Origin of the sequence: Bacillus cereus group sp. MG16 (genome assembly GCF_040459875.1) — a bacterium.
GTDB lineage: Bacteria > Bacillota > Bacilli > Bacillales > Bacillaceae_G > Bacillus_A > Bacillus_A paranthracis.
Genome location: NZ_JARVHE010000001.1, coordinates 3433881 through 3664566 on the forward strand (window position 1 = coordinate 3433881; position 230686 = coordinate 3664566).

The window sequence follows — 230686 nt, forward strand, 5'->3', positions numbered from 1 at the left end:
AACTAGAGGTGAAACAAATGAAAAACATTTTATTCCGTATTAACGAATTATCAAAAAAAGAAAAAGCAACTGGATTAACAGTTGATGAAAAACAAGAACAACAAATGTTGCGTCAAAACTATACACAAACATTTCGTGGAAGCTTAGATTCCATTTTATTAAACACAAAAATTGTTGATCAAAATGGTCTTAACGTGACACCAGCCGCATTACAAGATGCTCAAATACGTTTAAAATTAAGCAAATGAGTTCTGCGCAAAAGAATTTCAATAAAACATAAAAAGAGCTGGATTTCCTATTTAGAAATTCCAGCTCTTTTTATTGTTTTTTCTAATTTAGCATACGAACGATACATAGCAATTCTCCACGATACAATCATTGCAAAAGCGAGTAAGAAAAACATTCCACTTAACTCTGCTAAGTCAATCGATTGACTTAAATACGATTTCATTACTACTCGCACTGCTAATAATCCAACTAAAATAAATATAAATGCTTTTGACGGTTTCATATATATTTGTTCATTTCTTATTTCAAACTTCGTTGTTTTAATAAGGAATATAGAGAAAATAAGTCCTACAGTAATTGCTTCTACTATTTCTAATGACGTTAACCGAAACGCTGGTAAGAAGTACATCATAGCACCAGTACTCATAAAAAATGGGGGCAATATAATTTTCTTTTTCGTTACCGGTTTTTTCGCTGCTTTAAAGCGAAGAAACATGACACCAACAGCCATACAGACTGCTACAATACTTGATAAAAGTGCTATCATACTTTCCACTCCTATCTATTTAAATGACTTTTTGAGCAAAATCATAAATTAATAAGTAACTACAAGCACCAGTATAGAATTTCTTCATTATATCCCTCCTGCTGTAAACTTTCCATATTCGCTGCAATCATTTTACGCAAAGTTTATGAACGGAATATGAACAAAATATTACATTCAACTTTTGAAAATAAAAAGCCATTCTACAAATAATTGTAGAATGGCTTTTCAATTTATTTTAAATCTTCTATTGAGAAAGCACCTGGCAGTAACTGCTCAACAGTCACTTCTTTTTCATCGCCTTTTACATTCGTTAATAATACAGGCATTTTCGGATCACAGAATTCAGCAATTACTTGTCTACAAGCACCACACGGTGAAATCGGTCCGTCCGTTTCTCCTGTGATGACTAAGTAACTAAAGTCACGCTCTCCCTCTGATACTGCTTTAAAAATCGCTGTTCTTTCTGCACAGTTACATAAACCGTAAGAAGCATTTTCTATATTACAACCAGTATAGATTTTACCTTCTTTCGTAACTAACGCTGCACCAACAGGAAATTTTGAATACGGAATATATGCTTTTGCTAACATCTTATTTGCTTCTTCAATATATTTTTTCTTATCCATATTATTTCCTCCTCAAAGTAAGTGTACTTATGATTAGTCAGTAATAACTGTATGAACTAATTTAGGAGCCTCTGCTGTTTCAGCGATAGAAATGTTCTCATAAATTTTAGCTTTTACATCTTCTACATTTTCGCGATTTGCATAAATCGTTACGAATGGCTCGCCTTCTTTTACTGCATCGCCCACTTTTTTACGTAACATTAATCCTACTGCTAAATCGATTTCATCTTCTTTTGTTGCACGACCAGCACCAAGTAGCATAGCTGCGATACCGATTTCATCAGCAACAATGTTAGAAATAACACCTGAAGTTTTAGCAGGTACATCAATTACATATTTCGCTTGTGGCATTTTTTCTGGATTGTCTACAATTGAGCTATCTCCACCTTGATTGCTTAAGAACTCTTTAAACTTCTCAGTTGCTTTTCCGTTCTTCATCACTTCAATTAACATTTCACGCGCTTCTTCTAATGTATTTGCCTTTTTCGCAAGTACGACCATCTGACTTCCTAATACGAGTACTAATTCTGTTAAATCTTCTGGACCTTCACCTTTTAACGTATCAATCGCTTCTTTCACTTCTAGAGCGTTACCGATTGCAAAACCAAGTGGTTGTGACATATCAGAAATAACAGCCATTGTTTGACGTCCTACATTATTTCCGATACGTACCATTGCATGTGCTAATTCTTTTGCATCTTCTTCTGTTTTCATAAACGCGCCAGCACCTGTTTTTACATCAAGTACGATTGCGTCAGCTCCAGCTGCAATTTTTTTACTCATAATTGAACTTGCAATTAGAGGAATTGAGTTAACAGTTCCTGTTACATCGCGTAATGCATAAATCTTTTTATCTGCAGGTGTTAAGTTTCCTGTTTGTCCAATAACAGCTACTTTGTCACGGTTTACAATATCAATGAACTGCTCTTTCGTAATTTCAACGTGGAATCCTTCTACTGCTTCTAATTTATCAATTGTTCCGCCCGTATGTCCTAAACCACGACCAGACATTTTTGCTACTGGTACATCTAAAGCAGCTACTAATGGCCCTAATACTAATGTTGTTGTATCACCAACACCACCAGTTGAATGTTTGTCTACTTTAATTCCTTCAATTGCAGATAAGTCGATTGTTTCTCCAGACTCCACCATTGCCATCGTTAAATCTGCACGTTCGCGATCTGTCATATCTTTAAAGAAGATTGCCATTGCAAGTGCACTTACTTGATAATCAGGTATACTTCCGTCTGTATAACCATTAATAAAGAATTTGATTTCTTCAGTTGTTAATTCTTTGCCGTCACGTTTTTTCGCAATAATATCTACCATTCTCATTACAATCACCATTCCTTTTTATATGATATGAATCTATTAAAATAATAAGCCTACGATTGTTGCTGATAAGAAGCTTACTAATGTTGCACCGAAAAGTAATTTCAAACCAAATCTTGCGACTACATTCCCTTGCTTTTCATTTAAGCTCTTAACTGCCCCTGCAATAATTCCAATTGAAGAGAAGTTTGCAAATGAAACTAAGAATACAGATATAATCGCTGTCGTTCTATCTGAGAAATTAAAGTTTCCTTGTGCTAAATCTGTCATAGCGACAAATTCATTTGATACTAATTTTGTTGCCATAATATTTCCGGCATTAACTGCTTCATGCCAAGGTACACCCATAATAAATGCAAATGGTGCAAATGCATAACCGAGAATTTCTTGGAATGAAATACCGATTACACCTTTAAATACTGCATTAATGAATGCGATAAGAGCAACGAAACCAATTAACATAGCTGCTACTGTAATCGCAACTTTAAATCCATCAATAATGTATTCCCCTAATACTTCAAAGAAAGTCTTTTTTTCTTCTTCTTGTACTTCTAACATATCTTCTTCATCAGTAACTTCATAAGGATTAATAATAGAAGCAATAATAAAGCCCCCGAATAAGTTAAGCACTAAAGCGGTTACAACATATTGCGGTTTTAATAACACCATATACGATCCAACGATAGACATGGAAACGGTAGACATTGCAGATGCACATAATGTGTACATTCTTTTCTCTGGCAATAATCCTAATTGTTTCTTAACTGAAATAAACACTTCAGATTGTCCTAAAATCGCAGAAGCAACAGCGTTATATGATTCTAGTTTCCCCATTCCATTTACTTTACTTAATGCTAGACCGATAGATTTCACAATAATAGGTAACACTTTAATATGTTGCAAAATACCGATTAAAGCTGATATAAATACGATTGGCATTAATACACTTAAAAAGAATGAAAACTCTTTTTGATTTACTAATCCACCAAATACGAAATTTACACCGTCAGCGGCATATTTTAATAGCTCTCCAAAACCATCTGCTATTCCGCTAATTAATATATTCCCTACACTTGTATTTAATAATAGAAACCCCAAAATGAATTGTAATATAACCATCGTTATGATTGGACGATATTTGACTTTCTTTCTATCATTACTAGCAAGCCAAGCGATACCTAAAATCAATACGAGGCTAAAAACACCGATTAAGTATTTCATAAGCCGTCTCCTCCCGTGTTCGTATCCGCTTAGATTTCTTTCAATTGTTAAAGCAATAGATACACTTTACTTTGTGTATCTATTGCCCTTGACTTCACTAATGATTAGTAGTTATCTGTAGCACCTTTTGCATCATTTAATACGATTGCAACACTAGCACTTGCTCCAATACGAGAAGCTCCAGCAGCTACCATTTTGTCTGCATCTTCACGTGTACGAACACCACCAGATGCTTTTACACCAACGTTTGGTCCTACTGTTTTACGCATTAATGCGATATCTTCAGCAGTTGCTCCGCCAGTTGAGAATCCAGTTGAAGTTTTTACGAAGTCAGCACCAGCTTTTACTGATAATTCACAAGCGCGTACTTTCTCTTCATCTGTTAATAGACAAGTTTCAATGATTACTTTTACAAGAGCTTTTCCTTTTGCTGCTTGTACTACTTCATAAATGTCTTTTTCAACAAGTTCGTCGTCGCCATCTTTTAAAGCGCCTACGTTGATTACCATGTCAACTTCAGTTGCACCTTTTGCGATAGCATCTTTTGTTTCAAATGCTTTTGTTTCAGTCGTGCTTGCTCCTAATGGGAAACCGATTACAGTACAAACATCTACATCATGTCCAGCTAGTTCTTCAGCAGCTAGCTTTACCCATGTTGGGTTAATACAAACAGAAGCGAATTTATATTCCTTTGCTTCTTCGATTACTTTCATAACATCTTCTTTTGTAGCATTAGCTTTTAAAATTGTATGGTCAATTAACTTTGCAATATTCATTATCTTCACTCCTCATATCTTTTAACAACTTCATTCTAACTCTTAGTTGAACAAATGTAAATATACTTTTGAAATTTTGTTCATTCTTTTTAAAAAGGAATTTCCTTCTAGTAAATAAAGCGCATTCTAACTAAGAAGTACTTCATATATAAATTCAAATTTTTTATATTAACAATGGTAGTATGTATCTCAATATCCATAATTATTTTAAAAAAGTCGATTTGTATTCAAAAATAATCCCATAATTCATACATAACAAAATAAAAGGCTTTCTCAAAATTAATATCTTGAGAAAGCCTTTTATTTCTAATCTTCTTTTTGATAATGTAACAATTCTTTCGCCGTATGCTGATCGATAATTAATACATTTGCATATCCGCCACGTAACGCACCATCAATTGCTTTTATTTTTCTATTACCACCAGCAACTAAAATAGATCGTTTCTTTAATTTCAGTTCCTCTAACTCAATTCCAATGGTCCGCTTATTAATTTCTTCACTACTAATATTTCCGTCCCTATCAAAGAATCGTGAACAAATGTCACCGACCGATTGTTTTTTGAGTAAACTCGTTTCATCCTTATCGAAATAACCTAATCGGAATAATAGCGCTTCGTCTCGCACTGTTCCTACAGTGAAAATTGCAATATTCGCTTGTTTCCCCATTTCGATAATGTGATGAATATGTCGATCCTGCTCTACTAATTCTTTTGTCACTGCATTATCAAATATAACTGGAAGAGGTAGATTTCTTGGCGTCGTTTGAAAAGCATCTGCAAATAATGCAATGGTTTCATTTGCATATGTATTTACACTCGAATGGCTAATACCACCTTTTAGCTGGACAACTTCTACACCTTTTACATGTTGTGGTACGATTTTTCTAGCGATTTCATACATCGTCATTCCCCAGCTTACACCAACGATATCACCGTTTTTAACCGTCTTTTCCATATACTCAGCTGCATATTTACTTATATACTCTGTAATCGTTGCATATTCTGGCACTGGGGAAAATACAACATGTGCTTCTAACAAGTTATATTTTTCTTTCAGTAAATTACCGACATTATCTAAATCAGCGAATGGATCGGCTATACTAATTTGAACAAATCCTTTTTCTTTCGCGTACTTTAATAACCTGGAAATCGTCGGTCTTGAAATATTTAATTTGTTAGCAATTTCTTGCTGACTATAATCTGATTGATAATATAATCTTGCAACTTCAACACTTAATTGTTGTTTATCTTTATCCATAGTAACTCAATACAAACCCTTTCCTGTATTTCCTTTTCGTTACAAGCATTATACAGCTTTATGCAAGAAATTTCGACTACTGAATTTTATATACCTGAACTTCTACTCCGCTTAGTATATACAATGAAATTTAATCAATGGGGAGTTTGTCCCTCCCCTACTGATTATCATCCCTCACAAATTGGGCGTTTACGGGCGACTTGTCTCCCATAATGTAGAATCTTTTTATTAAGCAAACAGGTCGGATTATTGAGAAACTCATTTTTAAAACTCAAATTAGTATGTAAGTGTGAAATAGTATTAGAATAAATAAGAGAAATAACCACTATTGATTATTTCTCTTTTCATATACATATTTATTTTTGGAAAAATAATCTAACCCCAAATACTAATAATACTGCGCCCGTAATACCCTCCATTATACGGTTCACTCGTTCTTTTTTTAAAAAAGTTCTTAATTGACGTATTAGCGAGATATAAAGCAAATACCATATTGCGGTCAAAGTCGTAAATGTGACTCCTAATAAAAGAAATTGGAAGAAATGATTTTGATTACTTACAATAAATTGAGGTAAAAAACTAAGGAAGAACACAGCAGTTTTTGGATTTAAAATTGCCGTAGTAAATCCTTGTCTAAAGCTGTTAATTGCCCCAATATTCTTAGAGTCCATTTCTATTGGACCTGACATATCTTCTTTTTTATGTAAGGCACTTTTAATTGACTTTACAGCTAAGTAAATTAAATAAAAAGCCCCAGCACATTTTATAAATGTAAATAACATAGCAAATTTCATTAGAATAGCAGAGAGTCCTAACGTAGCCATTATTGTATGAATCATCATTCCAGATATCGTTCCTAAAACTGTCTTTATCCCACCACTTTTACCATGCGAGATAGTATTTTTTGTAACTAGTGCAAAACCAGGACCAGGCATCATTATGATTAACATTGCTGTAAGGATAAATAATAGATAATTTTCCATGTTCTAGTATTTCCTTTCCAATTTTTAATTTTGCTTACAGTATAGCTTTTTTCATTAAAACATTAAATATAAAAGACTTGATCAGAAATTTATATATCAAATTACAAGTCCACCTCTCACAAAAACAGGATAAAAAAATAAACAGCAGAACTAGTCCACTGTTTACTTCGCTACGCCTTCATGTAATTTTTCTGTATAATCTTTTACGTCTTTCCAGCTATCTTTTGCTGTATGTAAATCTTCTTTTATAAACGTAAACTCTTCAGGAGTAATTCCTTTTACGTTTTGTAATAAGTTATTATATTTTGCCCCTACTGTATACCATTGATTTGATATGTTTTGCAGTGCTGTAATTGCTGCATCAATCGTTTCAGTCATATTTGTTGTTTTATTTTTTACATCTGTTAAAATTGCGACTTCTGCTTGCGCTCCAGAAATTCTATCTTTTAAATTAGCGATTTCTCGTTCTGCATTTGCGATATCTTTTTTCGCAACCGCAATCATCGGTCCGCCAGCAAGACATGTTATTAGAGCTACGCAAAGTACGCCACCAGCAATAACCATATCATTACTCTTTTTAATCGAATCGTTATATGTATTTATTTGTTGCTCTAGAGCTGGAATACCTGCATTCGTACTTGCCAATATCGCTGTTAACTGATTTGTATCCTCTTTGAAACTATTTGTATCTTTCGCCATTCTATCGCGAAAAGCTTTCAAATTTCCTAATAATCCATGTACCTCATTTTGATTCTTTACAATATCCGCATACAACTTTTCTAAATCCGCTTTTAACTTTCCGCTATCCTTTTGATCAATCGCTATTAACATGTCATTATAATACGATTGAAAAGTATTATTGTAATTAATAATATTTTGATCCGTTTTCATAATTTGAGGCTTCATATTATTTAACCAATATGCCGCATTAATTTTTGCATCTCTTTGATGCTGAATCATATTCCCTTTAAATTCACTATTAATCGAACTTATTTTACTTAAATCCGTCTCTTGTTGATTTTGAATTAATTTTGCATATGAATCCATTGCAAATATGCTTGATGTCGTTTGTGCCATTACATCTTGGAATCCAGCTGGTCCAAGAGAATAGTTTTTCACATTTTCTTGTAGCACCTTTACATTTTGTTCTGCTGCAAAAGGATGTAAAGGAAATGCGTTACTCGTTGCCACTCCAGCAATCATTACCGCTAAAAGACATTTTTTATAAAATCTTTTCTGCATATTTTCCACCTATTCTCTTTATAAGGATATCAAAAGCTCCTGCTCACAACTGAACAGGAGCTTCAAATCATTCATCAACACTTAACGCTCTAACGATTCGTATTCGATTATGCTTTTTTTGTGTCTACTACTTTAATGTCTTCAGCATAAATCTTTTCTGCATAGTCTTTAATGTTTTTCCAGCTATCTTTCGCAATGTTTAAATCTTCTTTAATAAAAACAAGGTCGTTCGGACTAATTGAATCTACATTTTGAAGTAAAGAATTGTATTTTGATCCCATTGTGTACCATTGATTTGAAATGTTTTGCAACGCCGTAATAGCAGTGTCAATTGTATTTGTTAAATATTCCGTTTGTGTTTTAATGTTTGTTAATCCTGCTACCTCTAATTGAGCAGTTGTAACTTGTCCTGTGATTTTTTGAATTTCAGCTTGTGCATTATCAAGCTCTTTTTTTGCTAATACGATTCCAGCTGTACCACCGCCTACAGCTGCTGTACCACCTGCAATTAACGCCACTCCTAACGGCGTTCCTGCACCTGTAGCAATAACTACTGCACCACCGATAATTGCAATTGGCCCTAGAGCTGTCGCAACTGATGAACCGATAATAATTGCATTATATTTACTAATTGCTTCATTGTACGTTGTAATTTGATTTTGCAATAGCGGAATTCCAGCGTCTTGACTAGCTAAAATAGATGTAATTTGATTTGCATCACCCTTAAAGTTTTGCGTATCCGACGTCATTTTATTTCGGAATTTCTTTAAGTCTTCTACTAACTGATCTACTTGCACTTTATTTTCATTAATACTACTTGATAATCTAGTTAATCCTTTCGTAAGCGTCGCTTTATCTTTTGCATCAACCGCAGCAACTAAAGTATCATAATAGTTTTGGAATTTCGTATTGTAATTAATGATATTTTGATTTGTTGAAATAAGCTGTGGCTTCAATACATCTAACCATTGCTTCGCATTTCCTCTAGCTGTATCCTGGTGCTGAATCACTTTTCCTTTTAAAGCAGCATCAACAGACGATACATTTCCAAAGTTAACATTACCTTGTTTAATAATTGTTAAAGCGTACAGATCCATTACTAAAGCGTTTGAACCTGTTCTTTCCATTGCATCTTTTAGGCCTTCTGGTCCTAATGAGTATTCCTCATAGTCATTATAAGCTTTTGCTACCGCATGAACTGGAACTTGTTTCACTGTACTTTCAGCTGCATACGTATGGGCTGGCATAATGTTTCCTGCTGCAAATACTGCCATAAGTGCTGATAGAGCCATTACTTTATAAGGTTTTTTTGTCATTTTTCTTCTCTCCCTATATCGTTACTTATTTTTAATGTACTTCAACGTTTGTAACGTAATCTTCAAATTGATTCGTTTGTTTATTCATTTCATCACTTACTTTTTTAATTTGGTTGAAATGTTTTTGTAGTAAACTACTATCTGTATATGTGCCTTCTTCAACATTTTTTTGAATTTGGATCATATTATTGTTTAAAACTTTCCAATCCGTTAACAACGTTTCTAATGTTGTAATTTGACGATCAATTAGTTCTGTAAAGCTACTTACTTGATCTTCAACGAATGTAATTTGAGTCGCCTCTGCTTCAGTTTGTGATAATTTTTGAATAAGTGGCAATAGCTCTTTTTGCTTTTGCTGAATGCGAAGAGCTGCTTCCCTCGTTTGACTATCGGCAGCATTTACAATTTCATTACTTAAAGTACCGATAGAAACGAAATCAATTGTTTTCGTTTGTGCAGTTTGATTTGTAATTGTAAATACTTGTTTACCGATATTAATAGAACCTTTAATAATTTCTTGAGGTCTATTCAATATAGTAGTTAGTTCAGCTTGAATTTCCCCTTGAATTCTTTTAATATCTTCTCTTAACTTCACAATATCTCCACTTGATCCTTGTAGTGTTTTTATTGCTTCATCAGCCTTTATCGATAAGTTATTACTATCTTTGTCTAATACTGTTTTAAATCGATTTAGCTCTAATAAATCTTGCTCCATACTCTCTTGGATGCTTTGTACTTGCAATTGTAATTTTCCATATGCGCCTGTAAAATCTGCTTTTGCCTGTTCATTTTCATTTACGTTTTCTGCTAGTTCATAGAGCTTACTATAATAGCTATTAAATCTAGTACTATACCTCATCATCTCTTGATTTAAGTCGATTAACTTCGGATTATATTCATCAATCCACTCTCTTACATTTGCCTTTGCAAATTTTTGATGATTCGTCAAACTACTCATCACGTTCACCTTAATGTCTGGCTGTTGTAAAATAACTAATCCATATGCTTGTATAAGTGGTGATTGTGATCCTAACATTCTAATTGAATTCGATAATGTATTTGGAGCAATTACATTTTGTGCATATACTGTTTTCACTTCTGTTTGCCCCTCCTTAGCGTAAGCGCTTACAGGAATAAAACAACTCGTAGATACTGCTGTAACCAATAACCCTGTAATTAAAGTCTTTTTCACTTTAACTCCTCCTATGTATTAGCAACTATTACTATCGCATTTTATTATTCTATTTTCTTACCCATAATTTGAGATGGTTAAAATAGAGAATGTTCTCACCGCAATCCATGTATGAACCACCTCTCTCGTATTGCTACAGTACTTACTTATCTTCACAAAACATTTTATTATTTTTTCATATGTGATTAGTATGAATAACATTGTATAAAATTTCTATTTTATAGCAATTTCCACATTCACACAGTGAATATATTACATAAAAATATTATTCATATTAAACTAAATAACGTACGTAAATATGAAATTCCGTTTTGTTTTCATATAAGTTTTATACTGTAAGGTCATTTAAACACAGCTATTTATATAACGTAAAGAAGTATTTTCATTCCCTTTATTTTCAAGCTTTCATGTCTTTATTTTAAAATATAATCCACTTTACTTTTTCAATTGAAATATCCATATATCACAACAAAAACCTCTACTTACTCACAGATGTAAAAATTATATCAATATATCTTTCAGATTCATATGCAATTATGCATAGCGTATACACAAAAAGGATAGCTTCACTTTCGTAAAGCTATCCTTAAAAAACCTTCTTATTTTTTCAAATGATATGGTACTGTTGTAATAACAACATTTCTTTTATAGAGTAAATACGCACGAATGAGTAAACTAGACTGATTATGAAGAATGTTATGCCAACCTTTTTTCGGAATGAATTGTGGTATAACGACCGTAACTCGGTAATTTGATTCACTCGCTTTATACTGTACTGTATCAATGAACTTTGTTAGCGGTTGAATAATACTTCTATAATGAGAATGTAAAGTAACAAGCCTTACTTCAGGTTGCCACTTCTTCCATTTCTCTTCAAATTTCTTTTCCTCTTCCCTGTCAAAAGCGACATATACAGCGATAACTTGATCTGCTGAAAGAGACTTTGCATAGTTCAATGAGTTTTCTACCACATGTGTCATACCAGCTACTGGAACGACAATTACATTTCCTTCAATCGGAACAATCCGTTCACAAGTTTTTAAACTTAGTTGGTCTCCTACTGCATCATAATGCTTCTTAATTCGGTGGAATAAGAAGATAATTACAGGTAAGAAAATAAGGATTGACCAAACTTGTGCAAATTTAGTTAAAAAGAACATACTCATTACGATAAAACTAATGACTGCACCAATTAAATTGACCGTTAATCGTAAAGCCCATCCTTCCGGTTTTTCACGAAGCCATTTTAATACCATACCACTTTGAGAAAGGGTAAATGGAATAAATACACCTACTGCATATAACGGAATTAAATGCTCTGTTTGCCCTTGGAAAGCTACAATTAAAATAATCGATGCGATTCCAAGTATAATAATTCCATTTGAGTAACCTAGGCGGTCTCCTCTAATCGTAAACATTCTTGGTATAAACTTATCTTTTGCAAGGTTTACTGCTAATAACGGAAACGCAGAATATCCTGTGTTAGCAGCAAGGATTAATATTAAAGCTGTTGTACCTTGTATGAAATAGTACATGAAATTACGTCCAAATGTTTGTTCAGCAATTTGTGAAACAACTGTTACTTCTTTACTTGGAGAAATTCCGTAATAATAAGCTAAGAACACAATTCCTGAAAATAAAACTGCAAGTAATGCACCCATTGCAAGCAATGTTTTCGCTGCATTGTTTGGCGCAGGATCTTTAAAGTTCGGAATTGCATTTGAAATTGCTTCAACACCTGTTAAAGCAGAACTACCTGATGCAAATGCTCTTAGTAATAAAAATAAACTAATCCCTGCAACTGGTGTTCCAATCGGCGTGTGTAAAGTTGGTGACACGTGCCCCGTTAAAATATTGTATATCCCTACACCAATTAATATAAATAGTGCCAAAACGAATAAATAAACAGGATATGCTAAAACGGAAGCTGATTCCGTTACACCTCTTAAATTTAAGATGGTAATAAATATAACAAATATAATCGCAATGATTACATTATGTGCATGTAAACTAGGAAAAGCAGATGTGAGCGCATCTGTACCTGCAGACACACTTACTGCAACAGTTAAAATATAGTCAACTAATAAAGATCCTCCAGCAATTAAGCCTGGATTCATCCCTAAATTTTCTTTTGATACAACATACGCGCCCCCGCCATGCGGATAAGCAAAAATAATTTGACGATAAGATAAAATAAGGGCCGTCAATAATACTAATACCCCGACAGCGATCGGAATGGAATACCAATAAGCGATCGCTCCAACACCTGCTAAAGCAATTATAATTTGCTCTGGACCGTAAGCAACTGATGACAATGCGTCAGAAGATAAAATAGCTAAAGCTTTCGTTTTATTAAGCTTCTGTTCTCCAAGCTCTGTTGATTTTAACGGTCTTCCAATTAAAAATCTTTTAATAGATGAAACCACTGCTGTCCACTCTCCAATAATTTTGTACGAACTTTTCTGCTAGTTATAGCGGATAAACGATTTCTTCAGAAAACAAAAAATGTCTACAAGCCATAACGAAATAGACTTGTAGACATTATTTTTTTTGTCGCACAAGCTCCACCTTCCTTCTCAATATAACGCTTACGAGGTTAGCTGTCGGATTCGGGCCTATGAGTAGCCCTACCTTTTTCAAGGATTCACCCCATTGGATTAAGAACTAATCCATAAGAACGGGTCCCCCGCACCATGCGGTTTCAGCGATTTAGAAAATTGAAACTGTGGATTATAATACTCCTTTATTTTCAAAATGTAAACAAAAATTTTTAAAAAGAAAAAATTAAAATGATTGCGCATAATCCGCTGGTAAATATACATAATGAATACTAAAAAATCAATAAAGGAGATCTATATGTCTAAAGAAAAGAAGCCTATTTTTTCCGATTCCTATTTAGATGCATTAGCAAATGAAATTAATCAATTATACGGTAAACGTGAACAGGAAATAAATTTGACAGATAGAACAAAAAGAAATAAATGATTTGTCATAAAAAAAAGAAAGCAATACACTTATATATTGCTTTCTTTTTTATTTTTTCATACATCCAATTGTATTGCTGATTTGTTAAAGGTCATTTCTTCATACACTTTCAAATTTTGATATACTACTCCTAATAATGGTGCTTCTATAGAAAATTGTTCCGCTACATCTAGTAAGTATCCTTGTAAGTGCTTCGCTTCAATAGACGAACCTTTTTCCATATCACGCTGCATCGATGACTTCATATTATACGAAATTTTATCAATTATTTTCATATGTTCTTGGACAATATTATCTTTAATTGGTGCTCCTACACATCTCATAATTTCCATACATTCTTCAAATAAGTTTTGGATAAAATCGCGTCCACCTTCGCTTTCACGAATCGGTCCTATCGGTGCCCGCATTAATGTTGTCACACCTGACATTACAGTAATAAATAAATATTTATGCCACATATCTTGCGTAATGTTTTCACTTAAAATAAAACTAGATTTCGTACCTGCAAATGCTTTAGAAATATGCTTTATTCTCTCTGAATCTTGAGACTTCATTTCTCCAAACACAAGTCTGTTGGCAGCGCTAGTTTGTACAATTTCTCCTTGATCGTTTAAAGTCGTCTCGATAAAGCATAAACCACCAATTACTTTTTCCTCACCGAATTCCTTTTGTAATAGTGATACATGAGCGATACCATTTAACAATGGAATAATCACAGTGTTTTCATCTACAAAAGGCTTCACATCTTGAATTGCCTCGTTTAAGTGATACGCTTTTGTTGAAAATAGAATCACATCAAATGGAGCAGTTTGATCTTCTTTCGTTATTAAATTTGGTTGAAAGGAAAAATCCCCGTTAATACTGCGGATTACAAGTCCTCTTTCCTCCAATTGTTTTTTCCTTTTACTGCGAACAAGAAACGTAACCTCTTCTCCCTTTTCTACTAAGCGACCTCCAAAAAAGCCTCCAACGCCGCCAGCTCCTAATACTAAAATCCGCATACAACATCCCCCTTTTCAAAATATCAATTTATAACTTTTAGTATACATAACATTATACATGTCCCCTACTAAATAAGCTGAATTTTCATTCTTAATCAAGTATAAAACAGTGGTTATTTTCAAATGAATTTGGGCATGTTGTTTTTATAGCATATTTGGAAAGGAAACAATGTAAATGGAGGCAATACATACAATCGAGGAAAAAGATGTAACAACAGCTATATTTCAATTTATATTCCCGTTTTCTTTTAAAACTGGTTATGAACAAAATATGTTCCCTTTCTTACAGAAAAATGACTTTCGTCCTTTTCGACTCGATCATCTTGAAAATGAAAATACATACTATGGAAAGTTTCAAGTTTCACATCAAAATATGGAAGCATACTATCTTTCATTTACAAATAAAATTTTATTTCCTCATTCAGAACATCAAAAGGGGTTACAGCGCTATTCTAAAGACCTTAACTTAACTGGACATTTAACAACAAATCTTATTTCCGTTCCATTTAAGATTCATTCTATTGACGTAACACTTTGTCCTTATGAGCTTGGCTTCTTAACAATTCGGACAGAAGTAGAGACCGCTCCAAACATGACATTATCAGAAGCAATTGAATTCGCCGCCCGCTTCCGTGTACTTGAAACTAAAAATGATACAAATGAAACGATTTGCATTGAATGTAATGGAAAAAAATATTCCCAAGTAGAAAGATTCATTTTTGGCTATTTATTTCATGGCGTAACAGATTTCTTTGAGAAGAAGAGATTAAGAAGTTCTTACTTTCAAACCTTTCCTTTCTTTGAAGATCAGCGAATGTACGTACAAACTTTATTATCTATAAAAGAAGATATGGAACTGAATGAAGTGGATGTTTATCGTACTTCTAGTCTTTCCGGGTTAACAAGTGATGGCAAGGCATATGTGAGTGCAAATAATCTGCCTTATATTCATGATTATTTAAAACAACACGCTTACCAAAGATGGGCTCCGAATCGCTATTTCATAATGGAAGAACATATATTCACATGTGTAACAAATGAAGGAGAACGCGAATTTACTAAACTTGCGAGTCAAATGTATGGGGAGTTTTATTACGCTTTATTATTAAATCTATTTCATAAAATTGTTTTATTGAAAATGGCAAACGCTTATGCTGAATTAAACATTGAACAAGATACAAATGAAATAGAGAAATTAATTTATTCAATCAATTCGTTTACGGCGAATTACTTTTCTTTAGAGCTAGTATCCCAATCACAGAGTGAAGATATTTTCTTTCGCTTAAGAAAGCTTTTTAACATTGAGATACTATACTCGAATGCAAAACAAAATCTTGATAGTTTGTTTAAATATCAAGAAAATGTTGCTTCAAAAAAAGATAGCCTTTTACTATTAATTTTAACGCTCTACTCTGTAGTAGGCCAAATGTTAGGGTTTACTATGATTGATCTGTTAAGAAACACCGATTCAAACAAAATATCATCGCCACTTGAATTTTTCGCGCTTCTAATAGCAATTAGCGGCATCGTCATTTCACTTATTTTAGGTGCGCAAAGTTTATACCAGTGGGGTATACAACATAAACGAAGAAAAGCGTGGGTAAAACAAACTGTACTTTCTGCTGTGAGAGAGAAAGACGATAAGAAGTAAAGAAGATTATTTTTAAACTACAAATACGTAGTACAATTCAGTAAGTGAAATTTTTATCAGCGATTTTCAAATTATATCGGCGCAACTCGAAATATATCAGCGATTTTCAAATTATATCGGCGCAACTCAAAATATATCAGCGATTATTTAAATATATCGACTTACCGACAAAAAACGACAAAAATCAAATATAAAAAAGGCTAATCCCAAAATTTAGATTAGCCTTTTCCCTCTTACTTCTCTGCTTCGATTTTCTCTAATGCAGCAGCTACTTGTTCTTCCGTTAATTCATGTTGTATTACGTAGCGGTTACGTGGGCTTACACGGCATTCGTGAGAACATGCACGTAAATATTTCGCCTCGTTTTCTTCAGAACATAAAATTTTCTTGTTACATTCTGGATTTGCACAGTTTACATAGCGCTCACAAGGTTCACCTGTAAAGTGGTCTTTACCAACGATAACATGTTCTTTTTGGTTTACTGGTACAGCGATACGCTCATCGAACACATAACATTGTCCATCCCAAAGCTCACCTTGTACTTCTGGGTCTTTTCCGTACGTTACAATACCGCCGTGAAGCTGACTTACATCTTCATAGCCTTCACGAACTAACCAACCAGAAAACTTCTCGCAACGAATTCCACCTGTACAATAAGTTAAAATCTTTTTGCCTTCAAGTATTTCTTTATTTTCACGAATCCAATCTGGTAATTCACGGAATGATTCGATATCAGGTTTGATCGCACCTTTGAAGTGACCTAAATCAAATTCATAATCATTTCGCGCATCAATGATAACTGTATCTTCTTGTTTCATTGCTTCATAAAAATCTTTTGGCTCTAAATACTTCCCTGTTATTTCGTGTGGGTTAATGTCATCTTCTAGACGAAGTGTAACTAACTCTGGACGAGGACGCACGTGCATTTTCTTGAATGCATGACCATCAGCTTCATCTATTTTAAATACGATACCGTCAAAACGTGGATCATTGTTCATTGCTTCCATGTATTTCTCTGTTTGTTCTACAGTACCAGAACAAGTTCCGTTAATACCTTCTTTTGCTACAAGAATTCTTCCTTTTAATTCAAGTGAATTACAAAATGCTAAATGCTCTGCCGCGAATTCTTCTGGGTTTTCAATTGTTGTGTACATGTAATATAGTAATACTCTGTATGGTTTTGTAGTTGCCAATGTATTTCTACCACCTATCTAATTTTTAAAATCATGTATAAGTTAACGTTCATATCAAAACATATATAATAAGAAAATGAATCCCATTTCCTTCTCTTTATACTATTTTCTATCAGTTAACAAAAATAAAAAACAAGATTACACACCAAAACACTGTGGTTATGTTGTAATCCCAATATATTATATATCATACAAATGCAATTCCATCAATTAATATGCTGTATTATCGGCTTTATGTTCACATAAATTTCAAAAACAGCCCTTTAATTCATTATGTTTCCCCGCCTCATCACACCATAAACTCCCAATTTTTAATAACACCACACCATTCATTGTATAAAGACATATAATTTGCACTAAGGAAACATTTGTGTTCAAATAAAAAATATAACCTAGTACATTTAAATGTATTGAAATAAAGAATAAGAATACTTACAATAATTTCATCAAGTTAACATTTCAAAGGGGAAAACGACTATGAATAAAGACATATCAAAAGATGAACATGTCCCTTCTCAAAGTACAACTGTTCAATCAGCGCATTTAGCATTAAGCGGACAAACGAAAGGTTTCAAAAGACTTTTACCATTCTTAGGTCCTGCTTTCATCGCTTCAGTCGCTTATATTGATCCTGGCAATTTCGCGACAAATATTGCCGCTGGATCACAATATGGATATTTATTACTCTGGGTAATTCTCGCTTCTAATTTAATGGCTGTATTAATCCAAACTTTATCAGCTAAATTAGGAATCGCTACAGGTAGAAACCTTCCTGAAATTGCTCGAGAAAACTTCCCAAAACCTGTTTCCATCGGCTTATGGATACAAGGTGAACTCGTTATTATGGCGACTGATTTAGCTGAATTTATCGGGGCAGCACTCGGATTGTATTTATTATTTGGAATTCCAATGTTACCAGCTGCTTTAATTACAGCTGCTGGATCATTTATTATTCTTGAATTTCAACGTAGAGGCTTCCGTCCATTAGAAGCGATTATAACAGGAATGATTTTTATCGTTGTTATCGCTTTTGGTGTACAAGTCTTTTATGCAAAACCAGAATTAAGTCCTCTACTTTCAGGACTTTTCATCCCAAAATTCCAAGGCGTAGACAGTATATTACTTGCAGCAGGGATTTTAGGTGCAACAGTTATGCCACATGCAATCTATTTACATTCCGCCTTAACGCAGCGCCGCGTAGTCGGAACAAATGATGAACAAAAGAAAAAGATTTTCCGCTTCGAGTTTATTGATATCATTATCGCAATGATTATCGCTGGAGCAATTAATGCAAGTATGTTAATTGTTGCTGCTGCACTATTCTTTAAAAACGGCTTGCATGTCGAAGATCTTGATGTCGCTTTTAACCAGTTTAGCAACTTAGTCGGTCCTGTATCAGCTGCTTTATTTGGAATTGGTCTCTTATCAGCAGGACTATCTAGCTCTTCTGTCGGTACAATGTCAGGTGATATTATTATGCAAGGTTTCATTCGAATGCATATTCCGTTATACTTACGCCGATTTATTACAATGATTCCACCATTAGTTATTATCGCTTTAGGTGTAAATCCAACTTACGCTCTAGTCATGAGTCAAGTCGTCTTATCATTCGGTATTGCCTTTGCATTAGTACCACTTATTATGTTTACAAGTAGTAAAAAAATTATGGGTGCACTCGTTAATCACCGCATAACTACCTTTATCGCTTGGATCATTGCTATACTTGTTATCATTTTAAATATTTTCTTACTGTATCAAACATTTGTAGGGTAATGAAAGAAGAAGGCTGTCTCAAATTTGTGTTGAAGACAGCCTTCTTCTTTTTAAATAATAGATTTTCATCATCCATTTACATGACAGACCGTGCTTTCAACAAATTTTATAAACTCTTCTTCCTCCTCAATAAATGGAAAATGATTACTGCATTCAAATGTCGACATTATCGCATTTGGCATAAGCTCCGCTACTTCCACTGCAAATTCATACGGACACTGTGCATCATAAATTCCAGCGTAAATATGGGCTGGTATATTTACATTCTCTAATTGTAAACGTAAATCAAATGTAGGTAACTCCTTATAAGAAAAATAATCAAGACGCTTTGATACTGTTTTACCGCTGTTCGGTCTAGCAATCATTTCATCATACGCTGATTCATTATATAAAGACATCATTGCCCACTCTTTATTTACGGCACGCCTCTCATCAATTGTAGAAGCTACGTCCCTGAGCACTGCAAATATTTCTCTTAAACGAGCATTTTGATCATTATCTCTACAATAAATACTATTTTTGTGATTCATATACTCAGCTGATGCACATAATCCGCCAGCTATAATTTTTACAAGCCTCTCTGGACACATTATCGCATATTGTAAAGCTAGCATTCCACCTGTTGAATGACCTGCATATGTCCAATCTTTAAAATTCAACGCCTCACGTATCGCTTCTAAATCACGTACTGCATCTACCATTCCCAAATTATATTTGGTGGTGTCATGTGTAGAATTTCCGCATCCTCTTAAGTTTATAAGATACACTGTGTAATGATTCGTAAATGCAGAAGCAAATAAATTACCATTACTATTAAACTCACTGTATAAATGTGTTACACAAAGTGGTTTTCCTTCTCCCTTTTGAAAATACTCAAATTTCCCTCTATCAGTTTCGATATAATATTTCTCCCACATCAGCGTTTCCCCCTAATGTCTTTTTATATATTCTCCTTTTTCCGGCATTATCACACCCTTCTCAGTTCGAAAGTAAAGTGGTAATCCTTCCGAAAGAAATATGCTTACCTTGGATGGATCCTGCCTTTGATGATGAATATGTAAATGTGGCTCACTTGAACTTCCTGAGTTACCGACCTGAGCAAGAAATTCTCCTTCATTTACATGTTGTCCTTCCTTCACTTTAATTGACCCTTTCTTTAAATGCGCAAGAACCAAAAATGTCCCTGTTTCATCTAGTCGTAAATAAATATGATTTCCCGCCATTGACTGAAAATCATCCGATCCCGGAACTAAATCTTTTTCATCATTATTAATTGATACAACTGTTCCAGAAGCTGGTGCCATTACTCTCGCTCCATATATTCCATAATCCTCTAACTTACTACTTTTCACTTCAGCAGGTGGAATAAGAATATCATATGCCCATCGTTCATTTGGTTTTATAACGTGATAGTTCGCTTCTAATCGATCGCCACCCCATCCTACTAATGCTCGTTCATTCAAAGGAAAACGAACAACTATTTTAGGGCTCATAGACTGTACATTTGCTGGGTAAGCAAGTCCGCCTATGTTAGCGAACCATCCTAAGGGCCAAGCTCCAATTATAGAAAAAAGCACAATGAAGAGTAGCGTTCTATCTATTCGCTTTCTGAAAATGCCTTTCCACACAAATAGTAATACTGACCCTATCAAAATAAAGCTTGATACGAAGCTAAAGGCTTGTATACTCCACCAAAAAACGACTGATATAATACCATTAACTAAATAAATTACACTCCAACTTGTAAGTAAAAAAGCAACTAAAATTACCAACACATATTTCTTCCACATGTTATATCCCCACTCTCATATCCTTGTTCTACATGATACGAATTGAAAATTACAACATACGTAAGAAATACTTACGACTTTCTTACATTTCTTTATACTGCGGTAAAACGATAGTAAAAACTGTTTCTTTATCGTTACTACGTACAGCGATATCTCCTTTATGAAGTTCTGCTATACTTTTCGCAATTGCAAGTCCCATTCCTTTTCCACCTGTATGAGAGCTGCGTGATTTTTCACCACGATAAAACTTCTCAAAAACATAAGGCAGGTTCTCATCCGGAATACATTGCCCAAAATTTTTAATTTCTATTTCAACATTCATGTCTCTTTTAGAAATTTGAATTACAATCTCCTTTCCGTCTTTCCCGTACATAATACTATTACTAATTACATTTTCGAATAACCTCACCATAAGTGCTACATCCATTTCCACATGTAACTCCTTATCACCTTTCATACAAAAGCTCATATCGGCATCATCTAGTTGTGGTACAAAATCAATCATAATTTGTTCCATTAACGCTTTCATATTTACTACACTTTTATGTAATTCAATCTCTCTATAATTTATTTGACAGTATTCTAATAATTCATCAACTTGATTTTTTAATTCATAACTTTTTCGCTTTAATATGCTTACATACTGTTCACATTCTTCTCCATTTGCATGCAGCTTATTTCCTAATAAGTCCGCATAACCGATTAAAGATGTTACAGGTGTTCGTAAGTCATGCGAAATATTACTAATCATTTCATTTTTCATTTCCTGTGATTTTTTTTCATTCTCGACAGACTCTTTTAAACTTTTGGCCATTCTATTTACATTCGTCGCTAATTCACCAATCTCGTCATTTTTTGAAATAGATATATGTACTTCAAAATTACCCTTACTTATTTCCTTCACGTTCTTATTAATTTCAGACAATCTTTTCATCATTGTTTTTGTCATACATGCAAAGTATGTCGTAGTAAAAATCAAAAAAACTATAAAATATAAAAATGAATATTTTTCCTCTAACGTAGTAACATGACTATATATATTTCCAATTAAAATTTGAAACACTATTATACTTACAGTTGCTAACAAAATGCTACATATGAATGCGGTAAAAAACTTAGCTCTAATGCCTTGTAATGATTTAATCTTCAATTTTATATCCGACTCCCCAAACATTTTGAATAAATTTCGGTTCTTTTGGATTCTCTTCAATTTTATTTCTTAATCTTGCGATATGAACCATTACTGTATTATTGCTTTCATAAGCCCTTTCTTTCCAAACGCTCTCATATATTTCTTCAATAGTAAATACACGATTCTTTGCAGCTGCCATTAAATACAAAATATCATATTCAGTTTTCGTAAGATTGATTGTTTCTCCATATAACATTACTGTTCTCGACACTTCATCTATTTCTAAACCTCTAATGTTTATTTTCTTTTCTATTACTTGGACAGCATTTTGATTGAAATATGTATACCTTCTTAATTGGGCTTTCACTCTTGCGATAAATTCAATTGTACTGAACGGCTTCACAATAAAATCATCTGCTCCCGTACTAAATCCAACAACTTTATCTACATCCGATGATTTGGCACTTAAAAATATAATTGGTAAACTATGTTTCTCTCTAATCCGTCTACACAATTCTATCCCATCCATTTGTGGCATCATAATATCCAAAATAGCAAGTTGAATACTGTTATTATTTATGATTTTTAAAGCCTCTTCTCCGTTATGAGCACTTAAAACTTTAAAACCTTCTTGCATTAAATTCGCATTAACAAATCGAACAATATCTTGATCATCATCTACAATTAAAATTGAGTTTTTCTCCATATACAAACCTCTTTTTGAAATATATTCCACAATCAATTTTATCATAAATTAAAGCCATACTTCCCTCTTGAATAATCTTTATTTTCAGACTAAATTATATAATAACAACACATTCTAGTTTCAAAAGAAATGGAGTGAAAGCATGTTTCCTATATTGAAAACCGACCGACTCATTCTACGAGAACTTACCGAAGAAGATGCACCAAGTATACTAAAATGCTTTTCTAATACTGACGTACTGCGCTATTATGGCCAAAAACCATTACAGGATATTGATCAAGTGAAACAAATCATTCATAACTTTAAGTTGAGTTACAATGCAAGAAGCGGTATAAAATGGGGAATCGAATTAAAAGATCAGAAAGAACTTATTGGAACAATCGGTTTTCACGATTGGTCTTCTGAGCATAAACGGGCCAATTTAAGTTATGCCTTTTTCCCTGAACACTGGGGAAATGGATATGCAACTGAAGCTGTTTCTGAAGTTATATCATACGGTTTCCATACCATTCATTTAAAGCGTATTGGGGCAATTGTATTTCTTGAAAATGAGGCTTCTAATAAAGTGCTATTAAAATTAGGTTTTGAAAAAGAAGGAGTTCTAAAAAATTATATGTATCAAGATGACATTCCCTATGATACGAATTTTTATTCTTTATTAAAATCGGTTTAATAGAATACATGTGTAAAAAACTTGTTTCAGTACAACAGTTATAGGTAGCGAATTTTTAATGAAGGATGCGAAGTACTATACTTTATAAAACATTAAAAAAGGGCTGTGAGTAAGCTTTTACTCATAGCCCTTTTTTATGTTCTTTTTCTGTTTTCGCAATGCTTTTGGAATATATACGCAGAAAGGCTCACTTTCCATATAATCCCCCGTCATCGCATATGCTCTAGAACGAGATCCCCCACAAACATATCGAAACTCACAAACACCACACTTTCCCTTATACTTGTCAGGATTACGAAGATTTTGAAAAACAGGGGAGTTTCGATAGATTTCAGCTAGCGAATTTGTTCTAATATTCCCGGTTTTAATCGGCAATAATCCACTTGGATATACATCTCCAATATGAGAAATAAATACAAAACCGTTTCCATCATTCACCCCTTTTGGAGCACGCCCCGTCATCCCATTCATCAATACATCCTGATATTGAATGACCTGTTTTTCCTTTTTATGTTCTTTCATTTTTTCTTGGATCACAACACGTCTATAGTGCTGACCAGCTGTTGTTTTAATATCAAAAGAAACCTTTTTACTAAGTTGATATAGCCAACGGAATACCCTTTCATGTTGAGCTGGTGAAATCATATCTTTTTCCTTCCCTCGCCCTATTGGAACTAAGAAAAATATACTCCAGAGTACACATTCTAATTCTTCTATTAACACTGCCATCTCTTCAAGTACATCCACATTATAATTAGAAACAACAGTATTAATTTGAATAGGAATTTTTAATTCATGCAAATAACGAATTGCATTCATCGTTAATTGAAATGACCCTTCTGTCCCTCTAAAATGATCGTGTATTTCAGCTGTTGGTCCATCTAAACTAAATGCCCATCTAGCAAGTCCTACTTCTTTTGCTTTTTGAATCGTTTCTTTCGTAACGTTCGGGGTGGCACTTGGTGTCATAGATACTCGAACACCTTTTTTCACTGCATATTCCGCAATATCATATACATCTGGACGCATTAATGGATCTCCACCAGTAAATACAAGCATTGGATTTTCCATTTCATATATATCATCAATTAGTTTCTTTCCTTCTTCAAATGTTAGTTCTAGAGGATGACGATGATACTGTGCTTCTGCACGACAATGCAGACATTTTAATTGACATGCTCTTGTCAACTCCCATATTACAATAAATGGATTATTATTAAAATCAAGATTCATCAATATTAACCCTCCCATCAATTGATATTCTAATTGTAAAGTTATATATGTATTTATGGTGTGAGATGTATCACAAATTATTCTCTTCCTACCCTACTGTTGATCTAATGTTTCTACCTTCCTCTTCATCAATTACAGAATCTCTTTTTTTAATATAAATACCCCTTTAGACTAAATTATCTAAAGGGGCAAAACTACACAACTTTTTATTAACATCTCTGCTTTCTTCACCCCATCAAATTTAAATTAAGTTTTTTAAAATAGTATTTTTAAAGTCTTCCAACATGATTACCTCTTTTCTAAAACCATAAAGAACGTACTATCTGGTAGCGCAACAGCATTCCCAGACTCATCTGTAAACTCGATTTTCTCCCTAAGATGGTTTGTATATCCATCCTGCAAATAGTTCATAGCTTGAACGATATTTACTTTATCTCCAAAGATACCCTTTACGAAGTCCTTATAGTCGTTTGGCGTAAAAATTCCAAACTGCTCCTGCACTTCATGAACAAAGGAATCCTCGCCCCAAGTATACGTATATAAGAACTCCATTGCATCATTAACAGGCATTTTGACTGTATTGTCTGCAAGTACCTCATACTGGATTATACGTCCCTTAAATTCTTGGACATACTGCTCTAAGAACTTCATTCCGCCTGCATCTTTAAAACGAATCACCCGCATTAACCTTTTATCTTCGGTCATGATGCCATCACGAATGATAATACGGCCTCCTGGCTTTAACACCTCATAAGCACTCTGCAGCCCCTTTTTAATTACTTCATGATTAAATTTCCTACCTTCATACTCGATATAAGAGAACAGCTCATGAAGGATAGAAGAATATACAATCGTATCAACCGATTCTTTTTCAAATGAGCTGCTTAAATTGATTGCATCCCCTTTAATGACGTTCCAAGAACGCCCCTCGTTTTGCTTCTTCTTTTTCAACGTATCAATCACGTTTTCGGAAATATCGATACCGTAGATTCGTTTATCCTCGGTCTCTTCTTCAATCATGTCTAGCATGACACCACCACCGGCTCCGACATCTACAATCGTATCTCCCTTTATATAATCAAGAATAATTCGTTTATCATCAGCCGAGCTATTCATATGCTCCAGATATACTTCTTCGTTATGGAATCTATCATATGCATCCTTTCGTAACCCGAAGAAATCAAACAGCAACACATTTGCCCGAGCATGCATCATATCTATCTTTTCTGCCTCTACACAGAAGGTTATTAACGCCTCACCTACAGCAGAAAACCGAAACGACACATACGCAGTCTTCATATCTTCATCGACTTTAACCCGAAAAGAAACATGCGTTGTATTTGGCTTCTCGTTCTCACGGTACTCCCGTAAATACTTCTCAATAACTCGCTTACGATACACATTGTCCTTTTTTTCACCTTTGAAATCATAATGTAGCTGCTGCATCAATTTCTCGAAATGTATATGCTGAACTTTTCTAGTGCCTATCTCATTCTTTAACATAACAAAAACTGTCCAAATATCCTCAAAGCTAAGAGCATGCATAGATGGTTCTACATACCACAAATCCTTATCAGATAAGAATGTTTGAACATCACTCTTCTCGCTCCCCATAATTATATCTTTTTCAAATGCTGACTCCTTATGTTTTGGCGTGAGTCTATGCATGCGAGAAGTAAATGGCTCCATATAACCATCAAAAAGACCATCAATTGTAATCTTCACATCGTTCTTCACTTCATTCCACAAAACTTTTGATACGCCCTCAATAATGCATTGGTTAAGATAGTATAGAATCTCCTTTAACCTAACGTCTCCGTATTCTTCTTTATATGTGTTAATTAAACCAACATGAGAGTCCAAACGAGCCTCCCCGCGGATATACTGCCCGATTAACCCATGTGTTCTAATTAAATCTCGAATAAACAAATACTCAGTAGAGTTTAAGTTTGTCTCTACACGTTCAATAAACTGAATATCACTAAAGATATCAGCAGAACCCTCGTTATGTACCAATAGATTAATCCCTTTTTTCTTCCATTCTTCCCGCTGTTTTAAAGATCCTACCTTTGCAAGCTCACTATACGTTAGTACCTTTTCAATAATACGATATGCTTCTTCATCTAAAGACAGTCCATCCAACACTTGCAGCGTACGGTGTACGTAGTACAATACTGCATCTGTTTTTAATGCACTAAGTACTTGTACATTCTCATAGTTTTGATGTATCTCCTCTGCCTCAATTAGATGCTTTAACCATATAGGGATTGCAACAGAACTCCCTTCAATATATGTATTTAGAACTTCAATGCTTTTCAACTTATTTCCCCCCATATATAATCAAAATCGGTAGTAAGATCTAGGACACCTTCTCCAAAAAGAGCATCACCTTATGTCCCTTCTCCTAAATACTACTACTTGCTTTTTACCATCTACATCTCTTTCGAATAAAAATGTATCAAACCCAGTCTTTTTATCGTGTAAAAGAGAGTTATAAATTCTGTTACTACCATGCCAAGGTTGTAACATATTTTTTGTTGATCTCTTATTTTAACTTCATTAGGAATTTCGGAAGATCATCTCTTAAATTGATAAACATATGTTGTGACAAAATCAACTGAAAATGGAAACAGCAAGCGGGTGCACTCCACTTGCCGTTTTTTCATAGCTTAGTATGTATTTGAATTTCTTTTGCTTTCTCTTTTTCACCCTTCACGCGTACAATTAAATCATATGATCCGGATTTTGAAGCTTCAAAAGAAAGCAAACCTTCTTTTTGAGAAGTGATTTCTTCTTCATAAATAACCTTATCATCTTTTGTAACTTGTAATAAAATCGTACCTTCTTCAACAGCTGCTTCATAAGGGATTTCCACATTTCCTTTTTCAACTTTAAGTGTTTGTACATCGTAATACCCTTGCAGAGAACCAATTTTTAAAGTCGTTTCGCCATTTTTTTGAACCTTTGTAACTTGTGTCGCTGTATTGCACGCGCTTAACAATACAACAAGAGTGAGAATCATAAATAAACGTAATGATTTCATAGAAATTCCCCTTTTTTTATAATACTCAAATAATTCCACACAAACACCTCTTTCAATTCATCTTAATACCCCAAATTACCTTTTAAGTATACCAAGGACAAAATATATAATCTAATATTTTTTTTATATAATTAAAAACAAACATAGTTACAGAAAGAAAATGCTTGTATGTTGATCTGTACTACATTCCCTTATTCCTTGTATGCTATATTTCTATTCTTCTTTTTACTTAAACAAACTATTTGTTGCAACTTCTTATGAATGTGTAACTACAATTTTGCACTTCTCTTCTTTATATGCTAGGAACACCACCAAAGGATTTCCCGGTCCTCTGTAAAAAAACCTTACTTCAAAAAAGTAAGGTTTTTTGTATTTATTCATTTGCAATATAAGCATTCTTATAAGTATAAATACCACCAAATTGATGCTTTTCAATTCCTCTTACATAATCCTTTTGTACGTAAGCTGAGCCCATTTGATAAAGCGGTGCGACCGCAGCATCCCCTAATAGAATACGCTCGGCCTCTTGCAATGCTTCCCATCTTTTCTTCTGATCTAATACTAGATCGCTTTTCGCTTTCTTTATTAATTCATCGTAGTGACGATTAGAATAATTCATTTTATTATTTTGATTACCCGTCGTAAATAGTTCTAAATAACTAATTGGGTCTTTATAGTCGGGTCCCCAATTTGTCATAGTTATATCGTAATCACCTGTTTGTTCTAACTGTAATTTTTGCTTAAATGGCTGTTGTTTAATTTGTATCGTTAATCCTTGTAAATTCTTTTCTAAATCACCTTTTATATATTCTGCCATACGTTTTGCGTTATCTTGTTCAAATGTTAAAAACTCGAGGTTTACTTGTTCTACTCCGAGCTCTTTTTTCGCTTCTTCCCAATTTTTTTTCGCACTTTGTACATCATATAAAGAAAGGTTTCCGTTTTCTTCCCTAAAATCTTTTCCCGTTTCTTCATTGATATGCCCAACTGGTACTAGCCCAGTTGCAGGTTTTGCTCCGTTATTAATAAAATGAGCAACGAAATCCTCTTTATTTAACGCGAATGAAATAGCCTGACGCACTTTCTTATTTGCTAACGCACTATTTTTTTCATTAAAACGTAGCATAGCAATTGCAGGTTCGCTCGACATATGTAACTCCTTATGCCCTTTATACTTGTCTACAAATTGAGAATTAATAGGCACCCGGTCCAAATTACCAGCTTCGTATAAATTAACAGCGGTCATTGTATCCTTTACAATTTGAAAGTTTATCTCGTCTAATTTCACTTTCTTTTCATCCCAATATGTAGCATTTTTCTTTAATTGAAACTCTTGTTCATGCTTCCATTTCTCTAATACAAATGGACCGTTATATAGGAGATTACTAGGTTCCAATGCATAATTTTTTCCTTGTTCTTTCAAAAATGATTCATGCTGTGGTAAATATATAGGTAGTGCTAACAACTGTAAAAAATAAGGAATTGGCTGTTCTAGTTCCACTTCTAACTTATAATCATTTATTGCTTTAACCCCAAGTGCATCAAGAGGCATTGTTCCCTTATTTATCTCTTTCGCGTTTTTCACATAAAAGAGCATGGACGCATATTGAGACGCTGTTTCAGGATTAATTGCACGTTTCCACGCAAACATAAAATCATTTGCTGTTACATTATCACCATTTGACCATTTTGCATCTTTACGCAAATCGAATGTATATTTTTTACCATCTTCACTTCTTTTAAACGATTTTGCTACTGCTGGAATCGGCTGATCTTGATCATCTAATACATACAACCCTTCAAATATGTTTTGCATAACGTGCGCTGACGTACCATCCATCGTTTTCGCTGTATCAAGAGAAGGAATTTCTTCTGATACTGTTACATTTAATACTTGTTTTTTTGCCTCTTTATCACTTTTATTTTCCTTATTATTACAAGCTGTTAATAATAAAGATGTAACAAGTGCCATTACCATTAAATGGCTCTTTTTTCGCTTCATGAGTTGTTCTCCTTAAATATAAAATATTATAAAGCGTTATATATTATAGCAGAAATATGAACAGAAAGATGCGACATTCTTTTGAATATTTATTCGTTCAAGAAAAAAAGCTATCCTTTTTAAAAAGGATAGCTTTTTCAATTACCTATCTTTGCAAACCTCGTTTATAACGACTTGCTTCAAATATAATACGCTCTTCATCTAACGTTTTACATTCGCCATTCCAAACGACACGTTTTCCGTTAATAATTACATCGCTTATATCTTTTCCACTAGCAGCATATACAAGATGCGATAATACTTCATCTGCTGGTTGTAAATGAGGCTTATTAGACGGATCAATTGTAATGAAATCAGCGCACTTTCCAACCTCAAGTGATCCTGTTTGTTTCATACCGATTACTTCCGCAGCTCCTTTTGTCGCAAGTGTAAGAGCTGTTTCAACTGGTAAAGCTGTTGCATCTTGATGAATACCTTTTTGTAATAATGTTGCGATGCGCATTTCTTCAAACATATCTAAATTATTGTTAGATGCCACACTATCTGTTGCAATTCCTACTTTTATTCCTGCTTCTAGCATCGCTTTTACATTCGCTATACCAGAACCTAGTTTTAAATTACTATTCGGATTATGAGCTACTCGAACGTCATGTTCTGCTAAAAATGCACGCTCATTTTCATTTAATACTACACCGTGTGCAAGAACTGTCGGTCGTTTAAATAACCCGCAACTTGCTGCATATTCTACTGGACGTTTTCCGTACTGTGCTTCAATATCACGTACTTCACGCTCTGTTTCCGAAAGATGAATATGAACCATCGTTTGATTTTCTACTGCAATACGTGCGCATTCTTCTAACAATTCTGTGGAACATGTATATGGACTATGCGGTGCAACCATCGTAGTTAACATGCCACTTTCGTTATAGTAGCGCTTCACATATTTCTCAGCTTCTTCAATTGCTTTCTTTTCATCCTCTTTCGTTCCGAAGCTAAATAAAGTTCTTGAAACAGCAGCTCGCATCCCGCTCCTTGATACCGTTTCCATAATTGCATCTTGATCTACTCCAATTGGATTAAACATATCAGAGAAAGATGTTGTACCACTTTTCACCATTTCAAGTAATCCTAATTCCGTACTAGCAACCGCAAGTTCTGGAGTAAATTGACTTTCAAGTGGCCAAATTCTTGTCTCAAGCCACGGCTGTAATAACATATCATCACCAATACCTCTTAAGAGACTCATTACAACGTGTGTATGTGTATTGACAAGCCCTGGTAAAACCCATTTTCCTTTCATGTCAATTACTTCATCTACTTCAAAATCATTAGCGAATTCTCCGCTCTTCACATCTATAATTTGATCATTTTCTACAATGATATATCCATTTTCTATCACTTCATTTTGTTCATTCATCGTTACGATTGTAGCGTTTACATAAGTTGTTTTCAAAAGTATTTCCCCTTTCAACTCTATGAAGTTCCCTTTAATAAGTTACCACCATTATAGTAACTTATTAAAGATTAAGAGTCAAAAGATAATTTCAATTCTTTCGTTATCTTTTTCTTCAACATGCAATATTGTTTTTCATTTGTATCTGCAAATGCTTCTTCTTGATTTGATTCTATATCCATATAATTCAGTTTTTCATTAAATTGAGCCTCTGTAAAATCAAACCTCTGTCCATCTATAAAGTTATAAAAGTGCCACTCCTCTCTTACTTTTGTCTTTTTAATCTCTCCTCCGTATATGTCTTGAACGACCAAAGCCGTTACACCACACTGTCCCTTTGCTGGATTCTCAGTCGTCCACTTTGAACTTGTTTCAATCGACCACGATCTTATTAATGCTTCATATATTCTTTTTTCCTTTACATCATACACTCTAATCTTCCCCTACTATTAATAGTTTTACACATCATATTTCAAAAGAGGCAGTAAACGATCCTTAAAGACCGTTGATGGTGTCTCTCCGATTAACTGTGCGCCCATTTTCAAGTAATATCCTTTTGCATTCGGATCACTATCAATCGTAAAACTTTTTAAGCCTATTTCATTTGCTTTTTCTATTACATACTTCCAAATTATTTTCCCGTAGCCTTTCCCTTTGTAACGAGGATGAATGTACAGGAAATCGAGAGCTTTATCATTACGTAAAAATGAGAAAAATCCAATCTTCGTATTATCGTTTTCAAAAACATATACAAAATTATTATTTATATACTCTTCTGTAATAGTTAAATCTTCCTTACAGGCAATTATGAATTCTTCACTATAATCCCACGTCGCTTTTGATTGTAGTGCGAGTTCACTTAATTCATTTGCTTCACTTAATAACGCTTCTCTTATCTTCATGATTCTTTCTCCTCACCTTCGATATGTAAACTATTAAAATGATTCGAAAAGTAATTAAAAAACCCTCTTATTTTCATAAATCTTTATTATAATCAGTACGGCCTGTAACAATGTATTAAAAAAAAACGCCATCTTTGAAAGTTGGCGTTTCTTCTTCTAAAATTTTTTTCAAACTCAATCTTTCGTTTTACTATTTCTAACGATACACACCTATACAGTTTCTACTACCGCCTCAAGCATTGTTCCATTTTTAGCATAATTCGTATGCCAAGAAAAAGCTTTTTCTAAAACATGAGGAGTTTGTCCACCTCTCGTTTTAGCTTCTTCGTAATAAGCTCTTAGCTGATCACGATACATTGGATGTGCGCAATTCTCGATAATTAATTCCACTCTTTCTCTTGGGGCCAGTCCTCTTAGATCAACATACCCTTGTTCAGTGACGATAACATCTACATCGTGTTCCGTATGGTCCACATGTGAAACAAAAGGAACGATACTTGAAATGTTGCCACCTTTCGCAATCGATTTCGTAACAAAGATAGCTAGGCGAGCATTTCTCGCAAAATCACCAGAACCACCGATACCATTCATCATTTTTGTGCCTAAAACGTGGGTAGAGTTCACATTTCCGTATATATCTAATTCTAAAGCAGTATTAATCGAGATTAATCCGAGGCGACGAATGATTTCAGGATGATTAGAAATCTCTTGCGGGCGCATCATTAATTTGTCACGATATTTTTCAAAGTTGGAAAATACTTTTTGCATTTTCTCCTCAGAGAGTGTGATTGAACAGCATGAAGCAAAATTGACTTTTCCAGCATCCATAAGATCAAAGACCGCATCTTGTAAAACTTCAGAATACACTTCTAAATCTTCAAACTCCGAATCTAACATTCCATGAAGAACAGCATTAGCCACTGAGCCAATTCCTGATTGTAACGGTGCTAAACGATTTGTTAATCGGCCTACTTCGACTTCTTTTCGAAGGAACTCTATTAAATGCTGTGCCATAATAACAGTTTCTTCATCCGGAGGAACAATTGTCGATGGTGAGTCTAATTGGTTCGTAAACACAATCCCTTTCACCTTTTCAACATCGATTGGAATGCCAATCGTTCCAATTCGATCATCCGTTTTCACAATCGGAATTGGAAGTCTTTCTCCTTGTTTACCTGGTTCATATAAATCATGCAGTCCTTCTAACTGCGTGGATTGAGCCATATTCATTTCAATAATAATGGACTTAGCATTTAAAGAAAACGCTAAAGAATTTCCTATTGAAGTTGTTGGAATAATCATGCCATCTTCAGTAATCGCAACCGCTTCCAAAATAGCAAAATCTACATCCATAACGTCAGCGCGAAGTAACTCTGCTGTATGAGATAAGTGCTGGTCCACAAATAAAAAATCTCCGTTATTAATTCCTTTTCGCATAGTCGAATCAGCTTGGAAAGGCAATCTTTTCCCTAAAATTCCTGCTTCCGCAAATAATTTATCTACATCAGAACCTAAAGAGGCACCAGTATAAACATTTACTTTAAAAGATGTATCATTCTTAACTCGGTTTACAAGCGCAAATGGGACTGCTTTTACATCACCTGCACGTGTAAACCCACTTAAGCCTAAAGTCATTCCACTTTCAATCCATGAAGCTGCTTCTTCAGGTGTAACTACGCGATCTTTCAGACGTTCATCCCTAATTCTATCCAAATTATTCTCCATATGTAATCCCTCTCCCTATGAATATTCATAATTATTTTACACTTTAACAGTATCTAAATAGGGATTTCAGTATACAATGGCAAAAATTCAGACAAAACAGCGAATCTAACCTCTAAAGCAGAATAATTTAAAATCCTAGAAGCTTACGAAAATAACTAGCGTATGATTGACTCACTGGGACCCTCTCTCCATTATTCATAGAAAGTAAAAAAGTTGAATGCGTATCAGGATAAATCGCTTTAATATGATTCACATTTACAATAAAGGAACGGTGGCATCTAATAAATGAATCTTTCGGGAGTAAGTATTCGAATTCTTGTAACGAGTATTTATGTGTCCCTGTTAACTCTTCTGCATTTACATACGTCTTTTTATCTTTCGCCTCTAAATACATGACTTTTGAAAAAGGAACCGGAATCCAGCCGTCCGTTGTTTTTAAAGTAACGACTGATTTTCCGTCCGTTAAAGCTGGATAAATGGCTGTCACGCAACCTTCAAGCTTTCCATTGTTTGAGAATGGTACGGCCATACCATGATAAGGAATACCAAAAACATCCCGATTCATAAACTCAGAGGTTTTTTGGTTTGTCACCATTGCTTTATGAGCAATCGTTCCTTCCTTTATAGGATCACCGACACTAATCTTTAAATCAATTCGTTTACTTGGCCGATAGTATATATATTCTTTCGTATTCGATACAGCAATTGAAATTTCATCTGAAAATAATTCCCCAACAACATCTAATAGTAAACCTAATGTTTTATCTTCCATTCTATTAACACCTCATTCACTATTATACTACTATTATGATTGGCCTCTGTTGCTTTATAAAAAGTTTGATTATTAATTTTATACATTTATCTCCTCATTTGCACAAGGCTTTCTATCTATTTAATTATATAGAATATAACCTACCTTCAAATATGTAAAAATGATATGAACACTACATCAGTAAATACTTGCAACACCTACAAACAAAAAGTCCAAACTATAAACAGTCTGGACTTAGCTTTCATTCTCATTTATTATGTTCTTCTAACCACGAAATCAAATCTTTAAATACTTCTTCTCTATTTACTTCATGGAACATTTCATGTCTTCCATTTTCATATAGACGCAGCGTTACATCTTTCACACCACATTTTTTATAGTTTTCATATACTTCTTTTACACCTTTCCCCATATCTCCAACAGGATCACGGTCTCCAGAAAAGATATGTATCGGAAGATTGCTTGGCGTCTTCTTGTATTCTTCTAATTTATTTACTTCTAATACACCAGAAAATAATTCTCGATAAAAACTCGTCGTACAAATGAATCCACATAACGGATCGGCAATATATTTATCAACTTGATCATTATCTGAAGATAACCAATCAAAATTTGTACGATTTGGCTTAAAGTTCGAATTAAAGTTGCCAAAAGATAAAAAGTTTAACATCGGACTTTTCGTTTTTGCCCCGCGCAATTTCATCTCAATTGTCGCTACTTTATGACCAATAATTCCTAAAAACCCTGGATTCCCACCAGTTCCTGAAATAAGAAATCCATCATATAATTCGCCTCTAAGTTGCACAGCTCGTCTTGATAGGAAAGATCCCATACTATGACCCAGTAAAAATAATGGACATGACTGCTCTTCTTTTATCATTTCTGAAACAAAGATTACATCAGACACAGCCTGATTCCACCCTATATCCGGTTCAAAATGACCATAGTCTTCTTCTCTTTTTACTGTTTTCCCATGACCTTTATGATCATGCGCATAAACACCGTACCCTGCTTGTAATAACGCATCAATAAAGTCTGTATAAACACCTGCATGTTCTGTCATACCGTGCGCAATTTGAATAATCCCTTTCGGTTCACATTCTGGTAACCACTTGCGTAAATAAATTTCCGATCCATCCAATGCCGTAACGAAACTTTCCTGTACGTTCATTTCGTCAGCCCCCAAATCTATTATGTATCTCCAAAAATGAATAGTTATTCATTTTTCTTACTATATATTATATGCAATTGCTTTCATTATGACAAATGCCTACCTTTTCCGATTAGCTGTCAAACTATTTATGTTGACGAAAACACCATAAAATTATATAGTCACTTACATAAAGTAATTATTATATTTTTAGGAGGTTTCTATTATGATGCCATCACTATTTTTAGCACATGGTTCACCAATGCTCGCTATTCAAGATACAGATTATACAAGTTTTTTAAAAACACTTGGAGAAACGTATAAACCGAAAGCAATTGTTATTTTCACTGCTCACTGGGAAAGTGAAGTATTAACGATTTCCTCATCAGATAACGAATATGAAACAATTTATGATTTTGGAGGTTTTCCTCCAGAGTTATACGAAATTAAATATCGTGCAAAAGGTTCTTCTAGCATTGCATCCATGTTAGAAACAAAGTTTAAAAACAAAGGTATTCCAGTCCATCATAATATGACGAGAGGTTTAGATCATGGCTCATGGACACTCTTGCATCGCATGTATCCAGAAGCAAATATTCCTGTCGTACAAATATCAGTAAATCCATTCCTTTCTGCAAAAGAACAATTTAAAATTGGAGAAGCATTAAAAGGACTTGGACAGGAAGATATTTTAGTAATCGGTAGTGGTGTTACCGTTCATAACTTACGAGCACTGAAATGGAATCAAACGACACCCGAACAATGGGCAATTGAATTTGATGATTGGATTATAAAACATATGCAGAATAACGATAAAGATGCCTTGTTTAATTGGGAAAACAAGGCGCCTCATGCACAATTAGCAGTACCAAGAGCAGAGCATTTTGTTCCTTTATTTATCGCTATGGGAAGTGGTGAAAATAGCGGTGAAGTCATTCACCGTAGTTATGAGCTTGGTACATTAAGCTACCTATGTCTTACATTTTAAAGAAAAGGATGAAGCATTCATTGCCTCATCCTTTTTTCATTCACTTAGTTAACTAACTTCCAAATGTCGTTTCTCTGATACCTCTTCGTTCTTATTATGAAAATAAACCCAAATACACGCAATAAACAATAGTGATGATGTAGAGAAGAAAACATATTGAAACCCTGCATGTGCTGCAATTTGTCCACCAAGTACTGGTCCAATCATATTTCCTAAAAACTGAAACGATTGATTATACCCAAATATTCGTCCGGTTACATGGGTTGGTGTATGTTGTTTTAGTAGAGTTTGTACGGAAGGTAATAATCCTGCTTGTGCGATTCCTAATAAAAATCGAAGAATTAATAGTTGCCAAGCTGAGGTTACAAATGCTTGCGGGATAAAGATAATTCCTGCAGCAAACAACGCTACAACTAACGTTTTTTGAGGACCGATATGATCTGATAATCGTCCTAATCTTGGTGCTGCTAAAATAACGGCTAATCCTGTAGCTGACATAACGGCGCCCGCAATTGTTTCAATATGCGCAGTTTGAGGACCAACTAAATTTTTTACGTATAATGTAACAATTGGCTGAACAGACATATTAGCAAGTTGAATAATAAATGTTGTTACAAACAAACTAATAATTAAATGCTTAGCTGGGACCATCGTCCATACTTTTTTCGTTTGAACTTTTTTTGCTTGAGCAGAGTGATTTTCTTCATGTAAGAAGAAAAAAACGATGAGAAAGGAAAGGAATAAAAAAGCTCCTGTAACAAGAAAAACATGGCGCATTCCAATTAACTCAGACAAATATCCACCAAGTAATGGACCAAGTAATGAGCCGCTCACGCCCCCGGTTGAAATTGTAGAAATTGCCCAACCTGAATGTTCTTTCGGAGTTTCTGCTGCAATAAATGTCATCGCTGTTGAAAGGAAACCAGATACTGCTCCCATCAGAAATCTTAGTGCGACTAGTTGATATACATCCGTTACAAACCCCATAAGCGTCATAATAATCGCCATACCAAGGCTAGCACGAATTAGCATCAATTTCCGTCCATGTATATCACCAAGTTTTCCCCATATTGGTGATACGATCGCACCCATTAAAAATGTTACACCAAATGCAAGTCCCGACCACTGTGCAATACTAGAAGTGCCAGTCACCCCTAATTCCTCAATATAAAAAGATAAAAAGGGAATTACTAAACTCATACCGGCTGCAGTGGTAAAACAACCTAGCCAACAAATCATTAAATTTCGTTTCCAGCTGGCCATTTTCACACCTTCTTTCTTTAGATACCCATTCTACACCCTTTCTTATAAAAAGTTTAGTAATTTGCTTTATTTGTAAGATTTACTACAAAACCCGCTATTTTCTAATAAGAATCACTACATCTCTACATTATTTTCATAATAAAACCAACTCCCGTATATGGAGTTGGTTACTTATTCCCTATCGGTATTAAACGAGCATCACAAGTTCTTTCATAAAACTCAATCGGACCTGCTTGTCCAATAATTGCATATTCATATCCTTCTTGCTTCATACTCTGTAAACAAAGATGTAACAATTGCCTCCCTACACCTTTCACACGATTTTGTTTCGCCGTGCCCATTGGACCAAACAATCCTTTCTTTCCTCTCACTACATCATAACAAGCGAAACCTACTATCACTTCTTCTTGCTCTGCTATATAAATAGGTAAGTTTTCTTTATATGTACGAAATCCATATTCTATCGAATGTAACCACCGTTCACCAAATTCTGCTTCAACAAAGCTTGCTAATTGTTCAAGATCAGAAGCGTTAGCCTTTCTAACAGTACAAGTTAAATCATTATAAATAGGAACGAAACCTTTTAAATCGACTGCTAAATCTCTTGGCTCAGCTATAATACGTAATATATCTCTTTGCATCTGTGCATTTTCAACAACTGGATTTACACGAAATAATGCATATATAACATGTCCTTCATTAATTATTACTTGCTGAAAACGTTCCATACGTTTTTTCGCTATTTGTAAAATTTCTAGCGTCTTATGGGATAATTTATATTGTCCTATTTTTTTATAATCTTGATCCGTTAAATCATATTGTTTTCGTAATGAAAATTTTTCTAAAAAATCCGTACCCATATTACGGAACAAATACATATACAACTCGCCACAAACGCCAGTACCTTCTTTACACATGCCAATAAATAAATGAACTGGTTGAATGATATTACATTCTGCCTCTTCTGCTGCAATCTTCAATATGTTATGCATACGTTTTGTAAATTGAAATTCCTCCATATGTATCTCCCTCCCCTACTTTACTATTAAACCGTAACTATAAATAAGTGAAACAATGATTCCAACTACTAATATACCTGGAAGGAAATTTGCGACTTTAATTTTAATAAATCCGAGTAAGTTCAATCCAATAGCGGCTATCATAATACCACCTGTAGCTGTCATTTCTACTATAAATTGATTCATTAATTCTTTCGGGACCAAACTATTAATTTGTGTTGCAAAAACCGCAATACCACCTTCATATAAAATGACTGGAATCGCCGAAAATACTACACCAATTCCTAGAGTTGTCGTTAATATAATAGAAATAAATCCATCGATAATTGCCTTTGTAAATAAAATATCGTGATTTCCGCGAATACCGCTGTCGAGTGCACCAAGTATACCCATCGCACCAATTGCAAATATTAAAGTAGCTGTTACAAAACCTTCTGATATACTCCCTTTCCCTTTCGATCCAACTTTATTTTCTAGCCAATCTCCTAACTGTTTTAACTTTCCCTCTAATTGTAGCCATTCCCCGATGACGGTACCAATTACTAAACTTAGTATGACAACAAGAAAATTTTCACTTTTCAATGCCATTTGAAGTCCAAGTACAGTAACCGCTAAACCGATTGCATGCATAATTGTTCCCTTCATACTTTCTGGAATTCTACTAAATAATTTACCTAGTAAAGTACCAAATATAATGCAAATCCCATTTACAACTGCTCCTAATATAACCATTTCTCATTCTTCACCCTTCGAATTCTTTATTTCTATATTTTGGTTTATTCATTGATTTACAGGTTATCTATATGTTAACTTAATATTGAGAATATTAACAAATGTTTTTCAATACATAAACCGCATTTTTTATATCTGTACATAAACCAATTACTTTTTGTAGACTCATTGCTAATTTAATTGCGGGATAAACTCAAAAGGGAAGGTATTTATGAAAACTTTACTAAAACGATTTTTGTTAATAGCCTTTTGCATTACGCCAATTGTTGTATTAATTAACCACTCTTTTACTTCAAAAGCGAAAGACAAACCCGATTTCCAAAACAAATCTAGCAAAACTGCTTCAACGAGCGAGAAGAAAATAGAAGACCCAGAAATTACCCTCACCTTCTCTGGTGATACAATGTTCGATTGGCAATTACGTCCGGTAATCGAAAAAACGGGGCTGATTATCCATTCCAGCACGTAAAAGAAGAAATAACAAAAGCTGATATTTCTTTCGTTAATTTAGAGTCAGCATTTACAACGAAAGAAAAGAAAGCTCCTGGACAACTGTTTTGGATTAAAAGTGATCCATCCACGCTTCAAGCGATAAAAAACACTGGATATGACATCGTAAATATTGGGAATAACCATACACTTGATTATGGACAAAATGGATTATTAGACACAATCTCTCACGTAGAGAAATTAAAGTTCCCTTACATTGGAGCCGGAAAAAATGCAAAAGATGCATATACTGCACGAGAAATGACTGTAAAAGGAAAAAAATTCAAATTCCTTTCATTCGTCCGATTTATGCCTGATTTCACTTGGGTAGCTGATGACAATAAACCTGGCGTTGCGAACGGGTATGATTTAAATCTTGTAACAAAAACAATTAAAGAGCAAAAGAAAGATGCAGACTATTTAATTGTCTATATGCATTGGGGTGTCGAAAAATCAAATCGTCCGGTAGATTATCAAAAACAATATGTAAATAAAATGGTTACAGCAGGAGCCGACGCGATTGTCGGAAGTCATCCACATTGGTTACAAGGGTTTGAATATTATAATAACGTTCCTGTCGCTTACTCATTAGGAAACTTTTTATTCCCAAGTTATGTGAACGGAAAAAGTGCTGAAACTGGTGTATTAACTTTAACTTTTAAAGGAAAGGATGTCCAAATGTCATTCAATCCTTATATCATCCGTAACAACCAAGTTTCCCCTGTAAATGAGGAAGAAAAGAGAAAAGCTCTCCAATACTTACAAACAATTTCAACTGATGTAGAAATTGATGATACAGGGAAAATAATAAATAAACGCAACTAAACAGTACAAGATCCATTTCTTTGTAACATACATTAGAGAATAGGTGATGAATATGCTAAAAGACTTATTAGAAAATATAAATCTCTTAGAAAATATCTATAAAATCTCTATAGCAATTCTGCTTTTATGTTCCTTTTATTCTGTGAGACTATTAAAAAAAATAAAGCGAGAGAGAAACCTTTCTCCCTTTGAATTTACTATGTATGTAATCATTCGTATTGCCATATTCTTTTGGTTAGCTAGCTTTATTCTTCTTGAATTTAATGAATATCTAGTTTAACTATAAAAAAGATAGAACAAGCATTATATTTCCTCGCTTGTATCTATCTTTTTTATTTGGGTGCTAACTCTTTCCTTCTATTAAATAAGTAAATCAAACAAAACAGGATTTTTATTAAGCTCCATAAATTGAATGTTATTTTCTTTAAAACGGGTAATTAACTGCTCGTAATCTTCTTTATGTTTTAATTCTACTCCGACTAATGCTGGACCATTTTCCTTATTATGTTTCTTAATATACTCAAAGCGAGTAATATCATCTTCTGGCCCTAATCCTTTATCAAGAAATTCTCTTAACGCACCTGAACGCTGTGGGAATTCAATGATGAAATAATGCTTTAACCCTTCGTAAATAAGAGATCGTTCTTTCATTTCTTGCATTCTATCAATATCATTATTTCCACCACTTAGCGTACAAACAACTGTTTTACCTTTTATTTCATCTCTATATAAATCAAGCGCTGCAATAGAGAGTGCACCAGCTGGTTCAGCTACAATCGCATTTTTCTTATACAGTTCTAAAATCGTCGTACAAACCTTTCCCTCTGGTACTAAAACGATGTCATCAATTACACCTTTACACGTTTCAAATGTTAACTTTCCTACCTTTTTAACCGCTGCCCCATCAACAAAACTATCTATTTTCTCCAATGCGACATTATCATTTTGAAGAAAAGCCTCTTTCATAGATGCAGCTCCCATTGGCTCTACCCCAATGACCTGTGTAGCAGGACTAACACCTTTCACATATGTACCAACACCTGATGCTAATCCACCACCACCAATTGCTGTAAAGATATAATCAACTGGTTTCTCCATATCATGCATAATTTCAACAGCCACAGTCCCTTGGCCAGCAACTACATACGGATCATCAAATGGATGAACAAACGTCATTCTATTTTCTTCACAATAGCGCTGTGCTTCTTGGAAAGAGCTATCAAATGTATCACCAACTAATACAATTTCTGCATAATCACCACCGAAAAATTGTACTTGTGACACTTTTTGTTTAGGTGTCGTCGTCGGCATGAAAATTTTTGACGGAATCTTCAATAAATTGCACGTATAAGCAACTCCTTGTGCATGATTACCAGCACTTGCGCAAACAACACCATTTTGTAATTGTTCTTTTGATAAACTTTGAATTAAATTGTACGCACCACGAATTTTGAAAGAGCGAATCAATTGTAAATCTTCTCGTTTTACATAAACGTCACAATCATATTTCTCAGATAAAACTGTATCACGTTGTAACGGTGTTTTAATAACGATATCTTTCATGCAATTATGAGCCATTAAGATATCTTCAATTTTCACTCTCTCCTTTACCTTTTGCACCATTTTATATCATCCTTATCTTTTTTTAATTGGCTCAATCAAAATTCGGGACTTTTAAGACTGCACCTGTATTCGCCGATGTTACCATTTGTGCATAACGTCCAAGCCAGCCCGTTTTCACTTTCGGTTCTGGTCGTTTCCATTCTTTTTTACGCTTATCTAATTCTTCGTCACTCACTCTTACTTCTAACACCCTTTCCTCAACATCGATACAAACGATATCCCCTTGTTCAAGAAGTGCAATCGTCCCGCCCGCAGCTGCTTCTGGCGAAATATGCCCTACTGAAATACCACGTGAAGCACCAGAGAAACGACCATCGGTTAACAACGCAACATCTGCACCTAATCCCATGCCAGCAATCGCTGACGTTGGTGCTAACATTTCCGGCATACCAGGACCGCCTCTTGGTCCTTCATAACGAATAACAACTACATCTCCTTTTTTAACCTTCCCAAGCATAATGCCGGCAAGCGCCTCATCTTGTGAATTAAAAATAACACAAGGTCCTTCAAATCGTTTTACTTCAGTTGCCCCGCTTTTAATAACTGCTCCGTCTTTCGCAAGGTTTCCTTTTAATATACGTAATCCACCTTCTTCACTATGAGGATTTTCAAGAGAATGAATCACTTCCTTATCTTTAATCTCTGCATGAGCAATGTTTTCTCTTAATGTTTGCCCCGTAGCAGTAATACGATCTAAATGAAGTACCCCTTCTTTTCGGCTCATCTCTTTCAAAATTGCACTAATCCCGCCTGCACGATCAATATCTTCCATATGCCAATTGGACGCAGGGCTTACTTTACATAAATGTGGTACACGTCTTGAAACGGCATCAATACGGCTCATATCATAATCTAGTCCTGCCTCATGTGCGAGTGCTAATGTATGTAACACTGTATTTGTTGAACCGCCCATCGCCATATCAAGCGCGAACGCATCATCAATTGCTTCTTCCGTTACAATGTCTCGTGGTTTAATATCTCTTTCAATTAAAATCTTTAATTTTTCTGCTGCTTCTTTAATTAACTCCTCACGTCTCGGATCAATAGCCAAAATACTTCCGTTACCAGGAAGAGCTAAACCTAACACTTCACATAAACAGTTCATAGAGTTCGCTGTAAACATACCGGAACAAGAACCACAAGATGGACAGCCATGATCTTCAATATCTTTTAATTCTTCTTCTGAAATTTTCCCAGATTGATAAGCTCCTACTCCTTCAAAAACGGAACTCAGATCAACAACTTCTCCTTTAGATGTTTTTCCTGCTGCCATCGGGCCGCCCGAAACAAACACAGTCGGAATGTTAATACGTAGTGCAGCCATCATCATACCTGGTGTGATTTTGTCACAGTTTGGAATACAAATCATGCCATCAAACCAGTGTGCATTTACAACCGTTTCCACTGAATCTGCAATAATTTCTCGACTCGGAAGCGAATAGCGCATACCGATATGCCCCATCGCAATACCGTCATCTACTCCAATTGTATTAAATTCAAATGGAACCATGCCCGCTGCACGCACTGCTTCTTTAACAAGTTTCCCAAACTCATTTAAATGCTTATGACCTGGAATAATTTCAATAAAAGAATTACAAATAGCTATAAACGGTTTATCAAAATCTTCATCTTTCAAACCAGTTGCTTTTAATAAACTACGATGCGGCGCTTTATCAAAACCTTTTTTAATCATGTCACTTCTCATCTTGTCAAATCCCCTCTTACGTATTTTTACTTATAATCTCTTACTCTATTTCTTTACTAATTCTTTCGGTGCATGAATCCAGCTCATCATTTCACGAAGCTCTGCTCCTACTTTTTCTAACTGATGATTTTGTTCTGCTTTTTTCATCGCATTATACGTTGGACGCCCTGCTTGATTTTCTAAAATCCATTTCTTCGCGAATTCGCCTTGCTGAATCTCTGTAAGTACTCGTTTCATCTCTTTCTTCGTTTCATCTGTAACAATTCTCGATCCTGTTACATAATCCCCAAACTCTGCCGTATCTGAAATAGAATGGCGCATGTTCGTTAAACCACCTTCGTACATTAAATCAACGATTAACTTTAATTCATGTAAACATTCGAAATATGCAATTTCAGGGCGATATCCGCCTTCCGTTAATGTTTCAAAACCAGCTTTCACAAGTGCAGTTACCCCTCCGCAAAGTACAGCTTGCTCTCCGAATAAATCCGTTTCGGTTTCTTCTTGGAATGTCGTTTCAATTACACCTGCACGTGTACACCCTACACCTTTTGCATACGCAAGTGCTACATGTAATGCTGTGCCTGTTGCATCTTGATGTACTGCGACTAATGCCGGAACACCGTTTCCTTCTTGAAATACACGGCGAACGAGATGACCCGGACTTTTTGGCGCGACCATTGCTACATCTACGTAGCTTGGCGGGTTAATTTGTCCGAAGTGAATATTAAATCCATGTGAGAAAAGTAACATTTGTCCTTCGCGGAGATTCTCTTCTACTTCTGCTTTATACACATGTGCTTGCTGTTCATCTGGCAGTAACATTTGTACAACTTGCGCGGTTCGAACCGCTTCTGAAACAGACATTACTTCAAACCCATCTGCTTTCGCTACTTCATACGACTTACCAGGACGAACACCAACTACCACTTCCACACCAGAATCACGCAAATTTTGTGCTTGCGCATGACCTTGTGATCCATAACCAACTACTGCAACAGTTTTTCCTTGTAATAACTCTACATTTGCATCTTGCTCATAATATGTTTTCATATTCGATACACTCCTTATAATTTATTTACTTGCAGTACATCAATTATTTTTTTCAACTGACTAACAAGTAATGTCGCTTCATTTTCAGTACAAACTGCTGTGAGTTTCATTTCAGAAACGCCACTAGTATCTCTTTCGTTTAAATGTAAAGAAGAAATATAATAGCCACGCCTAGCAAAAATCCCACTTATACGTAATAAGACGCTTGGCTCGTTATGAATAACGAGTGAAAAAGTATGACTCATTCTTCCCACCTCTTCATAATCATTTCGTTATTCCCTTTATTTGGTGGAACCATCGGAAATACGTTTTCACCTTCTTCTACACAAAAATCAACTACGACAGGTCCTTCATGAGCAAATGCTTCTAACATCACTTGTTTCGCCTCAGTTGAATTTGTCGCTCTTAACCCTTTCACTCCATAAGCTTCTGCCACTTTCACAAAATCTGGCGATCCAATTTTCGACTCTGATAATCGATTTTCATAAAACATTTCTTGCCATTGCCTTACCATCCCTAAAAATTTATTGTTTATAATAAATACTTTTACAGGGATGTTATTTTCAGCAATTGTTTGTAGTTCTTGAATATTCATTTGAAAAGAAGCATCACCTGCAATACAAATAACGAGTTCTTCTTCTTTTGCAAGCTGAGCACCAACTGCCGCCGGGAAGCCAAATCCCATCGTTCCTAATCCACCTGATGTTAGAAAAGTCCGCGGGTTTTTCGCTTTATAAAAATGCGCAGCCCACATTTGATGCTGTCCTACTTCTGTCGTAACAATCGCTTCACCATTCGTTAATTCACTTACTAAGCTAATAACATGCTGTGGTTTTAACTCACTTTCTTTTTGAATATAGGAAAGAGGGTATTCCGCTTTCCATTCCTCGGTTTTCGTAAGCCATTCATCTGTCTGTGTACAAATTGGCATATGTAACAACATGTGTAACGCTTTTTTTACATCTCCAACAACTGGATACTTTACCGTTACATTTTTTTGAAACTCCGAAGGATCTATATCAATATGTACCTTTTTCGAATGCGGAGAAAAAAGTTCCAGTTTTCCTGTTACACGGTCATCAAAACGAACACCTAAAGCAAGTAATAAGTCACATTCTGTTACTGCCATATTTGCTGCGTATGTTCCATGCATACCGAGCATTCCTAAAAATAATGAATCTCCCGGCGGATACGCACCCAGTCCCATTAAAGTTGACACGACTGGAATACGATTTTCTCTTGCAAATTTGATCAGTTCATCAGATCCACCTGAATGAATGACACCTCCTCCAATATAAAGAAGTGGGCGTTTTGATTTTGAAATTGCTTTAGCCACCTCTCTAAGTTTCATGCTGTCTGGTACGAGTTCTGGTTTGTACCCCGGAATATCAACTTCTTCATTAAAGAAACTGGTGACTTTTGCATTTTGAACATCTTTTGGAATATCAATTAATACTGGTCCTGGCCGCCCGCTTTCGGCGATGTAAAAAGCTTCTTGTACGATGCGTGATAAATGATTCACATCACGAATTTGGTAATTATGCTTCGTAACAGGTACTGTAATTCCAACAACATCCGCTTCTTGAAATCCATCTTTACCAATTAAGGCCTTTGCAACTTGCCCTGTAATGACAACTAAAGGAATCGAATCCATATAAGCATCCGCTAAACCCGTAACTAAATTCGTCGCCCCTGGGCCAGAGGTAGCAAAGACTACCCCGACCTTTCCAGAAGCTCTCGCATATCCTTCTGCCGCATGAATGGCAGCTTGTTCATGACGAGTTAAAACGTGCTTCAATCCACTTCCGTATAACGCATCGTACACTGGCAAAATCGCTCCGCCCGGATAACCGAAAACAGTCGTTACGCCTAAATTCTTCAAACATTGAATAACGTGTCCAGCTCCTGTCACATCTTCACACTGTAATTTCTCATATGTTGTATACTGTTGCTCCATTTTAATTAACTCCTCTCCCTACCTACAGTAAGCTTTCCGCCAATCCTGGAACACGTACTCCTCTTTCTCTCGTTAACTTTTTAAATTCCTCTGTCAATTGTTTTGTTACACTTCCTGGTTTCCCATCTCCAATTTCTCTTGAATCAACTTTTACAACAGGAATTAATTCTGCTGCCGTTCCCGTTAAAAATACTTCATCTGCTACATATACGTCATGGCGAGTAAATGGCCTTTCCTCACATGGGATACTCAATCGCTCACATAACTCGATAACACTATTTCTCGTAATACCTTCTAACGCCCCTAAATACGAAGGCGGTGTTAACACTTTTCCATCTTTCACAACGAAAACATTATCTCCAGATCCTTCACAAACATATCCTTGTTGATTTAACATAAGAGCCTCTAGCACTCCTGCTTGTGCCGCTTCAATTTTTACAAGTACGTTATTTAAGTAGTTCATTGACTTAATACGTGGGTCTAAAGCATCTGGCGTATTACGTCTTGATGCAACAGATACAACGCTTAATCCATTATCGTAAAATTCCTGTGGGAATAACTTTAATTGTTCTGCAATGATAATAACGCTCGGTTTCACACAACTTCTCGGATCGAGCCCTAAGTCCCCTTTTCCTCTTGAAACAATTAACCGAATATAAGCATCTGCATACTCATTTTTTTGAAGTGTCTGTAAAACTGCTTCTTCCATTTCGTCAACCGTCAGCGGGATTGTAAGTAAAATAGATTTTGCCGATTCATATAATCGTTTTACATGTTCTTTCAAACAAAATACATTTCCACCGTAACTACGAATCCCTTCAAATACACCGTCTCCGTATAAAAAACCGTGATCATATACTGAAACAACTGCCTTTTCTTTTTCTACAAATTCCCCATTCATATAAATGTACTGATTTCCCATCTCACATCGCTCCTCTTTTTTTCTCTCTATTTTTGCAATCTATTTCTATATCGATTGCTGAGATGAGTATTTTTAACAGAATATTCAGTATATAAATCTTAAAAATATACTCGTCTCAACAATCGATTACATACATACTTGTAGCAATCCATTGCTGAGACGAGGGAATCGTGGTACCACTCAGCTTCCTTACACTTCTCACGAAATATAAGCTCTGCAAGTCCAATTAGACTTTTGTTTTTCTATCGGAAACAACTCCGCTACTTTTTACTAGTTTCAAAAGTAGTACTCCGAGGTGATCTTCAAAGACTCGATTGTTACCACCCTCACAGCCTAGGGGTAGCTCTCTGAAACAATGCCTATCATTTACTCTCCTCTTCTACGCATTTTCTTATTCTATTTTTTAAAATAAAAACTCTCGCCTCAGCAATCAACTACTACAATTTAGTAGCTTTGATTGCTGAGGCGAGAGTTTCGCGTTACCACTCAGCTTCCTTATACTTCTCACGAAATATAAGCTCTGTAGGTCCAATTAGACCCCCGTCCTTTTACCGGAGACGATGCCGTCGCCCTCTACTCAGTTTCCCTTTCGCAAGCGATGCTCCGAGGTGATCTTCAATGACTCGATTGTTACTACTCTCACAGCCTTGGAGTAGCTCTCTGAAACGATCATAATCATCTACTTTCCTCTTCTTTGCATATACAACATATAAAGTTAGAAAATTCTTAATTAACTTTCATTTGTTAAACGTATTATAGAACGTTGTTCTTTTCATTGTCAACATGTTTTTTCAAAAAAATCAAAATTGGAATACATTACTTACATACACTCATATATTACTTAAGTATGTTTGCATTACTACATAAAGAAAAACTTATAAAGTTTATGAGGAGATGAGGAAACTATGTTAAAAGGGAAAGTAGCGTTAGTTACAGGAGCAAGCCGAGGAATTGGACGAGCGATCGCTAAACGTTTAGCAAATGACGGTGCATTGGTTGCTGTTCATTACGGTAATCGAAAAGATGACGCTGAAGAAACTGTTCATGAAATTCAATCAAATAGCGGACAAGCTTTTTCTATCGGCGCAAATTTAGAATCCTTACACGGTGTAGAAAACCTTTATAACGCTTTAGATACTGAATTACAAAAGCGCACTGGTGAAACACAATTTGATATTTTAATAAACAATGCTGGCATTGGTCCTGGTGCTTTTATTGAAGAAACGACTGAACAATTTTTTGATAGAATGTTTTCAGTAAATGCAAAAGCACCATTCTTTATCATTCAACAAGCACTTCCACGTTTACGTGACAATAGCCGAATTATTAATATTTCATCCGCTGCGACCCGCATTTCTTTACCTGATTTTGTTGCATATAGTATGACGAAAGGCGCTATTAATACAATGACTTTCACACTAGCAAAACAGCTCGGAGCAAGAGGAATAACGGTGAATGCAATACTTCCAGGATTTATTAAAACAGATATGAATGCAGAACTCTTGAGTGACCCAATGATGAAACAATACGCCACTACTATTTCCGCTTTCAATCGCTTAGGTGAAGTAGAAGACATTGCCGATACTGCTGCATTTCTTGCCTCTCCAGACAGCCGCTGGGTTACTGGACAATTAATTGATGTGAGCGGTGGATCTTGTTTGTAAAAAACATATATTTTCGAATCTTTTTTATTGCGCAATAAAACTTTTTATATAATACTATATAAAACATATATATTTAGGAGGATTACAACAATGTCCGAAAAAACATACGAACTCGCAACCTTCGCAGGCGGTTGCTTTTGGTGCATGGTAAAGCCATTTGATGAACTTCCTGGTATTCATAAAGTACTTTCTGGCTATGCAGGTGGTCATGTAGAAAACCCAACATATGAACAAGTTAAAGCGGGTACATCTGGTCATTTAGAAGTCGTACAAATTACATTCGACCCTTCTATTTTTCCATATAAAAAATTACTAGATTTATATTGGCCACAAATCGATCCAACTGATGATGGCGGACAATTTTTTGACCGTGGTCCATCTTATCGCACCGCTATTTTTTATCATACTGAAACACAAAAAGAGCTTGCTGAAAAATCAAAACAAACTCTTGCGGAAAGCGGTATGTTTAAAGAGCCAATCGTAACTGAAATTCGCCCGGCTGCACCTTTTTATGAGGCTGAAGAATACCATCAACACTTCTATAAAAAGAACCCAGAAAAATATGCTACTGAGCAAAAAGAATCTGGCCGTGCGGACTTTATAAAAGAAAATTGGCAAAAAAAATAATAAAAATGCATCGTACCTTTTAAGTACGATGCATTTTTATCTTTGAAAAAAGTACCATACAATGATGAGAACAACCGCTGTTAATGTCCAAAGTGCGATTTCGTTTTTCACTCTACTCTTTTTCTTAGTCATTTCGTTTCTCCTAGTATAGCAATTAAACATAGTCAAGACTTCCTTTGTTTAATTGTCCACTTCATAAAAGCAAATAAATCCTTACAAATTCTTATAACAAGACCACCAACGATTCCGATTGTAATTGAAATTACTAACATCTGTACAAAACTAAGAGTAGTTGTGTATGTTATGTAGATAACAATACATATAAGTAAAACATCCGGTAAAGAAAGTAAAAACTTTTTAAACATTTCTTTAGCTCTCCTATGTTTTATTTATAAATTATATCTTTTAAAAAAGAAATCTATTACCGTTTCTTAAATAAAAAACCTCCAGTTTAAGCACTAGAGGTTTTCCATTTTATTTCTTCAATCTCTCAATAAAATCCTGTAATTTATCAAGTGATTTCATATTCTGATTACAGGCCACGGCATCTTTGCAAATATAGTTTCCCTTTTTCACGAAAGTTCCTGGTATATCACCTTTAATTTCAACTAAAAACATCCCTACTTCTTCATGTCCGTGACATAAAGAACAAATGCTCTTTTTATTTAAACTTTGAAACGTTCCTTGCAGACCAACAAACTTATTTTTATCATTTTTCGCTATAATAAATTTCCTACTTGACCCTTTATCAATCCAGCTTAAATAAGATAATTCTTTCATATCCAGTTCTTCCATATCAGGAAGTTTCAACTTTTTCGCTTTAGGAAATAATTTTTTTAATGTTTGTGCTGTAACTTCCTGAAACGGAATGACGTACGGATTTATTTTCATTAAAAACGATTCTGCATCTTCTCTATTTTGAACTGTTAATACCGTATCGATTAACTCTTTCTGCTCATCCGTTAAATTCTCAAATACATGTATTATCTTTTCAATTGCTAATGATTTTAACGCTTGAATGACACCTCTATCATTTGCCGTTGCGTGCCCATTCGCTAAAATATAAGCTTGTGATTTTATAAAATTATATTGATCACTTCTAATAAAAGCTTCCATCTTTATCACTCCATACAAATTGTTGATCTAATCTTATTGTATACAATGATTTAGCTTTTTGGTATGTAAAAGATAACTTAGAAACGAATATTACATACATCGATTATATTTTACCGCTCCATTTCCTGACAAAAGAAGCCATCATCTGTTTTCCATTCCGCATATAACACGTCTTCAAATTTAGTAATTCCTTTTTGCTTTATTTGCTTATACAGCCATCCTTCATCAAAGCCCGCTTCTCTCAAATTATCTTTCACTACTTTTCCATCACTAATTAATGAAATTGGTAAGTATACAGGCTTATGTTTTAAACTTAAATCATTTATAGTGGGAGATTCGTATTTACTTTTTTTCAGAACACTTATATTTCCGTTAGGTTCTAATATCATATATTCAACTTCTCGGATTGAAAATATATCTTTTTGTTGCCTAAGCATTTGTTGTAATTGGTTAATGTCCAAATGATTTACACTTAATTGTTCACGATCAATCTTTCCATTACGAATAATAATTGAAGGATATCCTTCAAAAAACCTTCTTGTTCCTCTTATTTTTTGCGTTATCACTTCTATTGTATAAATTAAAATTACCCAAACAAATACTGAATATAAAATAGACCACACTTTAATTTTAGGATCATATATTGAATTTCCAACGAGCTCACCAAGGACGATAGCAGAAATAAAATCAAAGGGTGTTAGCTGAGATATTTGTGTTTTCCCTAGTATTTTTGTAGCAATTAATAGAACAAAGAAACCAATTAAAAGCTCTATCGTTATTTGTCCAATATGATTCATATATGTTCACCTTTCTACTTTTCAAGTGCTCTGTATACCATTTTATAAAAAAACGGCACATTTTTTTCTATTATCATGCCCGTTCACATCTCATATATCCAATACATATAAAACAAAAAGAGTCTGATTCAAAGTAATATGAATCAGACTCTTTTCCTCTTATTTAGAATACACAATCTTTTTAATCGTTTCTCCGGAAAGAAAATACTCTTCTGCAAGTTGATGAATAGCAATTCCGCTTTTAAACGCTTCTTTAATGGCTTTGTTTCTTTCATCTAACTGTTTTCTTCCTCCAGATCGTGTCCCCCATTTATAATGTTTCGTTTCTTGTTTTGGAATGTAAATTGTTTCACCTTGTATATACTTTTGAATTTCAGTAATTAAACTCTCTGGTAAAACTGCCTTAGCTTTTACGTATTTCATTTCTGCTCGCCCCTTATTTTTTATGGTTCATTTCAATAAGGTGCAAAGCCAAATACAAAAAAATGATACAAGCTCATTTTGGCGATGGATTGTATATTACTTGTCTACCTCACGCAAAGTATCGCCATTTCCATACTTGGCTTTGCATGAGACGCTGCAGTGTCTGGCAATTGAATTATAATCGCCATGTAAACACCTCCTAATATACCTTTTTCATTACATTATATGATAAATTCCTTCCCCTTGCATCCACATCCTTTTTAAAGCATGAAATTACTTAGTTTGATATAATACTTTTTAGTCCAATCAAAAACTATAGTGAGGTTGCGTTATGAAGAAGAAAAAAATCATTACAATCGTTACAATATTCATTATTACTGTAGCATTATTCGGAACATACAAATTGATGAATGCAAGAAGCTTTCAATTATTTGGAGATTTAACAAATCGAGTAGAAACAAATGAAAAGGTGATTGCTTTAACTTTTGATGATGGCCCTACTAACAATGTAAAACAAATATTACCGCTACTAGATACATACAATGCAAAAGCTACTTTCTTTTTAATTGGAAATGAATTAGAGAAAAACCTATCGTTTGGAGAATCTATCGTACAATCTGGACACCAAATTGGAAACCATACATATTCTCATAACAGAATGGTTTTTAAAACACCTTCTTTTATTAAAGAAGAAATAGAAAAAACAAATTCATTAATCCGCCAAACAGGATTTACAGGCGCAATTGATTTTAGACCACCTAACGGGAAAAAGCTAATTGGTCTGCCCTATTATTTAAATAAAAACAATATCGAAACAATCACCTGGGACCTTGAACCTGATACTTTTTATAAATCTGCTGCTGATAAAATTGAATATGTTAATAAAAATGTAAAACCAGGTTCTATCATTTTACTGCACTCTATGTATGATGAGTCTAATGAAAGTTTACAGACCATTGAAGGTATTTTAGACTCTTTATCTAAGAAGGGCTATCAGTTCGTAACAGTAAACGAACTACAAAAAAGAACAAAGTAAGAAAGGTAGCGTATCATACAATGATACGCTACCTTTTTGTTTAAATAATGCCAAGTACATTTAAGAATACGATAATAATCGCAATTGGTGCGATAAAGCGAAGTAAGAATAGCCATAATACGAATAATTTATAGCCTCTATTTTTACTTACCCCAAGCTCTTTCATTAATACATCTTTCTTCATTTTTAAAGGAACAAAGATAGAAACTAATAAAACACCAAGTGGCATTAATACGTTACTAACTGCATAATCCGCTAAATCAAAGACTGTCTTTCCGAAAATCTTCAGATCGCTTAATATACCAAATGACAATGCTGATGGTACTCCTACAACGAAGATTAATAAACCTACGATTAAAGCCATTTTTTCACGTTTCCCTTTACCTTTTGCAGTTAAAGATGCCACGCTAATTTCTAACATCGAAATCGCTGATGTAATAGTAGCAAAGAAGAATAGTAGTAAGAAAACGATGAAGAAGAATTTTCCGAATGCCATTTTACTAAAAATAGCTGGCAGTACGATAAATAATAGTCCCGGTCCTTGAGATGGTTCCATTCCAAATGCGAACACTACTGGGAAAATTGCAAGTCCTGCAAGTAATGTAATCACAAGCGTTAAAGCTACGATAGAAAATGCTGAACGCGGTAAACTTTCCTCTTTCGGTAAGTATGAGCTATACGTTACCATTACTGCTACTCCGACTGATAGTGAGAAGAACGATTGTCCCATCGCATATAAAATAACTTCTGATGTTACATGTGAGAAATCAGGTTGTAAGAAGAAACGAACGCCTTCTCCAGCACCATCTAATGTAAGTGCACGAACGATTAATACAAAGAATAAAACGAATAGTGCTGGCATGAAATATTTATTTACTTTTTCAACACCATTTTGTACACCTTTACTTACGATAAAAATAGTAATAAGGATGAATAATAGCTGTGATCCAACGGCTAAATACGGATTGGAAATGATTTCACCAAACGTAGCTTCGTATGCGCCATTTCCTTCCCATAGTCTACCTGTAATTGCATTCCATAAATATAATAAAATCCAGCCTCCTACAACACTGTAGAAAGAAAGTAATATGAAACAAGTTACAATCCCTAATTTCCCTAACCATGGCCATAATGTTTTTGGTGCGATTTCTCTATACGCATCAACAGCCTCTTTTTGTGTACTTCTTCCAATTACGAATTCAGCTAATAATAGCGGTAAACCAATTAATAATGTGAAACCGATGAAAATAAGGAAGAACGCGCCGCCCCCTCCAATTCCGGCCATATACGGGAACTTCCAAATTGCCCCTAGACCAATCGCTGAACCTGCCGCAGCTAATACGAAACCTAATTTCGATGTCCATTGCTGTGAATTCATTTGTTAATCTCCTCTCTTTATCTTTTTCTGTTTTACAATTCAGTATTTATATTGTTCTATCCACACTCTTTTCTAATACGTTCACTTCCTCTCTACTAATAAAAAACGCCCCTACGTAAATACGTAGGGACGACAAAAATATCGCGGTACCACCCTAGTTATGAAGATACACCAAAGTTAGGACCTAAATAAAAAACGTCCCTACGCAAATACGTAGGGACGATAAATTATCGCGGTACCACCCTAGTTATGAAGCCACAACAAAGTAAGACCTAAATAAAAAACGTCCCTACGTAAATACGTAGGGACGATAAATATCGCGGTACCACCCTAGTTGTGAAACAATCTTCACCACTTTATTTGATAACGGTATAAACTACCGTCTTTCATTTCCTCATAATGTGAGATTTATGAAAGATGCTCCAGGACGAACTTCATGAATAATCTATATACTGATTCACACCAACCATCAGCTCTCTGTAATAGGGAGATATTCACTACTATACCCTTTCATTGCCCAAATATTATTTTCCGAATTGATTACTATCATTTTTATCACACATTAAAAATAGTGTCAACTTATATTTTGAATTTTTACGTATTACATTCTATTTGAAAATGTAAAATATGACTTTTAAGTGAATAATATTAGAATATTTATGTTCCATACTATATTAACTACTCTAACAGGTTTATAGTAATATACGATAAACGTAAGACAGCACGAGTAGGAGGAAAGAATTTTGTCTACTTCAAAAGTTTTAAAAGGAACTGCTTTATTAAGCGGCGCAACAATGATTTCACGTATATTAGGTTTTATATACTTCTTCCCTTTTCAACTATTAGTCGGAACACAAGGGGTCGCTTTATATGGATATGCATACTCTTGGTACGGAATTTTATTAAGCTTTTCAACTGCCGGTATCCCTATTGCCGTTTCCAAATTCGTTGCAAAGCATAATGCGCTTGGTGATTATAGTACAAGCAAAAAATTATACAACTCTAGCGTAAAATTAATGTTATTTATGGGATTTTTAGGGTTTTTAGTTTTATTTATTGGAGCACCATACATATCACAATTTATTATTCGCTCGAAAACGCCAGATCCACAATTTATCGCTGACGTAACACTTACGATGCGAGCATTAAGTTTTGCACTTATTATCGTACCAGCTATGAGTGTGACACGTGGTTATTTCCAAGGATTTCAACATATGAAACCAAGTGCTGTTTCTCAAGTCGTAGAACAAATTGCACGCGTTGTTTTCATTTTAGTTGGTAGCTTTATCGTCTCAAAACTATTAGGAGGTTCCGTAGCCTCTTCTGTTGCAGTTGCTACGTTTGGAGCTGTTATCGGAGCACTTGCAAGTGTCTCTATTTTAATGATGTACTGGAAAAAATATAATGGGTTAAAACCTCCCGAAGGTGAATTAAAATCAAGAGCATCCAATATTCCATTAAAAAATATTTATATAGAATTACTTCGATATGCCATCCCAATTGTATTTGTCGGCATCGCAATTCCACTCTACACGTTAGTAGATCAATATACTGTAGCTGATGTCCTTAGAGCGATGGGAGAGCCGTTAGAAACAGCAAATGCAGTTTTCGCTTATATAACGAACTATGCCCAAAAGTTAATTATGATTCCAGCTTCACTTGCAACTGGATTCTCCTTAACGATCATTCCGGCTATAACGAAATCTTATACAAGCGGGAAATTAGAAGAATTACAAGAACAAATTTCAAAGATATTTCAAGTCTTGTTATTCTTCACGATCCCGGCTGCATTTGGTCTTGCTAGCATCGCTTACGATGCATTCCGCATGGTTTATGTAAATCATGAAATCGCACTTGGTGGATCACAATATTTAATTTCATTTGCACCTTCTGCTATATTAAGTGCGATTTTCACAGTTTCAGCAGCTATTTTACAAGGAATCGATTATCAAAGAAAAACAATGATTGCATTCTCAGCCGGGATTCTCGTTAAAGTTGTAGTAAATACACCGCTCTTACATTTATTTGGCGGACACGGTGCTGTACTTGGAACCATTCTTGGATACCTCGTTTCAAATATTATTATGTTATACTGCATCGTTAAGTTTGCGAAATTCAAAATTGACGAAACAGCAAAAACAGTATTTCTTATTACAATTTACTCAGCAGCAATGTCTGCTGTTGTGATGGCATTAAAAGCAATTTTGACATGGTTAATTCCTGGACAATCTTATATCGAATCACTTCTCATTGTCGTTATATGTGGCGCTGCAGGAGGGATTGTTTACCTTTTATTCGTATTAACAAGTGGACTTGCTTCACATATTCTCGGTGATAAGATTCAACGATTACCCGTACTAGGTAAATTAATTAAATAAAAAAAGAAGGGATGTAACGCATTGTTACATCCCTTCTTTCTTACTTCGCATATTGCATACGTTTTTGCTGTTCAGCAATATGTAATTCCGGAGCATGGTGTTCTACTAACTGTAATAGCTCCTCGATTAACACTTCTAACTCCTGTACACTATACTCCGGTTTCCCTATTAACGTATTCGTCATACGCTCATATAAGTTTTCAGGCTTAATAATCATTCGTTCCACATTATATGGCATCCATTTAAACGCTGGGTGATGTACATACATTTTATTCAAACCAAATAAGACCCCAAATATATTCCTTTGTGCTTCACAAATAACATCATATAGCATAAGCCAATCTTTTCGTTTTAAAAGCGCCTCTCGATTATGCCAGCGATTGCTTAACCAAAGATTTTCTGAAATCATCCGTTTCGCTAGATTTTCTGGATATGCTACCACTCTATCTTTTAATGCATGTACTTTCTCTTCTCCATACAAACTAACACCGTCATGCACGGATGATACAATACATTGTTTTTCATAACTTATATCATATTGATCCACCACATCCGAAATCATTTTCTCTACTGTTTCTGTTAAAAAGTTACTAATCTCTAATTTAATTCCTTCTTTCGTCAAATACGTTTCCGACCATTCTTCTTCCTCATAAGGATGATATGACAAAATTGTTCCACCAATATAGTTAATAGGCCCTTTACGATCCTCATTCTCTGGTGGCATTGACCATAAAATATGTAGTTCTATATCTGAATGTTCATCTTCTAGCTTTCTAGCTACTGAACCGGCTAAAATAATAGCCTCCACTTTTGGGTTCTTCCTATAAATCTCTGACATTTCTATTACTTTCTCTTTTAATCCCACTTCATTTCCCCCTATAATTGCATTACAGCCTTACTTCATTTATTTATTTCGATATTACACATTGTATTCCCTTTTCAAAGTTCCACTACATCATATTTCTACCCAATAACGTTGTACAATTTCCCCAGTATGAGAAGAAACTACTTCATTTTCTAACACACCGCCAACCTTTTGAATCGTTTTAGCCGAAGCGATATTAGCTTTATCGCAAGTTATTAACACTTTCTGCAATCCTAATTTTTGTGCTTCATCCAATGCAAATTGTAGTTGTTTCGTAGCGTAACCTTGGCGACGTTTATTTGGATGGACACTATATCCAATATGACCACTTTCCCGCAATAATTCTGAGTTTAGTCGATGTCTAATATTTACAAAACCTATAAGTTCCCCTTTTTCAAAACTTAAAAATTGGCTAGACGGTACTCGATTACCTTGTAAGTTTTCTCCCGCTTCTTGTATACTCACTTTTTCAAACCATTCATCGAGAGAATCAAAATTTTGTAAAGAACTACTGCCGTGTGGTTGTTCATCAGCATGTAAAAACGCATCGCGATACTCCATAATATGTTTGCTATATTCATATGTTGGTTTTAATAGTTTCATTGTGCTTCTCCTCTCTAAATAACCTACAACAAACCCCTTAATAGCTCTCTTTCACCATTAAGGGGTTTCTATCATTTTCATTCAAATAATCCCATACTCAAATAACGCTCCCCTGTATCAGGTGCAATACATAAAACTTTTTTACCAGCGCCTAATCGTTTTGCAATCATAATTGCTGCATAAACAGAAGCACCAGAAGACGGCCCAACTAATAACCCCTCTTGTCTAGCTAAGTTTCTCATTGTCGTTAAAGCCTCTTCGTCTGCAATTTGAATAATTTCGTTATACACTTCCGTATTTAAGTTTTTCGGGATAAACCCTGGACTTGTTCCTACTAGTTTATGAGGACCCGGAACACCGCCTGATAAAACAGGAGATCCTTTCGGTTCTACTACTGCAACATATAAATTTGGTAGTTTCTCTTTTAACGTTTCACCAGTCCCAGTAATCGTTCCACCAGTTCCTGCTGTTGCTACGAATGCATCAAGCTCTCCATCCATTTGTTCATAAATTTCAAGTGCAGTTGTATAACGATGAATATTTGGATTCGCTGGATTTTCAAATTGTTGCGGAATAAAACTATTTGGAATTTGCTTTTGCAGTTCTAACGCCTTTGCAATTGCTCCCGGCATCCTTTGTTCTGCCGGTGTTAAAACTACTTCTGCTCCGTATGCTTTCAATAAATTTATACGCTCTTTTGACATATTATCTGGCATAATTAAAATCGCTTTATATCCTTTTGCGGCTGCATTCATTGCTAAGCCTATTCCTGTATTTCCACTTGTCGGTTCAATAATTGTATCTCCTGGTTTGATGAGACCATTTTCTTCTGCAGCGTGCAGTAAATTATAAGCAGCGCGGTCTTTCACACTGCGCGACGGATTAAACATTTCTAGTTTGACATACACCTCCGCTGCGTCTTCTGGAATAAATTTAGATAATCGGACGACAGGTGTATCTCCTATTAATTCTGTTACGTTTTCACATAATTTCATAGCGCATCCCCTATTCTATCGTTTTCTTATCACTTGGTAATAACCAAGAAGTGAGTCCAATTAATGGTAGACAACTACATAGTAACATAATGAATTGTAGACTATATATATCAGCCAATTTCCCAAGGACTACAGATCCTAAAGCGCCGAGTCCAAACGCAAGCCCTACAATTAATCCAGATACCATTCCTACTTTTCCAGGAACAAGCTCTTGCGCATAAACAACAATTACACTAAAACTACTTGAACTAATAAAACCGATACATAAAAATAGCGGTACGACCCACACGAGCGAAACGTGAGGTAATAAAAGTGCAAGTGGCGCTGAACCTAGCATTGAAAATACAATAATTGTTTTCTTTCCAAATCGATCTGCTAGTGGACCACCAAAGAAAGTTCCTAATACACCAGCAATCATAAACGCGAATACGTAATACTGGGCATTTTTTATAGATAAACCGTAATGCTCAATTAAGTAAAATTGATAAAAATTCCCGATACCTGCACCGTACCAAGATCGTACAAAAGTAAGAAACACAAGAAGTAAAATAACAAATTTAATATGTGTGCTGACAATCGCATTTTCCGCCTCAAGCGCAGCCCTCTTTTTTCTTCTCACAGCACCAGTCGCTAATTCATTCCTATACCAATTTGATACGAAAATTAATAGCACTATTCCTACCGCTGCAAAGGCTGTAAAACCTAAAGAACCAATTTGACCGAGTGGAACGAAAATTAATGCTGTAAAAATAGGAGCTAGAGAATTCCCTGTATTTCCTCCCACTTGATAAATCGCTTGCGCTAAACCTCGCTTTGCACCAGCTGCCATATAAGCAACTCGAGCTCCTTCTGGATGAAAGACTGCGGAACCCAATCCGATAAATAAAACAGAAATAATAACAATAATAAAGTTCGGTGCAAACGCGAGTCCAATCATCCCAAGCATACTCGAAAACATACCGAGCGGTAATAAAAATGGTGACGGTTTCTTATCCGAATACATACCAAAAACCGGTTGCATAATCGATGATGTCATATTTAACGCAAACGCAATCCACCCTACTTGCATATAGGATAAATTCATCGTTTTTTCCAAAATAGGAAACAACGCGGGCACAACTGCTTGCATCGAATCATTTAAAAAATGACCGAAACTAATCGCAAATAATATTCGATATATTGTCGGTGTTTCCACTGTGTTTTTTTGCGAAACTGCCTGCATATGTGAATCTCTCCTTTCTGTAAAATATATATATTTATTACAGTAGGTGTAATAAATTCTGACTTTTGAAACATTTCTATTCTATACTGGTTTCATTTCTTTTTCCAGAAATATCACTTCTTACATAATACATTTTTTCTATACGTTTTATCGGATTTATTTATAGAAATTTTCTATATTTTCTTTTATACTAAGGCAGAGATGAAGGAAAGGATGACAACTATGAAGAAAAAAACAAAGGGAATCGTTGCACTCTCAATCACATTATCTATGTTTTTAACAGCATGTGGTCAAAAACAAGAGGCAACAACTACCGGAGAGAAGAAAAAAGAATCTTCGAAACAAGTGTTAAACATTGTAGAAGCTGGGGAAATTTCTACACTTGATTCATCTATCGCAACCGATGGGTTTTCTTACGCTGCATTAAACAACGTAATGGAAGGATTATATATGCCTGGTCCTGACAATAAACCTGTTCCTGCAGCAGCTGAATCATACAAACTGAGCGAAGACGGAAAAACATATACATTTACATTACACGATTCAAAATGGTCAAATGGCGATCCAGTAACTGCCCATGATTTTGAATATGCATGGAAACGTGCCGTTAATCCAGAAACTGCTTCTGAATACGCACATATTATGTTCGATATTAAAAACGCTGAAAAAATAAATAAAAAAGAATTGCCAATTGATTCATTTGGAGTAAAGGCGATTGATAATAAAACTCTTGAAGTACAGTTAGAACACCCTGTTCCATACTTTTTAGGTTTAATGGGATTTGCAACATTTTATCCTCAAAACCAAAAGATAGTAGAAGCGCAAGGGAAAAATTACGGGCTTGAAGCTGCAAATGTAGTTTATAATGGGCCGTTCCAATTAAGTGAATGGAAACATGATACAAGTTACAAAATGACGAAAAACCCGAACTACTGGGATAATAAAAATGTGCAGCTAAATGAAATTAATGTAAATATCATAAAAGATACTTCAACAGCTGTTAATTTATTTGAAAGTAAACAAGTAGACCGTATTACGATCAATTCAGAGTTTGTTGATAAATATCAAAAAGATCCAAGCTTAAAGAAAATGGAACGTCCTTCTGTGACATTTTTCCGATTTAGTCAAAAGAACCCTTTATTAGCAAACAAAAATGCTCGTAAAGCTATTTCGCTTGCTTTTGATAAACAAGGAATCGCAACAACGATTTTAAACAATGGTTCTATACCTGCGAATGCATTCGTTCCAAAAGGATTCGTAAAAGGACCTGACAATAAAGATTTTCGCAGTACAAGTAATGTAAAAGTAGAAACAAATGTGAAAGAAGCTAAAACACTATGGGAAACTGCGAAAAAAGAAACAAATTTACAAAACGCTTCTCTTTCAATCATAACAACAGATGAGTCTAACGATAAAAAAATTAGTGAGTTTTTAAAAGGTGAGCTGGAGAAAAACTTACCTGGATTAAAAATCACATTACAACCACTTCCAGTAAAAGCATTTTTAGATCGTGAAGGAAATGGTGATTATGACATTTCACTTTCTACATGGGGACCAGATTATCCTGATCCTACAACATTTTTAAATATGTTCGTTACAGACGGACCGTTTAATAAGATGAGTTACTCAAACAAACAATACGACGAATTAATTGAAAAAACGAGCTCTACTTTAGTAACTGACTTACCAGCACGTTGGAAAGCGTTCCAAGATGCTGAGAAAATCTTACTTGAAGATGATGCAGCTATCGCTCCAATCTTCCAATCAGGGCTTGTATATTTAGAACGTCCAACCGTAAAAGGTGTTGTTGTTCGTCCATTTGCAGGAATTTATTCTTATAAATGGTCCTCTATTACAGAATAAGAAAAAGGCGATCCTAAAACATATTAGGATCGCCTTTTTTATTAAATTGCAAAACGCTTATATTTTTCGTAATCGCTCGTCTTACATTCTACTTCTAGTTTCGTACCTTCGTTTTCATAACTCGTAGATAGAACGTGCGCATGATTATTGAAATAAGAAACTACCTGTCCTTGATCATATGGAATTAACATTTCACACTTCGTATACTCTTTATAGATGTGTGAGCGAATCATTTTTACAAGTTCTTCAATTCCAACGTGTTTCTTCGCTGATAAATAAACACGGTCTTCTTGTACTTTCGGAATTTCAACATCTACCATATCTGATTTATTATAAGCATAAATTGTTGGGATATTTTCTACTCCAATTTTCTTTAACGTTTCATTTGTAATATCAATTAACTGTTCATAATTTGGATTTGCGTAATCTACAACATGAATAAGTAGGTCTGCTTCTGCTACCTCTTCTAATGTTGAACGGAATGCTTTCACAAGATGATGCGGTAATTTACTTACAAATCCAACTGTATCTGTTAATAAGAATGATTTGTTATCTGGTAAATCAATATTTCGCACCGATGTTTCTAACGTTGCAAATAACATATCTTTTTCAAATACTTGTTTTTCTTCTGTACCATTGTAAATTTCAAGCATCGCATTCATCGTCGTTGATTTTCCCGCGTTCGTATAACCTACTAATGCTACAACAGGAATTTCATTTTTCTTACGTTGTTTTCGCTGCGTTTGACGCTGCGCAACAAGAGCTTCTAAATCTTTATTTAAAACTGAAATTTGTTCTTCAATTTTACGACGATCCAACTCTAATTTCTTCTCACCGACACCTTTATTTTTCGTACCAACACCGCCGCTCTGTCTTCCTAACGATTCACGAAGACCAATTAAACGAGGCATCATATACTGAAGGTGGGCCACTTCTACTTGCAACTGCGCTTCTTTCGTTTTCGCACGTTGCGCAAAAATGTCTAAAATTAATATGGTACGGTCAATTACTTTACAATCTAAATCTGCTTCTAAATTTCGAATTTGAGAAGGCGATAATTCGTCATTAAAGATGACCATATTCGCACCTACTTCATTTACATAGGCTGCTACTTCTTCAATCTTTCCTTTTCCAATATAATGGGATGGATTTACACGTTGTAAATTTTGCGTCACTTGTCCAATTACCTCTACATCACAAGCTTCTGCAAGATTCGTTAGCTCTTCCATCGAATATGCAAAATCATCCTCATTACCTAAATTTACTCCAACTAAAACTGCTCTTTGTAATAATTCTTCCATATATTTATTCCTCCATTTCGATTACGTAAAATAAAAAACACAGGTCGCTGCCTGTGTTTTCGTAAACGGATAAGGGTTCACCAAAGATATAGAAGAAAGTTGTGCTTTCATCCTATCTCATAGTTAAAAAGTCCCAAGATCGTATGCGTATCCACTATAAGTGTTCACCTATACAATCCCATTCTATTTATAAAGGCAAAACAAAAAGAGGGCATATTCGTCCCTCCCTCTTTTTCACATATAAGCTTAATAAAGGGTTCCTTTAAAATAGGCAGACCAATCCCGTTCACTCTGCACACAGACAGAGCCTTTGAGCGCTATTCAATTATTGGCACAAAGTATTGAGACGTAATCTGATTAAGATCAAAGGAAGCCCTCCGTTCATTTTAAGTTACATAAAGTGTAGCATAAGTAATTCGCTTTCACAAGATTAAACCACCTATAGAAACAGAAAGAAAATCTTTATATATTTACTTTAATCGTCATTTTTTGCGAGTTCTTCTCACAACAAAAACAATGATTAATAATAGACAAATGGAAATGATAGCAACTTGCCACCAACTGAAACCGCTCACCATCTCCCCTTTTAAATCCACTTTCTTCGTTGGAACAGACTCTTTTGCAATTTGACGTAAAGCCACTTTGTCCGCCCCTGCCTCATCTAATCTCTTCGTTCCACTACAACTATTTGTGTGTAATTGTTTTTCAGATCCTCTTTGAGAAGAATATATTAAGTACTCTCCTCCTTCCACAAAATGAAACACACAATCACCACCATTTGTATATACAATAATTTGCGAAGAATTTGTCCCTTTCCAAATTTTCTTCGCTTCAAATAATACTTCAATTCCACCTCCTTCTTTCCTTCCAACCTCAATTACTTGTCCCTCAAACACTACATCGTTTTTTTGAAAAGCCTCTTCTGCTGATACGTTAATACAATCACAAGCATAAGATTTCTCTGGAAAAATAATAAAAATAAAGCTACAAATAATGACAAAAGGCAACATACGTAAAATTCTTTTCAAGGAGCCCAACTCCTTTCATTATCAATTTTAGAAACTTCTCGTATATTATTTTTACAACACTCGCTAAATTCCTCCATAGTAAGCTAAGTCGTTCAATACACTAAAAATCTATATTGACATTTTTATAACCTGATATTAGTATCAGGTTATAAAATAAAGTTAGGAGCTGTTCCTATGAATTCTAAATCCCGTATTACTGCAATTGGTACTCATGTTCCAGAACAAATATTATCAAATCATGATTTAGAAAAAATGATCGATACGAATGATGAATGGATTGTACAAAGAACAGGAATGAAGGAAAGAAGAATCGCTAGCGAAGATGAATACGCCTCAAACTTAGCCATTAAAGCAGTTGAAAATTTATGTACAACATATAAGAAAAACTTAGAAGATGTCGACTGTATCATTGTCGCTACTACTACTGCTGATTACGTTTTCCCTAGTGTTGCTTGCCAAATACAACAATACTTCAACATACCTCATACAATGGCATTTGATTTAAATGCCACTTGCGCTGGTTTCACATATGGCTTGCACGTCGGTAATAGCTTGATTACTTCTGGATCACATAAAAAAGTACTTGTCGTAGCGACAGAGACATTATCAAAAGTTACTGATTACTCCGATAGAACGACCTGCATTTTATTTGGCGATGGTGCTGGAGCTATTTTATTAGAAAGAGATGAAAACAAACCAAGCTTTATCGCGTATCATATGGGCACAAATGGGCACGGCGGTATTCATCTATATAGAACAAACTTATCTACTACTATGAATGACACCCCACTGCAAACAAATGAAAAAATCGTTCAAAATGGAAGAGAAGTATATAAATGGGCAACACGTACGGTGCCAGCAGGTATAAAAGAACTATTACATACTGCAAATATGCAAAAAGATGATATAGACTGGCTCATTCCTCATAGCGCTAACTTACGCATGATTGAATCTATTTGTGAAAAATCTCAAATTCCAATACAAAAAACATTAACGAGCGTGGAATATATGGGGAATACATCTTCTGTCTCTATTCCACTCGCTCTAGATTTAGCTAGAAAAGAAGGGAAATTAAATAACGGAGACACACTTTTACTGTACGGATTTGGTGGTGGTCTTACACATTTAGGTCTTATTGTGGAGTGGGATTTAAGTTAAATGCATGAAAAAGAGGTTCTAGTCAATAACTAGAACCTCTTCTTTAATTTCTTTCTCCTTTTCGAGACCATATCACAACAGGAATCAGCATGCAAGCTAACACTCCTCCAGCTAATGACAATGCCGCATAACTTGAATTCGCTACTACCATTCCTGACATCGCTCCACCAGAAGCTCCAGCTAACGCAATAAACACATCTATCTTCCCTTGTGTTTTTGCACGTGTGGAAGGTATAGTTGCATCAACAATTTGAGCAGTACCACTGATTAAACCTAGGTTCCACCCTAATCCGAGTAAAGACAAAGCAACGATTAATAGTATTAAAGAATCACTCGGCGCTATCGCAGCTATGACACCTGCTGCTAATAAGATTACTCCTCCAGCTATACTCATCGTAGTTCTGCCAATTTTATCAATTAATATTCCTGTAACGAGAGATGGAAGATACATTGCACCTACATGAAAACCAATTACAAGACCTACTGCACTTAAAGCATGACCATGGTGCCCCATATGAACTGGCGTCATTGTCATAATTGCAACCATCACGATTTGTGTAAGTATCATTACGATAGCTCCAACCGTAATGCCTCTTTTATTTTCTTTCGCTTCTTCTGTTACTGGTTGCCCTTTATATGTATGCTCTTGTTTATATGTTTCTATCATATTAGCAATAAGTAACGGATCTGGACGTAGCATAACAAAAAGGACAAGACCCGCCAATATAAACGCCGCCGCTGATAATATGAATGGGCCAGCAAGTTCAGGAATTCCAATTGAATGAGCAAACCTTCCCATTACACCTACTAAATTTGGACCTGCGACTGCACCAAAAGTCGTCATTACCATCGTAATACTAATGGCAGTTGCTCTTTGCTTCTTATTCGCTAAATCCGTTCCAGCATAACGCGCTTGTAAATTTGTAGCTGTGCCCGCGCCATATATGAGTAAAGAAACTAGTAAAAGAATAATACTATTTATTAAAGCTGCCAATACAACTCCAATAGCCCCTAGTCCACCTACTATAAAACCCGCTGCAAGCCCTACGCGGCGACCATACTTTTGCGATAACTTCCCAACAAAGAAAGCCGCTATCGCAGATCCCATCGTAAACATAGCAGCCGGTAAACCTGCAAATGCATCTGTCCCAAGCATTTGCTGCGCAAGAAGTGCACCTACTGTAATCCCAGCAGCTAACCCAGCTCCGCCGAACATTTGTGAAATACTTACGATTATTAATGTTCTTTTGTATAATTTTCGTTGTTCTTCTTCTGTATACATTCGATTACTTTTTAAAGCCCCCGCCCTATCTAACAATTCCTCATCCTCCCTTTAAAATTAAACCCTCTTGTTAATGTACTATGTTTAACGTTACATATTCAATGCCATTTTCCATTCTTCTCTTTCATTCTAAAAAACTTTCTAACCAAACTCGACTTCTCTCATGCTATATTAAAAATTCTACCATTCACAATATGTAATCAGAAAACAAAAAACAGGCTGCTATTAGCCTGTTTTCTTTACACTTCCTCTACTACTCTTCCACTTTTCTTTTTACTCAAAACCTTTCTTTCCGAAAATAACAAACTTACTAAAGCACAAATTAAAATAATTGGCACACTCGCTTTATATAAATCTGTAAAACTCATCGCCATCTGACTCTTAGCATAATGGTTTACATCATTCGAAAATGCGAGTACTTCTTTCTTTATACTTTCCTCTTGTTTTTCAACTTCATTTGTCACTTGATTCATAACTTCTTCTCTTTTTATATCTCTATATTCTACTGGAACAGCATTTAACACTTCATCTACTTTTTGGTGAATTAATTCGTCTTTTTTCTCTTTATGTAACCCTACAAATTTTTCATTTTGATGCTTTTCTACATTCGTTTCTATACTTTGATTCTCTATTTTTTCTTTTGTCATTTGTAATATCTCCGCTTGCTGAGTATTACCTACATGAATATTACGCACCTTTTCTTCTGCATAACGATATACATTCTCTTTATTTACAGTTAAGTTGTGAGTTAAGTTAGATACAAATATTGCGACCGCTAAAACAATACCTACTTGCCGCAACATTGACACGACACTTTGAGAAGCAGTTAATAATTCCCCTTCAAACGAAGAAGCACTTAAAACTGTAATTGGACCTACTACTAAACCATACCCAACACCCAATATCATACATGGAATAATAATTTCTATATTTGTTGAATTAACATCAATCATTTGCAACCAATAATAAGATAAGCCCATCACAAGAAAGCCTGATAAAATAATAGTTACTTTTCCGAGTTTTTTAATTAAAGTTGCTGCAACTGGTGAGACAAAAAATATCATTGCTGAAACAGGTGTTACTAAAAAAGCTGCTTCAATTTCCGTTCGACCTTGTATTTTCGTCAAGAACGTCGGAAGCAATACAGTAACTCCAATTAAAAATACATTACTTAATATAACAACGATAGATGCTCCAACAAACATTCGATCTCGAAATAAATTTAAATTCACCATTGGATTATGAACCTTTCGTTCCACTAGAACAAATAGAATAAGAGAAATAGTGCTAATTGCATAACAAGACAAGGCTATGTTACTTTGCCATCCCCATGTATTTCCTTTTACTAATACGAGAGTAAAAGAAAAAATTGCTAAGCTACTTAATAGTAGTCCTACCCAATCTATTTTTGAGATGATACGTTCTTCATTTTTTATTTGTAACATAATGCAGCATAAAATGATTCCAAGAATACAAATTGGAACATTTACGAAAAACACCCATCTCCAACCGAAATTTTGTGTAATAATTCCACCTATTACTGGACCCATCGCAGCTGACAGACCTTGTGTTACGCCTAAAATTGCAAGTGCAACATGCCTCTTAGCTAACGGCATAGCTGATACACCAATTACCATACTAGTTGGAAATAAAACCGCTGCCCCTACACTTTGTATAAAGCGAGAAAAGATAAGAAAATCGCCCGTATTAGCAAAAGCACACAGTACTGACCCGCCACCAAAAATAATCAAACCAACAATATACATCTTTGCTTTCCCAAAAATATCAGCTATCCGCCCTAGTGGGATAGCGAGTACAGCTATTGTCATTGTATAAACATTTAATACCCAAGACATCTTTTCTAATGAAGTATTTACACTCGTTTGTATCGCCGGTAAAGCTATATTCATAATTGTCGTATCAATCATACAAAGAAATATACCTAAACACATTAAAAGGACAATCTTAATACCCTTTGATTGCTCCATATTCATCCACCCCTTTATTTATTGTGAACGTGTTTTTCATTCTTCTGTTTTATTGTTTTTTGCTTCTAATTGTTCTAGTTTTCTTTTCAATGTCTCAACTTGAGCACTATACGATGCGATACCTACATCGAGTGAAATTTCCTCAACAAAAGTAATACCTTCTCTCCACTTTTCATATTTCAGACGTAGATCCGCAATGTATGCTTCTTTCCTTTCAATTTCGTCCTTAATCCATTTTTTTATCGCCTGATCATCGCTATAATTACCGAAATACATCCTCATTAAAAAATCTGAACGTAAAACATCTTTCTCTACGTCCGTTTGCATGTATTGATAAAACTCTTCACGCCCTGCATCTGTAATAAAGTACATTTTCTTATTCGGTTTCCCTTCTTGCATAACAACTTCTTTTTTTATTTTCCCCTCTTTTTCCAACTGACGTAACGTTGGATAGATCATCCCAAAACTTCCATCAAAGAAATGAGTAAATACATCTTCAAACACAATTTTAATATCATAACCAGACAATTCTTTTCCCATTAATAAACCTAAAACAACATCTCTTCCTTTCAAAATAAGACCCCCACATAGTATATAATCAATAATCATATTAACAATATTAATATGATTATTGATTATATAACTTATTCTGTTATTTGTAAAATGTTTCTAAATAAAAAACACCCTGTAATTTTATTGTTCAAAATTACAGGGTATTTCTACTTTATATTTCATATGTAAACCTTGTACTATTTTACAACTACATCTTGATTCGTTTCAAAGTCTTCCGTCTTACCTTCTTTCATTTCATAATAATAAGAAGGCAATTCTATACCATGCTCTACAAAATAATCCTCAATTAACGAAATAATCACTTTCAACGTTTTCAAACGTGCGTATAATTTATCGTTGCTCGCGATTATTTGCCATTTTGCATTAGGCTTATTTGTTTTTTCAAACATGTCTTCCATTGCCTCAACATACTCGTCCCATTTTTCACGGTTACGCCAATCTTCATCTGTAATTTTCCATCTTTTTAAAGGATTGTTCTCTCTATCCTTAAACCTCTTTAACTGTTCATCTTTACTAATATGATAGAAAAACTTCCCGATTATATAATGATCATCTGTTAATAGTTTTTCAAAATCATTAATCTCGTCATACGCTCTCGTCCACTCTTCCTTTGTAGCAAACCCTTCAACACGCTCAACTAACACGCGGCCGTACCACGAGCGATCGAAAATAGTAATTTGCCCGTACTGAGGTAGTTTCCGCCAGAAACGTTGCAAGTAATGGTACCGTTTCTCATGAGGTGCCGGTGCTCCAATTGGATTTACTTGAAACCCACGCGGATCAAGGTGCTCTGTCACTCGTTTAATCGCTCCGCCTTTTCCAGCCGCATCCCAGCCTTCCATAACGAGCATAACTGCGATTTTTTCTTCTTTTACTATTTGTTGCAACGCTAATAAGCGCCTTTGATATTTTTCAAGTTTCTTATTGTACTTAGATTTCGATTCAATTCTTTTCGTTACATTTACTTTAGCAAGATATCCATGTTCCATAAAACAAATCCCCCTTGTTGTATGACAATGTTATCTTACCATACTTTTGGTAATTTCTTCATAATTCTATTCCCTTTGACTTATACTTCAAATCGAGAACCGAACTGATAAATCACATCCGTACATACTTTATAGCACATCATCAACAAATGTATATTCCTATTAATATTTCAAACAAAAACAACCATCAGCTGATATATAAACAAGATAATGGTTGTTTAAAAATAAAAAGCTCTACGTGTTAACTATTCTCGATAAATATCTTCTAAAATTATATATTCATTGACTTTTCCTCACATTGATTCAACGCTACATAACAAGCTCCATATACACCAGCATCATTATGTAATGATGCTAAAGCGATTTCCACCTTATTTTGATAGATATCCATTATTTTGTCATGGAACCTTTCTTGAATTTGTTTCAAAAATGGTTCACCTTGCTCTGTAATACCTCCCCCAATAATAATTAATTCGGGGTTAAATATATAAGTAATATTTACTAAACCAGCAACAACATACTGTAGAAACTGTTCATATACATCCTTTGCCAATCGTTCTCCTCTGTACATACGTTCTATAATTTCTTCACCTGTGATTGTACCTATCTCTAGCCCTTGAATTTTTGATGCTTCTTTATACTGACGAATCAATGCCGAAGTCGATGCATATCTCTCATAACATCCCTCTCCGCCACAACTACATTTTTCTCCATTATGAACAATTATCATATGACCAAGCTCTCCTGCTAATCCTTTCACTCCCTGAAGCATTTTGCCATTTATAATGATTCCACTACCAATTCCGGTTCCAAGTGTGATTAAAACAATATGTTCTTTCCCCTGCCCTACTCCTTTCCACATTTCACCTAGACAAGCTGAACGAACATCATTTTCAATACTCGCCACATACCCTGTCTCACTATAAATGTAATCTGCTATTTTTGTACCGCTATATCCCGAAATATTGGCAGAATACAGAACTTCCCCCTTGATATTATCAATAATCCCACACGATGATACACCTACAGAATGAATTTTATAGCTCTTTTCAAACTCATATATTACTTCACAAATGCGATACAAAATTTCTTTCTTTTGATTTTGTACTGGTGTTGTTATTTTCCCTTGTTCATGTACCATTCCTTGTTCATCAATCATTGCATATTTTATAAAAGTTCCTCCAATATCAAAACAAGCAACGTACTTCCCCATATTTCTCCCCTTCCTACTTTTAGACAATTGTAATTTCATTATAGAAATTCTCTACATTTTTAAGCTGTATGTAACCTGTTATTTCCTCAGCTGCGTTAGCCATTCCACACGCCACCGAAAAACGAAGTGCATCCTTTATCCCATACCCCTTTGCGAGTGCTAACGTTATTCCTGCAACCATTGCGTCACCTGAGCCAACGGCATTGATTGTTTTTATTTCTGAAATAATTGCCCTTATGCTTTCATCTTTCGTAATAAGTATCGCTCCTTCTCTTCCAAGTGATAACAAAACATACTGCACGCCCCCCTCGCAGATTTTAGTTGCTTCCGCAATCATTTCTTCCTGTGACACACGTTTTTTTTGAAGCAACTGACAAATTTCTTGCCTGTTTGGTTTAATTAAAAATGGTTTTCCTTGTATGCCATGCAATAATGGTTCTCCACTTGTATCTAATATGAATTTTTTACCGTTTTCAGCCGCCTTTTGTGCCAACTGTTGATAAAATGAATTTGGAATACCCTTAGGTAAACTTCCCGATGCAACAATAAACTCAAAATCTTTTACTATCCTTTCATATTTTTTTATAAAAAGAGCTATTTCATCCTCTGAAATAGCAGGTCCTGCTTCTAATACTTCAGTAGCTGACGCAGATTTTTTTGTGATTAACGCTATACAATTGCGAGTTTCTTCATTAACGGAAACAAACTCATCAATAATTGATAAATCTTTCAATCTTTTTCTTATGAACTCACCATTACTACCACCAAGTAACCCAGCTCCTGTTACTTCTTCTCCAAGCAAACGAAGTACTCTCGATACATTAATGCCTTTTCCACCCGCAGTTTTTTCATAGTCTTTCGTACGATGTATTTTGTTTAGTTTTAATTCTCCTAATTCATATCGCATATCAACAGATGGATTCAATGTAATTGTCGCAATCATAAGAATATCTCCTTACACACGATTTAAACTTTTGCACATCTTTATTTTATCTGCAACAACCCGTTTCATCGCCATAATTGCATCTGAAAAATATTTACGCGGATCATTTTCTTCTGGATGAGAATGTAGATAATGGCGTAATGCTGTTCCGAATGCAATTTTTAGCTCTGTTGCAATATTTACTTTACAAATTCCTAAACGAATCGTTTCTTGCACTAAACTGTCTGATAATCCAGATGCCCCATGTAGTACAAGAGGAATATTGACTTGCTTTCTGATATTTATTAATCTTTGTAAATCTAATTTTGGTTCCCCTTTATATAGTCCATGTGCCGTTCCAATTGCAACTGCCAATGAGTCAATATTCGTGCGTTCTACAAATTCTTTCGCTTGGTAAGGATCTGTATAAATTGAGTTTTCTACTTTTATATCTTCTTCTATTCCTGATAATTGCCCTAATTCAGCCTCTACTGTTACTCCATATTGTTTTGCATACAACGAAACTTCCTGAACAATCTGAATATTCTCTTCAAACGGATGATGCGATGCATCAATCATAACAGAGCGAACTCCTGAATCAATACAATTTTTAATATCACTTATATCCTCATGATGATCTAAATGTAGGCTAATTGGTATTTCATATTGCTTTCTCGCTGCTTCAATCATATGCAAAAGATATTCTTTTCCCATATATTTTATTGTGCCTGGTGTAGCAGCTATAATAACAGGTGACCTAAGCTCTACCGCGGATTCAATTACTGCTTTTAAAGTTTCTAAATTATGAATATTAAAAGCCGGAACCGCATACCCCTGTTCTTGTGCATTTCTCAGTATAAATTGAGTTGAAACAAGCATACTCTCAAATCCTCTCTTTATTCTTTTTATATTTCATTTCTCCCCCTACAACTGTTCCTATAAGATCTAAATCCTCTGTTAATATAAGAAAATCAGCTCTTTTCCCTGGTGCTATACTTCCAATTTCATTATCAACTCCAATACTTTTAGCAGGAATTAACGATCCCATATGAACACATTCCCATAACGATGCATTTGTCCATTTCTCTATATTCTTCACACCATCAATAAATCGAAGTGTACTTCCTGCTAAAGAACCCGCCTCTGTTCGGGCAATGCCGTCTTGCACTTGGACAACAAATTCTCCTAAATTATATGTGCCATCCCCTAATAAGCCCGCTCGCATACAGTCACTAACTAAACAAGTTTTGTCGTATCCTTTACATTTATATAAAATATTCACTACGCTTGGATGTACATGATGTCCATCTACAATGATTTCACCATACACATGCTCAGTTGAGAGTACCGCTCCAACAACGCCAGGTTCACGGTGATGTAATCCTTTCATTCCATTAAACGTATGCACAAAAATCGTCGCTCCTGCTTGAATCGCATTCTGGCATATCTCATAGTTTGCATTCGTATGCCCAATTGCTACATGAATATTCTTTTTCACAGCATGATGTATACACGCAATAGCACCTTTCCTCTCTGGTGCCATGGCAATTTTTTTAATTGTCCCTTCTGATGCAACAATCCACTCCTCTAACATTTCAATGGTTGGATCAATAAAATATTTAGAGTTTTGTGCACCTTTATAGACCTCCGTAAAACAAGGTCCCTCCAGAAAAGCTCCAATAATATTGGCCCCATCCACTCCTCTTTTTTTTGCATGAGCTATATTTTTTAAAGCTTTCATTATATTTTCCGAAGAATCAGTTAATGTTGTAGGTAAAAAACTCGTAACACCATTTTCCAATAACATAATAGAAATATTGTTTAACGATTCATATGTGCTATCCATTACATCATGTCCCGCTACACCGTGAATATGTGTATCCACAAATCCTGGAGAAATAATACTTCCTTCAAAATCCATTACTAACGCTCCGTCTACTATTTCTTCAACATGTTTTAGAAAGTAGCCATTTACAATATGTAAATATCCACCCTCACGAACACCATCTTCTAGTAGATACATAGATGCTTTGACATAGTAGTTCATAAATTGCTATTCCTTTCCTTTATAAGGATGTACTGTTACCCCTCGAACGATACGATTTACACTTCCACTTGGACAAGGGTTATCTGGAGTAATCCCTAATGCAATAGATTTATATAACGCTAAAATTTGTCCGTATAATATATAAATAAACGTAATATACATGTCATCTTTCAGATTGCGTCCGTCATTGCATAAAAACGTATTTGAATTTCGCCTTGCTTCCTGATTATCTTGATGTGCTATAACAATAATCTCGCTTCTTTCTTTCTCTTGAAAAAGCTCTTTTAATAAATCAAGATCATATTTTTTCGTATACTCATCATTAGATAAAAATAATACAACAACTGTATCCTTATCTAAAATTGATTTCGGTCCATGCCTAAACCCAAGTGTTGTGTCAAACGTAACTGGGATACGACCAGCAGTTAACTCTAAAAATTTTAAAGCAGCCTCTCGAGAAAGTCCCTCGAATACGCCTGATCCTAAAAATACAATTTTACGAAATTCTTTTTCTGCAATTCGTTGAATTTCCTGTTCTTGTTTTTTGATTACATCTTTTCCTAATCTTACAATATCCATAATGCTAGGTTCTAAAAGATGGGTCTGATTATAGTTACATAACATAAGTGCAGTTAACATCATAGAGGTAAAACTTCCTGTCATTGCAAACCCTTGATCGTTTGCCTCCTGTGGCATATACATAACAAAAGCGTTCTCTTTATGCTGAAATTGCTTCGCTAAATTTCCTTCTTCATTACATGTTAAAATAATATGATAAACTGAATGAATAATTTGTTCTCCTAATTGCGCTGCCGCTACACTTTCTGGACTATTGCCTGAGCGAGCAAAAGACACTAAAATTGTTGGGATGTCTGGCTGAAGATAGTAATAAGGACTTGAGACTATATTTGTTGTTGGAATGCTTTCAATATGCATTTTCTTTAAATCCGTAATCCTTTTTACATATGGAACAATTGTGTCTCCAACAAAAGCGGATGTCCCTGCACCAGTGAAAATAACCCTCACTTGTTCATGATCTCTTGAAATACGTGAAAAGAAGTCTATAATTTCATGATGTTTGCTTTGAAAATTCAAATATACTTGCTCCCAAAGATCTGGCTGTTGTGCAATTTCTTTCGCTGTAAAACACGCTCCATATGTTTCTCTTATTTCATCATTTGCATGTAATAACATTTCAGAACCCCCCTTAATATTAGTCCACATCTTATCACGTCATCATTACCAGTTGAATTACAATAAGTATAACTATACTTATTGTAATTCAACTGTGTAAGTAAATTTATCTCCTCTTGCAATGGTCTGTGTGTATTCAATTATATTTTCTTTCGCATATGCAATACGTTCTAGAGATAAAGATGGTTCATTCTTTTCAACTTGTAGCCATGTTGCATGCTCTTTTTCTGCTGCAATCGCTTTGAAACTTTCCACCGCACGTGTGATATGAACTTGGTATTTTGTACGGAAAATCTCGTACATTGGTGTTTCTTCTAATTCTTTCTTCGTTAAATATGGAAAGAACTTTACAGGAATATAAGATGTTTCAAATAGCATGGGTTCTTTATCAGCTAACCTTAATCTCGTAATTTGATATACCTCTTCTCCATTGTTAAGATTCATAATTTTCGATATTTTTTTATCGCAATGAATTATGGAAAATGATACGACTGTTGATGATGGAACCTTTCCAAATTTTTTCATTTCTTCTGTGAAACTATAAAAACGGACAAGACTTTGATTAAATACACGAGGTGAGACAAAACTCCCTTTACCATGTTTTTTATAAATATATCCTTCTTTTTCTAATTCTTGCATCGTCTGCCTTACTGTTGTTCTACTTACATCATGAATCTCGCATAGTTCACGTTCTGATGGAAGCTTATCATGTTCTTGTAAATTCCCAGTTTCAATTTGCTCCACAATAATATCCATTAGTTGGTAGTATAATGGTGTTCGATTATCTTTTGCAATCATGTTTTACTCCCTCATCTATAAAGTTGTTATGACCAGTTTATGGCTATTATATCGAATGAAAATAGGAATTACCATTACTTTCTCACAGAGAAAGATAAGCTTATTCTATCTGTTAAAATTTACTTGAATCGTATATTTAATTTGTTTCTTTATATGCACTCTTCTTACTTTGCTAGATTCATCGATTGTTGTAACTCTGTGACATATTGCTTAAGATTTACTGTTTCACCCGTTATTCTTGATCTTTCAGCAGCAAATGCAATCAAATGACTATTTGCCGAAATCATTGCAGACGTTAAACTTTCTGTTTTATTGCTTTTTACCTTTTCGATAAAATCAGTCATAATTGCATTATCTGCTCCCATATGTCCACCTTCTATTGTTTTTGGGTAAATCGTTTCAACTTCACCTGAAAAATATTTGACCTTCAATTCATTTAATACATCATGACCATGAATTTCACCATGTGTTCCCATAATTTTAAACGTACGGCAACACTCTTTTGTAAATGCAGACATTGTAAAAGCAACTGTTACATCATTATCAAACAGCAAATTTACTACTTGATGATCCACAACATCATTGTCACAATGGTACACACAACGCCCATAAGGTCCCTTTTTTAGTGCCTCCAGTCTATTTTCAATGCTTGTATCAATAGAAACTACATTCGCTGGCCATTCATCTCTCTCATGTAAATACCATTTTAAAGCAGAATATTGGCAGTTTCCCTCAACTTCACAACCATCTGTACAACGTAACGTCGAACCCTTAGGTGCATGTTCGGATTTAAAATGAGTCAAACTTCCAAAAGATGAAATCTTTTCACACTCTGCACCCACAAGCCATTGTAGCACATCCATATCATGACAACATTTTTGCAAAATCATTGAACTTGATTCAGACTTATTACGCCAATTCCCTCTTACAAAACTATGTGCTTGATGCCAATGACCGACATTTTCATTCCATTGAATTGAAACGATATCCCCTATCTTCTTTTGATCAACAATTTCTTTTAAAGTCCTATAGAATGGTGCATACCTTAACACGTGACATACTGTTAATAACACGTTATATCTCGTGGCAGCCTCTGCAATTTCCAATGTCTCTTTAGGACTTGGTGACATTGGTTTTTCTAATAAAATTTTGTATCCCTTCTCAATCGCTTGCATTACAGGTTTATAATGAAACCGGTCGGGCGAACAAATAAGCAATACATCACAAAGCTTTTCTTTCGCTAATAACTCTTCCCATGTTTCAAATTGCATATCTTCCGAAACGTTATGCATTTCAGAGAATTTCTGTCTTTTTGCATTATCCAATTCTGCAACCGCAACAAAAGTTATCTCTGTTGGATGTTCTAACGCGTAAGAAGCATAAGCGTACATTCCACGACTTCCTGCCCCAATTAATGCCGCCGTAATCATACATATCCTCTCCTATTCTATTATTCTTATTTTCCACCTGTAATTGTAATTCCTTCAATAAATTGTTTTTGTAAAAAAATAAACAATAACAACATTGGTAAAATCGCTAAAAATGATCCCGCCATTAGTACAGGATAGTTTGTTGCATATTGCCCTTGTAGTGAAGATAAACCAACTGATAATGTCATCATATCTGGTGAATTATTTACAATCATCGGCCACATCAATTCATTCCAAGACCAGAGTGTTGTAAATATACCAAGTGCAATTAAACCTGGTTTCGCAAGAGGCAGCATAACATACCAATAAATTTGGAAGTGATTGCAACCATCTAATCTCGCCGCTTCTTCTAGTTCCTTTGGAACGCCCATAAAAAACTGACGCAATAAAAAGGTACCAAATGCACTAAATAACCCAGGTACAATTACCGCTTGTAATGTATTCAACCAATCCAGTTTTACCATAATTAAATATTGTGGAAGCAAAAACACTTGAGCTGGAACCATTAGGACGGAAAGAGTTAGTAAAAACAGTACATTTCTACCTGGAAATTGTATTCTAGCAAAAGCATAAGCTGCTAATGAGCATAAAAACAACTGCCCAATCGTTCTAGCTATTGTAACAATTACAGTATTCATCATAAATTTTAAAAATGGTAATAAGTTGAATATTTCCGTATAGTTACTCCACATAAATTGAGATGGGATAATAACTGGTGAAACTTGAACAGATTCTGCATAAGTCTTTAGAGACGTTAATATCATCCAAATAAAAGGACCAATGGTTAATAAGGCACCTATGATAAGTATTGTATGAATCATAATTTTATTTTTATTGACTGCACCTACTCTTTTATTCATCATAATGCACCCACTTTTTCTGTAATATCATTTGAATCGCTGTAATGATTAATATAATAATTAATAATACAACTGCTATGGCTGCCGAATATCCTTTTTCATTCAAAATAAAGGCATTTTGATAAAATAAATAAACAATAGATTGTGTATTTTCAATTACATTACTTGTTCTACCAATCATCATAAAGATGAGATCGAATACTTGAAATGCCCCAATTAAAGACATAATCGTTACAAAGAAAATAACTGGCGATAAAAGTGGCAATGTAATCTTAAAGAAAATTGTAATTGGCCGGGCTCCATCCATAATTGCTGCTTCATAGTATGTTTTAGGGATGTTTTGGAGACCAGATAGAAAAATAACCATGTTATATCCTATCCCACCCCAAATCGCAACTATAATAATTGAATATAATGCAATGTTAGGGTTGGTAAGCCAATTAGGACCATCAATTCCAAAGCATGATAACATGTAATTGAGTAACCCATAGTCAGAATTATAGATCCATTTCCATACCATCGCGATTGCAGCAGGCATTGTAATAACAGGTAAAAAATATAATGTTCTATACAGGGATTTCCCTTTAATGTTTTGATTTAATAGCACCGCTAATATGATGGATAAAAATATACTGATTGGAACAGTAAGCACGATATAAATAAATGTATTTTGAAAAGCCTTTCCTAAATCTTGATCAGTAAACATCTTTTTATAGTTTTCTAATCCAATCCATTCATAGCTACCAAACGCATCCCACGCTGTAAAACTAAAATAAATATTTTGCAAAATTGGCCACATATAAAAAATGAATAACCCTAGCATAGTTGGGGCAATCATGACATATGCCCATATATAATCTAATTTCTTTTTCTTTTTATATTTTTTTTGTATATGTGTGTTTTTTTGCTCCACTACCTTTATTGATAGATCCTCCATCTCTTCACTCCTCCCATAATTTTTGATTTAAAGTAAGGAGAGGATCCCTCTCCTTATTTTTTAGAAAGAACTTCATTTGCCTTCTCTGTTAATTCTTTTGTTGCATCTTCAACATTCAATTCTCCTCCCCATACCCTTTTTAATACTTTTGTTTCTTGCTCCCATAAAGCTCCTGTATTTTTCACACTCGGTAATGGGTAAGAATATTCAAGACCAGTGATATACGCTTGTAAATTCAAGTTTGGAACGGATTTAACCCATGCTTCTTGTGTTCCATTAAAAGCAGGAATAACTGTTCCAGTTTCTGCAAACACATCTGCTGCCTCTTTAGAACCTAAATATTTCACAAATTCCCAAGCTGCATCCGGATATTTTGTTTTCGCTGAGATGACATTTGCTAGACCATGAATCATAACAGCTCTTTCTTTCCCTTTTGGCATAACAGCAATATTTAAATCAGGATTTTTCTTATATTCTGGTACCATCCAAGGCCCATCAAAAATCATCGCTACTTTACCTGATAAAAACAAATCAGATGCTGTTGTCTCTGTCATTTGAGCAAATGTTGGTGATAATCCTTCTTTAATAAAACTAATGTTATAATTAAACGCTTCAATTGCTTGTGGTTTATTAAATCCTACTGTTTTTTTATCTTTAGAAAGAACATACCCTTTATTTTGGTAAATGAGATCATAATAGCCACCTTGATTTCCCATTGCTGCTGCAAATCCCCAAACATCTTTTTCCTTTTTCGTCAATTTTTTTGCAGCTTCTTTCATTTTCTCCCAATCCCATGAATCATCTGGATATGCTACTCCAGCTTCATCAAATAATTTTTTATTATACCAAAGTGCCGTTGTATCAAAATCTTTTGGAATACCGTAAGTTTTATTATCTACTGTATATAAATCAACTAAAGATTTCGGATAATTTTCCAATTTATACTTATCCTTTTTCGCTTTATCATCCAAAGGCATCAATACTTTCCCCGAAGCGTATTTCACAACATTTGGTCCATTCATCCAAAATACATCCGGCAATGCATTTCCTGTTGCTGCCGTTTCAAGCTTCTGAAAATACTGCCCGTACGCTGTTAATTCTATTTTCACCTTAATATTCGGATGTTTTTCATTAAACTGTTGAACCACTTTTTCCACTGCTGGTAGTTGTTTCTTATCCCAAAGTGCATACCGTAATTCTATTTTTTCATCTTTAGATGACGTGTTAACTTTTTCGCCACTGTTAGAACATCCTACTATTGCCAATAGCAATGTTGACAAAAAGAAAATAAACCACTTTTTCATCCCTTTTCCTCCTCTAGAAACAATCATCTATATAACATCATCTTTACTTATGTTTCTTGTAATTCACTGACGACAAGTTAAACTAATATAATCAACTTTACAAAAGATTTGGAGCACCTTGTAAATAAAGCGTTTACAAACGAATTTTATTCATTTATAAAAACAATGCTCTTCTCTCCCTTCCCTATCAATTTTAGTAGACTTATGTCATTACCAGTTGAAGGAATAAACTATCATTGATATATTATTTATACATATACCAATTTGATCACGACATGATGTTGTCATTACCAGTTGTTATGAAGTATAACACTATCACTTTTTCCTCCGCAATATATTTTCTGAATTTTTTAAATTTTCATCACGAACTGTATTAATCCATTATCCCTATATAATTTGTTATTAATAAATAATATAAAGATAAGGAGTGTTGATATGATTCAACAATTAAAAAAATATTACGCTAAAGATATAAAAATTAATGAAGCCATACTTTCTGAAGATTACAGTTGGTTTTTGATTGACGGGAATAGAGTAGGAATTCGTAAATCTCGCTTACATAAACGGGAGTGTCAATTGCTTTCATCCCTCTTAACTCCCATCCATACTGACACATGCTACGAAACAAAAATAGAAAAGTATTGGTACGAAGCGTTATATCAGAGTAAAGATATTCAAATAACATCTGTACGCTTTTTACATTTCTTCACAACGCATCCTATAACGGAACGAGAAGAATTTCATAATGCTTTACATTCAATACTTGGTTTTGATACTCCTACAATATGGGAAACTTCACAAACTGGAGTCCTCATCTTAACAGAAAATATATCTGAATATAGATTGCAAACAGCCCTTGATACGCTAGAAACAGATTTTTTTATATTCTTATCCTTTTTTGTCGGCAGACACTACACCCAAACCAATCAAGTTTCTCACTTGTATCAATGGGAACGAAATTTATTTTCTTATCTTTCTCCCTATTTATCAAAGAAAATTACATACATTGAACAACTTCTCCCTTATCAATTAATGACCTTATTACCAAAAGAAAAAAGAGAAAAATATACAAATCTTTTATTGGAAAATGTTTCCAATGATAAAGAACTAATAGAGAGTATTAAAGTATTCTTCCAATGTAATTTAAATGTATCACTTGCGGCTAAACAATTATATTTACACCGAAATACTTTACAGTATCGAATTGACAAATTTATTGAAAAAACAGGATTGAATATAAAAACATTTGAAGGTGCTGTGGCTGTTTATTTGGCTTTTCTTTCTTTGAACATCTCGTAATTTTGCATAAAAAAATTAACTTTTTTTGTGCAACTTACCAATTCACCTTACATTAAATAAAACTTATAATTCAGTTAATTATAAAAATAGGGGTGATGTATAATGGCCGAACTCGTATTAAATCATATTTTCAAATTATACGATAATAAAACAACTGCTGTTTCTGACTTCAATTTACATATTCAAGATAAAGAGTTTATTGTATTTGTTGGCCCTTCTGGTTGTGGAAAATCAACTACTCTACGGATGATTGCAGGTTTAGAAGACATTTCTGACGGCTCATTTTATATTGATGGTAAACTTATGAATGACGTCGCTCCAAAAGATCGTGACATTGCAATGGTATTTCAAAATTACGCACTATACCCACATATGTCTGTTTACGATAATATGGCGTTTGGTTTAAAATTACGAAAACTACCAAAAGATGAAATTAATCGTCGTGTAACTGAGGCAGCAAAAATATTAGGTCTTGAAGATTATTTAAAGCGAAAACCAAAAGCATTATCGGGTGGACAGCGCCAGCGTGTTGCATTAGGAAGAGCTATCGTTCGTGATGCAAAAGTATTCTTAATGGACGAGCCTCTATCCAATTTAGATGCTAAATTACGTGTAAGTATGCGTTCAGAAATTTCTAAGCTTCATCGCCGCTTAAACACAACTACTATATATGTAACACATGACCAAACGGAAGCAATGACAATGGCATCACGCCTTGTTGTGATGAAAGATGGTATCATACAACAAGTTGGTACACCAAAAGAAGTCTATGATACTCCTGAAAATGTTTTTGTTGGCGGATTCATTGGTTCTCCGGCCATGAATTTTTTTACTGGAACATTAAAAGATAACTATTTTCATATAGAAAATATTCGTTTTAAAGTACCAGAAGGGCAATTAAAAAAATTGCAGAAAAAGGGATATAACAAAAAAACACTTATACTCGGTATTCGTCCAGAAGACATTCACGATGAACCAATTGTCCTTCAATCTTCTCCCGATTCAACTGTCGAAATTAATGTTGAAGTTGCTGAACTATTAGGTGCTGAGACTATGATACATGGAAAACTTGAAAATCAAAGTTTTGTCGCACGAATTAATGCTCGATCAGAACTGAAAGCTGGCGATAAGCTTTCAGTAGCCTTTAGTTTAACAAAAGCACATTTTTTTGATAGTGAGACAGAACTACGTATACGTAACAATTAAATACACTTAATTGATTATTCTAAAATTAGATGTACAAAAAAGCTGTGTAGTATGACCTTTACACAGCTTCCTTCTTTAATCCCTTAAACATACTATTACTATTTAACCTTATGATGAGAGAATTCTTCTCTTAAACATTTTGATATTAATCATTTTATTTGTAGGGTTAAGGGGATGACCGTCCGTTTAATTAAAAACAAATGAACGCTGTTAGTATCACATACCATTGCCATATCAAACTCGTTACATATCCCTTCAACCAACACCTTAAAACATTCTTCTATTATCATTTATTTCTGAAAAATTAAAACAAAAAATCTGAAGACACTATCTAAACTTCGGATACTTAAAGTACCACGATCCTTACGGTTTTTAGTAGTATTCCGGATCCAACTTCCCTTTCATTTCATTCCATGCCTAAAGGCGGATCGGCTTTCTTGTTTAGAAAAAGATGTAATAAAACTAAGTACAAGCATAGCAAATAATATAATAACTCCTAACCCAATATTCATAAAACGAATCCCTTACATTATATGGTATAATTTAACATAAAGAGAAGATAATAATAAATAAATCCGTTACAGAATGGGAGCTCTCAAAAAATGAAACGAAAAATATTAACTCTCTTTACGCTTATATGCTTAGCACTACCAATACAAGCTAGTGCATACACATTTCAATCACTACCAATTGCATCAAAGTCTAAACAATGGTATATCGAAATTGATAAATCTCATAACGTAAACAAGCAAGCAATCCAGCCAAAACAAGGTGTATTTGATACATATAGTTTACTCGTAAAAAACATCGGTCATGATGTATCAAACGTATCCGTGGAAATACTTGATAACAATCCTACCTCTAAAGCTACCTTTAAACCTACTACACCTAATGAAAATATTTCTAAAAGTCATACAAGCTTTGACTACATGGTATTCCCATTAGACTTTAATAGCCATAATTTTAAAGTTGTGATTACTTGGGAAGAAAAGAACTTTTCTTACAACGGCCATCCAGTAAATGAAAGTAAAAAACTGAAACAAACATTTGTATTTAATGAAGAGTAAGCCCTAATTAAATTAGGGCTTACTCTTCATTTACAAAACCAGTTTGAATGGCTTCTGTCACTTCTTTTGTGATGTCCAGTTTTGTTGCATCGGTGCTAATTTTCTTATGCCAAATATGCACGGAAGGCTTTTCGTTACAAAAATGTTTTATTAATACTAGTTGATTATATGCTAGCTTATTTTCTCTATGGGTAGCAATATAGACTGTGAAATTTTTTGCTTCAAAGATCTTTTCCTGCAAAGTATATTGGTTGTCCCATTCCTTTGCGACTATATCGTTCAAATTTTTTATAAGCATATAAGTCGTTCCCACCTTCCCTTATATCATCAATCAAATCTTCGAATACTCGGCACACATAACGCTACTCCAATTGTTACAAGTACTAAAATAGCTAATGTTATAATCGTTATCTCGCCACCTATGACAGTAGCTAACCATCCTACAACTACATAACCTAGTGGCAATAAAGCAAATGAACCTAACATATCAAGGCTTGCCACTCTTCCAAATGCTTCTTCTGGCACGAGCTCTTGTAAACTCGTTTCCCAAATGAGTCCAAATATCATCATACCGAACCCTTCAATTGCCATTAATACAACTAAAACAGGTGCCCAAGTAATGAACGGCATTATTAAAAGCGCACAACCACTTATTAAAACACCACCATAGGCAAGTATTCCCCGCTTATACCACCGTTCTCTCCCGCCGAATATTTAGCGCAGCAACTACAGCTCCAACACCAGAGGATGCCATTCCTAATCCATACACATATGCTTCAAAATGATGATGAACATTAAATAACCATGGAATTAATACGACGATAATTCCTGCATAACAAATATTGATGAAAGAAAAGACTAAAATTGTAATCCATAGCCACGGATGACTTTTTAAAACAAAAACACCTTCCATAAACTCTTGTTTATAATCGACTTTTTTCTTTTCAATAGGTTTTACTTTTTTAAACTTTATTTCTCTTAAAAATAATAAACAAAAAAATGATAACAAATATGTTACTGCATCTAGTCCAAACCCTATTCCGGCAGATGCAACTGAAACGATCAATCCTCCAAGAGCCGGTCCAATTAGTCGTATACCTTGATTGCTCATTTGCGTTAATGAATTAGCTGCATTTCGAATTTCTGGTACAAATACTTTCGCTCTTACAGCCGCATATGCTGGCTGAAATATCCCTTCCATAAGTCCATATAATGCTACAAGTACATATAGAAGTGGAATTGTTAAAACATCCATAAATATAAGTATTGCAAGTAATAGCATTAATACGCAGCGAATTATATCTGTAAATAACATTACTTTCACCCGATCCATTCGATCTACGACTAATCCAGCAAACGGTAACGCAAGGATATTAGGAAGCATGTACATTGCCATAGTCATTCCCATTACAACTGTTGATCCAGTCAATGAATATACAACGACTGGCAAAATAACCATCGTTATCGAACTACCTAAAGTCGAAAGCAATTGCCCGATCCATAAAAATTTAAAATGTGGTGACGCTTTAACCGGCAATAACAATTTACCGATATAACTTAAACTTTTCTCTGTTGGTATTTCTCCTTGCATATACCTCTCCTCTTTTCAAATTAAGTTAACAATAAAACAAAAACAGAAAATTCAATCTTCAACACTTTTAATTATATATGAAACGGTTTAATTATTGGTAAAAACATAAAAAAGAAACTCATACTGAATCTAAAAATATTACATGTTAAATATAAATAAAAAAGGTGTTTTCATAAGTGAAAACACCTTTTTTATTTATATTTTTAAGTTCTTCTTCAATGTCCAATATTTTTCTTGAGCGTTTTCAAATGAAAATTCTACCCAGCCGTTTGGATCTTCACGATATACATTTACTTTCTTGCCACTTTCTAATTTTCCAACTTCATTTTGCGTAATATTTGGTACACTCTTAATTGTATAGCCAAATGGATATGGTACTTGATAGTAAGAGCCTACTAATTGAACAGTAGCTGTTGCATCTTTTGCATAATCTTTATATGGAATTTCTTTTCCTAATGCCTCTACATTCAATGTATTAGGATTCTTTGGTAATCGTTTTACATTTTCATAATCTTTTTTGTTAAACGGTTTAATACGCTCCATAAGATTAGCGATTTTGCCAGCCCATTCTTTATCTGTTGCATACTTAATATTCATAGCAGGCAATGTGTAACCATTAAAATGATCAGCACCTTTTTCTAAGTAATTCTTTCTTACATAATCAGCATTGTAAGAAATACTGTCCTTGTATGATGGTAAATATTTTGCGTATGCAAATGGATCGCGATCATATGCTCTTAAACCAAATAAATTATGTTTACGATATGCAATTTCTGATTTACCGTAACCAGATTCTAAAATTGCATGTGCAGCTAAGTATAATGCGCTCACACCATACTCATTTTGTGCTTGAATAAAATCTTGTCCAGTTCCAATAAGCGGACTGTCAGGGTGCCATTCTTTAATAAATCCATCAATCTCCTGTGCCGTTATGTTAGATGGCAATGTCACATCTAGATTCATATATGATGGTTGTTCAACAGGAACATCCTTTTTTATTTGCATCGCTTTATATAATAATTGTGCATAGCCTTCACGCGTTAATACACCTGATGGATCAAATCCTCCAAGTCCATTCCCTGCCGCTACACCATTAGATTGCAATGCACTAATTGCTTCCTTTGCCCACCAATATGTTGCATCTATATCATCAAATGTATGTGGTGCTTTTACTTCTAATTTAAATACTTTTTGCAAAATAACAGACATCTCCGCACGTGTTAATGATTCTTTCGGTCTAAACGTTCCTTTATCATCACCTACGAAAATCCCCATATCTGTTAATGCTAAAATTTCCTTTGGGAACATTGTCGTTCCTGCACTAATATCAGAGTATGGATTTTTATAATCACTTTTTGCTTCTGGTTTTAATGCGCGATACATTAATGCTGCTACTTGCTCACGAGTTACAACATCTCCGAAGCCGAATTTACCATTATCGTAACCTGCAATAATCCCTTTTGACGTTAAATCATTAATTGCTTCAAGTGCCCAATGATTTTTTGGAACATCTGGAAATTCTTTTGTAGATGCAAACGAAGTTGCTGGAGCCATCACTACTTGAAGTGCGACTGTCACTGCTAACACATTAGAAATAACTTTTTTCATAATTTTTTTAACACGTTATGTATATGCTTGTCCCGTGTTAACTTGCCTCCCTTTATCGTATAATTTTCCCTATTAAACTAACAAACTCTTAAATAGTCAACAGTAAAATTATACGTGATAAAAATAAACTAATCTACCATTATTTTATTCATAATCAGCATAATACGATATATCTTTTTATTCCGATACAAAATTACATAAAATCACATAAAAAGCCCATCTCTATGTAGACGATGGACTTAGCAATCAATATTGTTATTTAGCTAAACGATATTTTTCAACATCGAAACCTTTCCATTCATAATAATCTAAAATCCCAGCATAAACTGCCTCAGCAGCAATTTGTCTTCCTGATTCAGTAGCTAATTTACCATTATCTATATCATTATCAATAAAGGCAAGCTCTGTTAAAACTGCTGGTACTGTATTATTATTTACTACATAAAGTGAGTGATTGTCTTTTATATTTCTATCTCTTGTATGTAGTGCTTCTAATACTCTATTTTGAATTTTCTTTGCTAACACTTCACTATCCTTTTCAATCTGTGTCTCTTCTCCACGCTTGGATTTTTTATAATAATACGTTTCCGTTCCATGACCATCATGATTTTCAGAAGAATTTGCATGAATGCTTACAAATATATCTGCATTGTTCTCTTGACCAAATTTCACTCGATTCGCAAGAGATTCATTTTTGTTACTTCCTGGATTTCCGTTCTCTTCACGTGTTAATAAAGCTTTTAAAGGTGTATTTTTTTCTAACAACTTCTGTAATCTTAAAGATGTATCAAATACGATTTTACTTTCCTCTACACCTTGCCCTGGATTCCCTGGATCAAATCCTCCATGACCAGGATCAATAATAACTACCTTTTCTACTAAAGGGTTACCTATTTTAAGAGAATCTGCCTTTTTTATAAATTGAGCTGCCTCTGCTTTAGTTAGAATTTTTTCGGGCTCCCATTTGTCACCAGTTCCAATAGAAATCCCTAATTCAACTAGAATGTTAGCTTTTGCTTTACCCCAACTTTTTTCTAGATCACTAAATTTAGTTGCTGGAGTACCATTTACTTTAGAATCTAATTTGTAAGCTTCTACAATAAGAGAGGCCATTGAAACTCGGTCAATTTTCCCAGTTGGATCGAATACGCCCGCTCCTTTCCCTTTTACAACGCCAGCTTTTTCTACAGCTGCGATGAATGGGGTATACCATTGGTTTTGAGAATCACCGAAAGATGGTTTAGCATTTTTATCGATTGGTAAGTTTAAGATTTGAGCCATCATTGTAGCTGCTTCTGCACGAGTGATTTCTTTTCCTGGCTCAAACATTCCTTTTTCGTTACCTGTAACTGCACCTTTCTCTACTAAATAGTAAATAGAGTCTTCTGCCCAATGTTTAGCTGGGACATCTGGAAATTTTTTCGTTTGCGCGAAACTACTAGATGAATAAGATAATATACTAGCTGCAATTACTCCTGCTGCGATTATTCTATTTTTCATAGAATATATTCCCCTCTCAAGTACGATGTATTGATGTAACAGACTAATTATAGTTCTGAAAATTAGTAATAGTCAATTGAAAATTGTATAATTTTGTATTATTATTGTATTTTTTGTCATACAAAACTATAGTTAAAAACTATAAGATTTTATTAAGAGGAGAGATTCATATGAGCAACAATTGGAAAGATATAGAGCACCGTATGTATACAATGTGTATGATTCAGCGGAATAACAAAGTATTGTTAATACAGCGCCCCAATCACCTTGGCTTCCCTGGTTACATCGCTCCTGGCGGAAAAGTAGATTTTCCAGAAAGTATCGTTCAAGCTACTAAACGGGAAGTAAAAGAAGAAACTGGATTACTTGTTTCAACCTTAACCTTTAAGGGATTAGATGAATACGTAAATCCGAAAGAAAATGTTCGATATATGGTATTTAACTATTGGACAGATTCATTTGAAGGTGAGCTTCTTGTGGACCCTCCTGAAGGTAAATTATTATGGGTACCAATCGCTACAGCACTAAATCTTCCTATGCAAGATTGGTTTAAAGAAAGATTCCCATTATTTTTTGAGAAAGGTACGTTTGAAATTCAACGTGTTTGGGACCGAGACTTAGATAAACAAGTTGCTATAACAATTACCCATACGTAAAAAAGCTTGGAATCTTTCCAAGCTTTTCTTACTTCCTCTCTATTTTCTTTATCTCATAATCAATTTCTAAAAACTTAACTCCAAATATCCACATTTTATGGTTAGCTTCTAACATTTGATTTGTGCCCTTTTTAATAATAAACGTCTCTGCTAACGGTAAACGGATTGTAAAGAAACGAGTATGTAAATAGATCCCCTCATCTCCCTTACCATTTCTTCTTAGCTTACTAGTAATCATTAAATCATTATTATCATTGCGTAATTTTAAAATCCCCGTCATATTCGAATAGTGTAAAGGTAATGCAATATTCATGTATGTCTCGTTCTTATATATATGCTTTGAGTAAAGAGCTACAAAAATAGATTCTTCTGCTTTATTTTTTCTTAGCCAAGCCCTTACATTCTCTCTTCCATCCTTCTCATCTATTACCCCAACGATAGAGCCATACATCGGTTCCCACTTGCCGCCCATTCCTAAATGTATTTGTCTTATACGCTTACTTATTTTCTCATAGCAAAATGCTACTGGGCGGAACCAACGAGTCCATTTAATATGCGATTGTAATTCATACTCTGTTGTATTTTCATAAAAACGAATAATACTTACAGGAATCTTGGCCCTATCAAATATCCCACTATGGAAATCATTCATTTTATCAACTAAACCTTTGTATTCCTTGCTATCTATTACATTTCTGTTATGCAAAAATGCTTCACCAACTGTCGCCTTTCCTCTTAATCTGCTCATTGGTTTCCCGTAATATTTATAGTTCGGAACACTCTTTTCAATCATCCAGCCGACAAATGCCGGCAACGCTACTCCAATTCCATTAACAACACCGTGAATCCAAACCATTTGAGCAATTGTAATCGTCATTACATGTTTCAAATTCCCATAAGAATATATAAGTGAAAACATAATTGTTACCATGAGTGTACTAGACGATATGATTAGGAGGATTTTTGCGCTGATAGCATTAAATTTCGCTTTCCAAACGTAAATGCTATAACCATAAATCGCACATAAATATAGGCACACTGCAAAAAATTCAAATACCCTTGAATATGTAATCCCTATCGCAACTGTCATCGGTGAAATGGCTATAGTAAACATAATTGCATCATATACTTTACTGCTCTTTTCTCTCTTCCGCCCTATTAAACCAGCTGATAATGGCAATAGAAATGCAGAGTAATGAAAATGTGCAGCGGTAAGCAAAATGATGTCAGAACTAAAGTGCATAATGGAGAGTTTTGCTACAGAAGCAAAAAACCAAAAACCACCTAAAAACAAATAAATAAACGCACTATCGATAGCTGTCTCTTCTAACGGTGTCCATCCTCTTTCTAGTAATCTATTTATACCAAATAACGCAACGATCCCCGTATATACAAACCAAATTATCGCAAAGATATATTGATTTGTTACGAAAGCTAACATTGCACAAATCGCTGCTATCGGATATAAAAACGATACGGATTTATAAAATAATACATACGATCCATTTCGTGCTCTTTTATCAATAATACAAAAAGACATCGGTATAAATAACAAAATAGATAATAAAATAATTGCTTCAACTGGGTTTACATTTGACCACTCACATATTAGAAAAATAATATAACAAGCAAGCCCAACTATTATATTTTTCATATCATTTATTTCCTCTCCACAAATGTTCCCCTATATGAAAATAATGAACCAATTAACGGATTGCATACTTGTACATGAATTCGAAAGCACTGTTTTGTTTCATCATAACTTTCTACAATGTTAGCCTCTCCGTATAAGAATCTAGGTAACGGGATTTTTCTTCTAAACATGTAAAACCATTGTTTCTTTGAAGAAATATGCATCGCCCCCATCTCATCAATATGAAAATTCAGTGTAGAAACAAGTATGTGTGGTTCACCAAAATAATCTACAATTTCATTTTCATCGAATTTCATTACCGCATTAAAATATCTTTTCTTATTACGAAAGTAAAAAGTTCGATTCCACCGCACAAGTTCCTTTCCATGTTCATCTCGCTCAGCGGTATTATGTATTGTAAATGGCACTTTCTTCCCACGCTCAGGGAAAAACATTCGAAACTTCGATGCAATTTTTAATATCAATTTTACGAAAAAAGAACCTCCGTAAATTTCATCCATCTTTCCTTCTCCAGTAAAGCTATTTTCTTCTGTAATCTCATAGCGTTTCTGTAATTTTGGATGAAGTTTTTTATAAGAATCCCCTAATAGTCTTTCATACATATTAGCCATACATTATCCCTTTCTCTTCCTCTTGCAATTTTTTGCACTTGGTAAATCAAAACTATTTATATAACCGACAATCGATACCCCCATTAGTAAAACGTTTAATGTAATTGGATTAAACGGCTCTGTAAAGCTTACGATATTCGTAAATCCTGCCACTATCGTTAAAGCTATTAACATAAAAATATGTAGTATAAATAATTTTTGTTTTGGAACTGGAAATAGCCATATGATACCAAAAATAATTTCTAACATCCCTATTACTTTAAGAATCGCAATACTATTTCCAGTTGAACCAATAATTGCAGAAAGCATCTTCATCTCTTCTGGATGACTGAAAATTATTTTTGGGAAGATCCCTTGATACATCCATACAAATGCAAATAAAAAACATACGAGCCAATATGTCATTGTTCTTCTAATTAGCAACCTAGGGTGAAGCCCCTTTTCTAACCATAATTTTAAAGCATCAAAACTCCAAGCAGTTGCCCAGCCTAATAACGGCCGAAACATATAGAAATCTATTACATTCCCTATACGACCAAACCTCGTATCATAATCATATTGCGTCTCAAAATGAATATGTTCTTTACAAGGTGTATACTTCCAATAACCACGCCCTATTTGAATAAGTGATAATTGATTTTCTGTCCAAAATTTTAAAGAAGAAATCCGTTCACCTGTTTCTTTTCTTATTTCACCTATCGATTCCCCTTCCCCAGATATTTCAAGTCCAAATCCGATTTTTGTTTTATATAAAAATTTCTGTGGTTCTCCTTCTTTTTTCTCTAAATATGAAATTTCAGTAAAGCGGGCATCCCATTCTGTATGTATATGTGGTTCTTGCGTGTATTCCCATAATTTCTCCATTGTTGTGTTCATTTCTGCTGAAACATAAATAGGCTTTTTCCCTTTCATTCTTCCACCTCCAATGAACTATAATTTTAATGTACATGTAATAAATTTATTTTGCTACATTTTTCACAAACTCCCTCATAAAAAGATAGAATTTTTAAAATATATATAAAACACTTGATTCCTCGAAAAATTTAAATTATTATAAAACAAATGTTACCAACAACTTCATAAATCAAACACTCTCGCCTAAAACGTGAGATAGAGGTTGCGATACTTATGAGTATTCTAATGGAGACACAGAGATGTCTATGAAATTAGATGAAAGGAAGTATTGCCGAAATCGATATATTTCTCTGTATGTATCGATTGGGGCTGTTTTCGAATAGAAACAGAACTGTCATATGTACAGACGTGTACGTATGAAGAGCTATCTACAAAAAAGAGATATCATTTTTATGGTATTCCTTTTTTGGCGGTTTTTTTATTAGCTCCGTTTTCTGTTTCCCTTTTCCTGTAACAGCACCATCCTCACTTATTTGAGATGGTGTTTTTTGTTTTTCTCTGGTAACTACAGGAATATTGGGATTTATATATGTCCTAATCTATTCTTAAAAATGGATGAAAGAAGGAATTCGTAATGGAAACGATTGTACAAAAATTTGGTGGCACTTCTGTCGGAAGCGTTGAACGCATTCAACATGTAGCAAATTTAATTATTGAAGAATTTGAAAGAGGACATAGTATCGTCACTGTCGTTTCGGCAATGGGAAAAAGTACAGATGAACTTGTCGCACTCGCTAACGCGATTACAGAAAATCCGAGTAAACGCGAAATGGATATGCTTCTATCAACAGGAGAGCAAGTGACTATTTCATTATTAACGATGGCACTACAAGCAAAAGGTTATAACGCAATTTCATTAACAGGATGGCAAGCTGGTATTACGACAGAATCTGTACATAATAGTGCACGGATTACTGACATTCATACAGATCGAATTCAATCTTATCTTGCTGAAGGTACGATTGTTATCGTAGCTGGCTTCCAAGGCGTTAGTGAAAACCATGAAATTACAACGCTTGGACGCGGTGGTTCTGATACAACTGCTGTTGCATTAGCTGCTGCACTGAACGCAAAAAAATGTGATATTTACACAGATGTGACCGGCGTATATACGACGGATCCACGAGTTGTAAAAGATGCTTATAAATTAGATGAAATTTCTTATGACGAAATGTTAGAACTTGCAAACCTCGGTGCTGGTGTATTACACCCGCGTGCTGTTGAGTTTGCTAAAAATCATAATGTCATTTTAGAAGTTCGCTCAAGTATGGAACAAGAAAATGGAACAATTGTAAAAGGAGAATGTAACATGGAACAACAATCAATCGTTAAAGGTATTGCATTTGAAGATAATATTACACGTATCACATTGAAAGGATTGGAACAAGGCTCGCTTTCAACAGTTTTCTCTACATTAGCAGCGGCACATATTAATGTAGATATCATCATTCAAAGTATTACAAATGAAGGAACTGTTCATCTCTCCTTCTCCATCCATTCTAATGATTTAAGAGAAACATTAGAAGTATTGGAACAAAATCAAGAGGCACTTCACTATGAATCAGTAGAATATGAAAATCATTTAGCAAAAGTATCAATTGTAGGATCTGGTATGGTATCTAATCCAGGTGTTGCTGCGAATATGTTCACTACTTTAAAAGAAGAAGATATTCATATTAAAATGGTAAGTACATCAGAAATTAAAGTGTCTGTCGTTATTGACCGCCTGCATTTAGTAACAGGTGTCGAGGCGCTGCATCAATCATTTATGGCGAAAATTGAGCCTTTAGTGCAGATGAGCTAATTTCTACTAGTAAAACTTAAAACAAATTATATGAATCTACTTCCTTCCTATATAAATAGAAAGCTATTTGCATATAGAGTAATAAGAAATGTATTTATCATTTAAATAATACACTTCATTCTATACAACGATCGGGCCCTTTAAGAGCATACAGCGTAGAAACATTTTTCGGGGAAATCGCGGTATTGTTTGTTAACAAGATACTATATGACATACTTAAAAACAGCTTGTCACATTTTCCTATACTGTGACAAGCTATTTTTTGTTTGAAAGGAATTTGTAACTTTTTAATAGTATAATTAAGAAGATGATTAGATAATACACTTTTACATATAAGGAGATAAAGACAATGTCAAAAAATAAATTACTCAGAATGGACAATGTTAGCATCGTTGTAGAATCCCTTGATCATGCAATCTCTTTCTTCGAAGAGATTGGGTTAAAACTCGAAGGGCGTGCCACTGTCGAAGGTGAATGGGCTGGTCGCGTAACTGGACTCGGTTTGCAGTGCGTAGAGATTGCTATGATGGTAACTCCAGATGGCCATAGCCGCATTGAACTTTCGCGATTTCTTACCCCGCCTGCTATAGCAGATCACCGGGCAGCTCCTGTCAACGCCCTCGGTTATTTGCGCGTCATGTTCACCGTTGAAGACATTGACGAAATGGTATCTAGGCTTACTACTAAGCATGGTGCTCAGCTCGTTGGCGAAGTAGTTCAATACGAGAACTCTTACCGTCTCTGCTACATTCGTGGAACTGAAGGCATTTTAATCGGTTTAGCGGAAGAACTCGGTAATAAATAAGTAATGTTTTATTAGAAGCCTTTACTGAAGTAAAATATTTGGAAGAACTTTACACTTAATAAAACTTAGATTTTGAACCCCGTCCTAGCTTTAGAACGGGGTTATACTTGTTTGAGCTTTTTAACATACTATTAATATCCTAAAATCATTATAAAACAATTTATTTTCTTGTTATACTCTTTCCTAGGAAATATAACTTACTCTTCTCACTTTTTATCATATATATCTTTTCTTTTAAAAAACGATCTGAACTCATTCAAAATAACTTTCTTCACATCCGAATAAAAAACCATCATGAATAGTGCAATTACTAATACAACCACCTGTATTTTTTCATAATCAATGAACGCACTCATAATTAGTAAACCAAATCCAATATAAAAACCAAACTCGTTCTCTTTCTCAAAATCCTCATTTTCTTCATCAATATGTATTTTTTCTTTAATGTTTTGATTCCCTTTTATTAACTCATCGAGCGTAACATTGTACATTTCGCTCAATAAAATCAAATTATCAATATCAGGACAACTTTTATTATTTTCGCATTTACCCCGCTTTAACAGGCAGTAAATCTCATCAAAGCTTTTAAGCATAATCAAGGCAGCTAGATGCGATTAACTGCCTATAAAAGCCCGATTGGTTCAACTAATAATCAGTAGGATAAATCGCCCACTGATTAAAGTTTCACTTTATATACCGCTTGCCTCGTCACACCAATCTTTTTAGCAACATCCTCTTGTGAAAATCCCTTTGACTCTCGTAGTTTTTTTAACTGCTCTCCTAAGCTCATAACGTCCCCTCCTTTAACAAATTATTACATACAAGGAGATGAAAAAGAAAGAAACTATTAGTAAAACTCACTGTAAACCATTCGTTTACACAGTAAAAAAGAGAGAATAGCTCTATCTTTAAGCTATTCTCTCTTCTATTAAAATAGATGAATGTTTTCTTTCTTGCAAGCTTCACGTAAATCATCAGGCCATACAGAAGATTGAACTTCACCGATATGTGCTTTACGTAAGAAGTACATGCACATTCTTGATTGTCCAATACCACCGCCAATTGTTAATGGTAATACGTCTTCTAAAATACCTTTATGGAAATCGTACTCACGTTTGAAGTCTTCACCTGTTTTCGTTAACTGCTCATCAAGTGATTTACTATCAACACGAATTCCCATTGATGATAATTCGAATGAAGATTGTAGTACTGGGTGCCAGAATAAAATATCACCGTTTAATTTCCAATCATCGTAATCAGCAGCGCGTCCATCATGCTTTTCACCTGAACGAAGTGCATCACCAATTCCGATAATGAAGACTGCACCGTGTTCTTTTGCAATTGCATGTTCACGATCTTTCGGTGTTAATTTTGGATATTTATCTTCTAGTTCTTGAGAAGTAACGAACACAATTTCTTCTGGTAAATACTTCCCAAGGAACGGATATTTTTCAAATAAGTGGTCTTCTAAATCTTTGAATATTCCATAAATTGTTAGCACTGTTTTTTGTAAGTAATCTACAGTACGCCATTCTTTTTGAACGATTTTTTCCCAATCCCATTGGTCAACATAAATAGAATGTGTTGCATCAAGTTCTTCATCACGACGGATCGCGTTCATGTTTGTATATAAACCTTCACCAGCTTCATATCCATATTCATGCAGTGCAAATCGTTTCCACTTCGCTAGTGAGTGCACAATTTCTAATTCTTCTCCTGAGTGTAACATATCAAATTCAATTGGACGTTCTACACCGTTTAGATGATCGTTTAGTCCTGATTTTTTCGTTACGAATAATGGTGCAGATACACGGAATAATTCAAGTCGTTTTGCTAATTGATCCTCGAAAAATGTTTTAACTTCCTTAATTGCGATTTGAGTCTCTCTTACTGTCATTAATGATTGATACATGGTGGTTTCCTCCTAAAATGTTTGGATGTTGTGAAAAGAAGCCAACAAAAAAAGCCCTTCTTTCCCAAAAAACTGGGACGAAAGGCTTTGGTTCCGCGGTACCACCCAAATTAGCAACAGAGGTTGCTCACTTATACAATACGGAGATGAAATATCTCGATACTGTTCTTCTTGTAACGGCGAAGTTCCCGGCTAAGTCTACTTTCCTATCAAGGATTTCGGTTAGCAACTCCAGGAGGTTCTTCATAATAGGCTTCGTATCAGGCTCACACCACCCCTGACTCGCTTAGACTACGTCCTACTACTACTCGTCCTTTCATAGTCGTTTTGTTGTCACATCTCTGAAACATTTTATTAATGATTATTCTATACAAAAAATAAAGAAAGTCAACAAAAAGTTTTAAAATATTTTTCAATTCTTTATTTTACGGCTTTATTGATTGTTTCCAATATACCTTCTTTACTTCTTTTGCCTAGGTATTCTAAAAAACGTCTCACTAACTGAAACTAACGTATATACGACGATTAATGTAATCGTCCGAAATATAGAATCCGCAGTATTTCGTATTATTTTCATTTTCTTTGTAATTCCTTTCAGTTTACTTGCAAATTCATGATATACTATAGCATTCAAGCAGTTTGTTTTTACTTAAAACAAACATAGTCATTTATAAAGAGTATTTTCTAAATCATTGACTATTATCAAATAAGATTTTTATATAACGGAGTGATCATATGAGTAAAACGAAAGCAAAACCGAAAAAAGGTGTAGGACAAGGTACAGGAAGTAAAGGATGGAACCGTTGGCAATCAAGCGCAAAGAAAAAGAAAGCTGCAAAACCATACAAAAGTAAAGGTACAAAGAAATAATTGAAATAACATTTGATTTCTTTACTTTGTACAAAACAAAATATAATTATTACAACAAAAAAGCTATGCCCTCATACATTTGAAGGCATAGCTTTCTTTATTAGATCATTAAAATATCTCGAATTTCTTCCTCCGTGATGGATGATAATTTCTCTTCTCCCGGCTCAATCACTTCAGCAATTAAATTTTTCTTACTCTCTTGCAGTTCATGCATTTTTTCCTCGATTGTTCCGTGTGCTACTAATTTAATAACTTGTACTGTATTTTTTTGCCCCATTCGATATGCCCGATCTGCTGCTTGTTGTTCAACAGCTGGATTCCACCATAAATCGTATAATATAACCGTATCGGCACCTGTTAAGTTAAGACCTGTACCACCAGCTTTTAAAGAAATGAGGAATAGGTCCCCTTCTCCTTCGTTAAATCGATTACATAGTTCTACACGTTCTTGCGAAGGTGTATTCCCGTCTAAATAAAAGTACGGAATTGCTTGACGATTTAATTCACGACCAATAATGGACAGCATCTTCGTAAATTGAGAAAAGATTAAAATTCTCTTACCAGTACTTCTACATTCCTCTAATATGTCTAACAGTTGCTCAAATTTAGCTGAACTTCCCTTGTAATCATCAACGAATAAAGCGGGATGACAGCAAATTTGTCGTAATCTCGTTAAGCCGGCTAAAATTCTAATTTTATTTTTACGTAACGTATCTTTGTCCAAATGCTTTAATGTTTCTTCCCTTAATTTCGCTAAGTAAGCAGCATATAGTCTCTTTTGATCTGGTAATAACTCCGATGACTGTAAGTGCTCTATTTTATCTGGAAGCTCCTGTAATACATCTTCTTTTAGTCGTCTTAATACGAACGGTTTTACGCGCTTCGCAATATCTTCACGCCTTAAATCACCGAATTCTTTTCTTCCTGGTAATAATTCTGGAAATACGACGTGAAAGATAGACCATAGCTCTTCTAATGAATTTTCTACAGGCGTTCCCGTTAGTCCGAAACGATATTCAGCTTGAATTGTTTTCACTGCTCTTGCAGTTTGCGTTGTCGGATTTTTAAACGCCTGTGCTTCATCAAGAAATAGTGTATGAAACGGCCTCGCATACGATCTTACATCTCTTCTCAGTAATGGATATGACGTAATTACGACATCAAATTCTGCTACATCTTTTAAGATTTTTCGCCGTTCTGTTTGATTTCCATCTGCAATAACTGCTCTAATATGTGGAGCGAATTTTTTCAATTCACTAAACCAATTATAAACAAGCGAGGACGGTGAAACGACTAATATAGGCAGCTTCTTCTCTCTAATTTCAGACAGAACAGAATCTATATAAGCAATACTTTGCAGCGTTTTTCCAAGTCCCATATCGTCTGCTAAAATACCGCCAAAACGGTAATAGGCGAGTGTCTTCATCCACTCAAATCCGTATACTTGATACTCTCTCATTACAGCATGTAAAGTTTGCGGCACTGTAAACTTTAATTTTTTCGGGTTTTGAATGCTTTCAACTAAATCTTGAACAGACTCATCTAAACTTAAAACATTACCTTCATGAAGTCCGTTCATCCATTTTACACTCCGAATAAGCGGAACATTCACTTCTTCCCCATGTAAAAATTCTTTTCGAATACCTGATTCTTTTACAAACTGATTAATTTCATTAAACTCTTTACTCTCTAGTGATAATAAAGAACCATTCGCTAATCGGTAATATTTACGTTTCTCCTCAAGAGCGACTAATACTCCTTTAATTTCCGCTTCCGGTATTCCTTTTATATCAAAGCGAAATGATAACCAATCAATTCTTTCTTTTCTTCTCACTCTAATAAGTGGCGCTGTATCCCCTTTATGAATACGTAATTTGATTGCTGTTGTCGCGTAAATATCAACTAAACCTTTTAACGTTGGAACAATGTGATATAAAAAGTTATACTCAGCTTCTTCATTATGCATAAAGTAGCCACCTTCTGTTTTCGCAAAAGCACTTTCACTCATAATGTCTAAAATCTCTTTTTCCTTTTTCTCATCACGATTAAAAACAGAAGGTTGCCCGTCTTCTTCTAGCGGATTAATCACAACGTTTCCATAATGGAATTCGAGCCCTGCTAGCAAACGATTTTTTACTCGATCTAAATACAGCTTTGCTTTTAGCAACGGCGTTTCAACACGATCGGATATTACTTCATCAATGCGCACTGTTCCAAGTTTCATTAATCCAGGCACAACTTTCGCTACGAAATGTTCCATCTTATTTTCAGAAATATAAAACTGATTGCTATTTGAGCGACTCATCATCTTTTGCAATTCAATAAGTCGCATACAATCTTCCATAGATAAATGATATAATTTCCCATCGTAAAGAGCGTTGTTATACATCTCCATAACTCGAACACGATTTAGACCGTCTATATGAAGGGTAAACCCGCCATTATTCCCTTTCGTAAACTCAAAATGTAATGGCAATAACCCTTTTGAAATGTGTAATCCCTGAAACAGTTGCTCATTTTGTTTCAGCTGTACATACTCGGCTCTAGAAAGTGCAGAGAGCATATCATTCCACGAAGCTGGCGGTATAAATATCATACTTTCATCTTGTTTCGCATGTACTTCTAGTGCATCTTCATACATTTTTTCATTATGATATATTTTAATGAGTTGTTGTATAATCGCGTCTGTTTCTTGTTTAAAACTGTGTACATCTGGCGTATATGTAAATTCATTGGAACAATGAAAAGTCTCTCTCTTCTCCACTTTAGAAAGAAATTCTCTAATATGATTTATAAAATATGTTTTCGCAAGTTTTAACTGAATTCCAAGAAGAGCCCCACCGCTTTTCGTCGCTACTGGTAAACATATAAACGCAACATCTAATATTTCACGTGTATCAAACCGATGTTGTTTACTTTTTGGCCTCAGTGGTTTATCTGCAAACAACTGAAACATCCCGTTTGTTAATTGATCATTTCTGCTACTAACAGAGCCCATTCCACCCGTTTGCTGGTTATAATTTATTTGTATCAATACAGCTGCAACATGTTGACAGTACGTTTGGAAAGATGCTAACGAAGGACAACTACATCTCGCAACAACATCACCTTTCTTAGCTTTTTCTACTGTAACATGGAAATCCTCGTTCCCTTTTACCGTCGCCTCACAAATTTCTTTCGTTTCATCATAGTAATTCACGATTACTTTATTTGATTTATAATAAGCTTCGCCTCTTTTATATGAGGTTTCTCCGCATACTTCTTTAATAATCGATTTATTTAATGTAAAACTCATTGTTTTGACACTTCCTTAATGTAAAACCATTTTCTCTTACTTAACATTTTACATGCTTCACGAGAAAATATAAAATGTTGATTTAACAAAAAAAGATGCTTATTTATAAGCACCTTTTCACTCTATCTCCATCAGTCGTTTCGCCTCAAAATACAACACTTGAATAAATTTTTTCGTATTAATTCGTATATGGCCAGAAGTCGCTACCCCATCCTTTGTCATTTCTGTCATCCGTTTTCTAACTACAGTGAAATCAAAAAACTTCGGAGCATAACTTTCAAATTTCGGATTTGAAAAGTCTGTTAGTCCAAGGGAAGCTAAATGATTTAATGATTGATAAATTGCTCTTCTTACACGTTGTTCAGATGCTTTTCTCTCCTTCTCTATATCTGCATCTGAAGCTAGTTCCCCTAATTTTTTTACTGTTATTTGGTGAAAGATATCTTTTAAAGCAGGAAATCCAAACTCAAATGTTTGCGCCTTTTCTTGTCCATATAAATATTCCAGCATACTAAGTAAATCTTTACTTCCATTCTCTCCCGCAATACCGAGTTCTGATAGTAAGAAGCGTCCTGAATCTGATATCTTTTTCCCTTCTTGCACTGTTTCACTACGCATTTGCGGCTTTTCCCACTGAAACACATTATTCAATGATTTTTGAATGTCATATATAGAACGTTCCAAACGAATACGTTCTATCACTTTTCGTACAACAGATACTACTTCTATTTTGTTTAGTGGTTTTGTAATATAATATTCCACACCAAGTGTATATGCCTCACCAATGAGCTGTTTCGATTCAACTTGGGAAATCATAATAATTTTCCCAGTAAATGAAGATGCTATATGGCGAACTGTTTCAATGCCGTCTCTCATCGGCATGAGTAAATCAATAAATAAAATGTCCACTTTTTTATAATTTAACTGTTCTGCTTCAATAAACGCTCCATCTTCCGATTCTCCAATTACTTCCCCAAGATCGCCATCCTCAATAATTTGCGAAAGCATCGAACGGAAAACTTCATCATCATCTACGATATAATAAAACAAACCTATTCCCCTTCCCGCTTTAAACTGCACTCCGGTAAACAAACGATAAACTTACACCCGTTCCCATTTTCATTGTCTTCTAACCTTACTTCTCCGCCGAGCTCTGTTACCATTTCATCTATGTAAGAAAGTCCAATACCTGTGGACGGTGTTCCTGTTTGATCATACTTTGAAGTAAACCCGGGCTTAAATACTAATTTCTTATACTTTTGCGCAATACCAGGGCCATCGTCAATTACTTCAAAGATTACATGTTGCTCTCGTTTATATAACTTAATACGAATGAGGCCTCTATCTTCAATTGCTTCAACTGCATTCGCAACTAAATTATTAAAAATTGATAGCACTGTATACACGTGATATGCAGCATGCTCGCCTTCTATATGTTTAGAGAAACGTATATCTTTCCCTAGCATTTCAGCATACTTTTCATTTATTCTTACAATCATTTCTGTAAGCTCATGACCTTCTACGTATTCAGCCACATTTTTATCTAATAACAGCTTAGATAATCCTGCAAAAATCCTTTGATTATCTTTTTTTATTTCATGCACTTCTCCTGCTATTTTCAATGCTGTTTTACTGCTGGAATCATCATTCGCTTGTAAATTCCGATATAATTGATACGCTTCTTGTGTAATTAATTCTGCATTTTGTAACGTTTTTTTCAAATGAACAGATTCTACATATAAATTTGAAAGGTGCATTAACATTTTTTCATTTTCTTTTCTAACTTGTGATTCTTTTAATTTCGTTTCATATAAATTCATCATATTTAAAAAGCCAAGTGCAAAGAAGCTACGGAAAATAGCAATAATGATGAGTTTATTTACTTCAGAAATTGTTATTGTTGTACCTAGTACTAACATGTGATAAAACGCAAGTTCCGACATACTTGCAACAATTTCAATTGAAATTCCAAGACATCCAATAATAATTGGTTTCTGATGGAACTTATTTACCCTGCAAAGTGAAAAAAGACTGCCATAAATAAAATAATAGAAGAACACAGGATAACGCAAATAAAATGATTCTGTCATTTGAAATGAACCTTGCATGACCCAGTCAAGACATACGCGGAATAAGACTACACATATACCAACAACAATACCTGCAACTCCTGCGGGTATTCTTCTTAAAAATAGTAATAAAAAGAAGAATAACGGCGTCCCAAAGCTAACACGAAACGTATCATTAAAAGGATGAAAATTAAGCTCTCCAGCAATCGGAACAACTACCATTAATATAATTAAAAGAGATATATCTTTCTTCCATAATTGATTCCAATTCAAAGGTGCCACTTCCTATACTCTTTTTTCAGTAATAAAAGTGAAAGCCCGCTTATATTATAAACGGGCTTTATTTCTATATTCTAACCTTTTCTACCGCTTTTATTTGGCGATACTCCGGCTCCCAGATTGCTTCTTTCACTGCAATCTTGATATCGTTATCACTTAAGTTCTCTCTCGCAACACCTTCCGCAACGGCAACTTTCGCTACTTCAATTGCTACCATTTCCGAGATATTACGTAACTCTTCAACTTCTGGTAAAATAGGTGCTCCTGGCTGACTTGTATCTACCATGCTCGCAACTGCTTCAGCTGCTGCTGCGAACATGCCATCCGTCATGACGCTTGCACGTACGACAATTGTTCCTAGACCAAGACCTGGGAAAATAAGTGCGTTATTTGATTGTCCAATCACATACGTTACACCATTGTATGTAACTGGTTCAAATGGACTTCCTGTTGCAACTAACGCTCTTCCTTCTGTCCACTTGATTAAATCGGCTGGTTTTGCTTCAGCAAGTGGCGTCGGGTTCGACATCGGTAAAATGATTGGTCTTTCTACGTGAGAAGCCATTTCTTTAACAATCTCTTCTTTAAATGCGCCTGCAACAGTTGATGTACCGATTAAAATTGTCGGTTTTACATGTTTCACAACTTCAGCAAGTCCGATTACACCATTTTGCTTCCACTCACTTACTTCCGCTTCTTTTCTTGCATACGGCATTTGGAAATCAAGAAGATCTTTCATATTATCTGTAACTAATCCGTTACGATCAATACACCAGAAACGCTTATATGATTCTTCTTCTGATACGCCTACGCGGACCATCGCATCTCTAACTTGATCTGCGATACCGATTCCAGCCGTACCAGCACCAAACACAACAACGCGGTGTTCACTTAGCGGTACACCAGAAGCTTTTACTGCCGATAATACAGCCGCAAGCGAAACTGCACCTGTACCTTGAATATCATCATTAAACGTACAAATATCATGACGATATTTATCTAAAATTTTTCGTGCATTACGAGAACTGAAGTCTTCCCAATGTAAAAGTGCTTTCGGGAATTGCTTATTTACCGCTTGTACAAATGTATCAATAAATTCATCGTAAGCTTCACCTGTTATACGAGGGTGACGATTTCCAATATAAAATGGATTGTCTAATAATTCTTCACGATTTGTACCTACATCTAAAATTACCGGTAATACGCGGCTAGGATCGATTCCAACTGCGGCTGTATAAACAGCTAATTTTCCGATTGCGATGTTAATACCACCAACGCCCCAGTCACCAATTCCTAATATACCTTCTCCATCTGTTACAACGACTAAATCAATATTTTCTGCTGTTGCACCGATATTGGCAAACGCTTCTTCAATACCTGACGGATCGTTAATTGATAAATACACACCTCGTGGTTTACGATATTCATGACTATATCTTTGAATCGCTACACCAACAGTTGGTGTATATACGATTGGTAACATTTCGCGTAAATGATCCGTTAAAATACGATAAAATAATACTTCATTTCGATCATGTAACGCTGTTAAGTATACATTCTTTAATAAATCATCCGGCTGAGAACAAAATTGTTCGTATGCTCGGCGTGCTTGTTCTTCCAATGTTAAAACCGCTGGCGGTAATAACCCTTTTAAACCTAATTCTTCTCTTTCTTCTTGCGTGAAAGCGACCCCTTTATTTAAAAGTGGTGTTGATAATACTTCTACTCCTCTTAATGTCGTTTCTAATGAACCATTAGAAGCTACTGTAAACTTGCTCATAACATCCCTACCTCTATTCATATATAGCATTTCTATATTGTAAACAAAAAAGAGGGGCTTGTCCCCCCTCTTCTTTTAATTTTTCTTTAAAAGAGCTGCTCCTGCAATCCCTGGGTGCGTCATTTCGAATGGATCTAGAATTAACTCTAAGTCTTCTTGTGACAGTACACCATTTTTCACACAAAGTTCTCGAACGGATTGCCCTGTCGCGATTGCTTCTTTCGCAACGCGAGCTGCTGCTTCATAACCGATATGAGGGTTCACGGCTGTAATAATTCCTACACTCTTCTCAACATACTCTTTTAAGCGATCTTCATTCGCTTCAATTCCTTTTAAGCAATTATCTGTAAAGGCACGGAAACCGTTATTCATAATACTAATTGATTGAAGTAAGTTGAAAACAAGTACTGGTTCCATAACGTTTAATTCTAATTGACCTGCTTCTGAAGCAAGGCAAATTGTATGATCGTTACCAATTACTTGGAACGCAATTTGATTAATTACCTCTGGCATAACAGGGTTTACTTTCCCTGGCATAATAGATGAACCTGGTTGACGAGCCGGTAACATAATTTCCGCTAAGCCAACACGTGGACCTGATGCCATTAAGCGAAGGTCATTCGCAATTTTAGACATATTCATCATACATACTTTAAGTGCTGCAGATACTTCTGTGTATGCATCCGTATTTTGCGTTGCATCTACTAAGTCTTCTGCACCAACAAGTGGTAGTTCACTAATTGCAGCTAAATGTTTTACAACTGCTTCAATATATTCTGGATCTGCATTTAAACCTGTACCAACTGCAGTTGCCCCCATGTTCACTTCATATAAGTGTTGACGTGATTGCTGAATTCGCTTCATATCACGTTCAAGTACACGAGAGTATGCTTTAAATTCTTGTCCAAGACGAATTGGCACAGCATCTTGTAAATGTGTACGACCCATTTTAATCACATGATCGAACTGTTCTGCTTTTAATTCAAATACATCGTGCATATAACCCATCGTTTGTAATAAACCTTCTAATGCGTTTAATGTTGCGATATGAATCGCCGTTGGGAATGCATCGTTTGTTGATTGTGCCATGTTTACATGACTATTTGGACTAATATAATGATAGTCTCCCTTTTCCATCCCTAATAATTCAAGCGCACGATTGGCAATGACTTCATTTGCATTCATGTTCATTGAAGTACCTGCTCCGCCTTGGATTGGATCTACAATGAAATGATCATGCCATTTTCCATCAAGAATTTCTTGAGCAGCTTCTGCGATCGCGCCGCCCTTGTTCAATTCCAATCTTCCTACATCTGTATTCGCAAGCGCTGCAGCTTTTTTTACAACTGCGAACGCTCTAATTAAACCTTCATGGATTTTGTATCCTGTAATTGGGAAGTTTTCAACTGCACGCATTGTTTGTACGCCGTAGTATGCATAGTTTGGTACTTCTTTTTCACCTAAAAAATCTTTTTCAATTCGAACACCATTTTTAACTTCAGTTAATGTTGCCATGATTATTCACTCCTTAACGATTTCTTATGCTGCTTTTGTTTCTTTGACTGTTTCTACATATTGTTTTGCTTTCTCATTATCGAATTCGCCTTCCCACTTCGACATAACAATGGCCGCTAATGCATTTCCTAATACATTGACAGATGAGCGAATCATATCTAAAATGCGGTCAATTCCCGCAATTAACGCGATACCTTCTAGTGGTAACCCCATTGAACCTAACGTTGCTAATACAACAACGAACGATGCACCTGGAACTCCCGCCATACCTTTGGATGTTAACATGAGAACGAATAATAACGTTATTTGCTCTGTCAGTGACATGTGCACACCGTACATTTGTGCAACAAATAATGCCGCTAACGCTTGATAAATAGCCGATCCAGTCAAGTTAAATGTATAACCTGTCGGAATTACGAAAGAGGCAACTGCCTTTGGACAACCGAACTCTTCCATTTTTCTCATTATATTAGGTAAAACAGCTTCTGAACTTGCTGTCGTAAATGAAAGAATAAGTTCTTCTTTTAAAATTTTCATTAATGTAAAAATGTTTACGCCAACCATTCTTGCATTAATACCTAATACAATCACAACGAATAGTATAACAGTTACGTATACAGCTAGCACTAGTTTTCCTAAAGGAAGTAGTGTTGCTACACCAAATTTTGCAACCGTAACCGCAATTAATGCGAATACACCTAATGGTGCAAATTTCATAACTTGATTTGTAACCCAAAACATCGCTTCGAGTACACCTTCAAAGAAGTTAAAGACAGGCTTTCCTTTTTCCCCAATTGCCGCAACTCCTAAACCGAATAATACTGAGAAGAAAATAATCGGTAATAGGTCACCTTGTGCAATCGATTCAAATACGTTTTTCGGTACAATGTGAACAATTGTATCAGCAAAACCTTTCTTCTCGGTTGCATCTGCTGTTTGTTTATAAGAAGAAATATCACTTTGCTGTAAGTTATTCATATCAACGCCAGTACCCGGTTGGAATATATTTGCCGCAAGTAATCCCATTAAAATAGCAATCGTCGTAATAATTTCGAAATAAAGAATTGTCTTACCGCCCAGTTTTCCAAGCTTTTTCATATCTCCTACACCAGCTACTGCAACAATTAATGCTGAAATAACAATTGGTACTACAATCATCTTAATTAAGTGAATAAATATATCCCCAATTGGTGTGATATAAGAAATCGCCGTTTTATTGCCATAAAAGACTGCCCCTACTACAATCCCTAAAACAAGCGCGACAAAAATTTGTGTTGCCAATCCGAATTTTTTCATTTATGTTCATCCCCTTCATGCGAACGCTTTCAATTTGAATTTATAAAAGCTACTCACACATCTTATAAGCGAACCTACAAAATCATACAAAAACCTACAAGTTCGTCACAAAAAATTCAAATATTTTTCTTCTTTTTTTCATTGACACCATTTTGTTAAAAAACGATAAAATAAACTTGAAAAGTAATCAGATTGTTCAGTATAATCAAAAAGATATATACTTAAAACAAATCAAAATGAAAAGGAGTGGATATTATGAAAAACTATACAAAGCAATTCATCTTATCTTCTTCTTTTCTTTTTCATTTTCTTAAAAAGGAACAAAGGCATTCGCCTTTGTTCCTTTTTTATTGCGATCTATATAGGGGGAATTGTTATGAGATCATATAAACGTGTCTTAATTAAATTAAGCGGCGGTGCACTTGCCGATCAAACCGGAAATAGCTTTAACTCCAAACGATTAGAACATATCGCAAACGAAATTTTATCCATTGTTGATTTAGGTATTGAAGTATCTATCGTCATTGGAGGCGGGAATATTTTTAGAGGTCATTTAGCAGAAGAATGGGGAATCGATCGTGTAGAAGCTGACAATATCGGGACGTTAGGTACAATCATTAATAGCTTAATGCTACGCGGCGTTTTAACAAGTAAAACAAATAAAGAAGTGCGCGTAATGACTTCCATCCCGTTTAACGCTGTAGCTGAACCATACATTCGCCTACGTGCAGTCCACCATTTAGATAACGGGTATATCGTTATTTTTGGAGGTGGTAACGGGCAACCGTTCGTTACGACAGATTACCCAAGTGTTCAAAGGGCCATTGAAATGAATAGTGACGCTATATTAGTCGCAAAACAAGGAGTAGATGGCGTCTTTACTAGTGATCCAAAACATAATAAAGCAGCGAAAATGTACAAAAAACTAAACTATAACGATATCGTTAGGCAAAACATACAAGTAATGGACCAAGCAGCTTTACTGCTTGCTCGAGACTACAACTTACCAGCACACGTCTTTAACTTTGATGAGCCTGGGGTTATGAAAAGAATTTGTTTAGGTGAGCATGTAGGAACTTTGATTAATGATGATGCTTCATTGCTTGTGCATGAAAAATAATTATTTCCCATCAAAAAAGGGCGTCTTTTCTAGACACCCTTTCTTCCTTTATCATCACAAATAAAAATCAACCCATCCCGCAAATTTCTCCTTACAACGCTCCCAAAAAGATAACTTCTCAAAAAATTCTTTCGTCATTTCTTTTGAATCACGAAAATCCTCTGTTAACGCCTTATTAACTTGCCCTACAATAGGACCGCCATGAATATAAAAATTCATTTCATCATTTATATTGAAGCTACGCGAAGTAAAGTTTGTTGTGCCAATAACGGTTAATTCATTATCAATAAGCATTAATTTTCCATGGAACATTCCTTTTTTATACCCATATACAGTAATCCCATTATTAACAGCTTGACGTATATATGGATACGCCGCTTCTTTTATAAGAGGTAAATCTGGTTTATATGACCAAAGTATTTTTACTGTAACACCACGCTTTTTTGCTGCAATTAAAGCATTCATGGATTCTTTATTTTTCGCTATAAAATACGGCGTTGCAATTACAATGGAGTGCTGAGCTTGTTTAATGAGCTCTATATATTTTTCAGCAACGTAATGCCCATTGTAACTCGTCATAGTATGTAATGTATTCCCTTTACTAGCTTTATTCGTACTCCTCTTTATCTCTTCTTTCGTATCTCGTTTCCAATCTAAAGCAAATTGTTCTTCTAAATCTTTTGCGCCTTCTCCTTTTATCCGTACATGATAGTCTCGCCAGTACCCAAAGTGTTTATCTTTCCCTAAGTACTCATCCCCTATATTAAAACCACCCGTATAACCAATCTCCCCATCAATCGTCGTAATACGGCGATGATTACGATGGTGAAGTGAATAAAACCCGAATGGTAATTCAGGTTTTCTACTATACGTAAAATGAACACCACTTTCCCGCAATTCATTTATCATCTTTCTTTCAAATGATAAATCATTAATGCGATCCACTGATAAATAGACGTTTACTCCTTCTTTTGCCTTCTCTTTTAATAAATTTAAAAAAGTATGACTACTTTTATCATCCGACAAAATAAAAAAATATGTATAAACAGATTGCTTCGCTTCTCTTATATCAGCAAATAACTGTTTATAAAACGACTTCCCTTCTACATATAATTGAAAATCACTATAGTGAGGAGCATACTCTGTCGGCATATTTTTGCCAGCTTCCATTTTCCTTCCTAAGGTAACGTCAATATGCATCCAAATTAAAATAAAAACGAAAATAGCAATAATAATAGAAGTAACTCGCAATATTTTTTTAATCATTTTAATTTCCTTCCGCTCGTTTTCTTTCCTCCTTTCTATTTTGTCATTCAAATTTAGATTTCATGCTTCATACAAAAAAGGATGTGACTTAACGTCACACCCTTTTTTATATTAAACAAAGTTTCTCGCATCATTATTTCTTCCAAATTTATAAATCGCAATTAAGAAGAATGCAATTGCAAAAGCAAATAAGATTAATATGTTTAAATACAACTCTGAGAACGGTATTCCCTGTTGTAGTTTTGCTATCGTATCTAATAACCAACGCTGCGGAAGAAAATCAGCTACTTTTTGTACCGCCTTTGGCATAATGTCGTACGGGAAATAACATCCAGCAAGCAAACATGTTGGTACTATCACTAAATTTTGCATTGCATTTGAAGCAGCTGAACTTTTTGAGAACGACACAATAACTAATGATAAACCAATTGCAATTAAGGCAAAGATCATTAGCACACCAATCATTACTATGAAAGGCATATTAATATTTGTATGAAAAACATTCGTCAGAAATAATATTGCAATGACAATTTGCAATGTTAATATCATCATATTTACCGCGACGTTGGACAATATAAATTTCTTTCCGTCAATTGGTGTTGATAATAATCTAAAGTACGTTCTATTCTCTTTTTCTTTTAAAATAAATCCTGATAAGTTCACTGCTGAAAACAGCATAAACATAATAAGATAACCCATCGTTTGATTTGTCATATCTTTATTTTTCGATGTATCTTCTAGCGTCTCCGTTTTCATTTTAAATGAACTTTTTTGATACCCTGCGTACATCTTATCAAATGCACTTTGATCTGTTCCTGCTACTTTACTAATAGCTGCTACATTATCAATATAATTATATAAATATGATTTTATAAATCCTGTTACTTGATCACCTTTAATCGATGCAATTTCAATATGATCTGGTTTCCCTTCTCGAACACTTTTTGAAAAACCAGAAGCTAATGTAATAACTCCATCAAGTTTTTTGGAAGTGAGTTTATCCTCTACTTCAGACTCCTTAACCTTACTCACATTCACATGATTTAATCCTTCTAAAAACTTTATCGTATCGTTTGCTATCGGCTCATTTTCTTTATTTACAATCCCGATATTTAACGTTCCTTGCCCTGCATTTCCGTATATCGAAAAAGAGATGAGCGTCCCGATTATTGGCAAACTAATAATAATGATTAACCCTTTTTTATTTTTCAAAAGTACAGATAACGTTTTTTGTATGAGCCATAAAATATCTTTCATACTATAGCCCCTCCCGTCTACGTAATGCAATAGTTGCAATTAATAAAAAGAGTGCTGATATTCCAATGTTTAAAGAAATGACTGGTAGTGCTGCCCCTACATCATTCGCATAAATAATTTTCATAACAGCTGTGTTTGCCCACGTTAATGGTGATAAATTCGTAACGAAATTTTCTTCTATTACGAAATATGCACCGCCAAAAATAGAAGCTAATTGCACTACCACCATAATAATTGCTCTAGACGCTTCAGGTGTTTTTGTCATATATCCAATCCCTAAACCGAAGCTAATTGCTAGAAAGACTTCTGTTAATAAAATAAGAAATATGATTCCAAGATGATCGCCCCAATTCGCTTGAAAGACAAATTTACTAAATAACATGACGAGCAATATGCACAGGGCGTTTGCTACAAGACTACCAAGCACTTTCCCAATGAAAATTTCAGCCTTACTTATAGGTGCAGCAATAAGGCGATCTCCTGTTTTACGTATTCGTTCGCCTCGAATTAGAAAACTTGCTCCCATCGCAGCGTACAGTGCAATCATCGTCGTCATTACAACCGCATAGTAATCCATAGAACCCGGTTTATTCGCAGCTTGTAAAGATGTTTCTTTTATATAATCATTATGATTTCCATTTGAAATAACTGCGCTCACCTTACTAGGATTAACTTTTGTAACTTCGGCTGCTACATTGTACTTATCAACAAATGTTGTTAGCATGCCTTCCACAATACTTCCCTCAATACTACTTTTGTCACTTCCGTAAAATTTCGCACCATCTTTCTTTAGTTCTACATAAGCAGCATATTTATTTTGCTTCACCGCTTCCTTCCCATCTATACCTTCAGAAGCTTTTTTAAAATGAATACCCGATTTATCAACTTCTTTCGCAAATGCTTCAAACGTTTGAGAAAACGTGCTACTTGCTTCATCCTTATATAGCACTTGTATATCTTTAATCGAATGACTATCACTATTAAATGCGTTTGTTAATGCTGTTCCTAATACAAGCATAAGCACAATCGGAAATGCTAACATAAAAACTAAAGTTCTTACGTCTCTAAAATCTCTTTTCATATGCATAATTGCAATATTGAAGATGTTCAATTGATGAACCTCCCTTTACCTTTTCTTCATTTACCGTTTATTTATCTCGTAAGTTTCTACCAGTCAACGTAAGGAATACTGTTTCTAAGTTTGGAGCCTGCTCCTCTAACGAACGGATTTCAATGTCATGATTGATGAAGTGCTGAATAATTTTATTTAAATTATTTAATCCTGCATCCGAGTTTACTTTAATTACGTTCTCTTCAATTTGAACAGCTTTCACTCCATTTATCTCTTTTAACTGTTCTATATCTAGATTTTCTACTGACTTCACTTCAATCCAAATATCTTTCGTATCGGTAATAATTGCTTTTAACTGCTCTTTCGTTCCTTCTGCAATCACTTTACCGTGATCTACTATCGCTATTTTCGTACAAATCTCTTCTACCTCTTCCATGTAGTGACTCGTATAAATAATCGTGCTTCCCATTTCATTTAATTTACGTACTGACTGCAAAATGTAGTTTCTTGACTGTGGATCAATTCCAACTGTCGGCTCATCCATAATAATTAACTTCGGTCTATGAGCAATTGCACAAGCGATATTCAGTCTTCGCTTCATCCCACCAGAAAAGTTCTTTGGATAGCTTTTCTGTTTATCGCTAAGTCCTACAAATTGAAGAGCTTCCTCGACCCTAGCTTTTAATTCAGCTCCTCGTAATCCGTACAATCCAGCAAAGAATTTCACATTTTCATAAGCTGTTAACTCTTCATAAATTGCAATATCTTGCGGAACGATACCGATATTCATCTTCGCAAATCGATTATGTTTCTTTATATTTTTTCCTAGTATGCTAATTTCACCTTCATTACTTCTTAACAAACCAGCAATCATGTTGATTGTCGTACTCTTACCAGCACCATTCGATCCTAAAAAGCCAAATATTTCTCCTTCTTTAATAGATAAAGACATATTATCAACTGCGATGAAATCACCAAATTTTTTCGTTAAATTTTTAATTTCTAATGTATTCATCATTTCACCCCTATTTCGGTTTCTCTGCTTTTAGTATAAACAAAAAGAATGAACCTGCTCAGTGCAGAAGTTCATTCTTTTCACATGAGATTATTCACTTTTTTCATATGAGATGATTCATCCTCATATCGGCAGCAACATTGTTACTGAAAAACCACTTGTTCCATCTACAATAATTTTACCATTTACAGACGCCGTTCGTTCCTCCATCCCCATAATCCCGAGACCTTTTTTAACAAGTGTTGCACCTTTTCCATTATCCTTCACTTGCACTTTCACCATCTTGTTAAGTACATGAATATCGATTGAAATGACTGTCGCATCAGCATATTTCATCGCATTTGTTAATGCCTCCGTAACATTTTCACCGATAATCTTCCACTGAATCGGTGAAATCATATCTAAATTCCCTTTATATACGAAAGGAATATTTATATCATGCTTACCGGCAAATTCCTCTATGAATAATTTCATACGATGAATGCCAATTTGCTCAGTTGGTGGCTTCATATTTTTTAATGTAATCCGAATGCTTTCAATACCATCTTTTGAAATATGAATTGCATTTTGTAATAACTCGGCAGATTTTTCTTTATCTATCCCCATTAATCTCTTTGCTGCTTCCATTTGAATGAGTGCCCCTGTCATCGAGTGGCCAATTTTATCATGAATTTCCTGTGATAACCGGTTTCTCTCTTCTAACTTAAATGTGTACTCTGATTGTCTTATATACTCTTTATTTTCATTTAAGCTTTTCGTCAGCCGCTGCATATCTTTTCGCATCTGATCATTTTGTGATTCAAGCTTTAATACGCGCGATATATACCGTTCTGCCATAGTTAATACGAGAAAGGAAAATGCAACAATTAATCCATATGTCATTCTAATACTCTCATTTGTAAAGATAATAGGAATCATCATAATGATAAAGAGTTGCCATCTCTTCTCTATATAACGGAATATAATTTCATATAAGTTCAATGGTAAAAACAATATAAAGAACGAATGAATCTTCCATGTAAATAACATAACTAAGCCAATCGATACAGAAGTTAATATGTTTTTGTACGTATCTTTTTTAAATATAGAAATCAGCACGTTTACAGAAAGATATAAAAGCAAAGTAAGTATAATCCATGGTAAGTTCGCAACATTTAAATAAATGTAACTAAACACAATATATATAAAGACAATTAATTTACTTACAATTAACCAAAATTCCATAACATTAATCTACTTTCCCTGTTAAATAATAAATCGCAATTTGTGTACGATGTTCAAGTCCAGTTTTCCCTAAAACTGATGTAATATAATTTGCGATTGTTCCTTCTGATATGAAAAGTTGCTTCGAGATTTCTTTATTCGAAAAGCCCTTTGCAATTAATGCGATAATACTCAGCTCTCTTTCAGTAAAAAGACTTTTATCTATTTTACATTCTTCCTCTTTACTTTCCATTAAATTAGACTTAATTTTATCGAGAACTACATCTTGCATAACGGTTTGGCCGTTATATACTCCTTTTATCGCATCACGAATACGCTCTGGATCATTATTTTTCAATAAATAACCTTTCGCCCCATTCTTCACTGCGTCCAAAATATATTCATCATCATCGAACGTCGTTAAAATAAGCGGCTTCGTTTTCGTCTCTTCACAAATGAATTTCGTCGCCTCTACCCCATTCATGTTCGGCATACGAACATCTAAAAGAGCGATATCAACGTCGTTCTTTTGGCAATATTCCACTGCTTCTTTCCCATCATTTACTGTATCTACTACTTCGAACTCTTCATATGTATTTAAAATAATTTTCATACCTTCTCTAATAAAAGAGTTATCATCTGCTATTAATATTTTAATTTTCATGTTTGTTAGTATGGATCTTCCCCTACTAACATTCACATCCTTTCTTCCCGTAACATTTCTTACTTGCTCATTATATACTTCTCTTTACCATTTTTTCACACCTTTTTTCATCTAGCCCCCTTCCTAAAAATATATTATTCTTTTTTTACAACATGTGTAGGGTGACTTATCATTCTTTACGTCTATATAATAGAATGCGTCAAAAAGGAGGGAGAGACCCATTGAGGAAAAACAATTAATTGAAAAAGCACAGCAAGGAAGCGAACATGCTTTTCGTATCCTTGTGCAAACATATCGTCATTATATTTTTCAAGTTATCTTTTCTATTTTAAGACATGAAGAAGATGCGAAAGATGTTACACAAGAAGTATTCGTAAAAATTCACGCCTCTCTCCCAAATTATCAATTTCGCGGATTAAAAACGTGGATGGCGCGTATTGCCACCAATCACGCTATTGATTATAAGAGAAAGAAAGCTAGAGAAAACGAAGAGCTCTCTTTATGTAAAGAAACTGAGGAAAATATAAAATCCTCTCATAATATTGAGGCTTTATTATTGACGAAAGAGCAAAAATTACTCATTGCTCAAAAACTGAGAGAACTTCCCGATAATTACCGTGACGTCGTTCTCGCACATTACTTAGAAGAAAAAAGCTATCAAGAAATTGCTTTACAGGAAAACATCGAAGTGAAAACAGTCGAAATGAAACTGTATCGGGCAAGAAAATGGATTAAAAAACATTGGAAGGAGGAAGAGTTTCTATGATGCATTATTCAAAAGAAGATTGGCGCAATTATACATTAAATGTTATAGAAAGCAATGAACGTGAATCTATGGAAGAACATCTTTATGAATGTGATCATTGTTTAGCACTTTATATGGAAAGTATTGATGAACAACAGGAAAACCTTCCAATGATAAATGATGATTCATTTACGAACGAAGTTATGACGCAAATTGATTTTGAAACGCTACAACCTAATGAAAATATAAAAACAAACTCATTAAAGCGAACGATTATTCACTACATAATTGCAACCACAGCTACAATTATTTTTATGGTAAGTGGTTTATTCCAATATATTTTCACAGCGACATCAAATTTCGAGAAATCTTCAAAACATAACGAGTCTTCTATCTCACAACAAATTGTAAACAAATCAGTAGACACATCAAAAAAAGACGGAGGTTCAAAGCATGAATAAAAATCCCTTTTTAGCACTTGTATTAGGGCTAATTCCTGGGCTTGGACATTTATATGTAAAGAAGTTTGGACGGTTTATTTTATATGGCGGAGGGGCTTTATTTCTATTTATCTTCACAGTATTTTGTACAGTAGAATTAGGAGAGCGCACCATGGCTTTTCTTTCCCTATTTTTACTAGCTGTTCTATGGGTAATTAACTTACTAGATTTAGTTATCACCATTATAAACCAAACGAAAAAACAAGAAGCTGGAGAATTAACAGAGTCCTCTAAAGAGAGCGAACGATTTTATATCATTCTTCTTTCCATCATCCCCGGACTTGGACATTTTCAATTAGGACTTATGCAACGCGGACTTACATTTTTAGTAGCTTGTACAGGAATTGGAAGTATGATCATTTTCGTTGCTCTTTTAACATCTCAAGAAAGTTTTCTTATCTTTCTCGTGACGTTACCTGTTTTATGGATTTACAATTTCTTCGATGTTGTTCAGCAACTCCAGAAAAAAGAACGTGGTGAGCAATTAGTTGACCGTACTATTTTTGAAGAGTTTGAAGAGCACCGTGAGCAAGGAAAGAAAAGTAAAACATTCGCTTCTATTTTAGCGATGTTCCCCGGAGCAGGACATATGTATTTAGGCTTACAGCGCCGTGGTCTTCAGCTTATGGCAGCCTTTTTACTTTCAATATATTTACTCGACTTATTAAGACTTTCAGCGTTTTTATTTTTAGTACCCATCATTTGGTTCTATAGCTTTTTTGACGCTTTACAACAAACTGCAAAATATGGAAAAGAACGTGTAAATGATGAACCTATCATTGATTATTTTATCAATCATCAAAGGTGGATCGGTATTGGATTAATTACACTCGGTGGTTATTATTTATTAGATCAAACAGTCCTTCCTATTTTGAATGATTACTTCGCAACTATATTTAACATTCATCTTAGCGAGCTGTATTATCGCTATTTCCAAACATCTATCGTTGCACTCCTCTTAATTGGTGGCGGCTTTAAATTGTTACTTGGAAATAAAGAAAATAAAGGTGGTACGAAAGAATGAGAACATGGCGCGTTGGAACATTTTCAATGGGGCTTTCTATTATTGCATTAGGTTGCTTCTTACTATTTTCAGTTATAAAAGGTACTGAGGTATTAGATTCCTTAACAGCATGGTGGCCTGTTTTACTTATTATACTTGGCGTGGAAATTTTACTTTACCTTCTAATTTCTAAGAAGGAACAATCATTTATTAAATATGATATTTTTAGTATTTTCTTTATCGGTGTTTTAGGAAGTGTTGGCATTGCTTTTTACTGTTTATTATCAACTGGATTACTAGATGAGGTTCGTCATTCTATTCATACCACTCGCCAAACGAGTAATATTCCAAGTGGACAACTTAATATACCTGAATCTATAAAGAAAATTGTAGTGGATGCAGGACAGCACCCTCTAACAATAGAGGGAAATGATACAAATCAAATTCATCTTCTTGGAACATATGAAATGACGACGAAAGCTAATGAAAAACTTAATTTAAAACAAGAAGATTTTCTTTCCGTTCAAACAGCCGGGGAAACAATGTATATCACTTTAAAATCATTACCAGTTCAACATAAGTTATGGAATTCCGCACCACAGGTCAAACCGACACTCGTTCTTCCACAAAATAAAAATGTAGAAGTTCGTGCTTCAAATAACGAACTATCCCTTTATCCAGGGCAATTACAAAATAATTGGTTTGTACAAGAAAGCTCAAGAGTGTCTGTCCATCTTGCAAAAGAGAGTGATGTATTTTTAACAGCAGTAACAAATCAAAAGGAACCACATGGCAGCACACCTTGGGAACAAGTTGAAGATGTAACAAAAAAAGAAGAGAATACTTCAGAAGAAAATCCAGAATTAAACGGGCAAGAACATTGGTATAAAAATTCGATTAAAACTGGAAATGGCACATACAAGTTAAATATTGAGAAAGCTTACAATTTAAATATGAGCGTTATTGAAAAATAAAAAAACCTTCCGCAATTGCGGAAGGTTTTTCTCATATAATCGCTTTAATTCCCTCTAACACTAAGCCAATCATAAATCCGCAAACAGCTCCGTTTACTCGGATCCATTGCAAATCTTTACCGACGTTATTTTCAATCATTTCAATTAACGTTTTATCATCTAACTTATCAAGATTTTCTTGCACAAGCTTTCCGATTTTCGAATGGTTATTCTCAACAAGCTTCACAACTTGTTTTTGTAACCAATCTTCTATTTTTTGAACAGTCACTTCGTCATCTTTTATTTTATTCATTTGTTTTTGTAAAAATGGAATAACATACTTATCCGCAAATACTTCATTGTTTACAAAGGCAACTGCTTTTTGCTGCACTTGTTCCAGCATCTCTTTAATTTTGTCAGTAGCGTTCCAATTGGCAATCCATTTTTCTTTCCACTTTTCTAATTCTTGTAGTAACGCTTCATTTTCTTTTACATTTATAATTTCTTGACGAATTTTCGCTAATATAAGTTGTCTCGTGCTATTATCAGCATCTTGTAAGCTGTTAATATTACTAATAATAAACTTCTGCAAAATGCCGCCAATTTTATCTTCATCTACAATATTCATAAATGATTTCAAAGTAAACTGCAAGAATCCATCTACTTTTATATTTTCCATCGCCTTCATACCTAAGCTTCCGAGTTGGTAACGCGCTTCATCTTGCGCTGTCCAGTCTTTCACTTTTACTAATATGTAATCAAGTGTCTTTTCATCATATTCTTGCACAACTAATTGATCAACAAGCACTTGTAAAATGTTACTTGTATTCATTGTATGCAAATATGTTTTTAATTCTTTTTCAATAATAACCGCTAATTTTTCCGTATCTATTGAAACAATCGCTTTCTCCGCAATCGTTACAATCCCTTTTTTCACAGCATCAGACTGCATTTCTCTCTCAGCAATTTGCAGCACCATTTGTGCTAGTTGCATTTCTTTTACTTTATTCGTAATACTTTCTTTCGTTAGCCACTCATTTTCTAACGTATTGATGAGCCCTTTCGTTACTCGTTTACGGTTTTTCGGTAACAAAGCTGTATGCGGAATTGGAATTCCCATCGGGTGACGGAATAATGCTGTAACTGCGAACCAATCCGCAAGTCCACCAACTAACCCAGCTTCAAATCCACCTTGAATAATCTCACCAGCTACCGATCCTTGAAAAGGAATAGAAGCCGCAAAACCTACCCCCATAACCCCAAGCGAAATACCCGCTATATATTTAGTCTGTAATGACATCGTATACACATCCTCTTATTATGTAAAATAAAGCTTTTTGTTGTATTTATTTGATATTAGTTCTTTATATCTATACTATAATGAACTAATGCGAAAATAACAAAGAATTTATAATAATACAAGTCTTCCTTTCACACACTTTACAATCATCCGGATTAAATTTTTACATTTTTTTCAAAACAATACCACTCTCTGTGAAGTTGTATATGTTAAACTATCTATATAACTTTATAATGGATTGGAACGATTAAAAATGTTCTCTAGCAAATTATCTACTTTAAAAAGAAGTATATTCCAAGGTGAAATATTTCAGTTTTTAAACAAAAAAGATGGCCTAATCGCCATTTTCTTTATCGCTATTTATTTAGCATACTTTTATTTTCTAATGAACTTTTGGTATTCTCCATTAATGAAAAATTCATACTTTCCAATCTCACATCCGCGCCTTTATGCTGTTTTAGGAATTACTTTGCACCAAATACCTATCGCAATTCTATTATTTATTATTCTTAAAAGATCGAAACAAACGTTATCAAGTATTGGTTTTAGAAAAAAAGGATTGAAATCTTCTCTCTTAATCGGAGCTTTTCTTTTGTTTATATACGTATATAAATACGAAAAAATAAATGGATTTCAATTAGAAATGTTTTATTTCCTTTACTACTATATAATTAATATCGGTTTTGAAGAGGAAATTATATTTAGAGGATATCTTTGGCCAAGATTAGTTGTGTTACTAGGTAAATTTTGGGGTACATTTCTTACATGTGCATGCTTTGGAATTGCCCATTCATTTATGCCGATTATTTTAGGTGACACCTCTCAAGGAATTGGGGATTGGGTAGGAGCTGGTCTGGCCGGACATTTGCTTTATGCCTTTATTTACACTCGTAATAATAATCTACTCCTCCCCATATTCATTCATGCTTTTTTAGATATGCCCTATAAATAAAAATGAGGCTATTTACAGCCTCATTTTTATTTATACATTAATGCCTCACCTGTTTTATAATACCCATTCATCACATCTTCTGGAACCATACTACCGCCCGTTCCCCATACAATATGAGTACCTTTTTTCATCTTCTCCATTAACTGTTTCTCTTGTAAATACGCATCTTCTTTACATACTTTTACTGGTCCTATCATACCAGCTAATGCAGAAGGCTCTAAATAAATATTTTCCGTATCAGCTAACTCTTTTAACAACCTATACAATTCTTCATCACTTACTGTGTAATCCCCACTCAAAAATGGTTCCATCGTTTTACCAACAAATCCAGACGGCCTTCCTACCGCAAGTCCGTCCGCGTCTGTTATATTATCAATTCCGATATCTTGAACGGCAATTTTATCATGAAGTCCTGTCATTAACCCGAGTAACATACATGGAGAATGTGTTGGCTCTGCAAAGAAACAGTGTACGTTGTCTTTATACAATAACTTTAAACCAAATGCGACTCCGCCAGGTCCGCCACCTACTCCGCATGGCAGATAAACGAATAAAGGATGCTCTTCATCCACTACAATCTCTAACTCTTCTAATTGTTTTTGTAAACGCGATGCCGCTACTGCGTATCCTAAAAATAAATCATGTGAGTTTTCATCATCTACAAAATAACAACTAGGATCTGCATCTGCTTGCTGGCGCCCCTCTTCTACAGCTTTACTATAATCAGCTTCATATTCAATAACATTTACACCTTTACTTCTTAATAAATCTTTTTTCCATTGTTTCGCGTCTGCTGACATATGAACCGTTACGTTAAAACCTAGTTTCGCACTCATAATTCCAATGCTCAATCCTAAGTTCCCTGTTGAACCTACCGCGATTGAATATTTGGCAAAAAACTCTCTACATGTATCACTATCTAAAATGGAATAATCATCTTCTTCTGTTAACATACCTTGCTGCAAAGCTAATTGTTCAGCATGTTTCAACACTTCATAAATCCCGCCTCTAGCTTTAATTGATCCTGATATCGGAAGATGACTATCACATTTTAATAATAATTCTCCTAAAATAGGTTGCTCGTAATTTTTCTCTAAAGCTTGTTTCATAGAAGGGATTTTCACTAAAGGTGATTCAATTATGCCTTTCGTCTCTTTCGTTTCAGGAAAAACTTTCGCAATATATGGTGCAAAGCGCTTTAATCTTTCTTCCGCATCTTTTACATTTTCGTCATTCAGTGCGGAATCTTTTATCGCCGTTTCATACTTTTCCATGTTCGGATTCACCCAAAACACTTCTTCTGTTTTGATTAATTTATTTAATAATGGATATTTCTCTTTTAATTTCTCTATTTCCTTCATTTCTCTTCCTCCTCATCACCTTGTAGCTTACGATTTAATAAATTATAATTAAATTAATTTTAATATAGTTTAACATAAATCATTCACTTTAGTTAATTTTAATTTAATTTATTTAAATATAATTTAATAATCAGTAAGGAGATTTTCATTATGGAAAATATAGATATTGGTAAAAAGATTGAAAAACAAAGAAAAGAAAAGGGCTTAACTAGTAAAGATCTAGCAAAGATGGCCGATATTACACCATCTATGTTAAGTCAAATTGAACGCGGATCTGCTAACCCTTCTATCCAAACATTAAAAGTGCTGGCTAAAGCTCTTGATGTTCCAACTTTTAGCTTTTTACTTGAAGATACAAATACAGACGATTTAATTGTACGTTCTCATAAACGAAAAAAAATGATTATCGATAATTTATCATATGAAATGCTATCACCTAATTTCACAGGTAATTTAGCAACAGCGATTATGACCGTCCCGCCGAATACAGCTTCATCAGAAAATGTACTAGAACATAAAGGTGAAGAATTAGCATTTGTATTAGAAGGGAAAATCACATTACATTTAAATGAAGAAGCATACATATTAGAAACTGGTGATAGCGTAAAAATACCCGCTTATTTAAAACATAAATGGGTAAATCAATTCGAGAAAAATGCCATTGTTTTATTTTCTGTTACTCCGCCGATTTTTTAATATAGGTAATAAAAATAGCCACATACGGATTCATTCCGTACATGGCTATTTTTATTTTTTCGGCACGAACAAAATTCCTAAACTCATAACACAAAAACTTAGTATTTGCTGCATCGATAAACCAAATAGAACCGAATTCTGTTCACTAATAAGCGAAATAATGATATGAGCAAACCCCTCAACAATTAGAAAAACACTTATATTCTTTCCATTTCCGAGCCGTTCATTTTTCATCCATAACAAGCACATTATGCAAAGGGCAAGTATGATCTCGTATGCGAAAATAGGGTGATATAAAAATTTAGATTCATATATTTTCATTCCCCAAGGCAATGTCGTTTGTACACCTATTTTTTGGTGGAATAGAAAATAAAAAATAATACTCATACATAGTCCAATAGGCAATGTATCAAGTAAAATACGAAGTGAAAATTGTTCCTTTTTACTTCTCCAAGCAATGTATATAATCGCAATTACACATCCTGCTATAATATGCTGCATACTTCCTACAGCTAATAACGCTTGCAGTGGCGACCTAATAGCCCATACTGGATTTAAAATTGCCGGTGCAAATTTCCATACAAATATGATGATAAGAAAAGCATTTGTTACTGCATCCATCATTTTTTCGTATGGTACACTTTCGCTCTTCATCTTTCGTTTCATCAACATAAATCCAAATAGACTTCCAATTATAAGAGATACGGGTTGTAACCTCACGATCCACTCCATCAATACAAAATCCCCTCTTAACTCTCAATTAATTTCTTAAACTTCTCTTCTAATTGATCTGGAGGTAATACACCTCGTACTTGCTCTACGATAATTCCATCTTTATTAACAAAAAATGTCGTTGGTAAAGAAAATACTTTATAATCTAATCCGGCTACTCCGTCCATATCTAGTAAAACAGGAAACTTAAATCCGTGACGATCCGCAAAAGCGCTCGCTTCTTGCACTGGATCTCCTATTGTTGCATTTACCGCAAAAATTTCAACATCTTTTTTATATTTATCATACATACGAACTAAGTCTGGTGCCTCCATTTCACATGGACCGCACCATGATGCCCAAAAATTAATAAGATATGGTTTTCCTTTTGCATCATTTAATGAGTGCAGCTTCCCGTCTAATCCTTTTAATGTTATGTCTGGTGCTTTAAACCCTACTTGTGGTAATACTTCTGTTTTCTGTAATTCCGCTTGTTTCGCTTTTCTTTCTTTTTCTTCTTTCTTTGAATTATAAAAATTAACTCCGGCCCAAATTAATGCTCCGGCCAGTATAATCGCAATTAGTTTCTTCACTTTTTTTCCTCCTCATTTTTAAAAACCTGTAAATCCACCGAATAGACGAATAAAGAATGCTGTAATTTTCGTCATTTGATTTGTATACAATAAAATACCTGTTACAATCATCATTCCACCGCCAATTTTCATCATGACATTGGCATATGTAACAATCCATTTTATCTTTCCAATAAAGAATGCCATCACGAAAAATGGAACCGCAAATCCAAGCGTATACGCTGTAATATAAAGAAGTGCCCCTTCAGGATTCGTCGCACCAAGCATGAGTACAGCTGAAAATATCGGTCCAACACATGGAGTCCAACCCGCTGCATATGTCATACCGACTAAAATCGAGCGAATATATCCAGTCGATTTACTTCTATACTGCACCTTTTTCTCTGCCATAAGCCACTTCGGCTGAAACAAGCCCGTCATAAATAGCCCCATTAAAACAATAAAAATCCCACCAATTTGTTGAATCAATTTTTGGTTAGATGAAAATGTGATTCCAATCCAGCTTACCGATAAACCTAACGCGTAAAATATAACCGAAAATCCAATCATAAAAAATACGGTATGTATAATCGCTGATTTTTGCATAATCCCACGATTTTCTTTTAAATCTTGAATAGACACACCTGTAATATAAGATAAATAAGATGGATATAGCGGTAAAGAGCACGGTGATATAAATGACAATACTCCTGCCCCTACTACCAGCCAAATTGTTAAATCTGCTGCATTCATTTTATTCCCCCTAAAACACTACAATAAGTAGTGTTAATTCTTAAAAAAAGAGGCTATATGCACTCTCCAACAATCAGTACAATCGACATACAGAATAAACCTACTGTTACATATACCGAATTCGTATGTAATGGAATATTAAGTTTAACAACTTTTTCATTTAGCACTTGCTCAATTCGTAAATTTATTGCTGTTTTTGCAAATGAAGCTGTCACACATCGATTTTCCATTGTCTTTATTTTAATTAATTTTAATAATGCGCTTCCTAACTCGAATTTAGATTTCATTTTCCGCATTGCATACTTATCTGCAGCTAACTCCTGATACACATGATAGCGCTGCAATAGCCCTTTTAATATCGGGATGTATATCATTCCTTCTGCTAATAACGTAAAACAAAATAATTTTAGCGGATCTCGATTGTTTTGATGATATTCTTCATGAAAAATAATCGCATCCATTTCTTCATCTGAAAATGTTTGAAGCATCCCTTCTGACACGACAACTTTCGGACGAAATAATCCAATTGTAAATGCCGCAACTTCCGCAGTCGGCAATATATATATTTGTTTTCCTTTTCGAACGAAGGCGATAAGTACTTTTTGTAATCTTTTAGTATCGAAAAATTGTCGCCATATTCTTTTGCACACGATAAACACAGTAAGTAGTAGAAATCCAGCAATTATAATACGAATGAGCGATAATTCTTTCATATGTTTTTCTAACTGAAACAAGCAAAAATTCGAAAGAAAGAACGCCTTATTTTGAAAAAGAAATGGATATGTAACGTAATACAATAACATGCTAAAAAAAAGGGTACTAACAATTACTGTTAACAATACGATTTTACGCATTTGCCATTTCATTTCATTAATCCTCTTTTTTTAACTGACTCAATTTATCTTCTAACTTTTTTATTAAAGTCGGATCAGCCTGCTCTAACTCATCTAGCATATGATTTACAACTAAATCTCCAAATTCCCCCATCAATTCCTGTGTCATTTTCTTCGTTTGATTGGATAAGAATTCTTCTTTTGTTTGTACAGCACGATATACGCCACTTCTTTTCACAGTCTGTTTTTCTAAATGTAATTTCTCTACTAACCTGTTCATAACTGTCATAACAGTATTAAAATTCACAGGTGATTCTTCACTTAATTTCTGCTGTACTTCTTTAATCGTAATACCCTCGCTAGACCAAACAATCTCCATAATTTTCGCTTCAAGCGGTCCAAAGAAATGGTTTAACCCTTGCTCATTTAGCTTATAGTTTTGAGTAAACATAATGCGGCTCCTTTCACACTACGAATTGTAGTACAAATTACATGAAAGGTCAAACATAAATGATATATACAAAAATGAACTACCTATCATAGGCAATTCCATTCATTTTAAACCTAATTTTTCACCAAATGTATCAAAGAGATACTGCTCTAATATTTGTACACTAAACTTCTCATTACGTCCAAGTGCAAACAATTCCCGATCTTTCGCTACGATAGTATCTAACGGGATAACGACATTATCCACTATTTTTGTAATTTCAATGATGTTACTTTTTACATTTACCTCTGTTTTAAATTCAATGTTTTCTAATACGATATGTGAGCGTCTTCCTGATGCAAAAAAAGTAAAGTTAGGATTTTTATAAATACCAATTTCACTCTCTAGCGGATATAAATACTGAAAAATGATATCTCTATGTCCATCTTTTATTATTTTTTCATCCTTCTCATCATCCAAGTATTCCTTCACCTTCGTTGTAAATTCAAATCGAAAATCCACTTTTTTCACGCTCCCTCTTTGTATTTTTATATTAAATAAATATATTGAAATAATTTTACCATATTGTAATACAACTTCCTATTAAAAGTAAAAACTCATTTGTAAAATCTCTATTATTTCCAATTCTTTTTTAAAGGATAAGCACTCATTCAATATGAATACATGCTTCTTTATATCCATTTAAACATATTGTTTCCATATTTTGAAACAATAGTATGAAGTATTATATATTAATAAATTGTTTCTAATTCATTTCCCAATATAACCAGCCTTTGCTTTACTATTCCGATATATTTAAACTATATTTTCTACTTAATCATTACATCACAGAAGGAATGTAACTCTCTTCTATCGAATTTTTATATAACGAAAATGATTAGGTGGTGCTTTACTATGAAATTAGCTGTCATTGGTGGCGGTGATTTACAAGATTCCAATCACTCGCCTATTAATGAGCGACTTATAGAATTAACAAATAAACAATATCCGAAAGTATTATTCATTCCTACAGCTAGTCATGATGATGAAAGCTATATAAAATTATTTTTAGACACATTCGAAAAACAATTACACTGTGACGTACAAATTTTACGTATTATAGCCGATACACCTTCTAAATATGAAATAGACGAAATGATTCAGTCTGCTGATTTAATTTATCTCGGTGGCGGGAACTATATTCAAATGGTTACAGAATGGAAAGAACATAAACTCGATGAAAAATTACTATTGGCTCTTGAGCAAGGAACGCTCATTGCAGGATACAGCGCTGGTGCTATGTGCTGGTTCACATCTAGTATCCGATCAGATTATGAAGGTTCTGGTTATATAGAGAGCAACGGCTGGGGTATTGTGAACAAAAGATTTTGTCCACATTATAATCAATTAAATAGAATGAATGCCTTCCATTCCTTTTTACAAAATCATAAAGGTAATATAGAAGGCATTGCACTAGAGGATAATTGTGCCTTATATATTACAGAAGAATCTTTTGAAATTATCGGTGAACCAGAAAAAGCGTGGGAGTTTTATATGAGTGATAACAAACTCATTAGACAACATTTTGATATTACTTTAAAAAGCTATTTGTAACCTACACTTACAAAAAATGTCCCTAAGTATAATAACTTAGGGACATTTTCAATATTTAACTCACTAATCGTGTAATTCGTTTCTTCTGCCATGAAAGCTTATAATATGCATATTGTAGTATTAAGCTAACAATAAATGCTGCTGGGTATCCAATCCATATGCCTTCTATGCCAAGACTTGTATGGTAAGAAAGGTAATACGCTACAGGTACTTCAACAAGCCAAATTGATACGACGCCAATAACAGTTGGCCATAATACTGTACCGCTTGCTCGCATTGTCGCACTAATAATTTGCGCATGACCGAAAATTAAATAACTCCATAATGTGATCATAACTAGGCTATGAGCAATTTCAATTGTAGTTTGACTCGTTAAAAATAGTGCTAGAATGTCTCTTGAGAACAAGTAAATGAGAGATATTAGCACACCACCGATGACGTAGTTCATAATAATTCCAGCCTTCACAACTTTCTGCAATCGATCAAATTGATTCGCACCAATTGATTGTGCAGCAAAAATGGAGACTGTAATACCAAGGCTAACGGCTGGCATTTGTACATAACTTGCAACTTGGTTCACAACGCCATATGCCGCTGTTGCATCCGAACCGTAACGATTTACAAACGCGATTACCGCAATTTCAGATAATGAAACTAATATCATATTAATACTCGCTGGAATACCGAGGCGTAGTAATAACTTTAATAACTCCCCATCCATTCGAAGATATTTTCTTACCGTACTATCTAATTGTAGTGGGTGATTTTTCTTCTTTAAATACACTAACATGACAATAAACGTAATAACTGTAGATATAACAGAGGCATAGGCTGCTCCATAAACGTCTAATTTCGGAGCTCCTAACCATCCAAAAATAAGGATTGGTAATAAGATCATATTTAGCGCTGTACTTACAATTAAAAAGTAAAATGGCGTTTTAGAATCTCCTGTACCTCTCATAAACGTTGTGTATGCGAAATATAAAAATAAGATTGGCATCGATATAAATAAAATACGTGCATAATGTACACTTATTTCAATAATATTTTCTGGCGTTCCCATAAGGCGCATAATATCCATCGCAAAAATACTACCTACTATCGCCAACACAACCCCAATAATAAAAGTAAATGTCAACGTCGTACCAACAATCGCTTTTAAACGATCTTCGTTTTTTGCCCCAAATGCCTGACCTATTAAAATAGAACTACCTGAACCAATACCAATTACAAATGAAACGAGTAAGAAAAATAGAGGAAAGAATGCCGATATGGCCGCTAAATCATTCACTCCAAGCCATCTTCCTACTACTACCATACCGAATAATTGTCCAACCGATTGTAATACATTACTTAATAGTAACGGTACCAAAAACATCGACATCGATTTCCAAATCGGTTTACTCTCACTTTTTAACTTCTGTGACTCCGCACCTTCTTTATTATTATCTGTAGGTGGTTTCAAATTTCATTTCTCCTTTTATTAAAAATCTTTTTTCAACTTCTATCTCTTTGTATAGTTGTTATAACGGTGTGCTTCTATTCATTTTCTTCTCCCTATATTATAACTTCACCCAATATTGGCTTCCATCAGCTGTTCTATCTAAAAACCCGTATTCGATTAAATATCTTCTTAAAGTTACAAAATCCGGGTATACGCTTTCTATAATAGCATTTACTTCTTTTTCAGTGTACTTTTTATGACTATCAAACTTCGTCACTAAATGACGTAATATAATTAATTTACGCTTTTGCTTTTTTGGAAATTTAGAAAGCGGTCCATCTAATCCCTCTGTAAAATGCGTTTTTAATACTTCATTATTTTCTTCTTCTGTAATATTGTAACGATCATCTACCATCGTTGCTGTTCTATGAATCGGTACAAATTTCGTTTGTACTTTTGATTTTTCTTCTGACAGTTCCATTAACGCTAAAAACACTTTCGCTTGCTTCATTTTCTCTCGAAGTGTAAACCGATGATTGCGGATGGTTGAAGTACTTCCCCCATCCATCTCTTTCACAATCTCTTTATCATTCAGCCCCATATGGAAAAACTGAACCATCTTCTTTTGCAAATCCGTTAAACCCGTATACTTCTTATCAAGGTTTAATAAATAGTCAAACATAGATGTATGTTCGTTTTGCACATGCAATTGTACAAACTTCTCTGCTTCATACAAAACTTGATTATCTTGATAAATAACACCCTTAATAAACGTTTCTCCACAAGCTAAACAAATATACTCTTCCGTTTCCTCATCAAACACATACCCTTTTTTCAATTCCTCTACCGACGCATCCCAAAACTTCTCTGAAATATCGCTCATACTAAACACTCCTTTAAAATGTCCGTTTTAAAATAAACAAATTTCAATAACGTTTATTATCACTTCATCATCTTAACATAAACGAAATAAACATTTCAATGTTTCGTTTACCTATTTTCAAACCTTTATAAAAAATGTCTATAAAATATTCTTTAAAAAGGACATGAAGCAATAAAAAGCGAATGTATTTAATAAATAAATTACGATAGGATGTGAAACAAAACATGACTATTCTGCACGACCCTCGGTTTACTGTTAAACAAATTGCCCAAAATACATATGCAATTAGTGAATATGGACATTGGGAGAAAGTACATTCAATTTTAACTACAAAAAAGGTGTTTCCGTATACGAAAACACCCTTATCTTTTAAAGATTCTATTTACAGTCTCAACTAAAACCTTACTTGCTTGTACAAATGTATGCTTTCGGTTTCTATCTTCAACAAATGTATTAGCACAACTCCCCATAATCATCATACAACTAATTATGACTAACACTATCTTTCTATTCTTGTAAGTCACTTCATGCCACTCCACTATTACAAAACTTCTTTTGAATTTATCCCATCAAGAAATTTTACATGAATAATAAAACGTGTGAATATGCAATTATGCATATTCACACGTTTTATTACGATGTTATGATTTAATTTAGTTAAAGTACACGTATACCGAGGTGACTAACTTGAAATTTAAAGCGAAAAAAAATCCATTTCACGTCATTTTTATTACATTATTTATCATGATTTTTTTCATTTCACTATTTTTCCAAAATGAAAAATCTATTTTTTTCACCCTCATGATGCTGCTAAATATCGTGAATCTTTCTTCATTCTATTTCTCTCACTACAACGTAACGGAATCATCTCTTTTCGTAAAACATGGTTTCATACTACGTACTGAAATTCCCTTTGAAGATATTCGCCACATTAAATACTCTGATAAAAAACTTCATTCAAAGAAATGGACTAGACAGCAATTAGAAATCCATTATAATTTATTCGACTCTGTGACAACTTTCGTACCACAAGAAGAAGAAAAATTCATTGCACTTTTAAAAGAAAACTGCCCACATATGAAAATATTGAATATGTCTGCTAACAAATAATATATTTTGGCACTTACAGTAATAAAAAACCAAGATTCTAAACAAAGAATCTTGGCGTTTTTATTACTCTTTTGGAGCAATCATTTTTTTCGGATCGACAATTTCATCAAATTGTTCTTCTGTTATTAGTCCAGATTGCAGCGCTGCTTCTTTTAAAGTTAGCCCTTCTTTATGAGCATGCTTTGCAATTTTCGCTGCATTTTCATATCCGATATGCGGGTTTAATGCAGTAACAAGCATTAATGAACGATTCACATTCTCTTTAATGACTTCTTCATCTGCTTCAATACCAACTGCACAATTATCATTAAATGAAACAATTGCATCTGCTAATAAGTGAGCAGATTGTAAGAAGTTATATGCAATAACAGGTTTAAATACATTTAACTCAAAATTGCCTTGGCTCGCTGCAAATCCGATTGTTGCGTCATTTCCCATCACTTGTGCTACAACCATCGTTAACGCTTCACTTTGCGTTGGATTTACTTTACCTGGCATAATAGAGCTTCCTGGCTCATTTGCTGGAATAATAATTTCTCCTAGCCCACTACGTGGACCACTTGCCAGCCAGCGCACATCGTTAGCGATTTTCATTAAATCCGCTGCTAATGCTTTTAATGCCCCATGCGTATATACAACTTCATCATGACTCGTTAATGCATGGAATTTATTTGGTGCAGAAATAAATTGCTTACCTGTAAATTGGCTAATTTCCTCAGATACCATCTCACCAAATTTAGGATGGGCGTTTATACCTGTTCCAACTGCAGTACCACCAATCGCAAGCTCTTTCATATATGTATTGCTCTCTGCAATCATACGCTCTGTTTTTTCAAGCATACGGTGCCATCCACTAATTTCTTGTCCTAATGTTAACGGTGTCGCATCTTGTAAATGTGTACGACCAATTTTTATAATATGTTCAAATGCTTTTACTTTTTCTGCTAACGTTTCTTTTAATTTCGTAATTGCTGGTAACACGTGATTTTCTACTGCGAGTACACATGCTACATGAAGCGCAGTTGGGAAAGTATCATTTGAACTTTGAGACATGTTCACATCATCATTCGGATGAATATGTACGTCAAATCCTTTCTCTTTCAAAATTTGATTCCCTCGGTTTGCAATTACTTCATTCACATTCATGTTTGACTGCGTACCACTACCTGTTTGCCATACGACAAGTGGAAAATGTTCATTCCATTTCCCTGCAATCACTTCGTCAGCTGCTGTCACAATTGCTTCTGCTTTTTCTTCTGATAGCTTTCCTAATTTTTGATTGCTAAGCGCTGCACTCTTCTTTAAAATGGCAAATGCTTTTACAATTTCAAGCGGCATTTGCTCTGTTCCAATCGGGAAGTTTTCTTTACTGCGTTGTGTTTGTGCTGCCCATAATTTATCAGCTGGAACTTTAATTTCTCCTAATGTATCTCTTTCAATTCTGTACTCCATGTTTTCATCCCCTTGAAAATATAATACCTACATTTCTTATAATAACAGACTTCCCTTTAAATGATAAGAATTCTCACTCATATAAATAGATATTTTATATTTATTTTAAAAACTCCTCTTGACCTAAACTTAAGTTTAGGTTGTATTCTTTCCTTTGTAACCTACTATAACAATACTGGAGGAATTCAATATGAAAAAATATGCTTTCATAACAGGTGCAAATAAAGGAATTGGATATGAACTTGTTCGTCAATTAGCAGAAAAAGATACAACAAAAAATTGCTAAATATGAGGATGAGATAACCTCTTCAACTCCTATTACAAAATAAAAAATCACCTTCTACAACACGTAGAAGGTGATTTTTTATTTATGATGCTTCTTTTCCTTTTTCAGCATCATCTACATACCAAATGAACTTGCCTGTATATCCGTAAATAACTGCTAAAATTAACGATACGAAGCTTAACCACATAAATGGAATGTATGATATCGTCGCAACACCTAAAATACCAGCCATAAAAATACCGTTATCCGACCATGGAACCATACCTGAAGTTAACGTTCCACCTACTTCTGAGTTACGCGCTAATACGCGGCGGTCGATTTTTAGTTTATCATAACTTTCTTGCATAATTTTCGGTGTTAAAATAAGTGATACGTACATCGCACAGCCAAATATGTTCGCTAAAAATGCAACGATTAATGTAGATAATGTTACATTACCAGCAGAATTTAATTTCTTTTCGAATTTTGATACGATTACTTTTAAAACACCTAATTTTTCAAGTAATCCACCAAACCCTAAACCGAAAATAATTACGGCTACTGAACCGAGCATACCGTTAATTCCGCCACGGTTTAATAACTTATCGACAAACTCAACGCCTGATTGAATTGAGAATCCGTTATATGCTGTTCCAATTGCGTCTCCAAAGTGCATTCCTTGGAAAACAGTTGCCCAAATTGCGCCAAGTAAAGCTCCCATTGCAATTGTAGGCATAGAAGGCTTCTTCATTGCTAATAGTACAATGACAATAATCGCCGGAACTAACATCCATATTTTAATATCAAAGTGTTTTAATAATGATTCCTTTAAAAATTCTACTCGATTTAAATCTACGTTATCTCCGCCATACATCCAACCAGCTACAGTAAACATAATGCTAGTAATAATATACGCTGGAACGTCTAATACAAGCATAGCTCGTACGTGTGCAATAACATCTACTTTTGCCATAGATGCTGCAAGTACTGTACTATCAGAAAGTGGCGATAATTTATCCCCGAAATAAGCACCTGAAAGAACTGCACCAGCAACAAGTGGTAATGGTAACCCAAGACCTTCACCAATCGCCATCATTGCAATACCTGCTGTTCCAACTGTTCCCCATGATGTTCCTGTCGCGATAGAAGTGATCGAACAAATAATTAATGTTGCTAATAGGAATATGCTAGGGTGAATAAATTCTAATCCATAATAGATTAATGTTGGTACAACGCCACCAGCAATCCATGTTCCAATTAAAGCACCTACTGCAACTAAAATGAGTATTGCTTCTAATCCGTTAGAAATCCCTTTCGTAATTGCATCTTGCAATTCTTGATAACGAAATCCTAATCTTAATCCAAGCGCAATTACTAAAAACCATGAAATAAATAGCGCTAATTGAATTGGGAGATCAAAAATCGTTTGGAAGGAAAAGACAACAGCAAGAAATAGTAATAAAAGAACTATGATTTCTAGCATCGATGGTAATCTTACACTTTTCATTTTTTTCTCTCCTTACAAGTCGATAACATGACGTGTGTCGTCTTACATGTATGTAATATACAATTAGCGAAGACAAAACAAAATTTTCATATTATTTCGATTTATTTTTCCAGTATAATATATTGGACACCTTTTCTATTGTAAAAGTAGATGCTACTTTTCGCAATGGAAAATATAAAAAATGTTACATTTTTTATATTTAACAATCAAAGAGTAACTTTTTTAATATTTGCCAACATAAAACTTTTTACTATTATCCTCACCGTTTAAAGGAATATCATTATTCCCCACACAAAAAAGCACGCATCATTCAAATGATGCATGCTTCACTTTTATTTATACATATTTTGTATTTCTTCTTTATTTTTAAGTATTTCCACAAACTTATCGCTACAACCTTTCGGAAATAATACGCCGAGTCCATATGAATGCTGGAACTGAAAATGAGGGTGCTTTGCTGTGACTTCATCCCAAAACTTATACACGCCGAAGTTTCGATCTTTCACCTCAATATCATGAAATAACACAATACCGTTATTCGCAAGTTTCGGTAACCATGTTTTATAATCATGAGAAACTGCTTCATACGTATGATAGCCATCAATATGCAACAAGTTTATCGTTCCATCTTGAAATTGATCAACGGCCTCATCGAAAGTAGAACGAATTAAATTACCTATATTGGGATAACTCGTATTTACGACTTTCTCTACGATTTGATAAACGCCTTCTCCATATGGACCTGTATGCCCATCTCCCGTCCAAGTATCTACAGCAAAACATTTTGTAGCTAATCCCCCATCCTTTACCCCTTGACAAAAACTGAAAAAAGAAGCACCTAGATGTGTACCTAGCTCAACTAATATTTCTGGTTTTTCAAATCTTACTAAATCGTATGCGAACTCCAAATGCCCAAGCCACGCAGTATTCGCACGAATAAATGGACTAAAATTATCAAATTCAAATGTTGGTTTATGAGTAACCCAGTTCATCGCGTATCTCCTTCTACACATATTTTTAACAAACCAAATTACTCTTATCTTTATTTTTTTATCCTGTTGATTATGATTTAATTTTATAATTTTATCTCTCTTTATTTAACCTACTCACTTGTATCGTAAACGTAACTGAAAATACTATAATTCCCACTTCACAGTACAGAAATTTCAGTTTATTATTTATTCATTTCGTGATATATTGCATATTGTATACAATATATTTTTTTGAAAGGAGGACTCCATACCTTATGGATCCAAATCGTTTAAAAGGAATCATTATGGTTGTAATTGGAGCTTGTTTATGGGGCTTGTCTGGAACAGCTGCACAACAACTTTTTCAATATGACAATATTTCTACTGAGTGGTTAGTTACAATTCGATTGCTTATATCGGGCGTTATCTTGCTCATTATTTCATCATTCGGAACGAGAAAAAAAGAAATATTCAGCATATGGAAACAAAGATCTGATGCTACTAAAATGATATTGTTTGGCCTATTCGGTATGCTTGCTGTACAATACACGTACTTCGCTTCTATTAAAGAAGGAAATGCTGCCGTTGCAACATTATTGCAATATTTAGCTCCTATATTTATTACTGTATACTTACTTTTCAAATGGAACGTTCGTCCATCAAAAATTGATTTTATTTCAATTACCCTTTCATTAGTAGGTACTTTCCTCTTACTAACAAACGGGTCTGTGCATAACTTAGCTGTTTCTACACCAGCTATTATTTGGGGGATTTTATCTGGATTATCTCTCGCTTTTTATAGTTTATATTCAAAGGGATTACTAGAAAGATGGTCTTCCTCTGTTATCGTTGGATGGGGCATGATTATTGGGGGTATTGGTGTAACGATTGTACACTTTATTTCTACGAAAGAATTTATTTTATTATCAACTGTGAAATATGTAAAATTAAGTACTCTACCGCTCATCACATTTGTCGTCATTTTTGGGACACTTATTGCCTTTTATTTATACTTAGACAGCATACGATACTTAACCCCGAAAGAAACGACATTATTCGGTTGTACAGAACCACTCGCAGCTATTATTTCTTCTGTACTTATATTACATGTACCATTTCAATCTATTCAGTTATTAGGGGCCCTTTGTGTCATTGTAATGGTGCTTATCTTAAGCCAAAAACCGGATGAAGGGAAACCCGAATTAAAGCTTGTTCATCAGAAAAAGGAAAATATACAATGAAAGGATTGAATTCACTATGCCTATCCCTCAAAATAATAAAAAACTAGGAAGAGTTTCAGCAAAATCACTCGTTTTAAATCAACTACAAGATTGGATTATTGAAGGTGTACTGAAGCCCAATGAAAAAATTAATGATGGGGAACTGGCTGAAGCACTAGGAGTAAGTAGAACACCTGTAAGAGAAGCCCTTCAAATATTAGAGCTTTCTGGATTAGTAGAAATGGTACCTGGGCAAAAAACAAAAATTGCTCCTATTAAGTTAGACGACATACCTACTATTTATGAAACGATGGCTGGTCTTCACTCTATTATAGGTAAGCAAGCACTTCAACACACTACAGAAGCTGATTTGAAACTACTTTCTGAAATAAATAATGACTTTCAGTACTCTATAGAGAAAAAAAACGCAAAACAAGCTTTAGAATTAGATATACAATTTCACAATGCAATTTCTTCTATTGCTAAAAATCAATATATTGAACCCTTTCTAGAAAATATGCAACTTCACGTTTTACGCCTTGAATATTTATTTTTCCAAAACTTTGTTCCAGCAAGTCAATCTATTGATGAACATCAAGCTATCATTCAAGCACTGCAGAAGCAGGATGAAAAACAAATGGAACAAATGATGACTCAAAACTGGCTCCGTCCAATGAAAGAAATACAAAAAATAATTTCTACGAAATAAAAAGAGAGCTGGCTACACAAAATCGTAACCAGCTCTCTTTTTACTAATATATATAGCTATGCCTGAATATCTGCATAATCTTCCATATCTTCGTACTCTTTTTCCAATTCCTCTAAAGACAGCTCGTATAATTGTCGGTCACGAATTTTAAACACACCTGCTCCAATTAACTCATCAATTAAATGCCTCTTACGATTTTCAACAGCAAAACGGAGTTGACTACTCATCTTTTAAAAAACTCCTTTCTACGATCATTGAAAATGATAATCTTTATCAATTACCACTTTTGATTATAAAAGATGACTCTTTATAAGTAAAGTAATTTCATGAAATATTTACCTTACAAAGTATTTGTGGCCACATTATATATATGTATGCCGTGCGAAAAATGTTATGACACTTTTTCTTATCCTTTTTCTTTCATACTTTGCAAGTTGTCTCACTATGATTAAATTCACCATCTATTTCTACTTGAATGGTGACATGTTCTACATGAAACTTCTCTTTTAATACTTCCGTAGCCTCTTTTAATACACTTTGTGTTTCATTTCCTTTAATAATCAAGTGGCAAGTTAATACTTGAAAATCCGATGTGACAGACCATATGTGCAAATCATGAACTTCTTTTACAACCGGAATATTTAATAATGTACTTTTTACCTCTTCCACATTTATGTGTTGTGGTGCACCTTCCATTAATATATGGACCGTATCACGTGTTACACGCCATCCACTAATAATAACTAAAATAGACACAAGAATACTAGCAATCGCATCTGCAGCAGTCCATCCGAAAAATTTAATAAGTAACGCAGCAATAATCGCTCCAACTGATCCTAATAGATCGCCTAATACGTGTAAGAAAGCACTTCTTAAATTTAAATTACCCTTCACATCTCCGCCTCTCATTAATATCCCAGCTGATAAAATATTAATAAGCAGACCAAGTACAGCAATAATAAGCATTCCATTACTAGCAATCTCAACTGGCTCTTTAAAACGGCGAATTGCTTCAATAAAAATGTATATTGAAATGACAATAAGGACGACACCGTTACATAATGCCGCTAACATTTCGACTCGCTTATATCCATATGTTTTCGCAGTTGTTGCTGTTTTTTCTCCGAGTTTAAACGCAAGTAAACTTAAAGCTAAAGATACTGCATCACTTAGCATATGCCCCGCGTCAGATAGTAGTGCTAAGCTATTTGTTACAAATCCCCCAATAACTTCAGCAATCATAAAACTTGTTGTTAGTAAGAATGCAAGTAGTAATGCCTTTTTATTTTTGGAATGACCATGATCATGTGAATGTCCCATACTTATACTCCTTTAAGTGCTATATCTGTATGTTAGTATGAAACAAACTCCCTGTCTTTATCCCGCTTCCTCTGTATACACACTTCTATACTTTTCAAACAAGTCCTTTTTCTCAACAAAAAATAAGACTACTTCTTTTTCAGCTTCATATTGTTTACTAATGAAAGAATTTTTAAGGAGGTTACGAAAATGAAACGTTTATTTCTTTGTATGGAACGTGAACTTGTTGTAGTGAAAGAACGATATGGTAACTATGAAGCGGCGTATCACTTACAAAATATGCAACCTACCTGTATCGCTGTTGATCCATTTCAAAAAAATCGTGTATATTGCGGAACTTTTGGACGAGGTCTCTGGTTAAGTGACGATAGCGGAGATTCATGGAGACCAATTGGAGATTCTTATCGTTACTTTGATTTTCCAAAAGAAGATGGTATTTTACATTCTTCGATCACTTCCATTACGATAAGCCCGAATGAACAAGTTAACGGCTATGGCGTCGTTTATGTCGGCACAGAACCGAGCGCTTTATTCCGTTCAGAAAATGGTGGGGAAACGTGGACGGAACTAAAAAATATGAAATCATTATTATCTTCTTATACGTGGTCTTTCCCTCCTAGACCTTTTACCCATCACGTACGCTGGATTACAGTTGATCCAAACAATCCAAATACGATCCACGTCTCAATTGAAGCTGGTGCTGTTATTCAAAGTAACGATAAAGGCCATACATGGATTGATAAAAAATTCGGTGCTCCTATCGATGCTCATCAATTACTTATGCACCCTGAAGCCCCAAATCGTCTTTATGCATCATGTGGTGACGGATTTATGGGCGGACCTGATCGTGCATACCTTGAAAGTTATAACAGTGGAAACAGCTGGATTTCATGTAGTGACGGACTTGAGCATCATTACTTATACAGCATGGCTATCGATCCAGCTGATTGCGATACGATTCTCGTTTCCGCCGCGCCAAGTGCCGATCTTGCTCATCACCGTATTCCTTATGAATCTTATATTTATCGTAAAACGAAAGACACCCCGTTCCAGCAAGTACAACAAGGACTACCATCTGCAATCGGTACAGTCATTTCGATGTTTGCGACAAACGAAGCAGAACCACATACATTTTACACTTTAAATAACAACGGCTTGTTTCAATCCAATGATAGCGGTGAATCGTGGGAACAACTAAACATTCCGTGGAAAGATGAGTATAAAACGCAGCATCCGCATGCATTACTTGTTACTACTCCTTAACGAAAAAAAGACTGCCTAATGTTTTAGGCGGTCTCTCTTTTATTTCTTTAAATCAATAACGATATCATCTAAAACAATATCTTTCTTTTTCGCTTCTTTATTCGGCACTTCAATTTTTTTCTCTTTTCCATTCACATACTCCACTCCACCATGATTTTCAGGTGTATGAACTCGCAAATGCACGTGAGGTGTAACGATAAGCTTTGTTGCATTTTCATTTAACTTTTGGAATGTGGAACTCCAACTACTTTTGTGCGGTTCTGCTACTGTACTAGTTCCTCCATTTCCTTCACCAGCATATTTATTTCCTAAATCATCTTTTATTTCTAATTCCACATCAGCGCTATCCCATATACTTCTTAATACTTTAGATTCTTCCTGATTGAAAAAAACGATAAATGACATCGGAGTTACTTCCATTTTGTCTATATTTACTTTTATTAATTCATTTTCAGAAACCCCATTAACCTTTACTTCTTTACTATCCATTGCTTTTAAACTAAGTGCGAAATTCCAGTTTCCCTTTATTACATTACCTTCATAATCCAACTCAATTGCCTCTATATCCCACCAAACATTTGCAACATCTAATCTTTCACTACCATGACCACTCATCGTAGTCATACCTACATATTTCCCCTCTCCAACTTTTGTAACGTTTGAACTACCTCCTCCGCCATCAAAGCCCATAACTTGCGGACTTCCAAATGGGAACGGTTTCTCTCCTAAATCTTTTTCGCTCTCAATAGAATATGTGATTGTAATAGTTCTACCATCGAACACAGCATCATTAATGGTAACCTTAACCCCATTACTCTCCCTCGTCATATTCAATTCAGTCGAAAACTCTTTATAATTTTCATATAGCCCTGTTCTACCATTATCTAAAAATCGGAATATGTCACCTACAATTGGCAATCCCCCGGCATATGTAGGAAACCCGATACCGAGCGTTGCAACTGATAATCCTACTAAAATAGATGCAGCAGCGACACCTTTTTTCCAATTTTTCATCTTTTTCTTCGTTCGTATCGATTGTTTTACATTACGCTTCACTTTTTCTTTTTCAATTTCAGAAGCCTCAATTTCCTCAAGTTCTTTTTCATCTATATCAATATCATTTAATAGTTCATAAATGTCTTTCATATTACACTACCTCCAAAACTAATATTCGTAGCATTTTGTTGTAGTTTCTTTTTCCCACGGTACACTCGATTATCGATTGCTGCCCGGGTTAATCCTAACTTGTCACCTATTTCCTCCGTTTTCATACCAAGTAAATATTTCATAATGAACACTTTTTGATCTAGCGGCTCTAATTGATTAATAAGCTTCAATAATTCTTCTCTATCTTCCATAATGATTAATTCGTCTTCCGCTGACTTTTCCGTACTAATATGAAACTCATCCGAAATAATTTCTACTTTTTTAGTTGCCTTCCGGTAATAATCAATTGCTTTAAACTTCGCAATTGCTGCAATCCATTTTTTAAAATCACTCGGCTCTCCATGAAACTTATTTGCGTTATTCCAAATGGATAGGAAAATATCATTTACACATTCCTCTATCAACCCATCATTTTGAACTGGAAAAAGAACTTTGTGCGTGATGCCCTTTATGAGTGGTAAATATGTATCAACAACAAATTCTAGCGCATCTTCTTTTTGTCGCTGTAATCTTTTTATATAATTTTTCTCATTTGATTTCATGTAGCGATTCCCCTTATTTTTTGTAAAAGCTTTTACACCCTATATAACGTCTAAAAAAATATTTTCTCTCATCTTTTAATTATTTTTTGTATGTAATGGCATACTTTCCCTTAGTTATTGTCTCACATAACTATGCATTCAAAGAAATTTTTCTCAAGTCTACAATTTAATTCACGTAGTATACTATTCACATAGTCATTCTTTAACTTAGTGTACATTTTACCCCGCATTAACGGGCGGTAAATCCCACCTCAAAATTGTGCGAATGCGAAGAAGTTAGGTGGGAGATAACTGCCCGTAAAAGCCCGATTGGTTCAACTAATAATCAGTGGGGGGCTGGCCCCCACTGATTAAAGTTTCACTTTATTTCATTAATCTACTTTTTAAAATTAGGAGATGAGATGTGTATGTGTGGAATTACAGGTTGGGTAAATTGGAATAAGGATCTTTCCAATGAGCATGGTATTTTAGAAAAGATGGCAAATAGTATTCAGCATCGCGGTCCGGATGCTGAAGGGTTTTGGTTTTCACCTCGTGCGGCCTTTGCACACCGTCGGTTAATCGTAATTGATCCAGAAGGCGGAACGCAACCGAAGACATTTCGTACTGGTGATTATACGTATGCTCTTACGTATAATGGAGAAATTTATAATTCCCGTGAGCTTAGAGAACAACTTCAAAAATGTGGTCATGCATTTGAAACGCATTCTGATACAGAAGTATTACTACATTCGTATTTAGAATGGAAAGAAGACTGCGTACAACATTTAAACGGCATTTTCGCTTTCGCCTTATGGGATGATCAGAAGCAACAACTGTTTTTAGCACGTGATCATTTAGGCGTAAAACCACTCTTTTATACAGAAAGAAATGACAGTATTATTTTCGGATCTGAAATTAAAGCATTATTAGCTCATCCATCTGTCCCTGCTGAAATTGATACGGATGGCATAAATGAAATATTTGGATTAGGGTTATTTCGAACCCCAGGGTGTGGCGTCTTTAAACATATTCAAGAAGTGCGTGCTGGACATTCTATAACGTTTACACGTGATAAAAAAATAGTTACAAAGTATTGGAATTTAGAAAGTAAGACCCATACAGATTCTATAGAAGATACATCATCACATATTTTATCTATTTTACAAGATACAGTAAAAAGACAATTAATTGCCGATGTTCCTCTCGTCTGCATGTTATCAGGAGGATTAGATTCTAGCGGTATTACTGCACTAGCAGGAAAAGAATTTGCTGCTGAAAATAAAACACTTCATACGTATTCCGTTGACTTTGTAAATAGTGCAAAAGATTTCGAGCTGACATTTGCTCGCACTGGTTTAGACGCTCCTTGGGTTAAACGCGTTTCTGAACATGTAGGGACATCTCATCATGATATTATTGTGAATGCTGAAGAATTAGCAAATCACTTATTCGTTCCCCTCCGTGCAAAAGATTTACCGAGTGCTGGTGAAATGGAAACTTCACTATATTTACTATTTTGCGAAATGAAAAAAGATGCGACCGTAGCTTTATCGGGCGAATCTGCTGATGAAGTATTCGGTGGATATCCTTGGTTTCATCAAGAAGAATTACTATATGTAGATAAATTTCCTTGGCTAACAAATTGGAAGAATACATCTCCTCTTCTACTAAATGAAGTAAGTAACCAATGTAATCTAGAAAACTATATTGATACACGATTCCAAGAAGCGATACTTGAAGTACCTACTCTTGAAGGTGAAAGTAAAAAATCCGCGAAACAACGTCAAATGTTTTATTTATTTTTAACGAGATTTCTTCCGTTCTTACTTGACCGCAAAGACCGTATGAGTATGGCTGTAGGATTTGAAGTTCGTGTACCGTTTTGCGATTATCGATTAGTTGAATATTTATGGAACGTTCCTTTCAACATAAAAAGCATTGATAATATTGAAAAAGGCATTTTACGTAGAGCATTAAAGCCTGCTTTACCTGACGATGTACGGAATAGAAGAAAAAGTGCGTATCCAACTTCACAAGACCCACATTATTTACAAACAATCCGTCATTTATCACTCGACATGTGTAGTAATAAAAACAATCCTATTTTCTCACTTATTAATCATTCCACATTACTTGCTATTGCCAATCAAAGTAATAAAGAAATTAACAATTTCGAAGCAAGAAGTGCTATGGAGTATATGCTACAAGTAAATGAGTGGTTAAAAACGTATCACATCCATATTGCTTAAAAAAAGGAGTTCAAGGATAAAAACCTTGAACTCCTTTTATATTAATTAGCACATCGTTTATTTACAGTGTCAATGGACCATCCAATAATTGTGGCACAATCTCTACCTTTCCACTGCAGTACATTTGTTAATACTGGCTCAATCTGTAAGCAACTTCCGTCGTGTAATATTTCTATTAAAGATTGGTCATCATCAAACCTTCGTTTATCACACTCTAAAATACCGTCCGTTGCCATTACGATGTGATTCATTCCTTTTTCTAATCCTCTTACACCTGACGTAAAGCAAGGTGTATTTGCTGCAAAAATATTTTTCCTACCAATATATTCGTAATTCTTCCGTTTATTTAATCGCCCTTTACCATTCTTCGTTTTCTCAGAATGGAATAAATATGCGAAGCAATCACCAACTGATAACCAATATAAAAATTCGCCTTTTCTCAAACAAATTAAACATGCAAGTTCTTCATCATCTTGATCACATTTTTCAATAAACAACTCATCTGTAAATAACGCTAATAAGTACATATGTGTATGATGAAAAGCTAAATGTATCGGGTAGGAAAATAACTCTTTTAGTTTCTCTTTTCTTTCTGAAATGGCTTCTATTATATAATCAATATTTTTTGTTTTGTGGTGTGTATCAAAAATCATAACAAATTCAAATTGTAATTCCGGATCCCACCAAGCAAGCACCGCATCTCCTCGTTCATATGCATCACTCTCTTGATTTCCCCCATATACGCCGACTGAAAGAGGACCACATTTTTCAACATGTATTTCATCTACATACATCTGTTCATGACTCATCCATTTGAATGTATTCACAGCTATCATCCTCTCTCTTGCTGAATGTATACCTTTACACATAGATTACCTTATATTTCAATAAAAATAAACTTTTTCAACATTTTTTATCCAAATAAAAGGATTTTACTTCTTTAATAGCGAATATATCTTATTATACGATATAAAAACAGGAGGATTTATTATGAAAGACATCAATCAGCATTGGGAGAGCATTTATTATCACTTACGATATGAATATGAAGACAACCTTTCTCACCAAGCCATTCGTATTTTACAAATCATTTCTCGTGAGAAAGATATAACAATTGGAAAAGTCGCTACTGAGCTTACTCTCTCTCATAACACAGCTTCTGAACACGTAAAGCGCCTTATTCAAAAAGGCTATATCATGAAAGAAAGAAACAAACAAGATGAAAGAGTTGTGAACCTTACTTTAACGAAAGAAGGCATTGAAGTATTAGAAAAGCATACTTTACTAGATAAAGAAAAGATAAAAATATTAGAATCGCAGTTATCGAAAGAAGAACAACAATTAATTGAAAAAGCTTTTTCATTATTAGCGAAGGAGGCAAAGTATGCATTTCCTCGTTAAAGTAATCGTTTCGGCACTTATTATCGGTGTTATTACTGAAGTAGCTAAACATTATAGTACGATTGGCGGGTTTATTGCTGCCCTTCCTCTCGTAAGTTTACTGAGCCTATTTTGGATTTCTTTCGAAGGCGGGAACAAACAAGAATTAAGTCAATTTGCTATAGGTGTATTATATGGATTTCCTGCATCCGCACTACTATTATTTATCGTCTATATTGGGTTAAGAAATTCATTTTCACTTAGTACATCTGTCCTGTTCGGTATAGGGGTTTGGTGTATTGTTTTTGTTTGTCAAAAATTACTTCAATCTTAGTTAGGAGGGTTTACTATTTATAAATTTGTAGAAGTATTGGGGCAAACTATAGAAGTATATATGAAAGGAAGTAGTAAACAAACTGTAGTCATTCAAACCGGAATGACTTGCTCATTTTATGATTGGCTTACTATTATAGAAAAGCTTTCACAGCACTTTACAGTCGTTTCCTACCATCGCCCAGGTTACGGAAAAAGTGAACTAAGGAATCATTCACGTACTACATTACAAACAACAAAAGAACTTCATATGTTACTACAAAAACTAGATATTCACGAACCAATCATTCTAATCGGTCATTCCTATGGAGGTTTATGTGCACAACATTTTGCGATGTTATATGAAAATAAGCTACAATCACTTATTTTAGTTGATTCTACTTCTATGAACTTACACAGATTAGATGAACTTCATTTACCAATTTCTGATCAGACTGATTCGGATGATATGTGGCTTCAAAAATATAATACCTACTCCAAAATGGATGTAGACATGCTTTCTAATGAACTAAAGACTATGCTAGCCGATCAATCAAGACAGCAAATTGAATTTTCTACCTCTCCTACATTATATAAAGCGACAGCTTCTGAACTATCGGAGTGGAAAAATTGTGCTCGCTCAATAAAAGAACTCTATAAAACAATAGAAGTACCTTTAATCGTTATCGGTAGAGACCCTCAATATTCTATTACTCAGTTGACTGAGGACGGCATGCAAAAAGAGGAAGCGACACAACTTGAAGCAATGTGGCAAGAACTGATTCATGAACAATTACAAATCTCAATAAACAGCCAATATATACTTGCCGAACATGCTGGTCATGGTATAGAAAATGATCGACCAGATATTATTATTGAAGCTGTTCAATCTGTACGAATAAAAAAAGGAAGCAACTAAAGCTGCTTCCTTACTTATCTATTCATAATCTTCTTCATCATCGATTTCTTCGTAATACGCATTCCCATTACTTACATATATAGGACCATTCGCAACGTCAATACGTAATACCCATGCCCATGGCACAGCTAAACGCTTATGTATTGCTCGCCAAAAGCTCATTGATTTTCTTTCGTACTCCTGGAACTCCTGAAGTAACTCTTTGTAGGAGGAACCGTCTAACTGAATATTTGCTTCTAACAAACGAGAATGGGCATAGTACTGCAGCTCTAGTTCAGCAGCAATTTCCATTTCTTCTTCCGTTGCCATACCTATAATTGTTCCATCTGCTGGTGCAATTTCATATACGTTGTGAACTTCAATAAGCCCTTCTTTCTCTTTCTCAAACATGTAAACAGCCTCCTTTAACATATTTTTTATGTTACAAAGTCATACTTCTACAATAATATCTCTCTTTCCTCTTTTTTTGATAAACTTTTACAAATTATTTATCTGATGACCCGTATTCTCTATCCTTTCGGCAAAAACTAAATCTTCATTATGAAAATTCAACTTAAATATATCGGGCATACGAATTGTTTTCCAAAATCGAAAATCATATTTTGAATCAAAATAGTTCATGAGTAATACCATAATATTCCCATGAGTTCCTATTACAATATTCTTATCTTCATATTTTTTTAATATATTTTGCATACATATTACAGCACGCCTTTGCGCTACATCATTCGATTCTCCGCCTTCGTATGCAAAACTCCAATCTTCCCACACATTCTCGATAGCATCATTAAAATCTGCTACCGGCTCTGAACTTAATAACCTTTCTCGTAAATCTTCTTCTATTTGTATCGATACATCATATGTATTCGCAATTCCTTGTACAGTTTGAATTGCTCTTTTGTACGGGCTAGAAATCACAACATCAATATGTTTATCTTTTAATAAGCGTGTTACATTCTCTGCATCTAAGTGCCCTTTTTCAGATAAAGGTCGCTCCCGTTCTTCTTTTGTATAGGTAGAATGGGCATGGCGAACGAAATATATTGTTGTCATTTATTCATCTCCTTTTTCCGTTTCTACCCAAATTCAATACATTATCATCAAATCCCTTTCCTTTTACAATAAGTGCCGCCAAATTTAAATGTTGATTTTCATATTAATAAAAGGGAAACACCCCATATGGTATTTCCCTCATTTAAAATAGACTACATTCAATTAAATACTTTATCAATTTTATTTCTGTCGTATTCTAATATCCAATCATTTCCTTCTGCTGTTTCAAACTGATCGTTATTGAAGAACAAATGTAATTGCACTTCTTCTGTTACCGCTGTGATCCAATGCCACCATCCCATTGGAATAAAGACAGTTTGCCCCGCTTTCACATGATAATTTTGCAATTGATTCGTTTCGGGATTTAAGATGGATGTAACTGCTTCTCCTGATACAACAACATCTAACTCCCACGCATTCGGATGCCAATGCGGTTCTCGCATATGCCCTTTTGTCATAAATAAATCAACAAACGCTCCTCCTATCATGGCTGGTAACTGTGTTGACGTAACTTCATATGCAACGTTTTTCTCATCCCTTTTAAAAAAGATATTTTTTCTCGAATCAAAGAAAAGGTTTGGAGTTCCTGAGCTTTTCTTTAAATTTTTATTATCTGGAACATAACCTGAACTACTCATTTTATCCCTCTTTTCCACTCCGAACATTTCTACCTTCACAATGTATCGTATGGAAAAAATGTATGAATGTGCCTAATCATTCACATAACAAAAAAACATGCCTTCATAAGGAGAGCATGTTTTGTGATATTTTTCACATTATTTAGCTGAAAATAAACTTTTTACTTACCATGATGTAACATTAAATCACTAAGTTCTTCTTCAATGTGATTTAATTTCGCAACGCCTTCTTTCCATTTATGAATATAACGTGAAACCCCAACAAAAAACAAAACAATAATTGTGGAAAGAATAATACCATATACGATTGCTACAGTACTCATAGTTACACTTCCTTATAATTAGTAATGTGGTTATTAGTTATATTTTTATTATAAACCTTTTTCTTTTAAAATACTTCGATTTCAACTTTTTGTAACAAAATTGATTTTTCTAATAATAGTACATAACATTATAATGCTAGAAGAAATCTCTTTCTGATTCCTTCTAGCGTTATAATTGAAAGAACTAAAACTCTCATTCATAGTCCTTTTACTTTACACCGACTGAAACTGTTTCTGGCAATGTGCTACCACCATCAATGACAATGTGTGTACCTGTTATGTAGCTTGATTCATCGGATGCTAAAAAACCTGCTAACTGACCTACTTCTTCAATTTTCCCTAAACGTCCTAAAGGAACACCTGAAGCAATTCCATCGATTACATTACTCGGCTCATTTGGATCAGATTCATTTGCTATTTGCTCTGCCATTGGTGTCATAATGTAACCTGGACAAATTGCGTTTACAGTAATATGATGTTTTGCAACTTCTCGTGCTAACGCTTTTGTAAATCCCCAAATTGCTGCTTTCGTCGTTGCATATGCAGTTTCACCTTCATCAGCAACCAATGTTCCTGTTACAGAAGACATATTCACAATCTTTCCGTAACTTTTCTCAATCATATATGGCAATACCGCATTAGAAAAATTCCATACCCCATTAATATTTACTTGAAATTGAAAATCACGCATTTCATCTGACATATCTAAAAAATTTGCAAGTCGAATAACACCAGCGTTATTTACTAACACATCAATCTTTCCGTACTTCTCATATGCATCTTTCACTACTTCTTTAACAGCATTCATATCAGCTACATCGACTACATAACTCGCAGCATCTAACCCTTTACTTACGATATTTTTGGCAGTTTCATGAACTGTCTCTGAAATATCAACAAGTAATACTTTCGCCCCTAGCTCTGCAAATACATGTGCAATTCCAGCTCCGTTCCCCATCGCAGCTCCTGTAACAAAAGCGACCTTACCATCTAATTTCCCCATTTTATAACCCCCTTATAAAATATATAACGTCTTTACATTTTTATCATACCAAATATTCCCTCTCATTCTTTACAAAGCTCCATTTGTTAAAAAACGTTCAAAAAAAGAAAATTTTTCACAAATTATACAAAAGTTCACCATATGTACTATTATCATATGAGTTATATTATTTAATAGAAAAAAGGGGATGATATACTATGACGACTTGGTTTATTGTTATGTTAGTTGTATTTGGGGCATTTAAAATTATCGTTTCGAGCCTTCCTAACACTGTTATTGAATCCATTATTAGCAAGTACGAAACACATCCGCAACTGGAAGAAGAGAATGCGACTGTTACAATCAATGGAAATAACTTAGAAGGCGAACAAAAATCCAAAATTATTCATGATTTTAACGAAGGTTTATTTTTAGATCGCTATTACGCACCGCCACATAATGAGGGTACGCCTCTAATTATTAATGCAAAACGCGGCAAAAAAGATTTTACATTTTATATTTATAGCCATGAAGAGCATGTTGATGTTGTAAAGCAATATAAAAAGAAGGTCGTTGCTTATAGTTTACGCTCTAAAAACCTTCAAAATAGTGATATGTTCGTGTCAGCTGATTTAGCTTAATACTCATATATTAAAAAAAGGAATCCATGGCATATGGATTCCTTTTTACTATTTACTGAAAAATAAGCTCTGTTTTCAAACTATCTTTCGGTAACAGCCATCCTTTTTGGTCTAAACTCTTCATTAATAATTCTCTTTTTTCTTTTGCAATACTTGCCTCTTTTGTTTTAAACGACACTTCTATTACGAAATCATCTTCTATTTTCCCTGTATTACTAAGTGGCCAAACTTCAATATTCGTTTTACTATTTTCAAACTCCCCTGTATACCTTTTCATTAATACAGGACCGTAAATACGGGAATCCCTTAACATCTCTTCTCCCCAATTCGTATACAACCATTTGTTCATTTTCCCCGGTAACTTTTCTACTAACATGTTTTGAGCAGCTTTTTCGTTTGGTAAATCAAGTACTCCATATCCTTTCGCACTGTAACTTTTCTTATTTGAAATACTTAACGTTTTCTTTTCAAATCCCCAGTCTATTTCCGCCTCATAACTATCCGTATTACTATCGAATCCTTCTTTTTTAGCTACTTCTAGTGCATCTTGAATTACACCATTTGGAATAGGATATCTTTTTTTATATGTTAGCTCAAAATCTTTACTAAATTCTTTCTTTCGTATTCTGGCAAACCAGCCTTCCTTACTTAAATTTTTATTTGCAGTATCTAAAAACTGTACTTGTATTCTTTCATAATTTGTACCAGCCTGGAAATGCTCTAGTACATCTTGCTTCATCTCTTTGTTAGGACCTAGTACTTGTTCTGGCTTTAATAATAACTTCACTTCAAAACTAGGTGTCATTGGACTAGCGGCAAATCCTTCCTTAACGTTATAAAGGAAACAACAAAAGAAAATACTTACGAATACAAATACGTTTTTCATATACCTATCCCCTTTACATTTCAAATGACTTCTATTCGTTCCATAGTAAGTGAATATACATTTTCATACCCTGCGGTGCTAAGCTTTTTCTGTAATCGATCCGTATCCTCTTTCAAAGCGTGTACTAACACCGTATGTTCTGGTGATAATGTATTTAACATCTCTTTCACATCTCTTATACTTTGGTGAACTTTATATGGAACTCGCTTCACCCTACATTCTTTACCTACACGTTCCTTCAAAACTTTTTCTGCAAAACTCCCTTTCGCAATATGTCCAGTAAAGATAATAGAATTTCGTTCGTCATGCCGAAGTTGTTCATAATATAACTGCGCTCGCTTCGTTTGCATATTCGCATCACTCATTACAACTATTCCATAACTATGTTGCGTACCGCTGTCATCATCCATAACTATTATGTTTCTTTTTAAACTCTCCATTAGCTCTTCAAGTTCTTCATTATTTTTGATCCAATCTTTATATGCGAACATCTGTTGAAATCCATCCAAAATTTCTTGATCTACTATAATAGGGAGTTCTTTATATTTTTTATATAAATACAATACGATATCTTGCGCCCTACCAAGGGGGGGCAATGGTAGTAATGTTATCCCTTTATTACCGGCGGCGCGTTCAATTTCTGTACATAGTTCGTTTATTCGTTCATGTTGCGAAACATCATCAGTATGATAAGCGGCATCTACGATTGCGACTTTTATATCGCCGTGCAACTTCTCAGGTAAATTAGCTCGCAATATGTTAGACTCTGCTGAGTAATCGCCAGAATAGAATACATATGTATGACTCATATCCACTAAAAACCAAACAGCTCCTAATACATGCCCACTATACCCCCATTGAAAACGCAATGTAGGAGTAATCTGTACCCATTCATTCGGATTGCTAATCTCATCAATATATACATAATTTAAATCTTTTACATTTTGGTCGGTATAAGGTACATGCCATCCTTGCGCCAAATTGTAGTTTCTCCATTTTTCATAGTAAGCTGGGAGTTGCTCCTTCGTATAACGAGTTGTCCATATTTTTTTCTTATATCCATACTTCGCTAATAAAGGTAAGCCCATCGTATGATCTTCATGAATATGTGACAAAAATACTGCATCTAAAAACGGTACAACTTCTCGTTCTATTTTTGGATAACTATCCTTATATGACCGATTAATACCACAATCAAATAATATTTTTGTCTCTTTATTTTTTACGAAGTAGCAGGAGCGACCGTATTCTCCCGCTCCTCCCCACACTTCTACCCTCATCATGCTACCCCTTTTCGTTTGTGCTCCATATGCTGCAGAAGTAATAAACATAGTGTTGTAAGTCCAACTGAAACGACAGCCATCGCCATTCCAATAGATACTTCTCCTTGTTCAAATTGAGCAAAAATAAATGTTGCTGACGTTTCTACCGATGGAGGTAGTACGAGAAGCGATGCTACTAACTCCCTTATCGAGATTGTAAATGTCATCGCCCATCCGGCAAGAATACCTGGGATAATAAGAGGGAATATTATTTTTCTAAAAATATACATATAATTCCCAGAAAAAATACTTCCTGCCTGCACGAGAGAATCATCAATTTGCCCGAGCGATGCTTTTACATACTGCACTGTATAAGGTAAAAAAAGAACAACGTATGTTACGATTACCATGACTGGTGTATTGTAAATGGACAGGGGCATATAGGGGGAATTCCAAAATAAAATAAGCCCTACAACCATTACGATTCCTGGTACCATGTTCGGTAACATACCGCACATATCCAGCCATTTTTCAGAGGACTTTTTCCCCTTTCGAATCATAAGTGCTAAAAAGACGCCAATCATAACAGCAATAATCGCTGTTATAAGTGAAAAAAGAAAACTGTTCCATAGAGCTTCTAATCCTGGAGATCCGATTGTAAATAATGCTTCATAATGACTCGTTGTAAAGTTATGTAACTGTAAGCCTCCGCCTCTTAATTTTGACAAAGAAGCAATCAGTATAGAAAAATACGGGATTCCAATTGATACGATTAATAAACCAATTACATAAACCCATGCTACAACGCGCACATATATAGACAAAGTGTACCTTTTAGATTTCACACCTTTTCCACTAACCATTGCATATGAATACTTTCGGTTTAATACGTTTTGCATATACCAAATGAGCATACATGCACTAAGTAATAAAGAAGATAATGCTGTTGCACTACTAAAATCAATTGGCCAACTCGAAATGAATTTATGAATCTCTGATGTTAACACATGAAATCCGATTCTTCGTCCAAATGTAGCCGGTGTTCCAAATTCAGCAATCGTCTTTACGAAAATGAGTAAAGCACCCATTACATAACTTGATACTAATAACGGTAATATTATTTTTCTTAAACGATAGAAAAAGCTTCCACCATGAACTGCTGCCGCTTCTTCTTTACTACTCCCAATTTGAAGTAATGTATTCTTCAACATGAAGTAAAGAAATGGGAATAAATGCAGACTCATAATTAAAACCATACCTCCTAAGCTAAAGAACGAAGATGAAACCGTCTTTAGCATCGGAAAAAACTGTTCAAAATATCCGTTCGGTTGCATGAACAAAATCCAGCCCATCGATCCAATATACGGCGGTGTCATAAATGGAATCATAAAAACAATATCTAACTTGCTATGCTTTCCAACATCTGTTTTGCTCATAATGAAAGCTAGTGGAAATGCAAAGATAGTTGCCCCTATTACTACGAGTACACCTAGAAGCATCGAATTCAGAAAAATCCCAGCTAATCCACCACTCTGCATCACTTCAAACGGCTTTAAAAAATTCCAACTACTATTTTCATATACACTAGAAAGTAAAATGAGAAAAAGCGGAATGACGATTAACATCGCCACAAGTAACAACGCTACCGTCATCCCAACTTGCCTTACTGATCCAAATCGATTTACCATGTAATCACCATCTTATTGAAATACTTTCTTAAATTGTTTTCCTATTTCATCTTGTTCTTTCTCAACTGTTTTCCAATCAATATGTAATACTGGAATCTCTTCCACATTTGGTCTATTTTCCGCTTTTATATCTGTTCTACCGGGTAATAAATACGCTTTAGAAATTTGTTTTTGTACATCATCTGATAATAAATAATCAATAAACTCTTTTGCACCTTCTACATTTTTACTATCCTTCATAATACCTGCTGCACGTGGGCTAATAACTGTTCCGCTTTTTGGATAAACAATATCAACTGGTTCACCCTTTGCTTTTGCACTGTACGTCATATAATCAACACCCGCAATGACCATATCTTTTGCTCCTGTTACAACTGGATCTAACGCTTCTTGGTTTGCCCCTGCTACTGTAACTTCATTTTTCTTAAGCTGTTCAAATAAATTCCATCCATCTTTTCCATTCTTTTTCACATATCCTGTCACAAAGTCTAAAGCTGAACCTGAAAGTGCTGGATCTGGAAGATTCACTTTCCCTTTCCATTCTCCTTTTGTTATATCGCTCCAATCTTCAGGCGCTGTCTTCACATTTTTTGTGTTATACACAATTCCTAACGCTGAAGCACTATATCCAAAATAATATCCTTTATCATCCGACCATTCAGAACGAAGCTTATCAGCTTGTTTCGCTTCTTTATAAGCTAACGTTTGTCCATCTTTTTTTAATCCTTCCATCGCTGGTAAAGATGCAAGTACGACTACGTCAACGACTGGATTTTTCTTTTCGGCTTCCATTCGCGCTAAAATTTTACCTGTTGTTCCTTGAAACATTTCCACTTTTATACCCGTTTTCTTTTCAAAGTCCTTTTGAATTTTTTCTGCTAATCCTTTTGGTCCTGCACTATATACAACAATCTTCTTTTCATTCGTAGTTTTACTTTTTGCATCTGCATTACCTGTCTTTGAACTACACCCTGTTACTACGGCAGAAAATAATAAAGTACATACAAATAACGACTTAAGCGAACTGAATTTCTTCATACGATTCTCCCCCTATATGATGAATACATTTTTTCGGTACATATAACGATACTGGCTTTCCGATGCTTAGCTTACTATTGTGATAAGCTGTCCATATTCCGAGTGTCCCCATATTTACTTTCACTTCATAACGCTCTCCTACATATGTAACGTGCTGGACTTCACCTGTATACATTTCACACACTTCATTTTTTGTCCAGCTCACATGCTCTGGACGAACCATTTGTTTACCCTCTACAAGCCAATTTGCCTTACCAACAAATTTTGCAACAAATTCATGAGATGGCTTCACATAAATATCTTCTGGTGTTCCTTTTTGTAATACTTCTCCTTGTTTCATGACAATAATTTGGTCTGACATTGACATAGCTTCTGTTTGATCGTGCGTTACATACAATGCCGTTAAACCAATGGAATGAACGATATCCATAAGCTCTAACCGCATTTCTTCTCGCAAAATTGCATCGAGTGCACTGAGCGGTTCATCAAACAAAATGAAATGTGGCTTCGTTACAATCGCTCTCGCAAATGCGACACGTTGCTGCTGTCCGCCAGAAAGTTCATGCGGATATCTTTTCTCCATTCCTTGCAAGCGAACTCGCTTTATTGCCTCTTCTACTTTTTCCCGTAATTGATTCGTTTGCTTTGTAGCTCTTAAACCAAATGCAACATTTTCAAATACAGTCATGTGTGGCCATAAAGCAAAATCTTGAAATACCATACCGATATTACGTTCATGAGGAGATGTTTTTATTTTTTTAGAAGAAGAATACATGCACGTATCTCCAAAATATATTTCACCTTTATCTGGTTCTTCCAGTCCTGCAATCATTCTAAGTAATGTCGTTTTCCCGCATCCCGAAGGTCCTAACAGTGTGGTGAATTCACCTTGTTTCATCATAATTTGTAACGGCTTTAACGCTTGTACTTTTCCAAATGATTTTTCTAATCCACTAATTTTAATATCCATCGTTTCACCTCTCTCCCCTCACTCTTAACCTGCTTTCATTCTATATGGAAGATTTATACTGAATGTTAATGTACTGTAAAGATTAAATTAAAAAACTTCTAATAAACTATTTATTTCTATAGATTTTTTCTATAGTTAGAAGAAAAAGGGGCAACTTGCCATGAATCTCTTAAAATTAGAAATTGTAGTGCTTATTAAGAAATACAAAAAGCTCACGATTGTTGCAGAACAGCTTGGAGTTAAACAACCTACTATTACATTCCATATAAAAAGCTTAGAAGAGGAACTCGGTGTACCTTTATTTGAATTACGTTCTGGAAGATATTTCTTAACAGAGGCTGGTGAGGCATTGCATCATTATGCTTGTAAAATAGATGCGCTTATGAAAGAAGCTAGGCGAGTCACGCAAGAGTTTAAAGATTTTCATAAAGGAGCTATAACAATTGGAGCTAGTTATGTACCAGCGACTTATCTTTTACCAGAAATTGTTCATCAATTTCAATGTGAATTTCCAAATATAAAAATAACACTCATAGTAAAAACAGCTCCTGAAATTCGAACGATGCTACAAAATCATGAAATTGATCTCGGTGTAATTTCAGCAGCACCGTTTGATGAATCACTTTTAAAACAGACGAATGTAATGCCTGATACACTTGTTCTTGCTTTCTCCAAAGAACATCATTTTTCAAAAAAAGAAAATGTATCATTACAAGATATCGAAAAGGAACGAATATTACTACATCGTAATCCATCTACTACGAGAGATTTACTTACAAAATGGATGTTAGCTCATAACATTACATTCCAATCTGAAATTGAATTAGATTCATTAGAAACGATGAAACAAATTTTAAAATACGGTAATGGAGTTGCCTTTATTTCTAAACTTACTATTGAACAAGAAGTACAACGAAATGAACTACGCTACATACCGATCCCTGAATTTGAATTTCAACGTAACATTTATACGATTCATCATGAGGACAGATGGAATTCTAAAATTATTTCTTTTTTACTACAGAGTATCACTTCTTATGCAGAAAAAAGTTAAAAGGCTGTCGTTATACACGACAGCCTTTTACACTATGAATCTATTTATTTTTCTTCGCTTCAATTTTCGCTTGCGCCTCTTCAGCCTTATCTAATGCTTCTGAAACTTTTTTCTCTTTTTCTTTCACATCATCTATACTATCGACAGCTTTAATAAGTTTATCAATTCCTTCTTCTTCTACTTTTCTCCGCTTTGCTACTCTTTCATTCACTTTCTCTTCTACGTCTTTTGCTTTTTGAAGCATATTCTCTGCATTTGATGTTACAGCTGTTTCAAGCGCATCGTCTTTTTTCATTTGTAACACTTCATTTGCAATGTCTTTCGCTTCTAAATACTTACCGTCTTTTAATGCCGTTGCTCCGTGATCCATTTTCTCGGCCATTTCTTTATATGATTTCGCTTCATTTCCTGATTTCTCTTTTTCTGCTTTTTCAAACCACATTGTTGCATCACTATATTTTTCATCTTTCAATGATTGCATACCTGTTTCAATATATGTGTCATAATTGCTACATCCAGCCATTACGACTAATAGAAAAAGCATAACAAAACTTAATTTTTTCATGCTGTTGTCTCCTTTTCTTTGCCTGCTCACTATACTGTAACATACATGAAAAAGAGTTTCAAAAACTAAAATACTAATTTGGTCATTTTTATTATTTTCTTGTTTTTAAACCGACACATCCACTTGTTTTTTCGCCATATGTTGCCTTACTCCAACTAATACAACTAACAATAAACCTCCGCCTATTGTCATCATAACAATGCTAGTTGGCAACATGTCTAACAATAATCCATATACAATCATACCGAGCGGTGCGATTGCAGTCGCAATTGTTTCAAGTAGGCCAAATACACGCCCTAAGTAGCTCGGATCTGTCGTCTTTTGCATATGTACTTGCATCGGAATATTGACAACCATAATTGCTATACCAGTTAACATCATGAAAGCAATATAGTAAATAAAACTTGCTACTTTTGGAATGGTAACTAACAACGGGAATACTGTACATAAACTTAAACCTGCAAACAAAAACAGTCCAGTATAAATAGAACGAAACGGATTATTCACTTCTTTACGCACTGATAAAGTAATCGCACCCATTAGCATTCCGACTGCTAACATTCCCTCTACAGTTCCGAGTTGCTTTGAAGATAAATGCAATGTACGTATGATAATGTATGGCAGTGCAACGGTTAGCCCACAAGCAAAAAAGTTTACCCACAATGCTATTTTCATTAAACCATATATTTCATGTTGTCGTTTTACATATGAAAAACCTTCTTTTATACTCGTCAAGAATTGTTCTTTACTCTCAGCCACTACTTTTTTATATAAATCAAATACAATAAATAATTGCAAAATAACCGCTAAAAAGAACGTAATACTATTTAACAAAAAGAACGACTGAATTGAAAAGAAACCAAATACTACTCCGCCAATAATTGGTCCTAAAATATGTGATAAAGAAGCTGCCGTTTGATTTAAAGCACTCGCTTTTTGAATACGCCCCTCATCTACTAAATTAGGAATAGACGAAGTTAATGCAACAGAATAAAAACTTGCACAAATTGATAATAACGCTGCTGAAACATAAATAAAAAGAAGTGATGGTCCAAATATAGTAGCAAGGATAAACATGATAAGCATCGTTAAACTACTTAATAAATCTGTACCGATGACAAGCCATCTTCGACTCACACGGTCAGCTACAGCACCCGCAATCGGCCCACAAATCATCCTTGGAAGTGATCCGCAAACGAGCGTAGTAGCAAACCCCATTCCTGAACCAGTTGTCTTTAATACGTATAACCCCATTGCGAACGTATAAATACCTGCGCCTAATAAAGACGTCATTTTTCCAATCATCATTAAAATGATATTTCTCGTTGCAATCTTCATTCTTGAATCTGTTTGACCTATACTTACATCTTCCATTCTGACACTCTCCCCTTAAAAGTTAAATTGTGTTAAACTTATTATATAATCAACTTTCCAATTATTACAACAAAAAAGTTTAATTGTATTTAACTTTTTAATTATAAAGGAGCTACAATATGGCAACTCTCGGAGAAAAAATTAAAGCATTACGTAAAGAAAAAAAACTTACACAAACTGAACTAGCAGGTTCAGAATTGACAAAAAGCATGCTTAGTCAAATTGAAAATGGAAAAGCTACACCTTCGATGAAAACATTACAATATATTGCAGAAAAACTTGAATGTGAACCGAGCTTTTTATTAGAAGAAGATGAAGGAAAAATTGTAGAACTCATTCAAAAAATGGAGCCACTAATAAAGGCAAATGGCGATGAAGTATACAAAACTTTACTACCTATCGTTCAAACAGATTTACCTCCAACTTTAAATACAGCTCGTTTATATAAACAGTTCATAACAGCAGCAGCTGTTATGAACGATTATAATATTGAATATTACGTTGAAACCGCTGTTTCTATATTTGAAAAATATACTTTGTATCGCGAAAGTACTGAAACGAAACTACTGTTTTACTATATGCTCTTCAAGCAGAAAAAATATAAAGAATGTTTACAGATGATCGCCACAATTCGCGACGAATATAAAACGAAGAATTTAGAAATGGATCTTATTACACATATACAATTATATTTAAAAGAAGCAATTATTTTACTCGCATATGGCAGTTATGAAAAATGTGAAAAAGTCATTTTAGATGCACTTGCATTTTCAAAAAAACATCAAGTGTATTATAAAACAGATGAATTTTATCGCATTTTATCTTATCAAAAAATCATTACAACTGATAAAGAACAATATTTATATTACATAAAAAAATCGGAGCAATTTGCCATTTTTACAGAAGATACTTTATCCGCTGCAAATATAGATATATTAAAAGCTTATTACTACAACACTATTACGAATGAATATACAATCGCATTAGAACATCTAGAACAATTTCGAGAAAAACTAAAAAATGATCCAATTTTCCAAGACGACGGACTGTATTATCTTGAAAAAGGAAAATCTTTGTATGGTTTAAAACGTTATAAGGAAGCTTTGGAAGCATTAAAACACGCTACCATACCAGATTATATGAGTCATCCACTTGATCAATCGTGGTTATTAACAGCTGGATCTTATCGTGCCCTTTGCTATATAGAACTTCAAGATAAAAAATCTGCCTTAACAGAGGCAAAAGAAGCCGTTCAAACAATAGATAGCTATCCTGATTCGATCTTCTCTTCATTTATTAAAGAAACATTACAAATAATACAAAAACTTTAAGAATGTCTCGAAATGGTATATTATTCCTCTTTTTTAGCAAAGATAATAATGATGGGAGGAATATAAATGAATATTCAACGCGCAAAAGAGCTTTCTGTGTCAGCAGAGCAAGCGAATGTTAGTTTTCAAGGCATGCCTGTTATGATTCAACACGTCGACGAGAGCAATGAAACCGCCCGCATATATGAAGTAAAAAACCCAGGACGCGAATTAACAGTTCCAGTTAATAGCTTAGAGGAAATATAAGAAATGCCACTTCATTTTTTTGAAGTGGCATTTTTCTTTTTTTAGATTACTTATTATACATTTCCTCTATCTTCTATTTTACAGAAGCTGAAAAAATAAGAATTTTCTACTTCTTTTCTTTTTGTGACCTGCTAAAATACAAACTATGGATTAATTATTCACACTATACATTAAGGGGGAAAAATAATGGCATCTAATGTAGAAAAAAACAATTCTTATTATGCAGTTATATTCACTTCCAATTTATCTAATGATACAGCAGATTATAGTACAGTTGCCGATAAAATGGAGGAACTCGCAAAGCAGCAACCTGGATTTCTAGATGTAGAAAGTGTGCGAGATCATTCAGGGCTCGGAATCACAATTTCTTATTGGGAATCACTTGAGGCAATTGATAATTGGAAACGGAACGCCTTACATAAAGAAGCGAAAAAAAGAGGCCGTGAGCAATGGTATGAAAACTTCCACCTACGTATCTGCCTTGTTGAGAAAGAATTTAAGTTTCATAGAGGTACTTTATAACGATGAAGAAAAAATTAGCTCTCGTTGTTGTTCATGAAATATATGGTGTGAACGACCATATGCATCACGTTATCCATCACTTCACTTCATCTCATATAGATGTATTCTGTCCTAATCTGCTACAATCGCAACCTGCATTTCATTATAGTGATGAAGAAAAAGCATATCATTTTTTTATGAATCATATTGGATTTGAAGATGGAAAAAAGCAAATTGAATCATTCATTACTCATCTTTCTAGTCGTTACACACATATTGGACTTATCGGCTTTAGTGTTGGTGCTACCATCTCATGGCTATGTAGTAACAATCCGAACATAGATTTTATTATCGGATGCTACGGTTCCCGTATACGTGACTATATTCATATGAAACCAACATGTGCTACCTTACTTATATTCCCTGAAAAAGAAGCTAGTTTTTCAGTATCCTCTTTCATTCAAACATTGCAGCAACAAAAAAATCCTTTATTAGAAACACACCAACTACACGGTGAACATGGTTTTCTAAATCCGTACACTGAAAAATATAACGGGCACTCTACAAATCAAGCATATAATTTAATAGAGTCATTTCTTGTAAAAAACACTCTTATAAAGGAGATGTAAATGACACTTACATTACTCTTACTGATTTTCATGCTCATTGCCTTTTTCTTAGCGCTAACTATCATTTTTGTAACCGTAAAAAAGGGGGAGTTTTCCAAACGTCCCTACTTACAATCTATTATCGTTTGCATTTTATTTTTTACAAATTGGATTTTATATTTATCAACTTTTTATGCGTTACTTCCCGAGAAAATTAGCGAGTTCCTATTTCTTCCTATTTGGTTTTTCCTTTGTATATTAGGTTTTATCACTTTCTGGCGCGAATGGAGAAACAACCGTGTGTTCTCCATATGTATCGGTTTTCTTTCCTTTATTAGTTTTTTATTTGGGTTATTGTTGTTAGTTCTTTCGGGGATGTGACTGTTATAAAGAGGATAAAAATCCTCTTTATAACAGTTTTTTTCGTTCCATAACGAAAGGAATTATTAAATAAAGAGCGTAAGCAATCACCATCCAAATGGTAAATGATATAATTTGCTGTGAGGAGAATTGTGAGAATAGATTAGAAGAATTATATAAAATGTAAGTATCTAAAATTAAACCGATTGCTGTACCGCATATACCTAACTTAATTACTGCATATTTTGTAGTATCTAGTCTTTTGTATAACCACATTACAAAGTATAAAGCTATCGCTGTTGCTAATTCAAGAAACGTCAATTGTAGAAGAAATCTATTTGAAGTGTATTCTAATAAAACAGAAGAACCGAAAATAATGAAGAACGCTGAGGCAAAAAACCAAACGCCGATAGAAAATAAAATAGTGAGCCAAAGTTTATTATTCATTACCATTACCTCCCTTTTGTAGCTCTATAAACTTTTCCAATAACAGGTGCAACTCACCATATACTTTGTCGCTAGAAAAAGATGGATTGAATAAGGCTTGCAATGCCAATCCGTCAATTAATGCGTTACATAAAACGCTCCACGTTTCAGTTGAAATTTGAGATGTCATTGTACCTCCTATATTTTTATTTAACACTCTTGTTAATTGTTGGTTTTCATAATGTAACAATCCACCAATTTTATTTTTCATCGCATCATTTTGTAATCCACTAGCTACTAATTGAAAAAACAAATGATGATACATTGAACCTTTCACACATCTACTTTTGGCCGACTGTAAAGCCTTTTCTAACTGTACATCCTTTCCTATTTGTTCCCATGACGCTTTACAAAACGATTCCGTTACTTCCAGTAATAATTGATCTTTCGTTTTAAAATGATAATATACGGTACCTTGTGTAACTTGAGCACTCTCTGCAACTGCTTTTAATGTCAACTTTTCCATCCCATGCTCTGCAATAATTTCTTTTGCTGCTTCCAGTAACTTCTCTTTATTAACAACATTCGGTTTTGCCATTTCTATGACCCCCTTTTAAGTTAGTTGAATAACTAATTTAAATTATACAGAAAAATCAGATAAAACAAAAGGAAGAAAAGTCAACTTTCAACTTTTCTTCCTTTTATGTTTACCTTTAGATTTCACTGTCACTGATTCACAAGGCGTATAATAAATTTGAGGTGTCGCCCTATCAACAAACATCATAAACGTAATGAAGCCGATAATAAAGAAAATAAACAACGTTAACAAAATTGCTCCTATCGTTAAAAGTATCATAACACCACCCCTATATTTTTCATGTTATTACACTTTTCGCTATTATATGAGCGTAATCCTTTTTAGAAAAAGAAACGTAACAAAATAATCACAATTACACCCGTTAATACTGTACCTAATAAACTACGAGTATATATCGCTACAAGAAATGTTGGAATTGCTGCAATCAAGTAATCCCACTGCATCGTGTCATGCATAAATAAAACTTGTGCTAAAAGTGCTGCTAATATCGCGATTGGTATGTAATTTAACCATTTTAAACCCCAGTCTGGAATTTGTAGTTTGCTAAATACGAGTAGAGGTAAAATACGTGGCACGAGTGTGACAGCTCCCGCTGCTAATAAAAGTAATAATACGTCTAGTCTCATTTCCATTTTTCAATCACCACTCCAATCGTCGCAGCTAGTAATGTTGCGATAATAACCGCTATACTATCTGGCATAAATAAGTGTGAAACGTACGCAATTATAATCGCTACAATTGCAACAGTAAGATGAATTGCCAGTTTCGGTTTACTACTTATGAGCTGAAGTACAAATAACCCGATAAACATTGCTGGTAATGCATAATCCATACCGTACGTATGCGGATCTGGTATCCACTCACCAAATAGCCCGCCGATAATAGTAGCAAGAATCCAATTTAAATACGCTGTTACGTTAAGACCAATCATCCATCTTTCGCCTAAATATCCTTTTTGCGCTGCATGCTGTACTGCAACAGCGAACGTTTCATCTGTAATTTGCGAACCAATTAGTAAGTTTTTAAATAGAGGCAGTTTCGTAAAGTACGGCGCAAGTGCAGCACTCATAAGAAGGTGGCGCAAGTTAACAAAAAATACAGTAAAAATAATTGCGGAAGCAGGTGCACCAGCTGCATACATACCAGCTAATATAAATTGGGCAGAACCTGCATAAATTAAAGTGGACATAAACGCAATTTCAATAATGGAGAAACCTGCTGTTTTTGCAATTACACCGGCTGCTATACCGATGCTTAAATAGCCAAATACAGTTGGTAAACAATCTTTTACTCCTTGCTGAAATGTATCATCGCTCTGCAAAGCTACATGTGCCTGAGCTTTACTCATCCTTATCATCCTCCATTCCTTTCAAAGTTCGTTTTCCTGTTACGACATGAACTAAATCTATATTTTCACGCCACAATGTATCTAACTTATCAGCTCCAAATTCCTTCGTAATTTCTTCAACCATAATATCGTGGCGCACATACTCTGTAGCAACGAGAACTAGTGCTGGGTCATACGTTGTAACAGCCCACGAAGTGCTATCATTTGAGAAGTTCGCAATTAATACTTCTTCTCCGTCACGCGCAATTACAGTTAAATGACCACCCATTCTCTTTTCAACAACGTGAGGCGTCATATAATTATGGTGAAACGTCGCTCCTATTTTTGTTTCTGGAGCGCCAAATAAGATTGAAAATATATGTACTCCTTCCTCTTCCTTTTGATGAATGTATGGCTCAATTTCATGCACTTGATCTTCCCATACAGAAATCCATAACTCTTCCTTCGCTCTATTAATTATATTGCATATTTCCTTCAAAACACGATTATTTGAGCGAATATGCGAAATTACATCTATTTGTCGCTCTTGTTCTAAACCATTTAATTTCTCATCTAAAAATTCAAAGGACTTCTCAAAGTCTTTTCGCATTCGATTCATTAATTCAGTAGCTGGTACTGGTACATATTTAACTGGTTCAGAAGGTACAATATGTACTGCTCCTTTATCCATTAACTTACCGAGTACCTCGTAAATCATAGAACGAGGTACTCCTGTTTGTTTACTCACTTCATACCCAGTTACTGGGGAATGTTTTAGTAATCCAATATACGCTTTACATTCGTACTGGGAAAAACCTAACTTTTGTAATTCTTTTATAATTTCATCCATTAGTACTCCTCACAATCTAAATCGCTCTAACTTCAAAGCGACGATTTTGCTTACCTTTACTTTTTACTTTATCAATAACAAGTGTTCCTATTTCACTCGTATTTTTCACATGTGTGCCTCCACAAGCTTGTTCGTCTAAATTTTCAATTGTAACAATGCGGATTTCTTGTATAGTAGTTGGCAGGAGGTTTATTGCGGTCTTAATCATTCCTACAGCATTTTCTGCTTCTTCGCGGCTCATATAACGAGTAGAAATTTCTTTATTTTGTTTAATAAGTTTATTCACTTCCTTAACAATTTCTTCTACTTCCACGCTCGATAACTCTTGTAACTCATTAAAATCGATACGTGCTTTGTCAGGATAAATTTGATTTCCAGTGCATAGAGCTCCATACTTTTCATAAACGACAGCTCCGATAAGATGCAGTAAAGAATGATGCCGCATTAAATTATGACGTCTTTCCCAATTAATCTCTAATTTAACGGGACCTAATTTTACTTGAGCTCCATCTTTTATATAGTGAACTATTTCTCCCTGCTCCTTCTTTACTTTTTCAACTTCAAATACAGACCCGTCTTGTACAATGACACCCGTATCACATTCCTGCCCTCCACCAGTTGGATAAAAAACTGTTTCTTTTACAAATACTTTATTTTCTTCTACTTTTATCACTTCTGTTTCGCAACTCGTTTTGTATGCATCTTCTAAATATAATGCCGTTGTCATACTCTCACCTCTTTAGTAGTTATAGTTATACCTACTAATATAAAAAAGAAGCTCTATAAAGTCAATTGATAATTCTGAAATTTAAAATTAATAAAAGACTCCTTTATTAGGAGCCTCCTATCTCAATATTTCATTTGCTTCTTTTTCATAAATTTTATCAAATGAAGTCATAACGCGTTGTGACGCTGAAATCATTTTTTGATCTGTCATAAGATCAGCCATCTCTTTCGTCATATCTACATTTGAATTTTCTAGCATATGATTTTTTACTGTCCCTGTTCCGTTCGGTAAATCAGCAATGTTCCCTTCTGCTAGTGTAAAGCTTTTGTTTTCACGTTGCACGAGACGATTATTCGCATCTGCACCTACCGTTTTTGTTTGCAGGCGAGCAATATTATTTTGTGTTCCCTCATCATATAACGTACCATCTGCTTGTACAGCTACTTTTGCTCCTTCTGGAATACGAATACGTTCATTATTCTCTCCCATTACGAAAGCGCCTGAAGTTGTTTGTAAATAACGATCACTATTTAATGTAAAACTACCGTCTCTCGTTAAAAACGTTTCATTATTTTTAGATGTAACGAAAAACGAAGCTGTGCCAGCAGTTCCGTCATCTAAAAGGAAATCTGTAGCACTATTTGTCATTTGTATATTTCCTTGTACTAAGTTCACATGCGTTGCGGCTGGTACTACAGCGTAATCGACTGAACCGATATTTGTTACAGCTCCGTCACCGCGACGATATGTGTCTTGTACATCAAATACTTTAGAAGTCATATTTTCTGCTTTAAATCCTGTCGTTTGTGCATTTGCAACGTTATTCGAATGAACATTAATGCGCTGCATGTAATTCATCATGCCCATAGAACCTATATAAAGACCGTTCATACTCGATTGAATAAGACAATTGCCTTATTCTTCACCTCTTTTCTATGATGTTTGTAACATTTGTTTCGCTAAATGTTCCGCTGTAGCGATATGTATGTTTTTCTTTACGTCTTGTCCGTCTGTCATTAATACAATGGGAGCTGATGATACCGCTGGAATTTTCAACAATTCACCACTACTTGCTGTTTCATCAAATTTCGTAAATACGATACCATCAATATGAATATCTTTAAAGTTCGTAATGATTTCGATCATATCTTTACTTTTCATCGAAGCTGATAACGTTAAACAAATATAATCCGGCTCTACTTGTCCCATCGTTTCAATCATTTCTTCCACTGTTTCTGACGCACGATAATTTTTTCCAGCTGTATCAATTAAAATATAATCGACGCGCGCTTCTTCTTTAAAGTACGTAAGCGCTCTTGTCATTGCAGCTTCATCACGCACAGCGATTACTTCAAATCCAATTGTCTTTACGTAATCTTGCAGTTGCTGAACTGTCCCAATGCGCGAATGGTCGGTCGTAATGAAACCAACCGTTTTTTTCTTACCGTGAAACTGCCACGCCATTTTCGCAAGTGTCGTCGTTTTTCCAACACCAGTTGGACCGATTAATGCAATTGTTTGTACTTCTTTTTCAAATACATTTTCCGTATTGAAATGAGAGCTCATATCTTCCAATATATATTCGATTACTTCTTCTTCTGTAATCATCGTTGCATTCTCAAACTTCACTTTTAACTTTTCAGCATATGCATGAATGAAATATTGTTCTACATCGTTTTGCTCTAGCATGCGAATTACTTTTTGAATAATAAATGGTACAGATTCTTGCTTTTCTTTTTTTGCAACTACTTCTTCTTTTTTGACAGGAACGACTTTTTTCACAGCTTTTTGCTTTTTCGTTACTTTCGTTTCTTCTGTCTGTTTCACAACGACGATACCTTTTTCAAACAGCTTTAATAGTTTCTCTTTCTTTCTTGCCCATTCTTCACTATTTCCTGTTTGCATCGCCGCGTACGACATAGGAGTCGTCACGTTTTCTAAATTGTGCAGTACCGATTGAATTCCGTTCGCCTTCACAATTTGTTCTGAAGGCTCATTTACAACATCCATTAATTGTTCATGAAATTGAGCTGTGCCTTCGTTCACTTCTTCCTGTTTATCCTCTGGAAAAGCAACTAACATTTCATAATTCTTTTTCCAAAAAAACGGGATATTTCGCTTTACACTTTCATCTACAACGTAATAATAATCTGTACCATATTGGTCAAATAACTTTCGATACAATTCATTTTTCGAAGCTGCTTTTATTCGCATTAACGCTTCTTTCTTTTCTGTACTTTCCATTACTTCACCCCCTACTATTCAATATAGGCAATTTGATCTACAACAATTTCTGGTGCTAATTCGCTAATACAAAGTACTTGCGCTTCTACTTGATAACGCTCAAGAAGTCTTACAATCGCAAACCTGAAATCTTTTCTACGCGTTAATAATACTGGCTCTCTTCCCATTAACCTCGCTTGTTTCAATACGCGTTGTACTTGCTCAACGACTCGCGTTTCTAAATCTAAATCCCAGTTTAATAAATAACCTTGATAAGAATTGTTCACAACGTCTGCATCTAACTCAATTGAATCTGAGAAGAGCGCCGCATATATTTTCCCGTCAGGATTTTTCGCATTTTCACAAATCACTTTTGAAATACATTCACGGACGAATGACGTTACGCCGTCAACATGATTTTGATAAATTTCTTTTCCGTCAATAATACCTTCAATAATAGTTGGTAAATCACGAATAGAAATACCTTCTTTTAGCAATTGCTTAATAACATTTTGAACGAGTGATAAGTCGATTTCTTTCTTCTTAATCTCTTCTAATAAAACGCCGTTATCATTTTCAAGGGAGTTAATTAAGTCTTTTACATGTTGACGCTGAATTAACTCATGCAGATTACGTCTAACGACAACATCTAAATGCGTAATTAATATGCTAAGTGGCTCTAATACTTGATAGCCTTTCATTTGTGCATCTTGTACCATATGTTCTAAAATCCAATATCCATCCTCGCCGAAAATCGGATCTTTCGCTGGTTCTGCATCTAAATCGGCCATTACGTTCGGTGTTTTCAGTGCTAATAAGTAACCTGATTTTAAAACTCCTTCAGCTGCCTTCGCACCTTTAATACGAATAATGTATCGTCCGCGTGGTCTAAAACTCGTATTATCTTTAAAGTTAATTCCAGGAACGTTAATACCAAGGTCGGTAATAATCGATTTCCTCATAAGAACAACTTTATCACGAGCTGTTTCCCCGTTAATTTTCTGCTTTACAAGTGCTGCTAAATCTAAACCTAGTTCTACAATAATTGGATATTTATCTGTAAATACGCCAAATGAATCTTCCACTTGTTGCAGTTGCTCATCTTCGCCTTGAATCATTTCTAATTCTTTTTGAAGCTCATCTTCTTTTTCTTTCTTCATTCGGTTTTTATTTCGAATTCCTAAGAAGATAATTGTTCCACCAACGAGTGCGAATGGTAGAAATGGTAGCGGAGTAAAAATACCCATTGCGATAAATAAACCACCGAGCGCATATACCACGACTTCATGCGCTAATAACTCTTTAAAGATACCTTCCGTTACTGTATCTGGTGAACCGTCAAATACACGCGTTACGATAATACCTGTTGAAATTGCAAGCATTAACGAACCAATTTGGTTTACAATTCCGTCGCCGACAGTTAACTGTGTGTAATGAAGAGCAGCTTCACCAAAGCTCATTCCTTGCTGCATCATTCCGACAATTAAACCGAAAATGATGTTTACGAATAAAATGACAATCCCGAAAATAACGTCCCCTTTAATGAACTTTCCGGCACCATCCATCGCCCCGTAAAACTCTGTTTCCATATTTAATTTTTTTCGTTTCGCTTGTGCATCTTTTTCTGAAATAATACGCTGGTTTAAATCAGCATCGATCGACATTTGTTTCCCTGGTAAAGAATCAAGTGTAAAACGAGCTGCAACTTCAGCTGTACGAGATGCACCGTTTGCAACGATAAACTGGAATATAATTAATACTGTAAAAATAACGATACCAATTAATAAGTTCCCGCCAATTACGAACTGGCCGAACTCTTCAATAACATGACCCGCATTTCCGTTTGTCAAAATCGCTCGCGTCGTCGATACGTTAATCGATACGCGGAAAATCCCGATTAATAACAACATCGTCGGAAATGACTTTAATTCATCCCACTCGTTAATACTTGTTGCTCGCATATAAATAAGCACTGACATACTTAGTAGAAAAACGATAATGATATCAAGTATAAATGGTGGAAGTGGAATTAAGAGCGCCACTACGAATGACGCTGCTAAAAAGATAGAAAAATAGGTTCTTGCAGAATCTATCTTAAACAAAGAGATCTCCTCCAAACGCGCTATTATACTTCAAGTTCGTTCGTTTGAATTAAATAGCGCATAACTTCAATTACAGCTACGTATAAATCTTCTGGAATCGTCTCATCTTCCTCGACTTGATAATATAAAGAACGAGCAAGCGGACGGTTTTCCACCATTGGTATTTCTTGTTCACGGGCAAGTGTTCGTATATATAATGCGAGTTCATCTTCCCCTTTTGCAACGACAATTGGTGCTGCATCAACGTGTTTATTGTACCGAAGTACGACCGAAATATGAGTCGGGTTGTTTACAATAAACGTTGCACCATCCATCTTCTTCGCAATTGTTCCTTGCAATATGGCGTGCATAAAGTTTTTTCGTTTCCCCTTTACTTGCGGATCCCCTTCATTATCTTTATGCTCTTGTTTTACTTCTTCTTTTTTCATCTTAATATCTTGTTCGTACTCCCACTTTTGATAAATGAAATCAATAATAGAAAGAACAATTAATATAATTAAAATAGCTAAGAAGATAAATTTAATTTGTCTAATAATTTCAGTAAGTGACGCAGTCCAATTAAATCCAATCATACTCACGATTTTCTCTAAATTCTTTTTAAAGAGCACGTAAGCGACGTAACCGATTAATCCCATATAAAACAGTGATTTCAAAATATCTACTAAACTTTTACGACTAAACAATCTCGTAAAATAGTTTTTTGGGTTAATGCGTGACGCTTTCGGCTTAATAACTTTAGAAGAAAATAAGAAACCGACTTGAATCATATAATTGAATAAATGAAAAGCGTATACGAGTATTAATATCGGTGCTGATACTTTTAGTAGTAACATCCCCATCATATAAAAATACTCGGTTGAATCTGTATTTTTTCCAATTTGATCAAACAGCACCGATACGGAATTGGCAATCTCAAACCCGAGCCAATCTCCGAAAAAGTAAACGACAACTGCTAATACAAGAATGGAAAATAAATTATTTAAATCTTTACTCCGGGCAATATTCCCTTCTTCACGCGATTTCTTACGCTTCTGCGGGGTGGCCTTTTCTGTTTTATTATCCTTTGCCATGTGCGTCCCCCTACTTCGTTAAGAAAAAGTTAAATAGTTTCGTATATTCCTCAAGCAATACATCCATCATATTTTTAAACACATAACCGAGCATCGGTACACTCATCGCAATAAACAAAATACCACATGTAATTTTAATCACATACGCATTCATAAAAACGTTTAATTGCGGAGCGTTTTTTGCGATTAAAATTAAAACAAAGTTAATGATGAATAAACTTCCCATAAGCGGAAGAGCAATTTCAACCGCTGATGTAATCGCAAATAATAACGTTGCGAGTAGACTATCTAAAAAACTAGTCGTCAGCAATTTTGAAATCGCCTCTGTATATTGAAACGACTTTAAAATCGTGGCAACGAAATAATTAATGCCGCCAAGTGAAATAAAAATAATGAGAAAAAATATATCAAAAATGGTTGATAGTAAAGTAGACTGTGAGCCTGCATTTACATCAAACAAACTTGCTTGTGATAAACCGATATCAAAATCTAAAATATGCCCGGCCATTTTCGGAATGTTCCACAGCATTTCTACAATTTTTGAAAGTGATAATCCAATTACAATTTGCGTTCCTGCATAAGCTGCCACGTCCCAAGTTGTTTTTATGTGTGAGACATCAACTTGATCGGCAACTGTAATGGAAAGAGCAAGTCCAAATGTAACTTTCGCCATCGCTGGAATGGATCGACCAGAGAAAAACGGTAAAAAATATAAAAATGAAGTAATGCGGCAAAACGCAAAAAACGTCGCCGCCCATAATTCCATATTCATTTCAGTTCCCCTATCTTAGTACGAACGCAATAGCGATGGAATTTTATCAAATAAATCTAAAATAAGCGTCGTTAACTCTTGAAACATCCACGGACCTAAAATGATAATAACGAGTACAATACTCGCCATTTTCGGTAAAAACGTCAGCGTTTGCTCTTGAATTTGCATCATTGCCATAATGACAGCGATAATAATAACGACAATCATACTAACGCCGGCAACCGGCATTAAAATCATAACCCCTTTATAAAAAAAGGTTTGAAAAATATCTATAATTGGTGACGTATTCATTTATATGACTCCTATCACATAGCATCAAACGCTTCAGGCGACTGTTTTAAACATAATGTCGACGATTTTTGTATATCCACCTAAATATACGAAAACGAGTATTTTAAACGGTAAACTTAAAATCATCGGCGGTACCATCATCATCCCGAGGTACATTAACAGTGTACTAATAATCAAATCTATAAATACAAACGCTAAATAAATGAACATCCCTGTTAACAATCCCTTTTGAATTTGCGTTAACGTAAAGGATGGTACGAGCGTAAATAAGGAAAGATCCTTTAAATCTTTCGGCAACTCTTCTCCGCGCACTTTCAGCATCATTTTTAAATCATGCTTATACGTATGCTTTGACATATACTCTTTCATAATCGGCGCTGTCGTTTCCGCAGCTTGACTTACTGTTATCTTCTCTTTTGTCATCGGATCCCACACATCGCTCTTTAGCTGCCCAAGAACAGGCTGCATCGTAAAGAGTGATAAAAATAAAGCAAGTCCAACAAGTACTTGGTTCGGTGGTAAATTCATTACCCCAAGTCCTTGACGTGTAATCCCAAGAACGATCATAAAATAAGTAAAATGTGTAAATAATAGAACGATAGATGAAGATAATGATAAAAGGGTAACGAGCGCAAATAACTGTACACTTGAGTTACTCGTAAACTCTTTTCCATTTTCGAAATTAATAAAACCGTTTTGGGCTGCATACGCTGGATTTACAAAAATAATTGAAAAAACGATAGAAAATACGAAAATAACGGCTAATACTGCTAACTGTTTCTTTATTCTCATAATGGATCCTCTACTTTTTTCGTTTCACTCTTCACCGCGTCTTCTAGCGCTTGTTGAAACTGATTTCCTGTTCCTGTTAATTGCACAGACTGTACACCGTTATTACTAATAACAGTGAACACTTGCTTGCCGTCTACTTCAAATAAAAAGGCGCTCGTTTGATGATTTAAATAAACGCCGTCCTTCACTTGAATATGGCCATTTTCACCTTGCTTAAAAAACTGCTGCTTGCGCGTCTTTTTCGTCATATAATATGCACCGTAGCCGAGCGCACCAAACAGTAAAACGACTTGAAATAAGGTCGTCATATACGACATATGACTCCTCCTCTACTCTTTATCTTGCATTTGACTTTGCGCTTTCATAAGCGCAGCTTGCTTCTTGTCAGCTTCAATTTCAGAAATGATAATACCGAACTTCTCGTCCATTACGATCGCTTCCCCAATGCCGACTTTCATATTACTTAAATATACATCTACTTTATGTCCTAAGTTTTTCTCTACTTCGAGAACATCGCCAACTTTTAATTGCTTCACATCACCGAGCGTAATAGATGCCTTTCCAAGCTTTACACCAAGTTCAATCGAAATATCTGAAACAGTATCAATATGTGCTTTACTTGCTTCATTTCGCTTTCCTGCAAAATCTTCTAATCCCATTAATGACACAGGAGATACTTCATGCTTCATATGGATCCTCCTACTCTACAAAACTTTTAAATAAGAGCGCCTTACGCGTTCCATCTTTTCCAATAAAACAATTAAATTTATGCTTTCCATCTACATAACCAAGTAATTCATCCGAAACTTTCGTATGGAGCGGAATTATATCGCCTTCTTCAATTTGTTCAATCTCGCCCATTGTCATCTTCTGCTCACCAATTGCAACGTGAACAGGTTTGTACACTTGATTTACTTTCGCTTCCACTTCAGACGTATACTTTTTACGTTTATCTGAAGAATGTTCAACAATATTTTCAGATGTTAACTTATCCATAATCTCTTCAACAGATAAGAATGGAATTCCGATACGCACCGTCGTATTCCAAAAATCCGTTTTCATATTTACGTTTAATAATGAAATAATATCACTTGCTGTCGTAATCTTTAATGCATTCGGATCTGTCTCTGTCGTTACAAATTTCGGTTCAATCGCAACAACGCTTTCAAATGATTGCTCTAAATTTTTACAAAGAAGCGTAAATATATTATCAAGTGTTAAAAACTCAAATGCGGTAAGTGGTCTGCGCATCGTAAAGTTACGCTTACTATCTCCGCCAAGCCAACATTCATGAATATAAATAACGAATGCTAAATCAATCTCAATAACAATTTCCCCAAGCTCCGGAAGGCCAAGATCAATAACACAATATAAATAATAATCTTTCGGCATTTTCTCCACATACTCACTCGTAAACGGAACTTGCTCAACCGTTGAAGGCTCTAACTCAATCGGAATACGCATACGCGCTGACAACGTCTGTGACGTCTGTTTACCAAATGTAGAAGCAATTGCTTGCAAGCTACGTAAATGCTCAACACCGAACTTCTCCGGTCTATTAAAATCATACTCTTGAAATTTCTCTTGCTTTCCTGCTTCTTGTGCGAAAGCTGGCATTTCCTCGCCTTCATTTACCGCCTTCAGCAGGGCATCAATTTGCTCTTGGCTTAATTTTTCGCCACTCATGACAATCCCCTTCCCTACCTTTTCAATTCAACGATTTCAACATACATCTTCCCGTTTTTCGTCAAAATCTTTCCGGTTCCAATCTCTTCATTCTCAAGCATAAGACGCACCGTATTTTTCGTTGAATTTTCAAGACGATACAATGTACCTTTCGTAATATGAAGCAAATCTTCAATTTTCTTTTTCGTATTTCCGATTTCAAAATAAATTGTTAACGGAATATCATCTTGTAATTTCAAATCTAGCCAACTCCCATATCATGTTCACGAAAATTTCATGTTCTCTCTATATATGAAACTTCTTATTTTGAAACGTCGATATTTAATATTTTTTTAATATATCCTTGCGTTTCTTTAAATGGCGGTACGCCTCCGTACTTTCTCACATTACCAGGGCCAGCATTATAAGAAGCAAGTGCCAATACTAAGTCGCCGTTATTTTTCTTTAAATAACCGCTTAACTCTTTCACACCGCCCTCAATACTTTCAGCTGGTGAAAATGGATTTTTTATACCCATCTCTTTCACATTCGCTGGCATAAGCTGCATAAGCCCCATCGCTCCTGCATGTGACACCGTTTTCGGATTAAAATCAGATTCTACTTCAATCATTTTTTGAATTAACGTTTTCGGAATTCCGTATGTATGACTTACACGATCTATAATATCCTCATACTTCCCTTCATTGGAAGAACGTATTTTTTGAATATTATACTTCTTCGTTAATCCCCACGTATCAACAGCCTCATTTTTCGTTTCTGGGAAACGTCGTTCAAACTCTTTTTGCGCGACTTGCACTTCATCTACGTTCTTCGTTTCAGCCTTTTCTTCAGGCTTACTCGCTTCCTCTACTTTATTAATAGATTGTTCCGGTTTATTTACGACCGTTTCTATTTTCGTAGATTGTACCGGCTGACTCATATCCTCTACCTTTGCCGGCTGCGTAGTACCCTTCGTCTCCTTCGCAGGTTCACTCTGCAACTTTTCTTGAAAACGACTACTAACGAATGCTTGTGGACTACTTAGCTTTTGCTGAATTTGTCCTTTCTTATATGCAAGGACTTCTTTTACTATATTTCCAACTATCATAATATCACCTTTTCGGTAAACAAAGATAATCTAATATTAGAGTTTTTTTTTAAAGTTTGCAATAATCCTTTTAATAATATTGTAATAAAAAAATGAATATATTGTTAAACTGTTATTTTTTTATATTTATTAATTCGAATTTTTAGTTGACACCCGCTATGACAGGGATTACAATAAATCTCGAAATTGATTTTTTCGCATATTACCGTTTTTCAATTTGCAGAAAAGTCAATATAAAAAAATGGGGGTTCTTAATCATGAGAATTAATACAAACATTAATAGCATGCGTACACAAGAGTACATGCGCCAAAACCAAGCTAAAATGAGCAACGCTATGGACCGTTTATCAAGCGGTAAACGTATCAACAACGCTTCTGACGATGCAGCAGGTCTTGCAATCGCAACTCGTATGCGTGCACGTGAAAGCGGATTAAGTGTAGCTGCTAACAACACACAAGACGGTATGTCATTAATCCGTACAGCTGATTCAGCTTTAAACTCTGTATCTAATATTTTACTTCGTATGCGTGACATTGCTAACCAATCTGCGAATGGTACTAATACTTCAGATAACCAAGCTGCACTTCAAAAGGAGTTTGGTGAATTACAAAAACAAATCGATTATATTTCAAGTAACACACAATTTAATGATAAAAACCTTTTAGATGGATCAAATGGTACTATTAATATCCAAACTCTTGATTCTAACGATTCAACTAAGCAAATCGGCATCCAATTAAGCAATGTATCAACTAACTCTTTAGGAATCGATACTCTAAACATCGGAAAAAGTAAAACTTCTCAACAAACTCTTGATAGTGTTACTAATACTATGAATAAACTTAACAGCACACTGTCTTCCGACGCATTAACTACTGCTAATGTTGCAGACAGAGTTAGCGAAGCTAAAGTAGCCTTTGAAAAAATCCAAGGCACATTAAATCATGCTGAGTTGCAAAAAATGCAGCAAGCCTTCAAAAATTATGATAATGCGAAAGATGCTGAAAAAGTTTCAACTGCCGAGGCGATTAAATCTGCCTTCACTGAAGTTTCTGGCAATATTGGTGTTACTAAAATTAGTGCCTCTGCTTTAGAAGAAATTAAAACTGCAATGTTAGATACTCAAAACGCTACTGATACTACCCATTCTGCAAAAGTAGATAAAGCAGTAGAAGCTTTCGGTAAACTTAGAGGTTATTTAACAGATAATCAAGCTCAATCTATTCAAGATAAAATCGATGCTTACAAAAACGATGCGGTTAACGACACTCCAACAAAGAAAGCTGATGCTGCAAAAGATATTGAGCAAGCATTTTCTACATTATTACCAAATATTCAAGTCGCTAGCAATGCAGACGAAGCTATTGCTGCTGCTAATCCACTATCAGCAGTTAAAGCAATCGATGAAGCTCTAAAAAGAATTGCTGATGACCGTGCAAATTTAGGTGCTACATTAAACCGTCTTGACTTTAATGTAAACAACCTTAAGAGTCAATCTGCTAGCATGGCTTCAGCTGCTTCTCAAATCGAAGACGCTGATATGGCGAAAGAAATGTCTGAAATGACTAAGTTCAAAATCTTGAACGAAGCTGGTATCAGCATGCTTTCTCAAGCAAACCAAACTCCACAAATGGTTTCTAAATTATTACAATAAACCATTTGAGTTAGTTTCAAAAATAAACCTCTCTGCTTGCGGAGAGGTTTATTTTTTGTAAAACCTTCCTTTTTTTGATGGGAGAGAGCATCCGCGTGGCGTAGAAGCGGTCAGTGCCTATCTTTATCCCCTCTCATGTTAAAACACAACTAGAAGATAAGCATAAGTCTCTTTTTCTTTTCATAACTGTTTATTGGCTTTAAGCCCATATATAAATCTATAAGATAAGGAGTGTCTATTATGCGTATTGGTACGAATGTTTTGAGTATGAATGCTAGGCAATCACTATATGAGAATGAAAAACGTATGAATGTTGCGATGGAGCATTTGGCTACTGGTAAGAAGTTAAACCATGCTTCTGACAATCCAGCTAATATTGCGATTGTGACTCGTATGCATGCACGAGCAAGTGGTATGCGTGTAGCAATTCGTAATAATGAGGATGCGATATCTATGCTACGTACAGCAGAAGCTGCTCTTCAAACTGTGATGAATATTTTGCAGCGTATGCGTGATTTAGCTGTTCAATCTGCAAATGGTACAAATTCAAATAAAAACCGTGATTCGTTAAATAAAGAGTTTCAGTCTTTAACAGAGCAAATTGGCTATATTGGCGAGACGACTGAGTTTAATGATTTATCCGTGTTCGACGGCCAAAACCGTCCTGTTACGTTAGATGATATTGGTCATACAGTAAATATAACGAAACACATTCCCCCTTCCCCTACACAACATGACATCAACATTTCAACAGAACAAGAAGCAAGAACGGCGATTCGTAAAATTGAAGAGGCTTTACAAAATGTATCACTTCATCGTGCTGATCTTGGGGCTATGATGAATCGTTTACAGTTTAATATTGAAAATTTAAATAGCCAAAGTATGGCCCTAACAGATGCTGCATCTCGAATTGAAGATGCGGATATGGCGCAGGAAATGAGCGATTTTTTAAAGTTTAAATTGTTAACTGAAGTTGCACTTAGTATGGTTTCACAAGCAAATCAAATACCGCAAATGGTTTCCAAGTTACTACAATCTTAAAAAAATCATCTTCCTTCTTTGAAACGATTCCATACAAAACAAAAGGGAAATACATATAAACTATGTATCTCCCTTTTATTTTGTACCCAAATTTTATTACTGCGTTACAGTCATAACCTGTCCACTGCGATCAACCATAATTTTCATTTTACCGTCTTGTGCGTTATATAACCCTAATTTATGCAAATCTTGTTTACATTCTTTTACGAAGAAAGGCAATGTGCGAATTTGATCGATATCAGAGCTCGTAATGAAATGAATTAAATGATGCGTCATTTCTTTTATATCATGAACAAGCTCTTCCTTCTCTCGCTTGATCCTTTCATTTTCAGCTCGTAATACATGTAATTCGCATTCGAGACCACGAGTATTCTTTTCATCTTTTGAACGCTCTGCAGCCATGCTAGAAAGCTTATAGATTCCTTCCATAAACTGATGTAGTTCATGCTCTTTTCTTTCACTACACTGACTAATCGTTTCAAAATTATCAACAATGCCAGATATAACTGTTACAAGATTTTTTTCGTTCTCTGTATTTGGAACTTCAGTTCTTAATTCTTGTTTGTTTTCTTTTTTTATTTCAACAATTGGTTCTTTGACAGGTGTATATTTTCGCTTTCGTCCTGGTTTTTGTTTTTCAATATTTTCAAACGGTATTTCACATTTTTTTAATTTGTAATACGTATTTTGTAATTGACTTTCTGTTTTCGGAAAAAGATTTAGTTCTTTTTTACTAACGTATTTTGAAATATTAATAATGTTTAAACCGTGACGTTGGGAAAATTGATACACTTCATACAGTAACTCTAGCTCAGACTTCAGCCATGTAATCACTGATTTTTCATATGCTCGCATCCCGCCATGTTTTTCTATATCTATTTGAAATAATACCATTCTATTATATAAATCAACTAGTTCTTCATATTTTACTTGGAATTGTTTTTCTATTTTTTTAAATTCCGCTTCTAGTTGCATATCGTTCATTTTATTATTTGACATGTTTTGTAAAAGATTTAATACATTGATTGCTGTGTGGTGATACATACTCTGTGTCACTCTCCCCTCATCCTTTCACAATTCTCATCTGACTCCCATGTCTTTTCAGAAAATAGCAATTTTTTCATATCCATATTATAACATTTCGAAATTATCTGTCAAATATTAAACATACAAAAATGTATAGAAAGTATAGAAATAGAAAAAGATTTTTTATTAATATGCATAATTGCATATGAATCACTTTTAATTATATTATATGGTATTTAGAATGTAATTTCACCGAAAAAATTTGCGTTATCACGAAAAATTACTAAAATAATCCAAAGATACATTTTTATATTTTTAAACAAAAAATCTTCAAATGAAGATTTTTCATACATACAATCACAAATACTACAAAAACGCTCCATCTTTCCACCTATACAGAGTAGAACACTAAAAAGGAACTAACCAATATTACACACGGTTAGTTCCCTTCTCTCCACTAAAAGAATAGAGTTATAAGTAGAAATCTATAAATCTTCAATTGAAATCTCACATCGCGTGTGACTCTATTAAGCACTAACCGCCATCGCCACTCTCAATGTCCCACTTCTTCCACTTACCTAAAAAACCCGCTACATATCTCTGGTCTTAACATGGCATGGGGCTCTATTAGGCACTGACCGCCACCAAGCATGGCTAGAGTTTCTATTCCAGCTAAAAAAAGCTTTTAAATCTCTTTTACAGCACTAACTTATCTACTAAACCAATTAACTCTTGAATATCTGGCTTACTTACTTGCGCATTTGCTCCTACAGCTTCGCCTTTATGGAATAATTCATTTGTAATTAAGGAAGAGAAAATAATGACTGGTAAACGATTCATTACTTCACTATCTTTAACAACTTTCGTTAAATGATGTCCATCCATTTTTGGCATTTCAATATCCGTAATTAGCAAGTGAATATGTTCAAACATTTTCTCCCCTTGCTCTTTCGCTAATTTTTCAATTTGTGCTAACGCTTCTGCACCATTGCTGAAGAAGTTCATTTTCGTATATCCAGCTGATGATAATGTTTCTTCTAATATTTGGCGGAGCATTGCTGAATCCTCTGCAATATAAATCACTTTTTCAGCTCGATCTGTTTTCTGTTCTAACCCTGCAAGTGATTTATTGTCATAACCAGTACCACTAATTTCACATACAATTTTTTCATAATCTAATAGCAAAATAATTTGCCCATCTAGCTTTACAATACCAGATGTCGTTTCTTCTAGTCCCATAGACAATGAAGCTGGTTCATCAATTTGTTCCCATGAAATACGTTGAATACGATGCACTTCATCAACACGGAAAATAACTTTCATTTGATTTAATTCTGAAATAATAAATTTCGTTTGATCAAGTGGCTTTGTCGATTTTAAATTAAGAGCTGTCGCTAAGTTAATAACAGGTAAAATTTCACCGCGTACTTGAACAACACCTTCAACTGCATGATGAGATTCTGGCACAGTTGTAACAGGGAATGGATTAATGATTTCACGTACTTTCATTACGTTAATACTAAATAGGTTTTCACCAACAGTATATGTAACAATCTCTAATTCATTTGTTCCGCTTTCTAATAAAATACTTTGTGCTTGTGACATAAAGGTGTCGCTCCCCTTCCATTAATTCCGTATATCTAATTATTAAGCTTTATAAAAGAGAAAAAGTCAACTATCTATATAAAAAATATAGATAGTTGGACGATTCATTTATTTCAAAAGACAATTAATCTTGTATAAACGAAGCAAGTGCCTCTAATAACACTTCTTGTGCTCCTACAATTTCTGTCGGCATTGCTTCCCACTTTTTCGAAAGCTCCGTTTCTACCCTTATTCTTAGCTCCGAATCCATTTCTTCTAGCACATATTCTTTCGTCGCTATATCAACATCAAGTAGCGCAAGTGCATATAATTCTGGATCATTTATTTTTTTAAATAATTGTTTCAATATAGCTGGTGCAATATGTTTTAATTTTTCAATATGAATTTCCTTATCCGAAAATAGTAACTCATATTGAATAAACGTAACATTATCTTTAATCACTTTAAAATAGCAATTATTTTTTTTATCATTTACAAAATAACCGTTCGGATCTGCAATAATACTCTCTACTTTACGAATTAAATCCGGTAAACTACTCGCCGCCATAACAGTCCGCTGCTCAACCTCACTTGGCGAAATGAATGTAACGCGATACTTATTTTGCGCCATCCTCCTCACCTCTCCTTTTATAGAAATCTATCGTCACATACGATCCAGAAGGCACTGGTCTACTATGAAATGATTATCTCATCCCAACCATCCCAGTAGCTCTCATATCTATGCTCTTACAACTACGTGCAAATCATGTCTGTTATCTACACTTCGATTAAATCTTCTCATATTACCCTAGTAACTCTACATATCTCTGGGCTTTTAAACACCGGTCGAGAATCTATTAGGCACTAACCGCTACCATATATCGCCGGGTCCCCTCTCAAAACTCAAAAAGGGCCTTTAAGGTCTTTTTAGGGCTTTTTAGGGCTTTTAAAAGCTTTTTAAGAGTTTTTCAGTAACTCGATGTTATTGAACCAAAATGCAATCTGCTGATCCGTTATCCCTGATAGTGTAATAAAAAACTCACGGCACTTCATCTCGTCCTTAAACAGTTGATACTTCCATTCTCCTTCACTACCAACACTTACGAAATAAAACTCATGAATACGGCCAATGATTGATTGCTTTTCACCAAATGAATATGCGGGTACTTGCTTAATTTCAAATTGATCAGGTAAATATATATGCTCTTCTCGTTCCATTTTTAACACTTGCTCAGCAAGTTCACGTTTATTTTCGAAAAAAGGCAATTGTAAAATTCGCTCTTGTCTTGTCGTCATACGAATAAAAAACCCTTTCTACTACATTACAATTTTACTTTATGATATATTATCGAATTAAGTTTACAACTTCATTTAATACTTCATCTGACACTTTAATTACTTTCGCATTTCCTTGGAATCCACGTTGATAAAGCATTAAATCAACGAATTCTACAGATAAGTCTACGTTTGAACTTTCTTTTGCTGACCCTCGTACATTACCTGCACCATTCTCACCAGCAACCCCTATTCCTGGAATACCCGCTGATGGTGTCGCAACGTAATTTCCATTTCCTGTTTTCATTAATCCGCCTGAATTCGGGAATGTAGCTACAGCTAGTTGTCCTACAACTTTCATACTACCATCTGAATATTTCATCATAACGAAACCACCGTCAGAAATAGAATAGTCATTTGCAATTGCAGCTGGGCGCCCCGTTACTTCTGTGGTAGAAATAGTTTTCCCTGTCGGATAATTTGTTAATCCGCTTAAATCAAGTGTTAGACCACTACCAAAAGGAATTTGAACAGATCCACCTTTAGTAATTTCTCCAGTTACTGGATCTTTTTGTACAACCTCATCTGTCTCCTTTAAATTTCCTAATGTATCAAATTTAAGATTTTTTTCGCCCGTCATGCCTTGGACAGGCTTAAATTCTTTTTCGTTTTTAGAATCATTCCTTACAGAAACTGTATATGTATATTCGCCTGGCACTGGCTTTTCAACTTCTTTACCATCTACATTCTCTTTTGTAGTCTTTTGCTTAATATTTACACGTAACGTTAACGAGTTTCCTTCCGCATCAAAAACTGTGAATTCGTGAGCTAATGCATTTTGGTTTCTAGGAAGGTTTCCACCTATTGTCGCTTTATCTGTTTGAATCCCACCAACAGCTGATCCCATCGGAATATGAATTGGGCTTGGTCGTGAAGAAAAATCTATTTCTTGTGTTCCGTTTTTCACACCATAACCTAGCACATACTGTCCACCTGTAGTTGTAACATAGTTATCTTTCGATACACCGAAAGACCCTTTTCTCGTATACTCTACATTTCCACCGTTACGATCACCAACTAAAAATAAACCGTTTCCTTCTATCGCTGTCTCCATCTTATCACTAGTTAAAGTAATAGAACCATCACTAAAATCTGTAGATGTCCCACTGAACTTTACACCGTTACCAATACTCTTTGGATTCGTACCAGCATAGGCACCATCACCACGTGAACCAACCGTATTATTATATAGCAAATCATCAAAAATAGCTTTTTGCTTTTTATATCCAACTGTTTGTGCATTTGCAATATTATTTGAAGTAACACTTAATGCATTTTGTGCTGCATTCATCCCTGTAATACTTGTATATAACGCTTTAATCATAACCTTTGTACACTCCTTTTATTAATCTGGCTTAACCTCTTCATTTTTTTCTATATCATCTTTCTTCTCATCTTCCGGATTAGTTTCTGTTATCGGTTTATCAGAAACCCTTTCTATGAAACGAAGTGAGACAACTTGATTATCAACAATAAGTTGCACATCGTTATTTTCAGCAAGTCGAACTGTTTCCACTTGACCAGTCACTTGCTTTCCATTATTGCTTACACCTCTAACGTACTTTCCTAAAAACTTCATCCCTCCATCAAGAGCCGTCGAATACATCGTTGATTGCAGTTTATCTACTGCTTTTGTCATATTCTGTACTTGCTCCATAAGCGATAGTTGTGCTGTTTGGTTCATCATTTGGTTCATATCCATCGCATTAAACGGGTCTTGATGTTGAAAGCTTGCTAAGAAAAGTTTCAGGAAATCATCTTTATCCATAATACCGGGTGTTTTTTGAGTACTTGCTGATACTCCGTTTGCTTGTTGAGCTGTCGACTGTGCACCAGTAACAGATGCGTTTTTTGTTTGTGCTCCTGCTTGTAACGGAATATGATTTGTACTCGTTGTATTTAATCCAACTGTTGGCACGCTTTATTCCTCCAATAATCCCGCAAATTCTTTTGATTCTTGTTTCTCACGTTTCGGACTTGCTAATTTTTGTTTTTGCCTTTGTTCTTGTTCTCGCTGCTCTTTACGATTTTCATCTTTATCTGCATAGCTAATTTGAATGTTGATTTCTTTTTCTTTTAACTTCAATCTCAATTCATCAAAAATGATTTCCACACGTTTTTTCGCATCGTGTTTTTCCATTTCTACGTGAACATCAATTTGATCTCCATGCTTTTTCATAAACACTGTTAATGTACCGAGTTTTTCTGGATTTAACTGAAATAAAACACGTTCTTGTTTCACTACAAATTTTTGCAGTGCTTCTACTTGTGCTTCCATCTTCTTTCCTAAGTCAGACAATGAAACTTTCTCAGCGCCACTATTAGATTTCCCTATTGAATCGGTACTCGTTGCTTTATTCAATAACTCCGCACCCGCAGAACTTGAATCGTTGAATACATCACCTTCTGGCAACTCTATCTTTACATCATCGCTCTCAGCTTTCGGAAGATCTCCATCTAATTCTTTGGACTCTTCTTGTTTCTTTGCAATATTACAAGTTTCTGTTTCTACCACTTTCAATACTTGCATCGTTTGCTCCGGCATCGTCACTTTATCTAATACCATTTGCATTGTATCTTCTAAACATATAGCATTTTTGATATTCATATTTGAAAGGAGCTCTTGTAATTGTTGTAATTCTGCTGCGGGCAATTCGTTAAGTTTTATATTTCCATATTCTTTATACAGCTCTTGTATTTTTTGTATGTATTGATATAGCAATTCTGGCTGCACACGTAATTGTTCAATTGCAACCATTTGCTCAGATACAGCTAATAACAACTGTTCTGTCTCTTTTTTTTCTTCTTTCTTTACAATTGGCTCTTCTTTCGTTACTGATTGTTTAGAAAGAATATATTCTTTTTTTTCTTCTTTTGGTGCTTCTTCTCGTTTCATTTTCTCCGTTTTCGGCTGCTTTTTATTTTCCATTCTCATCGTACGATCGAATGAAGAATCTTCACTTTTTGATTGTACTTCTAGCCCTTTTTCTTTTTGCGGAGGTAAACTTTGTTGCACCGGTAATACAGACTGTATCACTACATTCACCTCATCCATTCATACACATTTTCAAATCAAGAAGCATTTTTTCTTCCTGCTTTTCTTGTACTTTTGCAAGCTTCTTACAATCTTCTTGATACATCTCATCAATGACACGTTCTTTTTCTTTTACTTGCTCTAAAAGGCTTTCATTTTTTTGAATAAAACCTTCTGTTTTTTTTATTTTTCGATTCCATTCTTCTATTCTTTCAGGTGAAAACGTATGTGAGGAAAGCATACCAGCCATTATACGCTGCCCAGTTTGTACGACTTTACTACGCGATTTTACTACATATAAATCATATTCTTTTTTTTGTTCTATTTTTCTTTTTTCAGCTGTTAATTCATACACTTCTTTCAAAATCTGTTCTTTTTCTTGATTTATTTGCAATTTTATCGTGTCATACTGCTGCTTATCCACCTGTTTTTATAGCCCCTTCCTATTATAACGCTCTCTTTTTCTATTATATAGTTTTTTTCCAAAAAAATCTGTGAAATATTAAAAAACAAAAAAATAAGACCTCTTGAGCAGAGGTCTTATACGATATGGTGCATCGCTTCAACAATATCATCAAATTGGAAACGATCTGATCGACCTTGTTTTAAAAACGTATTTATACCTTCTACTTTGTTTTTACATTCAAAAATATAAGCATTTTCTGCATTTTCTTGAATCGTCCCTAATTTAAAATACAATTCATTTTCTTTATAAACAGATAAGATTTTTCTCATTTCATTTGCAAGTTGCCAGTGATTTGGCGACACGATTTCTTCCATAATCCTACTTACTGAATCTAGCACTGAAATAGCAGGGTAATGACTGAGCGTTGCAAGTTCACGCTTTAATACAATATGTCCATCTAAAATACCACGTGCTAAATCTGGTACAGGTCCGTTTAAATCATCCCCATCAACGAGTACGGTATAAATACCTGTTATGGATCCCTTTTGTGTTTTCCCAGAGCGCTCTAATAACTTCTTCATATAACTTTCCATTAAGAGTGTTTTACCACCAATCGGCAACTCTTTAACGGCAATATCAACACTTCTACGCGCGTCAGCAAAACGAGTAACAGAGTCCATCATAAGTAGTACGTTATTACCTTGATCACGGAAATATTCAGCAATAGATGTCGCAAGCTTCGCTGCACGAAGTTGCATTAGGTGACTTTCATCTGACGTCGCTACAACAACGACGCTTTTTCGCATTCCTTCTTCACCTAATTCTTTTCGAATAAAGTCTTTTACTTCTCGGCCACGTTCTCCTACTAAACTAATAACATTAATGTCTGCTTTTGCGTTTTTCGCAATCATTCCGAGTAAAGTAGATTTACCAACACCAGAACCTGCAAAGATACCAATTTTTTGACCGATGCCAATTGTTAACATGGAATCAATAGATTTGATTCCCGTTTCAAATACATCGGTAATTTCTTCACGTTCAAATGCATGAATAGGCGGGGCATCTAGTTTTATTTTTTGCAGTGGAATATTCTCTGCATCCTCATTTAGTACTTCGCCATTTGCACTTAACACTTTTCCGAGTAAATGATTGCCACGAGGTATAACAACATCTTCTGCAATTAATGTAACGGAATCTCCGTAACATACTTTTTCTGTCTGTTCAAACGGGAGTAACATATTGTTCTCTTTTTCAATCGCAATCACTTCACATAAAACATTATGTTCCCCAACGAAACAAACATCTCCAATTTTCGCCTTTGGCCCTTTCGCTACGAAAAACTGTTCTTGTACACTATGAACTTTACCGACTTTCGTATAAAACGGCGTTTCAATAAATGTATTCCATTTTTGGTTTTCATTCATTAATAGTCGATTCATACATTTTGCTCCTCAAATAATTTCTCTTCTTCCCATTTCTGGCGAAGTTTCGCAAATATAGGTGCAAATTTAAATTCAAAGAACTCTTTCTCTTCTTCTAGAACAAATTCACCGAACTGTAAGGAGAAATCATATTTCCATTCTACTAATTGTAGTAACCAATATTCTTTCGTATTTTCCTTCTCTTCTTGAATACGTTCAAATGTTTCTGGATGTACGGTAATGACCAATTTTTCAAACGAAGTCGGCAACGTTTGAACGATGCCAGTTAAAATGGGTAACACATCAAGTAAGCGCGAATCTACTGCTTGATTCACAATTTTTTCTGCTAGTTGAAAAGATTGATCCCATAATAATTCCGTCCATTCGTACGCTGTTTCTTGTTGTTCTTTTTGAAACTGTATACGTGCGGATTCTATCTCTTTCATCTGTTGTTGTACATGTATTTGAAATTGTTCTTGATCATGTAATAACTGTTGACGCTCTCGTTCTAACATTTGTTGTTCTTGCCTTAGTTGATTCAGTTCAGTATGTAATGATTGTTGCTGTGCAAGAAGCTCTTCATGGTCCACCTGTATTTCTTCTACTTGAACTGGTATCGGTTTTGGAAATTGTAATTCATACGTTTCTTCAGAAAAAGAAACAGAATTCTTCGGAATTCTGTTTTTAAATAAGGACATCATCTTCACCTCTTTGAACGATAATTCTTCCTTCCTTCTCTAGCTTTTTCACTGTGCCTGTAATCGTTTGCTGTGCTTTCTCAGCATCCGTCATCTTAAGCGGTCCTAAGCCATCTAATTCTTCTAGAATCATCTCTTTACGGTTTGAAGACATACATGTAAATAATTTCTCTTTAATTTCTTCTTTTGCAATTTTAAGTGCTTTCGCAATAACACCATTATCTGTAATTTCCTCTAATACACGACGAAGTGCGAGATCTTCAAGTCCGAGTAAGTCTTCAAATACAAACATGTTTTCTTTAATTCTCTCAGATAACTCATAATCCATTTCATCCAGCTTTTGAAAGACTGTTTTTTCAACACCTCGTGAAACGTTATTTAAAATGTTTACTATTGTTTTCAAACCATCTGTTTTATTAATTGCATTAAACGCCATATTATTTAATTTTGATTTTAATAAATCCCCAATTTGATTTATTAATTCACCATCTACTTGCTCTAGCTTCGCAATCCCCATTACCGTTTCTACTCGCTTATGATCTGGTAATCTCTCAATTAATTGAGAAGCAAGCTGCGGTTTAATATAAGAAGCGATAATCGCAATCGTTTGTGGCGATTCATCATTAAGTACAGTAAGAAGTGGTTCTAAATCTGTAAGTGAATTTAAGAATTCAAACGGATTATCTTTGTTATACCAAAGATCTTCTAATAATTTTTCTAGTTCGTCTTCTGGCATATTTTTAAATATGCGACGAATATATTCTTTATCTGGAGTCACTAGGTTTAATTCTTTTACATTTAATTCATACAAGAACTCCCCTAGTACATTTTCTAACGTTTCCGGTTTATATACACGAAACTTCGCGATTTCACGAAGTAATACTTCTTTTTCCTCAGCCGTCATATATTCAATGACTTTTGCTGCCACCCCTTCTTCTAATGTACGAATAAGGATGGCAGCTTTTTCTTTGGAGGAGATTTCATCTAACATCGTTGTTCCTCCCTTACTGTCCATTTAACCATTTTTTAATTACTTTTGCAGTTCCTTCTACATGTTCTTTCGTAGCATCCTGCACTTGTTCATCTAACGTCGGTTCTTTCGGTTCTTCTGGTTCTGGTTTTGGCTCTGGTACTATTTTCTCTTCAGGAATTTCCATAATACTTTCATTACTTGCAGCAATTTCCTCTTCTGCTAAGTATTCTTCATATTCCTCTTCTTCTTTCTTTCTCTTACGTCTTGCTAAGAAGAACCATACTAGACCACCAATCGCTAATAAACCAGCTGGAATTCCACCGAATAACCACCAGTTTATACCGCTTTCTTCTGGTTCTTTCTTCTTCTCTTCTTTCGGCTGATCAAACTGAACAGTTACAACGTTAACTTGACCGTTTGTAAAGTTTCCATTCGGATCAGCTTGAAGCCCAACAGCTGTGCCGATTGCTTCTTTGAAAGTAGTCATATCTATTTTTCGTTTTACTAACGTATCGTTGTCTACCCATACTACAACATTTGTTTTCGTTAATTCTGGGTGTTTCTTAATTGTTTCAACTGTTTTATCTATTTCATAGTTTTCAATTTTGTTACCATTTTTATTATCGTAGACGATTTTACCATTTTGATTATTGTTCGTACCATAGTTTGGTACTTCGCCGTTCGCTGTAATACCAGCGCCTTGCTTCGTCTCTGCTCCTTCTTGTGCAGTAGAGCTTTCTTCTTGCTCTTGTTTACTACGAAGTACACCTTTATCACCATACTTTTCTGACTGGCGTGTAACTTCATCATAGTTTACAGATACTTTCGTATTCACTTTATATTCATTCGGTTTAAACATCGTCATTAATGTTGCATCAATATCTTGCTTTAATTTGCCTTCAATTTGTTGTTGCATCTCTACTTCTTTTTCATAAGAAGAAGAACTAGTAGAATGCGCTTCATCTGCTCCTTTTGAGATGACACCCTTTTTACTATCAATCACACTTACTTCTTCTGCTTTCACGCCAGGAACTGCTGCACTAATCATTTGCTGTATACCCGCAACTTGATCAGCAGTTAATAATTGACCACGCTTCACTCCAACCGTAATCGCAGCTGTTCCTTTTGCTTTTTCTTCATCAAAAATTGTCTCTTTTTCAGGTAATGTAATTTGAACATTCGCCGTTTCAACTGTCGCAAAGTTTCTTACGATATCTTGCTCCAATTGCTTTTTCGTACCGACAATTTGTTTCATTTTTTTATCTTGCTCACTTGAACCGAGCGAGCTTTCTAATAAAATTTCCTCACCGCTTTTAGAATTAAACGGTAATCCCATTCCATTCATTTCTTTTCGAACCCATGGAGCATCATTCTTTTGTACACGAATCGAACCATCGGTCGCTAATTGATAATCGACACCTAACTTCGATAATTCTGCTGTAATCTCTTGCTTATCTGCATCATTTAAATTTTGATATACAACAACATATTTATCTGGCAAGGTGAAGTATAAAAGTGCTCCTGTTACAATCGCTAAAAGCGCAGCACCGATTACTAACTTATGCCACGTTTTTAACGATTGGATAACATTTTTCATCTTTTCCATTTAAACACACCCGTCCACTTTCCTAAATTTGCATGTTAATTAGTGACTTATAATTTTCAATAAGATTATCACGTACGAGGGCAGCCGTTTTCATTTGAGACTCAGCCTTCTTCTGCTGAATCAAAACGTCATGCGTTTCTCCTACCCCTTTAGTTAGTAAATCATATACTGCTGTTTGCGCATTGTTTTGTGTTTGATTCATATCTTCCAATAAATCGATAAACTTTTTCCCTTCAACTACTGATGTTTGAGAATTTTTCGGTGCACCAATTGGCTGAATTGCTCCAAATGGTTGCGTATTTAACATTGGTTGGATTTTCATATTACTATATTCCCCCTTATCCTCGGCCAATTTCTAAATCTTTATCAAGCATTTTTTTATTCGCATTTAATACACTTGTATTTGCTTCGTACATTTTTTGGGCAACCATTACATTCGTCATTTCAGCAGTCACATCAATATTTGGATAACGTACATATCCTTCTTCATTTGCATGCGGATGTGTTGGATCATACACTAAGTTTTCAGTTTTATCTGCTTCAATACTTTTTATTTTTACCCCATTAGTAGGAGACCCATCTAACATATTTGCAAAACTATTGTTTGATTCTAGCACTACACTACGACGCTCATATAAATCTGCCCCCGGAGCCGCCGTTGTATTTGCATTTACAATATTATTTGAAGTAACTTCCATCCACTTTCTCGCTGTCGTTAGTCCTGAGCCACTTGCATTAATTGCCTGAAACATCGTTGTCTCTCCTTCTACTTTTAACGTCCGCGTGCCGCTTGGTTAATTGCATATTGTGTATTAATCGCGTTAATTGAAATACCGTATAACTGATTTGCTTTCATTAAATCTAGCATTTCTGTCGTTACATCCACACTATTGCCATCTTTATTCGTTTGCATTGATTTTGTTTGAATCTTTGCATATGTATTTTTCGTATTTACTGTCGGTAAGTGCATTTCATTCGTTTGATATAAATCTGGATTGCCCTTTAAGTCTGCAGCATTGTTCTTATATAATGCACTACTTTTATTCATTTGCTCAGCAAATGTTACATCTTGCGCTTTATAGCCGGGTGTATTCGCATTTGCAATATTACTAGAAACAGTATTTCGTTTCGTCACTAAATAATTCATATAATGGCCTACATCACTCACTAAATCTGGCATATTCCACACCCTTTCTTTTTTTACTTAATGATCCACTGATGGAAGTTTCACTTCATTATTTATTTTCTTATATGTGTTTATTAAAATATTAACAATCATGTACCCTTACATATTTTATTCCATTTTTCCATTGTTGTCTTTAGAAAAATATAAAAATATAAAAAAGAATACAAAAAAACTGTATACACGCAATAATCTATGAAATATTTCAATCTATGATTTACAAACTAAAGTTCATTTTCACATTATTTAGATTACTACTATTTTTCATTACAGTCATAAAATGAAACCTCAATCAGCGGAAATCTTTATTTAAATAAAGGAATGGATCCCCTCTTAAAAGGGGAATCCGTTTCTAAACTCTAGCACTAAAATTTACCGTAAAATGAATTAGCTTTCATGCGCCCATCATTTGTCATAATCATTTCTTCCAAAATCTTTTGCTTATCTCGAATATGTTGTGCCGCCTTAATAATGAATGGGCTTACTTCTGCTGCAACTTGCGCACGCGTTTCCTCATCCAATGTCATCATCCAGCGATTTAACATTTCACTCTTCTCAGCAAACTCTTCATCTGACACTTGCAATTCACCGATTTCATTAAAACAGCCGACAAACGTCCGATAAATATCATTGTTCATTTTCAAGTGCTCCGCGGTAACCATCTATTAAATCTTGTAACACTTTTACAATCGCATCAATGTCTTTTGCTTCACGAGTTACTTTCATTGTTTGAATTTGAATGCTAATCCAATCGTATAAGCCATATAAACTATCATATAAATCTTTTGTAATTTCAGGATTTAATTGAAGCTTTAATTCTTCAAAAATACGTTCTAACTTTTCAAGAAGTGCATCTCCTTCTTGTAGTTTAAAAGTATGTAGCAGTTCTTCTAAATTACGAAACTCTACAATACATCTTTCATAAATAAAAATTGTATTTTTAATTGGATTACTCGTCATAATATCATTTTGCATATAACGTTGCCATGCTTGCATACAATCACTTCCTTACCTTTCATTAATCATCACTTTTTTGTTTTGTCATTGCTTTAATTGTTTTTAATTGGCTATCTAGCGCCGCTAATGTACTCTCTAGTTTTTGATACTTCTTCACAATTTCATCTTGTTTTTGCAAGTTTTGCGTCTCAATATCTTTAATCTTTTTATCTAAATCACTTACACGTGAGTCAATGCTTTTTACTCTCTCTCCGACTACACCTTTATCACCAAATAACTTATCAAGTGGCTCTTCCATCATTTTTCCTAAACCGTTAGAACTAAAGAAAAATTGCTTCGCTGCATCCGGTTTTTCTTTTAACGCTTTCGTTAATGCTTCATCATTAACTTCCATCGTTCCATCTTGTTTTAATTGAATACCAAATGAGAATAAGTAATTACCATCTTGTGAAAAAGTTACAACATTGTTCATAGCTTGACGCACACTTTGCATAATAGCTTGCCCTTGGAACGCCCCGCCTTTTCCAGCAAAGATATCTACTGTAGAAACAGCTTTATTATAATCTGCAACCATTTTTTTAATAACATTTGCTGCGTCTGTTACGTTTGAGTCACTTACTGTGAATTTTAGATCTATCCCTTTTGCTTTTGATTCTGTTGTTGTACCTGCATCTGGTGTTCCTTCTACTTTCGGCTCAGTTACTTTCAATAATTCAATTTTCACACCTGGAAGAGCTTCAACTGTATTGGTAGAACTTTTACCTTTAATACCATTAATCGTATATTCGGCATTTTGCGCTTCATTAATTACATTAACCGCTACGCCATCCTTACTAGCTAACCCTATATCTTGAAACAATGTAGATGTATTGTCCTTAAAATTAATTACTCCATCTTCTCCCTCTTTTTTTGAGGTCATGAAAATTTTATTCCCAAGTGTATAAGCTGATACGCCGTAATCTCCATCATTAATTTTATTAATTAAATCTTTATATGTCATATCAGGTGTTACTTTTAATTCTTTACCACCTAGTTTTAATGTTTCATCTCTATTAAGCTTTGCATCTACATCAATTTCTTTAGAAGCTATTTGATGACGCTGCGCAAGCTGTGTAATCGTCATATTAAAAGTTCCGGCAATCGCGCCACCATCAGCTTTTACATTAATATAGCCGTCTTGTGATGTTGTTACCTTTTTCTCATTTCCTTTAAAAGCCGCTAAGTTTTTAAAAGTTTGTGTAAAAGAGCTAAATTCTGATTTTAAACTTGTATATAATAGTTTATCTTGTGAAAGTTGGCTCTTTTCATTAGCATAAGGCGTCTTTCTCATTTCTAACGCTTGCATTTCTAATTCTACAAAGTTAGATGTATCGATCATATTATTTCCGAGGTTCCATATTTGTTGTCTACCACCGATACCCGTTAATGTTCCTGCCATAATTTCTCACTCCTTATAGATTACATGTAGTCTAAAATACTCGTTTTACTCATCGTACTAACAGCTTTTAACGTAGCTTCATACGTTGCGTTTATATAAGCTAAATCAGAAATTGCTACCGCTAAGTCAACATCCTCAATTTCTTTACGGTTTTCTTGAAGCGCTAAATTTTGTTCACTTAAAATTGTTTTAAACGTCTCCATTGTATTCATTGTCGAACCAACTTCAGTTGTACGATTAATGATGCCGTCTAAATTTTTCTTATTCTCTCCTAATAACGGCTGTAATGCTTTTTGGTCACCTTTTTGCATCGCTTCACTCATCTGTTTTAACGTTTTTATAACAGGGGATAATAGTGCTTCGCCGTTACGAAATGCTTTTAATTCATAACCGTCATTTAGTTGCCAGTTCACATCATTTTGTCCACCTTGATACGTACCATCTTCTGTAAATGGTTGTTTCTCTGTACTATCACCACCGAAAATATAACGACCTTGCTCTTTCGTATTCGCTAAATATACAACTTGTTTTAAAATTTGATCAATCTCTGCACCGATTGCCTTCAATTCTTTTTCACCATTTTGCTCACTTAATGCCTGCAACATTAATTGATCTGCTCTCGTTAAAGATTTAAAAACACCTTGTAAAGTATTTTCAGTTTGTGTTAATACATTTTTCGAATCCGCTAAATCCTTTTGCATTTGTTCAATATTCGCCAATGAATGTTGAATCGCAAATGATTTACTTGCCGCAAGTGGATCTTCACTCATAAGAAGGTTTTTCTTCCCTGAAGTTACTTGATTTCGGTGGTATTGTTGTTGCACATTCAAATCCATTAACTGATTCTTTGCCCAACTTGCATTTTGAAATGTAGATACTCTCATTTCTATCTCCTCCTTTATCTATTTCAAATTAATTTGAAGAAGAAACCAGAATTATTTCTGGCTCTCCCCTTACCTAACGTATCCCTCTACCGCCCCATATCTCTGATTTCACACCGATAAGTCCTCTATTAGGCACTGACCGCTTCTTCACTCTGCTGGCTCTCTCTTTAAACATAAAAGAAAAGACCCTCGCTTTTGTCACTCATTATCGAATAATCGAAAATAGACTATCAAACACTTCATTCATCGTAGTAATAGCTTTAGAGTTTGCGACGAAGTATTTTTGGAAGGCCATTAAATTAACCATTTCCTCTTCCATATTAACGCCTTCAACACCCATCTTTTCTTGCTGAATCCCCTCCAATAAATCCACATGAATTTTTTGATAGGCATTCACTGCACTTTTATCAGATGCAACGCCAACTACGAATTGATCTAATGCTTGTTTATAAGAAAGACCTTCTTTATAATTTCCATCTGTAATTGCTGCTAGTTTATTTGCTGTTTCAGCTGATATTTTCATTTTCGAAACATCTTTTGCAAATTCAGGGTTTAATTTCATATCTTTCGCTTGATCTCCAACGAAGAACTCTTTCCCCATTACTGTGTTTACTTCATTCTTTACAGAACTCATTAGTTCTTCAAGGTTTTTCTTATAACTAGCAATCTTCGCTTTCGTATCGATTGCTGATTGGATTGCTCCACTCGTTAAAGGAATTTCCGAACCGTAAATTTCAGCAGTCATTGGTTCTTTTTCTTTATTTAATTGAAGTGGATATGTATCTTGTCCATTTACTGTTAGAACGCCATTCATTCTAACACTCGCAATATTAGGATTCATAGATTCATAAGACACTTCTATATTTGCATACTTGGACATTTCTGTAATAATACGATCACGTTCATCTAAAAGTTGATTTGGCACTTGCGTACCTGCTTGTCCAATTTTTTTATTCGCTTCCGCTAAACTACCAGCAAGACGATTAAATTCATTGACATGAGCTTCAATATCTTCTGTCGTTTGTGCTTCTGCTGTATCTAAGCTTTTTGCCAAACGATTTACTTGACTTGTAAACTTCCCAGTTTCAGAAATTAATGTATCGTAGTAATTTGGTTGTTCTGGATTTTTTGCAACTTCACGAAAAGCATTAAAGAAGCCATCCATTAAACTAGATAATGAATTTTTCCCTGTCGTTCCAACCATAGATTCTACACGTGATAAAGTCGAATTCATGTAGTTATAGTAAGAGAGTTGAGATAATTGATCATTAAACTGTTTCGTCTTCACTTCATCTGTAATACGGTCAACGCCTAACGTTTGTACACCATAACCTATTTTTTGTTCTGGTGAATAGCCCTGACTTGCTCCAGCCGATCCGTAATTCACCATTTGACGCACATAACCAGGCGTATGAATGTTTGATAAATTTTGTTTCGTCGTTTGTAATCCCATTTGTGCCGCTAACAAACCCGATAGCGGTGTATTATAATCAGACAGTCTCATAATGTTTCACTTCCCCTTTACAATAGTTCGTTCATAAAGATTTGTGAATTATTGTTTCGCTCTAAATTATATTCAGAAACGGAATCCACAATACTTTCTGTAGTTTTTAATAGTACGTTTAAGTAATATTGATTTTTCAAAAGAATCATTTTTACATTCCCTTCTAATTCAGCTACATTTTTTTGTAATTCTTCCATTTTTTCAATTTCTTCGTTAGAAAAATGCGAAAATAATGCACTTACGCGAAATGGCTCAATCCCCTTTTCTTTACAAAACTGAATAACCATTTCTTCAAACGAGCTTGATAATCCTTTTAAACCATCTATGTACTGCAATTGCTCTACTTGCAATCTTTGAACTGCATTTACATTTTTATGTTTCAAATTCTCATATATTTGTTCTCCAAGCGTTTGAATGTTTTCATATGCTTTTTGAATAATAACGAGCTTTTCATATAATTGTATGTACATATCGTTTCCTTCCCTTTTACAAGACTAAATTTACAATTAAACCGTGGATTTCTCCAATCTGATTTAACATTTCTAAATGTCCCGTTTTCGTATTAATTAAATTCATAACATCTTCTAACTCATTTAATCCCATTTCCGCCTGTTTCACAATCGTCATTTTCTGTGAATAGCCATAACGTGGATGACGCGACATGACATCTTTATATTGCAATACATTATCTACGTAAAAATTCAAAAATGATTTTACTGTATTTTTGTATTCCATTACATTATCAAGCGTTAATTCCATTTCAATTTTCTCTTTAATTTCTCCAATGTTATCGACAAATGCTTCCATTTGTTCTAACAATTTATCTTTTTTCGGATCTGCATGCAAATTATCCGAAAATGCAAGTCCTGTCCTGACATTTGCTTCTTTCGGCATTTGAGTAGCAGGCGGTATATGCGATAAAATTGGATTATGCGAGATCGAACGCAGCATTTATATCACCTATTTATTTTTTTATTTCTTCCTAAACTTAATCGTAAAATCCAGTTATTTATAATTATACTCTGAACACTAATATTTTGCAGTTATTTTTTATAAAAGATATGTTACAATTTAGCATGAGGTGGCACAAATCTATGAATATTTTTCTTTGTGGTTCAAATCAATTAACAGCATTAGATCAGGAAGAAATAAAAAAATTTTTAACTGACTATGCTCACAAACATAAAATTTACATATTATGTTATAAATCTATTGAAAATGAGGTTCTTCGTTTCTTCATCGAAAACGAAAGACTCGCTCAAAATTTATGCCTTTACACGCTACAGCCGTTACAAGCATTAACAGATGAATTTCAAGAGGTCGTTGATTACTTAAAAAAACACGGAGCCGAGTATGTCGCTTTTGATCATCCTTCCGACTCCATTTACCGATCAGATTATATGTTTTTTGTAAAACAAATAATCGAAGATACCGATTTAGTTCTCTGTTTTTATAATGGGGACAAGCATACATCTGTCATTCCCGTTGACGTTGCAAAAGAAACAGGAATTGATGCTGTTATTTATGATTTACCAGGTTTACATGAAAAACAGATGAAAAAAAACTTTGAACAAAAAATCCGTATGATGTAAAGGGGGAGGCACAATATCGTTATTGTGCCTATTATAAATATGATAATTGAACAAGATTATGATCATTTTATCGCGAGTTTTAAACAACAATTCAATATGGATATCGCTTCATATAAACAAGATAGAATGCGTCGTAGAATCGATGCTTTTATTTCGAGAAAGGGCTTTGAGAACTACACTAGTTTTCTAAGCAATTTACGTACCGATCAAAAGTTATTTTTAAGTTTTATTGACTATATTACAATTAACGTTTCAGAGTTTTTTAGAAATAAAGAACGTTGGCAAACGTTAGAGACGAAAGCACTACCAAAATTACTCGAACAAAATAACGGAAAATTAAAAGTATGGAGTGCCGCTTGCGCTGCCGGTGAAGAACCATATACACTCTCTTTAATTTTATCGAAGCATCTAGCTCCATATCGTTTTGAAATACAAGCAACAGATCTTGATTTTCACATTTTAGAAACTGCAAAACGCGGTCAATATACAGAACGTTCTTTAAAAGAATTACCTGCCGATTTAAAAGAGCGTCATTTCACAAAAGAGAATGATATATATTCATTACACCAAAACATTAAGCAAAACGTCACGTTCAAGCAGCATGACCTATTAATGCAGTCGTTCGATACAAATTACGATTTAATCATTTGTCGCAACGTAATGATATACTTTACTGAAGAAGCAAGGGTAAAACTTTATGAAAAGTTTAGTCGTGCTTTACGAAAAGGCGGCGTATTATTTGTTGGTAGTACTGAACAAATTTTAACACCTGAACGTTATAATCTTCAGCGCTTCGATACATTCTTCTACGAAAAAATATAAAAGAGGTCGTCACACCGTAAAGTGACGACCTTTTTATATAACTCGAATTAAAATAATAGCAACAATCCATACAAAGAGAAAAAGAAACGTCATAGACCATTTATGTTCTTGCATCGTATGTTTCAAAGCCTGTGATAATTGTGTCATATTCATTTCCGCAAGTGCTCTCCATACGCTTACATCCCGCTCTTTAGCAGTGCGATCTGTAACGCTAATTAAAATGGTTTCGTTAGACAATTTCGTTATATAAGCAGTAATAACCGTTACCATTAAATTTATATTTCCTTCTGAAGAATCACTTTCCACTCTAGAAAGGAGTGCACTTACATCTAGTAACGGAATATGTACCTTTCTACCAAATGATAGTTGTACTTCAGCAAAATCATAGGTCCCATCTAACAAAGGAAGCTCTTTTATATGCGCCTGCTTAACAAGTCCTTGCAAGCTTTTCATTACTTGTTCAAATATTTTTTCTGTTTGCTTTCCTTCTCCAGATAATGTATGTAACTTTTTAAAGAGTTGTAATACTGTATCCATCTCTTTAGAAAGCATTTCCTTCATAACCTTTCCATCGCCTAAACTCGCAAGTAAAATCCCTATTTCATTATTCTTCGAAATAATCTTAGACTGTCCAGTAAACACTAGATTACTATGCTTTCGTTCTTTCTGGATTTCATGTTCTGAAATAGCTGCAGGCTGTTTTAATGGTTGTAGCGTCTTATTTTCAATTGTCGTACGTTTAATTTCCATTTAAGCGCCTCCACTACTATGAAATACTTAGCCCCATTCTTTATTACTCTTTAAAACTAAAAATAGTACGAATAAACCTGACATGATAGCAAATACATTAGAAGCTTGTATTCCCTGTTCACTTTTTGCTTCTTTCTTCCCTTCTGGCTCTTCTTTTTTCTCTTTCTTTTTCGAAATGACTTGATTGTTATTATCTTTATCTTTTTGAGCCTTCTTTTTATTTACTTCCTTGTTGTCTGTGAGAGGCTCTTTTATAACATAAGTAATTTTTTCTTTCTCTTTCAATGGTTCTTTTATAAGATCGTTTACTTTCTCTTCTTTTTTTGGAATTTGAACAACTGGTGGTTTTTCTTCCTGAAGCGTGATTTCTACTTTCGAGTCTTCCTGCTTCTCAGTTTCTTTCTTATCTTCTAATTTATTTTCTAATTTATCTTCATTCTCTCGTTCTTCTATCTTTTTATCCTCTTCTGTTTTTTGCTCCAAAACAGAAACGACATACTCACTTGCTTCAATCAGTTTATTGCCTGCCGCATCCACTATCTCTACAAGTAATTCGTATGAGCCATTTGGCAACGCATTCGTTATTTCAAATACTTTTTGCCATTCCATGTCGCGCTTATTGTAATCTAATAAAAATGTAATCTCTTTATTTTCTTTTCCTTTTAATGTAACACGAACTTCTTTCACGGCTGATTCTACGTCTGTTGCCTTCACTCGTACATGTATAGAATCACCTTGTTTTCGTTCGATTACGTTCCCCTTCGCCTCGTCGATAGTAACCTTATGCAACTTCGGCATCTCTTTATCTATTGTTGGCGTTTCATTATTTATACGAATAAAAGGGACTTTCACTTCATTTTCTAAGAGCTCTTCTTTCTCATTTTCTTTGTAATTTTGAATAAGCTGAAGGTTCCAATCACCTTGCAAATCAAAAGTCTCGACCTTGTAGTTAGCAATCCATCGCTTCGTTTCCTCTTCATACTTAAACGATAGCATTCTTTCTTGTTCATACTGATCGCCGTTTTTTGGCAAGCGCAAAATACCTTTTATACTTTGAACATTTTTCTCTTTCGGCTCTACAATAACCAGCACTTCTTCGCCAACTTTTAATTCCGGCTTATTTACTGTAATAACCCCTTGATCCGTCTCTATCTTCTTTTCGGTTTCTTGTTCATTTTTTGCTTCTTGTTGTTCCTCTTTATCTTGCTTCATTTCCACTTGTTCTGGCTGTTCTTGAACTTCCTTATTCTCTTCTTGCACATTCACTTCATTTATATTTTGTTCTGGCACATTTTGCTCTTCCGCTTTACTTTGTAGCGGGAAGAGCAAGCACACATGTATGCATAACCAGCTTATTAGAAAAAACTTTACGTTTTTCATCTACTAGCTCAAACTCCTATTTCAACGACTTATAGCGATTTCGTCACTTTTACTCCGAAAAATCCATCTACATTTACAAGTTCACCATACGCCACCAATACATCATTTACATAAATACGAATTGGTTCGTCAATATCTTCATCTAGTACAACCGCTTCATTCTCTTGTAAACTTAAAATATCTTGAATGGTTTTCACTGTGCTTCCAAATACAAATTTCACGTTCATTTCTACATTTTGTAGAATGGATGTGTCCATGTATACTGGTTCCATTTGTTTTACTTCTTTAAATTCAATAGGTTGCACAACAGGTTCTACAACTTTTTCTTCTTCTATTTCTTCCGTAACAATCTCTTCTTCCTCTTCCACCATTGGATATAGAAGTCTTCTTACCATTTCTTTCGCTTCTGTAATCGGTAAAATTTGATACATTTTTGATTGAAGCAGGTCGCCAATTTCAAGGTTGAACGTAATTTGAACGAGTTCGTCCACTTCCATTGACTCTCCCAAATATTCCATTTCTTCTTTTAAAGTTACAAATTTAACATTTGGTGGTGTCATGTCCATTTTTTCTTGAAACATCTCTGACATCGCTGTTGCCGCATGCCCCATCATTTGGTTCATGATTTCTTTAATACCGCTCAGTTCTAATTCACTAAGTTCTTTCTCAGAATCAACTTCTCCTGTCCCCATCATCATTAAATCTACCATTGTTAAAGCGACATCTTTCGTAAATACGAATACATTCTCATTCTTTAGTCCTTCAACAAAATCAACATTTAAAATAACAAACGGGACTGGTACTCCATCATAATGACGAACATTGATCGCTTCTACATTCGGTGTACTAATTGAAACTGGCTGATTTAAAAGCGTTGACAATACTGTTGAAGCGGAACCAATTGAAATATTTGCAATTTCACCAAGGACATCTTTCTCTTCTTGCGTTAAATGTTCTTTTTCAACTTGTTCTTCTACAATCTCAGTTTCCACTACTTCTGCTGGCTCGTCTTGTTCTTCTACTCCACCAGATAATTGCATTAATTTATTTATCATTTGTTTCGCATGTTCAATTGAAACAATTTGCACAAGTTTAGAGTTTACAAGATTATCTATCTTTAAATCAAACGATACTTTAACAATCGTTTGATTTCCATCGATTTCCGAGATTTTCTCCATTTCTTCTGATAGCTTTACAACTTTAATTGTCGGCGGAGACATATCTACTGTATCTTGGAAGAATTCAGACATAGATGTAGCTGCGAACCCCATCATTTGATTCATTGCTTCTTGTACAGCACTTAGCTCTAATTCACCAAGTTCTTTTCCGTCCTCCACCTCACCTGTTCCCATCATCATTAAATCAGCAATGGATAATGCAACATCTTGCTTAAGGACAAGAAGGTTTTCCATATCTAATCCTTTTGTAAAATGAATATTTAGTACAACGTGTGGAACTTCGACGTCGCTTGAATCATATAAATCTACCAATTCGATGCGAGGAGCAGTAATGCTTACTTGCCTATTTAAGATTGTTGATAATACAGTCGAAGCTGAACCAAATGATATATTTGCAATTTCGCCAAGAATATCGCATTCTTGAGGCGTTAAATGCTCATTTTCTTTTTCTAGCACAATTGTGCTCGTATCCCCTTTTGTGTGTTGCTCAGGCATTTCCTCTGCCTCCTCATTTCTGTTTTTCTATCAAATGATATAAACTCTCATTTTATTTTAACAAACTTATTATATAAAACGTTAATATGTATTTATTCCTATTTTCAGATTAGTAACGATTAACCAAAAAGCTCCCCAATTGTATACAAGTGGGGAGCTTTCCTTCATTCCTATTATAAACCTTCTGGGTTTAAAATGAGGACCACTCGTCCATCACCGAGAATTGTCGCACCAGAGAAATAATTAGAACTCTCTGCAAAGAAGTCACCTAATGACTTTAAGACTATTTCTCTTTGACCGATAATTGTGTTTACAATAAGTCCATAGCTGCGATGTGTATTACGAACAATTAACACAGGAACCATTTGACCATCATATGACGCAAACGCCTCATCTGCTGTTTTCTCACCAAATACCGTACTTAAATGCTTCACTTCAATAATTTGATTACGGTAATTTAACACATCTTTTCCTTGTATGGATTGGATGTCTTCTCTCTTAATTCGAATTGCTTCAACAATATTACCAAGAGGTAAAGCATACCGTTTATCATTCGTTTGAACAAGCATAGATTGTATAATAGACAACGTTAATGGAAGTTCAATTCTAAATGTACTTCCCTTGCCTTCTTCAGAATCAATAATTAAATGTCCACCTAAACTATGGATTGTATGTTTCACTACATCTAATCCAACCCCGCGTCCAGAAAGGTCTGATACAACTTCAGCTGTACTAAATCCTGGTTGGAAAATCAAATCAAATATTTCACGGTCTGTTAATTTATTTGCCTCAGATTCTGTTACAACACCATTTTTAATCGCTTTTTCTAATACTTTCCCTTTATGAATTCCATTTCCATCATCCGTAATTTGAATTACGACATGATTTCCACTATGGAACGCTTCTAATTTAATCGTACCTGTCTCATTTTTCCCTGCATCACGACGTTGTTCAACAGTTTCAACCCCATGATCAATTGCATTACGAATTAAATGAACAAGCGGATCACCGATTTCATCAATAACAATTTTATCAACTTCAGTATCTTCACCTGTAATTTGTAAATCGATTTTTTTCCCTAAATCTTTCGCTAACATACGTACCATACGCGGGAAACGATTAAAGACTGTTTCAATCGGCACCATACGCATGTTTAGAAGTACATTTTGAATATCTTTTGAAATATCGCCTAATCGATTTAAATGCTCAATTAATTCTTTGTTTTGAATTGCTTGTGCCAATTCATCTATACGACCACGCTCAATTACACTTTCTTCAAACATGTTCATTAATCTTTCAATTTTTTCTAATTGAACACGTATGGAACGATTTTCTACTTTACCATTTTTCGTTTTTGCAGTGCTTTTAGCTGGTGTAGCATTAGCAGATTGTTTAGATACTTCTTTAGTTGATTCCACATGCGTAGCCGCTTGTATAACTTCTTGTACGACTTCTTGTGTAGCCAGTTTTTCCGAAACTACTTCTTTTGATGTATGTCCTTGCTTCACTTCTACTTTCTCAATTTCAGAAACATGAAGCACTACTTGTTTTAATTCTTCTTCACTTTGATCAGTATCCATAAATACTGTGAACTCAAACCCGAAAGCATCTGCTTCAATTTCTTCAATACTAGGAACTGTTTTTTTTACATTACCTACATTTTGTAGCGCTTCAATACACATAATCGCACGTACTGCTTTTAAAATAGCTTGTTGCTCAACAGTTATATGCACTTCATGTGAAGCTGCATCATCGTTATTTATGGTTTCTTGTTCTATATGTTCAGTAGGAATTTCTATATTGCCGTTCAATAATGCTTCTAATTTCTGTTTCGTTGCAACTACATCAATATTGCCCATGCCACCTTGCTGCACATCTGCAACCATCTTCTCTAAATTATCAATGCATTCAAAAATCACATCAATAATCTCCGCATTTACAACTATATTCCCATGACGAATTTCATCTAAAACGTTTTCCATTTTATGCGTTAAATCCGCCATTTCCGTAAATTCCATACTCGCTGACATACCTTTAAATGTATGAGCTGAGCGGAATATTTCTCCCACAACATCCATATCAGTAGGATTTTGTTCTAAAGTTAGCACATTTTCATTTAGCGATTGTAAATGTTCTTCTGATTCCTCAAAAAATATATTTAATAGATCTGTTTGCATTTTAATCCCCTACCTGTCTAACAAACATTTCATTCATGTATAACAATTTAGTGTTTTAAAACAAGAAAAAAGGGGGCCACACGCATATCCGCTATCAATGTTTAGATTCCTTGTGGCACCCCTTCTATATTAGCTGTTTGCTACTTTTGTTAAAGCTTCGATTACACGATCTGCTTGGAATGGCTTTACAATAAAGTCTTTTGCCCCCCCCTTAATTGCATCTAATACCATACCTTGTTGTCCCATTGCAGAACAAATAACAACTTTTGCACTTGCATCAATTTTAATAATTTCTTTTAATGCTTCAAGTCCGTCCATTTCTGGCATAGTAATATCTAATGTAACTATATCAGGTTGAAGTTCTTTATACTTTTGAATTGCCTCTACTCCATTCTCCGCTTCTCCGATTACTTCAAATTCAGAATTACTTTTTAATAAGTTTTTAATCATTGTTCGCATGAACATCGCATCGTCTACAACTAAAATTTTATGTGCCATTCTTTTTGATTCTCTCCTTCTATGTATAAATATATCTTAATATTTAACCTTATCATTCTCACTCATTATACAAAATAAAATGATAAAATTTAATATTTTTTTAAAAGAATTTTCGTATTTTTATTATTTTATTATTAAAATGATAATATACTATTCTTTTATATAAATGACAACGCGACGGTTTTTCTCCCAATTTTGCGGTGAATCATTTGGTACAACTGGCTTTGTGTCTGCATATCCTACCGCAGCTAGCCTTTTATCATCCACATTATACACTTCGATTAAGTGGTGAATCATATTTGCTGCTCGCGCGGAAGATAATTCCCAGTTTGAAGGGAATTTGTCGTTATGAATAGGTCTACTGTCTGTATGTCCTTCTACAACAATGGGATTTGGTACCGATTGGAAAAACCCAACTAATTGACTTATTATCTCTTTCGCTTCTGGTTTAACGTTCGCGTCACCTGTATCAAATATTAAATTATCTACTATAACGACGCTTACTCCCGTATCCTCTCGATATACATTCACTTGACTAATACCGTTATTATCTACATATGCTTTTAACTTCTTATATAATTCATCCATTCTTTTTTTCGAAATCATTTTTTCATCATTTTTTTCATGCGAAATATCTGGTATTGTATTTTCCATTACTTTTGCATCTACTTGCTCCGTATCACTAAACTTTTCAAGCATCTTTGACAATTTTACTGCATCCTGCTTTGAAGTAGCAACTAGTAATACAAAGAAAGTTAATAATAACATCGTTAAATCTGTAAAAGTCGTCATCCAACGAGGCGATCCCTTTTGCGGTCGTTTTATCATCACCATACCACTCCTTGCAATATTAGGCTGCTCGTTTTACTTTTTTTATCTTTGTTTCGTATACATACGTATCCAGTTTCAACTTTAATTTAGACGGAATTTGTCCACGATACAATTCTGAAATTGCTTCAATAACAAACTTCTTCTCTGTATATAAATCCTCAATCCCTCTATACACTTTTTCAGCAAGTGGGATTGCAATCATATTTGCAAGTACGGATCCATACAATGTCGTTAACATCGCAACTGCCATCCCGGTACCAATTTGCGATGTGTCTTGCAAGTTTTGAAGCATAATGATAAGACCAATTAAAGTCCCTATCATACCCCAAGCAGGAGCGAAATCACCAATTTTATCTAATAATGCTGCTCCTTTTCTTAACTCATACACTTCCGTTTCAACATCTTTCATTAACACTTCTTTTAATTCATCTTCATCGTAACCACTTAACATTAATCGAATTCCTTTTTGAATAAAAGGGTTGTCTACTTGCTCTCCATCAACTTCTAAAGAAAGCAGACCGTGTTTTTTAGACTTTTTCGAAAAATCAACAAACAAATCCGTTAACTGTTCTAAATCTTCTTCTCTTCTATGTAAAACAGTAAAAATACTTTTCGTATATTTTTTTATTTCTCCAAATCGATATGCCACAACAATTGTCGCTGTTGTTCCCCCTATAACAATTAAAATAGATGAAACATCTAAAAAGTTTTTAAAAGCTTTTATTCCACCGCCGCCAAGCATAATTGCCGCTATTACAATAGCAAAACCTACTATTATGCCTACTGGGCTAGAAATATCAAACTTCCTTTTTTTTCTTTCTGGTCTAGCAAACACTTGATTTTCGTCTCCCATATTCCTGCCCTTCCTTTTCATTTTTATAAAACATTTTTTTATTTTAATAATGCGTTTTCACATATAATGTTTATTATACGCTTATCATCTATTTATCGCAATATACTCATAAAATTGACACATTTCATTTCCATATTAGAATTATATTATGGGAATATGAGGAGGATCACGATGGAACATAACATTTTACAAGTCATTGCACTAGCAGAAAAACTAAAATATGAAATGAGACATAGCTGGCTTTCTAACGGGCGTCAAGAAAGCGTTGCTGAACATACGTGGCGCATGTCTCTAATGGCCATTTTAGTTGAACCTTATTTAGATCAAAAAGTAAATATTGAAAAATTACTTAAAATGGTTATTATTCACGACCTAGTCGAAGCAGAAGCTGGTGATATTCCTGCTTTTGATACAATGAATAGTCATGAATTACAACTACAAAAACAAATAAATGAACAAGAAGCAATTTTAAATATTAAACGAACATTAAAAGGTTCTCTCGGTGAGGAATTATATGATTTATGGATGGAGTTTGAAGCGAAAGAAACGTACGAAGCAAAAGTTGCTAACGCACTTGATAAACTTGAGGTGAAAATCCAACATAACGAAGCTGATATTGATACATGGCTACCAATTGAGCATAAAATGACATTCCAAGTAGCAAAGCATACAAACTTTGATTCTTTCCTATCTAAATTACAAAAAATCATCGAGCAAGATGGAGAAGAGAAATTACTAGCTGCCGGCATTGACGTTGAAGCTTGCAAAAGATAATGAAATAAGACACTCATATGAGTGTCTTATTTCATTATTGTTGATATAGCCTGCTTATAAATAAGTTGTTGTTTTCCATCAACTAACATTAAAACGGTAAATTTGTCTATTGCAACAATTTCTCCTACTATTCTAACGCCACTCTTTAAAAAAATTGTAACAATACCTTTTTCTTCTTTTATTTGTTTATATAGCTCGTCTTGTAAATGTTCCAAATACATCTCTCTCCTTTTTGTTGAATATCTTAATATAAAAAACTACAAATTCTTTATTTATATACTTTATCTTTTACATTCATAAACTTATTAATAAGTATATCTAAATCTCGGCTAAATAACAAAACTTTATCATGATCCAATCCATGTCTAGCAACAAGTTGAATTAGCTCTTTCTTTTTGTTTTCTATTTTATTTTTTAATTGTCCCATCTCCATCTCTTCACTAAAACTCCCTTTTCCCATAATATTACTTGTAAAATTATAGTACAAATTCTCTCATAAAAAAATATAAAAATGGTTTTTTTTACAATTTATATATTTTTTTATGAACAAATCGCAAAATATATAACGATTCATCCCCATATCCGTAGCTCTATATACAATTAGAATGACCATACAGGCGTTTGTCTAATTACAAAAGAGACTGGCTCCTTTTCTATACAAAAAACATACTGTATATAGTAGTCCATGAATTATATAGATTAACTTACTCAAAAGGAGGAACACATATGAGTTATGGTGGAAGTTGCGCTGGTTTCGGCGGTGGATTTGCTTTGCTTATCGTACTATTCATCCTTCTAATCATCATCGGATGTAGCTGTTGGGGTGGCGGCGGATACGGATACTAATATATCCTATCCTTAACAAATGAACGAAAAACTATAAGAAAACAGCTCATATTTGAGCTGTTTTTTCATACTTTCGTATGAAGTTATGTCCCTCCTTTTTCTGATTTCAACTAATAAAAAAACGTTTACTATGAAATAAGAAATATTTTTACTTAGGAGGATTACAATGATTAAAGGTCTTTACGAAGCACATTTACCCGTCCGCAACTTAGAGGTATCAATATCTTTTTATGAATCACTTGGACTGAAATTATATAAAAGAGGAGATGATATTGCTTTCTTTTGGATTAAGGAAAATGAAAGTTGGCTCGGTCTTTGGGAAGGTACAGAATACAAAGTAAATTATCATCCCTCTTTACGACACATCGCCTTTCAAGTAAGCTTACATGATTTAGAACATGCGATACATTGGCTAAACCAAAAAGGCATTTCAGCACGAAAAGACTTTGGAATGGAGCCAATTGAACCGATTGTTTTTCCAGAATTAGCACATGCCGCCGTATACTTTAACGACCCTGACGGAAATAGTTTAGAATTGATTGCACAGTTACCTGTTGGACTTCCTACAGGGGAGAAAGTGTATTTAAGTGAGTGGAAAAAACAAGTTCAAGCATCATCATTACATAAGGGTTGAGCTTTTTATGTCAGTTTCTTATTCCGCACTTCTTAAAACAAATAAAAACTTCAATAAACTTTTTTACGGACAAACATTAAGTGTGCTTGGAGATTGGTTTCATACAGTAGCTTTATTAACATTCGTCTATAGCATAACGGAATCTCCGTTTATGATCGCACTTACTTTTATAAGTAAAGGTTTACCACAACTCCTTCTTAGTCCATTCATAGGCGGAATTGTAGACCTTTTTTCTAAAAAGAATATTATGATTTTTACCGATATTACACGGGGAATTCTAGTCCTTACATACTTATTCGCCAGCTATAAAATTGAAATTATTTTCATTACCAATATATGTTTATCTGTACTTTCTTGCTTATTTGAGCCGGCTAAACAAGCAACCTTAAAAAACATCGTACATCAAAATCATTTCGTAACTGCTAATTCTCTTTCTAGTACAATGAATGGTTTTATGTCTATTATGGGGGCTTCTTTAGGCGGGATAATTGCACAATCTTTACATATTGAGTTCGCTTTTTTAGTAAATAGCCTATCATACTTTATTTCAGCCTATTTTATTTATCATATGAGTGTTCCCTCTTATGATAATTTTAATAAGAAAAAAGCATTTTTGACTGATATAAAAGATGGATATACATACATATTAAAAACAAAAATAATTTTAACATTAATTCTTGTCGGCATTTCATGGGGGCTTATTGGAGGTGCTTATCAGCTACTTCTAACAATCTATGCCGAAAAAATTTTCCACACGAACATTGGGATTTTATATACGGTTCAAGGGGCTGGGCTTATGATAGGAAGCTTTCTCGTTAATCTTTACATATCCAGCAATAAAGAAAAAATGAAAAAAGCATTTGGTTGGGCCTACTTCCTACAAGGCTTTTTCTTTCTTGGATTCATTCTATCCGATCAACTTATTTTCGGTATCATTACATTACTCTGTATGCGCATAGCAGGAGGAATCATCGTTCCACTTGATACGACATTACTTCAAACTTACACGCACGAAAATATGATTGGTAAAGTTTTTTCCTTTCATTACTCAATTTATGGTTCACTCATACAGTTATCTATGTTCATTACAGGATGGCTATTAGAAATCCTTTCTCCTCAAATGATTGGTAGTTTTCTAGCTACATGTTGTATTTTTGTTAGTTTTATATGGCTGTTCTTGTATTATCGCGGGAAACTTAATGAAGAATCTACTATTACTTAATAGCATGTTTATGTACATGCTATTTTTATTTATGTCGAAATACAGAGGAAAAAGGCGATTTATTTTCCTTACGTTCTAATTTTTTAGAATGTACAATAAATTTAGATTATAAGAAAGGAGATATCATCATGTTTGAAGATAGACTTACTATTTCAGCTGAGCAGCAGAAGCTCATTTCCAACGCAACTCGTATTCAAATTCTTCACCTTTTAAAAGACGAAGCACTCACTGCAAAACAAGTAGCTACTAAACTAAACAAAACTGCCGGAAGCGTACATTATCACGTTCAAATTTTGTACGATGGAGGGTTGCTTGAATTAGTAGAAACGAAGGAAAAACGAGGGATTATTGAAAAATATTATAAAGCAAAAGCAGCTCACTTCTATATTGAAGAAAGCGGCACAGAGGGAACGAATACAGGTAGTCATATTGTATCTCATCTATTTTTAACTCCAGAGGAATTACAACAGCTTACTTGGGAGATTACACAAGTTTTATTACGCTGGGAAAACAAAACCGCTCGTCAATCAAACTCTGAAGAGGAATACACTATTTCCTGCAGGATTAAAAAACAATGAAAGAAAGGGCCATTTGTTCATGAAAAATAAATTATTATTATTGTCGGGAACAGGAATTTCTCGTTTAGGTGATTTTATGTATCTCATCGCCCTAAACGTAATGGTGTTACATAGCACAAACTCACCTGCTGCTGTAGCAGGATTATGGATTGTCGGTCCAATTGCGACCGTTGTTACAAAAATTTGGTCTGGTAGCATAGTAGATCGATTAAACAAACGGTCCATTATGCTTATCACAGATATCATTCGAGCAGTTCTCATTGGCTGCGTTCCACTATTTGATTCTATTTGGGCCATTTATATTTTTATCTTTTTAACTCGTATCGCTACATCATTTTTCGATCCAGCTTCATTTTCTTATAAAACAATGCTTATACCTGCTGAAGAACGTGCTCAATTCAACGCTTGGAGTAGCTTTTGTACAAGCGGGGCTTTTATTATCGGTCCAGCTCTTGCTGGAATACTTCTCACCACGCACTCAGCATCCTTTGTAATTTACTGCAACTCACTTTCCTTTCTACTTTCTACTATTCTCATTTATTTCTTACCTAATATTACGTTACAAACAAAGCAAAGCGAAGAAGTTGCAAATACTTTCGTACAAACATTACGAAGTGATTGGAAACAAGTTTTTTCATTCGCTCGGACTGAAACGTACATTATTCTCATATTCGTTTTATTTCAAGCGACTATGCTTGTCGCTATGGCACTTGATTCACAAGAAGTTGTTTTTACAAGACAAGTACTGTTTTTAACCGATATAGAATACAGTATGCTTGTTAGTATAACTGGCGCTGCTTACGTTTCCGGTTCATTTCTCGTCTCTCTCTTTGCCAAACGTTTACCAATTCAATATTGTATCGGATTAGGGACAATTTTCACAGCAATAGGCTATGTAATTTTCGCCTTTTCAAATTCATTTATCGTCGCGGCAGGCGGTTTCATTTTACTTGGCATTTCTTCATCATTTGCCGGTACTGGCTTTTTTACATTTTATCAAAATAACATCCCGGTTCATATGATAGGACGTATCGATAGCGTATTTGATTCCATAAAAAGTTTTATCCAAATCTTTTTCATTTTAGCAATTGGAGCATCCGCACAATTTCTTTCCGTTCAAATGACTGTAATAAGTAGCTCGTTACTCATCCTTTTCCTTTCCTGTTTATTAGCAATCCGAGTAATGACGCCTTCACGAGAAAAATATTTTAAGGCTACAGGATCATCATTGGAATATTAACCGCAACATAACAAGCGGCGATTTGCTAGGTAGTAAGCCCTCACTGATTAAAGTTTTACTTTATGTTAAAATATTAATGAAATTTGATTATGTAGGGGGGCTTTTTTGAATACTATATTCATGTTCATTTGTATTATATTAGTAGCTTCTATTTTACAAACAAGTACCGGTTTTGGCTTTTCTATTATGGCAACACCTTTCTTACTCATGTTATTTCTACCACAAGAAGCTATACAAATAAATATCATTTTATCATTCATTATTTCTATATCACTCATTTGGAAAATAAGAATGGACATTGATTGTATTCTACTGAAAAGATTAATTTTCGGCAGTATAGTTGGTGTTCCTTTTGGTATTATCATTTTCACTTCTATTAACATCAACACATTTAAATTAGCAATTAGCATCCTACTCTTACTATTAACTTTGATGCTAATCTGTAACTTTAAGATTCAATCAACAAAATCTAGAGATTTCATAGTTGGCGGATTATCCGGTCTTTTAACGACAAGTATCGGTATGCCAGGACCACCCCTGTTACTGTACTTTACAGGAACTGATACAAAAAAAGAGAAGCTGAGAGCAACTACTTTAGCTTTTTATCTATTTATATATTTCATTAGTCTACTAACGCAAATACTCTTTACTGGCACAAACAAGACAATTTGGGAATCAAGTTTTTACGCTATTCCAATCGTATTTCTAGGTTTGTATATAGGTCAAATTATTTTCAAATGGCTTAATCAACGGATTTTTAAAATATTTACGTACATCCTTTTAAGTTGCACGGGCATATATCTTCTTATTGAAAGTTTGCATTCGTTATAGAAGGTGCTTTAGTATGTGTCATAACGGCGGATAAGTTTTCAATATTTTTAAACGTGATAACAATAAAAAGCGGCTATTATGCCGCTTTTTATTTTCAAATTAAATATTTTAAAACTAGAAGCCCACCTATCGCTATTACAAACACATTGAAAAAAATCAGCCAACTTTTTTCAAACTCTTTATATCTCTCTTCTTTCACTCCACGTTGTTTTAGCTTCTCAATTATGTTTTTTAATTCTTGTTCATGCTCGGTACTTCCTAATTGTATATAGTTATTATCTATAGTAATTCCATATACATTCTTCATTTTTTTATGTCGCGAAACTGCTTGAATGGAGCTAATTAGCACATTGTACTCATTTATTTTTTTGAAATAACAATCTAACGATTTAATTCGTAATCTTGTATTTGTTAAAACAATGTAATAGTAAAAGGTAGCACCTGCCGTGAATATATTCGGTATAACTTTAGAATTTACAAGACTTCCTTCTTCCACTAATATTTCACATTCGATTTTTTCTCCTTCTTGCAACTCTTTACGAACTGATTCTTCCAACATTTGCATCGTTAATTTCTTCAATAATTCTCCGTTTTTCACATAATACTTATCTACATTTATAGTCTCATCCGCTTCTTTCTCTAAACGTGTAATTTCTTCCTCTGAATATTGGAGCTCATTTAACATAGATAATAATCTTTTATCCATATTACACACTCCCTTTCCATAGTTTTTGAATTTTTTTCTTTCCACGAGAAATTCGATTGTATATATAATCCGCCGTTACTTTTAATTCTTTTGCAATGTCATCAATGGAATATCCATCAATATACCTCTTTAAAAAGATATATCGATCTTTCTTATTTAAATCTTGAACTATTTCCATAATCTCTTCTTCTTTTTCTATTTCATATCTATCATGAATACCTGTATCTATTTCTACGTTTTTATCAATTTTATTCTCTTTATATACTTTCTTTTTATATTCCAATGCCTTTAATTTTGTAATACCAATCATCCAAGATTTTAAGTTTCCCTTTTCTATATCAAATTGATCGATATGAAACCAAATGACAGTAAATACATCGTTATAACAATCATCCACATATTGTTTTTCAATAGGGGTACTTAACGATTTATGAATAATGTACAAAATTAATTTTCCATATTGATCAATCACTTCTTTCAAAGCATCTTGATCGCGTTTTTTCATAGCTATAATTAAATCCACTTCAGAATCGAAAATCATAAACATCTTCCTTCCTCAATTCCCCTTTAGCAGCTACCTTTACTTACTATTGGCATTTCATTCTCATTTTCTATCACTTTTGTAAAAATTTTTTAATTTTTATGTATATGATAACAAATAAAATACCTAAGTTCAGAAAGTGGTATCTACATTCTGAACTTAGGTATTAACAATTAAATTATTCACTTATACTAACGTTTCATCACAAAGCTCTGTTACATTTTTAAAGTATTGCAAGTTCTCCTTCGCTTCAGCTTCATTAAATAAATTGAGCTGCCTCATTATTTCAGTAGCAAATTCAACGTACGCAGACCCTACCGCTGTTATTATTTTTCCATCAACCGTTACATCTTTGTTTTGTTTATATTCCCATTCATGTAAATGAGCTAACTGTTTTTCATCTGATGTTAATGATGTTGAGAATTTCTTCTTATTCAGCACTCCTGCTGCATGTAATAAAGATGTTCCGGCACAAATACCCGCTATCCATTTATTTTGCTTATGTAATTTGTTCACAATAGATAACAATTGTTCATTTTCTAAATGATCAAAAATATGTCCGCCTGGTACGATAAACACTTCATAGTCCTCTATTTTAATTTGCTCAATAGAGACATGTGGTTGACACAAAAAACCGCCTTCTCCTGTAACTGTTTTTCCGTCTACAGTTGCTGTTATTATTTCAAATTGCTTACTTATCAAAAATAAACTCGCTATATTCACTTCAAATTCTGCAAATCCATCAAACAAAAAAATTAAAGCTTTTTTCATATTATCTCCTCCCCCTATACTTATTCGAAGACAATCACCTTTCTCCTCCAAAAAAAAGCAAACCTGCATCACAGGTTTGCCTCTTTACTCTCTTTGCTCACTTCTTATTAAATCCTTTTTCACTTAAAAACTCTTTCATATGCATTCTTTTTTCTTTAGACATAAACGAACTCATCGATTCCGTCCATGTTACGTTTTTTTGATTTGATGATCTTTCTTTATAATACGCGCTCATCGTTTCATCGTATTCATTTAATAATTCATCATATTTCTTTTCATCATATCCATTTTCATGAAGGATTGCTGCTATCGGTAAACGTGGTTTCACTCCGTGATCTTCATCTGGTACACCGACTGTCATTCCGAATACAGGATATACTTTATCCGGTAAATGAAGCAATTCGCTCACTTCTCTCGGATTATTACGAATACCACCAATATAACAAATACCGTATCCTAACGATTCTGCTGCTAACGCCAAGTTTTGTGCGAAAAGTGAAGCATCTACCGTTGCTACGATAAAGTCTTCTACTCCTTCATGCTTTATCTCGGTACCATGTTTTTCACATGCCATTTCAAGTCGTTTTAAATCTGCACAACAAACAAAGAATGCTGCGCAGTCCTTCACATGACGATTTCCGGATAACTCTGCTAGTTTCGCCTTTAAGTCTTGATCTGTTACATATATAACAGAATAAGCCTGTACAAAATGCGAGGAAGCAGCATGCTGCGCAGCTTGCACCATTCTTTCTACTACATCTTTCGGAATAGATTCTTCTTTATATTTACGAACTGAAACATGTTGCTCCATTTTATGTATCATCTCATTCATGAAAATCACTCCTTTTTTCTCTTCCTAATGAAAAATTAACATATCTTTTCCAATATTCACAACTTATAAGCACAAAAAGAGCAATTCTTTTTGAATTGCTCTTTTTAAAAGATCTATTAATACGGTAAATGAAATTATATCGTCGATTTTTTCAATATATCAACGATTCCCTGCACTATATCGACGATTTTTCAAATATATCGTCGATTCGACAAAGAATATCGACTTACCGACAAATAACGACAAACTCACTCCGAATTATTCCTTATCTTATTACGCTGTTTTCAACACTTTAACACCTTTTACGATATTCCAAATGAAGTAATAAATCCCTACAAGAATGAATACTGCATATGTGATCATGATCCCAATTCCAGCACCATCAGATTGATTGAATCCTAAACCGTATATTCCTGATATCGCTACCCCTCCGAATAAAATTGCATATGGGAAAATATGTGACCAAAATGCTTTTTTCGCGTGATATTTCACTTCATCCTCTGCAACGAAGTACACGATAATTGGTAATAAAAATGGGGCAAAAAAGATACTAAAGTAACATAGTGAAGATAATATATTATTTCCTTTCATCCGATTCACCTCTAAATAGTTTTTGTTATCTTCATTATGTCAGGAATCCATTCTAGAAACTATCGCTTTACCTTTCATTAAGATGACATATTTGTAAGATTCCCCTCAAAAAATCCCGCCTATAATGCTAGGCGGGATCACTTTCACTATATTCGATTCATAAACCAATATTGCGTAATAGCTAAATACTCTCGTATATTCGATGGAATGACAATTCGCTTCGGTGTTTCGGCCGGAAGACCTTCTAATTGTAAACCTTGCTTAGCTGCTATTTTTTTCGCTCTAAACATGTGGAAATCGTTTGTTACGATCATTCCTTTTTTCATATTGTCCGGAATTAAAGGTTTTGAGAATTTAATATTTTCATCTGTACTCGTTGACTTATCTTCCATGATAATGCGGTCTTCTGCAATTTTTAGTTTCATTAATCCATTTTTCATTGCTAATGCTTCTGAAATATCTTCCCCTTTTCCTTTTCCTCCAGACACAATAGCAATTGCTTTCTCATGTGCTTTCAAATACTCAGCTGCTTTATTAATACGATATTGCAATGAGTACGATGGTTTCGTTCCGTTTACTTTCGAGCCTAAAACAATGATATAATCAGCTTCATAGGTCGCATTCATGTGCCCATGCTTATAAATGTTATATTGTAAAAATCCCACATAAACGGCGCAAACCATTATAATTCCTATCATATACTTCATTATTTTTTTCTTTTTCATATCCATATACTCCTATGTTCTTTGCTTCTTTCATGATAATATCCATTTATTTGTTTGTATACAGACAAATTCCAATTCAACCTAATTTATCCTCTAGAAAGTAATATTTATATTTCTTTCGGGAACAGTAAGTACAACTTTGCACGAAGGAGTGTCTCTATTGCTTCTCTTTTTATGTAACGTATCGTTCTTTTTTATTTTATTTTTACTATCACTTAAGATGCTCGGTAAATCAGCTTTAGCACAACTAACTCCTCATGATTTTGGTGCTATTATCTTTTTATCTTATTTAGCTTTTCAAGCCATACCAGTCTCTGGTGCTTTGCAAGCTTTTCTCGGTATGGTCGTTATTACATGTTTGCATTTAATCCTTACAAAATTAAGCCTATTCAACAAACTAAATCGTTTTATTCTCGGGCACCCGATTATTTTAATTAAACATGGTGATATTATTTTTGAGAACTTACAAAAAAGTAGGTATCCCATTGCTGAATTACTTTCTAATCTTCGCGTCGCAGGATACCCAAGTGTTCATGAAATTGAATACGCTATTTTAGAAGCGAATGGAGCCATTAGCATTTTACCAAAGCGTGAACTTGTCCCATTAACTCCGAAAGATTTGAATATAGATGTTAAGTATGCTGGATTACCAATTGCCCTTATCGTTGATTCACAAATTCAATACGATAACTTAAAGTTAATTCATAAAGACAAAAAGTGGTTATATAAAGAGTTAAAAGAAAAAGGAATTACAAATATTAAAAACGTTGCCTTTGCTTCTGTTCAAGAAATTGATGGATCTTTTGCTATTAGTTTAAAAAAATAAAAAATCCCCTTACTTGCTCAAGGGGATTTTCTTCATTATATTACTTCTTTTTCATCTGCCATATTTAATGGAACAGGATGTTTCATACGATTCATCATAAATAGGATAATCGCTGTTATTACTTCCGCTACTGGCATAACGAGCCAAATTCCGTTTATTCCAAATAACTTTGGCATAATCCATAATAATGGAATAATAAATAGTAACCCTCGGCTCATTATAATAAGTACTGATTTTTTTGTTTGTCGCACTGATTGGAAGTACTCTCCATACACAATGTTATAGCCTAAAAATACGTATTGAATAAAGAACAAACTAATACCTGTTAATGTTAGCTCCAATAACTCTGGAGATTGGACATCAAATAGACCAATAATATATTTCCCGAAGAATAATCCGACAATTATTGCAACGCCTCCAAGTACAACTGCAATTTTCACAGCAAACTGCAATCCTTCACGAAGTCTCTCTGCTAAATTGGCACCATAATGGAAACTAGCAATCGGTTGTAATGCAGCACCTACACCGAAGAATAATAGTAATGTCATTGCATGAATGCTATTTACCATCGCATAAGAAGCTACTCCTACTTCTCCTGCATATTGAACGAATGCTATATTAAAACCAATCGTTACGATTGCCACTGTACTTTCTGTTATAAAGCTCGGAAAACCTATTATCATAATTTGTTTAATCGTATCCCATTCAAAATGGAATTTCGTCCATTTTAAAATACTACTTTTTCTAAAGAAATGCGTTAATAATACAAGGAAACCAATCGCTGCTGAAAGAATAGTTGCTGAAGCAGCTCCTGTTACGCCCCATTTAAAGATGAAAATAAAGATATAGTCAAACACTATATTTAATACAGCTGTTACAACTAAACCTGCCATTGCTAAATTAGGATTTCCATCATTTCGTATAAATGTACTTAAAATATTTTCTAAAACGTATATCATTCCAAATGTTAATAATACGTGTAAATAGTCTAACGCATACGGTAAAATCACTTCGTTTGCACCGAATAAGTATGCTAAATCTTCTATTCTCCATAAACAAATCGCTGCTAAAACACCTACGATAATGACTGCTACCGTCATAGATTGAGTAAAAATAGACCTTGCTCTTTCTATTTTATTTTCACCTAGTGCAATGGAATATAACGTTGCCCCGCCCATTCCAATCCATAATGAAATTGAGAAGAAAATTGAAAACGCTGGAATAGCCACGTTTACTCCTGCTAAACCGTTCGCCCCAACTCCCCTACTAATCATAACCGCGTCAATTACAATATTCACTGACATTAATACCATTCCGAGAACAGCTGGTATTAGATAAGTAATAAATAAACTTTTAATTGGTTTTTCTCTTAATTTTTCTGTTACTTCCATACTATTTTGCTCCTTTTTTCAACGCTCTGTTCACAGTTTAAACCTTCAAGTAACTTGAAGGTCAATAGAGAATTAAAAAATAGGTAACTGAATTATACAAATGAATGTAAATTTGTAATCCATTCAAAGGTTTTCACCTTATTTTTTCACTACAGGAATTTGAATTTCAGTTACTTGCTCATCTGGATTTTCTGTTACAGACCAATCAATTAATGCAATCTCAATTGCATCTCCGTCTATTTCATACCCTTCTTGATCAATGTATTTCATTAACTTCTTATATGTTTCATCAGTTTCTTCATATGGCCCGTGGTGATATACACAAGCAAATATACCTTCTTTAATTTCATCTGAACTATGCACTTGAAAAGGCATATAATCCAAAAGAATAAACACACTACTATATGCTTGAAACTCCTCTTGCATCAATCCTTTTTTCGCAACAGTTACACCGATATCTCCAGAAAATAAGCTATCATCCATTTGCCTCATATTTTTTTGCAACGAATGAATGTAGTACTCAAACATATCGTCCGTTGTATTTGGAGCAACCGCAATTGCTGTAATTTTTCGCCGCGGGATCTCTTTCATTACCATTTCTTCAGCTTTTGCTTTTGTGGCTTCCTTAATCAAATGAATTCTATGCTCCATTTTCGCCAAAGCGTACTCAATTTCTCTTTGTTTTTTCAACATCATTTCTTGTTGTTTTTCCAGTAAATTCAGTGCGTATGCTGGATTTCTTTCATCAATATATTTCTTAATTTCCTTTAATGGAATATTTAATTGGCGTAAAAATTTTATCGTATCTAATAGTGAAAATTGATCGATTGTGTAATAGCGATAATTTGTTTGTGGGTCCACAATGGACGGATGAAAAATTCCCTTCTCATCATAATAGCGTAAAGTAGATTCCGCTATATTATGCATTTTTGCCATTTCTCCGATTGTAAAGCGTTTATTTAATAACATCTTTTATTTCCTTCCATTTCTATTTATTTCATTATATGTTCATTCTGTCTTCAAAACAAAAAAGAATTCCCCTACGAGAATTCTTTTTATTAACTCTTAAACCTCTATTATTATAGGAAGGATCATCGGTTTTCTTTTCGTATTAATATATATAAACTTCCCTAAGGCCTCTCTTACTTCTCTTTTCAAAATACCCCAACTATTCACATTCTCTTTCTTCAAATTATTAATTGTAATAACAGCTAATTTATTTAATTCCTTCAAAAACTCTTCTGAATCACGAACATAGACAAATCCACGAGAGATAATATCAGGACCGGAAATAATTTCTCCATCCACTTTATTAAAGGTAATAACTATTACGAGCATTCCATCTTCTGAAAGTTGTTTTCGATCACGTAATAAGGCATTTCCAACATCACCAATTCCTAATCCATCTACATATATATTTCCAGCCTGTATTTTTCTAGATTGAACGGCCACTTCATTACTAATATCTACAACATCTCCATTACGAACGATAAAGATATTTTCTTTTTCGACACCAATTGATTCTGCTAACAAACTATGGTGATGTAGCATTCTAAACTCTCCATGAATGGGGATAAAATATTTAGGTTTCATTAAAGTGAGCATTAATTTCAATTCTTCTTGATACGCATGACCAGATACATGGACTCCAGTAGAACTACCTGATCCGTAAATCACTCTTGCCCCTAATGCAAATAAGTTATCGATAATTCGCGAAACATTACGTTCATTTCCTGGAATAGGAGTCGCAGCTATAATAACTGTATCTTCTGGTAAAACATCTACTTGCCTATAGTTTCCACTAGCTAAACGCGCTAAAGCTGCCATTGGTTCTCCTTGACTTCCTGTACAAAGTATTGCGACCTGCTTTGGATCTAAATGATTTACCTCATTTGCTTCAATTAGCATACCATCTGGAATATTTAGATACCCTTTCTCTAGAGCAACTTCTACTACATTTACCATACTTCTGCCGAGCAAAGCCAGTTTTCGATTTGTTTTTATACAAGCTTCAACTATTTGCTGAACACGATTCACATTAGAAGCAAAAGTAGAAATAATCACTTTCCTATTTGCTTTCATAAATATTTCCTCTATCCGTTCCCCTACCGACCTTTCTGATGGGGTAAATCCAGGTCGTTCTGCATTTGTACTTTCAGATAGTAAAGCTAATACACCTTCACTACCTATTTTAGCCATTTTATGAATATCAGGATGTTGATTATTAACTGGTGTTAAATCAAATTTAAAATCACCTGTATGTACTATAGTACCTTCTGGTGTATGAAAAACAATACCGAGGCAATCTGGAATACTATGATTCGTTTTAAAGAAAGTTGTCTTAATAGCACCGAAATCAATTTCTGATTCTGAATGAATAACGATTAATTCTGTATCATCTTGAAGGTTATGTTCCTTTAATTTAATTTCAATTAAACCTAACGTTAACTTCGTAGCATAGATTGGTACGTTTAGTTGTTTTAAAAAATATGGTATTCCCCCAATATGGTCTTCATGTCCATGCGTCACGACTAATCCGCGAATTTTTTCTTTATTTTCTTGTAAGTATGTGATGTCTGGAATGATTAAATCAATTCCTAATAAACTTTCATCTGGAAATTTTGATCCACAGTCAATAACGACAATATCATTTTCAAATTGAATAACATACATATTTTTCCCTATTTCATTTACTCCACCTAAAGCAACGATAGACAAGTTATTTTTTAATGAATTCAAATGATAAAACCTCCCTTTCACATTTATAATTCGTGAAATAGCATTTAGGCTTTATTATTTGTAATAAAAAAGGACTTCATACTATTTCATACATATAAAATCCACACGCTAATCTTATATGTATATCCCTAATAACACCGTCTCTCTCTAAAAAAGCTCCCATTTTTTCATTGATTTTTTACAAAATATATTATATATTAATTACAGGTTCAAATTACGAGTTCAAAAGAACTTGTAATCAGACCCTTTGTTTAATGGGTTTTACATATTTTCATTAGGCAAATTCCGAGAAATCGTATGATAAAAATAAAAATGATGAGGAGAGGATCCGATGGAATTCGAATTTTTCTTTCAAATTGCACTTATTTTATTAAGTACAAAGCTTGCTGGTGATCTTAGTGTCAGATTAGGTCAACCTTCTGTACTAGGTAAATTAATTGTCGGTATCGTTATCGGTCCAGCTGTATTAGGTTGGATTGAAAACTCAGAACTTCTAACACAATTAAGTAATGTTGGTGTTATTCTTTTAATGTTTATGGCAGGACTTGAAACAGACTTAGAGGAATTAAACGCAAATCGTAATTCTTCTTTAGCTGTTGCACTCGGAGGTATCATTCTTCCATTCGTAGGTGGTTACGTTTCTGGTCTTATTATGGGAATGGAACAAGGAAATGCTGTATTTTTAGGATTACTTTTATGTGCGACAAGTGTTAGTATTTCCGTACAAACACTTCGCGATTTAGGAAAGATGAAAACACGTGAAAGTACAACTATGCTGGGCGCAGCTGTATTTGATGACATTCTTGTCGTTATTTTATTAGCATTTGCAATGAGTTTCCTAGGTACAGACGATGTTAACTTAACAATGATTATCTTGAAGAAAGTTGTATTCTTCGCTTCTATTATTTTAATCGGATGGAAAGGTGTTCCTGCGATTATGCGCTGGTTATCACCGCTACGCGTATCTGAGTCTATCGTGAGCGCGGCTCTTATCATCTGTTTCTCATTCGCATATTTCGGCGAACTATTAGGAATTGCTGGTATTATCGGTGCTTTCGCAGCTGGTATCGCTATTTCTCAAACGAACTACAAACATGAAGTAGAAAAGAAAGTAGAGCCAATCGCTTACGCTATGTTCGTTCCAGTATTCTTCGTAAGTATCGGTATGAATATTACATTTGACGGTATTGGCGATCAAATTTGGTTCATCCTAGCATTAACAGTAATCGCTGTATTAACGAAACTAATCGGTTGTGGCTTAGGTGCACGAATGACTGGATTTGATGCTAAGTCTTCTGCAATTATCGGTTCTGGAATGGTTTCTCGTGGTGAAGTTGCACTTATCATCGCAGGAACAGGACTTTCTTCAGGTCTACTAGCACAAGATTACTTTACAGCTATCGTTATTGTCGTTATTTTAACTACAATGATTACACCACCAATGTTAAAATACACTTTTGGTGCAAAAGATAAAGCAATGAAAGCAAGTAAATAAGTTTAATAAAAAAGAAGCTTACTATCTTATAAGATAGTAAGCTTCTTTTTCGTTTTATCTTTAAACAATCCCGTTCGTTTTTAACCATTTTTCAAAAATAATTCGTGCTTCATCATCATCAATATCATTACGAAATGAATACACCATAATGCCATAATCATCTACATATTCACCTAGCTTCATTTCCTCCACTTTCTTATAAAAATCGTCTACCTCATAGTGTGGAATATACGCATCCCAAACTGGTTCATGTATTCTTTTGTACGCCGTCACTTCTAAATCATATCCATCTTCATAATATCCGATGTGATAATGTTGACTAGGTTCATATTTCTTCATAATAATTCCCCTCCCTTTGAAAACGTATCATATTTCACCTAATAAAGTGAAACTTTAATCAGCCCTCACCAATCGGACTTTTATGGGCAGCCCGCCCCCACCTAACTTCTTTACTTTCGCTGCATTTTGAGGTGGAGGTCTTACTGCCCATTAAAGTGAGATAAACAAAAGCGAGCTGTAATCACAGCTCGCTCGATTCATTAAATGCGTTCCATCGCTGTCTTCAACGTTCCAACAACAAAGGCAATTTCTTCACTTGAAATAATAAGCGGTGGTGCTAGCGTTAAAACGTTATTATATCCTGCTGTTGTCATACCGTTTCTACCTATAATCAACCCTTTTTCTTTACAAGCATTTACCACACTTGCAATTTTGTCGTTATCAATTGGCTCTTTCGTCTCTTTATCGTTTACTAGTTCAATTCCCACTAGTAGACCTTTTCCTCTAATATCTCCAACAAGTGGATGCTCTCCAATTTCTTCTTTTAATTGTTCTAATAAAAGCGAGCCCATTTGTGCAGAGCGCTCAATTAAATTTTCATTCTCCATAATTTCTAAGTTTTTAAGTGCTAGTGCACAAGCTGCAGGATTTCCACCAAATGTATTAATATGACGGAAGAATTCATATTCTCCCTTTCCTTTAAATTCTTCATATATTTCTTTTTTCACAGCTGTTGCTGATAATGGTAAATATGCACTTGTAATCCCTTTTGCCATTGTAATAATATCTGGTTTCACATCATAATTCATAAATCCAAATGCCTTTCCTGTACGCCCAAAACCGCAAATCACTTCATCGCTAATGAGCAAGGCACCGTGTTTTTGACACGTTTCATGAACAGCTTTCATATAGTCTTGTGGCGGCATTAAAATGCCTCCGCCTGTAATAATTGGTTCCATAATAAAAGCTGCAATCGTTTCACTTAGTTCCCATGTCATGACCCGATCTACTTCTTTTACACATTCTACATCATAAATGTTCTCTCTTTCTATTCCAGGCATACGATAACAATCTGGCGGCGTTACATGTAAAAATCCTGAAGCAAATGGCTCATATTGATATCTACGCTGTGCTTGTCCCGTCGCTGCCATCGTTGCCATTGTATTCCCATGATAGCCGCGGTAACGTGACATAAATTTATAACGATGTGGTTCACCTTTTTGTGCATAGTATTGTCTTGCTATTTTAAAAGCTGTTTCATTCGCTTCCGAACCACTATTAGAGAAGAAAATAACATACTCTCCTCCAAGCCATTCATTTAATTTTTCTGCAAGCTTTATAGCCGGTTCATGTGATTGTGACATCGGAAAGTATGATAATGTTTGTAATTGCTTATATGCCGCTTCTGCAAGCTCTTTTCTGCCATATCCACTATTCACACACCAAAGACCACTCATACCATCTAAATATCTTTTTCCTTGTATATCTTCAACCCAGCACCCTTCTGCTTTTGCCCCTACCATTGTACTATTTGGACTAAAGGGACGCATTCCGTGCCAAACATATTGCTCATCTTTTGCTAATAATTCATCAGTCTGTTTCGTTTTCATCATTTCTTCCACCTTCCATAACAACTTATTTTTCACAAAAGCTGCGCTGGTACCATGATGATTTAAATTTCTCCCTGCTTATTTTCATTCCACAAAATTAAGACAAATCCTACTTACAAAGCAGTATTATTTACAAGAAAATGACAAAAGAAAAAGGAGCTTTTCTTATCTATCGAAAAGCTCCTCTTTTTTAATGCGAAGACGCGTCACTAATACCATGCCCAGTATTAGATTTCACGAGAATTTCATCAAATTTCGCTGCATCTTCTTTCTTACTAGATAAAACAGTTCCTAAATACGCTGCAAGAAATCCAAGCGGAATCGAAATAATTCCAGGTGTCGTATATGGGAATATCGCTTCCCCAACAAATATAGCTTTTCCAGCTACAGGGTTCCATACATTTGGGCTTAACGCTACAAGAACAATAGCTGATACAAGACCAGCAATCATACCAGAGATGGCACCTGTTGTATTGAAGCGCTTCCAATATATTGTGAATAATATAACTGGCAAGTTTGCACTCGCTGCAACTGCAAATGCTAACGAAACTAAAAATGCTACGTTCAACGTTTGAGCAAATAACGCTAGTATAATAGATAATACAGCTACTCCAATAGACGCATAACGAGCCATGGATACTTGCTCTTTTTCCGTTGATTTCCCCTTACGGATAATTTCATTATAAAAATCATGTGCGAATGCGGATGCTGCTGTTAATACAAGGCCTGCCACTACAGCTAAAATCGTTGCAAAGGCAATTGCTGATACGAAAGCAAATAAGAAATCTCCGCCCAATGCTTTCGCTAATAAAGGTGCTGCCATATTACCAGCAGGGTTTGCTTTCATAATCGCCTCATTCCCTACAAACGCCGCTGCCCCAAATCCTAAGAAAATCGTCATAATATAAAATGCGCCAATTAACCATGTCGCATATACGACAGATTGACGTGCCGTTTTTGCATCACGTACTGTAAAAAAGCGGACAAGAATATGTGGTAACCCCGCTGTACCAAGGACTAGTCCTAAATTTAAAGATAGCGTATCAAGACCATCTTTATACTTTACACCGGGATTTAAAAACGACTCTTTTAACGGAGTAGCTGTTTTCATTTGCGCGAACATTTCCGTCACACTGAAATTAAATTTAGCGAAAACGATTACAGAAATAATAAATGTACCGGCCATAAGTAATACTGCCTTAACAATTTGCACCCAGCTCGTCGCAGTCATACCACCAAAAATAACATACACAGTCATAAGTGTACCAACGATTAATACAGATGTTGTATATTCGATTCCTAATAGTAATTTAATAAGTGCACCCGCACCAACTAATTGTGCAATCATATAAAAAATGGATATCGTCATCGTATTAAGCGCTGCAACTCCGCGAACTTTTTTCGCATCAAAACGCGCCGCAATCATATCTGCTAATGTGTATTTCCCCAAGTTTCTAAGCGGCTCTGCAACTAAGTATAGTACAACTAAATAAGCAACTAAGAAACCGATACTATAGAAGAAACCATCAAACCCAGTTAACGCGATCGCTCCTGCTATACCAAGAAAAGATGCAGCAGACATATAATCTCCCGCAATGGCCAGACCATTTTGCCAACCAGTTAATCCTCCTCCAGCTGTATAAAATTCACTCGCATTTTTCGTTTTCTTCGATGCAAAATAAGTTATGACGAGTGTACCAAGTACGATGATTAAAAATAGTGCAAAAGCGGTTGTATTCAAAGTCAGCCCCTCCCTTTTTGCATCTCTTGCAGAATATTTTGTGAGATTTTATCAAAGGATTCAGCTTTTTTGCTGTAAATCATACATAATGACCACGTCATAATAAATTGTGCAAAAGCAAATACCCACGCCCACGTAACATCACCAAATGCCGGTGTATTGAGTACCTTTGAATACGATGTTAAAATAGGTAACGCAATAAAAAAACTTAAAAAGAAAATACTCATTGGAACGATGAACTTCTTTTTCGTATTTAATAACAATTGAAATTCTTCTGACTGAACAACCTCTGTATAATTCACCTCATTTTGTAACTTACGTGCTGACGTATCATCTCGTTTCATTCTCTAATCCCCTCTCTTACTGAAAGTACAATTCCCCCTTGTATACCAAAAAACTAAATTTTATAAATATTCAGAAACTTATTTTCATTTTAGACAATCCATACATTCCTGCAAAGATTTTTCGATAGACATTTTTCGGCATTTTCCCCTAAATTTTTAATATACTTTTTCAACATAAAATTTACGCACCAGTGAAGCTTTCATACTCATTAAAATAGAATAAAAAAGTAGTGCTTATCGCACCACTTCTGTTTTTTTCT

General features: G+C 34.6%; 230 protein-coding genes, 5 pseudogenes, 2 riboswitches and 4 other annotated features (1 of these 241 running past the window's edge). Of the genes and pseudogenes, 58 read left to right on the top strand and 177 right to left on the bottom strand.

Annotated features, from left to right (window positions below; all coding sequences use genetic code 11):
• The first annotated feature begins 17 nt into the window (after positions 1-17).
• Positions 18-248 (top strand): DUF896 domain-containing protein, encoded by a 231-nt coding sequence (locus QCI73_RS17745; protein WP_000789783.1) that lies wholly within the window; start codon positions 18-20, stop codon positions 246-248.
• Positions 249-295: 47 nt separating this feature from the next.
• Here QCI73_RS17745 and QCI73_RS17750 read toward each other — a convergent pair whose 3' ends face one another.
• From QCI73_RS17750 to QCI73_RS17800, 11 genes are all read right to left on the bottom strand, one after another.
• The gene (locus QCI73_RS17750; protein WP_000561052.1) at positions 296-775 is read right to left on the bottom strand and encodes a CcdC family protein; all 480 of its coding nucleotides are present in this window, start codon (positions 773-775) and stop codon (positions 296-298) included.
• 230 nt (positions 776-1005) lie between these two features.
• A complete protein-coding gene (locus QCI73_RS17755) occupies positions 1006-1401 on the bottom strand; it encodes a cytidine deaminase (RefSeq protein WP_000358520.1) in 396 nt (131 codons plus the stop codon).
• A 33-nt stretch (positions 1402-1434) separates the two neighbouring features.
• Entirely contained in the window at positions 1435-2736 is a 1302-nt protein-coding gene (locus QCI73_RS17760; protein ID WP_002081390.1) for a pyrimidine-nucleoside phosphorylase, read from the bottom strand.
• A gap of 36 nt (positions 2737-2772) precedes the next feature.
• A complete protein-coding gene (locus QCI73_RS17765) occupies positions 2773-3954 on the bottom strand; it encodes a NupC/NupG family nucleoside CNT transporter (RefSeq protein WP_353823450.1) in 1182 nt (393 codons plus the stop codon).
• A gap of 104 nt (positions 3955-4058) precedes the next feature.
• Positions 4059-4730, bottom strand: a complete 672-nt coding sequence (gene deoC, locus QCI73_RS17770; RefSeq protein WP_001017431.1) for a deoxyribose-phosphate aldolase — start codon at positions 4728-4730, stop codon at positions 4059-4061.
• A 306-nt stretch (positions 4731-5036) separates the two neighbouring features.
• Positions 5037-5987: a DNA-binding transcriptional repressor DeoR gene (locus QCI73_RS17775; protein WP_353823451.1), complete on the bottom strand. Its 951-nt coding sequence runs from the start codon at positions 5985-5987 to the stop codon at positions 5037-5039.
• Between the two features lie 356 nt (positions 5988-6343).
• Entirely contained in the window at positions 6344-6970 is a 627-nt protein-coding gene (locus tag QCI73_RS17780) for a LysE family translocator (RefSeq protein ID WP_353823452.1), read from the bottom strand.
• 162 nt (positions 6971-7132) lie between these two features.
• Entirely contained in the window at positions 7133-8212 is a 1080-nt protein-coding gene (gene nheC / locus QCI73_RS17785; protein WP_353823453.1) for a non-hemolytic enterotoxin NHE subunit C, read from the bottom strand.
• Between the two features lie 107 nt (positions 8213-8319).
• Positions 8320-9528 carry a non-hemolytic enterotoxin NHE subunit B gene (gene nheB, locus QCI73_RS17790; protein ID WP_353823454.1) on the bottom strand — a complete coding sequence of 403 codons (1209 nt, stop codon included), beginning with the start codon at positions 9526-9528 and terminating at the stop codon, positions 8320-8322.
• A 31-nt stretch (positions 9529-9559) separates the two neighbouring features.
• A complete protein-coding gene (gene nheA / locus QCI73_RS17795) occupies positions 9560-10720 on the bottom strand; it encodes a non-hemolytic enterotoxin NHE subunit A (RefSeq protein ID WP_353823455.1) in 1161 nt (386 codons plus the stop codon).
• Positions 10721-11319: 599 nt separating this feature from the next.
• Positions 11320-13146 carry an APC family permease gene (locus QCI73_RS17800; RefSeq protein ID WP_353823457.1) on the bottom strand — a complete coding sequence of 609 codons (1827 nt, stop codon included), beginning with the start codon at positions 13144-13146 and terminating at the stop codon, positions 11320-11322.
• 144 nt (positions 13147-13290) lie between these two features.
• Positions 13291-13437: riboswitch (cyclic di-AMP (ydaO/yuaA leader) on the bottom strand.
• Positions 13438-13576: 139 nt separating this feature from the next.
• Between QCI73_RS17800 and QCI73_RS17805 the strand changes: the two genes are divergently transcribed.
• The gene (locus QCI73_RS17805) at positions 13577-13705 is read left to right on the top strand and encodes a hypothetical protein (RefSeq protein WP_000031869.1); all 129 of its coding nucleotides are present in this window, start codon (positions 13577-13579) and stop codon (positions 13703-13705) included.
• Positions 13706-13761: 56 nt separating this feature from the next.
• On the opposite strand, the gene panE is transcribed toward QCI73_RS17805, so the two are convergent.
• Positions 13762-14706, bottom strand: a complete 945-nt coding sequence (gene panE / locus QCI73_RS17810; protein ID WP_353823458.1) for a 2-dehydropantoate 2-reductase — start codon at positions 14704-14706, stop codon at positions 13762-13764.
• Between the two features lie 175 nt (positions 14707-14881).
• Between panE and QCI73_RS17815 the strand changes: the two genes are divergently transcribed.
• Positions 14882-16357 carry a hypothetical protein gene (locus tag QCI73_RS17815; protein WP_353823459.1) on the top strand — a complete coding sequence of 492 codons (1476 nt, stop codon included), beginning with the start codon at positions 14882-14884 and terminating at the stop codon, positions 16355-16357.
• 233 nt (positions 16358-16590) lie between these two features.
• Here the strand turns inward: QCI73_RS17815 and trhO are convergent, their stop codons facing one another.
• Positions 16591-17550 carry an oxygen-dependent tRNA uridine(34) hydroxylase TrhO gene (gene trhO, locus QCI73_RS17820; protein WP_000246210.1) on the bottom strand — a complete coding sequence of 320 codons (960 nt, stop codon included), beginning with the start codon at positions 17548-17550 and terminating at the stop codon, positions 16591-16593.
• Positions 17551-18027: 477 nt separating this feature from the next.
• Between trhO and QCI73_RS17825 the strand changes: the two genes are divergently transcribed.
• On the top strand, positions 18028-19323 hold the full coding sequence (locus QCI73_RS17825) for an Nramp family divalent metal transporter (RefSeq protein ID WP_262725313.1): 1296 nt from the start codon (positions 18028-18030) through the stop codon (positions 19321-19323).
• A gap of 68 nt (positions 19324-19391) precedes the next feature.
• Here the strand turns inward: QCI73_RS17825 and QCI73_RS17830 are convergent, their stop codons facing one another.
• From QCI73_RS17830 to QCI73_RS17845, 4 genes are all read right to left on the bottom strand, one after another.
• Positions 19392-20240, bottom strand: coding sequence for an alpha/beta fold hydrolase (locus tag QCI73_RS17830; protein ID WP_353823460.1), 849 nt, complete (start codon positions 20238-20240; stop codon positions 19392-19394).
• Positions 20241-20252: 12 nt separating this feature from the next.
• Positions 20253-21113: a M23 family metallopeptidase gene (locus QCI73_RS17835; RefSeq protein ID WP_353823461.1), complete on the bottom strand. Its 861-nt coding sequence runs from the start codon at positions 21111-21113 to the stop codon at positions 20253-20255.
• A gap of 82 nt (positions 21114-21195) precedes the next feature.
• Positions 21196-22263, bottom strand: a complete 1068-nt coding sequence (locus QCI73_RS17840; protein WP_262725315.1) for a HAMP domain-containing sensor histidine kinase — start codon at positions 22261-22263, stop codon at positions 21196-21198.
• A complete protein-coding gene (locus QCI73_RS17845; RefSeq protein WP_262725316.1) occupies positions 22253-22951 on the bottom strand; it encodes a response regulator transcription factor in 699 nt (232 codons plus the stop codon). Before QCI73_RS17845 ends, QCI73_RS17840 begins: the two co-directional genes overlap by 11 nt.
• A gap of 142 nt (positions 22952-23093) precedes the next feature.
• On the opposite strand from QCI73_RS17845, the gene QCI73_RS17850 reads away from it, so the two are divergent.
• On the top strand, positions 23094-23624 hold the full coding sequence (locus QCI73_RS17850) for a GNAT family N-acetyltransferase (RefSeq protein WP_000483978.1): 531 nt from the start codon (positions 23094-23096) through the stop codon (positions 23622-23624).
• A 117-nt stretch (positions 23625-23741) separates the two neighbouring features.
• On the opposite strand, the gene QCI73_RS17855 is transcribed toward QCI73_RS17850, so the two are convergent.
• The 10 genes from QCI73_RS17855 to QCI73_RS17900 form a co-directional block, all read right to left on the bottom strand.
• The gene (locus QCI73_RS17855; protein ID WP_353824120.1) at positions 23742-24857 is read right to left on the bottom strand and encodes a TIGR04053 family radical SAM/SPASM domain-containing protein; all 1116 of its coding nucleotides are present in this window, start codon (positions 24855-24857) and stop codon (positions 23742-23744) included.
• 288 nt (positions 24858-25145) lie between these two features.
• A complete protein-coding gene (locus QCI73_RS17860) occupies positions 25146-27191 on the bottom strand; it encodes a class I SAM-dependent methyltransferase (protein ID WP_353823462.1) in 2046 nt (681 codons plus the stop codon).
• A gap of 328 nt (positions 27192-27519) precedes the next feature.
• Positions 27520-27900, bottom strand: coding sequence for a BA_1872 family lipoprotein (locus tag QCI73_RS17865; RefSeq protein WP_000838926.1), 381 nt, complete (start codon positions 27898-27900; stop codon positions 27520-27522).
• A gap of 373 nt (positions 27901-28273) precedes the next feature.
• Positions 28274-29902, bottom strand: a complete 1629-nt coding sequence (locus QCI73_RS17870; protein ID WP_353823464.1) for a peptide ABC transporter substrate-binding protein — start codon at positions 29900-29902, stop codon at positions 28274-28276.
• Positions 29903-30047: 145 nt separating this feature from the next.
• Positions 30048-31373, bottom strand: coding sequence for a bifunctional S-methyl-5'-thioadenosine deaminase/S-adenosylhomocysteine deaminase (locus QCI73_RS17875; RefSeq protein WP_353823465.1), 1326 nt, complete (start codon positions 31371-31373; stop codon positions 30048-30050).
• Between the two features lie 53 nt (positions 31374-31426).
• The gene (locus QCI73_RS17880) at positions 31427-31786 is read right to left on the bottom strand and encodes a YunG family protein (RefSeq protein ID WP_353823466.1); all 360 of its coding nucleotides are present in this window, start codon (positions 31784-31786) and stop codon (positions 31427-31429) included.
• 27 nt (positions 31787-31813) lie between these two features.
• Positions 31814-32257 (bottom strand): GNAT family N-acetyltransferase, encoded by a 444-nt coding sequence (locus QCI73_RS17885; protein WP_088667860.1) that lies wholly within the window; start codon positions 32255-32257, stop codon positions 31814-31816.
• 210 nt (positions 32258-32467) lie between these two features.
• Entirely contained in the window at positions 32468-33982 is a 1515-nt protein-coding gene (locus tag QCI73_RS17890) for a succinyl-CoA:acetate CoA-transferase ScpC (protein WP_353823467.1), read from the bottom strand.
• 127 nt (positions 33983-34109) lie between these two features.
• A complete protein-coding gene (locus QCI73_RS17895; protein WP_262725323.1) occupies positions 34110-34754 on the bottom strand; it encodes a LytTR family DNA-binding domain-containing protein in 645 nt (214 codons plus the stop codon).
• 247 nt (positions 34755-35001) lie between these two features.
• Positions 35002-35925: an alpha/beta fold hydrolase gene (locus tag QCI73_RS17900; protein WP_353823468.1), complete on the bottom strand. Its 924-nt coding sequence runs from the start codon at positions 35923-35925 to the stop codon at positions 35002-35004.
• Positions 35926-36130: 205 nt separating this feature from the next.
• Between QCI73_RS17900 and QCI73_RS17905 the strand changes: the two genes are divergently transcribed.
• Positions 36131-36892: a DODA-type extradiol aromatic ring-opening family dioxygenase gene (locus QCI73_RS17905; protein ID WP_029440866.1), complete on the top strand. Its 762-nt coding sequence runs from the start codon at positions 36131-36133 to the stop codon at positions 36890-36892.
• A 48-nt stretch (positions 36893-36940) separates the two neighbouring features.
• Here QCI73_RS17905 and QCI73_RS17910 read toward each other — a convergent pair whose 3' ends face one another.
• From QCI73_RS17910 to QCI73_RS17920, 3 genes are all read right to left on the bottom strand, one after another.
• Positions 36941-38155: a multidrug efflux MFS transporter gene (locus QCI73_RS17910; RefSeq protein WP_002194988.1), complete on the bottom strand. Its 1215-nt coding sequence runs from the start codon at positions 38153-38155 to the stop codon at positions 36941-36943.
• 167 nt (positions 38156-38322) lie between these two features.
• Complete coding sequence (locus QCI73_RS17915) at positions 38323-39174, bottom strand: GNAT family N-acetyltransferase (protein ID WP_262725325.1); 852 nt, start codon at positions 39172-39174, stop codon at positions 38323-38325.
• A 15-nt stretch (positions 39175-39189) separates the two neighbouring features.
• Positions 39190-39906 (bottom strand): DUF554 domain-containing protein, encoded by a 717-nt coding sequence (locus QCI73_RS17920; RefSeq protein ID WP_262725326.1) that lies wholly within the window; start codon positions 39904-39906, stop codon positions 39190-39192.
• Between the two features lie 211 nt (positions 39907-40117).
• Here QCI73_RS17920 and QCI73_RS17925 point away from each other — a divergent pair.
• A pseudogene (locus QCI73_RS17925) lies at positions 40118-41220 on the top strand (CapA family protein).
• A gap of 52 nt (positions 41221-41272) precedes the next feature.
• Positions 41273-41500, top strand: a complete 228-nt coding sequence (locus QCI73_RS17930; protein WP_327923223.1) for a hypothetical protein — start codon at positions 41273-41275, stop codon at positions 41498-41500.
• An 80-nt stretch (positions 41501-41580) separates the two neighbouring features.
• On the opposite strand, the gene ilvA is transcribed toward QCI73_RS17930, so the two are convergent.
• Genes ilvA through ilvE form a run of 6 tightly spaced genes read right to left on the bottom strand, consistent with a single transcriptional unit; the run spans position 41581 to position 48480 of the window.
• The gene (gene ilvA / locus QCI73_RS17935) at positions 41581-42843 is read right to left on the bottom strand and encodes a threonine ammonia-lyase IlvA (RefSeq protein ID WP_353823469.1); all 1263 of its coding nucleotides are present in this window, start codon (positions 42841-42843) and stop codon (positions 41581-41583) included.
• Between the two features lie 31 nt (positions 42844-42874).
• Positions 42875-44548 carry a dihydroxy-acid dehydratase gene (gene ilvD, locus QCI73_RS17940; protein ID WP_046197706.1) on the bottom strand — a complete coding sequence of 558 codons (1674 nt, stop codon included), beginning with the start codon at positions 44546-44548 and terminating at the stop codon, positions 42875-42877.
• 45 nt (positions 44549-44593) lie between these two features.
• On the bottom strand, positions 44594-45601 hold the full coding sequence (gene ilvC / locus QCI73_RS17945) for a ketol-acid reductoisomerase (RefSeq protein WP_317458378.1): 1008 nt from the start codon (positions 45599-45601) through the stop codon (positions 44594-44596).
• A gap of 14 nt (positions 45602-45615) precedes the next feature.
• Positions 45616-45846 carry an ACT domain-containing protein gene (locus QCI73_RS17950; RefSeq protein ID WP_142345169.1) on the bottom strand — a complete coding sequence of 77 codons (231 nt, stop codon included), beginning with the start codon at positions 45844-45846 and terminating at the stop codon, positions 45616-45618.
• Positions 45843-47558, bottom strand: coding sequence for an acetolactate synthase large subunit (gene ilvB / locus QCI73_RS17955; RefSeq protein ID WP_353823470.1), 1716 nt, complete (start codon positions 47556-47558; stop codon positions 45843-45845). Before ilvB ends, QCI73_RS17950 begins: the two co-directional genes overlap by 4 nt.
• A 22-nt stretch (positions 47559-47580) precedes the next feature.
• Positions 47581-48480: a branched-chain-amino-acid transaminase gene (gene ilvE / locus QCI73_RS17960; RefSeq protein ID WP_000528132.1), complete on the bottom strand. Its 900-nt coding sequence runs from the start codon at positions 48478-48480 to the stop codon at positions 47581-47583.
• Between the two features lie 152 nt (positions 48481-48632).
• Positions 48633-48871, bottom strand: a binding site (T-box leader).
• Positions 48872-48938: 67 nt separating this feature from the next.
• Positions 48939-49184 (bottom strand) — a binding site (T-box leader).
• A 201-nt stretch (positions 49185-49385) separates the two neighbouring features.
• Here ilvE and QCI73_RS17965 point away from each other — a divergent pair.
• Together QCI73_RS17965 and msrA are read left to right on the top strand one after the other, a co-directional pair.
• Positions 49386-50144: an SDR family oxidoreductase gene (locus QCI73_RS17965; protein ID WP_353823471.1), complete on the top strand. Its 759-nt coding sequence runs from the start codon at positions 49386-49388 to the stop codon at positions 50142-50144.
• A 90-nt stretch (positions 50145-50234) separates the two neighbouring features.
• Entirely contained in the window at positions 50235-50771 is a 537-nt protein-coding gene (msrA, locus tag QCI73_RS17970; RefSeq protein WP_070805745.1) for a peptide-methionine (S)-S-oxide reductase MsrA, read from the top strand.
• Positions 50772-50935: 164 nt separating this feature from the next.
• On the opposite strand, the gene QCI73_RS17975 is transcribed toward msrA, so the two are convergent.
• From QCI73_RS17975 to QCI73_RS17990, 4 genes are all read right to left on the bottom strand, one after another.
• Positions 50936-51136, bottom strand: a complete 201-nt coding sequence (locus QCI73_RS17975; RefSeq protein ID WP_070805744.1) for a hypothetical protein — start codon at positions 51134-51136, stop codon at positions 50936-50938.
• A 109-nt stretch (positions 51137-51245) separates the two neighbouring features.
• The gene (locus tag QCI73_RS17980) at positions 51246-51887 is read right to left on the bottom strand and encodes a FusB/FusC family EF-G-binding protein (RefSeq protein ID WP_070805743.1); all 642 of its coding nucleotides are present in this window, start codon (positions 51885-51887) and stop codon (positions 51246-51248) included.
• A gap of 110 nt (positions 51888-51997) precedes the next feature.
• A complete protein-coding gene (locus QCI73_RS17985; protein WP_001015532.1) occupies positions 51998-52684 on the bottom strand; it encodes a DUF421 domain-containing protein in 687 nt (228 codons plus the stop codon).
• A gap of 159 nt (positions 52685-52843) precedes the next feature.
• On the bottom strand, positions 52844-53107 hold the full coding sequence (locus QCI73_RS17990; protein WP_000878319.1) for a CD3324 family protein: 264 nt from the start codon (positions 53105-53107) through the stop codon (positions 52844-52846).
• Positions 53108-53438: 331 nt separating this feature from the next.
• Here QCI73_RS17990 and QCI73_RS17995 point away from each other — a divergent pair, with 331 nt between their 5' ends.
• Positions 53439-54143: a polysaccharide deacetylase family protein gene (locus tag QCI73_RS17995; protein WP_353823472.1), complete on the top strand. Its 705-nt coding sequence runs from the start codon at positions 53439-53441 to the stop codon at positions 54141-54143.
• A gap of 40 nt (positions 54144-54183) precedes the next feature.
• Here QCI73_RS17995 and QCI73_RS18000 read toward each other — a convergent pair whose 3' ends face one another.
• Entirely contained in the window at positions 54184-55521 is a 1338-nt protein-coding gene (locus QCI73_RS18000) for a sodium-dependent transporter (RefSeq protein ID WP_262725334.1), read from the bottom strand.
• Between the two features lie 300 nt (positions 55522-55821).
• Positions 55822-56044 (bottom strand) — a binding site (T-box leader).
• Between the two features lie 220 nt (positions 56045-56264).
• On the opposite strand from QCI73_RS18000, the gene QCI73_RS18005 reads away from it, so the two are divergent.
• The gene (locus QCI73_RS18005) at positions 56265-57899 is read left to right on the top strand and encodes a putative polysaccharide biosynthesis protein (protein WP_353823473.1); all 1635 of its coding nucleotides are present in this window, start codon (positions 56265-56267) and stop codon (positions 57897-57899) included.
• Positions 57900-57939: 40 nt separating this feature from the next.
• Here the strand turns inward: QCI73_RS18005 and QCI73_RS18010 are convergent, their stop codons facing one another.
• The 4 genes from QCI73_RS18010 to QCI73_RS18025 form a co-directional block, all read right to left on the bottom strand.
• Positions 57940-58764 (bottom strand): DUF4037 domain-containing protein, encoded by an 825-nt coding sequence (locus tag QCI73_RS18010; protein WP_353823474.1) that lies wholly within the window; start codon positions 58762-58764, stop codon positions 57940-57942.
• Positions 58765-58854: 90 nt separating this feature from the next.
• Entirely contained in the window at positions 58855-59367 is a 513-nt protein-coding gene (locus QCI73_RS18015; protein ID WP_353823475.1) for a GNAT family N-acetyltransferase, read from the bottom strand.
• A gap of 77 nt (positions 59368-59444) precedes the next feature.
• Positions 59445-60362, bottom strand: a complete 918-nt coding sequence (gene cysK, locus QCI73_RS18020) for a cysteine synthase A (RefSeq protein ID WP_353823476.1) — start codon at positions 60360-60362, stop codon at positions 59445-59447.
• A gap of 10 nt (positions 60363-60372) precedes the next feature.
• Positions 60373-61584 carry an MFS transporter gene (locus QCI73_RS18025; RefSeq protein ID WP_353823477.1) on the bottom strand — a complete coding sequence of 404 codons (1212 nt, stop codon included), beginning with the start codon at positions 61582-61584 and terminating at the stop codon, positions 60373-60375.
• A 222-nt stretch (positions 61585-61806) separates the two neighbouring features.
• Here QCI73_RS18025 and QCI73_RS18030 point away from each other — a divergent pair, with 222 nt between their 5' ends.
• Positions 61807-63447, top strand: coding sequence for a peptide ABC transporter substrate-binding protein (locus tag QCI73_RS18030; RefSeq protein WP_353823478.1), 1641 nt, complete (start codon positions 61807-61809; stop codon positions 63445-63447).
• Positions 63448-63488: 41 nt separating this feature from the next.
• Here QCI73_RS18030 and hflX read toward each other — a convergent pair whose 3' ends face one another.
• Both hflX and QCI73_RS18040 read right to left on the bottom strand, forming a co-directional pair.
• A complete protein-coding gene (gene hflX, locus QCI73_RS18035) occupies positions 63489-64748 on the bottom strand; it encodes a GTPase HflX (RefSeq protein ID WP_044790464.1) in 1260 nt (419 codons plus the stop codon).
• Between the two features lie 482 nt (positions 64749-65230).
• Positions 65231-65776 (bottom strand): cobalamin biosynthesis protein CbiN, encoded by a 546-nt coding sequence (locus QCI73_RS18040; protein WP_327923152.1) that lies wholly within the window; start codon positions 65774-65776, stop codon positions 65231-65233.
• 174 nt (positions 65777-65950) lie between these two features.
• On the opposite strand from QCI73_RS18040, the gene QCI73_RS18045 reads away from it, so the two are divergent.
• The gene (locus QCI73_RS18045; RefSeq protein WP_262725340.1) at positions 65951-66934 is read left to right on the top strand and encodes a ketoacyl-ACP synthase III; all 984 of its coding nucleotides are present in this window, start codon (positions 65951-65953) and stop codon (positions 66932-66934) included.
• Positions 66935-66977: 43 nt separating this feature from the next.
• Here the strand turns inward: QCI73_RS18045 and QCI73_RS18050 are convergent, their stop codons facing one another.
• The 14 genes from QCI73_RS18050 to QCI73_RS18115 all read right to left on the bottom strand — a co-directional run bounded on the left by QCI73_RS18050 (position 66978) and on the right by QCI73_RS18115 (position 82471).
• The gene (locus tag QCI73_RS18050; RefSeq protein ID WP_353823479.1) at positions 66978-68252 is read right to left on the bottom strand and encodes an MFS transporter; all 1275 of its coding nucleotides are present in this window, start codon (positions 68250-68252) and stop codon (positions 66978-66980) included.
• A 203-nt stretch (positions 68253-68455) separates the two neighbouring features.
• On the bottom strand, positions 68456-70204 hold the full coding sequence (locus QCI73_RS18055) for an MFS transporter (RefSeq protein ID WP_353823480.1): 1749 nt from the start codon (positions 70202-70204) through the stop codon (positions 68456-68458).
• Between the two features lie 36 nt (positions 70205-70240).
• Positions 70241-70777 carry a PadR family transcriptional regulator gene (locus QCI73_RS18060; RefSeq protein WP_353823481.1) on the bottom strand — a complete coding sequence of 179 codons (537 nt, stop codon included), beginning with the start codon at positions 70775-70777 and terminating at the stop codon, positions 70241-70243.
• Positions 70778-70953: 176 nt separating this feature from the next.
• Positions 70954-71766, bottom strand: coding sequence for a polyphosphate kinase 2 family protein (locus QCI73_RS18065; protein ID WP_061130804.1), 813 nt, complete (start codon positions 71764-71766; stop codon positions 70954-70956).
• 271 nt (positions 71767-72037) lie between these two features.
• Positions 72038-72979 (bottom strand): ROK family protein, encoded by a 942-nt coding sequence (locus QCI73_RS18070; RefSeq protein ID WP_062822334.1) that lies wholly within the window; start codon positions 72977-72979, stop codon positions 72038-72040.
• 19 nt (positions 72980-72998) lie between these two features.
• On the bottom strand, positions 72999-73922 hold the full coding sequence (gene pfkB / locus QCI73_RS18075) for a 1-phosphofructokinase (protein WP_353823482.1): 924 nt from the start codon (positions 73920-73922) through the stop codon (positions 72999-73001).
• 12 nt (positions 73923-73934) lie between these two features.
• Entirely contained in the window at positions 73935-74780 is an 846-nt protein-coding gene (locus QCI73_RS18080; protein ID WP_000961489.1) for a tagatose-bisphosphate aldolase subunit GatY, read from the bottom strand.
• 4 nt (positions 74781-74784) lie between these two features.
• Entirely contained in the window at positions 74785-75948 is a 1164-nt protein-coding gene (gene nagA / locus QCI73_RS18085; protein ID WP_001110428.1) for an N-acetylglucosamine-6-phosphate deacetylase, read from the bottom strand.
• Between the two features lie 6 nt (positions 75949-75954).
• Entirely contained in the window at positions 75955-77142 is a 1188-nt protein-coding gene (locus QCI73_RS18090; protein WP_000924262.1) for an SIS domain-containing protein, read from the bottom strand.
• 78 nt (positions 77143-77220) lie between these two features.
• On the bottom strand, positions 77221-77940 hold the full coding sequence (locus QCI73_RS18095; RefSeq protein WP_000560690.1) for a GntR family transcriptional regulator: 720 nt from the start codon (positions 77938-77940) through the stop codon (positions 77221-77223).
• Between the two features lie 164 nt (positions 77941-78104).
• On the bottom strand, positions 78105-79370 hold the full coding sequence (locus tag QCI73_RS18100; protein ID WP_000626886.1) for a Gfo/Idh/MocA family protein: 1266 nt from the start codon (positions 79368-79370) through the stop codon (positions 78105-78107).
• A gap of 26 nt (positions 79371-79396) precedes the next feature.
• A complete protein-coding gene (locus QCI73_RS18105) occupies positions 79397-80230 on the bottom strand; it encodes a carbohydrate ABC transporter permease (protein WP_002163696.1) in 834 nt (277 codons plus the stop codon).
• Positions 80223-81167, bottom strand: a complete 945-nt coding sequence (locus tag QCI73_RS18110) for a carbohydrate ABC transporter permease (protein ID WP_000389887.1) — start codon at positions 81165-81167, stop codon at positions 80223-80225. The genes QCI73_RS18105 and QCI73_RS18110 overlap by 8 nt, the downstream gene beginning before the upstream one ends.
• A gap of 53 nt (positions 81168-81220) precedes the next feature.
• On the bottom strand, positions 81221-82471 hold the full coding sequence (locus QCI73_RS18115; RefSeq protein WP_000758667.1) for an ABC transporter substrate-binding protein: 1251 nt from the start codon (positions 82469-82471) through the stop codon (positions 81221-81223).
• A gap of 435 nt (positions 82472-82906) precedes the next feature.
• Here QCI73_RS18115 and QCI73_RS18120 point away from each other — a divergent pair, with 435 nt between their 5' ends.
• The 3 genes from QCI73_RS18120 (at position 82907) to QCI73_RS18130 (ending at position 86043) form a co-directional block, all read left to right on the top strand.
• Positions 82907-83770 carry a PucR family transcriptional regulator gene (locus QCI73_RS18120; protein ID WP_353823483.1) on the top strand — a complete coding sequence of 288 codons (864 nt, stop codon included), beginning with the start codon at positions 82907-82909 and terminating at the stop codon, positions 83768-83770.
• A 102-nt stretch (positions 83771-83872) separates the two neighbouring features.
• Positions 83873-84976 (top strand): ABC transporter ATP-binding protein, encoded by a 1104-nt coding sequence (locus QCI73_RS18125; RefSeq protein WP_000829438.1) that lies wholly within the window; start codon positions 83873-83875, stop codon positions 84974-84976.
• A gap of 602 nt (positions 84977-85578) precedes the next feature.
• Positions 85579-86043 (top strand): hypothetical protein, encoded by a 465-nt coding sequence (locus QCI73_RS18130; protein ID WP_000823325.1) that lies wholly within the window; start codon positions 85579-85581, stop codon positions 86041-86043.
• A gap of 19 nt (positions 86044-86062) precedes the next feature.
• Here QCI73_RS18130 and QCI73_RS18135 read toward each other — a convergent pair whose 3' ends face one another.
• The 4 genes and pseudogenes from QCI73_RS18135 to QCI73_RS18150 form a co-directional block, all read right to left on the bottom strand.
• Positions 86063-86341: a hypothetical protein gene (locus QCI73_RS18135; protein ID WP_000905834.1), complete on the bottom strand. Its 279-nt coding sequence runs from the start codon at positions 86339-86341 to the stop codon at positions 86063-86065.
• 29 nt (positions 86342-86370) lie between these two features.
• Positions 86371-87634, bottom strand: a pseudogene (locus QCI73_RS18140) (MFS transporter).
• A 195-nt stretch (positions 87635-87829) separates the two neighbouring features.
• Positions 87830-89242 carry an S-layer homology domain-containing protein gene (locus QCI73_RS18145; protein ID WP_353823484.1) on the bottom strand — a complete coding sequence of 471 codons (1413 nt, stop codon included), beginning with the start codon at positions 89240-89242 and terminating at the stop codon, positions 87830-87832.
• A gap of 255 nt (positions 89243-89497) precedes the next feature.
• Entirely contained in the window at positions 89498-90742 is a 1245-nt protein-coding gene (locus tag QCI73_RS18150) for an N-acetylmuramoyl-L-alanine amidase (RefSeq protein WP_353823485.1), read from the bottom strand.
• A gap of 170 nt (positions 90743-90912) precedes the next feature.
• On the opposite strand from QCI73_RS18150, the gene QCI73_RS18155 reads away from it, so the two are divergent.
• Positions 90913-91398: an 8-oxo-dGTP diphosphatase gene (locus QCI73_RS18155; protein ID WP_353823486.1), complete on the top strand. Its 486-nt coding sequence runs from the start codon at positions 90913-90915 to the stop codon at positions 91396-91398.
• 28 nt (positions 91399-91426) lie between these two features.
• Here QCI73_RS18155 and QCI73_RS18160 read toward each other — a convergent pair whose 3' ends face one another.
• The 3 genes from QCI73_RS18160 to QCI73_RS18170 are packed head-to-tail and all read right to left on the bottom strand — an operon-like array spanning position 91427 to position 94575.
• A complete protein-coding gene (locus QCI73_RS18160; RefSeq protein WP_353823487.1) occupies positions 91427-93052 on the bottom strand; it encodes a YndJ family protein in 1626 nt (541 codons plus the stop codon).
• Between the two features lie 5 nt (positions 93053-93057).
• Positions 93058-93663 (bottom strand): DUF4166 domain-containing protein, encoded by a 606-nt coding sequence (locus tag QCI73_RS18165; protein ID WP_070805725.1) that lies wholly within the window; start codon positions 93661-93663, stop codon positions 93058-93060.
• A gap of 3 nt (positions 93664-93666) precedes the next feature.
• Positions 93667-94575, bottom strand: coding sequence for a DoxX-like family protein (locus QCI73_RS18170; protein ID WP_353823488.1), 909 nt, complete (start codon positions 94573-94575; stop codon positions 93667-93669).
• Positions 94576-94766: 191 nt separating this feature from the next.
• Positions 94767-94953: riboswitch (Lysine riboswitch) on the top strand.
• 199 nt (positions 94954-95152) lie between these two features.
• On the opposite strand from QCI73_RS18170, the gene QCI73_RS18175 reads away from it, so the two are divergent.
• Complete coding sequence (locus QCI73_RS18175; protein WP_327923140.1) at positions 95153-96382, top strand: aspartate kinase; 1230 nt, start codon at positions 95153-95155, stop codon at positions 96380-96382.
• Positions 96383-96731: 349 nt separating this feature from the next.
• Positions 96732-97187, top strand: a complete 456-nt coding sequence (locus QCI73_RS18180) for a VOC family protein (protein WP_327923139.1) — start codon at positions 96732-96734, stop codon at positions 97185-97187.
• A 206-nt stretch (positions 97188-97393) separates the two neighbouring features.
• On the opposite strand, the pseudogene QCI73_RS18185 reads toward QCI73_RS18180, so the two are convergent.
• From QCI73_RS18185 to asnA, 3 genes and pseudogenes are all read right to left on the bottom strand, one after another.
• Positions 97394-97735 (bottom strand): annotated as a pseudogene (locus QCI73_RS18185) (helix-turn-helix domain-containing protein); the annotation flags it as partial.
• A gap of 128 nt (positions 97736-97863) precedes the next feature.
• Positions 97864-97977, bottom strand: a complete 114-nt coding sequence (locus QCI73_RS18190; protein ID WP_000051967.1) for a helix-turn-helix transcriptional regulator — start codon at positions 97975-97977, stop codon at positions 97864-97866.
• Between the two features lie 138 nt (positions 97978-98115).
• Positions 98116-99099 (bottom strand): aspartate--ammonia ligase, encoded by a 984-nt coding sequence (asnA, locus tag QCI73_RS18195; RefSeq protein WP_353823489.1) that lies wholly within the window; start codon positions 99097-99099, stop codon positions 98116-98118.
• 70 nt (positions 99100-99169) lie between these two features.
• Positions 99170-99428 (bottom strand) — a binding site (T-box leader).
• 406 nt (positions 99429-99834) lie between these two features.
• Between asnA and QCI73_RS18200 the strand changes: the two genes are divergently transcribed.
• Complete coding sequence (locus QCI73_RS18200) at positions 99835-99969, top strand: DUF3934 domain-containing protein (protein ID WP_000047591.1); 135 nt, start codon at positions 99835-99837, stop codon at positions 99967-99969.
• A gap of 100 nt (positions 99970-100069) precedes the next feature.
• Here QCI73_RS18200 and QCI73_RS18205 read toward each other — a convergent pair whose 3' ends face one another.
• The 6 genes from QCI73_RS18205 to QCI73_RS18230 all read right to left on the bottom strand — a co-directional run bounded on the left by QCI73_RS18205 (position 100070) and on the right by QCI73_RS18230 (position 110203).
• Positions 100070-103264, bottom strand: coding sequence for an SNF2 helicase associated domain-containing protein (locus QCI73_RS18205; RefSeq protein WP_353823490.1), 3195 nt, complete (start codon positions 103262-103264; stop codon positions 100070-100072).
• Positions 103265-103381: 117 nt separating this feature from the next.
• Positions 103382-104314 (bottom strand): response regulator, encoded by a 933-nt coding sequence (locus tag QCI73_RS18210; protein WP_000500321.1) that lies wholly within the window; start codon positions 104312-104314, stop codon positions 103382-103384.
• 2 nt (positions 104315-104316) lie between these two features.
• On the bottom strand, positions 104317-105615 hold the full coding sequence (locus tag QCI73_RS18215) for a sensor histidine kinase (RefSeq protein WP_262725946.1): 1299 nt from the start codon (positions 105613-105615) through the stop codon (positions 104317-104319).
• 64 nt (positions 105616-105679) lie between these two features.
• Positions 105680-107392, bottom strand: coding sequence for an oxaloacetate-decarboxylating malate dehydrogenase (malS, locus tag QCI73_RS18220; RefSeq protein WP_141549043.1), 1713 nt, complete (start codon positions 107390-107392; stop codon positions 105680-105682).
• Positions 107393-107467: 75 nt separating this feature from the next.
• Entirely contained in the window at positions 107468-108907 is a 1440-nt protein-coding gene (gene aspA / locus QCI73_RS18225; protein WP_327923137.1) for an aspartate ammonia-lyase, read from the bottom strand.
• Between the two features lie 24 nt (positions 108908-108931).
• Positions 108932-110203 (bottom strand): cation:dicarboxylate symporter family transporter, encoded by a 1272-nt coding sequence (locus QCI73_RS18230; protein ID WP_327923136.1) that lies wholly within the window; start codon positions 110201-110203, stop codon positions 108932-108934.
• Between the two features lie 376 nt (positions 110204-110579).
• Between QCI73_RS18230 and pyrH the strand changes: the two genes are divergently transcribed.
• Positions 110580-111323 carry a UMP kinase gene (pyrH, locus tag QCI73_RS18235; protein ID WP_087964990.1) on the top strand — a complete coding sequence of 248 codons (744 nt, stop codon included), beginning with the start codon at positions 110580-110582 and terminating at the stop codon, positions 111321-111323.
• A gap of 54 nt (positions 111324-111377) precedes the next feature.
• Here pyrH and QCI73_RS18240 read toward each other — a convergent pair whose 3' ends face one another.
• The 6 genes from QCI73_RS18240 to QCI73_RS18265 all read right to left on the bottom strand — a co-directional run bounded on the left by QCI73_RS18240 (position 111378) and on the right by QCI73_RS18265 (position 117800).
• Positions 111378-112589, bottom strand: coding sequence for a phospholipase D-like domain-containing protein (locus QCI73_RS18240; RefSeq protein ID WP_142385794.1), 1212 nt, complete (start codon positions 112587-112589; stop codon positions 111378-111380).
• A 111-nt stretch (positions 112590-112700) separates the two neighbouring features.
• Positions 112701-113846, bottom strand: coding sequence for an ABC transporter permease (locus tag QCI73_RS18245; RefSeq protein WP_103141682.1), 1146 nt, complete (start codon positions 113844-113846; stop codon positions 112701-112703).
• Position 113847: 1 nt separating this feature from the next.
• A complete protein-coding gene (locus QCI73_RS18250; RefSeq protein WP_353823491.1) occupies positions 113848-114957 on the bottom strand; it encodes an ABC transporter permease in 1110 nt (369 codons plus the stop codon).
• A gap of 37 nt (positions 114958-114994) precedes the next feature.
• Entirely contained in the window at positions 114995-115933 is a 939-nt protein-coding gene (locus QCI73_RS18255; RefSeq protein ID WP_262725941.1) for an ABC transporter ATP-binding protein, read from the bottom strand.
• A 123-nt stretch (positions 115934-116056) separates the two neighbouring features.
• Entirely contained in the window at positions 116057-117157 is a 1101-nt protein-coding gene (locus QCI73_RS18260; protein ID WP_262725940.1) for a sensor histidine kinase, read from the bottom strand.
• 4 nt (positions 117158-117161) lie between these two features.
• The gene (locus QCI73_RS18265) at positions 117162-117800 is read right to left on the bottom strand and encodes a response regulator transcription factor (RefSeq protein ID WP_262725953.1); all 639 of its coding nucleotides are present in this window, start codon (positions 117798-117800) and stop codon (positions 117162-117164) included.
• A gap of 283 nt (positions 117801-118083) precedes the next feature.
• On the opposite strand from QCI73_RS18265, the gene QCI73_RS18270 reads away from it, so the two are divergent.
• From QCI73_RS18270 to exsE, 4 genes are read left to right on the top strand one after another with little or no spacing between them, the layout of a single operon-like run.
• A complete protein-coding gene (locus QCI73_RS18270) occupies positions 118084-118566 on the top strand; it encodes an RNA polymerase sigma factor (protein ID WP_001195469.1) in 483 nt (160 codons plus the stop codon).
• Positions 118563-119006 carry a hypothetical protein gene (locus tag QCI73_RS18275; RefSeq protein ID WP_353823492.1) on the top strand — a complete coding sequence of 148 codons (444 nt, stop codon included), beginning with the start codon at positions 118563-118565 and terminating at the stop codon, positions 119004-119006. Before QCI73_RS18270 ends, QCI73_RS18275 begins: the two co-directional genes overlap by 4 nt.
• A complete protein-coding gene (locus QCI73_RS18280; protein ID WP_327923132.1) occupies positions 118999-120069 on the top strand; it encodes a hypothetical protein in 1071 nt (356 codons plus the stop codon). The genes QCI73_RS18275 and QCI73_RS18280 overlap by 8 nt, the downstream gene beginning before the upstream one ends.
• Positions 120066-121022, top strand: coding sequence for an exosporium protein ExsE (gene exsE, locus QCI73_RS18285; RefSeq protein WP_262725937.1), 957 nt, complete (start codon positions 120066-120068; stop codon positions 121020-121022). The genes QCI73_RS18280 and exsE overlap by 4 nt, the downstream gene beginning before the upstream one ends.
• A gap of 31 nt (positions 121023-121053) precedes the next feature.
• Here exsE and QCI73_RS18290 read toward each other — a convergent pair whose 3' ends face one another.
• Positions 121054-122301: a DUF445 domain-containing protein gene (locus QCI73_RS18290; protein ID WP_353823493.1), complete on the bottom strand. Its 1248-nt coding sequence runs from the start codon at positions 122299-122301 to the stop codon at positions 121054-121056.
• A gap of 253 nt (positions 122302-122554) precedes the next feature.
• On the opposite strand from QCI73_RS18290, the gene QCI73_RS18295 reads away from it, so the two are divergent.
• Positions 122555-123253: a CPBP family intramembrane glutamic endopeptidase gene (locus QCI73_RS18295; protein ID WP_262725935.1), complete on the top strand. Its 699-nt coding sequence runs from the start codon at positions 122555-122557 to the stop codon at positions 123251-123253.
• Positions 123254-123279: 26 nt separating this feature from the next.
• Here QCI73_RS18295 and dsdA read toward each other — a convergent pair whose 3' ends face one another.
• Positions 123280-124614 carry a D-serine ammonia-lyase gene (gene dsdA / locus QCI73_RS18300; RefSeq protein WP_353823494.1) on the bottom strand — a complete coding sequence of 445 codons (1335 nt, stop codon included), beginning with the start codon at positions 124612-124614 and terminating at the stop codon, positions 123280-123282.
• A gap of 150 nt (positions 124615-124764) precedes the next feature.
• Between dsdA and QCI73_RS18305 the strand changes: the two genes are divergently transcribed.
• Positions 124765-125310, top strand: a complete 546-nt coding sequence (locus tag QCI73_RS18305) for a helix-turn-helix domain-containing protein (RefSeq protein WP_353823495.1) — start codon at positions 124765-124767, stop codon at positions 125308-125310.
• 51 nt (positions 125311-125361) lie between these two features.
• Here QCI73_RS18305 and QCI73_RS18310 read toward each other — a convergent pair whose 3' ends face one another.
• The 6 genes from QCI73_RS18310 to QCI73_RS18335 form a co-directional block, all read right to left on the bottom strand.
• Complete coding sequence (locus tag QCI73_RS18310; protein WP_353823496.1) at positions 125362-126042, bottom strand: prolipoprotein diacylglyceryl transferase family protein; 681 nt, start codon at positions 126040-126042, stop codon at positions 125362-125364.
• 17 nt (positions 126043-126059) lie between these two features.
• Positions 126060-126614, bottom strand: coding sequence for a TlpA family protein disulfide reductase (locus QCI73_RS18315; RefSeq protein WP_074610808.1), 555 nt, complete (start codon positions 126612-126614; stop codon positions 126060-126062).
• Positions 126615-126632: 18 nt separating this feature from the next.
• Positions 126633-127346 (bottom strand): cytochrome c-type biogenesis protein CcdA, encoded by a 714-nt coding sequence (gene ccdA, locus QCI73_RS18320; RefSeq protein WP_029440811.1) that lies wholly within the window; start codon positions 127344-127346, stop codon positions 126633-126635.
• A 53-nt stretch (positions 127347-127399) separates the two neighbouring features.
• Complete coding sequence (locus QCI73_RS18325) at positions 127400-128212, bottom strand: M56 family metallopeptidase (protein WP_327923127.1); 813 nt, start codon at positions 128210-128212, stop codon at positions 127400-127402.
• A gap of 4 nt (positions 128213-128216) precedes the next feature.
• Positions 128217-128630 carry a BlaI/MecI/CopY family transcriptional regulator gene (locus tag QCI73_RS18330; RefSeq protein ID WP_353823497.1) on the bottom strand — a complete coding sequence of 138 codons (414 nt, stop codon included), beginning with the start codon at positions 128628-128630 and terminating at the stop codon, positions 128217-128219.
• Between the two features lie 102 nt (positions 128631-128732).
• Positions 128733-129131 (bottom strand): DUF3942 family protein, encoded by a 399-nt coding sequence (locus QCI73_RS18335; protein ID WP_001983153.1) that lies wholly within the window; start codon positions 129129-129131, stop codon positions 128733-128735.
• A 393-nt stretch (positions 129132-129524) separates the two neighbouring features.
• On the opposite strand from QCI73_RS18335, the gene QCI73_RS18340 reads away from it, so the two are divergent.
• Entirely contained in the window at positions 129525-130223 is a 699-nt protein-coding gene (locus QCI73_RS18340) for a peptidase E (protein WP_353823498.1), read from the top strand.
• 55 nt (positions 130224-130278) lie between these two features.
• Here QCI73_RS18340 and QCI73_RS18345 read toward each other — a convergent pair whose 3' ends face one another.
• Positions 130279-131688 carry an MATE family efflux transporter gene (locus QCI73_RS18345; protein ID WP_353823499.1) on the bottom strand — a complete coding sequence of 470 codons (1410 nt, stop codon included), beginning with the start codon at positions 131686-131688 and terminating at the stop codon, positions 130279-130281.
• Positions 131689-131785: 97 nt separating this feature from the next.
• Positions 131786-132550, bottom strand: a complete 765-nt coding sequence (locus tag QCI73_RS18350) for a DUF2087 domain-containing protein (RefSeq protein WP_353823500.1) — start codon at positions 132548-132550, stop codon at positions 131786-131788.
• A 687-nt stretch (positions 132551-133237) separates the two neighbouring features.
• Between QCI73_RS18350 and QCI73_RS18355 the strand changes: the two genes are divergently transcribed.
• A complete protein-coding gene (locus QCI73_RS18355; protein ID WP_353823501.1) occupies positions 133238-133660 on the top strand; it encodes a PH domain-containing protein in 423 nt (140 codons plus the stop codon).
• Between the two features lie 63 nt (positions 133661-133723).
• On the opposite strand, the gene fumC is transcribed toward QCI73_RS18355, so the two are convergent.
• Positions 133724-135112 (bottom strand): class II fumarate hydratase, encoded by a 1389-nt coding sequence (gene fumC / locus QCI73_RS18360; RefSeq protein ID WP_353823502.1) that lies wholly within the window; start codon positions 135110-135112, stop codon positions 133724-133726.
• A 190-nt stretch (positions 135113-135302) separates the two neighbouring features.
• On the opposite strand from fumC, the pseudogene QCI73_RS18365 reads away from it, so the two are divergent.
• Positions 135303-135380: pseudogene (locus tag QCI73_RS18365) on the top strand (SDR family NAD(P)-dependent oxidoreductase); the annotation flags it as partial.
• Positions 135381-135480: 100 nt separating this feature from the next.
• On the opposite strand, the gene nhaC reads toward QCI73_RS18365, so the two are convergent.
• Together nhaC and QCI73_RS18375 are read right to left on the bottom strand one after the other, a co-directional pair.
• Positions 135481-136884, bottom strand: coding sequence for a Na+/H+ antiporter NhaC (gene nhaC / locus QCI73_RS18370; RefSeq protein WP_327923122.1), 1404 nt, complete (start codon positions 136882-136884; stop codon positions 135481-135483).
• 332 nt (positions 136885-137216) lie between these two features.
• The gene (locus QCI73_RS18375) at positions 137217-137876 is read right to left on the bottom strand and encodes a class I SAM-dependent methyltransferase (RefSeq protein ID WP_327923121.1); all 660 of its coding nucleotides are present in this window, start codon (positions 137874-137876) and stop codon (positions 137217-137219) included.
• A 254-nt stretch (positions 137877-138130) separates the two neighbouring features.
• On the opposite strand from QCI73_RS18375, the gene QCI73_RS18380 reads away from it, so the two are divergent.
• Both QCI73_RS18380 and QCI73_RS18385 read left to right on the top strand, forming a co-directional pair.
• A complete protein-coding gene (locus QCI73_RS18380; protein WP_353823503.1) occupies positions 138131-139096 on the top strand; it encodes a DMT family transporter in 966 nt (321 codons plus the stop codon).
• Positions 139097-139112: 16 nt separating this feature from the next.
• Positions 139113-139784 carry a GntR family transcriptional regulator gene (locus tag QCI73_RS18385; RefSeq protein WP_327923120.1) on the top strand — a complete coding sequence of 224 codons (672 nt, stop codon included), beginning with the start codon at positions 139113-139115 and terminating at the stop codon, positions 139782-139784.
• Positions 139785-139840: 56 nt separating this feature from the next.
• Here QCI73_RS18385 and fbpA read toward each other — a convergent pair whose 3' ends face one another.
• Entirely contained in the window at positions 139841-140011 is a 171-nt protein-coding gene (gene fbpA / locus QCI73_RS18390; protein ID WP_000098301.1) for a Fur-regulated basic protein FbpA, read from the bottom strand.
• A 193-nt stretch (positions 140012-140204) separates the two neighbouring features.
• Complete coding sequence (locus QCI73_RS18395; RefSeq protein WP_270799998.1) at positions 140205-141104, bottom strand: cation diffusion facilitator family transporter; 900 nt, start codon at positions 141102-141104, stop codon at positions 140205-140207.
• 189 nt (positions 141105-141293) lie between these two features.
• On the opposite strand from QCI73_RS18395, the gene QCI73_RS18400 reads away from it, so the two are divergent.
• The gene (locus QCI73_RS18400; protein WP_103141663.1) at positions 141294-142367 is read left to right on the top strand and encodes a WD40/YVTN/BNR-like repeat-containing protein; all 1074 of its coding nucleotides are present in this window, start codon (positions 141294-141296) and stop codon (positions 142365-142367) included.
• A gap of 39 nt (positions 142368-142406) precedes the next feature.
• On the opposite strand, the gene QCI73_RS18405 is transcribed toward QCI73_RS18400, so the two are convergent.
• A complete protein-coding gene (locus tag QCI73_RS18405; RefSeq protein ID WP_103141662.1) occupies positions 142407-143513 on the bottom strand; it encodes a DUF4179 domain-containing protein in 1107 nt (368 codons plus the stop codon).
• Positions 143510-144076: a sigma-70 family RNA polymerase sigma factor gene (locus QCI73_RS18410; protein ID WP_327923117.1), complete on the bottom strand. Its 567-nt coding sequence runs from the start codon at positions 144074-144076 to the stop codon at positions 143510-143512. Before QCI73_RS18410 ends, QCI73_RS18405 begins: the two co-directional genes overlap by 4 nt.
• 407 nt (positions 144077-144483) lie before the next feature.
• Between QCI73_RS18410 and asnB the strand changes: the two genes are divergently transcribed.
• Entirely contained in the window at positions 144484-146307 is a 1824-nt protein-coding gene (gene asnB / locus QCI73_RS18415) for an asparagine synthase (glutamine-hydrolyzing) (RefSeq protein ID WP_353823504.1), read from the top strand.
• Positions 146308-146348: 41 nt separating this feature from the next.
• On the opposite strand, the gene QCI73_RS18420 is transcribed toward asnB, so the two are convergent.
• The gene (locus QCI73_RS18420; protein WP_262724911.1) at positions 146349-147176 is read right to left on the bottom strand and encodes a protein phosphatase 2C domain-containing protein; all 828 of its coding nucleotides are present in this window, start codon (positions 147174-147176) and stop codon (positions 146349-146351) included.
• Between the two features lie 121 nt (positions 147177-147297).
• On the opposite strand from QCI73_RS18420, the gene QCI73_RS18425 reads away from it, so the two are divergent.
• Genes QCI73_RS18425 through QCI73_RS18435 form a run of 3 tightly spaced genes read left to right on the top strand, consistent with a single transcriptional unit; the run spans position 147298 to position 148918 of the window.
• Positions 147298-147708 carry a MarR family winged helix-turn-helix transcriptional regulator gene (locus QCI73_RS18425; protein ID WP_070805695.1) on the top strand — a complete coding sequence of 137 codons (411 nt, stop codon included), beginning with the start codon at positions 147298-147300 and terminating at the stop codon, positions 147706-147708.
• The gene (locus QCI73_RS18430) at positions 147692-148021 is read left to right on the top strand and encodes a DUF3147 family protein (protein WP_353823505.1); all 330 of its coding nucleotides are present in this window, start codon (positions 147692-147694) and stop codon (positions 148019-148021) included. Before QCI73_RS18425 ends, QCI73_RS18430 begins: the two co-directional genes overlap by 17 nt.
• A gap of 36 nt (positions 148022-148057) precedes the next feature.
• A complete protein-coding gene (locus QCI73_RS18435) occupies positions 148058-148918 on the top strand; it encodes an alpha/beta fold hydrolase (protein WP_353823506.1) in 861 nt (286 codons plus the stop codon).
• 18 nt (positions 148919-148936) lie between these two features.
• On the opposite strand, the gene QCI73_RS18440 is transcribed toward QCI73_RS18435, so the two are convergent.
• The 5 genes and pseudogenes from QCI73_RS18440 to ucpA form a co-directional block, all read right to left on the bottom strand.
• A complete protein-coding gene (locus QCI73_RS18440) occupies positions 148937-149308 on the bottom strand; it encodes a hypothetical protein (protein ID WP_000461766.1) in 372 nt (123 codons plus the stop codon).
• Positions 149309-149395: 87 nt separating this feature from the next.
• The gene (locus QCI73_RS18445; protein WP_353823507.1) at positions 149396-149971 is read right to left on the bottom strand and encodes a histidine phosphatase family protein; all 576 of its coding nucleotides are present in this window, start codon (positions 149969-149971) and stop codon (positions 149396-149398) included.
• Between the two features lie 206 nt (positions 149972-150177).
• Positions 150178-150609 (bottom strand): annotated as a pseudogene (locus QCI73_RS18450) (cupin domain-containing protein); the annotation flags it as partial.
• A 161-nt stretch (positions 150610-150770) separates the two neighbouring features.
• Positions 150771-150932 carry a hypothetical protein gene (locus QCI73_RS18455; protein WP_000108701.1) on the bottom strand — a complete coding sequence of 54 codons (162 nt, stop codon included), beginning with the start codon at positions 150930-150932 and terminating at the stop codon, positions 150771-150773.
• Between the two features lie 208 nt (positions 150933-151140).
• Complete coding sequence (gene ucpA, locus QCI73_RS18460; protein ID WP_353823508.1) at positions 151141-151935, bottom strand: SDR family oxidoreductase UcpA; 795 nt, start codon at positions 151933-151935, stop codon at positions 151141-151143.
• A 197-nt stretch (positions 151936-152132) separates the two neighbouring features.
• On the opposite strand from ucpA, the gene QCI73_RS18465 reads away from it, so the two are divergent.
• Complete coding sequence (locus QCI73_RS18465; protein WP_000214597.1) at positions 152133-152555, top strand: YfmQ family protein; 423 nt, start codon at positions 152133-152135, stop codon at positions 152553-152555.
• Positions 152556-152607: 52 nt separating this feature from the next.
• On the opposite strand, the gene QCI73_RS18470 is transcribed toward QCI73_RS18465, so the two are convergent.
• The 5 genes from QCI73_RS18470 to QCI73_RS18490 are packed head-to-tail and all read right to left on the bottom strand — an operon-like array spanning position 152608 to position 158399.
• Positions 152608-153441 (bottom strand): hypothetical protein, encoded by an 834-nt coding sequence (locus QCI73_RS18470; RefSeq protein WP_353823509.1) that lies wholly within the window; start codon positions 153439-153441, stop codon positions 152608-152610.
• Between the two features lie 20 nt (positions 153442-153461).
• On the bottom strand, positions 153462-154724 hold the full coding sequence (locus QCI73_RS18475) for an MBL fold metallo-hydrolase (protein WP_033671937.1): 1263 nt from the start codon (positions 154722-154724) through the stop codon (positions 153462-153464).
• Positions 154721-156391, bottom strand: coding sequence for an ABC transporter permease (locus tag QCI73_RS18480; protein ID WP_044790328.1), 1671 nt, complete (start codon positions 156389-156391; stop codon positions 154721-154723). The genes QCI73_RS18475 and QCI73_RS18480 overlap by 4 nt, the downstream gene beginning before the upstream one ends.
• Before the next feature lie 12 nt (positions 156392-156403).
• Positions 156404-157429, bottom strand: a complete 1026-nt coding sequence (locus QCI73_RS18485) for an ABC transporter substrate-binding protein (protein WP_353823510.1) — start codon at positions 157427-157429, stop codon at positions 156404-156406.
• Positions 157407-158399, bottom strand: a complete 993-nt coding sequence (locus QCI73_RS18490; RefSeq protein WP_327923109.1) for an ABC transporter ATP-binding protein — start codon at positions 158397-158399, stop codon at positions 157407-157409. The genes QCI73_RS18485 and QCI73_RS18490 overlap by 23 nt, the downstream gene beginning before the upstream one ends.
• 160 nt (positions 158400-158559) lie before the next feature.
• On the opposite strand from QCI73_RS18490, the gene QCI73_RS18495 reads away from it, so the two are divergent.
• On the top strand, positions 158560-159453 hold the full coding sequence (locus QCI73_RS18495) for a LysR family transcriptional regulator (protein WP_353823511.1): 894 nt from the start codon (positions 158560-158562) through the stop codon (positions 159451-159453).
• A 40-nt stretch (positions 159454-159493) separates the two neighbouring features.
• Here the strand turns inward: QCI73_RS18495 and QCI73_RS18500 are convergent, their stop codons facing one another.
• Positions 159494-160018 (bottom strand): DUF4398 domain-containing protein, encoded by a 525-nt coding sequence (locus QCI73_RS18500; RefSeq protein WP_000736430.1) that lies wholly within the window; start codon positions 160016-160018, stop codon positions 159494-159496.
• A gap of 105 nt (positions 160019-160123) precedes the next feature.
• On the bottom strand, positions 160124-161392 hold the full coding sequence (locus QCI73_RS18505; RefSeq protein ID WP_353823512.1) for an MFS transporter: 1269 nt from the start codon (positions 161390-161392) through the stop codon (positions 160124-160126).
• A 119-nt stretch (positions 161393-161511) separates the two neighbouring features.
• Here QCI73_RS18505 and QCI73_RS18510 point away from each other — a divergent pair, with 119 nt between their 5' ends.
• From QCI73_RS18510 to QCI73_RS18530, 5 genes are all read left to right on the top strand, one after another.
• Positions 161512-162723, top strand: coding sequence for a helix-turn-helix domain-containing protein (locus tag QCI73_RS18510; protein ID WP_353823513.1), 1212 nt, complete (start codon positions 161512-161514; stop codon positions 162721-162723).
• A gap of 66 nt (positions 162724-162789) precedes the next feature.
• On the top strand, positions 162790-162969 hold the full coding sequence (locus QCI73_RS18515; RefSeq protein WP_001025740.1) for an H-type small acid-soluble spore protein: 180 nt from the start codon (positions 162790-162792) through the stop codon (positions 162967-162969).
• 186 nt (positions 162970-163155) lie between these two features.
• On the top strand, positions 163156-163491 hold the full coding sequence (locus tag QCI73_RS18520) for an antibiotic biosynthesis monooxygenase family protein (protein ID WP_144660234.1): 336 nt from the start codon (positions 163156-163158) through the stop codon (positions 163489-163491).
• A gap of 2 nt (positions 163492-163493) precedes the next feature.
• The gene (locus QCI73_RS18525; protein ID WP_353823514.1) at positions 163494-164099 is read left to right on the top strand and encodes a dienelactone hydrolase family protein; all 606 of its coding nucleotides are present in this window, start codon (positions 163494-163496) and stop codon (positions 164097-164099) included.
• Complete coding sequence (locus tag QCI73_RS18530) at positions 164100-164459, top strand: hypothetical protein (protein WP_070172121.1); 360 nt, start codon at positions 164100-164102, stop codon at positions 164457-164459.
• Between the two features lie 27 nt (positions 164460-164486).
• Here the strand turns inward: QCI73_RS18530 and QCI73_RS18535 are convergent, their stop codons facing one another.
• The 19 genes from QCI73_RS18535 to QCI73_RS18625 form a co-directional block, all read right to left on the bottom strand.
• A complete protein-coding gene (locus tag QCI73_RS18535; RefSeq protein ID WP_001060578.1) occupies positions 164487-164885 on the bottom strand; it encodes a DUF5367 family protein in 399 nt (132 codons plus the stop codon).
• Positions 164878-165462: a TetR/AcrR family transcriptional regulator gene (locus QCI73_RS18540; RefSeq protein WP_353823515.1), complete on the bottom strand. Its 585-nt coding sequence runs from the start codon at positions 165460-165462 to the stop codon at positions 164878-164880. Before QCI73_RS18540 ends, QCI73_RS18535 begins: the two co-directional genes overlap by 8 nt.
• 87 nt (positions 165463-165549) lie before the next feature.
• Positions 165550-165720 carry a DUF3951 domain-containing protein gene (locus QCI73_RS18545; protein ID WP_000602240.1) on the bottom strand — a complete coding sequence of 57 codons (171 nt, stop codon included), beginning with the start codon at positions 165718-165720 and terminating at the stop codon, positions 165550-165552.
• 62 nt (positions 165721-165782) lie between these two features.
• Positions 165783-166094: an AzlD domain-containing protein gene (locus tag QCI73_RS18550; RefSeq protein WP_000425940.1), complete on the bottom strand. Its 312-nt coding sequence runs from the start codon at positions 166092-166094 to the stop codon at positions 165783-165785.
• Positions 166085-166810: an AzlC family ABC transporter permease gene (locus QCI73_RS18555; RefSeq protein WP_353823516.1), complete on the bottom strand. Its 726-nt coding sequence runs from the start codon at positions 166808-166810 to the stop codon at positions 166085-166087. Before QCI73_RS18555 ends, QCI73_RS18550 begins: the two co-directional genes overlap by 10 nt.
• Positions 166803-167639 carry a TrmB family transcriptional regulator gene (locus tag QCI73_RS18560; RefSeq protein WP_353823517.1) on the bottom strand — a complete coding sequence of 279 codons (837 nt, stop codon included), beginning with the start codon at positions 167637-167639 and terminating at the stop codon, positions 166803-166805. The genes QCI73_RS18555 and QCI73_RS18560 overlap by 8 nt, the downstream gene beginning before the upstream one ends.
• Before the next feature lie 16 nt (positions 167640-167655).
• Positions 167656-168366 carry an alanyl-tRNA editing protein gene (locus QCI73_RS18565; RefSeq protein ID WP_327923099.1) on the bottom strand — a complete coding sequence of 237 codons (711 nt, stop codon included), beginning with the start codon at positions 168364-168366 and terminating at the stop codon, positions 167656-167658.
• 117 nt (positions 168367-168483) lie between these two features.
• Positions 168484-169257, bottom strand: coding sequence for a flagellar basal-body rod protein FlgG (locus QCI73_RS18570; RefSeq protein ID WP_353823518.1), 774 nt, complete (start codon positions 169255-169257; stop codon positions 168484-168486).
• 42 nt (positions 169258-169299) lie between these two features.
• Positions 169300-170610 carry a flagellar biosynthesis GTPase FlhF gene (gene flhF / locus QCI73_RS18575; protein ID WP_087994367.1) on the bottom strand — a complete coding sequence of 437 codons (1311 nt, stop codon included), beginning with the start codon at positions 170608-170610 and terminating at the stop codon, positions 169300-169302.
• 14 nt (positions 170611-170624) lie between these two features.
• Entirely contained in the window at positions 170625-172691 is a 2067-nt protein-coding gene (flhA, locus tag QCI73_RS18580; protein ID WP_000472544.1) for a flagellar biosynthesis protein FlhA, read from the bottom strand.
• 23 nt (positions 172692-172714) lie between these two features.
• The gene (flhB, locus tag QCI73_RS18585) at positions 172715-173761 is read right to left on the bottom strand and encodes a flagellar type III secretion system protein FlhB (protein WP_044790338.1); all 1047 of its coding nucleotides are present in this window, start codon (positions 173759-173761) and stop codon (positions 172715-172717) included.
• A gap of 10 nt (positions 173762-173771) precedes the next feature.
• Positions 173772-174533, bottom strand: coding sequence for a flagellar biosynthetic protein FliR (locus QCI73_RS18590; protein WP_353823520.1), 762 nt, complete (start codon positions 174531-174533; stop codon positions 173772-173774).
• A 15-nt stretch (positions 174534-174548) separates the two neighbouring features.
• Positions 174549-174824, bottom strand: a complete 276-nt coding sequence (locus QCI73_RS18595) for a flagellar biosynthetic protein FliQ (RefSeq protein ID WP_001098085.1) — start codon at positions 174822-174824, stop codon at positions 174549-174551.
• A gap of 33 nt (positions 174825-174857) precedes the next feature.
• Positions 174858-175616, bottom strand: coding sequence for a flagellar type III secretion system pore protein FliP (locus tag QCI73_RS18600; protein WP_353823521.1), 759 nt, complete (start codon positions 175614-175616; stop codon positions 174858-174860).
• Positions 175613-175933: a hypothetical protein gene (locus QCI73_RS18605; protein ID WP_000121175.1), complete on the bottom strand. Its 321-nt coding sequence runs from the start codon at positions 175931-175933 to the stop codon at positions 175613-175615. The genes QCI73_RS18600 and QCI73_RS18605 overlap by 4 nt, the downstream gene beginning before the upstream one ends.
• A gap of 12 nt (positions 175934-175945) precedes the next feature.
• Positions 175946-176305 (bottom strand): flagellar motor switch protein FliN, encoded by a 360-nt coding sequence (gene fliN / locus QCI73_RS18610; RefSeq protein WP_000680012.1) that lies wholly within the window; start codon positions 176303-176305, stop codon positions 175946-175948.
• A gap of 10 nt (positions 176306-176315) precedes the next feature.
• Positions 176316-177302, bottom strand: coding sequence for a flagellar motor switch protein FliM (gene fliM, locus QCI73_RS18615; RefSeq protein ID WP_074602232.1), 987 nt, complete (start codon positions 177300-177302; stop codon positions 176316-176318).
• A 14-nt stretch (positions 177303-177316) separates the two neighbouring features.
• Positions 177317-177541 carry a flagellar motor switch protein FliN gene (locus QCI73_RS18620; RefSeq protein ID WP_000775712.1) on the bottom strand — a complete coding sequence of 75 codons (225 nt, stop codon included), beginning with the start codon at positions 177539-177541 and terminating at the stop codon, positions 177317-177319.
• 62 nt (positions 177542-177603) lie between these two features.
• Positions 177604-178389, bottom strand: coding sequence for a lytic transglycosylase domain-containing protein (locus QCI73_RS18625; protein WP_353823523.1), 786 nt, complete (start codon positions 178387-178389; stop codon positions 177604-177606).
• 257 nt (positions 178390-178646) lie between these two features.
• Between QCI73_RS18625 and QCI73_RS18630 the strand changes: the two genes are divergently transcribed.
• Together QCI73_RS18630 and QCI73_RS18635 are read left to right on the top strand one after the other, a co-directional pair.
• Positions 178647-180044, top strand: a complete 1398-nt coding sequence (locus tag QCI73_RS18630; protein WP_353823524.1) for a flagellin N-terminal helical domain-containing protein — start codon at positions 178647-178649, stop codon at positions 180042-180044.
• A 240-nt stretch (positions 180045-180284) separates the two neighbouring features.
• Positions 180285-181085: a flagellin N-terminal helical domain-containing protein gene (locus QCI73_RS18635; protein ID WP_353823526.1), complete on the top strand. Its 801-nt coding sequence runs from the start codon at positions 180285-180287 to the stop codon at positions 181083-181085.
• Positions 181086-181181: 96 nt separating this feature from the next.
• Here QCI73_RS18635 and QCI73_RS18640 read toward each other — a convergent pair whose 3' ends face one another.
• The 22 genes from QCI73_RS18640 to QCI73_RS18745 form a co-directional block, all read right to left on the bottom strand.
• On the bottom strand, positions 181182-182129 hold the full coding sequence (locus QCI73_RS18640) for a DNA-binding domain-containing protein (RefSeq protein WP_353824121.1): 948 nt from the start codon (positions 182127-182129) through the stop codon (positions 181182-181184).
• 678 nt (positions 182130-182807) lie between these two features.
• Complete coding sequence (locus QCI73_RS18645) at positions 182808-183716, bottom strand: chemotaxis protein (RefSeq protein WP_000075958.1); 909 nt, start codon at positions 183714-183716, stop codon at positions 182808-182810.
• 124 nt (positions 183717-183840) lie between these two features.
• Positions 183841-184326, bottom strand: coding sequence for a hypothetical protein (locus tag QCI73_RS18650; protein ID WP_000068312.1), 486 nt, complete (start codon positions 184324-184326; stop codon positions 183841-183843).
• Between the two features lie 326 nt (positions 184327-184652).
• Positions 184653-184991 carry a DUF3964 family protein gene (locus QCI73_RS18655; RefSeq protein ID WP_098585631.1) on the bottom strand — a complete coding sequence of 113 codons (339 nt, stop codon included), beginning with the start codon at positions 184989-184991 and terminating at the stop codon, positions 184653-184655.
• Between the two features lie 49 nt (positions 184992-185040).
• Entirely contained in the window at positions 185041-186354 is a 1314-nt protein-coding gene (gene flgE, locus QCI73_RS18660; protein WP_000588302.1) for a flagellar hook protein FlgE, read from the bottom strand.
• A 21-nt stretch (positions 186355-186375) separates the two neighbouring features.
• Positions 186376-186948, bottom strand: a complete 573-nt coding sequence (locus QCI73_RS18665) for a flagellar hook assembly protein FlgD (RefSeq protein ID WP_001143481.1) — start codon at positions 186946-186948, stop codon at positions 186376-186378.
• Between the two features lie 3 nt (positions 186949-186951).
• On the bottom strand, positions 186952-188067 hold the full coding sequence (locus QCI73_RS18670; RefSeq protein ID WP_353823527.1) for a flagellar hook-length control protein FliK: 1116 nt from the start codon (positions 188065-188067) through the stop codon (positions 186952-186954).
• A 10-nt stretch (positions 188068-188077) separates the two neighbouring features.
• Positions 188078-188488 carry a cytoplasmic protein gene (locus QCI73_RS18675; protein ID WP_353823528.1) on the bottom strand — a complete coding sequence of 137 codons (411 nt, stop codon included), beginning with the start codon at positions 188486-188488 and terminating at the stop codon, positions 188078-188080.
• Between the two features lie 116 nt (positions 188489-188604).
• Positions 188605-189909 carry a flagellar protein export ATPase FliI gene (fliI, locus tag QCI73_RS18680; protein ID WP_001080946.1) on the bottom strand — a complete coding sequence of 435 codons (1305 nt, stop codon included), beginning with the start codon at positions 189907-189909 and terminating at the stop codon, positions 188605-188607.
• Positions 189906-190589 carry a FliH/SctL family protein gene (locus QCI73_RS18685; protein ID WP_042511531.1) on the bottom strand — a complete coding sequence of 228 codons (684 nt, stop codon included), beginning with the start codon at positions 190587-190589 and terminating at the stop codon, positions 189906-189908. Before QCI73_RS18685 ends, fliI begins: the two co-directional genes overlap by 4 nt.
• Positions 190576-191580 (bottom strand): flagellar motor switch protein FliG, encoded by a 1005-nt coding sequence (locus QCI73_RS18690; protein ID WP_000883362.1) that lies wholly within the window; start codon positions 191578-191580, stop codon positions 190576-190578. The genes QCI73_RS18685 and QCI73_RS18690 overlap by 14 nt, the downstream gene beginning before the upstream one ends.
• Before the next feature lie 13 nt (positions 191581-191593).
• Positions 191594-193168 carry a flagellar M-ring protein FliF C-terminal domain-containing protein gene (locus QCI73_RS18695; protein WP_353823529.1) on the bottom strand — a complete coding sequence of 525 codons (1575 nt, stop codon included), beginning with the start codon at positions 193166-193168 and terminating at the stop codon, positions 191594-191596.
• Positions 193169-193190: 22 nt separating this feature from the next.
• Entirely contained in the window at positions 193191-193490 is a 300-nt protein-coding gene (fliE, locus tag QCI73_RS18700; RefSeq protein WP_353823530.1) for a flagellar hook-basal body complex protein FliE, read from the bottom strand.
• Between the two features lie 16 nt (positions 193491-193506).
• A complete protein-coding gene (flgC, locus tag QCI73_RS18705) occupies positions 193507-193920 on the bottom strand; it encodes a flagellar basal body rod protein FlgC (protein ID WP_000484673.1) in 414 nt (137 codons plus the stop codon).
• A 20-nt stretch (positions 193921-193940) separates the two neighbouring features.
• The gene (flgB, locus tag QCI73_RS18710; RefSeq protein ID WP_002020944.1) at positions 193941-194348 is read right to left on the bottom strand and encodes a flagellar basal body rod protein FlgB; all 408 of its coding nucleotides are present in this window, start codon (positions 194346-194348) and stop codon (positions 193941-193943) included.
• Between the two features lie 368 nt (positions 194349-194716).
• Entirely contained in the window at positions 194717-194989 is a 273-nt protein-coding gene (locus QCI73_RS18715; RefSeq protein WP_001058076.1) for a hypothetical protein, read from the bottom strand.
• Positions 194979-195347 carry a flagellar export chaperone FliS gene (locus QCI73_RS18720; protein WP_001149516.1) on the bottom strand — a complete coding sequence of 123 codons (369 nt, stop codon included), beginning with the start codon at positions 195345-195347 and terminating at the stop codon, positions 194979-194981. Before QCI73_RS18720 ends, QCI73_RS18715 begins: the two co-directional genes overlap by 11 nt.
• 22 nt (positions 195348-195369) lie before the next feature.
• Positions 195370-196746: a flagellar hook-associated protein 2 gene (locus tag QCI73_RS18725; RefSeq protein WP_327923091.1), complete on the bottom strand. Its 1377-nt coding sequence runs from the start codon at positions 196744-196746 to the stop codon at positions 195370-195372.
• Positions 196747-196766: 20 nt separating this feature from the next.
• Positions 196767-197630, bottom strand: a complete 864-nt coding sequence (locus tag QCI73_RS18730) for a flagellar hook-associated protein 3 (RefSeq protein WP_097852621.1) — start codon at positions 197628-197630, stop codon at positions 196767-196769.
• Between the two features lie 205 nt (positions 197631-197835).
• A complete protein-coding gene (gene flgK, locus QCI73_RS18735) occupies positions 197836-199134 on the bottom strand; it encodes a flagellar hook-associated protein FlgK (protein WP_001239681.1) in 1299 nt (432 codons plus the stop codon).
• Positions 199135-199151: 17 nt separating this feature from the next.
• On the bottom strand, positions 199152-199604 hold the full coding sequence (locus QCI73_RS18740; protein WP_353823531.1) for a hypothetical protein: 453 nt from the start codon (positions 199602-199604) through the stop codon (positions 199152-199154).
• A 16-nt stretch (positions 199605-199620) separates the two neighbouring features.
• Complete coding sequence (locus QCI73_RS18745; RefSeq protein ID WP_000946323.1) at positions 199621-200085, bottom strand: YaaR family protein; 465 nt, start codon at positions 200083-200085, stop codon at positions 199621-199623.
• Positions 200086-200228: 143 nt separating this feature from the next.
• Here QCI73_RS18745 and QCI73_RS18750 point away from each other — a divergent pair, with 143 nt between their 5' ends.
• Positions 200229-200726 (top strand): hypothetical protein, encoded by a 498-nt coding sequence (locus tag QCI73_RS18750; RefSeq protein WP_001020099.1) that lies wholly within the window; start codon positions 200229-200231, stop codon positions 200724-200726.
• A gap of 39 nt (positions 200727-200765) precedes the next feature.
• Positions 200766-201548: a protein-glutamate O-methyltransferase CheR gene (gene cheR / locus QCI73_RS18755; RefSeq protein ID WP_000582886.1), complete on the top strand. Its 783-nt coding sequence runs from the start codon at positions 200766-200768 to the stop codon at positions 201546-201548.
• A 33-nt stretch (positions 201549-201581) separates the two neighbouring features.
• On the opposite strand, the gene QCI73_RS18760 is transcribed toward cheR, so the two are convergent.
• From QCI73_RS18760 to QCI73_RS18790, 7 genes are all read right to left on the bottom strand, one after another.
• The gene (locus QCI73_RS18760) at positions 201582-202298 is read right to left on the bottom strand and encodes a hypothetical protein (RefSeq protein WP_000403978.1); all 717 of its coding nucleotides are present in this window, start codon (positions 202296-202298) and stop codon (positions 201582-201584) included.
• 27 nt (positions 202299-202325) lie between these two features.
• Positions 202326-203678 carry an Ig-like domain-containing protein gene (locus QCI73_RS18765; protein WP_353823532.1) on the bottom strand — a complete coding sequence of 451 codons (1353 nt, stop codon included), beginning with the start codon at positions 203676-203678 and terminating at the stop codon, positions 202326-202328.
• Positions 203679-203707: 29 nt separating this feature from the next.
• Positions 203708-205351, bottom strand: coding sequence for a flagellar motor switch protein (locus tag QCI73_RS18770; RefSeq protein WP_070805659.1), 1644 nt, complete (start codon positions 205349-205351; stop codon positions 203708-203710).
• Between the two features lie 173 nt (positions 205352-205524).
• A complete protein-coding gene (locus tag QCI73_RS18775) occupies positions 205525-207528 on the bottom strand; it encodes a chemotaxis protein CheA (RefSeq protein ID WP_070805658.1) in 2004 nt (667 codons plus the stop codon).
• A 129-nt stretch (positions 207529-207657) separates the two neighbouring features.
• Positions 207658-208026, bottom strand: coding sequence for a response regulator (locus tag QCI73_RS18780; RefSeq protein ID WP_000940575.1), 369 nt, complete (start codon positions 208024-208026; stop codon positions 207658-207660).
• A 150-nt stretch (positions 208027-208176) separates the two neighbouring features.
• Positions 208177-208854 (bottom strand): OmpA family protein, encoded by a 678-nt coding sequence (locus QCI73_RS18785; RefSeq protein ID WP_000596045.1) that lies wholly within the window; start codon positions 208852-208854, stop codon positions 208177-208179.
• A gap of 22 nt (positions 208855-208876) precedes the next feature.
• Positions 208877-209710, bottom strand: a complete 834-nt coding sequence (locus tag QCI73_RS18790) for a flagellar motor protein MotP (RefSeq protein WP_000502149.1) — start codon at positions 209708-209710, stop codon at positions 208877-208879.
• 171 nt (positions 209711-209881) lie between these two features.
• Between QCI73_RS18790 and QCI73_RS18795 the strand changes: the two genes are divergently transcribed.
• Complete coding sequence (locus tag QCI73_RS18795; protein ID WP_048551694.1) at positions 209882-210484, top strand: HD domain-containing protein; 603 nt, start codon at positions 209882-209884, stop codon at positions 210482-210484.
• 26 nt (positions 210485-210510) lie between these two features.
• On the opposite strand, the gene hfq is transcribed toward QCI73_RS18795, so the two are convergent.
• On the bottom strand, positions 210511-210699 hold the full coding sequence (hfq, locus tag QCI73_RS18800) for an RNA chaperone Hfq (RefSeq protein ID WP_000400652.1): 189 nt from the start codon (positions 210697-210699) through the stop codon (positions 210511-210513).
• A 53-nt stretch (positions 210700-210752) separates the two neighbouring features.
• A complete protein-coding gene (locus QCI73_RS18805) occupies positions 210753-210971 on the bottom strand; it encodes an aspartyl-phosphate phosphatase Spo0E family protein (protein ID WP_353823533.1) in 219 nt (72 codons plus the stop codon).
• Positions 210972-211210: 239 nt separating this feature from the next.
• Here QCI73_RS18805 and QCI73_RS18810 point away from each other — a divergent pair, with 239 nt between their 5' ends.
• The 6 genes from QCI73_RS18810 (at position 211211) to QCI73_RS18835 (ending at position 215835) form a co-directional block, all read left to right on the top strand.
• A complete protein-coding gene (locus tag QCI73_RS18810) occupies positions 211211-211330 on the top strand; it encodes a YjcZ family sporulation protein (RefSeq protein ID WP_000120179.1) in 120 nt (39 codons plus the stop codon).
• Between the two features lie 166 nt (positions 211331-211496).
• On the top strand, positions 211497-211964 hold the full coding sequence (locus QCI73_RS18815) for a VOC family protein (RefSeq protein ID WP_327923087.1): 468 nt from the start codon (positions 211497-211499) through the stop codon (positions 211962-211964).
• A gap of 7 nt (positions 211965-211971) precedes the next feature.
• On the top strand, positions 211972-213186 hold the full coding sequence (locus QCI73_RS18820; protein ID WP_353823534.1) for an MFS transporter: 1215 nt from the start codon (positions 211972-211974) through the stop codon (positions 213184-213186).
• Positions 213187-213314: 128 nt separating this feature from the next.
• The gene (locus tag QCI73_RS18825) at positions 213315-213764 is read left to right on the top strand and encodes an ArsR/SmtB family transcription factor (protein WP_074542976.1); all 450 of its coding nucleotides are present in this window, start codon (positions 213315-213317) and stop codon (positions 213762-213764) included.
• Between the two features lie 19 nt (positions 213765-213783).
• Positions 213784-215004 carry an MFS transporter gene (locus QCI73_RS18830; protein ID WP_000791689.1) on the top strand — a complete coding sequence of 407 codons (1221 nt, stop codon included), beginning with the start codon at positions 213784-213786 and terminating at the stop codon, positions 215002-215004.
• A 105-nt stretch (positions 215005-215109) separates the two neighbouring features.
• Entirely contained in the window at positions 215110-215835 is a 726-nt protein-coding gene (locus QCI73_RS18835) for a sulfite exporter TauE/SafE family protein (protein WP_001092069.1), read from the top strand.
• 94 nt (positions 215836-215929) lie between these two features.
• On the opposite strand, the gene QCI73_RS18840 is transcribed toward QCI73_RS18835, so the two are convergent.
• The 6 genes from QCI73_RS18840 to QCI73_RS18865 form a co-directional block, all read right to left on the bottom strand.
• On the bottom strand, positions 215930-216541 hold the full coding sequence (locus tag QCI73_RS18840) for a flagellar motor switch protein FliG (RefSeq protein WP_353823535.1): 612 nt from the start codon (positions 216539-216541) through the stop codon (positions 215930-215932).
• Position 216542: 1 nt separating this feature from the next.
• On the bottom strand, positions 216543-217088 hold the full coding sequence (locus QCI73_RS18845) for a sigma-70 family RNA polymerase sigma factor (RefSeq protein WP_139302894.1): 546 nt from the start codon (positions 217086-217088) through the stop codon (positions 216543-216545).
• 180 nt (positions 217089-217268) lie between these two features.
• On the bottom strand, positions 217269-217853 hold the full coding sequence (locus tag QCI73_RS18850) for a type 1 glutamine amidotransferase family protein (RefSeq protein ID WP_074610124.1): 585 nt from the start codon (positions 217851-217853) through the stop codon (positions 217269-217271).
• 97 nt (positions 217854-217950) lie between these two features.
• Entirely contained in the window at positions 217951-218685 is a 735-nt protein-coding gene (nfsA, locus tag QCI73_RS18855) for an oxygen-insensitive NADPH nitroreductase (RefSeq protein ID WP_061131067.1), read from the bottom strand.
• A gap of 273 nt (positions 218686-218958) precedes the next feature.
• A complete protein-coding gene (locus QCI73_RS18860; protein WP_000678046.1) occupies positions 218959-219276 on the bottom strand; it encodes a magnetosome magnetite crystal formation protein family in 318 nt (105 codons plus the stop codon).
• 146 nt (positions 219277-219422) lie between these two features.
• Positions 219423-219974 carry a YdcF family protein gene (locus QCI73_RS18865; protein ID WP_353824122.1) on the bottom strand — a complete coding sequence of 184 codons (552 nt, stop codon included), beginning with the start codon at positions 219972-219974 and terminating at the stop codon, positions 219423-219425.
• A gap of 187 nt (positions 219975-220161) precedes the next feature.
• On the opposite strand from QCI73_RS18865, the gene QCI73_RS18870 reads away from it, so the two are divergent.
• Complete coding sequence (locus tag QCI73_RS18870) at positions 220162-220827, top strand: DUF421 domain-containing protein (protein ID WP_000923934.1); 666 nt, start codon at positions 220162-220164, stop codon at positions 220825-220827.
• A 35-nt stretch (positions 220828-220862) separates the two neighbouring features.
• On the opposite strand, the gene QCI73_RS18875 is transcribed toward QCI73_RS18870, so the two are convergent.
• The 3 genes from QCI73_RS18875 to QCI73_RS18885 form a co-directional block, all read right to left on the bottom strand.
• Complete coding sequence (locus QCI73_RS18875) at positions 220863-222218, bottom strand: MATE family efflux transporter (RefSeq protein ID WP_353823536.1); 1356 nt, start codon at positions 222216-222218, stop codon at positions 220863-220865.
• 138 nt (positions 222219-222356) lie between these two features.
• A complete protein-coding gene (locus QCI73_RS18880; protein WP_262724878.1) occupies positions 222357-223187 on the bottom strand; it encodes a MerR family transcriptional regulator in 831 nt (276 codons plus the stop codon).
• Positions 223188-223283: 96 nt separating this feature from the next.
• Positions 223284-224957 (bottom strand): ribonuclease J, encoded by a 1674-nt coding sequence (locus tag QCI73_RS18885; RefSeq protein ID WP_353823537.1) that lies wholly within the window; start codon positions 224955-224957, stop codon positions 223284-223286.
• A 331-nt stretch (positions 224958-225288) separates the two neighbouring features.
• On the opposite strand from QCI73_RS18885, the gene QCI73_RS18890 reads away from it, so the two are divergent.
• Entirely contained in the window at positions 225289-226452 is a 1164-nt protein-coding gene (locus QCI73_RS18890) for a cation:proton antiporter (RefSeq protein WP_000393887.1), read from the top strand.
• 60 nt (positions 226453-226512) lie between these two features.
• Here QCI73_RS18890 and QCI73_RS18895 read toward each other — a convergent pair whose 3' ends face one another.
• The 5 genes from QCI73_RS18895 to QCI73_RS18915 all read right to left on the bottom strand — a co-directional run.
• The gene (locus tag QCI73_RS18895) at positions 226513-226791 is read right to left on the bottom strand and encodes a DUF3986 family protein (protein WP_353823539.1); all 279 of its coding nucleotides are present in this window, start codon (positions 226789-226791) and stop codon (positions 226513-226515) included.
• 200 nt (positions 226792-226991) lie between these two features.
• Positions 226992-228341 carry an aspartate aminotransferase family protein gene (locus QCI73_RS18900; protein WP_000850972.1) on the bottom strand — a complete coding sequence of 450 codons (1350 nt, stop codon included), beginning with the start codon at positions 228339-228341 and terminating at the stop codon, positions 226992-226994.
• Positions 228342-228531: 190 nt separating this feature from the next.
• A complete protein-coding gene (locus QCI73_RS18905) occupies positions 228532-230082 on the bottom strand; it encodes a solute symporter family protein (RefSeq protein ID WP_044790363.1) in 1551 nt (516 codons plus the stop codon).
• A 2-nt stretch (positions 230083-230084) separates the two neighbouring features.
• Positions 230085-230426 carry a DUF485 domain-containing protein gene (locus QCI73_RS18910; protein WP_353823540.1) on the bottom strand — a complete coding sequence of 114 codons (342 nt, stop codon included), beginning with the start codon at positions 230424-230426 and terminating at the stop codon, positions 230085-230087.
• Between the two features lie 234 nt (positions 230427-230660).
• Positions 230661-230686, bottom strand: partial view of a sterol desaturase family protein gene (locus QCI73_RS18915; protein ID WP_353823541.1) — the final stretch only. The gene runs 604 nt beyond the window's last position; 26 of the gene's 630 nt are visible here — the last part of the coding sequence; the start codon falls outside the window, past its right edge; the stop codon is at positions 230661-230663.

Coding starts and splice junctions, on each gene's coding strand:
- QCI73_RS17745 (WP_000789783.1), top strand. CDS start 18: ATGAAAAACATTTTATTCCGTATTAACGAATTATCAAAAAAAGAAAAA.
- QCI73_RS17750 (WP_000561052.1), bottom strand. CDS start 775: ATGATAGCACTTTTATCAAGTATTGTAGCAGTCTGTATGGCTGTTGGT.
- QCI73_RS17755 (WP_000358520.1), bottom strand. CDS start 1,401: ATGGATAAGAAAAAATATATTGAAGAAGCAAATAAGATGTTAGCAAAA.
- QCI73_RS17760 (WP_002081390.1), bottom strand. CDS start 2,736: ATGAGAATGGTAGATATTATTGCGAAAAAACGTGACGGCAAAGAATTA.
- QCI73_RS17765 (WP_353823450.1), bottom strand. CDS start 3,954: ATGAAATACTTAATCGGTGTTTTTAGCCTCGTATTGATTTTAGGTATC.
- deoC (WP_001017431.1), bottom strand. CDS start 4,730: ATGAATATTGCAAAGTTAATTGACCATACAATTTTAAAAGCTAATGCT.
- QCI73_RS17775 (WP_353823451.1), bottom strand. CDS start 5,987: ATGGATAAAGATAAACAACAATTAAGTGTTGAAGTTGCAAGATTATAT.
- QCI73_RS17780 (WP_353823452.1), bottom strand. CDS start 6,970: ATGGAAAATTATCTATTATTTATCCTTACAGCAATGTTAATCATAATG.
- nheC (WP_353823453.1), bottom strand. CDS start 8,212: ATGCAGAAAAGATTTTATAAAAAATGTCTTTTAGCGGTAATGATTGCT.
- nheB (WP_353823454.1), bottom strand. CDS start 9,528: ATGACAAAAAAACCTTATAAAGTAATGGCTCTATCAGCACTTATGGCA.
- QCI73_RS17805 (WP_000031869.1), top strand. CDS start 13,577: ATGTCTAAAGAAAAGAAGCCTATTTTTTCCGATTCCTATTTAGATGCA.
- panE (WP_353823458.1), bottom strand. CDS start 14,706: ATGCGGATTTTAGTATTAGGAGCTGGCGGCGTTGGAGGCTTTTTTGGA.
- QCI73_RS17815 (WP_353823459.1), top strand. CDS start 14,882: ATGGAGGCAATACATACAATCGAGGAAAAAGATGTAACAACAGCTATA.
- QCI73_RS17825 (WP_262725313.1), top strand. CDS start 18,028: ATGAATAAAGACATATCAAAAGATGAACATGTCCCTTCTCAAAGTACA.
- QCI73_RS17830 (WP_353823460.1), bottom strand. CDS start 20,240: ATGTGGGAGAAATATTATATCGAAACTGATAGAGGGAAATTTGAGTAT.
- QCI73_RS17835 (WP_353823461.1), bottom strand. CDS start 21,113: ATGTGGAAGAAATATGTGTTGGTAATTTTAGTTGCTTTTTTACTTACA.
- QCI73_RS17845 (WP_262725316.1), bottom strand. CDS start 22,951: ATGGAGAAAAACTCAATTTTAATTGTAGATGATGATCAAGATATTGTT.
- QCI73_RS17850 (WP_000483978.1), top strand. CDS start 23,094: ATGTTTCCTATATTGAAAACCGACCGACTCATTCTACGAGAACTTACC.
- QCI73_RS17855 (WP_353824120.1), bottom strand. CDS start 24,857: ATGAATCTTGATTTTAATAATAATCCATTTATTGTAATATGGGAGTTG.
- QCI73_RS17860 (WP_353823462.1), bottom strand. CDS start 27,191: ATGGGGGGAAATAAGTTGAAAAGCATTGAAGTTCTAAATACATATATT.
- QCI73_RS17865 (WP_000838926.1), bottom strand. CDS start 27,900: ATGAAATCATTACGTTTATTTATGATTCTCACTCTTGTTGTATTGTTA.
- QCI73_RS17870 (WP_353823464.1), bottom strand. CDS start 29,902: ATGAAGCGAAAAAAGAGCCATTTAATGGTAATGGCACTTGTTACATCT.
- QCI73_RS17885 (WP_088667860.1), bottom strand. CDS start 32,257: ATGAAGATAAGAGAAGCGTTATTAAGTGAAGCAAATGAATTAAGTGAA.
- QCI73_RS17890 (WP_353823467.1), bottom strand. CDS start 33,982: ATGGAGAATAATTTGGATAGAATTAGGGATGAACGTCTGAAAGATCGC.
- QCI73_RS17895 (WP_262725323.1), bottom strand. CDS start 34,754: ATGGAAGATAAAACATTAGGTTTACTATTAGATGTTGTTGGGGAATTA.
- QCI73_RS17900 (WP_353823468.1), bottom strand. CDS start 35,925: ATGAACGTACAGGAAAGTTTCGTTACGGCATTGGATGGATCGGAAATT.
- QCI73_RS17905 (WP_029440866.1), top strand. CDS start 36,131: ATGATGCCATCACTATTTTTAGCACATGGTTCACCAATGCTCGCTATT.
- QCI73_RS17910 (WP_002194988.1), bottom strand. CDS start 38,155: ATGGCCAGCTGGAAACGAAATTTAATGATTTGTTGGCTAGGTTGTTTT.
- QCI73_RS17915 (WP_262725325.1), bottom strand. CDS start 39,174: ATGGAGGAATTTCAATTTACAAAACGTATGCATAACATATTGAAGATT.
- QCI73_RS17920 (WP_262725326.1), bottom strand. CDS start 39,906: ATGGTTATATTAGGAGCAGTTGTAAATGGGATTTGCATTATATTTGGT.
- QCI73_RS17930 (WP_327923223.1), top strand. CDS start 41,273: ATGCTAAAAGACTTATTAGAAAATATAAATCTCTTAGAAAATATCTAT.
- ilvA (WP_353823469.1), bottom strand. CDS start 42,843: ATGGTGCAAAAGGTAAAGGAGAGAGTGAAAATTGAAGATATCTTAATG.
- ilvD (WP_046197706.1), bottom strand. CDS start 44,548: ATGAGAAGTGACATGATTAAAAAAGGTTTTGATAAAGCGCCGCATCGT.
- ilvC (WP_317458378.1), bottom strand. CDS start 45,601: ATGAAAACATATTATGAGCAAGATGCAAATGTAGAGTTATTACAAGGA.
- QCI73_RS17950 (WP_142345169.1), bottom strand. CDS start 45,846: ATGAGTCATACTTTTTCACTCGTTATTCATAACGAGCCAAGCGTCTTA.
- ilvB (WP_353823470.1), bottom strand. CDS start 47,558: ATGGAGCAACAGTATACAACATATGAGAAATTACAGTGTGAAGATGTG.
- ilvE (WP_000528132.1), bottom strand. CDS start 48,480: ATGGGAAATCAGTACATTTATATGAATGGGGAATTTGTAGAAAAAGAA.
- QCI73_RS17965 (WP_353823471.1), top strand. CDS start 49,386: ATGTTAAAAGGGAAAGTAGCGTTAGTTACAGGAGCAAGCCGAGGAATT.
- msrA (WP_070805745.1), top strand. CDS start 50,235: ATGTCCGAAAAAACATACGAACTCGCAACCTTCGCAGGCGGTTGCTTT.
- QCI73_RS17975 (WP_070805744.1), bottom strand. CDS start 51,136: ATGTTTAAAAAGTTTTTACTTTCTTTACCGGATGTTTTACTTATATGT.
- QCI73_RS17980 (WP_070805743.1), bottom strand. CDS start 51,887: ATGGAAGCTTTTATTAGAAGTGATCAATATAATTTTATAAAATCACAA.
- QCI73_RS17985 (WP_001015532.1), bottom strand. CDS start 52,684: ATGAATCATATTGGACAAATAACGATAGAGCTTTTAATTGGTTTCTTT.
- QCI73_RS17990 (WP_000878319.1), bottom strand. CDS start 53,107: ATGAAATACGTAAAAGCTAAGGCAGTTTTACCAGAGAGTTTAATTACT.
- QCI73_RS17995 (WP_353823472.1), top strand. CDS start 53,439: ATGAAGAAGAAAAAAATCATTACAATCGTTACAATATTCATTATTACT.
- QCI73_RS18000 (WP_262725334.1), bottom strand. CDS start 55,521: ATGAATTCACAGCAATGGACATCGAAATTAGGTTTCGTATTAGCTGCG.
- QCI73_RS18015 (WP_353823475.1), bottom strand. CDS start 59,367: ATGAAACTATTAAAACCAACATATGAATATAGCAAACATATTATGGAG.
- cysK (WP_353823476.1), bottom strand. CDS start 60,362: ATGAAATTATGTGAAAACGTAACAGAATTAATAGGAGATACACCTGTC.
- QCI73_RS18025 (WP_353823477.1), bottom strand. CDS start 61,584: ATGCAGGCAGTTTCGCAAAAAAACACAGTGGAAACACCGACAATATAT.
- QCI73_RS18030 (WP_353823478.1), top strand. CDS start 61,807: ATGAAGAAAAAAACAAAGGGAATCGTTGCACTCTCAATCACATTATCT.
- hflX (WP_044790464.1), bottom strand. CDS start 64,748: ATGGAAGAATTATTACAAAGAGCAGTTTTAGTTGGAGTAAATTTAGGT.
- QCI73_RS18045 (WP_262725340.1), top strand. CDS start 65,951: ATGAATTCTAAATCCCGTATTACTGCAATTGGTACTCATGTTCCAGAA.
- QCI73_RS18055 (WP_353823480.1), bottom strand. CDS start 70,204: ATGGAGCAATCAAAGGGTATTAAGATTGTCCTTTTAATGTGTTTAGGT.
- QCI73_RS18065 (WP_061130804.1), bottom strand. CDS start 71,766: ATGGAACATGGATATCTTGCTAAAGTAAATGTAACGAAAAGAATTGAA.
- QCI73_RS18070 (WP_062822334.1), bottom strand. CDS start 72,979: ATGGGGAAGTACGTTGCTTGTTTTGATATTGGAGGAACTTTTATAAAA.
- pfkB (WP_353823482.1), bottom strand. CDS start 73,922: ATGATTGCGACAATTACATTGAATCCATCTGTTGATATGCGATATGAA.
- QCI73_RS18080 (WP_000961489.1), bottom strand. CDS start 74,780: ATGCTTGTTTCAACTCAATTTATACTGAGAAATGCACAAGAACAGGGG.
- nagA (WP_001110428.1), bottom strand. CDS start 75,948: ATGAACTACTATGTCAAAGCATCTATGTATCTACTAGAAGATGGTGTT.
- QCI73_RS18090 (WP_000924262.1), bottom strand. CDS start 77,142: ATGTTATTACATGCAAATGATGAAATAAGAGAAACATATGGAGCGTGT.
- QCI73_RS18095 (WP_000560690.1), bottom strand. CDS start 77,940: ATGATTGCAAAAGATAATCGAACACCATTATACTACCAACTAATGGAT.
- QCI73_RS18100 (WP_000626886.1), bottom strand. CDS start 79,370: ATGATTACGGCGGCATTAATTGGGGCAGGAAGTCGTGGAATGTACGCT.
- QCI73_RS18105 (WP_002163696.1), bottom strand. CDS start 80,230: ATGAATAAAAGAGTAGGTGCAGTCAATAAAAATAAAATTATGATTCAT.
- QCI73_RS18110 (WP_000389887.1), bottom strand. CDS start 81,167: ATGGAGGATCTATCAATAAAGGTAGTGGAGCAAAAAAACACACATATA.
- QCI73_RS18115 (WP_000758667.1), bottom strand. CDS start 82,471: ATGAAAAAGTGGTTTATTTTCTTTTTGTCAACATTGCTATTGGCAATA.
- QCI73_RS18120 (WP_353823483.1), top strand. CDS start 82,907: ATGATTCAACAATTAAAAAAATATTACGCTAAAGATATAAAAATTAAT.
- QCI73_RS18125 (WP_000829438.1), top strand. CDS start 83,873: ATGGCCGAACTCGTATTAAATCATATTTTCAAATTATACGATAATAAA.
- QCI73_RS18130 (WP_000823325.1), top strand. CDS start 85,579: ATGAAACGAAAAATATTAACTCTCTTTACGCTTATATGCTTAGCACTA.
- QCI73_RS18135 (WP_000905834.1), bottom strand. CDS start 86,341: ATGCTTATAAAAAATTTGAACGATATAGTCGCAAAGGAATGGGACAAC.
- QCI73_RS18145 (WP_353823484.1), bottom strand. CDS start 89,242: ATGAAAAAAGTTATTTCTAATGTGTTAGCAGTGACAGTCGCACTTCAA.
- QCI73_RS18150 (WP_353823485.1), bottom strand. CDS start 90,742: ATGAAAAATAGAATAATCGCAGCAGGAGTAATTGCAGCTAGTATATTA.
- QCI73_RS18155 (WP_353823486.1), top strand. CDS start 90,913: ATGAGCAACAATTGGAAAGATATAGAGCACCGTATGTATACAATGTGT.
- QCI73_RS18160 (WP_353823487.1), bottom strand. CDS start 93,052: ATGAAAAATATAATAGTTGGGCTTGCTTGTTATATTATTTTTCTAATA.
- QCI73_RS18165 (WP_070805725.1), bottom strand. CDS start 93,663: ATGGCTAATATGTATGAAAGACTATTAGGGGATTCTTATAAAAAACTT.
- QCI73_RS18170 (WP_353823488.1), bottom strand. CDS start 94,575: ATGAAAGGGAAAAAGCCTATTTATGTTTCAGCAGAAATGAACACAACA.
- QCI73_RS18175 (WP_327923140.1), top strand. CDS start 95,153: ATGGAAACGATTGTACAAAAATTTGGTGGCACTTCTGTCGGAAGCGTT.
- QCI73_RS18180 (WP_327923139.1), top strand. CDS start 96,732: ATGTCAAAAAATAAATTACTCAGAATGGACAATGTTAGCATCGTTGTA.
- QCI73_RS18190 (WP_000051967.1), bottom strand. CDS start 97,977: ATGAGCTTAGGAGAGCAGTTAAAAAAACTACGAGAGTCAAAGGGATTT.
- asnA (WP_353823489.1), bottom strand. CDS start 99,099: ATGTATCAATCATTAATGACAGTAAGAGAGACTCAAATCGCAATTAAG.
- QCI73_RS18200 (WP_000047591.1), top strand. CDS start 99,835: ATGAGTAAAACGAAAGCAAAACCGAAAAAAGGTGTAGGACAAGGTACA.
- QCI73_RS18205 (WP_353823490.1), bottom strand. CDS start 103,264: ATGAGTTTTACATTAAATAAATCGATTATTAAAGAAGTATGCGGAGAA.
- malS (WP_141549043.1), bottom strand. CDS start 107,392: ATGAGCAAGTTTACAGTAGCTTCTAATGGTTCATTAGAAACGACATTA.
- aspA (WP_327923137.1), bottom strand. CDS start 108,907: ATGGCAACATTAACTGAAGTTAAAAATGGTGTTCGAATTGAAAAAGAT.
- QCI73_RS18230 (WP_327923136.1), bottom strand. CDS start 110,203: ATGAAAAAATTCGGATTGGCAACACAAATTTTTGTCGCGCTTGTTTTA.
- pyrH (WP_087964990.1), top strand. CDS start 110,580: ATGAGATCATATAAACGTGTCTTAATTAAATTAAGCGGCGGTGCACTT.
- QCI73_RS18240 (WP_142385794.1), bottom strand. CDS start 112,589: ATGATTAAAAAAATATTGCGAGTTACTTCTATTATTATTGCTATTTTC.
- QCI73_RS18245 (WP_103141682.1), bottom strand. CDS start 113,846: ATGAAAGATATTTTATGGCTCATACAAAAAACGTTATCTGTACTTTTG.
- QCI73_RS18255 (WP_262725941.1), bottom strand. CDS start 115,933: ATGAATACATTAGAAATTAAAAATTTAACGAAAAAATTTGGTGATTTC.
- QCI73_RS18260 (WP_262725940.1), bottom strand. CDS start 117,157: ATGGAATTTTGGTTAATTGTAAGTAAATTAATTGTCTTTATATATATT.
- QCI73_RS18265 (WP_262725953.1), bottom strand. CDS start 117,800: ATGAAAATTAAAATATTAATAGCAGATGATAACTCTTTTATTAGAGAA.
- QCI73_RS18275 (WP_353823492.1), top strand. CDS start 118,563: ATGATGCATTATTCAAAAGAAGATTGGCGCAATTATACATTAAATGTT.
- QCI73_RS18280 (WP_327923132.1), top strand. CDS start 118,999: ATGAATAAAAATCCCTTTTTAGCACTTGTATTAGGGCTAATTCCTGGG.
- exsE (WP_262725937.1), top strand. CDS start 120,066: ATGAGAACATGGCGCGTTGGAACATTTTCAATGGGGCTTTCTATTATT.
- QCI73_RS18290 (WP_353823493.1), bottom strand. CDS start 122,301: ATGTCATTACAGACTAAATATATAGCGGGTATTTCGCTTGGGGTTATG.
- QCI73_RS18295 (WP_262725935.1), top strand. CDS start 122,555: ATGTTCTCTAGCAAATTATCTACTTTAAAAAGAAGTATATTCCAAGGT.
- dsdA (WP_353823494.1), bottom strand. CDS start 124,614: ATGAAGGAAATAGAGAAATTAAAAGAGAAATATCCATTATTAAATAAA.
- QCI73_RS18305 (WP_353823495.1), top strand. CDS start 124,765: ATGGAAAATATAGATATTGGTAAAAAGATTGAAAAACAAAGAAAAGAA.
- QCI73_RS18310 (WP_353823496.1), bottom strand. CDS start 126,042: ATGGAGTGGATCGTGAGGTTACAACCCGTATCTCTTATAATTGGAAGT.
- ccdA (WP_029440811.1), bottom strand. CDS start 127,346: ATGAATGCAGCAGATTTAACAATTTGGCTGGTAGTAGGGGCAGGAGTA.
- QCI73_RS18325 (WP_327923127.1), bottom strand. CDS start 128,212: ATGAAATGGCAAATGCGTAAAATCGTATTGTTAACAGTAATTGTTAGT.
- QCI73_RS18330 (WP_353823497.1), bottom strand. CDS start 128,630: ATGTTTACTCAAAACTATAAGCTAAATGAGCAAGGGTTAAACCATTTC.
- QCI73_RS18340 (WP_353823498.1), top strand. CDS start 129,525: ATGAAATTAGCTGTCATTGGTGGCGGTGATTTACAAGATTCCAATCAC.
- QCI73_RS18350 (WP_353823500.1), bottom strand. CDS start 132,550: ATGAGCGATATTTCAGAGAAGTTTTGGGATGCGTCGGTAGAGGAATTG.
- fumC (WP_353823502.1), bottom strand. CDS start 135,112: ATGGAGTACAGAATTGAAAGAGATACATTAGGAGAAATTAAAGTTCCA.
- nhaC (WP_327923122.1), bottom strand. CDS start 136,884: ATGAAAAGTGTAAGATTACCATCGATGCTAGAAATCATAGTTCTTTTA.
- QCI73_RS18375 (WP_327923121.1), bottom strand. CDS start 137,876: ATGAACTGGGTTACTCATAAACCAACATTTGAATTTGATAATTTTAGT.
- QCI73_RS18380 (WP_353823503.1), top strand. CDS start 138,131: ATGGATCCAAATCGTTTAAAAGGAATCATTATGGTTGTAATTGGAGCT.
- QCI73_RS18385 (WP_327923120.1), top strand. CDS start 139,113: ATGCCTATCCCTCAAAATAATAAAAAACTAGGAAGAGTTTCAGCAAAA.
- fbpA (WP_000098301.1), bottom strand. CDS start 140,011: ATGAGTAGTCAACTCCGTTTTGCTGTTGAAAATCGTAAGAGGCATTTA.
- QCI73_RS18395 (WP_270799998.1), bottom strand. CDS start 141,104: ATGGGACATTCACATGATCATGGTCATTCCAAAAATAAAAAGGCATTA.
- QCI73_RS18400 (WP_103141663.1), top strand. CDS start 141,294: ATGAAACGTTTATTTCTTTGTATGGAACGTGAACTTGTTGTAGTGAAA.
- QCI73_RS18405 (WP_103141662.1), bottom strand. CDS start 143,513: ATGAAAGACATTTATGAACTATTAAATGATATTGATATAGATGAAAAA.
- QCI73_RS18410 (WP_327923117.1), bottom strand. CDS start 144,076: ATGAAATCAAATGAGAAAAATTATATAAAAAGATTACAGCGACAAAAA.
- asnB (WP_353823504.1), top strand. CDS start 144,484: ATGTGTGGAATTACAGGTTGGGTAAATTGGAATAAGGATCTTTCCAAT.
- QCI73_RS18420 (WP_262724911.1), bottom strand. CDS start 147,176: ATGTGTAAAGGTATACATTCAGCAAGAGAGAGGATGATAGCTGTGAAT.
- QCI73_RS18425 (WP_070805695.1), top strand. CDS start 147,298: ATGAAAGACATCAATCAGCATTGGGAGAGCATTTATTATCACTTACGA.
- QCI73_RS18430 (WP_353823505.1), top strand. CDS start 147,692: ATGCATTTCCTCGTTAAAGTAATCGTTTCGGCACTTATTATCGGTGTT.
- QCI73_RS18440 (WP_000461766.1), bottom strand. CDS start 149,308: ATGTTTGAGAAAGAGAAAGAAGGGCTTATTGAAGTTCACAACGTATAT.
- QCI73_RS18445 (WP_353823507.1), bottom strand. CDS start 149,971: ATGACAACAATATATTTCGTTCGCCATGCCCATTCTACCTATACAAAA.
- QCI73_RS18455 (WP_000108701.1), bottom strand. CDS start 150,932: ATGAGTACTGTAGCAATCGTATATGGTATTATTCTTTCCACAATTATT.
- ucpA (WP_353823508.1), bottom strand. CDS start 151,935: ATGGGGAAATTAGATGGTAAGGTCGCTTTTGTTACAGGAGCTGCGATG.
- QCI73_RS18465 (WP_000214597.1), top strand. CDS start 152,133: ATGACGACTTGGTTTATTGTTATGTTAGTTGTATTTGGGGCATTTAAA.
- QCI73_RS18470 (WP_353823509.1), bottom strand. CDS start 153,441: ATGAAAAACGTATTTGTATTCGTAAGTATTTTCTTTTGTTGTTTCCTT.
- QCI73_RS18475 (WP_033671937.1), bottom strand. CDS start 154,724: ATGATGAGGGTAGAAGTGTGGGGAGGAGCGGGAGAATACGGTCGCTCC.
- QCI73_RS18480 (WP_044790328.1), bottom strand. CDS start 156,391: ATGGTAAATCGATTTGGATCAGTAAGGCAAGTTGGGATGACGGTAGCG.
- QCI73_RS18485 (WP_353823510.1), bottom strand. CDS start 157,429: ATGAAGAAATTCAGTTCGCTTAAGTCGTTATTTGTATGTACTTTATTA.
- QCI73_RS18490 (WP_327923109.1), bottom strand. CDS start 158,399: ATGGATATTAAAATTAGTGGATTAGAAAAATCATTTGGAAAAGTACAA.
- QCI73_RS18495 (WP_353823511.1), top strand. CDS start 158,560: ATGAATCTCTTAAAATTAGAAATTGTAGTGCTTATTAAGAAATACAAA.
- QCI73_RS18500 (WP_000736430.1), bottom strand. CDS start 160,018: ATGAAAAAATTAAGTTTTGTTATGCTTTTTCTATTAGTCGTAATGGCT.
- QCI73_RS18505 (WP_353823512.1), bottom strand. CDS start 161,392: ATGGAAGATGTAAGTATAGGTCAAACAGATTCAAGAATGAAGATTGCA.
- QCI73_RS18510 (WP_353823513.1), top strand. CDS start 161,512: ATGGCAACTCTCGGAGAAAAAATTAAAGCATTACGTAAAGAAAAAAAA.
- QCI73_RS18515 (WP_001025740.1), top strand. CDS start 162,790: ATGAATATTCAACGCGCAAAAGAGCTTTCTGTGTCAGCAGAGCAAGCG.
- QCI73_RS18520 (WP_144660234.1), top strand. CDS start 163,156: ATGGCATCTAATGTAGAAAAAAACAATTCTTATTATGCAGTTATATTC.
- QCI73_RS18525 (WP_353823514.1), top strand. CDS start 163,494: ATGAAGAAAAAATTAGCTCTCGTTGTTGTTCATGAAATATATGGTGTG.
- QCI73_RS18530 (WP_070172121.1), top strand. CDS start 164,100: ATGACACTTACATTACTCTTACTGATTTTCATGCTCATTGCCTTTTTC.
- QCI73_RS18535 (WP_001060578.1), bottom strand. CDS start 164,885: ATGAATAATAAACTTTGGCTCACTATTTTATTTTCTATCGGCGTTTGG.
- QCI73_RS18540 (WP_353823515.1), bottom strand. CDS start 165,462: ATGGCAAAACCGAATGTTGTTAATAAAGAGAAGTTACTGGAAGCAGCA.
- QCI73_RS18545 (WP_000602240.1), bottom strand. CDS start 165,720: ATGATACTTTTAACGATAGGAGCAATTTTGTTAACGTTGTTTATTTTC.
- QCI73_RS18550 (WP_000425940.1), bottom strand. CDS start 166,094: ATGGAAATGAGACTAGACGTATTATTACTTTTATTAGCAGCGGGAGCT.
- QCI73_RS18555 (WP_353823516.1), bottom strand. CDS start 166,810: ATGAGTAAAGCTCAGGCACATGTAGCTTTGCAGAGCGATGATACATTT.
- QCI73_RS18560 (WP_353823517.1), bottom strand. CDS start 167,639: ATGGATGAAATTATAAAAGAATTACAAAAGTTAGGTTTTTCCCAGTAC.
- QCI73_RS18565 (WP_327923099.1), bottom strand. CDS start 168,366: ATGACAACGGCATTATATTTAGAAGATGCATACAAAACGAGTTGCGAA.
- QCI73_RS18570 (WP_353823518.1), bottom strand. CDS start 169,257: ATGAACGGTCTTTATATAGGTTCTATGGGCATGATGAATTACATGCAG.
- flhF (WP_087994367.1), bottom strand. CDS start 170,610: ATGGAAAGTACAGAAAAGAAAGAAGCGTTAATGCGAATAAAAGCAGCT.
- flhB (WP_044790338.1), bottom strand. CDS start 173,761: ATGGCAAAGGATAATAAAACAGAAAAGGCCACCCCGCAGAAGCGTAAG.
- QCI73_RS18590 (WP_353823520.1), bottom strand. CDS start 174,533: ATGAATATGGAATTATGGGCGGCGACGTTTTTTGCGTTTTGCCGCATT.
- QCI73_RS18595 (WP_001098085.1), bottom strand. CDS start 174,824: ATGAATACGTCACCAATTATAGATATTTTTCAAACCTTTTTTTATAAA.
- QCI73_RS18600 (WP_353823521.1), bottom strand. CDS start 175,616: ATGAGAATAAAGAAACAGTTAGCAGTATTAGCCGTTATTTTCGTATTT.
- QCI73_RS18605 (WP_000121175.1), bottom strand. CDS start 175,933: ATGTCGTATATGACGACCTTATTTCAAGTCGTTTTACTGTTTGGTGCG.
- fliN (WP_000680012.1), bottom strand. CDS start 176,305: ATGAAGCATGAAGTATCTCCTGTGTCATTAATGGGATTAGAAGATTTT.
- fliM (WP_074602232.1), bottom strand. CDS start 177,302: ATGAGTGGCGAAAAATTAAGCCAAGAGCAAATTGATGCCCTGCTGAAG.
- QCI73_RS18625 (WP_353823523.1), bottom strand. CDS start 178,389: ATGATAGTTGGAAATATAGTAAAAGAAGTCCTTGCATATAAGAAAGGA.
- QCI73_RS18630 (WP_353823524.1), top strand. CDS start 178,647: ATGAGAATTAATACAAACATTAATAGCATGCGTACACAAGAGTACATG.
- QCI73_RS18635 (WP_353823526.1), top strand. CDS start 180,285: ATGCGTATTGGTACGAATGTTTTGAGTATGAATGCTAGGCAATCACTA.
- QCI73_RS18640 (WP_353824121.1), bottom strand. CDS start 182,129: ATGTATCACCACACAGCAATCAATGTATTAAATCTTTTACAAAACATG.
- QCI73_RS18645 (WP_000075958.1), bottom strand. CDS start 183,716: ATGTCACAAGCACAAAGTATTTTATTAGAAAGCGGAACAAATGAATTA.
- QCI73_RS18650 (WP_000068312.1), bottom strand. CDS start 184,326: ATGGCGCAAAATAAGTATCGCGTTACATTCATTTCGCCAAGTGAGGTT.
- QCI73_RS18655 (WP_098585631.1), bottom strand. CDS start 184,991: ATGACGACAAGACAAGAGCGAATTTTACAATTGCCTTTTTTCGAAAAT.
- flgE (WP_000588302.1), bottom strand. CDS start 186,354: ATGATTAAAGCGTTATATACAAGTATTACAGGGATGAATGCAGCACAA.
- fliI (WP_001080946.1), bottom strand. CDS start 189,909: ATGAATCGACTATTAATGAATGAAAACCAAAAATGGAATACATTTATT.
- QCI73_RS18685 (WP_042511531.1), bottom strand. CDS start 190,589: ATGTCCTTATTTAAAAACAGAATTCCGAAGAATTCTGTTTCTTTTTCT.
- QCI73_RS18690 (WP_000883362.1), bottom strand. CDS start 191,580: ATGTTAGATGAAATCTCCTCCAAAGAAAAAGCTGCCATCCTTATTCGT.
- QCI73_RS18695 (WP_353823529.1), bottom strand. CDS start 193,168: ATGGAAAAGATGAAAAATGTTATCCAATCGTTAAAAACGTGGCATAAG.
- fliE (WP_353823530.1), bottom strand. CDS start 193,490: ATGAAAATCCAACCAATGTTAAATACGCAACCATTTGGAGCAATTCAG.
- flgC (WP_000484673.1), bottom strand. CDS start 193,920: ATGTTTCAGGCAATTAATGCAAGTGGCTCAGGACTAACGACAGCGAGA.
- flgB (WP_002020944.1), bottom strand. CDS start 194,348: ATGCCAGATTTAGTGAGTGATGTAGGCCATTATATGAATTATTTAGTG.
- QCI73_RS18715 (WP_001058076.1), bottom strand. CDS start 194,989: ATGAACAATGATATTTATCGGACGTTTGTCGGCTGTTTTAATGAAATC.
- QCI73_RS18720 (WP_001149516.1), bottom strand. CDS start 195,347: ATGCAAGCATGGCAACGTTATATGCAAAATGATATTATGACGAGTAAT.
- QCI73_RS18725 (WP_327923091.1), bottom strand. CDS start 196,746: ATGGCAGGAACATTAACGGGTATCGGTGGTAGACAACAAATATGGAAC.
- QCI73_RS18730 (WP_097852621.1), bottom strand. CDS start 197,630: ATGAGAGTATCTACATTTCAAAATGCAAGTTGGGCAAAGAATCAGTTA.
- flgK (WP_001239681.1), bottom strand. CDS start 199,134: ATGAGACTGTCTGATTATAATACACCGCTATCGGGTTTGTTAGCGGCA.
- QCI73_RS18740 (WP_353823531.1), bottom strand. CDS start 199,604: ATGTACATACAATTATATGAAAAGCTCGTTATTATTCAAAAAGCATAT.
- QCI73_RS18745 (WP_000946323.1), bottom strand. CDS start 200,085: ATGCTGCGTTCGATCTCGCATAATCCAATTTTATCGCATATACCGCCT.
- QCI73_RS18750 (WP_001020099.1), top strand. CDS start 200,229: ATGAATATTTTTCTTTGTGGTTCAAATCAATTAACAGCATTAGATCAG.
- cheR (WP_000582886.1), top strand. CDS start 200,766: ATGATAATTGAACAAGATTATGATCATTTTATCGCGAGTTTTAAACAA.
- QCI73_RS18760 (WP_000403978.1), bottom strand. CDS start 202,298: ATGGAAATTAAACGTACGACAATTGAAAATAAGACGCTACAACCATTA.
- QCI73_RS18765 (WP_353823532.1), bottom strand. CDS start 203,678: ATGAAAAACGTAAAGTTTTTTCTAATAAGCTGGTTATGCATACATGTG.
- QCI73_RS18770 (WP_070805659.1), bottom strand. CDS start 205,351: ATGCCTGAGCAACACACAAAAGGGGATACGAGCACAATTGTGCTAGAA.
- QCI73_RS18775 (WP_070805658.1), bottom strand. CDS start 207,528: ATGCAAACAGATCTATTAAATATATTTTTTGAGGAATCAGAAGAACAT.
- QCI73_RS18780 (WP_000940575.1), bottom strand. CDS start 208,026: ATGGCACATAAAATTTTAGTTGTAGACGATGCGATGTTCATGCGAACA.
- QCI73_RS18785 (WP_000596045.1), bottom strand. CDS start 208,854: ATGATAAAACGACCGCAAAAGGGATCGCCTCGTTGGATGACGACTTTT.
- QCI73_RS18790 (WP_000502149.1), bottom strand. CDS start 209,710: ATGGGAGACGAAAATCAAGTGTTTGCTAGACCAGAAAGAAAAAAAAGG.
- QCI73_RS18795 (WP_048551694.1), top strand. CDS start 209,882: ATGGAACATAACATTTTACAAGTCATTGCACTAGCAGAAAAACTAAAA.
- QCI73_RS18810 (WP_000120179.1), top strand. CDS start 211,211: ATGAGTTATGGTGGAAGTTGCGCTGGTTTCGGCGGTGGATTTGCTTTG.
- QCI73_RS18815 (WP_327923087.1), top strand. CDS start 211,497: ATGATTAAAGGTCTTTACGAAGCACATTTACCCGTCCGCAACTTAGAG.
- QCI73_RS18820 (WP_353823534.1), top strand. CDS start 211,972: ATGTCAGTTTCTTATTCCGCACTTCTTAAAACAAATAAAAACTTCAAT.
- QCI73_RS18825 (WP_074542976.1), top strand. CDS start 213,315: ATGTTTGAAGATAGACTTACTATTTCAGCTGAGCAGCAGAAGCTCATT.
- QCI73_RS18830 (WP_000791689.1), top strand. CDS start 213,784: ATGAAAAATAAATTATTATTATTGTCGGGAACAGGAATTTCTCGTTTA.
- QCI73_RS18840 (WP_353823535.1), bottom strand. CDS start 216,541: ATGGATAAAAGATTATTATCTATGTTAAATGAGCTCCAATATTCAGAG.
- QCI73_RS18845 (WP_139302894.1), bottom strand. CDS start 217,088: ATGTTTATGATTTTCGATTCTGAAGTGGATTTAATTATAGCTATGAAA.
- QCI73_RS18850 (WP_074610124.1), bottom strand. CDS start 217,853: ATGAAAAAAGCTTTAATTTTTTTGTTTGATGGATTTGCAGAATTTGAA.
- nfsA (WP_061131067.1), bottom strand. CDS start 218,685: ATGAATGAGATGATACATAAAATGGAGCAACATGTTTCAGTTCGTAAA.
- QCI73_RS18860 (WP_000678046.1), bottom strand. CDS start 219,276: ATGAAAGGAAATAATATATTATCTTCACTATGTTACTTTAGTATCTTT.
- QCI73_RS18865 (WP_353824122.1), bottom strand. CDS start 219,974: ATGATAGGAATTATAATGGTTTGCGCCGTTTATGTGGGATTTTTACAA.
- QCI73_RS18875 (WP_353823536.1), bottom strand. CDS start 222,218: ATGGAAGTAACAGAAAAATTAAGAGAAAAACCAATTAAAAGTTTATTT.
- QCI73_RS18880 (WP_262724878.1), bottom strand. CDS start 223,187: ATGTTATTAAATAAACGCTTTACAATCGGAGAAATGGCAAAAATGCAT.
- QCI73_RS18890 (WP_000393887.1), top strand. CDS start 225,289: ATGGAATTCGAATTTTTCTTTCAAATTGCACTTATTTTATTAAGTACA.
- QCI73_RS18895 (WP_353823539.1), bottom strand. CDS start 226,791: ATGAAGAAATATGAACCTAGTCAACATTATCACATCGGATATTATGAA.
- QCI73_RS18900 (WP_000850972.1), bottom strand. CDS start 228,341: ATGAAAACGAAACAGACTGATGAATTATTAGCAAAAGATGAGCAATAT.
- QCI73_RS18910 (WP_353823540.1), bottom strand. CDS start 230,426: ATGAAACGAGATGATACGTCAGCACGTAAGTTACAAAATGAGGTGAAT.